This window comes from Bradyrhizobium huanghuaihaiense (assembly GCF_007830635.1).
GTDB classification, from domain to species: Bacteria; Pseudomonadota; Alphaproteobacteria; order Rhizobiales; family Xanthobacteraceae; genus Bradyrhizobium; species Bradyrhizobium huanghuaihaiense.
Map to the genome: position 1 here is coordinate 457,586 of NZ_VLLA01000002.1, position 227,357 is coordinate 684,942.

General features: G+C 65.5%; 210 protein-coding genes, 1 pseudogene and 3 riboswitches (2 of these 214 running past the window's edge). Of the genes and pseudogenes, 121 read left to right on the forward strand and 90 right to left on the reverse strand.

Translation table 11 applies throughout. The features are described 5' to 3' along the window. Positions 1-499 carry the 5' portion of an aldo/keto reductase gene (locus IQ16_RS06105; RefSeq protein ID WP_018647802.1) on the reverse strand. Its footprint begins 515 nt before the window's first position, so only the first 499 of its 1,014 coding nucleotides appear in the window; it begins with the start codon at positions 497-499; the stop codon falls past the left edge of the window. Positions 500-552: 53 nt separating this feature from the next. Next, positions 553-1,308 (reverse strand): alpha/beta fold hydrolase, encoded by a 756-nt coding sequence (locus IQ16_RS06110; protein ID WP_145831306.1) that lies wholly within the window; start codon positions 1,306-1,308, stop codon positions 553-555. A 339-nt stretch (positions 1,309-1,647) separates the two neighbouring features. Between IQ16_RS06110 and IQ16_RS06115 the strand changes: the two genes are divergently transcribed. The 5 genes from IQ16_RS06115 (at position 1,648) to IQ16_RS06135 (ending at position 6,765) form a co-directional block, all read left to right on the forward strand. Then, on the forward strand, positions 1,648-2,583 hold the full coding sequence (locus IQ16_RS06115; RefSeq protein ID WP_018647800.1) for a helix-turn-helix domain-containing protein: 936 nt from the start codon (positions 1,648-1,650) through the stop codon (positions 2,581-2,583). Between the two features lie 82 nt (positions 2,584-2,665). Next, complete coding sequence (locus IQ16_RS06120) at positions 2,666-3,130, forward strand: (2Fe-2S)-binding protein (RefSeq protein ID WP_018647799.1); 465 nt, start codon at positions 2,666-2,668, stop codon at positions 3,128-3,130. Between the two features lies 1 nt (position 3,131). Further along, positions 3,132-5,384, forward strand: a complete 2,253-nt coding sequence (locus tag IQ16_RS06125) for a xanthine dehydrogenase family protein molybdopterin-binding subunit (protein ID WP_018647798.1) — start codon at positions 3,132-3,134, stop codon at positions 5,382-5,384. An 8-nt stretch (positions 5,385-5,392) separates the two neighbouring features. Next, complete coding sequence (locus IQ16_RS06130; protein ID WP_026312778.1) at positions 5,393-6,025, forward strand: hypothetical protein; 633 nt, start codon at positions 5,393-5,395, stop codon at positions 6,023-6,025. 62 nt (positions 6,026-6,087) lie between these two features. Then, a complete protein-coding gene (locus IQ16_RS06135) occupies positions 6,088-6,765 on the forward strand; it encodes a type 1 glutamine amidotransferase domain-containing protein (RefSeq protein WP_026312777.1) in 678 nt (225 codons plus the stop codon). Between the two features lie 828 nt (positions 6,766-7,593). Here IQ16_RS06135 and IQ16_RS06145 read toward each other — a convergent pair. The 5 genes from IQ16_RS06145 to ku all read right to left on the reverse strand — a co-directional run bounded on the left by IQ16_RS06145 (position 7,594) and on the right by ku (position 12,774). Next, positions 7,594-10,347, reverse strand: coding sequence for a beta strand repeat-containing protein (locus IQ16_RS06145; protein WP_018647794.1), 2,754 nt, complete (start codon positions 10,345-10,347; stop codon positions 7,594-7,596). Between the two features lie 465 nt (positions 10,348-10,812). Continuing rightward, positions 10,813-10,977: a Flp family type IVb pilin gene (locus tag IQ16_RS06150; RefSeq protein ID WP_018647793.1), complete on the reverse strand. Its 165-nt coding sequence runs from the start codon at positions 10,975-10,977 to the stop codon at positions 10,813-10,815. A 193-nt stretch (positions 10,978-11,170) separates the two neighbouring features. After that, a complete protein-coding gene (locus IQ16_RS06155) occupies positions 11,171-11,356 on the reverse strand; it encodes a hypothetical protein (RefSeq protein ID WP_018647792.1) in 186 nt (61 codons plus the stop codon). A 138-nt stretch (positions 11,357-11,494) separates the two neighbouring features. Continuing rightward, on the reverse strand, positions 11,495-11,731 hold the full coding sequence (locus IQ16_RS06160; protein ID WP_018647791.1) for a hypothetical protein: 237 nt from the start codon (positions 11,729-11,731) through the stop codon (positions 11,495-11,497). Positions 11,732-11,790: 59 nt separating this feature from the next. Beyond that, complete coding sequence (gene ku, locus IQ16_RS06165; RefSeq protein WP_018647790.1) at positions 11,791-12,774, reverse strand: non-homologous end joining protein Ku; 984 nt, start codon at positions 12,772-12,774, stop codon at positions 11,791-11,793. Positions 12,775-13,009: 235 nt separating this feature from the next. Here ku and IQ16_RS45495 point away from each other — a divergent pair, with 235 nt between their 5' ends. From IQ16_RS45495 to IQ16_RS06220, 12 genes are all read left to right on the forward strand, one after another. Next, positions 13,010-13,165, forward strand: coding sequence for a hypothetical protein (locus IQ16_RS45495; RefSeq protein ID WP_018315820.1), 156 nt, complete (start codon positions 13,010-13,012; stop codon positions 13,163-13,165). A gap of 230 nt (positions 13,166-13,395) precedes the next feature. Further along, a complete protein-coding gene (locus IQ16_RS06170; RefSeq protein ID WP_014496705.1) occupies positions 13,396-14,070 on the forward strand; it encodes a response regulator transcription factor in 675 nt (224 codons plus the stop codon). A 94-nt stretch (positions 14,071-14,164) separates the two neighbouring features. Next, positions 14,165-15,541: a sensor histidine kinase gene (locus IQ16_RS06175; protein ID WP_018647789.1), complete on the forward strand. Its 1,377-nt coding sequence runs from the start codon at positions 14,165-14,167 to the stop codon at positions 15,539-15,541. A 161-nt stretch (positions 15,542-15,702) separates the two neighbouring features. Next, entirely contained in the window at positions 15,703-17,103 is a 1,401-nt protein-coding gene (locus tag IQ16_RS06180; protein WP_026312776.1) for a hypothetical protein, read from the forward strand. A gap of 100 nt (positions 17,104-17,203) precedes the next feature. Further along, on the forward strand, positions 17,204-17,473 hold the full coding sequence (locus IQ16_RS06185) for a hypothetical protein (protein ID WP_026312775.1): 270 nt from the start codon (positions 17,204-17,206) through the stop codon (positions 17,471-17,473). Positions 17,474-17,605: 132 nt separating this feature from the next. Then, a complete protein-coding gene (ccmI, locus tag IQ16_RS06190) occupies positions 17,606-18,736 on the forward strand; it encodes a c-type cytochrome biogenesis protein CcmI (protein WP_026312774.1) in 1,131 nt (376 codons plus the stop codon). A gap of 37 nt (positions 18,737-18,773) precedes the next feature. Beyond that, positions 18,774-19,283, forward strand: coding sequence for a cytochrome c maturation protein CcmE (gene ccmE / locus IQ16_RS06195; RefSeq protein ID WP_018647785.1), 510 nt, complete (start codon positions 18,774-18,776; stop codon positions 19,281-19,283). Then, complete coding sequence (locus IQ16_RS06200; RefSeq protein WP_018647784.1) at positions 19,280-21,262, forward strand: heme lyase CcmF/NrfE family subunit; 1,983 nt, start codon at positions 19,280-19,282, stop codon at positions 21,260-21,262. Before ccmE ends, IQ16_RS06200 begins: the two co-directional genes overlap by 4 nt. Positions 21,263-21,267: 5 nt before the next feature. After that, entirely contained in the window at positions 21,268-21,750 is a 483-nt protein-coding gene (locus IQ16_RS06205; protein WP_018647783.1) for a cytochrome c-type biogenesis protein, read from the forward strand. Positions 21,751-21,855: 105 nt separating this feature from the next. Next, entirely contained in the window at positions 21,856-23,199 is a 1,344-nt protein-coding gene (locus tag IQ16_RS06210; protein ID WP_145831307.1) for a methyl-accepting chemotaxis protein, read from the forward strand. A 223-nt stretch (positions 23,200-23,422) separates the two neighbouring features. Beyond that, positions 23,423-25,003, forward strand: coding sequence for a Do family serine endopeptidase (locus IQ16_RS06215; protein WP_018647782.1), 1,581 nt, complete (start codon positions 23,423-23,425; stop codon positions 25,001-25,003). Positions 25,004-25,285: 282 nt separating this feature from the next. Further along, positions 25,286-25,966, forward strand: a complete 681-nt coding sequence (locus IQ16_RS06220; RefSeq protein ID WP_035668167.1) for a response regulator transcription factor — start codon at positions 25,286-25,288, stop codon at positions 25,964-25,966. A 58-nt stretch (positions 25,967-26,024) separates the two neighbouring features. Here IQ16_RS06220 and IQ16_RS06225 read toward each other — a convergent pair whose 3' ends face one another. Then, a complete protein-coding gene (locus tag IQ16_RS06225; protein WP_018647780.1) occupies positions 26,025-27,455 on the reverse strand; it encodes a DUF1254 domain-containing protein in 1,431 nt (476 codons plus the stop codon). A gap of 432 nt (positions 27,456-27,887) precedes the next feature. Between IQ16_RS06225 and IQ16_RS06230 the strand changes: the two genes are divergently transcribed. Both IQ16_RS06230 and IQ16_RS06235 read left to right on the forward strand, forming a co-directional pair. Next, positions 27,888-29,348, forward strand: coding sequence for a sensor histidine kinase (locus tag IQ16_RS06230; RefSeq protein ID WP_018647779.1), 1,461 nt, complete (start codon positions 27,888-27,890; stop codon positions 29,346-29,348). Next, positions 29,345-32,332, forward strand: a complete 2,988-nt coding sequence (locus IQ16_RS06235; RefSeq protein WP_018647778.1) for a bifunctional [glutamine synthetase] adenylyltransferase/[glutamine synthetase]-adenylyl-L-tyrosine phosphorylase — start codon at positions 29,345-29,347, stop codon at positions 32,330-32,332. The genes IQ16_RS06230 and IQ16_RS06235 overlap by 4 nt, the downstream gene beginning before the upstream one ends. Here the strand turns inward: IQ16_RS06235 and IQ16_RS06240 are convergent. From IQ16_RS06240 to IQ16_RS06260, 5 genes are read right to left on the reverse strand one after another with little or no spacing between them, the layout of a single operon-like run. Further along, complete coding sequence (locus IQ16_RS06240) at positions 32,289-32,522, reverse strand: formate dehydrogenase subunit delta (RefSeq protein ID WP_018647777.1); 234 nt, start codon at positions 32,520-32,522, stop codon at positions 32,289-32,291. The two genes, IQ16_RS06235 and IQ16_RS06240, sit on opposite strands and share 44 nt — an antisense overlap. Further along, entirely contained in the window at positions 32,512-33,339 is an 828-nt protein-coding gene (gene fdhD / locus IQ16_RS06245) for a formate dehydrogenase accessory sulfurtransferase FdhD (protein WP_018647776.1), read from the reverse strand. The genes IQ16_RS06240 and fdhD overlap by 11 nt, the downstream gene beginning before the upstream one ends. 4 nt (positions 33,340-33,343) lie before the next feature. Beyond that, on the reverse strand, positions 33,344-36,217 hold the full coding sequence (gene fdhF / locus IQ16_RS06250; RefSeq protein WP_018647775.1) for a formate dehydrogenase subunit alpha: 2,874 nt from the start codon (positions 36,215-36,217) through the stop codon (positions 33,344-33,346). Positions 36,218-36,227: 10 nt separating this feature from the next. After that, complete coding sequence (locus IQ16_RS06255; RefSeq protein ID WP_018647774.1) at positions 36,228-37,784, reverse strand: formate dehydrogenase beta subunit; 1,557 nt, start codon at positions 37,782-37,784, stop codon at positions 36,228-36,230. Further along, positions 37,781-38,269, reverse strand: a complete 489-nt coding sequence (locus IQ16_RS06260; RefSeq protein ID WP_018647773.1) for a formate dehydrogenase subunit gamma — start codon at positions 38,267-38,269, stop codon at positions 37,781-37,783. The genes IQ16_RS06255 and IQ16_RS06260 overlap by 4 nt, the downstream gene beginning before the upstream one ends. Positions 38,270-38,493: 224 nt before the next feature. Here IQ16_RS06260 and IQ16_RS06265 point away from each other — a divergent pair, with 224 nt between their 5' ends. Beyond that, positions 38,494-39,387: a LysR family transcriptional regulator gene (locus IQ16_RS06265; protein ID WP_018647772.1), complete on the forward strand. Its 894-nt coding sequence runs from the start codon at positions 38,494-38,496 to the stop codon at positions 39,385-39,387. A gap of 188 nt (positions 39,388-39,575) precedes the next feature. Here IQ16_RS06265 and IQ16_RS06270 read toward each other — a convergent pair whose 3' ends face one another. The 7 genes from IQ16_RS06270 to IQ16_RS06300 form a co-directional block, all read right to left on the reverse strand. After that, entirely contained in the window at positions 39,576-41,903 is a 2,328-nt protein-coding gene (locus tag IQ16_RS06270) for an ATP-binding protein (protein ID WP_018647771.1), read from the reverse strand. A 227-nt stretch (positions 41,904-42,130) separates the two neighbouring features. After that, positions 42,131-43,504, reverse strand: a complete 1,374-nt coding sequence (locus IQ16_RS06275) for a cation-efflux pump (protein ID WP_018647770.1) — start codon at positions 43,502-43,504, stop codon at positions 42,131-42,133. 283 nt (positions 43,505-43,787) lie between these two features. Then, the gene (locus IQ16_RS06280; RefSeq protein ID WP_018647769.1) at positions 43,788-44,756 is read right to left on the reverse strand and encodes a zinc-binding dehydrogenase; all 969 of its coding nucleotides are present in this window, start codon (positions 44,754-44,756) and stop codon (positions 43,788-43,790) included. 25 nt (positions 44,757-44,781) lie between these two features. Further along, positions 44,782-45,777: an NAD(P)H-dependent flavin oxidoreductase gene (locus IQ16_RS06285; RefSeq protein ID WP_018647768.1), complete on the reverse strand. Its 996-nt coding sequence runs from the start codon at positions 45,775-45,777 to the stop codon at positions 44,782-44,784. Positions 45,778-46,090: 313 nt separating this feature from the next. Next, positions 46,091-46,741 carry a hypothetical protein gene (locus IQ16_RS06290; RefSeq protein WP_018647767.1) on the reverse strand — a complete coding sequence of 217 codons (651 nt, stop codon included), beginning with the start codon at positions 46,739-46,741 and terminating at the stop codon, positions 46,091-46,093. Positions 46,742-46,785: 44 nt separating this feature from the next. Next, positions 46,786-46,989: a hypothetical protein gene (locus IQ16_RS06295; protein WP_018647766.1), complete on the reverse strand. Its 204-nt coding sequence runs from the start codon at positions 46,987-46,989 to the stop codon at positions 46,786-46,788. A gap of 271 nt (positions 46,990-47,260) precedes the next feature. Continuing rightward, complete coding sequence (locus IQ16_RS06300; protein ID WP_026312772.1) at positions 47,261-48,667, reverse strand: hypothetical protein; 1,407 nt, start codon at positions 48,665-48,667, stop codon at positions 47,261-47,263. A 506-nt stretch (positions 48,668-49,173) separates the two neighbouring features. Here IQ16_RS06300 and IQ16_RS45025 point away from each other — a divergent pair. Further along, entirely contained in the window at positions 49,174-49,428 is a 255-nt protein-coding gene (locus IQ16_RS45025) for a hypothetical protein (protein ID WP_018647764.1), read from the forward strand. Between the two features lie 140 nt (positions 49,429-49,568). Here the strand turns inward: IQ16_RS45025 and IQ16_RS06305 are convergent, their stop codons facing one another. The 4 genes from IQ16_RS06305 to oxlT (IQ16_RS06320) form a co-directional block, all read right to left on the reverse strand. Beyond that, positions 49,569-50,342 carry a fumarylacetoacetate hydrolase family protein gene (locus IQ16_RS06305; protein WP_035668164.1) on the reverse strand — a complete coding sequence of 258 codons (774 nt, stop codon included), beginning with the start codon at positions 50,340-50,342 and terminating at the stop codon, positions 49,569-49,571. A gap of 11 nt (positions 50,343-50,353) precedes the next feature. Further along, a complete protein-coding gene (locus tag IQ16_RS06310) occupies positions 50,354-51,370 on the reverse strand; it encodes a 2-dehydropantoate 2-reductase (RefSeq protein ID WP_018647762.1) in 1,017 nt (338 codons plus the stop codon). Between the two features lie 103 nt (positions 51,371-51,473). Then, complete coding sequence (locus tag IQ16_RS06315) at positions 51,474-51,902, reverse strand: CBS domain-containing protein (protein WP_018647761.1); 429 nt, start codon at positions 51,900-51,902, stop codon at positions 51,474-51,476. Between the two features lie 178 nt (positions 51,903-52,080). Then, positions 52,081-53,403 (reverse strand): oxalate/formate MFS antiporter, encoded by a 1,323-nt coding sequence (gene oxlT / locus IQ16_RS06320; RefSeq protein ID WP_018647760.1) that lies wholly within the window; start codon positions 53,401-53,403, stop codon positions 52,081-52,083. Here oxlT (IQ16_RS06320) and IQ16_RS45030 point away from each other — a divergent pair. Beyond that, positions 53,390-53,548: a hypothetical protein gene (locus IQ16_RS45030; RefSeq protein WP_158646913.1), complete on the forward strand. Its 159-nt coding sequence runs from the start codon at positions 53,390-53,392 to the stop codon at positions 53,546-53,548. The two genes, oxlT (IQ16_RS06320) and IQ16_RS45030, sit on opposite strands and share 14 nt — an antisense overlap. A 116-nt stretch (positions 53,549-53,664) precedes the next feature. Here IQ16_RS45030 and oxlT (IQ16_RS06325) read toward each other — a convergent pair whose 3' ends face one another. The 5 genes from oxlT (IQ16_RS06325) to IQ16_RS45500 all read right to left on the reverse strand — a co-directional run bounded on the left by oxlT (IQ16_RS06325) (position 53,665) and on the right by IQ16_RS45500 (position 59,074). Continuing rightward, positions 53,665-54,951 carry an oxalate/formate MFS antiporter gene (gene oxlT, locus IQ16_RS06325; RefSeq protein ID WP_018647759.1) on the reverse strand — a complete coding sequence of 429 codons (1,287 nt, stop codon included), beginning with the start codon at positions 54,949-54,951 and terminating at the stop codon, positions 53,665-53,667. 395 nt (positions 54,952-55,346) lie between these two features. Next, positions 55,347-56,846 carry a tripartite tricarboxylate transporter permease gene (locus IQ16_RS06330; protein ID WP_018647758.1) on the reverse strand — a complete coding sequence of 500 codons (1,500 nt, stop codon included), beginning with the start codon at positions 56,844-56,846 and terminating at the stop codon, positions 55,347-55,349. Positions 56,847-56,888: 42 nt separating this feature from the next. Next, entirely contained in the window at positions 56,889-57,386 is a 498-nt protein-coding gene (locus IQ16_RS06335; RefSeq protein ID WP_018647757.1) for a tripartite tricarboxylate transporter TctB family protein, read from the reverse strand. A 79-nt stretch (positions 57,387-57,465) separates the two neighbouring features. Then, positions 57,466-58,473 (reverse strand): Bug family tripartite tricarboxylate transporter substrate binding protein, encoded by a 1,008-nt coding sequence (locus IQ16_RS06340; protein WP_018647756.1) that lies wholly within the window; start codon positions 58,471-58,473, stop codon positions 57,466-57,468. A 463-nt stretch (positions 58,474-58,936) separates the two neighbouring features. Next, positions 58,937-59,074, reverse strand: coding sequence for a hypothetical protein (locus IQ16_RS45500; RefSeq protein ID WP_018647755.1), 138 nt, complete (start codon positions 59,072-59,074; stop codon positions 58,937-58,939). A 348-nt stretch (positions 59,075-59,422) separates the two neighbouring features. On the opposite strand from IQ16_RS45500, the gene IQ16_RS06350 reads away from it, so the two are divergent. Further along, positions 59,423-60,751, forward strand: a complete 1,329-nt coding sequence (locus IQ16_RS06350) for an Hsp70 family protein (protein ID WP_018647754.1) — start codon at positions 59,423-59,425, stop codon at positions 60,749-60,751. Positions 60,752-60,986: 235 nt separating this feature from the next. On the opposite strand, the gene IQ16_RS06355 is transcribed toward IQ16_RS06350, so the two are convergent. From IQ16_RS06355 to IQ16_RS06365, 3 genes are all read right to left on the reverse strand, one after another. Further along, positions 60,987-61,430 (reverse strand): SRPBCC family protein, encoded by a 444-nt coding sequence (locus tag IQ16_RS06355; protein WP_018647753.1) that lies wholly within the window; start codon positions 61,428-61,430, stop codon positions 60,987-60,989. 122 nt (positions 61,431-61,552) lie between these two features. After that, positions 61,553-62,242: a hypothetical protein gene (locus tag IQ16_RS06360; RefSeq protein WP_018647752.1), complete on the reverse strand. Its 690-nt coding sequence runs from the start codon at positions 62,240-62,242 to the stop codon at positions 61,553-61,555. Positions 62,243-62,420: 178 nt separating this feature from the next. Further along, positions 62,421-63,473, reverse strand: a complete 1,053-nt coding sequence (locus IQ16_RS06365; protein WP_080648170.1) for a SphA family protein — start codon at positions 63,471-63,473, stop codon at positions 62,421-62,423. Between the two features lie 320 nt (positions 63,474-63,793). On the opposite strand from IQ16_RS06365, the gene IQ16_RS06370 reads away from it, so the two are divergent. From IQ16_RS06370 to IQ16_RS06395, 6 genes are all read left to right on the forward strand, one after another. Next, entirely contained in the window at positions 63,794-66,481 is a 2,688-nt protein-coding gene (locus IQ16_RS06370) for an arylsulfatase (RefSeq protein ID WP_018647750.1), read from the forward strand. Between the two features lie 73 nt (positions 66,482-66,554). Beyond that, entirely contained in the window at positions 66,555-66,833 is a 279-nt protein-coding gene (locus IQ16_RS06375; protein ID WP_018647749.1) for a hypothetical protein, read from the forward strand. A 79-nt stretch (positions 66,834-66,912) separates the two neighbouring features. Further along, positions 66,913-69,318: a multiheme c-type cytochrome gene (locus tag IQ16_RS06380; protein ID WP_018647748.1), complete on the forward strand. Its 2,406-nt coding sequence runs from the start codon at positions 66,913-66,915 to the stop codon at positions 69,316-69,318. A 222-nt stretch (positions 69,319-69,540) separates the two neighbouring features. Beyond that, complete coding sequence (locus tag IQ16_RS06385; protein WP_018647747.1) at positions 69,541-69,750, forward strand: cold-shock protein; 210 nt, start codon at positions 69,541-69,543, stop codon at positions 69,748-69,750. Between the two features lie 113 nt (positions 69,751-69,863). Further along, complete coding sequence (locus IQ16_RS06390) at positions 69,864-70,106, forward strand: hypothetical protein (protein ID WP_026312770.1); 243 nt, start codon at positions 69,864-69,866, stop codon at positions 70,104-70,106. A gap of 63 nt (positions 70,107-70,169) precedes the next feature. Further along, on the forward strand, positions 70,170-70,385 hold the full coding sequence (locus IQ16_RS06395) for a hypothetical protein (RefSeq protein WP_018647745.1): 216 nt from the start codon (positions 70,170-70,172) through the stop codon (positions 70,383-70,385). Positions 70,386-70,524: 139 nt separating this feature from the next. Here IQ16_RS06395 and IQ16_RS06400 read toward each other — a convergent pair whose 3' ends face one another. The 5 genes from IQ16_RS06400 to IQ16_RS06420 form a co-directional block, all read right to left on the reverse strand. After that, positions 70,525-70,767: a DUF6894 family protein gene (locus IQ16_RS06400; protein WP_018647744.1), complete on the reverse strand. Its 243-nt coding sequence runs from the start codon at positions 70,765-70,767 to the stop codon at positions 70,525-70,527. A 25-nt stretch (positions 70,768-70,792) separates the two neighbouring features. Then, positions 70,793-70,972 (reverse strand): hypothetical protein, encoded by a 180-nt coding sequence (locus tag IQ16_RS46455; RefSeq protein ID WP_018647743.1) that lies wholly within the window; start codon positions 70,970-70,972, stop codon positions 70,793-70,795. 497 nt (positions 70,973-71,469) lie between these two features. Further along, positions 71,470-72,747 (reverse strand): formyl-CoA transferase, encoded by a 1,278-nt coding sequence (gene frc, locus IQ16_RS06410; RefSeq protein ID WP_018647742.1) that lies wholly within the window; start codon positions 72,745-72,747, stop codon positions 71,470-71,472. A gap of 144 nt (positions 72,748-72,891) precedes the next feature. Next, positions 72,892-74,622 carry an oxalyl-CoA decarboxylase gene (gene oxc, locus IQ16_RS06415; RefSeq protein WP_018647741.1) on the reverse strand — a complete coding sequence of 577 codons (1,731 nt, stop codon included), beginning with the start codon at positions 74,620-74,622 and terminating at the stop codon, positions 72,892-72,894. A gap of 73 nt (positions 74,623-74,695) precedes the next feature. Then, positions 74,696-75,391 carry a GntR family transcriptional regulator gene (locus IQ16_RS06420; protein ID WP_164936202.1) on the reverse strand — a complete coding sequence of 232 codons (696 nt, stop codon included), beginning with the start codon at positions 75,389-75,391 and terminating at the stop codon, positions 74,696-74,698. 348 nt (positions 75,392-75,739) lie between these two features. On the opposite strand from IQ16_RS06420, the gene IQ16_RS06425 reads away from it, so the two are divergent. The 5 genes from IQ16_RS06425 to IQ16_RS06445 all read left to right on the forward strand — a co-directional run bounded on the left by IQ16_RS06425 (position 75,740) and on the right by IQ16_RS06445 (position 81,916). Beyond that, positions 75,740-77,869, forward strand: a complete 2,130-nt coding sequence (locus IQ16_RS06425) for an acetate--CoA ligase family protein (protein WP_018647739.1) — start codon at positions 75,740-75,742, stop codon at positions 77,867-77,869. 145 nt (positions 77,870-78,014) lie between these two features. Beyond that, entirely contained in the window at positions 78,015-78,857 is an 843-nt protein-coding gene (locus IQ16_RS06430) for an IclR family transcriptional regulator (protein ID WP_018647738.1), read from the forward strand. Positions 78,858-78,969: 112 nt separating this feature from the next. Further along, positions 78,970-79,938 (forward strand): Bug family tripartite tricarboxylate transporter substrate binding protein, encoded by a 969-nt coding sequence (locus IQ16_RS06435; RefSeq protein WP_145831311.1) that lies wholly within the window; start codon positions 78,970-78,972, stop codon positions 79,936-79,938. Then, on the forward strand, positions 79,935-80,417 hold the full coding sequence (locus IQ16_RS06440; protein ID WP_018647736.1) for a tripartite tricarboxylate transporter TctB family protein: 483 nt from the start codon (positions 79,935-79,937) through the stop codon (positions 80,415-80,417). Before IQ16_RS06435 ends, IQ16_RS06440 begins: the two co-directional genes overlap by 4 nt. Further along, a complete protein-coding gene (locus tag IQ16_RS06445; RefSeq protein WP_018647735.1) occupies positions 80,417-81,916 on the forward strand; it encodes a tripartite tricarboxylate transporter permease in 1,500 nt (499 codons plus the stop codon). Before IQ16_RS06440 ends, IQ16_RS06445 begins: the two co-directional genes overlap by 1 nt. Here the strand turns inward: IQ16_RS06445 and IQ16_RS06450 are convergent. Further along, entirely contained in the window at positions 81,913-82,509 is a 597-nt protein-coding gene (locus tag IQ16_RS06450) for a LysE family translocator (protein ID WP_018647734.1), read from the reverse strand. The two genes, IQ16_RS06445 and IQ16_RS06450, sit on opposite strands and share 4 nt — an antisense overlap. A 103-nt stretch (positions 82,510-82,612) precedes the next feature. Here IQ16_RS06450 and IQ16_RS06455 point away from each other — a divergent pair, with 103 nt between their 5' ends. The 7 genes from IQ16_RS06455 to IQ16_RS06485 all read left to right on the forward strand — a co-directional run bounded on the left by IQ16_RS06455 (position 82,613) and on the right by IQ16_RS06485 (position 90,341). Continuing rightward, entirely contained in the window at positions 82,613-83,470 is an 858-nt protein-coding gene (locus IQ16_RS06455; RefSeq protein WP_018647733.1) for a LysR family transcriptional regulator, read from the forward strand. Positions 83,471-83,515: 45 nt separating this feature from the next. Continuing rightward, a complete protein-coding gene (locus IQ16_RS06460) occupies positions 83,516-84,316 on the forward strand; it encodes an NYN domain-containing protein (RefSeq protein ID WP_018647732.1) in 801 nt (266 codons plus the stop codon). 85 nt (positions 84,317-84,401) lie between these two features. Next, positions 84,402-86,204, forward strand: a complete 1,803-nt coding sequence (locus IQ16_RS06465; RefSeq protein WP_018647731.1) for an adenine deaminase — start codon at positions 84,402-84,404, stop codon at positions 86,202-86,204. Positions 86,205-86,359: 155 nt separating this feature from the next. After that, on the forward strand, positions 86,360-88,144 hold the full coding sequence (gene gcl / locus IQ16_RS06470) for a glyoxylate carboligase (RefSeq protein WP_018647730.1): 1,785 nt from the start codon (positions 86,360-86,362) through the stop codon (positions 88,142-88,144). An 11-nt stretch (positions 88,145-88,155) separates the two neighbouring features. Next, on the forward strand, positions 88,156-88,941 hold the full coding sequence (gene hyi / locus IQ16_RS06475; RefSeq protein WP_018647729.1) for a hydroxypyruvate isomerase: 786 nt from the start codon (positions 88,156-88,158) through the stop codon (positions 88,939-88,941). A 12-nt stretch (positions 88,942-88,953) separates the two neighbouring features. Next, positions 88,954-89,841 carry a 2-hydroxy-3-oxopropionate reductase gene (locus IQ16_RS06480; protein WP_018647728.1) on the forward strand — a complete coding sequence of 296 codons (888 nt, stop codon included), beginning with the start codon at positions 88,954-88,956 and terminating at the stop codon, positions 89,839-89,841. 116 nt (positions 89,842-89,957) lie between these two features. Further along, on the forward strand, positions 89,958-90,341 hold the full coding sequence (locus tag IQ16_RS06485) for a DUF1236 domain-containing protein (RefSeq protein ID WP_026312767.1): 384 nt from the start codon (positions 89,958-89,960) through the stop codon (positions 90,339-90,341). A gap of 57 nt (positions 90,342-90,398) precedes the next feature. Here IQ16_RS06485 and IQ16_RS06490 read toward each other — a convergent pair whose 3' ends face one another. From IQ16_RS06490 to IQ16_RS06500, 3 genes are all read right to left on the reverse strand, one after another. Beyond that, positions 90,399-90,761, reverse strand: coding sequence for a VanZ family protein (locus IQ16_RS06490; protein WP_018647726.1), 363 nt, complete (start codon positions 90,759-90,761; stop codon positions 90,399-90,401). Between the two features lie 77 nt (positions 90,762-90,838). Next, complete coding sequence (locus tag IQ16_RS06495) at positions 90,839-91,435, reverse strand: thiamine pyrophosphate-dependent enzyme (protein WP_018647725.1); 597 nt, start codon at positions 91,433-91,435, stop codon at positions 90,839-90,841. Between the two features lie 8 nt (positions 91,436-91,443). Beyond that, the gene (locus IQ16_RS06500; RefSeq protein WP_018647724.1) at positions 91,444-91,989 is read right to left on the reverse strand and encodes a thiamine pyrophosphate-binding protein; all 546 of its coding nucleotides are present in this window, start codon (positions 91,987-91,989) and stop codon (positions 91,444-91,446) included. 241 nt (positions 91,990-92,230) lie between these two features. Between IQ16_RS06500 and IQ16_RS06505 the strand changes: the two genes are divergently transcribed. Further along, positions 92,231-93,280, forward strand: coding sequence for a hydroxyacid dehydrogenase (locus tag IQ16_RS06505; RefSeq protein ID WP_145831314.1), 1,050 nt, complete (start codon positions 92,231-92,233; stop codon positions 93,278-93,280). 116 nt (positions 93,281-93,396) lie between these two features. Continuing rightward, positions 93,397-93,837, forward strand: coding sequence for a flagellar basal body rod protein FlgC (locus IQ16_RS06510; protein ID WP_018647722.1), 441 nt, complete (start codon positions 93,397-93,399; stop codon positions 93,835-93,837). 71 nt (positions 93,838-93,908) lie between these two features. On the opposite strand, the gene IQ16_RS06515 is transcribed toward IQ16_RS06510, so the two are convergent. After that, entirely contained in the window at positions 93,909-94,850 is a 942-nt protein-coding gene (locus tag IQ16_RS06515) for an ornithine cyclodeaminase family protein (protein ID WP_026312766.1), read from the reverse strand. 164 nt (positions 94,851-95,014) lie between these two features. On the opposite strand from IQ16_RS06515, the gene IQ16_RS45510 reads away from it, so the two are divergent. Further along, positions 95,015-95,227, forward strand: coding sequence for a hypothetical protein (locus tag IQ16_RS45510; protein WP_018647720.1), 213 nt, complete (start codon positions 95,015-95,017; stop codon positions 95,225-95,227). Between the two features lie 2 nt (positions 95,228-95,229). Here IQ16_RS45510 and IQ16_RS06525 read toward each other — a convergent pair whose 3' ends face one another. The 6 genes from IQ16_RS06525 to IQ16_RS06550 form a co-directional block, all read right to left on the reverse strand. Then, complete coding sequence (locus IQ16_RS06525) at positions 95,230-95,805, reverse strand: GNAT family N-acetyltransferase (RefSeq protein WP_026312765.1); 576 nt, start codon at positions 95,803-95,805, stop codon at positions 95,230-95,232. Between the two features lie 6 nt (positions 95,806-95,811). After that, positions 95,812-98,169 carry an Orn/Lys/Arg family decarboxylase gene (locus IQ16_RS06530; protein ID WP_018647718.1) on the reverse strand — a complete coding sequence of 786 codons (2,358 nt, stop codon included), beginning with the start codon at positions 98,167-98,169 and terminating at the stop codon, positions 95,812-95,814. A 189-nt stretch (positions 98,170-98,358) separates the two neighbouring features. Further along, a complete protein-coding gene (locus IQ16_RS06535) occupies positions 98,359-100,563 on the reverse strand; it encodes a xanthine dehydrogenase family protein molybdopterin-binding subunit (RefSeq protein WP_018647717.1) in 2,205 nt (734 codons plus the stop codon). A 7-nt stretch (positions 100,564-100,570) separates the two neighbouring features. Continuing rightward, complete coding sequence (locus IQ16_RS06540; RefSeq protein WP_018647716.1) at positions 100,571-101,587, reverse strand: FAD binding domain-containing protein; 1,017 nt, start codon at positions 101,585-101,587, stop codon at positions 100,571-100,573. Further along, the gene (locus tag IQ16_RS06545) at positions 101,584-102,075 is read right to left on the reverse strand and encodes a (2Fe-2S)-binding protein (RefSeq protein ID WP_026312764.1); all 492 of its coding nucleotides are present in this window, start codon (positions 102,073-102,075) and stop codon (positions 101,584-101,586) included. The genes IQ16_RS06540 and IQ16_RS06545 overlap by 4 nt, the downstream gene beginning before the upstream one ends. 118 nt (positions 102,076-102,193) lie before the next feature. Continuing rightward, the gene (locus IQ16_RS06550; RefSeq protein WP_026312763.1) at positions 102,194-102,673 is read right to left on the reverse strand and encodes an Lrp/AsnC family transcriptional regulator; all 480 of its coding nucleotides are present in this window, start codon (positions 102,671-102,673) and stop codon (positions 102,194-102,196) included. 143 nt (positions 102,674-102,816) lie between these two features. Between IQ16_RS06550 and ald the strand changes: the two genes are divergently transcribed. After that, positions 102,817-103,932: an alanine dehydrogenase gene (gene ald / locus IQ16_RS06555; protein ID WP_026312762.1), complete on the forward strand. Its 1,116-nt coding sequence runs from the start codon at positions 102,817-102,819 to the stop codon at positions 103,930-103,932. A gap of 142 nt (positions 103,933-104,074) precedes the next feature. Here ald and IQ16_RS06560 read toward each other — a convergent pair whose 3' ends face one another. Genes IQ16_RS06560 through IQ16_RS06570 form a run of 3 tightly spaced genes read right to left on the reverse strand, consistent with a single transcriptional unit; the run spans position 104,075 to position 108,113 of the window. Beyond that, the gene (locus IQ16_RS06560) at positions 104,075-105,985 is read right to left on the reverse strand and encodes a flavin-containing monooxygenase (protein ID WP_145831315.1); all 1,911 of its coding nucleotides are present in this window, start codon (positions 105,983-105,985) and stop codon (positions 104,075-104,077) included. Continuing rightward, a complete protein-coding gene (locus IQ16_RS06565) occupies positions 105,982-106,623 on the reverse strand; it encodes a TetR/AcrR family transcriptional regulator (RefSeq protein WP_018647711.1) in 642 nt (213 codons plus the stop codon). The genes IQ16_RS06560 and IQ16_RS06565 overlap by 4 nt, the downstream gene beginning before the upstream one ends. After that, entirely contained in the window at positions 106,620-108,113 is a 1,494-nt protein-coding gene (locus tag IQ16_RS06570) for an AMP-binding protein (protein WP_018647710.1), read from the reverse strand. Before IQ16_RS06570 ends, IQ16_RS06565 begins: the two co-directional genes overlap by 4 nt. A gap of 173 nt (positions 108,114-108,286) precedes the next feature. Here IQ16_RS06570 and IQ16_RS06575 point away from each other — a divergent pair, with 173 nt between their 5' ends. From IQ16_RS06575 to IQ16_RS06675, 20 genes are all read left to right on the forward strand, one after another. After that, positions 108,287-109,546, forward strand: coding sequence for an ABC transporter substrate-binding protein (locus IQ16_RS06575; RefSeq protein ID WP_018647709.1), 1,260 nt, complete (start codon positions 108,287-108,289; stop codon positions 109,544-109,546). 83 nt (positions 109,547-109,629) lie between these two features. Next, positions 109,630-110,532, forward strand: coding sequence for a branched-chain amino acid ABC transporter permease (locus tag IQ16_RS06580; protein ID WP_018647708.1), 903 nt, complete (start codon positions 109,630-109,632; stop codon positions 110,530-110,532). Beyond that, positions 110,529-111,548, forward strand: coding sequence for a branched-chain amino acid ABC transporter permease (locus IQ16_RS06585; protein ID WP_018647707.1), 1,020 nt, complete (start codon positions 110,529-110,531; stop codon positions 111,546-111,548). The genes IQ16_RS06580 and IQ16_RS06585 overlap by 4 nt, the downstream gene beginning before the upstream one ends. A 132-nt stretch (positions 111,549-111,680) precedes the next feature. After that, positions 111,681-112,436 (forward strand): ABC transporter ATP-binding protein, encoded by a 756-nt coding sequence (locus IQ16_RS06590; protein ID WP_026312761.1) that lies wholly within the window; start codon positions 111,681-111,683, stop codon positions 112,434-112,436. Further along, positions 112,433-113,146: an ABC transporter ATP-binding protein gene (locus IQ16_RS06595; protein ID WP_018647705.1), complete on the forward strand. Its 714-nt coding sequence runs from the start codon at positions 112,433-112,435 to the stop codon at positions 113,144-113,146. Before IQ16_RS06590 ends, IQ16_RS06595 begins: the two co-directional genes overlap by 4 nt. 164 nt (positions 113,147-113,310) lie before the next feature. Then, positions 113,311-113,529 (forward strand): hypothetical protein, encoded by a 219-nt coding sequence (locus IQ16_RS06600; protein WP_018647704.1) that lies wholly within the window; start codon positions 113,311-113,313, stop codon positions 113,527-113,529. A 111-nt stretch (positions 113,530-113,640) separates the two neighbouring features. After that, positions 113,641-114,699, forward strand: a complete 1,059-nt coding sequence (locus tag IQ16_RS06605; RefSeq protein ID WP_018647703.1) for a YeiH family protein — start codon at positions 113,641-113,643, stop codon at positions 114,697-114,699. A 95-nt stretch (positions 114,700-114,794) separates the two neighbouring features. After that, positions 114,795-115,967 (forward strand): fumarylacetoacetate hydrolase family protein, encoded by a 1,173-nt coding sequence (locus tag IQ16_RS06610; RefSeq protein WP_018647702.1) that lies wholly within the window; start codon positions 114,795-114,797, stop codon positions 115,965-115,967. A 486-nt stretch (positions 115,968-116,453) separates the two neighbouring features. Further along, entirely contained in the window at positions 116,454-117,419 is a 966-nt protein-coding gene (gene ytfQ / locus IQ16_RS06620; RefSeq protein WP_018647701.1) for a galactofuranose ABC transporter, galactofuranose-binding protein YtfQ, read from the forward strand. Between the two features lie 115 nt (positions 117,420-117,534). Further along, the gene (locus IQ16_RS06625) at positions 117,535-119,079 is read left to right on the forward strand and encodes a sugar ABC transporter ATP-binding protein (protein WP_018647700.1); all 1,545 of its coding nucleotides are present in this window, start codon (positions 117,535-117,537) and stop codon (positions 119,077-119,079) included. Further along, complete coding sequence (locus tag IQ16_RS06630; RefSeq protein WP_018647699.1) at positions 119,076-120,068, forward strand: ABC transporter permease; 993 nt, start codon at positions 119,076-119,078, stop codon at positions 120,066-120,068. The genes IQ16_RS06625 and IQ16_RS06630 overlap by 4 nt, the downstream gene beginning before the upstream one ends. Beyond that, positions 120,065-121,045 (forward strand): galactofuranose ABC transporter, permease protein YjfF, encoded by a 981-nt coding sequence (gene yjfF, locus IQ16_RS06635; protein ID WP_018647698.1) that lies wholly within the window; start codon positions 120,065-120,067, stop codon positions 121,043-121,045. The genes IQ16_RS06630 and yjfF overlap by 4 nt, the downstream gene beginning before the upstream one ends. Continuing rightward, entirely contained in the window at positions 121,042-121,818 is a 777-nt protein-coding gene (locus IQ16_RS06640) for a FadR/GntR family transcriptional regulator (protein WP_018647697.1), read from the forward strand. The genes yjfF and IQ16_RS06640 overlap by 4 nt, the downstream gene beginning before the upstream one ends. After that, positions 121,815-122,741 (forward strand): Gfo/Idh/MocA family protein, encoded by a 927-nt coding sequence (locus IQ16_RS06645; RefSeq protein ID WP_018647696.1) that lies wholly within the window; start codon positions 121,815-121,817, stop codon positions 122,739-122,741. The genes IQ16_RS06640 and IQ16_RS06645 overlap by 4 nt, the downstream gene beginning before the upstream one ends. 2 nt (positions 122,742-122,743) lie before the next feature. Next, on the forward strand, positions 122,744-123,823 hold the full coding sequence (locus IQ16_RS06650; protein ID WP_018647695.1) for an aldose epimerase family protein: 1,080 nt from the start codon (positions 122,744-122,746) through the stop codon (positions 123,821-123,823). Further along, on the forward strand, positions 123,823-124,701 hold the full coding sequence (locus IQ16_RS06655) for an SMP-30/gluconolactonase/LRE family protein (protein WP_026312760.1): 879 nt from the start codon (positions 123,823-123,825) through the stop codon (positions 124,699-124,701). Before IQ16_RS06650 ends, IQ16_RS06655 begins: the two co-directional genes overlap by 1 nt. A 70-nt stretch (positions 124,702-124,771) precedes the next feature. After that, positions 124,772-125,845 carry a multiple monosaccharide ABC transporter substrate-binding protein gene (gene chvE, locus IQ16_RS06660; RefSeq protein WP_018647693.1) on the forward strand — a complete coding sequence of 358 codons (1,074 nt, stop codon included), beginning with the start codon at positions 124,772-124,774 and terminating at the stop codon, positions 125,843-125,845. Positions 125,846-125,979: 134 nt separating this feature from the next. Then, positions 125,980-127,551 carry a multiple monosaccharide ABC transporter ATP-binding protein gene (gene mmsA, locus IQ16_RS06665; protein ID WP_018647692.1) on the forward strand — a complete coding sequence of 524 codons (1,572 nt, stop codon included), beginning with the start codon at positions 125,980-125,982 and terminating at the stop codon, positions 127,549-127,551. Beyond that, on the forward strand, positions 127,548-128,738 hold the full coding sequence (gene mmsB, locus IQ16_RS06670) for a multiple monosaccharide ABC transporter permease (RefSeq protein WP_018647691.1): 1,191 nt from the start codon (positions 127,548-127,550) through the stop codon (positions 128,736-128,738). Before mmsA ends, mmsB begins: the two co-directional genes overlap by 4 nt. A 478-nt stretch (positions 128,739-129,216) precedes the next feature. Next, positions 129,217-130,434, forward strand: a complete 1,218-nt coding sequence (locus IQ16_RS06675) for a sensor histidine kinase (protein ID WP_145831317.1) — start codon at positions 129,217-129,219, stop codon at positions 130,432-130,434. Between the two features lie 27 nt (positions 130,435-130,461). Here the strand turns inward: IQ16_RS06675 and IQ16_RS45515 are convergent, their stop codons facing one another. Continuing rightward, complete coding sequence (locus tag IQ16_RS45515; protein ID WP_167526305.1) at positions 130,462-130,617, reverse strand: hypothetical protein; 156 nt, start codon at positions 130,615-130,617, stop codon at positions 130,462-130,464. Positions 130,618-130,781: 164 nt separating this feature from the next. Between IQ16_RS45515 and IQ16_RS06680 the strand changes: the two are divergent. The 15 genes and pseudogenes from IQ16_RS06680 to IQ16_RS06755 all read left to right on the forward strand — a co-directional run bounded on the left by IQ16_RS06680 (position 130,782) and on the right by IQ16_RS06755 (position 145,945). Beyond that, positions 130,782-131,356 (forward strand): annotated as a pseudogene (locus IQ16_RS06680) (cytochrome c oxidase subunit 3 family protein). Further along, entirely contained in the window at positions 131,356-131,619 is a 264-nt protein-coding gene (locus tag IQ16_RS06685; RefSeq protein ID WP_018647686.1) for a cytochrome C oxidase subunit IV family protein, read from the forward strand. Before IQ16_RS06680 ends, IQ16_RS06685 begins: the two are co-directional and overlap by 1 nt. 94 nt (positions 131,620-131,713) lie before the next feature. Next, positions 131,714-132,166: a c-type cytochrome gene (locus IQ16_RS06690; protein WP_018647685.1), complete on the forward strand. Its 453-nt coding sequence runs from the start codon at positions 131,714-131,716 to the stop codon at positions 132,164-132,166. 40 nt (positions 132,167-132,206) lie between these two features. Then, positions 132,207-133,553 carry a cbb3-type cytochrome c oxidase subunit I gene (locus tag IQ16_RS06695; protein WP_018647684.1) on the forward strand — a complete coding sequence of 449 codons (1,347 nt, stop codon included), beginning with the start codon at positions 132,207-132,209 and terminating at the stop codon, positions 133,551-133,553. A 62-nt stretch (positions 133,554-133,615) separates the two neighbouring features. Further along, complete coding sequence (locus IQ16_RS06700; RefSeq protein WP_026312759.1) at positions 133,616-134,428, forward strand: CbbQ/NirQ/NorQ/GpvN family protein; 813 nt, start codon at positions 133,616-133,618, stop codon at positions 134,426-134,428. Between the two features lie 10 nt (positions 134,429-134,438). Next, positions 134,439-136,355, forward strand: coding sequence for a nitric oxide reductase activation protein NorD (locus tag IQ16_RS06705; protein ID WP_018647682.1), 1,917 nt, complete (start codon positions 134,439-134,441; stop codon positions 136,353-136,355). 67 nt (positions 136,356-136,422) lie between these two features. Continuing rightward, positions 136,423-137,085 (forward strand): HAD family hydrolase, encoded by a 663-nt coding sequence (locus IQ16_RS06710; RefSeq protein ID WP_018647681.1) that lies wholly within the window; start codon positions 136,423-136,425, stop codon positions 137,083-137,085. 6 nt (positions 137,086-137,091) lie between these two features. Next, positions 137,092-138,042 (forward strand): sugar-binding transcriptional regulator, encoded by a 951-nt coding sequence (locus IQ16_RS06715; RefSeq protein ID WP_018647680.1) that lies wholly within the window; start codon positions 137,092-137,094, stop codon positions 138,040-138,042. A gap of 328 nt (positions 138,043-138,370) precedes the next feature. After that, positions 138,371-139,681, forward strand: a complete 1,311-nt coding sequence (locus tag IQ16_RS06725) for an ABC transporter substrate-binding protein (protein ID WP_018647679.1) — start codon at positions 138,371-138,373, stop codon at positions 139,679-139,681. Positions 139,682-139,775: 94 nt separating this feature from the next. After that, positions 139,776-140,648, forward strand: coding sequence for a carbohydrate ABC transporter permease (locus tag IQ16_RS06730; protein ID WP_018647678.1), 873 nt, complete (start codon positions 139,776-139,778; stop codon positions 140,646-140,648). A gap of 4 nt (positions 140,649-140,652) precedes the next feature. Then, positions 140,653-141,483: a carbohydrate ABC transporter permease gene (locus IQ16_RS06735; protein WP_018647677.1), complete on the forward strand. Its 831-nt coding sequence runs from the start codon at positions 140,653-140,655 to the stop codon at positions 141,481-141,483. Positions 141,484-141,493: 10 nt separating this feature from the next. Further along, positions 141,494-142,501, forward strand: a complete 1,008-nt coding sequence (locus tag IQ16_RS06740; protein ID WP_018647676.1) for an ABC transporter ATP-binding protein — start codon at positions 141,494-141,496, stop codon at positions 142,499-142,501. A gap of 41 nt (positions 142,502-142,542) precedes the next feature. Continuing rightward, positions 142,543-143,316 (forward strand): SDR family NAD(P)-dependent oxidoreductase, encoded by a 774-nt coding sequence (locus IQ16_RS06745; RefSeq protein WP_018647675.1) that lies wholly within the window; start codon positions 142,543-142,545, stop codon positions 143,314-143,316. Between the two features lie 40 nt (positions 143,317-143,356). Beyond that, the gene (locus IQ16_RS06750; protein WP_018647674.1) at positions 143,357-145,003 is read left to right on the forward strand and encodes an FGGY-family carbohydrate kinase; all 1,647 of its coding nucleotides are present in this window, start codon (positions 143,357-143,359) and stop codon (positions 145,001-145,003) included. 6 nt (positions 145,004-145,009) lie between these two features. Beyond that, entirely contained in the window at positions 145,010-145,945 is a 936-nt protein-coding gene (locus IQ16_RS06755; RefSeq protein WP_018647673.1) for a carbohydrate kinase family protein, read from the forward strand. Between the two features lie 3 nt (positions 145,946-145,948). On the opposite strand, the gene IQ16_RS06760 is transcribed toward IQ16_RS06755, so the two are convergent. Continuing rightward, positions 145,949-146,836 carry a LysR family transcriptional regulator gene (locus tag IQ16_RS06760; protein ID WP_018647672.1) on the reverse strand — a complete coding sequence of 296 codons (888 nt, stop codon included), beginning with the start codon at positions 146,834-146,836 and terminating at the stop codon, positions 145,949-145,951. A gap of 121 nt (positions 146,837-146,957) precedes the next feature. On the opposite strand from IQ16_RS06760, the gene IQ16_RS06765 reads away from it, so the two are divergent. The 9 genes from IQ16_RS06765 to IQ16_RS06810 all read left to right on the forward strand — a co-directional run bounded on the left by IQ16_RS06765 (position 146,958) and on the right by IQ16_RS06810 (position 156,023). Next, positions 146,958-148,379 (forward strand): amidase, encoded by a 1,422-nt coding sequence (locus IQ16_RS06765; RefSeq protein ID WP_026312758.1) that lies wholly within the window; start codon positions 146,958-146,960, stop codon positions 148,377-148,379. 317 nt (positions 148,380-148,696) lie between these two features. Beyond that, positions 148,697-149,647, forward strand: a complete 951-nt coding sequence (locus tag IQ16_RS06770; protein ID WP_018647670.1) for an ABC transporter permease — start codon at positions 148,697-148,699, stop codon at positions 149,645-149,647. Then, complete coding sequence (locus IQ16_RS06775) at positions 149,644-150,537, forward strand: ABC transporter permease (RefSeq protein ID WP_018647669.1); 894 nt, start codon at positions 149,644-149,646, stop codon at positions 150,535-150,537. Before IQ16_RS06770 ends, IQ16_RS06775 begins: the two co-directional genes overlap by 4 nt. 2 nt (positions 150,538-150,539) lie before the next feature. Continuing rightward, on the forward strand, positions 150,540-151,553 hold the full coding sequence (locus IQ16_RS06780; RefSeq protein ID WP_026312757.1) for an ABC transporter ATP-binding protein: 1,014 nt from the start codon (positions 150,540-150,542) through the stop codon (positions 151,551-151,553). Beyond that, the gene (locus IQ16_RS06785) at positions 151,550-152,554 is read left to right on the forward strand and encodes an ABC transporter ATP-binding protein (RefSeq protein ID WP_018647667.1); all 1,005 of its coding nucleotides are present in this window, start codon (positions 151,550-151,552) and stop codon (positions 152,552-152,554) included. Before IQ16_RS06780 ends, IQ16_RS06785 begins: the two co-directional genes overlap by 4 nt. 56 nt (positions 152,555-152,610) lie before the next feature. Next, positions 152,611-154,104 carry an ABC transporter substrate-binding protein gene (locus IQ16_RS06790; RefSeq protein ID WP_018647666.1) on the forward strand — a complete coding sequence of 498 codons (1,494 nt, stop codon included), beginning with the start codon at positions 152,611-152,613 and terminating at the stop codon, positions 154,102-154,104. A 567-nt stretch (positions 154,105-154,671) separates the two neighbouring features. Further along, the gene (locus IQ16_RS06800; RefSeq protein WP_244635545.1) at positions 154,672-154,992 is read left to right on the forward strand and encodes a hypothetical protein; all 321 of its coding nucleotides are present in this window, start codon (positions 154,672-154,674) and stop codon (positions 154,990-154,992) included. Between the two features lie 35 nt (positions 154,993-155,027). Next, complete coding sequence (locus tag IQ16_RS06805) at positions 155,028-155,258, forward strand: hypothetical protein (protein WP_035668117.1); 231 nt, start codon at positions 155,028-155,030, stop codon at positions 155,256-155,258. Positions 155,259-155,633: 375 nt separating this feature from the next. Continuing rightward, the gene (locus IQ16_RS06810) at positions 155,634-156,023 is read left to right on the forward strand and encodes a hypothetical protein (protein ID WP_321175587.1); all 390 of its coding nucleotides are present in this window, start codon (positions 155,634-155,636) and stop codon (positions 156,021-156,023) included. 132 nt (positions 156,024-156,155) lie between these two features. Here the strand turns inward: IQ16_RS06810 and IQ16_RS06815 are convergent, their stop codons facing one another. Then, positions 156,156-156,590, reverse strand: coding sequence for a hypothetical protein (locus IQ16_RS06815; RefSeq protein WP_018647661.1), 435 nt, complete (start codon positions 156,588-156,590; stop codon positions 156,156-156,158). A 360-nt stretch (positions 156,591-156,950) separates the two neighbouring features. On the opposite strand from IQ16_RS06815, the gene IQ16_RS06820 reads away from it, so the two are divergent. Together IQ16_RS06820 and IQ16_RS45040 are read left to right on the forward strand one after the other, a co-directional pair. After that, positions 156,951-157,178 (forward strand): hypothetical protein, encoded by a 228-nt coding sequence (locus IQ16_RS06820; RefSeq protein ID WP_018647660.1) that lies wholly within the window; start codon positions 156,951-156,953, stop codon positions 157,176-157,178. A gap of 103 nt (positions 157,179-157,281) precedes the next feature. Continuing rightward, positions 157,282-157,422: a hypothetical protein gene (locus tag IQ16_RS45040; protein WP_158646914.1), complete on the forward strand. Its 141-nt coding sequence runs from the start codon at positions 157,282-157,284 to the stop codon at positions 157,420-157,422. 114 nt (positions 157,423-157,536) lie between these two features. On the opposite strand, the gene IQ16_RS45045 is transcribed toward IQ16_RS45040, so the two are convergent. The 11 genes from IQ16_RS45045 to IQ16_RS06875 all read right to left on the reverse strand — a co-directional run bounded on the left by IQ16_RS45045 (position 157,537) and on the right by IQ16_RS06875 (position 168,575). Next, positions 157,537-157,773 (reverse strand): hypothetical protein, encoded by a 237-nt coding sequence (locus IQ16_RS45045; protein ID WP_026312756.1) that lies wholly within the window; start codon positions 157,771-157,773, stop codon positions 157,537-157,539. Between the two features lie 1,007 nt (positions 157,774-158,780). After that, the gene (locus tag IQ16_RS06830; protein ID WP_018647657.1) at positions 158,781-160,334 is read right to left on the reverse strand and encodes a hydantoinase/oxoprolinase N-terminal domain-containing protein; all 1,554 of its coding nucleotides are present in this window, start codon (positions 160,332-160,334) and stop codon (positions 158,781-158,783) included. A gap of 6 nt (positions 160,335-160,340) precedes the next feature. Then, positions 160,341-161,447 carry an S-methyl thiohydantoin desulfurase family protein gene (locus IQ16_RS06835; protein ID WP_018647656.1) on the reverse strand — a complete coding sequence of 369 codons (1,107 nt, stop codon included), beginning with the start codon at positions 161,445-161,447 and terminating at the stop codon, positions 160,341-160,343. Next, entirely contained in the window at positions 161,444-162,130 is a 687-nt protein-coding gene (locus tag IQ16_RS06840; RefSeq protein ID WP_018647655.1) for an AroM family protein, read from the reverse strand. The genes IQ16_RS06835 and IQ16_RS06840 overlap by 4 nt, the downstream gene beginning before the upstream one ends. A gap of 4 nt (positions 162,131-162,134) precedes the next feature. Then, complete coding sequence (locus IQ16_RS06845; protein WP_026312755.1) at positions 162,135-163,220, reverse strand: ABC transporter ATP-binding protein; 1,086 nt, start codon at positions 163,218-163,220, stop codon at positions 162,135-162,137. Beyond that, a complete protein-coding gene (locus IQ16_RS06850) occupies positions 163,217-164,275 on the reverse strand; it encodes an extracellular solute-binding protein (protein WP_018647653.1) in 1,059 nt (352 codons plus the stop codon). The genes IQ16_RS06845 and IQ16_RS06850 overlap by 4 nt, the downstream gene beginning before the upstream one ends. Before the next feature lie 30 nt (positions 164,276-164,305). Further along, positions 164,306-165,175: an ABC transporter permease gene (locus IQ16_RS06855; RefSeq protein ID WP_018647652.1), complete on the reverse strand. Its 870-nt coding sequence runs from the start codon at positions 165,173-165,175 to the stop codon at positions 164,306-164,308. A 4-nt stretch (positions 165,176-165,179) separates the two neighbouring features. Then, the gene (locus tag IQ16_RS06860) at positions 165,180-166,055 is read right to left on the reverse strand and encodes an ABC transporter permease (protein WP_018647651.1); all 876 of its coding nucleotides are present in this window, start codon (positions 166,053-166,055) and stop codon (positions 165,180-165,182) included. Then, positions 166,052-166,834, reverse strand: a complete 783-nt coding sequence (locus tag IQ16_RS06865) for an IclR family transcriptional regulator (RefSeq protein WP_018647650.1) — start codon at positions 166,832-166,834, stop codon at positions 166,052-166,054. Before IQ16_RS06865 ends, IQ16_RS06860 begins: the two co-directional genes overlap by 4 nt. A 179-nt stretch (positions 166,835-167,013) precedes the next feature. Next, positions 167,014-167,640, reverse strand: a complete 627-nt coding sequence (locus tag IQ16_RS06870) for an alpha/beta hydrolase (protein WP_018647649.1) — start codon at positions 167,638-167,640, stop codon at positions 167,014-167,016. Beyond that, entirely contained in the window at positions 167,637-168,575 is a 939-nt protein-coding gene (locus IQ16_RS06875) for a ring-cleaving dioxygenase (RefSeq protein ID WP_018647648.1), read from the reverse strand. The genes IQ16_RS06870 and IQ16_RS06875 overlap by 4 nt, the downstream gene beginning before the upstream one ends. Before the next feature lie 129 nt (positions 168,576-168,704). Between IQ16_RS06875 and IQ16_RS06880 the strand changes: the two genes are divergently transcribed. Further along, a complete protein-coding gene (locus IQ16_RS06880) occupies positions 168,705-169,613 on the forward strand; it encodes a LysR family transcriptional regulator (RefSeq protein WP_145831320.1) in 909 nt (302 codons plus the stop codon). Between the two features lie 54 nt (positions 169,614-169,667). Here the strand turns inward: IQ16_RS06880 and IQ16_RS06885 are convergent, their stop codons facing one another. From IQ16_RS06885 to cobU, 6 genes are all read right to left on the reverse strand, one after another. After that, on the reverse strand, positions 169,668-170,525 hold the full coding sequence (locus IQ16_RS06885; RefSeq protein ID WP_026312753.1) for a L,D-transpeptidase: 858 nt from the start codon (positions 170,523-170,525) through the stop codon (positions 169,668-169,670). Positions 170,526-170,639: 114 nt separating this feature from the next. Next, a complete protein-coding gene (locus tag IQ16_RS06890) occupies positions 170,640-173,315 on the reverse strand; it encodes a hybrid sensor histidine kinase/response regulator (protein WP_018647645.1) in 2,676 nt (891 codons plus the stop codon). Next, positions 173,312-174,355 (reverse strand): ABC transporter substrate-binding protein, encoded by a 1,044-nt coding sequence (locus IQ16_RS06895; RefSeq protein WP_026312752.1) that lies wholly within the window; start codon positions 174,353-174,355, stop codon positions 173,312-173,314. Before IQ16_RS06895 ends, IQ16_RS06890 begins: the two co-directional genes overlap by 4 nt. Before the next feature lie 343 nt (positions 174,356-174,698). Further along, positions 174,699-175,331: a 5,6-dimethylbenzimidazole synthase gene (bluB, locus tag IQ16_RS06900; RefSeq protein ID WP_018647643.1), complete on the reverse strand. Its 633-nt coding sequence runs from the start codon at positions 175,329-175,331 to the stop codon at positions 174,699-174,701. A gap of 4 nt (positions 175,332-175,335) precedes the next feature. Next, entirely contained in the window at positions 175,336-176,118 is a 783-nt protein-coding gene (cobS, locus tag IQ16_RS06905) for an adenosylcobinamide-GDP ribazoletransferase (protein WP_018647642.1), read from the reverse strand. Beyond that, positions 176,115-176,618: a bifunctional adenosylcobinamide kinase/adenosylcobinamide-phosphate guanylyltransferase gene (cobU, locus tag IQ16_RS06910; RefSeq protein WP_018647641.1), complete on the reverse strand. Its 504-nt coding sequence runs from the start codon at positions 176,616-176,618 to the stop codon at positions 176,115-176,117. The genes cobS and cobU overlap by 4 nt, the downstream gene beginning before the upstream one ends. Before the next feature lie 121 nt (positions 176,619-176,739). On the opposite strand from cobU, the gene cbiB reads away from it, so the two are divergent. After that, on the forward strand, positions 176,740-177,681 hold the full coding sequence (cbiB, locus tag IQ16_RS06915; RefSeq protein ID WP_026312751.1) for an adenosylcobinamide-phosphate synthase CbiB: 942 nt from the start codon (positions 176,740-176,742) through the stop codon (positions 177,679-177,681). A gap of 11 nt (positions 177,682-177,692) precedes the next feature. After that, the gene (cobD, locus tag IQ16_RS06920; protein ID WP_018647639.1) at positions 177,693-178,658 is read left to right on the forward strand and encodes a threonine-phosphate decarboxylase CobD; all 966 of its coding nucleotides are present in this window, start codon (positions 177,693-177,695) and stop codon (positions 178,656-178,658) included. Here cobD and IQ16_RS06925 read toward each other — a convergent pair. Both IQ16_RS06925 and cobO read right to left on the reverse strand, forming a co-directional pair. Then, a complete protein-coding gene (locus IQ16_RS06925) occupies positions 178,647-180,095 on the reverse strand; it encodes a cobyric acid synthase (RefSeq protein WP_018647638.1) in 1,449 nt (482 codons plus the stop codon). The two genes, cobD and IQ16_RS06925, sit on opposite strands and share 12 nt — an antisense overlap. Before the next feature lie 5 nt (positions 180,096-180,100). Next, entirely contained in the window at positions 180,101-180,736 is a 636-nt protein-coding gene (cobO, locus tag IQ16_RS06930; protein WP_018647637.1) for a cob(I)yrinic acid a,c-diamide adenosyltransferase, read from the reverse strand. Positions 180,737-180,776: 40 nt separating this feature from the next. Next, positions 180,777-180,996: riboswitch (cobalamin riboswitch) on the forward strand. A 94-nt stretch (positions 180,997-181,090) separates the two neighbouring features. Between cobO and IQ16_RS06935 the strand changes: the two genes are divergently transcribed. From IQ16_RS06935 to cobJ, 7 genes are read left to right on the forward strand one after another with little or no spacing between them, the layout of a single operon-like run. Continuing rightward, positions 181,091-181,465, forward strand: a complete 375-nt coding sequence (locus IQ16_RS06935) for a DUF1636 family protein (protein WP_018647636.1) — start codon at positions 181,091-181,093, stop codon at positions 181,463-181,465. Next, positions 181,462-182,496, forward strand: a complete 1,035-nt coding sequence (gene cobW, locus IQ16_RS06940) for a cobalamin biosynthesis protein CobW (protein WP_018647635.1) — start codon at positions 181,462-181,464, stop codon at positions 182,494-182,496. The genes IQ16_RS06935 and cobW overlap by 4 nt, the downstream gene beginning before the upstream one ends. Then, the gene (gene cobN / locus IQ16_RS06945; protein WP_018647634.1) at positions 182,496-185,744 is read left to right on the forward strand and encodes a cobaltochelatase subunit CobN; all 3,249 of its coding nucleotides are present in this window, start codon (positions 182,496-182,498) and stop codon (positions 185,742-185,744) included. The genes cobW and cobN overlap by 1 nt, the downstream gene beginning before the upstream one ends. Next, positions 185,741-186,904: a precorrin-3B synthase gene (gene cobG / locus IQ16_RS06950; protein ID WP_018647633.1), complete on the forward strand. Its 1,164-nt coding sequence runs from the start codon at positions 185,741-185,743 to the stop codon at positions 186,902-186,904. The genes cobN and cobG overlap by 4 nt, the downstream gene beginning before the upstream one ends. Then, entirely contained in the window at positions 186,904-187,533 is a 630-nt protein-coding gene (locus IQ16_RS06955) for a precorrin-8X methylmutase (RefSeq protein WP_018647632.1), read from the forward strand. Before cobG ends, IQ16_RS06955 begins: the two co-directional genes overlap by 1 nt. Positions 187,534-187,535: 2 nt before the next feature. Continuing rightward, the gene (locus IQ16_RS06960) at positions 187,536-188,267 is read left to right on the forward strand and encodes a precorrin-2 C(20)-methyltransferase (RefSeq protein ID WP_018647631.1); all 732 of its coding nucleotides are present in this window, start codon (positions 187,536-187,538) and stop codon (positions 188,265-188,267) included. Beyond that, positions 188,264-188,998, forward strand: coding sequence for a precorrin-3B C(17)-methyltransferase (gene cobJ, locus IQ16_RS06965; protein ID WP_018647630.1), 735 nt, complete (start codon positions 188,264-188,266; stop codon positions 188,996-188,998). Before IQ16_RS06960 ends, cobJ begins: the two co-directional genes overlap by 4 nt. Here the strand turns inward: cobJ and IQ16_RS06970 are convergent. Continuing rightward, positions 188,974-189,720, reverse strand: a complete 747-nt coding sequence (locus IQ16_RS06970) for a cobalt-precorrin-6A reductase (protein ID WP_018647629.1) — start codon at positions 189,718-189,720, stop codon at positions 188,974-188,976. The two genes, cobJ and IQ16_RS06970, sit on opposite strands and share 25 nt — an antisense overlap. 10 nt (positions 189,721-189,730) lie before the next feature. On the opposite strand from IQ16_RS06970, the gene IQ16_RS06975 reads away from it, so the two are divergent. The 8 genes from IQ16_RS06975 (at position 189,731) to cobT (ending at position 196,926) form a co-directional block, all read left to right on the forward strand. Further along, entirely contained in the window at positions 189,731-190,912 is a 1,182-nt protein-coding gene (locus IQ16_RS06975; RefSeq protein ID WP_020608124.1) for a bifunctional cobalt-precorrin-7 (C(5))-methyltransferase/cobalt-precorrin-6B (C(15))-methyltransferase, read from the forward strand. After that, positions 190,909-191,277, forward strand: coding sequence for a cobalamin biosynthesis protein (locus tag IQ16_RS06980; RefSeq protein ID WP_018647627.1), 369 nt, complete (start codon positions 190,909-190,911; stop codon positions 191,275-191,277). Before IQ16_RS06975 ends, IQ16_RS06980 begins: the two co-directional genes overlap by 4 nt. After that, a complete protein-coding gene (gene cobM, locus IQ16_RS06985; protein ID WP_018647626.1) occupies positions 191,274-192,056 on the forward strand; it encodes a precorrin-4 C(11)-methyltransferase in 783 nt (260 codons plus the stop codon). Before IQ16_RS06980 ends, cobM begins: the two co-directional genes overlap by 4 nt. Further along, positions 192,056-193,366 carry a cobyrinic acid a,c-diamide synthase CobB gene (locus IQ16_RS06990; protein WP_018647625.1) on the forward strand — a complete coding sequence of 437 codons (1,311 nt, stop codon included), beginning with the start codon at positions 192,056-192,058 and terminating at the stop codon, positions 193,364-193,366. Before cobM ends, IQ16_RS06990 begins: the two co-directional genes overlap by 1 nt. Continuing rightward, entirely contained in the window at positions 193,363-194,094 is a 732-nt protein-coding gene (gene cobA, locus IQ16_RS06995; RefSeq protein ID WP_018647624.1) for a uroporphyrinogen-III C-methyltransferase, read from the forward strand. Before IQ16_RS06990 ends, cobA begins: the two co-directional genes overlap by 4 nt. A gap of 45 nt (positions 194,095-194,139) precedes the next feature. Further along, positions 194,140-194,359: riboswitch (cobalamin riboswitch) on the forward strand. Between the two features lie 37 nt (positions 194,360-194,396). Then, the gene (locus IQ16_RS07000; RefSeq protein WP_018647623.1) at positions 194,397-195,074 is read left to right on the forward strand and encodes an energy-coupling factor ABC transporter permease; all 678 of its coding nucleotides are present in this window, start codon (positions 194,397-194,399) and stop codon (positions 195,072-195,074) included. A 39-nt stretch (positions 195,075-195,113) separates the two neighbouring features. Beyond that, positions 195,114-195,863 carry a precorrin-6A synthase (deacetylating) gene (gene cobF / locus IQ16_RS07005; protein ID WP_018647622.1) on the forward strand — a complete coding sequence of 250 codons (750 nt, stop codon included), beginning with the start codon at positions 195,114-195,116 and terminating at the stop codon, positions 195,861-195,863. Positions 195,864-195,873: 10 nt separating this feature from the next. Beyond that, positions 195,874-196,926 (forward strand): nicotinate-nucleotide--dimethylbenzimidazole phosphoribosyltransferase, encoded by a 1,053-nt coding sequence (gene cobT, locus IQ16_RS07010; RefSeq protein WP_018647621.1) that lies wholly within the window; start codon positions 195,874-195,876, stop codon positions 196,924-196,926. Here the strand turns inward: cobT and IQ16_RS07015 are convergent. Continuing rightward, the gene (locus IQ16_RS07015) at positions 196,919-197,491 is read right to left on the reverse strand and encodes a histidine phosphatase family protein (RefSeq protein WP_018647620.1); all 573 of its coding nucleotides are present in this window, start codon (positions 197,489-197,491) and stop codon (positions 196,919-196,921) included. The two genes, cobT and IQ16_RS07015, sit on opposite strands and share 8 nt — an antisense overlap. Before the next feature lie 72 nt (positions 197,492-197,563). Next, positions 197,564-197,765: riboswitch (cobalamin riboswitch) on the forward strand. A gap of 115 nt (positions 197,766-197,880) precedes the next feature. Between IQ16_RS07015 and IQ16_RS45050 the strand changes: the two genes are divergently transcribed. After that, positions 197,881-200,229: a TonB-dependent receptor gene (locus IQ16_RS45050; RefSeq protein ID WP_018647619.1), complete on the forward strand. Its 2,349-nt coding sequence runs from the start codon at positions 197,881-197,883 to the stop codon at positions 200,227-200,229. A 12-nt stretch (positions 200,230-200,241) separates the two neighbouring features. Continuing rightward, on the forward strand, positions 200,242-201,663 hold the full coding sequence (locus IQ16_RS07030) for a PepSY domain-containing protein (protein ID WP_018647618.1): 1,422 nt from the start codon (positions 200,242-200,244) through the stop codon (positions 201,661-201,663). A gap of 300 nt (positions 201,664-201,963) precedes the next feature. Here IQ16_RS07030 and IQ16_RS07035 read toward each other — a convergent pair whose 3' ends face one another. From IQ16_RS07035 to IQ16_RS07055, 4 genes are all read right to left on the reverse strand, one after another. Then, positions 201,964-202,329 (reverse strand): hypothetical protein, encoded by a 366-nt coding sequence (locus IQ16_RS07035; protein ID WP_018647617.1) that lies wholly within the window; start codon positions 202,327-202,329, stop codon positions 201,964-201,966. 599 nt (positions 202,330-202,928) lie between these two features. Continuing rightward, positions 202,929-203,576 carry a hypothetical protein gene (locus IQ16_RS07045; protein ID WP_018647615.1) on the reverse strand — a complete coding sequence of 216 codons (648 nt, stop codon included), beginning with the start codon at positions 203,574-203,576 and terminating at the stop codon, positions 202,929-202,931. 356 nt (positions 203,577-203,932) lie between these two features. Continuing rightward, positions 203,933-205,297 carry an amidase gene (locus IQ16_RS07050; RefSeq protein WP_145831324.1) on the reverse strand — a complete coding sequence of 455 codons (1,365 nt, stop codon included), beginning with the start codon at positions 205,295-205,297 and terminating at the stop codon, positions 203,933-203,935. After that, positions 205,278-206,474, reverse strand: a complete 1,197-nt coding sequence (locus IQ16_RS07055; protein ID WP_026312750.1) for an MFS transporter — start codon at positions 206,472-206,474, stop codon at positions 205,278-205,280. The genes IQ16_RS07050 and IQ16_RS07055 overlap by 20 nt, the downstream gene beginning before the upstream one ends. 26 nt (positions 206,475-206,500) lie before the next feature. On the opposite strand from IQ16_RS07055, the gene IQ16_RS07060 reads away from it, so the two are divergent. Beyond that, on the forward strand, positions 206,501-206,836 hold the full coding sequence (locus IQ16_RS07060; protein WP_026312749.1) for a hydroxyisourate hydrolase: 336 nt from the start codon (positions 206,501-206,503) through the stop codon (positions 206,834-206,836). On the opposite strand, the gene IQ16_RS07065 is transcribed toward IQ16_RS07060, so the two are convergent. From IQ16_RS07065 to IQ16_RS07090, 6 genes are all read right to left on the reverse strand, one after another. After that, positions 206,837-207,652, reverse strand: coding sequence for an ABC transporter permease (locus tag IQ16_RS07065; RefSeq protein WP_026312748.1), 816 nt, complete (start codon positions 207,650-207,652; stop codon positions 206,837-206,839). After that, positions 207,652-208,515 (reverse strand): ABC transporter permease, encoded by an 864-nt coding sequence (locus IQ16_RS07070; protein WP_018647611.1) that lies wholly within the window; start codon positions 208,513-208,515, stop codon positions 207,652-207,654. Before IQ16_RS07070 ends, IQ16_RS07065 begins: the two co-directional genes overlap by 1 nt. 19 nt (positions 208,516-208,534) lie before the next feature. Next, positions 208,535-209,581, reverse strand: coding sequence for an ABC transporter substrate-binding protein (locus IQ16_RS07075; protein WP_018647610.1), 1,047 nt, complete (start codon positions 209,579-209,581; stop codon positions 208,535-208,537). Continuing rightward, the gene (locus IQ16_RS07080; RefSeq protein ID WP_145831325.1) at positions 209,578-210,699 is read right to left on the reverse strand and encodes an ABC transporter ATP-binding protein; all 1,122 of its coding nucleotides are present in this window, start codon (positions 210,697-210,699) and stop codon (positions 209,578-209,580) included. The genes IQ16_RS07075 and IQ16_RS07080 overlap by 4 nt, the downstream gene beginning before the upstream one ends. Before the next feature lie 112 nt (positions 210,700-210,811). Continuing rightward, entirely contained in the window at positions 210,812-211,561 is a 750-nt protein-coding gene (locus tag IQ16_RS07085; RefSeq protein WP_026312747.1) for an aspartate/glutamate racemase family protein, read from the reverse strand. A 2-nt stretch (positions 211,562-211,563) separates the two neighbouring features. Continuing rightward, positions 211,564-212,274 (reverse strand): GntR family transcriptional regulator, encoded by a 711-nt coding sequence (locus IQ16_RS07090; RefSeq protein WP_026312746.1) that lies wholly within the window; start codon positions 212,272-212,274, stop codon positions 211,564-211,566. Positions 212,275-212,505: 231 nt separating this feature from the next. Between IQ16_RS07090 and IQ16_RS07095 the strand changes: the two genes are divergently transcribed. Further along, positions 212,506-213,219 (forward strand): maleate cis-trans isomerase family protein, encoded by a 714-nt coding sequence (locus IQ16_RS07095; protein WP_035668155.1) that lies wholly within the window; start codon positions 212,506-212,508, stop codon positions 213,217-213,219. 11 nt (positions 213,220-213,230) lie between these two features. After that, positions 213,231-214,640 (forward strand): dihydropyrimidinase, encoded by a 1,410-nt coding sequence (hydA, locus tag IQ16_RS07100; protein ID WP_026312745.1) that lies wholly within the window; start codon positions 213,231-213,233, stop codon positions 214,638-214,640. Positions 214,641-214,643: 3 nt separating this feature from the next. On the opposite strand, the gene IQ16_RS07105 is transcribed toward hydA, so the two are convergent. The 5 genes from IQ16_RS07105 to IQ16_RS07125 all read right to left on the reverse strand — a co-directional run bounded on the left by IQ16_RS07105 (position 214,644) and on the right by IQ16_RS07125 (position 219,334). Then, positions 214,644-215,684: a Bug family tripartite tricarboxylate transporter substrate binding protein gene (locus tag IQ16_RS07105; RefSeq protein WP_018647605.1), complete on the reverse strand. Its 1,041-nt coding sequence runs from the start codon at positions 215,682-215,684 to the stop codon at positions 214,644-214,646. 202 nt (positions 215,685-215,886) lie between these two features. Further along, on the reverse strand, positions 215,887-216,639 hold the full coding sequence (locus tag IQ16_RS07110) for a siderophore-interacting protein (RefSeq protein WP_018647604.1): 753 nt from the start codon (positions 216,637-216,639) through the stop codon (positions 215,887-215,889). A 15-nt stretch (positions 216,640-216,654) separates the two neighbouring features. Then, complete coding sequence (locus IQ16_RS07115) at positions 216,655-217,344, reverse strand: O-methyltransferase (protein WP_026312744.1); 690 nt, start codon at positions 217,342-217,344, stop codon at positions 216,655-216,657. A 105-nt stretch (positions 217,345-217,449) separates the two neighbouring features. Next, positions 217,450-218,268, reverse strand: a complete 819-nt coding sequence (locus IQ16_RS07120) for an AraC family transcriptional regulator (protein ID WP_018647602.1) — start codon at positions 218,266-218,268, stop codon at positions 217,450-217,452. Positions 218,269-218,365: 97 nt separating this feature from the next. After that, positions 218,366-219,334 (reverse strand): LysR family transcriptional regulator, encoded by a 969-nt coding sequence (locus tag IQ16_RS07125; RefSeq protein ID WP_035668151.1) that lies wholly within the window; start codon positions 219,332-219,334, stop codon positions 218,366-218,368. A 176-nt stretch (positions 219,335-219,510) separates the two neighbouring features. Between IQ16_RS07125 and IQ16_RS07130 the strand changes: the two genes are divergently transcribed. The 7 genes from IQ16_RS07130 to IQ16_RS07160 form a co-directional block, all read left to right on the forward strand. After that, positions 219,511-220,131, forward strand: a complete 621-nt coding sequence (locus IQ16_RS07130) for a UbiX family flavin prenyltransferase (RefSeq protein ID WP_026312743.1) — start codon at positions 219,511-219,513, stop codon at positions 220,129-220,131. 26 nt (positions 220,132-220,157) lie between these two features. Continuing rightward, complete coding sequence (locus IQ16_RS07135) at positions 220,158-221,573, forward strand: UbiD family decarboxylase (protein ID WP_018647599.1); 1,416 nt, start codon at positions 220,158-220,160, stop codon at positions 221,571-221,573. A gap of 106 nt (positions 221,574-221,679) precedes the next feature. Next, complete coding sequence (locus IQ16_RS07140) at positions 221,680-222,519, forward strand: helix-turn-helix transcriptional regulator (protein ID WP_018647598.1); 840 nt, start codon at positions 221,680-221,682, stop codon at positions 222,517-222,519. A 142-nt stretch (positions 222,520-222,661) separates the two neighbouring features. Beyond that, positions 222,662-225,661 carry a xanthine dehydrogenase family protein molybdopterin-binding subunit gene (locus tag IQ16_RS07145; RefSeq protein WP_026312742.1) on the forward strand — a complete coding sequence of 1,000 codons (3,000 nt, stop codon included), beginning with the start codon at positions 222,662-222,664 and terminating at the stop codon, positions 225,659-225,661. Next, entirely contained in the window at positions 225,658-226,473 is an 816-nt protein-coding gene (locus IQ16_RS07150) for an FAD binding domain-containing protein (RefSeq protein ID WP_026312741.1), read from the forward strand. The genes IQ16_RS07145 and IQ16_RS07150 overlap by 4 nt, the downstream gene beginning before the upstream one ends. Beyond that, positions 226,470-226,985: a (2Fe-2S)-binding protein gene (locus IQ16_RS07155; protein ID WP_018647596.1), complete on the forward strand. Its 516-nt coding sequence runs from the start codon at positions 226,470-226,472 to the stop codon at positions 226,983-226,985. Before IQ16_RS07150 ends, IQ16_RS07155 begins: the two co-directional genes overlap by 4 nt. Further along, positions 226,978-227,357: the start of an AMP-binding protein gene (locus tag IQ16_RS07160; RefSeq protein ID WP_018647595.1), read on the forward strand. Its footprint extends 1,165 nt past the window's final position; the window shows 380 of its 1,545 coding nt (coding positions 1-380); its start codon is at positions 226,978-226,980; its stop codon lies beyond the right edge, outside the window. The genes IQ16_RS07155 and IQ16_RS07160 overlap by 8 nt, the downstream gene beginning before the upstream one ends.

Below are 227,357 nucleotides of genomic sequence, written 5' to 3' on the forward strand. Positions count from 1 at the left end.
CGAGCGCTTTGAACGCGCCCTTGCGCGCGCTTTCGAACACCGAAAGCCACTCGTCGCCGTAAAAATCCTGCGCGACGTCGTGCACGAATGCGATGTCGATGTGGGAGGTGCCGAGCCGCTTCAGGCTGTCCTCGATCGAGCGCAACGTCCCGTCCCGGGAATAGTCGTTCACGATCCTGTTCGGGCGCCCGTACTGGAAGACGCCGCCCTTCTCGCCGAGATCGCGGGCGCTGACATCCTCGATCTCGTCCAGGATCAGCCTTCCGACCTTGGTGCTGACGACATAGTCGCTGCGCGGCCGGCCGGCGAGCGCAGCGCCCATGCGGATCTCGGCGAGGCCCGCGCCGTAGAACGGCGCGGTGTCGAAATAGCGGATGCCGTCGTCCCAGGCTGCGTTGACCGTCGCGAGGGCTTCCTGCTCCGGGATGTCGCGGAACATGTTGCCGAGCGGCGCTGCACCGAAGCCAAGTCTTCCCGGCAGAATATCCTTGAGGGGCATGTCGCGAGTCCTTGTGTGACAGCCAAGACCATCCGTGCCCGGCGCGGCCGAACTCAGTCCGCTGCGGACGTGTCTGCGCTTCTGATGAAGGCCGCGACCTCGCGCGGATGCGACAGCATCACCGCGTGGCTGCTTTTGATCTCCGTCACCTTCGCGCCCGAGCGCTTGGCCATGGTGCGCAGTAAGCTCGGAGGGATAATGTGATCCTCCATCGTCACCATGTAATAGGTCGGCTTCGTCTTCCAGGCCACGCGCTCGACCTTGGTCTGCACCGCCTGCAATCCAAACGGCAATTGCGCCGCAGCCATGAAGCGGGTCGTGGCCGGGTCGACACCGGCGGCGAAGGAGGTCGGGAATTTATCGCGCTCCACGAAGAGATAATTGCCCTCAATGACCAGCGGACCCTTGTGCTCCCCGGGCGGCACGGGTGCTTCCGACAGCGTGCTGACCGACTCCCCGGCATCGGGAGCATATGCCGCGAGATAGACCAGGCTGCGAACCTTCGGATTGTCGCCGGCTTCGGTGATGACCATCCCGCCATAGGAATGTCCGACGAGAATGACCGGATGCCGCGCCTTGGCGATCACGCGTTCGGTCTCCGCGACATCGTCACGCAGCGAGATCGTCGGCTGCTGCACGACGAGCACCTCATAGCCCGCCTTCGAGAGGATGTCGTAGGTGTCCTTCCAGCCCGATCCGTCGACGAAGGCGCCATGGACGAGGACGATGGAAACGGTCCTCTCGGCCGCGATTGCGGGGGCGGCCGTTGCGATCGTCATTGCGGCAAGCGTAGAAATAAGCGTCTTCATACCAGGCTCCGATCCTCGATACGGCGGCATTGCCGTTGATGAGCGCTTCACTAGCGCTCGCGAGCACTGCGGTATTTCCGATTCCTGCGCGATGACGGACGCATCTTGCTCTTCCATGAAGAGATCGGCTTTCGAAGCCGAGCACGCCGCGTTCCAAGTCTTTGCTTTGCCTGCCTTTTACCTCTTTTAACCGCTTCGCCTCTGGACTTCGCTGTCGCCGCTTGTGAGAAATTCGAAGATCGGCGTGGCAGCGGCCGGGCTGCAACTCAACACCGGGTGGAATGATCGCTCGCTCGCGATACGGGGCCGGGATTCGCCGCAACTGAAGCGGAGGTCGTGATGGCGCTCGTGACGCATGGAGATCAGAAATATCAGAACAGCGAGAAGCTCGCTGCGGCCAGCGACTGGCCGGGGCTGGCCATCGAACATCGCAAGTTCGAGGCAGGGCGCCAGGCAACGCCCGTTCCGATCTGCACCGAGCTCGTCATGCTGCTATCGGGAGGTGGGATGGTCTGCCGGGCCGGCAACGGCGAAGTCCAGAAGAGCCTCGCGCGGCCGGGCATGAGCTACCTCGTCCCGGTGGGGACACAGGAAAGCCATCTCGAGCTGTCGGACCGGATGGAATGTCTTCATCTCTATCTTCCGCCGGCGCTGCTCGACCAGAGCGCGCTTGCGGACTTCGATATCGATCCGGCAAAAGTCGAGATCGCCTACGCCCACGGTCTGGCGGACCAGGTGCTCTTCCACATCTGCTCGCCGCTTCGCGATCTGCTCCATCGCCCGCGCCAGTCGACCGACGCGCTGTTCGTGGAGGGAATCCAGGTTGCGCTCGCGGCGCATCTTCTAGGAAATTATACGATCGACCGCTGGCGCGCGCCGGACAAGTTGCCGGCGCTCGATCCGCGGCGCCTGCAGCGCGTACTGGACTATATCGAGGCTTCTCTTGGCAGCGATATCAGGCTCGAGGATCTGGCGGCCCAGGCTTGCCTCAGCCCCTATCATTTTTCCCGCCTGTTTCGCGAAGCGACCGGATTGTCACCGCACCGTTATGTGACCGAGCGCCGCGTTCAGGCTGCGCGGCACGAACTCGCGCGCGACCGCTTGTCCTTGGTCGAAATCGCCCTGGCCTTCGGTTTCGGCTCGCAAGCCAATTTCACGCGCGTGTTCCGCAAGGCCGCAACTCTCACGCCGGGGCAGTATCGTGAATTGTGCTGTGGCCAGGCCGAGGTGAGGACCGATCGCTCCGATACGGCACTGCGCACGGATTGCGCATGATTCCGCAGGAATCGGGAATACGGCTCAGCGTCCATCAGGCAGAGCTGTCGTGCCGACCGGATCCACGAAGGGATATACGGACATGATCGAGCTCACGGTGAATGGGATCAAGCGCCAGGTCGACGTGGTTGCCGAAATGCCTCTGCTGTGGGTGCTGCGCGACGAGCTCGGCATCACCAGTGCCAAATACGGCTGCGGTGTCGCACAATGCGGCGCCTGCACCGTTCATATCGACGGCAAGGCGGTGCGGTCCTGTCAGGCGCATATCGGCGAGGTCGCCGGCAAATCGGTCGTCACGCTCGAAGGGCTGGACAACAAGGACCAGCATCCGGTCCTGCAGGCCTGGATCGAGCATCAGGTCCCGCAATGCGGCTACTGCCAGACCGGACAGATCATGCAGGCGATCTCGCTTCTTGCGCGGATCTCCAAACCGACCGACGAGCAGATCAATCAGGTGATGTCCGGCAATCTCTGCCGCTGCGGCACCTATCCGCGCATTCGTGCGGCGATTCATGCGGCTGCCGCAAACAAGACGGCGGAGAAGTGAGATGGGCCACATGCAGCGCCTTTCGCGTCGCGCTTTCGTTTTCGGCTCCGCTGCGATCGCCGGCGGCGTCGCGTTCGGCGCCTACGGTCGTGCTGAAGCGGTCGCGCCCGCCAGCGACAATCCATTGGCCGCAGGCCTCGGGCCGAACTCCGTGAGCTTCAATCCCTGGGTCGAGATCAGCCCGGACAAGATCACGCTGATCGCGCAGCACGCCGACATCGGCCAGGGCGTCGGCTCGGTGCAGCCGATCATGATCGCCGAAGAAATGGACCTCGATCCCGGCCAGTTCGAGATCCGCTTCGCCGGTCCCAGTCCCGCCTATTTCAACACCGGATTCGCCGACGAGTTCGCGCCGTTCGTGGCTGCGGATCAAAGTCCGGCCGCCGAGGAAGCCCGCGCCAAGACGCTCGAATGGTTGAGGCAATCTGGCCTGCAAATGACCGGTGGATCGAGCTCGGTGCCGGACACCTATGAGAAGCTGCGTGTCGCCGGTGCGGTAGCCCGCGAGACGCTGAAAGCCGCCGCCGCCAAACGGTCTGGCGTCGCCGTGGCTGACCTGCGCACCCAATCGGGCCATGTGATCCTGCCCGACGGAAGCAAAATCGCCTATGTCGCACTCGCGGCCGAGGCGTCGAAAATTCCGCCGATGCTCGATGCGCAGCCGCGCGACCCGTCCAAATGGCGCATGCTCGGCAAGCCGATGATGCGGCTGGACGTGCGCGCGAAAGTGATGGGCGAGCTGAAGTTCGGCATCGATATGAAAATGGACGGCATGCTCTATGCCGCCGTCAAGCTGAACCCCGCCAAGGGGCAGCCGCTGAAATCGTACGACGCGAGCAAGGCGCGCGTGATGCCGGGGGTCAAAAACATCCTCGAGATCAAGAATGGCGTCGCGGTGATCGCGACGAACAGCTGGTACGCGATGAAGGCCGTCGACGCCATCGCTTGCGAGTGGGCGCCCTCGGCCTATCCCGCCGAGCAGGCCGAGCATTGGAAGGTGCTGGAATCCTCGTTCAAGCCTGAATTCCTCGGCAAGGAGTGGAAGAAGATCGGCGATATCGAAACCGGCCTGAAGACGGGCAAGCTCGTCGAGGCCGAGTATCGCGCGCCCTACGTGGCGCACCAGCCGCTCGAGCCGCTGAACGGGATCGGCCTCGTCACCGACAAGGGGATGGAGATCTGGGTCGGCCATCAGAGCCCGCGCTTCGTGCAATATGTTGCGGCGACGGCGATCGGCCTCAAACCCGAGCAGGTCACCTTCCACAATCAGTGGACCGGTGGAAGCTTTGGCCACCGTCTCGAGTACGAGAACGTCCGCGTTCTCGCCGAGATCGCCAATCAGATGAAGGGAACGCCGATCAAGCTGGTGTTCTCGCGCGAGGAGGATTTCCTCCAGGACATTCCGCGGCAGATTGCGATTGCCCGGCATCGCGGCAGCATCGACAAGGGCAAGATCGTCGCGGCCGATCTGCAACTGGCTTCGACTGCTCCGCTCAAGGGGCTGCTCGAGCGTTCGGGCACGCCATCGAAGGATCCCGACGGGCAGTTGGCTGCAGGGCTTTGGAACGTCTATTACGACATCCCCAATTTCCGGGCCACGAGCTACGAGGCGCAGGGGCTTTCGCCGAGCACCACGTGGCGTTCGGTCGGCGCTTCGACATCGGGCTTCTTCACCGAAAGCTTCATCGACGAGCTGATCCATGCCGCGGGGCTCGACCCGATGCAGGCGCGCATCGCGATGTGTACCGTGCCGCACTATCGCAAGGTGCTGGAGACGGTCGCGGAGATGTCGGACTGGAAGGGTCCGCTCGGCAGCGGTCGAGGGCGCGGCGTCGCGTTCGTGGAGTCCTTCGGGACGCCGACCGCGGAAGTCGTCGAGGTGACGGCGACGCCCGACGGTATCAGGATCGACAAGGTCTGGGTCGCCGCCGATGTCGGCAAAGTCGTCGATCCCGTCAATTTCGAGAACCAGGTGCAGGGCGGCGTCGTCTGGGGACTCGGTCACGCCATCAACTGCGAGCTCACTTACGCCAAGGGCGCGGTGCAGCAGACCAACTACAATCACCACGAAGCCATGCGGATCTATCAATGCCCGGTCATCGAGGTTCGTGGGCTCGAGAACGATCCGAAGGTGAGGGGGGTCGGCGAGCCGCCGGTTCCGCCGGCCGCGCCTGCGCTTGCGAACGCGATCTTCGCGGCGACCGGAAAGCGCATCCGCGAGATGCCGTTCAACAAGTTCATCGATTTCGTGTGAGGCGGATGATGAAGAGATCTCCGATCGTGGTCGCACTCGCCGCTGCGTCAATCGCGGCCCTCACGGGAATTGTCGCGGCCAAGGACGAGGCCAAAAAAGATGTCTTGCCGCCGGGCAGCGTCAGTCGCGCCGAGGGACTGGAGGCCTGGAAGCGGATTGAAGCGGTGGTGACCCATCCGCGCTGCGCCAACTGCCATGTCGATGCCAAGGCCATCCCGATCTGGACGCCTGCGGGCGAAACGAAACCTCGCGTGCACGGCATGAACATCCACGGCGGCGAGAGCCGCACCGGCGCGGAGGCGATTGCGTGCTCGACCTGTCACATGACCTCGACCCAGGCCAACGAGCCGGCACCGTCGCCGCCGCGCGCCGGCATCGACTGGCAGCTCGCACCGGTGGCCTTCATCTGGTTTGGCAAGAGCGGCGCCGAAATTTGCGCACAGTTGAAGGATACCAAGCGCAATGGCGGCCGCGACGCCGCCGGCCTCGTCGACCATTTGCGGCACGATGCATCGCTGAACGGCTTCATTCCGAGAGGCTGGGCCCCCGGAGCAGGCCGCTCGACGCCGCCGGGGACCTTCGAGGATCACGTCAAGGACATGGCGATGTGGGGCGCGGCCGGGCAACCCTGTCCGAACTGACCGTCCTCCGCCTCGCGCCAACTGGCCGCCTGAATGAACAGCGTTATCGCAAGGAGAAAACCGTGACCCAACATGTCCTCTTCATCGTCACCAACGCAGCCGTGCTCGGTCCGCATAATCGCAAGACCGGCTTCTTTTTCGCCGAGGTCGCCCATCCGTTCGAGGTGCTCGACAAGGCTGGGGTCGCGGTGGAGTTCGCGTCCCCGGCCGGGGGATGGACGCCTTACGATGCGTACGACGAGAAAGATCCCGCCCAGAAGGATTTTCTCGCGAGCAAGGCGTTTCGTCGCCTAAATCACAGTCGCAAATTGTCCGAGGTGGACGCCGCCGATTACGACGCCATCCTGGTGCCCGGCGGGCTTGGGCCCATGGTGGACATCCAGCGCAACGCCGCGGTCCAGAACGCCATCGTGCGCGCCTGGAGCACTGGCAAGCTCGTCGCCGCTGTTTGTCACGGGCCGTGCGCGCTGCTTGGCGTCAACCTTGGTGATGGCACCCCTTTCGTGCGCGGCAAGAAGCTCACGTCCTTCTCGAAGAAGGAAGAATACGACTACGCCCGCGATGATGTGCCTTACGAGCTCGAGGACGCGTTGAGGGCGGAGGGTGCCGAGTACTCGTCTGCAGCCAACTGGCAGCCTCACGTCGTCGTCGATGGCCGGCTCATCACGGGGCAGAACCCCGCTTCGGCCGGACCGCTGGGAAAAGAGCTGCTGTCCGCCCTCAGACGACAGGACCGGTGACACGAACGTCTGAAATGTCGGCGTGGACGCAATTCGCGAGGGACGGGCTCGGCCTCTCCAAAGCCGCGCTTGCCCTCGCATCGGGAGCTATCGAATGACGCAATCGCCATCCAAGATCACCGCCATCCTGGTTGCTCGCCCCGGATTTCGCTGCGCTCCATCCGGGCTACGAGCTTGCCAGCCGCTGCAGCCGCAGTCCGGAGCCGACTGACGTCCTATTTGCAGTTCCGGCAGATCATCAGCTTTCGCTTTAGCGCGCTATCTTCCTGATCGAGGTCATTTGCATCTGGATTGGACCTGGCGTCCCTTGCTGCGCGTGACCGCACAGGCGGCGTCACCCGGCTCGGGGTGTCAACGTCATCGACGGTGCCGACGCTGAAGCCATCGTAGTCGGCGGCCGGATCCGGCTTCAGTTGAGGACCGCCAATCACGGAAGGCTCTCTGCCGGGCGCCGCCGGCGGAGTTCTGTTCGTCGTCACCCGCGCGGGCTTGGTGGGACCCGGGCGCGGCGGCGATGCATCGGGCGGAGCAAGCGAAACCGGCGGGGTGACCGAAGTCTGGCCTCTCGCGCTGTCATGCGACCATGCGCCGACAAACATGAGGCTGAGAGCCACGAGCGTCACGCTTCTCATCCGCATCCTCTCGGCAGCTTGGTTCAACGATCGATGGCATGGCCCACCGAGCCATGACGTGGTGCAGAGTATCAGGACTCACACAGCCGTCAAAGCGCCGGAGCCTGGATGGCGCTCCGCACCATCCGGGCTACGATTCCTTGCCTTTGCCCGGCAAACAAGACGCGCCACAACCGGGCGAAGCGCGACCGCCGGCTCAGACCAGCGTGCCCGCGTGGAAGCTCGCATGGGCCAGCAGCGACTGGATCACGACGTTGTCGCCGGGACCTCCGTCCAGCACGTCGGTTCCGCCGCCGCCGATCAGCACATCGTCGCCGAGCCCGCCGAGCAGCGTATCATTGCCCGCGCTGCCGATGAGCACGTCGTCGCCGGCACCGCCGTCGAAAACGAGGAGCGGCCCGCCGGGGCCGACGCCTGATGCCTCGATCACGTCGTCGCCGCCGAGGCCATTGATGGTGATGGTGTCGTTGAAGTCGAAATTCTCGATCACGACCTGGCTTGCCAGACCGTCGATCACCAGCGCGCCATTGCTGTTGAGCGAAAGCGTGATGACGTCGTCGCCGCCGGTGCCGTTGATCACGATCTTGTCGGCCGCGCCATCGCCGCCCGGGCTGCCGGGAACGCCGCCGAGGTCGATCTTGACCTCCGTCACGTCGGTCCCGCTCATGTCGCCGACATTGATCGTATCGGCGCCGCCGCGAGCATTGAACGCGATCGTCTCGACGCCGTGCGTATCCATCGTGATCGAGGCGACGTCCCGCGTCAGCTCGGCACGGGAGCCGTTCGCGAAGATGTTGATGGTTTCGGCGATGTTGGCGCCGTTGAACAGCAGCGTGTCGGCGCCGCCCTGACCCTCGACCGTGTCGTTGTCGTCGCCCGGATTCCAGACGAAGGTGTCGTTGCCCGCGCCCATCAGCGCCACGTCGTTGCCGTCGCCGCCGTTGATCACGTCATCGCCCTGGCTGCCGCGGATGGTGTCGTTGCCGAGCCCGCCATTGATCGTCAGCTGCAGCACGCCGGCAGCAAGCCCGCTGGCGTCGATGACGTCGTCGCCGCCGAGGCCGTTGAGCGTCAGCTGGTCGGTTGCGTCCATGCCGCTCAGGCTGGTGGTCGTATGCAGGCCGAACACCGTCACGCCGCCGGCATTGCCGGAGACGCCGAACGTGTCACCGCCCTGGGTCGCGTCGACCGAGACGGTATCGAGAGCGCCGTCGGGCGTACCAGTCGAACCGCCGAGGTCGATGTTCACCTGCGTCACGTCGGTTCCGGTCAGATCTCCCACCGCGATATGGTCGGCGCCGCCCAGCGCGTGGAGATCGACATGCTCGACCCCGTGCAGGTCCATCGTGATATTGCCGACGTCACGCGCGAGCCGGGCGTGATCGCCGTTCGCCGCGAGGACCATATTCTCGGCAATGTTGGCGCCGAAGAACCGCAGCGTGTCGACACCGGCACCGCCGTCGACGGTGTCGCTGCCGTCGCCCGGATTCCACTGGAACACGTCGCGGCCGTCGCCGAGCTCCACGAGATCATCGCCGCGGCCGCCGACGACGAAGTCATTGCCGTCGCCGCCGATCAGCGTGTCGTTGCCTGCGCTGCCAGTGATCGTATCGTTGCCGGCACCGCCGTCGATCGTGAGGTGCACGACCCCCGCGGCAAGCATGGCCGCCGAGATCGTGTCGTTGCCGCCGAGGCCTTCGACGACGAGTGCATCGCTCGCGCCTTCCGCGCTGGTGACAGCGAGAGCGGCGGGCAATCCCGTGACCGACACCGATGTGCCCTTGCCGGACACCTCGATCGTGTCGGCGCGGCCCGTGCCCTCGAGCGTCACCGTATCGGCCGCACCGTCGCCGGTCCCGGCCGATCCGAGATCGACATTGACCTGCTTGACGTCGGTTCCAGCGAGATTGTTGACGACGATGTTGTCGCTGCCTCCGCGCGCGTTGATCGTGATGGTCTCGATGCCGTCGAGGTCCATCGTGATGTTGCCGACATCGCGGGTCAGCAGCACGCGTCCGCCACTGGCGGCGGAGATGGCGATATTCTCGCCGATGTTCGAGCCGTTGAACAGCAGGGTGTCGGTTCCGGCCTGACCGTCCACCTTGTCGCTGCCGTCGCCGGGGTCCCACTGGAAGGTATCGTTGCCCGCGCCCAGCAAGGCGGTGTCGTTGCCCTGGTTGCCGTCGATGAAGTCGTTGCCGTCGCCGCCCAGCAGAAGGTCCGCGCCATTGCCGCCGAGGATCGTGTCATTGCCGGCGCCGCCGTCGAGCGTCAGCGTGATGAGCGCGGCGAGATTGCCAGTGGCGGTGATGAGGTCGTCGCCGCCACCGGCATGGACCACGAGGTTTTCGGTGGTGCCGATGTCCAGCGAGAACGGCGCCGGCTCGAGGCGGTCGAAGCGCACGCGCGTGCCATTGGCCGTGATGGCGAAGGTCTCGCTGCCGTTGCCGCCGTTCACCTCGGCAGTGTCGATGCCTTCCCCGCCTTCCATCAGGTCGCTGCCGTCGCCGGGATTCCAGATCATGCGGTCGTCGCCGGCTTCACCGAACATCTGATCGTTGCCGTCGCCGCCGACCAGCACGTCATTGCCGGAGCCGCCGAACAGCAGGTCGTTGCCGCCCTTGCCGAGCAGCGTGTCGTTGCCGGACTGGCCGAACAACATGTCGCCGGCGGAGCCGCCCGTCAGCGTATCGTTGCCGGCGCCGCCGAACAGGTTCGCTGCAGGCATCGCGCCGTTGCTCTCGTCGATGGTGATGATGTCGTTGCCGTCCTGGCCGAAGGCCTGGATCAACTTGGTGTTGGCGACCGTCGCGGGGCCGCCCTTGATCGCGACTGCGCCGCCGTTGATGACGATCGTTCCGGCCGCATTGCGGCCGAGTGCGATCGTATTGTTCAGGCCATTGCCAAGGACGGTGAGAACTCCGGCGGAAAAATTTGCTGTGACAGCCATGTGTGCTTCTCGCTTGCGTGATCGCCGAAACAGACCGCGGCGGTATCGCGACGGGTTCTCGCGATGGCCGGGGTGAGCGGCAAATGACGTCCTCTGTAGGCCGAGATGGCAGTTCCGGCTTGACGGAAGCCTTGGGGCCGGCTCCTGTTTTTCTTGAGGGCAGCTTGATTTTTAGGAATCCGATCACAGCCGCGCGAAACGGAGAGCCGAAGGGGCGTTGTCGGTGCGAGGGGTTCGGGGAAGCGCTGGAGGCTCTGCGCCGCAACGCGAAGGACGCAGCCGCGTCCGGGGTACGGGACCAAGCGGTGTCGCTGCAGCTTGCTCCGTCACTGCGAGCGCAGCGAAGCAATTCAGACTTTTTCCGCGGAGGGCTTTTGGATTGCTTCGCTGCGCTCGTAATGACGAGTTTGTGGAGGCGCCGTGCCTCCGACGCCATCGCAGAAATAGGCGCGATGGGTATGCCGACTACTTCGTGGCTGCGTCGATCGAATTGAACTTGTTGTTCAGCAGCGCGCTGCCCGTGTTGTTCACGACAGCGACGATCGCGAGTGCGATGCCGGCGGCGATCAGGCAGTACTCGATAGCGGTGGCTGCACTTTCATCGGCAAGAAAGGACCTGAGCAAAGCCATCGTCAACTCCTGTTCATCCGTCTAATTTAGGCTGGTGCCGTTTTCGGAATGGTAAATTGATTCACTAAGTTTTTCGCGGCGCGCACGCCAAAGCGCAAGGTCGGATGCTCCCGGCCCGGGCCTCATATACTGCCTTCCTTGATTTAAGGTTTCGTCACCCAATGCGGGTGCATTCGCCCGTGCCGCCGCCGTTTCAGGATTTGACAGCGCATCCGGACGCGGCCTTGCCGGGGCGTCTCAGCGCGGCTGCGAGGCGCCCGATCAGATTGCCCATGACGCGCGGCTGCGACCGCGCCGCGCTGTCGGCAAGGCGCTTGTCCTCGGTCGTGTCGTTCACGAGGCCGATATAGTTCTTGCTGGCGTCCGGTTGCTGCACCACGCGCAAACCCTGCTTCCATCGACGGCGCGACCTTGTCCTGCGCAACGGGAATCGACGGTTAATTTTGTCTTCCGTAGGACTACGTGGCAGCGCGCAAGCGTGCCGGAAAGACCGGCGCGGCTTAACGGATTGTTGAGGCTATTTTCGGCGTGCGTCCGCGTTCAGTGCCCGCAGCATCGCGATGCGGGCGAACATCATCCAGCCGCCGCCCGTTTCGGCCGCGTTGATCAGAGTCTCGATCGCGGTTTGCCAGTGGCTGGCGTGCTGCGCATCCTCGGGCAGCTTCATGATGTGATCGGCCGCTTCCTGCAGCGTCCGCAGCCTACGCCCATTGGAGAGCGGAATCGGATCGTCGAACGCCGCCGACCAGGGCATGTCAGGCCGGCCGACCGGAGGGGAGGGACATCACGGCGCGATCGACAGGTCTGGTGCTGCTAGCTGGCCTTCTTCGCCCGCGCCGGCGCACGCACCGGCTTCTCGGCCTTCTTCGGGGCGTCCTTGGGAGCCGCCTTGGCCGCGGCGTCCTTGCCGCCCTTGCCGGCGATTGGCAGCAGCATCTCGCGCTGGCCCTCGACGCGCTTCTTCGGCTTCTTGCCCTTGACGGCCTCCTTGGCGACCCTCGCCACAGGCGCCGCTTCCTTCTCGCTCGCGAGGCTCTTCTTCAGCGCGTCCATCAGGTTGATGACGTTGCCGCCCGTCTTCGGCGCCGCCTTCGCGGTGATGGGCATGCCGCTGCGCTTCTTGTTGATGAGATCGATCAGCGCGGTCTCGTAGTGATCCTCGAACAGCTCGGGCTCGAACGCGCCGGACTTCTTCTCCACGATGTGCTTGGCAAGGTCGAGCATGTCCTTGGTCAGCTTCACGTCCTGGATGTCGTCGAAATATTCCTTCTCGCTGCGCACCTCGTAGGGGTAGCGCAGCAGCGTGCCCATCAGGCCGCTCTCGAGCGGCTCCAGCGCGATGATGTGCTCGCGGTTGGTCAGCACCACGCGGCCGATCGCGACCTTGTCCATGCTGCGGATGGTCTCGCGGATCACCGCAAAGGCGTCGTGGCCGACCTTGCCGTCCGGCACGAGGTAGTAGGGGCGGATCAGGTAGCGGCTGTCGATGTCGGTCCTCGGCACGAACTCGTCGATCTCGATCGTGTGCGTGGAGTCGAGCGCGATGTCGTCGAGCTCGTCCTTGGTGACCTCGATATAGGTGTCGGTGTCGACCTTGTAGCCCTTGACGATGTCCTCGGACGTGACCTCGTCACCGGTCTCGGCGTCGACCTTGAGGTACTTGATCCGGTGACCGGTCTTGCGGTTGATCTGGTTGAACGAGACCTTCTCGGTATCCGAAGTGGCCGGATAGAGCGCGACCGGGCAGGTCACGAGCGACAAACGCAGAAAACCCTTCCAATTGGCGCGGGGGGCCATGGGCTACTCCAAACGCAACAGGGGACAGACCTACGAGAATACCATCGGGGAACACCGAATCATACACGGCTCGGTGCGGAATCTTGCAACTGCGTTAACCGGTCGTCGCGCGCGTGGTTGCTGCCCAATCGGACGGCAAAAGCCGGAACATCATATCGGATCGGGCGTTGGCTCAGGACACAAGGCTGCGAGGAAGTCGCGGCCACCGGGGCAGCATCCAGAGATTGAGGGCATCATGGCAACCACGCGAGAGCAGCGCCAGATCGTCGAAACTCCGACTGAGGCGCGTCAGGGCGAGCCCGGCCCTTCGGTGGCGGCGCTGCTCGCCATCTCGACCGGGCTGGCGATCCTGATCCTCGCCGTCATCTGGTTCGTGTTCTTCCGGACCTGACGGCCCCGACCGGAACGCTCCGGGCCCTTCCTAATCGCCGCGCAACGCGGCACATTGCGCCCGCCAGGCCGCCGGCTCGTCCGGTTGACTGGCGGGCGCAGTCACGTTGGTGGACAACAAGTCGTATATGACCAAAAAGTAACGTCGGCGGTTCCCGGCGTTCATATTCAGTTCACGCCGGAATTGCTCATCTGGAGCGGTGTTCATGCGGTCTATTTCTGGAGAGAAGCGTGCGCCTGCTCGTTGTTGAGGACGACCCCGATCTCAATCGCCAGCTCACGAAAGCGCTGACGGACGCCGGCTATGTCGTCGACCGCGCTTTCGACGGGGAGGAGGGGCACTATCTCGGCGACAACGAGCCGTACGATGCCGTCGTGCTCGACATCGGCCTGCCGAAGAAGGATGGCATCTCGGTGCTGGAGGCCTGGCGCCGCAACGGCCGCACCATGCCGGTCCTGATCCTGACCGCACGTGACCGCTGGAGCGACAAGGTGCAGGGCTTCGACGCCGGCGCCGACGACTATGTCCCGAAGCCGTTCCATCTCGAGGAGGTGCTGGCCCGCATCCGCGCGCTGCTGCGCCGCTCCACCGGCCATGCCCAGAGCGAGCTGAGCTGCGGCCCTGTTACCCTCGACACGAGGACCGGCCGGGTCAGCGTCTCCGGCAATCCCGTCAAGATGACGTCGCACGAATATCGGCTTCTGGCCTACCTGATGCACCATTCCGGCCGCGTCGTCTCCCGCACCGAGCTGGTCGAGCATCTCTACGACCAGGACTTCGACCGCGACTCGAATACGATCGAGGTGTTCGTCGGCCGCATCCGCAAGAAGCTCGACGTCGACATCATCCAGACCGTCCGCGGTCTCGGCTATCTCCTGACCCCGCCGCCCGCGCCCGGCGCCTGAGGCCCTCCCGGGCTTGACGGGAGGCCGAACAGGGCCCTTGGTCCGGTGATGACCTCCGACGCCCTGATATCCTGCGCCTGCCGGGACGCTTCCGATGGCTGCTAGCTCACTTGCCAATCGCCTGTTCCTGTCGGCGACCGCGTGGCTCGTGGTGATCCTGGCCATCACCGGCGTCGTGCTGTCGTCGGTCTACAAGAACGCCACCGAGCGCGCTTTCGACCGCCGGCTCAATCTCTATCTGCGCACCCTCATTGCTGAAGTCGCCACCCCGGACGAGCCGCCGGACCGCCAGTTTCAGTCGCTTGGCGAGCCGCTGTTCGAGCTGCCGCTGTCCGGCTGGTACTGGCAGATCACACGCACCGACACCGAGAAGCCGGAGGTGCGCTCCTCGCGCTCGCTCTGGGACAAGAAGCTGCCGAAGCTGGAGGAGCAGGGCGCCGAGCTCACCGCCGCCGGCATCCGGCTCGGCTATGTCGACGGGCCCGAAGGGCAGAATTTGCGGATGGTGGAGCGGCCGGTGGATCTCGGCGCCGACGGCAAATATCTGGTCAGCGTCGCCGGTGACGACACCGAGATCTTCGACGAGACGCGGAGCTTCGATTACTATCTCGGCGGCACGTTCACCGCGCTCGGCATCGTGCTGCTCCTGACCACGGTGTTCCAGGTTCGCTTCGGCCTCGCGCCGCTCAAGCGCATCTCGGAATCGATCGCCGACATCCGCTCGGGGCGGGCCGAGCGGCTCGAGGGCGAATTCCCGGTCGAGATCGCGCCGCTGGCACGCGAGACCAATGCGCTGATCGAAGCCAATCGCGAGATCGTCGAGCGCGCGCGAACCCATGTCGGCAATCTCGCCCACGCGATCAAGACGCCGCTGTCGGTCATCGTCAACGAGGCCGGCGCCCACGCCGCGGAGCCGTTCGCGGCCAAGGTGATGGAGCAGGCGGACGTGATGCGTGACCAGGTCGCCCATCACCTGGAGCGTGCGCGCATCGCGGCGCGCGTCTCGGTGGTCGCGACCGTGACGGAGGTTGCGCCTGCGATCGAGGCGCTGCGGCGGACCATGGAGAAGATCCACCGCGACCGCGACATCCTCGTCGAGGCCAAGGCCGATCCGTCGGCCAAATTCCGCGGCGAGCGGCAGGATCTGGAGGAGATGGTCGGCAACCTCGTCGACAATGCCTGCAAATGGGCGGCCTCTCGCGTCTTCATCGAGGTGCTGGTCGAGGCGCCGCAGCAGGCGGGCGCGGGGCCGCGGCTGCGGATCATCGTCGATGACGACGGCCGCGGCCTGTCGGAGGCGGAGCGGGCCCAGGTCTCCCGGCGCGGCCAGCGGCTCGACGAATCCAAGCCCGGTTCGGGGCTGGGGCTATCGATCGTGACCGATCTTGCCGCCCTCTATGGCGGCAGCCTCTCCCTCGGCGGGGCGCCGACCGGGGGCTTGCGGGCCGAGCTGGTGCTTCCGGGAATATAATCCTCTGTTCCCAAGGGGTTATTTGGTCTGCCGGGCGCCGATCCGGAACAAAACGGCGGTGTTGGAGCCAACGTCCTCAACGGCTTCTTAAGGCGCAACCACCTATGATCGCGCCCGGACGCATCCCACGTCTGCCATTTTACCGTGCATTACCCGGGCGCATGAGCCAGACATCGATCGAGCGGCTGAGGGAATATCTCGCGCAGCTCCCGCCGCAGTCGCAGGCGCTGCTGATGCGGGAGTTCGAGCGTGCGCTCGAGCGCGGCCAGGATACGGCCGTGGCCACCCTCGTGCTCGAGCAACTGCGCAAGATCGTCCGCAAGACCGAAGCCGACGAAGCCCCGCCGCCGCGGACCGACGATCTGTCGCGGCTGCTGTTCCAGGCGCTGGAACCGTTCCTGGTCGAGGCGGGCGCCCCGATCCGGGTTGGCCAGATCCGCCGCTCCTCGCTGCAGCCGATCTGGCAATGGCTCGGCCGCGACGGCGCGCCGGACAAGCTGAACGAATTCGAGGCGGCGCTGGCACGCATGCCGGCTGACAGTGCGGGGCAGGTCGAGGCTCTCGCGCAGAAGCTGCAGACGGTCGCCGCGGACGCGATCTTCGTGCTGACCGGTCCCGGTGGCGGCGACAAGTCGCGCGCGCTCGCCCGGGTCGGCCCGCCCAACGTGATCGAGGACCTCTATTCGATCGGAGCGGTGCTTGGGGTGCGCGAGGCCATCGCCACACTGAACGAGAAGCTGCCGCGCACCCTGCGCGCCTTCGGCGATCCCCAGGTCGCCTCGGTGACGTCGGCGCTCAACATTCCCGTCCTGCAGACGCCGCAGATGCTGCCCTTCGCGCTGTCGATCGTCGTGCAGCGCATGACCGCGCCGTGGCAGATCATCCGCCTCGCCATCAAGATCGCCGCCTCCGACGACGAGATCCGCGTCGCGGCAACGCCTTATGGCGTCGCCGTCACGATCGCCCTGCACGATCTGTCATGCGTCGCGGCGATCCTGCGCACGGACATCAAGCGCGGCCATTTCGACAATGTCGCCGACAACCTCAAGGCGCTGCACGATGGCGTGCGCGGCCTGCGCACCGAGCTCGACCTGCGCAACGATTCCGTCTGGGGCAAGCAGCTGACCTCGATCCGGGCCGACATCTCCAATGCGCTGCAATCGGAGATCGACAGCGTTCCCGGCCGCGTGCGCCGCATCCTGCGCCAGCGGCCAGAGAAGGACATTCCGCCGGGCGCGCGGATCGACAGCACCGAGGTGGAGGAAACCGCGGCGCTGATCGATTTCGTCGCGACCTGCCGCAACTATGCGAGCGAGCTTGCGATCAACGAGGTGACGCTGCGCACCTATTCCGACCTGCAGCAATATGTCGAACGTTCGACCGAGCAACTGGTGCAGTCGCTGCGCGCCGCTGATCACAAGGTCCGCACCTATCGTCAGCAGCAGGTGCAGGCGGCGATTCGCTTCTGCCAGGTGCTGTTCGGCGATGACTATGCCTCGCTGATGAGTCGCGCTGCGGAGAACGCTGCAACCGGCGAGCGCAAATCGTCGCGCGCGAGCTGATTCAGGCGCATATTTTCGTGATCACAATTTGTGGTTGACGCTGCCGGTGGCGGGCCCTACGGTCGCTGCGCAAGCTTTTGGAATTTCTACCTGTGGGCGCATGAAATCCATTATCAGCTCCATCGAGATCGAGAACCGGGTCATTGTCGCCAAATATCAAAGGCTGATGGTCGGTGCGAAGGTCGTGCTCGTCGAGAAGGCGAGCGGCCGGCAACTGCCTGAGACAGCGACCAGGGTTGCTTCTCCGGTTCCGGTCGGGGCGGTGCGCATCAGGTTGCCGGATGCGATTCCGCCGGGAACGTACTTCCTGAAGGCCTTCAACGGTCATGGCGAGGATGCCGCTCGGAGTGCCGACTTCGAGATCGGCTAAACTGTTGGGATATTGACCGTTTCAGGACAGAGCGCGGTCGCGCCGAATTGACAATTGTCAATTGCCGCATCGTCCGGCCGTGGTGTAAAGCCACCTATGGGCGCGGGTGGCGCGCTGCCGGAAGCTTGCCAGATGACGTTATGGTTCGTGTTCGCGCTGATGACGGTCGCGGCGATTTTCGCCGTGCTCTGGCCGCTCGGCCGCAGTGGACGCGCGCAGGATCAGGGCAGCCAAAATCAGGCCGGTGAGGTCGCGGTCTACAAGGATCAGCTGGCGGAGATCGAGCGTGATCTTGCCGCAGGCTTGATCGCGGCCCCCGAAGCCGAGGCGGCGCGCGTCGAGATCAGCCGCAGGCTGCTCGCCGCGGCCGGAAGCGAGTCCTCGTCGGACCTCAAGTCGGCGCCGAGCCTCAAATGGCGCCGCGCGGCCGCGGTGCTGGCGCTCGTTGGCCTGCCGCTGGTCGCGATCGGCGTCTACATGCCGCTCGGCTCGCCCCGGCTTCAGGACTTTCCGCTGGCGCAGCGGGAGCGCGGGGCCGGGTCCGGCATGGCCCGATCGCTCGAGAATCTCGTCGTGCAGGTCGAGCAACATCTGGAAAAGAACCCGACCGACGGACGCGGCTGGAACGTGCTCGCGCCGGTGCTGCAGCGGCTCGGCCGCTTCGACGATGCGGTGCGGGCCTATCGCAACTCGCTCACCTACAACGGCGAGAGCGCTGAGCGCCGCTCCGATCTGGGCGAAGCGATCTCCGCCGCCGCCGGCGGCGTCGTGACCGCCGAGGCCAAGACCGAGTTCGAGCGTGCGCATGCGCTCGACGCCGATGATCCCAAGGCGAACTACTTCCTCGGGCTCGCCGCCGAGCAGGATGGCCGCAAGGACGATGCGGCCAACATCTGGCGCGCGCTGCTGGCCAAGGCCCCGGCGGATGCGCCGTGGCGGCCCCTGGTGCAATCCTCGCTGGCCCGGGTCGGCGGCGGCACGATGCCGGCGCTGTCGGACGAGACCATCGCGGCATCCAAGGACATGGCCGAAGGCGATCGCAACGCGATGGTGCGCGGCATGGTCGAGCGTCTTGCGACGCGCTTGAAGCAGAACGGCGACGACGTCGAGGGCTGGCTGCGCCTGGTGCGCGCTTATCTCGTGATGGGTGATCGTGACAAGGCGATGGGCGCGTCGACCGACGCCCGTCAGGCGGTCGCCAAGGATGCCGAGCGGCTCCGCCAGCTCAACGAAGGCCTCAAGACTCTCGGGCTCGACGGATGATGATTTCGGGACGAGACGAGCGGAGAACGGATACGCCATGACGCGCAAGCAGCGACGTATGACCATCATCGGCGGCTCGCTCGCCGTGCTCGCGCTCGCGGCCGCGCTGGTGCTCAACGCATTGCGCGACTCCATCGTGTTCTTCTCGACCCCGACCATGGTCGCCGAGAAGCACGTCGCACCCGGCAAGCGGTTTCGTCTCGGCGGCCTGGTGCAGCCCGGCTCGCTCCAGCGCGGCGACAATCTCGCAGTGACCTTCGAGGTCGCCGACGGCGGCGCGAAGCTGCCGGTCGCCTACAAGGGCATTCTGCCCGACCTGTTCCGCGAAGGGCAGGGCGTCGTCGCCGAAGGCGCGCTCGACGCCAATGGCGTGTTCAGGGCCGATACCGTGCTCGCCAAGCATGACGAGACCTACATGCCCAAGGACGTCGCCGATGCCCTGAAGAAGCAGGGACACTGGAAGGACGATTACGGCGCCCAGGCGTCCGGTGGTGCCGCGCCTGCGGCCACCACAGCGCAGGGGAACTCGCAGGGAGCAGTCCGTTGATCGCGGAATCAGGACATTACGCACTGGTGCTGGCGCTCGGTCTGGCGCTGGTCCAGTCCATCGTACCGCTGATCGGCGCGCGCCTGCGCGACGCCGCGCTGATGAACGTAGCGCGTTCCACCGCGCTGGCGCAGCTCTTGTTCGTCGGCGCATCGTTCGTGGCGCTGGTGATGCTGCACGTCAATTCGGACTTCTCGGTCGCCAATGTCTACGAGAATTCCCACTCCATGAAGCCGCTGCTCTACAAGATCACCGGCGTGTGGGGAAACCACGAAGGCTCGATGCTGCTGTGGGTGTCGATCCTGGCGCTGTTCGGCGGATTGGTCGCAGCGTTCGGCAATAACCTGCCGCTGTCGCTGCGCGCGCATGTGCTCGCCGTGCAGGCCTGGATCGCCAGCGCCTTCTATCTCTTCATCCTGGTGACCTCGAACCCGTTCCTGCGCATCGCCAATCCGCCGATCGAGGGACGCGATCTCAATCCGGTGCTTCAGGACATCGGCCTCGCCGTGCATCCGCCGATGCTCTATCTCGGCTATGTCGGCTTCTCGATCTCGTTCTCCTTCGCCATCGCGGCGCTGATGGAGGGCCGGATCGATGCGGCCTGGGCGCGCTGGGTGCGCCCGTGGACGCTGGTCGCATGGATATTCCTGACGCTCGGCATCGCCATGGGCTCCTACTGGGCCTATTACGAGCTCGGCTGGGGCGGCTGGTGGTTCTGGGACCCGGTCGAGAACGCCTCGCTGATGCCGTGGCTCGCCGGCACGGCGCTATTGCATTCGGCGCTGGTGATGGAGAAGCGCAACGCGCTGAAGGTCTGGACCATCCTGCTCTCGATCCTGACCTTCTCGCTGTCGTTGCTCGGCACCTTCCTGGTCCGCTCCGGCGTCATCACCTCCGTGCACGCTTTCGCCACCGATCCGACCCGCGGCGTGTTCATCCTCTTGATCCTGTGCCTGTTCATCGGCGGCAGCCTGTCGCTGTTCGCGGGCCGCGCAACGTCGCTGAAGCAGGGCGGTCTGTTCGCGCCGATCTCGCGCGAGGGCGCGCTGGTGCTGAACAATCTGCTGCTCACGGTCGCCTGCGCGGTCGTGCTGTTCGGCACGCTCTATCCGCTGGCGATGGAGATGCTCGCCGACTTCAAGATGTCGGTCGGTGCACCCTTCTACAACCTCACCTTCGCGCCGCTGTTTGCGCTGCTGCTGCTCGCCGTGCCGTTCGGGCCGATGCTGGCGTGGAAGCGCGGCGACCTGCTCGGCGTGACGCAGCGCCTGCTCGCGGCCGGCCTTGCCGGGCTCGTCGCCGTCGCCATTGCCTGGGGCTGGGCGAGCGGCGGCGCCACGCTGGCGCCGCTCGCGATCGGACTTGGCGTCTTCGTCATCGCCGGCGCCGTCACCGACCTCGTCGAACGGACCGGCCTCGTTCGGCTGCCGTTCGCGACGGTGCTGCACCGGGCGCGCGGCCTGCCGCGTTCGGCCTGGGGCACCGCGTTCGCGCATGCCGGCCTCGGCGTCGCGCTGATCGGGATCGTCTGCGAAACCACCTGGAACAGCGAATATATCGCGACCATGAAGCAGAACGAGGTCGCCCACATCGCGGGCTACGACGTGAAGCTCGACGGACTGTTTCAGCGCCAGGGCCCGAACTACCGCGAGATGATCGCCGAGTTCAACGTCAGCCGCGACGGCGAGACGCTGAGCGTCATGACCCCGTCCAAGCGCAGCTTCACCACGCGCGGCTCTTCGACCACCGAGGCTGCGCTGCTGACGCGCGGCGCGAGCCAGCTCTACATTTCGCTGGGCGATGCCACCGCCGAGGGTGCCATTGCCGTGCGCATCTATCACAAGCCGCTGGTGCTGCTGATCTGGTGGGGGCCGGTGCTGATGGCGTTCGGCGGCGTGCTGTCGCTGTCCGACCGGCGCCTGCGGGTCGGCGCGCCGAAGCCGGCGCGGGCCAAGCAGCGCCTGCAACCGGCGGAGTGATTTTGATGCGCCGGATGATGGCCGCGTTCATCGCGCTGATGCTGCTGGCTTCGCCCGCGGCGTACGCCGTGCAGCCCGACGAGATCATGTCGGATCCCGTGAAGGAGGGGCGCGCGCGCGAATTGTCGCGCGAGCTGCGCTGCATGGTCTGCCAGAACCAGTCGATCGACGATTCCGATGCGCCGCTGGCGCGCGACCTGCGCCTCCTGGTGCGCGAGCGCATCGCGGCCGGCGACAGCAATTCGCAGGTGCTCGACTTTCTGGTTGCGCGCTACGGCGAGTTCGTGCTGCTCAAGCCCCGCTTCGAGCGGCAGACCCTGCTGCTGTGGCTGCTCGCGCCGCTGCTGCTGATCGGCGGCGGCACGGCGTTGTGGCTGCAAATCCGTCGTCGCGCGCGGAGCGGTGCAGACGTACCAGCTCCGCCACTCACTGCGGAGGAAGAGGCGCGGCTCGCCGCCCTGATGTCCGATGATGCGAAGGCGCCCTGACCTACGTAATGATACGTAACCTGTCGGGCGCTGAGCGTTTCATCCTCTATTGACCTTTGTCTGGAAGCTTGTCGCGAGATTCGATTCCAGCCTCTGAGTCCTGCCATGTTCGCGAACAGCAATCTGACGATCCGCTTCCTGGTCGGTGCCGTCGTCGCTGCACTATTGTTCCTGCTGGGCATCGGCGGCGGCACCGGCTTCGTCGCGGTGCTCTATCTCAACAACGAGATCACCAGCCTGTCGTCGGATTTTGCCGCGTTGAGCGGCCCTGCGCGCGACCATGCGATGCAGATCTACCAGCAGGCGCAGGCCGCGTTTTCTTATTTCCTGATCGCCTGCGGCGTGATCGCAGTCATAGCTTTCGCGATCTGCCTCACCACCTGGTTCGCCGTGCGCAACGGCATCCTCAATCCGCTGGCGGCGATCGTGCATGCCATGCGCGAGGTCGCCGACCAGAAGTTCGAGACGTCAGTGCCGGGGCTCGGCGGCACCAATGAAATCGGGCTGCTCGCCGGCGCGCTCGAGGTCTTCAAGACCAATGGGCTGGAGCGGCGCCGCCTCACCGAGCAGCAGCTCCATGAGGCGCAGCACCAGGCCGAGCGCTCGAAATTCCTGGACGCGCGGATCAAGCGCTTCAACGATCTCGTCGCCAGCGTGGTCGACAGCGTGGCCTCGTCCGCCGTGCATCTGAAGCGCAACGCCGAGACGCTGTCGCGGACGGCCAACGACACCAGCACCAAGGCGAATGCGGTGGCGAGCGGCGCGAGCCAGGCCAGCGCCAGCGTGCAGACGGTTGCGGGCTCGGCCGAGGAGATGACGAATTCGATCGGCACGATCAGCCGCCGCGTCACCGATGCGACCCAGCGCGCCGAAGGCGCGGCAAGCCAGGCCGAGAAGAGCCGCGACACCATTCACACGCTGTCGGACGCCGCCGACAAGATCGGCGAGGTCGTGCAGCTCGTGCAGGCGATCGCCTCGCAGACCAATCTGCTGGCGCTCAACGCCACCATCGAGGCGGCGCGGGCGGGCGAAGCCGGCAAGGGCTTTGCCGTGGTGGCCTCTGAAGTGAAGAGTCTGGCGCACCAGACCAGCAAGGCGACGGAGGAGATCACCTCCCATGTCGCCAGCATCCAGGGCATCACCGCGGAGACGCGCGGCGCGATCGACGGCATCTCGAAGACGCTGTCGGAGATCTCGTCGATCATGTCCGGTATCGAGGTCGACACCGCCCAGCAGCGCACCGCCACGCAGGACATCACCCGCAGCGCACAGGACGCCGCACAGGGAACCCTGGACGTCTCCAATCACATCGCCCAGATCACCTCGACCTCGGCGGAGACCGGGCGCATGGCGGCCGAGGCGCGGGATTCCGCCGTCGATCTGTCGCAGCAGGCCGAGACGTTGAAGCGCGAAGTCGACGCGTTCATCGTCAGCGTCCGGGCCAGCTAAGGCCAGCCAAAATCTCACTCGGTGCCCGTCGCGGGAACTCGACTAAGTTCCTGTAGGGGCGCGATTTTCGGCCTGCGCTAAACTGCCGCATCCGTAGCGCGGCATCATTACAAAAGTTTAACCCCACCGCCAGCGCACGGTAAGGCGGGAGTCCCCATCTTCAGGTTCGCAAGGTGCCCGACATCCGGCACCAAAACGAATTCAAGGCCCTGGAGATCCCTGCATGAACGACCGTATCGACCTCTCGAACCTTCCGTCCTACCGGCAGCCGCGCCGGTCGGTGTTCTCCGCGCGCAAGCTCGCGCTGATGGCCTCGGTGGTCGCCGGCCTCGGCGCTGCCGTCTATGGCTTCAGCCCGTCGGTGTCGCCGGCCGACCTGATCTCGAGCCCGGCGCATGCGCAGGTCAACAACGAGGTCCGCAAGGTCGAACGTCCGGTCGGTTTCGCCGACATCGTCGAGCGCGTGAAACCGTCGGTGATCTCGGTGAAGGTCAACATCAAGGAGAAGACCGCGAGCAACGATGACGGCGACGACGCACAGTCACCGTTCCAGCCGGGCTCGCCGATGGAGCGCTTCTTCCGCCGCTTCGGCGGGCAGGATGGCATTCCCGGCCTGAAGGGTGGTGGCCGTGGCCGCGTCGTGCAGGGTCAGGGCTCCGGCTTCTTCATCTCGGCTGACGGCTTTGCCGTGACCAACAACCACGTGGTCGACGGCGCCGACAAGGTCGAAGTCACCACCGACGACGGCAAGACCTACACCGCCAAGGTGATCGGCACCGACCAGCGCACCGACCTCGCCTTGATCAAGGTCGAGGGCGGCTCGAACTTCCCGTTCGCCAAGCTCGCCGACGCCAAGCCGCGGATCGGCGACTGGGTGCTCGCGGTCGGCAATCCCTTCGGTCTCGGCGGCACCGTGACCGCCGGCATCGTCTCGGCCAGCGGCCGCGACATCGGCAACGGCCCCTATGACGATTTCATCCAGATCGACGCGCCCGTGAACAAGGGCAATTCCGGCGGTCCGGCCTTCGACACCAACGGCGAAGTCATGGGCGTCAACACCGCGATCTACTCGCCCTCCGGCGGCAGCGTCGGCATCGCATTCTCGATCCCGGCCAACACCGTCAAGAGCGTGGTGGCCCAGCTCAAGGATAAGGGCTCGGTCAGCCGCGGCTGGATCGGCGTGCAGATCCAGCCCGTCACCTCCGATATCGCCGACAGCCTCGGCATGAAGAAGGCCGAAGGCGCGCTGGTGGCGGAACCGCAGGCCAACGGTCCGGCGGCGAAGGCCGGCATCGAATCCGGCGACGTGATCACCGCGGTCAACGGTGAATCCGTCAAGGACGCCCGCGAGCTCGCCCGCACCATCGGCGGCATGGCGCCCGGCGCGACCGTGAAGCTCAACGTGCTGCACAAGGGCCAGGACAAGGTCGTGAACATGACGCTCGGCCAGCTGCCGAACACGGTCGAGGCCAAGGCCGACCTCGACAAGGACAGCGGCAAGGGTGCGAGCAAGGGCACCGATGTGCCGAAGCTCGGCATGACCGTTGCCCCCGCGAACTCCGTGGCCGGCGCCGGCAAGGAAGGCGTCGTGGTCACCGAAGTCGATCCGAAGAGCGCTGCGGCCGAACGCGGCTTCAAGGAAGGCGACGTGATTCTCGAAGTCGGCGGCAAGAGCGTGGCCACTGCCGGCGAAGTCCGCGACGCCATCAACGCGGCGCGGACCGACAACAAGAACAGCGTCCTGATGCGCGTGAAGAGCGGCGGCCAGTCGCGCTTCGTCGCGATCCCGATCGCCAAGGGGTAAGCCTCAGGAGGCCCAGGAAATCCAAGCAATGAAGGGTGTCGTCGGCATCAGTCGCCCCCGCCGCCGGTGCCCTTCGGGGAAGCAGCGTAAATTTCGCTTCCCCAGCCTACCTTCCGGTGGAATTACGCCCCCCTCCGTCGGAAGGCATAGGGCGGTGAGGTCCCCCCAGCTTCACCGCCCGCCTTTTTCTCGCTTCGACACTCTCCCGCTCGGCTTGCATGCGATTGCCGCTCGCGCCATGTTTAGAGAAGGTTGACTCCCTTGACCGCCGCCGAACGCACGATGCGCCTCCTCATCATTGAAGACGATCGCGAATCCGCCGATTACCTCGTGAAGGCGTTTCGCGAGGTCGGACACATTGCCGACCACGCCGCGGACGGCGAGGAGGGCCTCGCCATGGCCGAGAACGGCGACTATGACGTTCTGGTGGTCGACCGCATGCTGCCCAAGCGCGATGGCCTGTCGCTGATCGGCGCGCTGCGCGACAAGGACAACGTGACGCCGGTGCTGATCCTCTCCGCGCTGGGACAGGTCGACGACCGCATCAAGGGCCTGCGTGCCGGCGGCGACGACTATCTGCCAAAGCCCTATTCCTTCGCCGAACTGCTCGCCCGCGTCGAGGTGCTGTCGCGCCGCCGCGGAGGACCCGCCGAGGACACGCTCTATCGCGTCGGCGATCTTGAGCTCGACCGGCTCTCCCATCGCGTCGCCCGCGGCAAGGACGAGCTGACGCTGCAGCCGCGCGAATTCCGCCTGCTCGAATACCTCATGAAGCATGCCGGCCAGGTGGTGACGCGCACCATGCTCCTGGAGAATGTCTGGGACTATCATTTCGATCCGCAGACCAACGTGATCGACGTGCACATTTCGCGGCTGCGCTCCAAGATCGACAAGGGTTTCGATCGGCCGCTGCTGCACACGATCCGCGGCGCCGGGTACATGATCCGCGACGGCATTCGGTAGAGAGAAGCCGGCGCCTCCAAGGCCCGCTAACTAGACCTTGCCGCGCCGGCGTCTATCGTCACTTCCGGCCAACGGTGTCGCTGTCGCTCCGGTGGATGGCCGGGGGATTCCACACGCCGGTCAGCGCCTCCGACTTCGGCGCATAGAGACGCATGGTGAGGTTGAACGGGCCTTTGGGGGCGGGCAGCCAGTTGGCTTCGCGATCGCTGCCGGGATTTTCATTCTGGAAATAGAGAGTCAGCGAGCCGTCGGCGTCGCGCTTGAACGGCATCCAGCTGCTCACCGCAAAGCGATTGAGCGGATTGGCGACCTGGAAGCCTTCGTCGTCATACAGGGTGATCGACCAGAATGCCTCGACCGGTGGCAGTCCGTCCTTGGCAAAGCGGATGATGTATTTGTTTGCGCCGTCGAGCGGCTTGCCGCTTTGATCGCCAATGCTGCCCGGGTAGATCGCATCCTCCGGCAGATTGGCGCCGAGTCCGAGCTGGGCGACAATCGCGCGCTTCAAATAATAGGTCCCGTAAACGCCCATCGTGTCCGTGTTCATGGACCAGTTGTTTGCGACGCGCGCCAATGTCGGCACTTTCCATGCCATCAGCTTTTGCGCCTGCGCCGGCGCGTCGTCGATGGCCTTCCGTACCGTCGCGTCAACCTTGGTGACGTCGAAACTCTTGCCCTGGTCGAAACCGATCCGCTTCATGCGCGCGAGGATCGGCTCATCGGTGATGTGTGGCGGGTTGATCTTGAGCAACTCCGCGGCATAAGCGAAGTACTTATCCCCCGCCATCGTGTCGACTTGCTTCTTCGGCGGCGTCTTGACGTCGACGCCGGGATCGATGGTTTGCGTTACCGCGACCGGGGGCTTGCCCCATCCAGACAGCGGCGTGATCTTGTAGCCCTTCTGCACCTCGTGAACTGCGGCATAGTCGGCGGGGCCATCGGTCTTGGTGCGACCGATGATCCAGACATGGGGTGTCGGCGCATTGATACGCGTGAAGCCCGCCGGCACGTCTCCATTCCAGCCCGGCGGCACGACCAGGAAATTGGCCGCCTTGGTGCCTGTCGTGCGCATTCCCGGCGATGCAAACACATCGGACCACATGTCGAGCATCGGCAGCAGGTAGTAGCGACCACCGGTATCAGGAACCGAAACGACCAAGGGCTCCTGCGTCAGGTCCAGCCAGGCGCTCGAATACAACGTGTCGAAATTGGGCCGCACCACCGCCCTCATGTCCGCGGTCGGGTAGGCCTGGATATTGTCGAACGTGTTGGGCGGGCCGCCTATTCCGCCGGTTTTGGGATCGGAATTGATGAGCTGCTTGCGTGTCACGTCCATCGTCACGAGCGGATAGAAGTAGACATACGCTTCCGCGGCGATGGCCTGTGCCTCGTCGGCAGAAATTGATTGAGCCGCGCTCGGCACCGATGTCGGGACCATGAAAATCAGACCCGACAAGACCGCAGCCAGAGATGACAGATGCTTCGTCATAATCTTCCTCCTGGTTATCCCTGCAACGGCGAGCAAATGATCCTGGCGGATGTCATGTTGCTTTCCAGCTGCGGAATATTTTCCCGATTTCCTTCAAGGGCGGAGATTGGACAGTGGACGAGCCAGCCAAGAGGCGAAGCGCCGCGGTCTGGTTGATCTACATCAATGGACGCCCGCGAAGGGTCAAAAACGGAAGATCAAGCAATCCGCATCCCAAGGTCTGCTCCAGCTCCGGAAGCAGACCCGGGCAGCCCGCGAGATTGCACAGAATTAAGTAGAGAGGGGCCGCTTCTGCCTTTATCATGACAAGACGGTGCGGTCCGCGATAGCTCGATAAGGCATTGTGGCCGCTTGCCAAAAGGACCACCCCCTGAGAGGACGGCAAGGAAAATGGTTTTGAATTTACCGTTCTGCCAGTGCCGTAAATGATCCGTGACGGCATTCGGTAAACTCGTCCGCACCACGGCCTTCCGGCTCACGCTGGTCTATCTGCTGCTGTTCGCGATGTTCGCGGCCTCGCTGCTCGGCTATTTCGCCTGGAACACGCGGCGGTTGATCACCGAGGAAATCACGCAGACGGTGAATGCCGAGACTTCGGAGATCAACGAAATCTATGATCGCCGCGGCTTGGTCGGCCTCGTGCGGACGATCGAGTACCGCGCGCTGCGGCCGGGCGCCAACCTCTACCTCGTGACCACGCCGACCGGGCAGGCGATTGCCGGCAATGTCGGCTCGCTCGCGCCCGGCGTGATGGCGAGCCGCGGCTGGTCCGAGACCGCCTACCGGCGCATCGAGGACGCCGACGACCGCGATCATCGCGCACTGGTGCGCGTCACCGAACTCGAAAACGGCTTCCGGCTGCTGATCGGCCGCGATCTCGCCGAGCGGCGTCGCCTGTTCGGCATCGTCGCCAAGGCGGCGCAATGGTCGATCCTGATCGTCGTCGTGCTCGGCCTCGGCGGCGGCATCTTCGTGGCGCGCAGGGTGCTGAGGCGCATCGACGCGATGACCGGCACCGCGCAGCGCATCATGACCGGCGATCTCAGCGGGCGCCTGCCCGTGGGGCGCAGCGGCGACGAGCTCGATCGCCTCGCCGAAAACCTCAACGCCATGCTGGAGCGGATCGAAGCCTTGATGGCGGGGCTGAAGGAAGTCTCCGACAACATCGCCCATGATCTCAAGACGCCGCTGACGCGCCTGCGCAACCGCGCCGAGGAGGCGCTGGCGAAATCGGGCTGCGAGGCCGATTACCGTGCTGCGCTGGAGCGGACCATCGAGGAATCCGACGGGCTGATCCGCACCTTCAACGCATTGCTGATGATCGCGCGGGCCGAGTCCGGACAGGCGCGCGGCAACATGGATGATTTCGATGCCGCCGACGTCGCGGGCGGCATCCACGAGCTCTACGAGCCGCTCGCCGAGGACGACGGCATGACCTTGAAGGTCAAGGCCGATCCGACGCCGGTTCACGGCAATCGCGAACTGATCAGTCAGGCGCTCGCCAATCTGGTCGAGAATGCCATCAAATACGGCAAGCCGGTCGCGCAGGCCGGCGGAACCGTCGTCAGCATGGACGCGCGGCAGATCACCATCGAGGCGAAGCGCGAGGGCGACCAGGTGCTGCTCAGCGTCACCGATCGCGGCCCCGGCATTCCCGAAGCCGACCGCAAGCATGCCGTCGAACGATTCGTCCGGCTCGAGGCGAGCCGCACGCTGCCGGGGTCCGGCCTCGGCCTCAGCCTCGCCTCGGCTGTTGCGACGCTGCATGGCGGAGAACTGCGGCTTGGCGATGCCCATCCGGGCCTCGTCGCCACGCTGGTGCTGCCGGCGCGCACGGGCGCGGGCGACAGGGTTGCTCCGCCAATACCGGATGTGCCACAGAAGGTGGCATGAACCACTCCGCGCCGGGAAACGCGGACAAGCATGGTGAGAGTCTAGCCGCACGCTTCGCGGAGGCTCCCCATATTGTCGCTTCCACAACCGACGAACGCCGACTTGAAAACTGGCTGGCCGAGCTCGAGCCGGCACAATCGGCCCGTCTCGGAGCGTTGCTGGTTCATCCCTTCGCCCGGAATATTCTGGCCGGCATCGCGGAATTCTCGCCCTATCTGTTCGATCTGGTGCGCGCCGATGCGCTGCGCCTGATCCGGCTGCTCGAATGCGATCCGGATACGCATCTCGCCGCACTGATCGCTGAGACAAGGGGCGCGGTGTTCGCGGCACCCGACGAGGCCGAGGTGATGCGACTGCTTCGCCGCATGAAGGCGGAGGCCGCGCTGCTGACCGCGCTGTGCGACATCGGCGGGGTCTGGCCGGTGATGCGGGTGACGGCGGCGCTCACCGACGTCGCAGTCTCCTCGGTGCAGGCGGCGCTGCAGTATCAGCTGCGGCAGGAAGCCGCACGTGGAAAGATCGTGCCGCCCAATCCGGAGGCACCGGAAGAGGGCTGCGGCCTGATCGTACTCGCGATGGGCAAGATGGGTGCGGGCGAGCTGAACTATTCCAGCGACATCGATCTCATCGTGTTCTTCGATCCCGATGCGACGACGCTCGCGCCCGATATCGAGCCGCAGCCGTTCTTTGTCCGCGTGACGCAGGGCATGGCGCGCATCCTGCAGCAGCGCACTTATGACGGCTACGTTTTCCGCGTCGATCTGCGGCTGCGTCCTGATCCATCCTCGACGCAGGTGGCAATCTCGCGCGACGCCGCGCTGCATTATTACGAGCGGGAAGGGCGCACCTGGGAGCGCGCCGCGATGATCAAGGCGCGCGCCTGTGCCGGCGATGCCAGGGCAGGCGAGGCGCTGCTCGCCGAGATCGCGCCGTTCGTCTGGCGCAAGCACCTCGATTTTGCCGCGCTTGCCGATGTCCACGACATGAAGCGGCAGATGCAGACCTATCGCGGCCAGAGCGAGGTCGCGGTCGAGGGCCACAACGTCAAGGTCGGCCGCGGCGGCATTCGCGAGATCGAGTTCTTCGCGCAGACCCAGCAGCTGATCGCCGGCGGCCGCCATCCGGAATTACGGGTGCGGCCGACGCTCAGCGCGCTCGACGTGCTCGCCACCAGCAACTGGATCACCTTCGCGGCGCGTGACGAGCTGACCACGGCCTATGAATTCCTGCGCCGGGTCGAGCATCGCCTCCAGATGATCGCGGACGAGCAGACTCATGCGCTGCCCGACGACAAGGATGCCGTCGAGCGCTTTGCCCGCTTCTTCGGCTATCCCGATCGCGAGGCCTTTGCCCACGACCTGCTGCGGCAGCTCGAGATCGTCCAGGGCCACTACGAAAAACTGTTCGAGGGCGATGACCCGACCGGCACGGCTGGCCTGCCGGCTCTCGACTACAGTGCCGGCCCCGACGACCCGCGCCTGCTCCAGCACCTGACGACGCTCGGCTTCAAGAAGCCCGCCGCCGTGGCGCAAACCGTGCGCGACTGGATCACCGGCGACTATCGTGTGTTCCGCAATGAGGCGACACGCAGCGCTTTCATCGAGTTCGTGCCGGCCCTGATCGACGGTCTCGCGCATGGCGAGGAGCCGGACCGCGCCGTCGTGGCGTTCGATCAGTTCCTCGGGGCGTTGCAGCGTGGCGGCCGGCTGATCACGTTGCTCGGCCAGAATCGCGATCTCGTCGCGCTGGTGGCATTGGTGCTGGGAGCTGCGCCGCGGCTCGGCGATATGCTGGCGCGGCAGCCGCAGCTCATGGACGGCCTGATCGATCCGCGCTTCTTCGGCGCAATGCCCGACAGGCAGGAACTGTCGGGACGGCTCGCGACGACCGTGCAGGACGCCGCCTCCTACGAGGAGTTCCTCGACCGCCTGCGCCTGTTCGGGCAGGAGAGCCTGTTCCTGATCGGCACGCGCATCCTGTCCGGCACCGTCTCGGCGCAGCAGGCGAGCACGGCCTTTGCCGATGTCGCCGAGGGAATCGTCCACACCGTGCACGGCCTTGTTGCCGACCGCTTTGCCGCGCAGCACGGCCGGATCAAGGGCCAGGAGACCGCGATCATCGCGATGGGCCGGCTCGGCAGCCGCGAGATGACGGCATCGTCAGATCTCGACCTGATCCTGCTCTACGATTTCGACAGCGAGAACCCGGACTCGGATGGGACGAAGTCGTTGCAAGGCGCGCATTATTTCGCCCGCTTCACCCAGCGCCTGATCAGCGCCTTCACGACCCGCACCAATTACGGCGTGCTCTACGAGATCGACATGCGGCTCCGTCCCTCGGGCCGCGCCGGCCCGGTGGCCTCGAGCCTCGCCTCCTTCGCAGACTACCAGGCCAACGAGGCCTGGACCTGGGAGCACATGGCGCTGACGCGCGCGCGCGTGGTGTCGGCTTCGCCTGAATTCCGGGAACGCATCGAGCGCGTCATCCGCGATGTCCTGACCCGCCGCCGCGATCGCGCGGTCATCGCCAATGACGTCGCCGACATGCGCAGTGCGATCGGCCAGGAGAAGGGCGAGACCGATTATTGGGATCTCAAATATGCCGCCGGCGGCATGATCGACATCGACTTCATCGCGCAATATCTCCAGCTCGTGCATGCCCACGACAAGCCCGAGATCCTCGACGTCAGCACGCTGCAGGTGCTGGACAATGCCTGCAGGCTCGGCGTGCTCGGACAATCGGAGACCGAGATCCTGCGCGCCGCGGCGCGGCTCTATCACGATCTGACGCAGATCCTGCGGCTGTGCGTCAGCGACCGCTTCAAGCCGGAAACCGCCGGCACCGATCTGCAGCGCGTCATGGCGCGCGCCGGCGATGCGCCGGACTTCTCCTCGCTGGAGGCGCGAGTGAAGGAAACCCAGGGCGAGGTGCGGCGCGTGTTCAGGGCGCTGCTGGAAGGGTCGTCGTCTGCTTCAGCGCGGTGAGGGCTTCGCGCACGTTGGCCTCGAGGCCCGCGCCGCCGGCATCGAGATGGGCGAAGATCGCGCGCTTCATCCGGGGATCCCAGAACTTCTTGATGTGCTCGGCGATCCCCGGCACGGCCTTGTCATGGCCCTGGCTTTTGAAGAACTTGCCGATCTGGTTGGCCATGTAGATCAGGCGGTCAGGCGACATCGGCAACCTCCGTGGCATGGCGGGCGACAATCCGGCCACCATGCGAGAACACTTCGAACCCGTCCTGGCGGGCAATGGCGATCAGCGTGATGCCCGCGGCTTCCGCCGTGCGCACTGCGAGCGCGGTCGGCGCGGACACCGCGACCATCACCGGCGCGCCGATCGCGGCGGTCTTCTGCACCATCTCGACCGAGACACGGCTGGTCAGCAGCACCATGCCGCCACTTGCATCGGTGCGGCTGCGCGCCAACGCGCCGGCGAGCTTGTCCAGCGCATTGTGGCGGCCGACGTCCTCGCGCAGGGCGACGATGTTGCCGCTAGGAGACCAGAACGCAGCGGCGTGAACGGCGCGGGTCTGCAGATTGATCGATTGCAGCGGTGCGATCGCCTGCATCGCCGCCATGATGTCTTCCGGCGTGAAGGTCTGCCCCTGCGGCACGACCGCCGCGGGTCGCACCGCCTCGGCAATGGACTCGATGCCGCAGATGCCGCAGCCGGTGGGACCTGCGACGTGGCGGCGGCGCTCGCTGATGAGTGCCGCATCTTCCGGTGCCAGCCACATCCTGAGCTCGATGCCGTCATCGAGGCGAACCACCTCGAGCGACTTGATGTCGTCGACCGACTTGATGACGCCTTCGTCCAGGCTGAAGCCGACGGCGAAATCCTCGAGGTTCTGCGGCGTCCCCATCATGACGGCATAGGTGCCGCCATTATAGGTCAGCGCCAGCGGCGTCTCCTCGGGGATCAGCCGTGTCCCTTCGGACGCGACGCCGTCGCGCCAGATCTCGCGGTCGATGGCCTGGACGGGCACGTGCATGCCGTTACTCCGCGGCCTCGGCCGGTACGATGCGGCGGGATTGCCGCGCCTGCGCGTCATAGGCCTTCTGCCAGTCGGAGGGGCCGTTCGAGGGCGAGACCTGCACCGCCGTGACCTTGTATTCGGGACAGTTGGTCGCCCAGTCCGAATATTCGGTGGTGATGACGTTGGCCTGCGTGTCCGGGTGGTGGAAGGTGGTGTAGACGACGCCGGGCGCGACGCGGTCAGTGATCTCCGCGCGCAGCGTGGTCTCGCCGGCGCGGCTCTTCAGCCGCACCCAGTCGCCGTCGCGCACGCCGCGCTGCTCGGCGTCGTGCGGATGGATCTCGAGGCGATCCTCGGCATGCCAGACCACGTTATCGGTGCGCCGCGTCTGCGCGCCGACATTGTACTGGCTGAGGATGCGGCCCGTGGTGAGCAGCAGCGGATAGCGCGGGCCGGTGCGCTCGTCGGTCGCGACATATTCGGTCACGACGAACTTGCCCTTGCCGCGGACGAAGCCGTCGATATGCATCACCGGCGTGCCCTCGGGCGCCTTCTCGTTGCAGGGCCACTGCACCGAGCCGAGCTCGTCGAGCCTGGCGTAGGAGACGCCAGCAAAGGTCGGGGTCAGCGCCGCGATCTCGTCCATGATCTCGGAAGGGTGGCTGTAGTTCATCTCGAAGCCCATCGCCTTGGCAAGGCCGATGGTGACCTCCCAGTCGGCGAGGCCGTTCTTCGGCGTCATCACCTTGCGCACGCGCTGGATGCGGCGCTCGGCGTTGGTGAAGGTGCCGTCCTTCTCGAGGAAGCTCGAGCCGGGCAGGAAGACGTGGGCGTAGTTGGCGGTCTCGTTCAGGAAGAGGTCGTGGACGATGACGCATTCCATCGCCGACAGCGCCGCCACCACATGGCTGGTATTGGGATCGGACTGCAGGATGTCCTCGCCCTGCACATAGATGCCCATGAACGTGCCTTCGACCGCGGCGTCGAACATGTTGGGAATGCGCAGGCCCGGCTCGGGGTTGAGCTTGACGTTCCACAGCGCCTCGAACTGGTCGCGGACGGCATCGCCCGAGATGTGGCGATAGCCGGGCAGCTCGTGCGGGAACGAACCCATGTCGCAGGAACCCTGCACATTGTTCTGGCCGCGCAGCGGATTCACGCCGACGCCGGGACGGCCGATATTGCCTGTAACCATCGCAAGGTTGGCGATCGCAATCACGGTGGTCGAGCCCTGGCTGTGCTCGGTGACGCCGAGACCGTAATAGATGGCGCCGTTGCCGCCGGTGGCGTAGGTCCGCGCGGCTTCACGCAGATCCTTCGGATCGACGCCGGTGAGGATGGCGGTGGCCTCCGGGCTGTTGCTCGGCTGGGCGACGAAGGCCGCCCATTCCTCGAACTCGGCCCAGTCGCAGCGCTCGCGCACGAAGGCTTCGTTGGCGAGACCTTCGGTGACGATGACATGCGCCAGCGCGGTCATGACCGCGACATTGGTGCCGGGCATCAGCGGCAGGTGCAGCGCCTTCACATGCGGCGATTCCACCATCTCGGTGCGGCGCGGATCGATCACGATCAGCTTGGCGCCCTGGCGCAGCCGCTTCTTCAGCCGCGAGGCGAACACCGGATGGGCGGACGCCGGGTTGGCGCCGATCACGACCACGACGTCGGTGTCCTCGACCGAGTCGAAATCCTGCGTGCCGGCGGAGGTGCCGAAGGTGGTGGCAAGGCCATAGCCGGTCGGGGAGTGGCAGACGCGTGCGCAGGTGTCGACATTGTTGTTGCCGAAGCCGGCGCGGATCAGCTTCTGCACCAGATAGGTCTCTTCATTGGTGCAGCGTGACGAGGTGATGCCGCCGATGGCGTCGCGGCCGTACTTCTTCTGGATGCCGCGCATCCTGGCGGCGGCAAACGAGAACGCCTCGTCCCAGGACACCTCCTTCCAGGGATCCTCGATCCGGTCGCGGATCATCGGCTTGAGGATGCGTTCCTTGTGATTGGTGTAGCCCCAGGCGAAGCGGCCCTTGACGCAGGAATGGCCGCGATTGGCCTTGCCGTCCTTGTAGGGCACCATGCGCACGACTTCCTCACCGCGCATCTCCGCCTTGAAGGCGCAGCCGACGCCGCAATAGGCGCAGGTGGTGACGACGGAATGCTCGGGCTGGCCGATCTCGATCACGGATTTTTCCGTCAGCGTCGCGGTCGGGCAGGCCTGCACGCAGGCGCCGCAGGAGACGCATTCGGAGCCCAGAAAACTCTCGCTCATGCCGGGCGAGACCCGGCTGTCGAAGCCGCGGCCGGAGATGGTCAGCGCAAAAGTGCCCTGCACCTCCTCGCAGGCGCGGACGCAGCGCGAGCAGACGATGCACTTGGAGGGATCATAGGTGAAGTACGGGTTGGACTCGTCCTTCGGCATCCAGTGGTCGTTGTCGCAGCCATGGCTCTTGGCGAAGACGTGGTTCTCGCCCTCATAGCCGTAGCGCACGTCGCGCAGGCCCACGGCGCCGGCCATGTCCTGCAATTCGCAATCGCCATTGGCGCCGCAGGTGAGGCAGTCGAGCGGATGGTCGGAGATGTAGAGCTCCATCACGCCCTTGCGCAGCTTCTTCAGCCGCTCGGTCTGGGTGTGCACGACGAGACCGTTCATCACGGGCGTGGTGCACGAGGCCGGCGTGCCGGCGCGGCCCTCGATCTCGACGAGGCAGAGACGGCAGGAGCCGAACGCGTCGACCATGTCGGTCGCGCACAGTTTCGGGATCTGATGGCCCGCGTCCATCGCCGCGCGCATGATCGAGGTGCCCTCGGGCACGGTGACCTCATTGCCGTCGATGGTCAGCGTCACCATCGTTTCCGATTTGGAGCGCGGCGTGCCGTAGTCGATTTCTTCGATCAGAGACATTGTCGTTCTCCTATTCCGCGGCCTGAAGCGTGGTCGGGATGGGTGCGAAATCCTCCCTGAAGTGCTTCAACGCACTGAGCACGGGGTAAGGCGTGAAGCCGCCGAGTGCGCAGAGCGAGCCGAATTTCATGGTGTTGCAGAGGTCCTCGACGAGCGCGAGGTTTTCATGGACGCGCTCGCCGCTGATGATCTTCTCGATGGTCTCGACGCCGCGGGTCGAGCCGATCCGGCACGGCGTGCACTTGCCGCAGGATTCGACGGCGCAGAATTCCATCGCGAAACGCGCCTGCCTGCGCATGTCGACGCTGTCGTCGAACACGACGATGCCGCCATGGCCGATCAGGCCGTCGCGCGCGGCAAAGGCCTCGTAGTCGAACGGCGTGTCGAACAGGGCGCGCGGGAAGTAGGCGCCGAGCGGGCCGCCGACCTGCACCGCGCGCACGGGACGGCCCGTGAACGTGCCGCCGCCGATGTCGTCGACGAGCTCGCCGAGCGTCACGCCGAATGCGGTCTCGAACAGGCCGCCGTGGCGGATGTTGCCGGCGAGCTGGATCGGCATCGTGCCGCGCGAGCGGCCCATGCCGAAATCGGCATAGGCCTTGGCGCCCTCGGCGAGGATGAAGGGGATCGCGGCGAACGACAGCACGTTGTTGATGACGGTGGGCTTGCCGAACAGGCCGTGATGCGCGGGCAGCGGCGGTTTTGCGCGCACGATGCCGCGGCGGCCTTCGAGGCTCTCCAGCAGCGAGGTTTCCTCGCCGCAGACATAGGCGCCGGCACCGACGCGCACTTCCATATCGAAGCTGTAGGTGGAGCCGCCGATCTTGTCGCCGAGATAGCCGCCGCGCCTGGCAGCCACGATCGCGGCATTCATCGCCTCGACCGCGTGCGGATATTCGCTGCGGATGTAGATGTAGCCCTTGGTTGCGCCGACGGTGATGCCGGCCGTGGTCATGCCCTCGATCACCAGGAAGGGATCGCCTTCCATGATCATGCGGTCGGCAAAGGTGCCGCTGTCGCCTTCGTCGGCGTTGCAGACGATGAACTTGCGATCGGCCTTGGCCTGCGCGACGGTCTTCCACTTGATCCCGGTCGGGAAGCCCGCGCCGCCGCGGCCGCGCAGGCCCGAAGCGGTCACCTCATTCAGGATCGCATCAGGTCCGAGCGAGAGTGCGCGCTCAAAGCCCTTGTAGCCGCCATGGGCACGGTAGTCTTCGAGCGACCGCGGATCGATCACGCCGCAGCGGGCGAAGGTGAGACGGGTCTGACGCTTCAGCCAGGGGATCTCGTCGGTCGCGCCCAGCCGCAAGAGATGCGGCGTGTTGCTGGCGAGCGCATCGAGCAGGGAGGGGACGTCGGTCTCGGTCACCGGGCCGAAGGCGATCCGGCCCTGCGGGGTCGCGACCTCGACCAGCGGCTCCAGCCAGTACATGCCGCGCGAGCCGGTCCTGACGATCTCGATCGCAATGCCACGCTTGGCCGCAGCCTGCTCCAGCGCCAGCGCAACCTCATCGGCGCCGACGGCGACCGCGCCTGCATCGCGCGAGACGAAGATCCGCATGCTCATCGCTGTGCCTCCGCAACCAGTGCATCGAGGCGCTTCTCGTCGAGCCGGCCGATGAGGCGGCCGTCGAGCATCGCGGACGGGGCAGTCGCGCACAGGCCGAGGCAGTAGATCGGCTCCAGCGTGACGCGATCATCGGCCGTCGTGTTGCCGAGCGACACACCGAGCTTCGTCTCGGCGCGTGCGGCCAGTGCATCGCCGCCCGCAGCCTGGCAGGCTTCCGCGCGGCACAGCTTCAGCACGTGGCGGCCGGCCGGCTTGTGGCGGAAATCATGGTAGAAGGTGAAGACGCCATGCACCTCGGCGCGCGATAGATTCAGCGCCTGCGCAGCCATGGGAATCGCCGCCTCCGGCACGTAGCCGAATGCCTCCTGAAGCGCATGCAGGATGACCAGCGTTGCGCCTTCCTGCCCGGCATGTTCGGCGATGATCTCAGCGCCGCGCGCTTCGTCCCAAGGTTCGTAACGAGGTTCGTAAAGCGTTGTCATTGTTCGTTCTCAACCTGAGCGTTCCTTCCGTGCAAAGTATTTGGAATCATTCGAAGATCAATAAAGCTGTCTCATGCTGCGATTGCGAATTCAGATCGATTTGCAACCGCAATCGGTCGATACGGACTGGTAATGAAGATTGTATCGGCTGCCGGTTTTTGCGTGTTGGTGCAGGCCCGGCATGCTAGCTTGCATGCCAACACAGAATCCGAGGGGACAACCGGTTGATCGATAAGCTTGAACTGCTGCTGGCGCTGGCGAAGGAGCGGCATTTCGGACGCGCGGCAGAGGCCTGCGGGGTCACGCAGCCGACCATGTCGACCGGGCTGAAGCAGCTCGAGGAGATCCTCGGCGTGATGCTGGTCCAGCGCGGCTCCCGCTTCCAGGGTTTCACCCCCGAGGGCGAACGGGCGCTGGACTGGGCGCGGCGGATCGTGGGCGATGCCCGCGCCATGCGTGACGAGATCAACGGGCTGAAGCACCAGCTCTCCGGCGAGATACGCATTGCCGCGATCCCGACCGTGCTCGGCATGGTCGCCGCACTGACGACGCCGTTCCGCGCCCGGCATCCCGAGGTGCGTTTCAGCATCCGCTCGACCACCTCATCGGAGGTGCTCGGGTTGCTCGAAAATCTCGAGGTTGATGCGGGGCTGACCTATATCGAGAACGAGCCGATCGGCAAGGTACGCACCATTCCGCTCTACAATGAAAGCTATCGCCTGCTGACTGCGCCGGACGGAATGTTCGGTGACCGCGAGACGGTGACCTGGAAGGAAGTGGGGCAGGTGCCGCTGTGCCTCTTGACGCCCGACATGCAGAACCGCCGCATCATCGACCGCGCGCTGCGCTCGGTCGGCGCGGAGGCGACGCCGACGCTGACCTCGAACTCGCTCCTGGTGCTGTTCACGCATGTGAAGACGGGACGCTGGGCCAGCGTGATGCCGGCCAAGCTCGCCGAGACGCTCGGCCTGTCCGATACGGTGCGGTCGATCCCGATCGTCGACCCCGAGGTCAATTACAGCATCGGCATGGTGATCCCGCAGCGCGATCCGATGACGCCGCTGATCGCGGCGCTGGTCAATGTGGCGCGGGAAGTCGCGCCGACGCTGCAGCTTTAAGGGCTAGGGCGCGAGAGCCCGAGCAAGCGCCTCGTCCTTCGAGACGCGCGCGAGAGCGCGCTCTCAGGATGAGGCTCCGTTGTATCGGTCTTCGTTGAAACGGCCGCCCCGTACTCCGCCCTCATCCTGAGGGCCCGCCGGAGGCGGGCGTCTCGAAGGATGGCCGCAGGCGAGCTTCCCGCCGTGCGCTAGGCCGCAGCCGATATCCCGGCCCCCTTCACGGCATCGCGCGGCAGCGTCACCCGGACGACGGTGCCGACATCGATCTTCGAGCGCAGCCGCATCGAGCCGCCGTGGAGCTGGGCCAGCGAGCGGGCGATGGCGAGGCCCAGCCCAGAGCCGTGATAGGTCTTGGTGAGCTGGCTCTCGACCTGCTCGAAGGGGCGGCCGAGCCGCGCCAGCGAGTGCGGCGCGATGCCGATGCCGGTGTCGGCGATCATCAGCACGATCCTGTCCTCGAGCTGCCGGCTGCGCACCACGATGCGCCCGCCGTCGGGCGTGAACTTCACCGCGTTGGAGAGCAGGTTGACGATGATCTGCTTGGTGGCGCGGCGGTCGGCGACGACCGAGATCGATGTCCCGATGTCGGCATCGAGCGTCAGGTGCTTGTCCTCGGCGCGGCGGGAGACGACGCGCAGGGATTCGGCGAGCGTCCGCGCGAGGTCGAGCTCTTCCATGTCGAGCTTCATGCGGCCGGCCTCGATCTTGGACATGTCGAGGATGTCGTTGATGACCTCGAGCAGATAATGGCCGCTGGTCAGGATGTCCTGGCAATATTCCTGGTACTTCTCGCTGCCGAGCTCGCCGAACATGCCGCTTCCCATGATCTCGGAGAAGCCGATGATGGCGTTGAGCGGCGTGCGCAGCTCGTGGCTCATGTTGGCGAGGAACTTCGACTTGGTCTGGTTGGCTTCCTCGGCGCGGGTCTTCTCGCGCTGGTATTTTTCGGCGAGGTCGGCGAGCTCGTTGGTCTGGCGCTCCAGCGCGGCCTGCGAGCGCTTGAGGTCGATGACCGTGGCGCGCAGGCGCAGATCGTTGTCGACCAGCTTCTGCTCGTGCTCCTTGATGCGGGTGATGTCGGTGCCGACCGAGACGTAGCCGCCGTCCTTGGTGCGGCGCTCGCTGATGTGCAGCCAGCTGCCGTCGTCGAGCTGCGCCTCGAAGGTGCGCGCGCCCGGGCCCTGGGCAGCGGTCTCGTTGTGGCGGGTGCGCACCTCCGGCATGCGGCCGACCTCGAGCACGGTCTCGTAGGAGGTGCCGGGGATGACGGCGCTGTCGGGCAGCTTGTGCAGGCGCTGGAAGTGCGAGTTGCAGAGCACGAGGCGGTCGCTCGCGTCCCACAGCACGAAGGCCTCCGGAATGGTCTCGATGGCGTCGCGCAGGCGCAGGTCCGCTTCCACGGTCCGCTCGGCGAGGCTCTTCTGCTCGGTGATGTCGACGGCGATGCCGATGAGGTGCACGCTGGAATCGGTCGCGCCGCGCGTCTTTTCGCAGCGGACGCGGAGCCAGATCCAGTGGCCGTCGACATGCTGCATGCGGAAGGTCTGGTCGATGTGGTCGATCTTCTCGGAGATGAGCTGGTCGGCGATCTCGAACAGGTCGATGTCGTCGGACTTCACCAGCGCGTTGACCTCGCCGAAAGTGAGCAACTCGTGGCGGCCGTCGAGGCCGAGCATCGAGAACATCGACTGCGACCAGAAGATCCGGCCGCGCGAGAGGTCCCAGTCCCACAATCCGCAGCGGCCGCGGTTCAGCGCGGTGTCGATCCGGCCGCGCACGGCGTCGTTGATGAGGTCGCCCTCGCGGGCGCGGGTGGACTGCCAGTGGAAGGCGAAGCCGAGGATCAGGACGACGAAGCCGGTGGTCGCCGACAGCGTCACCGAGAGCGCGGCGTCAGAGCCCCAGATCGGCTCGTTGCGCTCCTGGATCACGGTGACGAAGCCGGGCAGCGACTTGATCTGCCGCGAGGTGGCCATAGCAGCATTGCCGCTCGGCAGCGTCATGTCGGAGACGTTGCCGTCGCGCGGCGGCGCCGCAAGCAGCTGCGCCGTGGTGATGGCATCGAGCAGGCGGTCGTTGCCCGAAGGGTCGCTGTCGATGGGAATGCGGGCGAGGAGACGGCGGTCGATCCCGGCCGAGGTGACGATGACGTGGCGGCCGCTGGCCGTGCCCCAGGACGGGATCAGGTCGGGCAGCAGCGTCGGCAGGCGCTCGATGTTCTTTTGCCGCTCGATCCGCAACGAGGTGAGGCGGTCGATGCGCTCGGCGAGCAGGTCGGCGAGCGCGGAGATGTCGTGCCGGATCACCATCCGCTTCTGGCGCGTCTGGTCGACGACCTGCACGAACGCGCCGAGGCAGATCGTGATCAGGAATGCGATGATGAGCGTCGGCACGGCACGGCGCAACGCCGGCTCTGCGATCAGCAGCCGATGATAGGCAGGTTTCGCGATCGATTGCGCCAATCCCTTGATCGAATCGGATTGGACGCACGCGTTCGCGGCGTCTGCACGCGACATGCCTTCGGCCCCCTGAAAACCCTGCTTGCAACTTGAGTTCGGAGGCAGCCCCACGTCGCTTCCGAATCAGACCGATTTGAATCCAGTTTTGCCGGGCTGTCGAGAGTCAACGAATCGTTAACGCGAAATTATTCTTATCCAACGCGCAGTTTACGCATCACGCGTCCGCAAACCCACGTGGGCGAAGAGTCCGAAACGAGAACGTGTGACTCATCGCGCAATCCGCGTCACACGCGCGGCGGCTCGGCGTGACTGATGACGCGCTTCACGCTGGGAAACGCGCGGCGCAACGCGCGCTCGATCGCATCGACCTGCTCGTGCACCTTGATCACGCTCATCGACGGCGCGGCGCGGCAGTGGAAGTTGACGATCTCGCCGGCGTCGGTGTTGCGGACGCGCACATTATGGATGTCGTGGATCTCGCCTTCGCCGGCGAACTCGGCCAGCGCGGCGGCGATGGTCTGCACCCTTTCTGGCGCGGCGTCGACGCCGAACGGCAGTTCCGGTTCCAGCGGCTCGATGTGGACGTCGACCTCGACGTCCTCGCCGAACTCCTCCTTGATGTTGCGCTCCAGCGTATTGGCGATGTCATGGGCCGCGTCGAGCCGCATCCCGGCATCGACCTCGAGATCGATGCCGACGATCAGCTTGGCTCCGAGGTCGTGCACCGTGACGTGGTGGATGGCGAGGCTCGAATTGCGCGCGATCACCATGATGCGGTCGCGGACGGTCTCGTTGTTGCGCGCGACCGGGACCGCGGTGAAGGTGAGGTCGGCATCGCCGAACGCCTTGTCGACGGCGGCCTGTGCCTTGCGCTTGATCTCCTCGACGCGGTCGATCGGGTAGGTCCGCGGCACCTTTGCGATGGTGTCGATGAAGGTGGTCGCCCCGACCATGCGCACGCGCAGCCGCTCGACGTCGATCACGCCGGGAACGCTCCTGATCGCGGCCGTGGCCCTCTCCTGGGCGCCCTCCGGCGCGCGGTCGAGCAGCGTCTGCACGGTCGAGCCGGCCATGCGCAGGCCAAGCAGCGCGATCATCACGGCGACCGCGGCGGCGGCCGCGGCGTCACCCCACCAGAAGCCGAGGGCGGCGAGGATCAGGCCGACGATCACGGCGCAGGAGCCCATCACGTCGGAGGCGAAGTGGAGCGCATCCGCGGCGAGCGCCTGGCTTCGGGTCTCCCGCGCGGCGCGGTGCAGGGCGCGGGCGCGCCAGAGATTGACGGCGATGTCGATCACCAGCACGACGAACGGCACGGCCGAGATGGTCGGCGGCGGCGTCCCCTCGCGCAGCCGGCTATAGGATTCGACCAGGATGCCGCCGGCGAGCACGTAGAGCAGGGCGGTGACGCCCAGTGCCGAGATGCTTTCCAGCTTGCCGTGGCCGTAATGGTGCTCTTCATCCGCCGGCTTGTCGGACACCCGCACCACCGCCCAGGTGATGATGGTCGCGACCAGGTCGATCGAGGAATGCAGGGCCTCGGAGATCAGCGCCAGCGAGCCGATCGCGATCCCGACCACGAACTTGGCCGCCGCCATGCCGCCGCTGGCGAAGATCGAGATGGCCGCGACCGAGGTTTTATTGTGCTGGGAGTTCATGGCGGGGATTTAGCAGCCTGAGGCTGAACATCAAGCGGCCATCCACAGCTGTAGTCGCAAGTGAGTTGCAGGAGCGAAGCCATTGCGAATGCTTCTGAATTGAATGGTGGCTTATGCCACTAGCTCAGTCTCGTAGGGTGGGCAAAGGCGCAAAGCGCCGTGCCCACGTTCTTCCGCGATCACTGACGGATGGTGGGCACGCTTCCGCCTTCGCTCTTCGAGCTACGGCGGACGAGCCGCTTTGCCCAGCCTACGGGACCGTCGCTTTGGCCGAGTCTGACCCTCAAAGCGTCACCACGATCTTCCCTAGATGCTTGTTCGCCTCCATGTGCTCGAACGCCTGGTCGATCTGGTCGAACGCATAGACCTTGTCGATCGGCAGCTGCAGCTTGCGCGACTCCACCGCGCCCCAGATGTCCTTGCGGACCTCCTCAAAAATCGCGCGGACCTCCTCGATGGTGCGGGTGCGGAAGGTGACGCCGATATAGCTGATGCGGCGGGCCGCATGCAGGTCGAAGTTGAAATCTGCGTGGGTGCCGCCGAGCCGGCCGACATTGACGATGCGGCCCAAAACCTTGGTCGCGGCGAGGTTCTGGTTTGCGACCTTGCCGGAGACCTGGTCGACGATGAGGTCGACGCCTTCGCCGTCCGTCGCCTTCAGCACCTCGTCGACCCATTTGGGGTCGGAGGAGTCGACCGCGAGGTCGGCGCCGTATTCCTTCAGCCGGCCGCGGCGGTAGGCATCGGTCGACGAGCCGATCACGAGCCTGGCGCCCTTGAGTTTTGCGATCTGCATCGCCATCAGGCCGACGCCGGAGCTGGCCCCCTGGATCAGCACGGCTTGCCCCGGCTGCACCCCGCCGACGGTGACCACGGCGTTGTGCATAGTCGCCAGCGCGACGGGGAGGGTGGCGGCCTCCTCGAAATTCATGTTCGAGGGCGCGCGGAACAGCCGGCCGTGATCGGCCAGCGTGTATTCAGCAAACGCCGCGCCGCCGGATCCCATGACGCGGTCGCCGACTTTGACGCCCTTCGCATCGGGCCCGAGCTCGGCGACTTCGCCGGCCCATTCCATTCCGAGCACGGTGCCGACGCCGCCGGCCGCGCCATGGGCGTGACCCTTGCGCATGCCGGTGTCGGCGCGGTTCAGCCCGCAGGCGCGGACCTTTACCAGCACCTGCGTGCCTTTCGGCTTTGGTTGAGCGACGTCGGAAATCCGAGCGCCTTCAGGGCCGTAGACGTAAGCCTTCATGAATTACTCTCGCTTCTTGCAGTGATTATTCCGCAGCTTGCGCGCTTGGCTGAGCGATCATGCCTTCGAGCCGGCTGCGAATGATCGCTTCGGCCTCGCGCACGATGCGGGAGATCAGCTCGCCGCAGCTCGGGATGTCCTGGATCAGGCCCTGCACCTGGCCGGCCGACCAGATCCCTTCATCCGAATTGCCGGTCGCATAGACCATCTTGCCGCGGGCCCCCGCAACGAGCTCGCGGATGTCCTCGAACTTGGCGCCCTCCTTCTCCATCGCGACGACCTTGGTCGAGATCTCGTTCTTGGCGACGCGCGAGGTGTTGCGCATGGTGCGGAAGATCAGCTCGGTCTCGCGCTCGTCATTGGCGACGATCTTCTCCTTGATGAGTTGGTGGATCGGGCTCTCCTTGGTGGCCATGAAGCGGGTGCCCATGTTGATCCCTTCCGCACCCAGCGCCAGCGCCGCGACGAGGCCGCGGGCATCGGCAAAGCCGCCGGAGGCGATCATGGGGATCTTGACCTTGTTGGCGGCGGCCGGGATCAGGATCAGGCCGGGCGTGTCGTCCTCGCCGGGGTGGCCGGCGCATTCAAAACCGTCGATCGAGATGGCGTCGACGCCCATGCGCTCGGCCGAGAGGGCGTGGCGGACGCTGGTGCATTTGTGCACGACCTTGACGCCGTTCTTCTTGAACTCGTCGACATGCTCCTGCGGCTTGTTGCCGGCGGTCTCGACCACCTTGATGCCGGCCTCGATGATGGCGGCACGGTATTCGGCGTAGGGCGGCGGCTTGATCGCGGGCAGGATGGTGAGGTTGACGCCGAACGGCTTGTCCGTGAGGTCGCGGCAGCGCGCGATCTCCTTGGTCAGGTCCTCCGGCGTCGGCTGCGTCAGCGCGGTGATGAAGCCGAGCGCGCCGGCATTGGCGACGGCGGCGACCAGCCCGGCCCGTCCGACCCATTGCATGCCGCCCTGGACGATCGGGTGCTCGACGCCGACGAGCCTGGTGAACCGTGTCTGCAGCATGATCTGTTTCCCCGCGCCCCGCGTGGCGCTCTGTTATCGTTTGATGGCGGCAGGATGCCGCCGGGGGTGGGAAATGTCTATTGCAGGGGTGTGCGGTGGAGGCGGGGTGTCATGCGGGGAGTGAGAGGGATTCCGCCGGGCGGATAATTTGGATGGTCTCGTGTCCCGGACGCGCTGCAACGCCTCTTGGCGTTGCGGCGCAGAGCCGGGACCCACATTCCGCGAATGCTTTGAGAGATGGGCCCCGGCTCTGCAGCGCATCGTCGAAGGGGACGCTGCGCTGCGTCCGGGGCACGGACAACTGAGGCTGCCGCTACTCCGCCGACAGCCGCACCATCTGCCGGCCGCCGTTCATTTCCTTGAGGCGGTTGACGAACTTTTCCGGACGCTGCCAGCGATTGGGGACCTCTAGGCCCATGAACTCGGCGATATCGCCGATGAAGCCGGTGCAGTTGGCGGTCTCGGCGTTCCATACCGGCGAGTTCGCCTGCAATTTCTTGATGTAGGCGAACACGCGCTTGGCGTCGGCCTCGTTCAGGTAGACCCGATAGTTCGCGGTCAGATATTCCGGATCGAGGTCGCCGTAGCTCGCGCCGGTTTCGGACGGCACAAAGGTGATGTGACCGAGCACGTAAGCGAGCGTGTCGCCGGCCGGCGTCAGGCCCGCGACCTCGACCGCCTTCTCGCTGGTCTTGCCGTACCAGACGAAGGCATGGCCCCAGCTCGCCGCCGTCCTGGCGCGGAAGTCGACGTAGTAGGGGCCTTTCTCCGCGCGCGCGACGGGGCGCCGCGTCGCTTGCGGTTGAGGCCGCGATGCGGTCTCGGACGTGGCAAGCGCGTTGGCATCGGCAACGCGCTTGTTCGCTTCGTGGGCCGAGGCCGTGGGCGTCGTGCACGCGATCATGGCGGCGAGGGCGAGCCCCGCGAGGATGCAGGATCCCGATCGATCAGCTCTGTTCGTCACGCTATGCCCCCTCGACTGTCGGCCGCTTACGCAGAGTCTGCGCGTCAGTAGCGCGCCGCGACCGGGCCGGGCGCCTTGCCGATCGGGGCCTTGCCAACCGGGCTCTTTCCAATCGGCATCTTTCCGATCGGGGCCTGCTCCGCCGGATAGACCGGCACGGGCTGGCGGCGCGGCAAATCGGCAGCGTTCGCAGCCGTCACCAGAGCAAGCGTGGCACCCAGAACAAATACAATCTTCTTCACAGTCATACCCCCTAGAAGGTTTGGTCCAAACACGGCCAGGCCGTGCCCCCAGACACGCCTCACAGAAGGGCGGCCGAATGCGTCCAAGTTGCGGCGCGCACGGGACATGTTGGCGGCATTGATCGGGCGTACGCAGATGTGATGTGTCTGGATGTTTCGGGGCCGGCTGGCGGTGTCGTAGCCCGGATGAGCGCAGCGATATCCGGGGTGCTTGTGGCCGCATGCGTCCCGGATGTCGCTATCGCCCATCCGGGGACGTCCCTGCAGCAGCCGCGCTTCACCCGATCCGGTTCAAACTATTCCTGATCGTCGCGAAGATGCCGCCGATGTCCTTGCGTGGGGCATCGAGCGCATTGAAATTGTCGAAGACGCGGGCGAGGCGGTCTTCGACCTCGCGCTTGCTTTTCGTCAGCGCGTCGACGCGCGAGTCGAGTGTGACGCCCGCGTTCGCCTCGATCTCGCCGACGGTCTTGGCGAGGAGGTCGCGCGTGGTGCTGACCTCCGCGATCATCGCCTCGATGCCGAATACCGGAGCCTTCAGCGGGACGAGGTCGGCCTGCGACTTCGACAGCTCTGTCTTGAAGGCGTTCAGCGTCGCCAGCGTCTCCTGCAACGCGCCGAGGCGCTGGCGCGACTGGAGGACGAAATCGTTCAGCGCATTCTGGCGCTCAATGAGACTCTTGCCGTCGCCATCGGTCTCGACCTCCGCGATCGCGCGTTCGAGCTGCCCCCGGCGCTGGCCGAGCTCCTCGAAGTCGAGGCGGATGCTTTTCAGGATGTTGAAGCTGTCGTCGATGCGCACGAGGCGCTGCTCGATCTCGATCTTGTTCTTCGACAGCGTCTCGACGCGGCTGCCGAGCGGCGCCTCGCCGCCGGTCTCGAGCTCGTCGATGCTTTTTTCCAGGCGGTCATGGCTGAGGCTGAGCTCGCCGATCAGGGCGTTGATGCCGGCGTCTGTCGAGCGCAGCGGCGCCAGCTCGGCATGGGACTTCGCCAGATCCTCCTTGTACTGGTTGAGGGTCGCGAACGTGTCCTGGACCGCGCTCACCCGTGTCAGCAGCGCCGACACGTCGCGCGCGATGTCCTTCAGGCGGTCGGCGAGGTTGTTCTTGCGGTCGTCGGTCTCGAGGTCGTGCAGGGAGCGTTCGAGCTGGTTCTGGCGGTCGCGAATCTCGGTGAAGACGGGTTCGACCGCGCGGCGCTGGTCGGCGACCTTGCCGACCATCTCGCGCAGCGCCTGCTGGCGGCGGCGGATCTCGGCGAGCTGGTCGTGCATGTCGGTGGCTTCGTTGCGGCCCTGCTGCAGCAGCGCGCGCTGCTCGGTCTCGCCGAGCTTGTCGTGAAGGGCGGAGACGGCCTCCCGTGGATCGCTCTCGATCAGGTGCTGGACGGTGGCGTCGAGGTGGTTTTGCAGGGCGTGGGCGACGACGACGTCTTCCCGGGTCTTCTTCAGTCGGTCGCGCAGCGTGTCGAGGCGCCGGTCCTGGCGCGAGAGCCGCCAGGCGGTTGCGCCGATCAGCGTCAGGCCTGCGGCCAGGATCGTGCCGGACGCGATGCGCTGCGGCACGGACAGGGCCGCGAACCACGCCGATAGGTGACCGACGTCGTAACCGAACGCCTGCTGGGCGAGGATCGCGATGACGGCGAGCAGGGCAAACCAGGCAACCAGGAAAAACAGCCACATCGTGAATTCCTCACGCCGGCACACAATTTCGCCATGATTGCTATTGGAGAGCGGAACCGAGATCAAGGGCGAGCGGGTTGCCGGATGCGCGTGGCGGCGCGAAATCCACGACTGGTTGCGTCAGCCGATCGGTGGAGCGGCGTAGAGAGGTGCCGGATTTTCCCGATTGGTTGGGGCCGTGGCTGCCAACATACTCCGCCGTCATTCCGGGGCGGCGCGCAGCGCCGAGCCCGGAATCCATAACCACGGGCGGTTGTATTGAAGCGAGGTCGGCGTGGCGCGCAACGTCTCACCCAATCGCCGTCGTGGTTATGGATTCTCAGGTGCGCAATTGCGCACCGTAGCTCGCGACTTCGTCGCGCCCCGGAATGACGGAGAGAGGATCGTAGACCGCATGTAGGCGGCGACATGCGGGACCACGTCAAGGTCTGTCCCGGATATCGCTCCGCTCATCCGGGCTACGGCGTCGTGCTCGCTCTCATTTCCCGAGGAAGTTCGAGCGCATCTTGTCGGCGAACCAGACCACGAAGATCGCAGCGAACGAGAGAGCAAAGTATATAGCCGTCCACAAGAGTGCATTGCTTGCGTTCGTCATGGCGTCCTCCCTTGCATCAGACATCGATCTGTTGCCGGGAAGGATAATGGCGGCCGCGACGGCGCGATTTGCGCTGGATCAATTTTGCCGCGCTGCGGCGAACATGGCCGGCGAGCATTCCGAGGTCACGATGGAGTTGCGCCGGGGAATGATGGTCGGGCCGTAGCCTGTAGCCCGGATGGAGCAAAGCGCAATCCGGGTCGGTCCATCGTCATGCGAAGGTCCCGGATTACGCGGAGCCTGTCATCGGGCGGCGCTTGGCGCCGACCCGTTGGCTCCATCCGGGCTACGGCACTGCGTCCGCCGCTACAGCCGAAATTCGTTGGTGAGCTCGCCGATGCCGTCGATCGCAACGGTGACCGTGTTCACCGGCTCCTTCATCACGCCGACGCCGACTGAGGTGCCGACGGCGATGAGGTCGCCGGGGAGCAGGGTCATGTCGTGGGAGATCCTGCTGACCAATTCCTGCGCCGAAAAAATCATGTCCGAGATCGGGTAGTTCTGCCGCTCGGCGCCGTTGAGGATGGTGCGCACGGTGAGTTTTGCGGGATCGAGGCCAGTCGCGATCACAGGACCGAACGGACCGTAATCGTCGATGCCCTTGGCGCGCGCCCATTGCGGGAAAGTCGGATCGCTGGTCAGGATGTCGTTGGCGGTGATGTCGTTGACGCAGGTGTAGCCGAAGATGAAGCCGTCGGCCTCAGCCGGCGACACGCGGGCGCAGGTCTTGCCGATGACGATGCCGAGCTCGCCCTCGTAAGTCGTCTTGCCGTCGTAGTAGGAGGGGCGGCGGATCACGGCGCCCGGCGTCGTGATGCTGGTGGTGGCCTTCAGCAGATACAGCGGCTCCGGCGGCTCGGGCTGGTTCAGCTTGGCCGCGAGCGCGTGAAAATTATTCCAGAGCGCAACGATCTTGCTCGGTGCGCAGGGCGCGAGCAGCTCGACCTCCGACAGCGCCAGCGTCCTGCCGGTCGCGGCATTGCGGCCGAACAGTTCGCCCTCGTGCACGCTGATGCCGGAGGACGTCAGCGTGCCGAAGCCGGCCGTGCCGGCATGGCGAAAGCGCAGCCACTTCTTCATCTCGCCCGCCATCACGCCACCGCCAGTGCACGCGGATCGGTTGTCGAGACGCCGTCATAGAGGCCGGCGATGCGGGCGCGCTGGCTCACCATCGCCAGCACCGAGTCGAGCGCGGGCGTCGCGATGCCGGTGAGGCGGCCCATCTCCTGCACCACGGTCACGAGCGGGTCGATCTCCATCGGGCGGCCGCGCTCGAGATCCTGCAGCATCGAGGTCTTGTGCGCGCCGACCTTGCGGGCGCCCTCGATGCGGCGCTCGACGTCGACGCGGAATTTGACCCCGAACGTCTCGGCGATGCCTTGAGTCTCCACCATGATCGCGCGCGACAGCGCCCGCGTGGCGGGATCGGTGCAGATCACGTCGAGCGTGGCGTGGGTCAGCGCGCTGATCGGGTTGAAGCAGACATTGCCCCAGAGCTTGAGCCAGATCTCGTCGCGGATGCGGTCGAGCACCGGCGCCTTCAGGCCGGCGGCGACGAAGAGATCGGCGAGACGCTGTACGTCGGACGTGACCTCGCCGGAGGGCTCGCCGAGCGGGAAATTGTTGCCGTAGACGTGACGGATCACGCCCGGCGCCTCGATCTCGGTGGCGGGATAGACGATGCAGCCGATGGCGCGCTCGGCGCCGATCTCGCGCCATTGCCGACCGCCGGGGTCGATGCTCTCCAGCGTCGAGTTCTCGTATTGGCCGCCGTGCTTGTAGAAATACCAATAGGGGATGCCGTTGACGGCGGTGACGATGCGGGTGTGGGGCCCGAGCAGCGGCTGCATCTTCTCGATCACGCCGGTGATCGAATGCGCCTTCAGCGTGATGATGATGTAGTCCTGCACGCCGAGCTCGGTGGGATCGTCGGTGCAGCGCGGATGCACGGTGTGCGTCTCATCGCCGGCGAGCAGCGTCAGGCCGCGCTCGCGCATGGCGGCGAGGTGCGCGCCGCGTGCGACCAGGCTGACGTCGGCGCCCGCGCGCGCGAGCTGAACTCCGAGATATCCGCCGATCGCGCCGGCGCCGTAGATGCAGATCTTCATGAAATCCTCGCGAGCAGAGACCGGATTTTGGGACGAAAGATCCGGTCCGGCTCGGATGGATCCGAGCCGGGGCCGGTAGTCGCAGGGGAAGTTTTGCCGCTTGTTAGGCTGCCGCTTGCGGCGTGCCGTTGATCGCCTCGTCCATCGCAGCGGCGATGTCGCGCATGCTGATGACGGAGACGAGGCTGTAATCGTCGATGACCGGCAAGTGACGGATGTGATGACGGTTCATCAGGTGCCGCACGTGCTCGATCGTATCGGTGGAGGTGCAGGAGACGAGCTGCTGCACCGACACGAGCTGCGAGACCTTGACGTTGACGGCATTGGCGCCGTGCTCGGCGACGGCGCGCACCACGTCGCGCTCGGTGAACATGCCGACCGCGGTGTTGCCCTCGGAGCGGACCACGTCCTTGACCACCAGCGCGCTGATATTGTTGGCGCGCATCAGCTTGGCGGCGATACCCACCGTTTCGTTCATTCGCACCGTGACAACGCGCGGCGTCTTCTTGCGCAGAATGTCTCCGACCAGCATTGCGACCTCCCTGGGTGAATGACAGGAGGAAGTGTGGTATACATAATGCCAATCGTCAAGCGCTGGATTTGGCTGATCCGAAAAATCTTGCGGCAGCATTGCTGACGTTTGTCGGCAGGCTAAAAAGAAAAGGGGCGCATCACTGCGCCCCTTCTTGAAAGCTCTCGTGTGTGGTCGATTACGCCGTCTCGGTCTTGGCGCTGCCGGTCGCCGTGTCGGCGGTCTCGGCTTCCTTGCCGAGGATGAAGGAGCGGCGCAGTGGCTTGATCACGAACAGCGCCATCAGCGCCGCCGTTGCGTTCAGCGCCACCGCCACCACGAACACGGCCTTCCAGCCATAGGTTGCCGAGATCACGCTGGCGAGCGGAACGAGCAGGGAGGCGGTGCCCTTGGCGGTGTAGAGCATGCCGTTGTTGGTCGTTGCGAACTTGGAGCCGAAGGTGTCGCCGCAGGTCGCGGGGAACAGCGAGTAGATCTCGCCGAACACGCCGAAATACACCGCGGTCGCGAGCACGAAGACAACAGGATTCTGGCCATAGGCCGACAGCGTCAGAAGCATCACCGCGGCGGTGCCGAAGGCGATGAACATGGTGTGCTCGCGGCCGATGGTGTCGGAGACCCAGCCGAAGAAGGGGCGTCCGAAGCCGTCGAAGATGCGGTCGAGCGAGATCGCGAAGGTCAGCGCCGCCATCTGGAAGCCGGCGAGCGTCACCGGCGTGTCGGCGATCTTGTAGTCGTGCGCGATCGGGCCGATCTGCGCCGCGGTCATCAGGCCGCCGGAGGCGACCATGACGAAGACGAGGTACATCACCCAGAAAATAGGGCTGCGCAGCACCTGCGGCGGGGTGAAGTCGATCTTGGTCTGCGGCAAATTGAGCTGCTTCTTCCTCGGCGGGATCGAGATCCGCGGCGGCTGGATGAAGAAGGCGAGCACGAACACGATCAGACCCTGGCCGATGCCGAAGGTGAGGAACGCCTGCTGATAGCCGCTCGATGCGATCATGGTCGCGATCGGGACGATGGTGAGCGCGGCGCCCGCGCCGAAGCCCGCGGCGGTCGCGCCGGCGGCAAGGCCGCGGCGGTCGGGAAACCATTTCAGCGCGTTGCCGACGCAGGTGCCGTACACGGCGCCGGCGCCCATGCCACCGACAACCGCGGCCGCGTAGAGCAGAGTTAGCGAGTCGGCGTAGGAGTTGAGCACCCAGGACAGCGCGATCATCACGCCGCCGAACATGATGACGATGCGCGGGCCGTATTTGTCGACGAACCAGGCCTCGACCGGCACCAGCCAGGTCTCGGTGACGACGAAGATGGTGAAGGCGAGCTGGATCGCGGCGCGGCCCCAATGGTGCGCGGCATCGATCGGATCGACGAACAGCGTCCAGCCATATTGCAGGTTGGCGATCATCGCCATGCAGACGATGCCCATGCCGAGTTGGAGCCAACGGAAACCGGTGCGAAGAGGCGCGGCCGTGACGGCGCCGTCCGTGCTGGAAATCATCAAGAACCTCCCAACGCGCCTGATTGATTGCGACTTGGGATTGCAAGATGACCCGGTGTCGCAAATGTTGTGGCTTATCGTCGCAAGCGCGGCGGGGACATTGGTATACCATATTCCAGAACGCAAGCCCTATCTCACGCCGTGACGCAAGAAAATGCCCGGTTCCGTTCGGGTTATCGGAACCCAGGAAAGCTTCGGGCAAACGAAAACGCCCGGCCGCGAGGCCGGGCGTTGTTGCCTGGAGTTACTGTGTGAAGCGTGTCAGAGGGTCGATTTCGCGACCACGACCTTGCGCCAGGGTTTCAGCACCGCGATCGCCAGCAGCGAAGCCAGGATGTTGGCGCCGGCCGCGATGATGAACACGCTGTCCCAGGTGCCCGACGACTGCTGCATCAGGTTTGCGACCGGGACGAGCAGCGCGGCGGTGCCCTTGGCAGTGTAGAGCAGGCCGGCATTGGTGGTCGCGAACTTGGCGCCGAACGTGTCGGTGCAGGTCGAGGGGAACAGCGAGTAGATCTCACCCCAGGCGAAGAACACGAAGCCCGAGAGCAGCACGAACCAGACCGGATCATGGCCCCAGAGGTAGAGCATCCAGATGCCGAAGCCTTCCATGCCGAAGGCGATGAACATCGTGTTCTCGCGGCCGATATTGTCGGAGATCCAGCCGAAGAACGGGCGCGTCAGGCCGTTGAGCACGCGGTCGATGGTCGCTGCGAAGGTCACCGCGGTCATCGTCACTGCCATCAGCGTCACCGGCACGCTGTCGACCTTCCAGTCGACCGCGATCGGCTTCAGGTTCGCGGTGACCATCAGTCCACCCGCGCCGACGATCACGAACATGAAGTACATCAGCCAGAAGATCGGCTGGCGCAGCACTTCGGTCGGCTGATAGTTGCGCCGGGTCTGGATGATATTGGCATTCGCCACCACGCTCGGCACCTGGCCCGCTTTCGGTGCGAGCAGGAAGAAGGCGAGGATGCAGATGATGATGCCTTGTCCGAGGCCGAAATAGAGGAAGGTGGTCTGGAAGCCACTGTCCTTGATCATGGCCTGGATCGGCGCGACGGTGAGGGCGGAGCCTGCACCGAAGCCCGCCGCCGTGATGCCCGCGGCAAGACCGCGCTTGTCCGGAAACCACTTCAGCGCGTTGCCGACGCAGGTTCCGTACACGCCACCGGCGCCGATGCCCGCGATGATCATGCCGAGATAGTAGCCGTTGAGCGAGGTGGCCTGTGCGTTGATCGCCCAGCCGATGGCGCAGAGCACGCCGCCGACGAGAACCACGATGCGCGGGCCGTATTTGTCGACGAACCATCCTTCGACCGGCACGAGCCATGTCTCGAACAGCACGAACAGCGTGAAGGCCCACTGGATCGAAGCGCGATCCCAGCCGAACTTCTTCTGGATGTCGGGGACGAAGAACGTCCAGCCGTATTGGTAGTTGGCGATCATCACCATGGCCGCTACACCGATCGCCAATTGCGCCCAGCGATACGTGTCGCTAACGCGCGCGGCTGTAGGGGCCGTTGCCTGCACCATGTCCGTCATAAAATCCTCCCGAAGGCGCCGATCATTTTTATGCGCGCGCTGGCCCGCATCTTGGTATTCATTATGCCAAGATTCAACTGACGGACTGAGGGTGCGGCGAAATATCGCGGGATCGGTCACATGCGCTCTGGCCGCGGAATTGTAAAGCCCCAATCGCTGCGGCGGGACAGCGGCTGCAACGGTCCTATACGCGCAAGACTTTGAATTTGCGAGATATCTCTGCTGTCGCCGCGTGCCGCAAACCGGCTTTGGGAAGCTGATCTACACTCGTGCACACGTCGACGTGCGCAGTGCCGCCAGGATGGATGCGCGTCGTCAGAGGACCGCGCGATTCCTGGAATTCTTTATTCCAGAAGTCCGGGGTGCGGCGAATTTGACGCGGTCAGCGGCGCGCTTCACGCCATCGACATGCGCAGCCGGCTGTAGCCTTCCTGGATCGCGGACCAGAACAGGGCCACCAGGCCGAGCGCCATGATCGTGCTGACGAGGCCGTTGGAAAAGAACACGCCGAGCGACCCCTGCGATCCCAGCAGGGATTGTCGGAAAGCTTCCTCCGCCTTGTCGCCGAGCACGATGGCGAGCACAAGCGGCGCGAGCGGATAGTTGCACTTCTTCAGGAGATAGCCGAGCACGCCGAACACCAGCATCAGCATCACGTCGAAGGTGCTGTTGTGCACCGAGTAGGCGCCGATCGCGCAGAGCACCAGGATCAGCGGGGCGATGATGCCGAAGGGCACGCGCAGGATCGCGGCGAAGATCGGCACGCAGGTGAGCACGACGATGAGGCCGGCGAGATTGCCGAGATACATCGACGCGATCAGGCCCCAGACGAATTCCTTCTGTTCGACGAACAGCATCGGGCCGGGCTGCAGGCCCCAGATCAACAATCCGCCAAGCAGCACGGCAGCCGTCGGCGAGCCGGGCACGCCAAGCGACAGCATCGGCAGCAGCGCCGAGGTGCCTGCGGCGTGCGCGGCCGTCTCCGGCGCGATCACGCCTTCGATCTCACCCTTGCCGAAATTGTTGCCGCGCCGCGCCAGCCGCTTCGCTATGCCGTAGCTCATGAAGGACGCCGGCGTTGCGCCGGCGGGCGTGACGCCCATCCAGCAGCCGATCAGGCAGGAGCGCAGTGAGGTCATCCAGTAGGCGGGCAGCTCGCGCCAGGTCTGAAGCACGACGCGGAGGTTGATGCTCGCATTGCCGCCGCGGAACGCCAGCCCTTCCTCCATGGTCAGCAGGATCTCGCCGATTCCGAACAGGCCGATCACGGCGATCAGGAAGTCGAAGCCGTTGAGCAACTCGGTAACCCCGAAGGTCAGCCGCAACTGTCCCGTGATGGAATCCAGCCCGACCGCTGCAAGCGCAAAGCCCATCATCATGGCCGCGATGGTCTTGAACGGCGGCTCCTTGCTGAGGCCGACGAAGCTGCAGAAGGCGAGGAAGTAAACCGCGAACTTTTCCGCCGGGCCAAATCGCAACGCGAAGCCTGCGACCAGGGGCGCGACGAGCGTGATCATGATGACGGCAAACAACGCGCCCACGAAGGAGGAGGTGAAGGCCGCCGTCAGGGCTTCGCCGGGTCTGCCCTGTTGCGCCATGGGATAGCCGTCGAAGGTGGTCGCGACGGACCATGGCTCGCCGGGGATGTTGAACAGGATCGAGGTGATGGCGCCGCCGAACAACGCGCCCCAATAGATGCAGGACAGCATGATGATCGCCGATGTCGGCGGCATGCTGAAGGTGAGGGGCAGCAGGATCGCCACGCCATTGGCGCCGCCAAGCCCCGGCAGCACGCCGATGATGACCCCGAGCGTGATGCCGATGATCATCAGCATGATGTTGTAGGGCTGCAGGGCGACCGCGAAGCCGTGAAACAGATTGGCCAACTCTTCCATATCAATACGTCCTGCAGCAGCAATTGAATGAATGCGTAGCTCTTACAGACCTAGCCATTCCTCGAGCGGCCCCTTGGGAAGCGGGACCAGGAACCAGCGCTCGAAGACGAGATAGGTCACGACCGGCATGCCGACCGCCACCGCGGCGACCGTCAGCCAGCGATAGCCGCCGAGCCAGCGCATGAACCAGGCGATGAACACCATCGAGGAGACGTAGAGGCCGATGAACGGCATCGAGCCGACATAGATCGCGGTGGGCACGACGACGCTCATGACCTGGCGAAGCTGTCCCCATTCTGCGAACAGCCGGCCGTCGTCGTGGCGCCGCGCGCTCCAGAGGTTGATGGCGCTCGCGCCGACGATGGCGGCGCCGACATAGAAGGGGAAGAAGCCGGCCCGCGGGCCCTCCGCGCCCCAGTTGATGCCGGCTTTCAGGCTGCCGAAGATCACGACCAGCCCGAAGACGCCGATCAACAGCGCCATGCCGATTTCCAGCGTCTTGTGTGCCGGGCCAGATTCGGATCCGGATTGTTCAGTCATGGGACCTCCAGGCGAAACGCGGTCTTTCGCGGCAGGCGTGAGGACGACCAGCGTCCTCAGCCGTCATCGACGTCGTGCGTCAATTCCCCGATGCGAGGAATCCGGCTTCCTTCATCAGGCCTTCGTGGCGCTTCTCCTCCGCCTCGATCCACTTGGCGTAGTCGGCTCCCGCCAGGAAGGTCGTGTTGAAGGCGCCGTTCTTCATGAATTCCTGCCACTCCGGCGTGGCGCGGACCTTCTTGAACAGCTCGACGTAGTATTCGATCTGGTCCTTCGTGGCCTTGGGCGACATGAAGATCCCGCGCAGCATGAGATATTCCATCGCGAGGCCCTGCGACTTGCAGGTCGGAATATCCTTCCAGGCCTTGCCGTCGGCGATCGGCTCGTCATAGGCCATTGGCTGGGCGTCGAAGACGCAGAGCGGACGAAGCTTGCCGCCGCGCCATTGCGCGACCGCCTCGATCGGATTGTTGACGGTGGAATCGACGTGATTTCCGACGAGTTGAACCGCGACTTCGCCGCCGCCCTTGTAGGGGATGTAGGTGAATTTCGCGTCGATCACCTTCTCGATGCCGACCGTGATGATCTGGTCTTCCTGCTTCGAGCCGGTGCCGCCCATCTTGAACGAGCCGCTCGGAGCCTTCTTTGCAGCGTCGACGTAATCCTTGACGCTGTTGTACGGCTTCTCGGCGTTGACCCAGAGCACGAATTCGTCGAGCGCCAGCATCGCGACCGGGGTGAGATCTTTCCAGTTGAACGGAATACCCGTCGCCAGCGGCGTCGTGAACAGGTTCGACAGCGTGATGATGATCTTGTGCGGATTGCCCGACGACGTCTTCACGTCGAGGAAGCCTTCGCCGCCTGCGCCGCCGGCCTTGTTGATGACGACCAGCGGCTGCTTCATGAGATTGTGCTTGGTGACGATGCCCTGGATGGTGCGTGCCATCTGGTCGGCGCCGCCGCCGGTGCCCGCGGGCACGATGAACTCGACCGGACGGACCGGTTCCCAGGCAGCACGGCTTGCGGTGCTATTGGCGCACGACATCGCGATTGCCGCCAAAGCGACATTCAGAACGAATGGCTTCATCTTGTTTCTCTCCCTGTCGAACCTCGAACGCAGCCACTCTCTGGCGGCTTGCGTCAGCCCATCTCGATTCAGATGCTTGGGGTCACCTTGTTGGTCGATCTCCCATTGCAGTCCCAGCCAGCACTTTATGAGCAGGGGACAGGGCCCGGCATCCGCTCCTTTCGGCTAAGGCTCTGCCGAGGATCACGGCAAGTGCGCTTCGCCCTCGGTCCTTCCTGTTCCCGTCCCGCACCTTCAATTTGTGCAATTGTTCTTGGTTCCCGAATGGTATGCGAGATGCCAGCAGACAAACAATTAGATCAAAGGGTCATGTCGGCGGACCAATCGTCGCAGTTGTGTTCGCGGGCGAGGTGGGTGCTCAAAAAAAGAAAATGGCCCCGTCATGCGGGGCCATTTGATCGGACGTACGGTCCTTGAAACGTGTCTACCAGCGCGCCGTTGCGGCTGCGCGTGGAAAGCCTTCTCAGAGGCCGAAACGGGGCAGGTCGCCGTTGTGATTCGAGATCTCGGCGCTCGCCATCAGGAAGCGGTCGACCGCGGCCAGGAAGCGGGCGAACAGCGTGGAGGAGGGGGCGAGAGCGACGGTAGCGGTCTTGGACATCGGAATTCCCTTTCTTGAGACGGTCAGTGATGCTGTCTCATTTCGAAGGGCAATCTACGTATACCAGATGCCAGTGTCCATGCATGCCATTGCATGGCAGCATGTGCTCTGCCGCATTGCAGCATAATATCCCGTTAAAGCGGCCGTTCCGGACTTAAAATTGCCGGTGTGGATATAAAAAACAGGGATTTCGACCTCCAGCGAGCGGAATAGCCCTGTTCACGCGACACGGCACGGCGCCCGGCGGACTGCGAATTCCGACCGCGCTGCAGCAAACCGGCTCTTGGCAGGGCGGGCCAAAGCCGTTAGTGCTCTGCCCCCTTTTCCAATCAACTGTCAGAGTGGTTCATGTCGAGCGCCTCGCCCGCCGTCTCGATCGGCATCGATTTTGGGACCAGCAATACGGTCGTCGCCCTTGCGGCGGACGACCGCCGGGTCGAGGCCATCCGCTTCGATCACGGCGGACAGCGCCACAGCACCTATGTGTCGGCGCTGTGCTTCTGGGAGGACCGGCCCGGCGCCGGCGCCCAGGCCGAAGGCGGGCCGTGGGCGATCGAGACGTTCCTCGAGGGGCGCCACGTCTACCGCTTCCTGCAGTCGTTCAAGACTTTTGCGGCCAGCAGCAGCTTCAACACCACGCAGGTCTTTCGCCAGCGCTTCAAGTTCGAGGACATCCTGGCGGCGTTCCTGCGCACGCTGGCGCGCCATGGCGGCGAGAAGTTCGGCTTCGAGACGTCCAACATCACGGTCGGCCGCCCGGTGCGCTTCGCCGGCGGCAATCCCGACGAGGCGCTGGCGATGCAGCGTTACCGGGCCGCGTTCGAGCGCTTGGGTGCCGGCCACGCGCGTTATGTCTACGAGCCCGTGGGGGCGGCGTTCTCCTTCGCCCGAAGGCTCGAGCGCGATGCCACCGTGCTGGTCGCGGATTTCGGCGGCGGCACCAGCGACTTCTCGGTGATGCGCTTTTCGCGCGCGGGCGGCACGCTGCGCGCCGAGCCGCTGGGACACGCCGGCATCGGCATTGCCGGCGACACGTTCGACTATCGCATCGTCGACCACGTCGTCTCGCCGCGGCTCGGCAAGGGCTCGAGCTTCCGCTCGTTCGACAAGGTGCTGCCGGTCCCGAGCGGCCACTACACCAATCTGGCACGCTGGCATCAGCTCGCGATGATGAAGAGCAACGGCGACCTGCGCGAGCTTCGCGAGCTGGCGCGCACCGCGCTGAAGCCGGAGCTGCTCGAGGATTTCATCACCATCGTCGACTTCGATCTCGGCTTCTCGCTGTACCGCGCCGTGTCCGACGCCAAGGTCGCGCTGTCGGGGCAGGACCAGACCGACTTCCGTTTCAAGGGCGGCGGCGTCGACATCGGCGCGACCATCACCCGCAAGAATTTTGAATCCTGGATCGCCGACGATATCGCCCGTCTGGGTGCGACCGTCGACAAGGTGCTGAACGAAGCCGGCATCACCGCGCGCGAGGTGGAGAAGGTGTTTCTGACCGGCGGCACGTCCTTCGTGCCCGCGGTCCGAAAGCTGTTCGCCGACCGCTTCGGCAACGAGCGGCTGATGTCGGGCGACCAGTTCGAGTCGATCGCCTACGGTCTCGCCTTGATCGGGCACAGTCCGGAGCCGGACCGCTGGACCGCGGATGGCGGGCTCAAGCCGAAGGGCGCGTAGCGATCGTTCGCAATCGGTGCATTGCTGGCATTGGCAGTTCACAGGGCTCTGCAGCACCTGCCGACTCGATGTGAGTAGTTCTCTCGGAGAGTTCCTCATTCTCCGTCTTTGCGAGCGCAGCGAAGCAATCCAGAATCGTTCTGCGGAGGGACTCTGGATTGCTTCGCTGCGCTCGCAATGACGACGTAGGTGGGCACGCTGCGCTTTGCCCACCCTACGAATACTGATGCTACCGCTACTGGTTGATCTCGGGCTCGACGAGTTTCGCCAGATTCCGCAGCGACTCCTGCCAGCCGAGGTAACAGGCCTCCGGCGGGATGACGTCGGGGATGCCGGCCTGCGTGATGTCCACCTCGGTGCCGACCGAGACCTTCTTCAGGATCACGGTGACCTGGATTTCGCCCGGCAGATTGGGATCGTCGAACCTGTCGGTGTAGCGCAGGCGCTCGCCGGGGACGAGCTCGAGATATTCGCCGCCGAAGGCGTGGCTGTTCCCCGTCGTGAAGTTCCGGAACGACATCTTGAACGTGCCGCCGACCTTGGGCTCGAAATGATGCACGGTGCAGGTGAAGCCGTTCGGCGGCAGCCATTTTGCCAACGCATCCGCCTCCAGGAAGGCGCGATAAACCTTTTCCGGGCTCGTCGTCAGAACGCGATGGAGACGTACGGTGCTGGGCATGTTCTTTCATCCTCTTGCATCGATGGGCGTACATTGGCGTCTACAGCCCATTCATGTCTCAAGGACGACCGTGATGCCGCCGATCCGACACGACGGCTCGGATTTTCTTGCTGCCGTGCCGGCTAGTTCGCTGCGACATCCTGCGGTGTCATCGTGAAGGCCAGCCGGTAGTGGCCGATGACCGGATTGTCGCAGGCGCCGTGAGGCTGAAGCGCTGGTGGCGACAACCGGTCGGCAACCGCGCGCGCGACTGCGTCGTCATCGTAGCCGGACAGCAGCACGATCCAGTCGGCGGCGCCGTCCTTGCCGCGGATCTGCTGCTCGGTCGTGGGCGCGCTCGCCCTCGGTGTGTCGGTCAGAAGCAGGTGGGCGCCCGTCAGTCCCGGCTTCTGCGCCAACGCACCGAGCCTCTCTGAGAGGTGCGCCTGCAACGCCGTTTCACGTCCGGCCTGCGGCGAAAGCCGGATGGTCGCGATCGAGGCCGCGATCCCGCCGCCAAAGCTTGCGACGATGCGGCACTGGCTGCGCACCATGCCCAGATGATGCGGCATCATCCTGGTCGACCACGGCGTCGGCGCATTGAGGCGGTCGAGATATCCCTTCGACGTCAGCACGTCGTACTGCTCGAGCTCATAGAGCACGAAGAAGCCTTCGGCATCCGTCGTGCTGCTCCAGCGCGATCCGCGCCGGAAGCCGGGAATGCTCATCCGCTCCGGGAAATGTTCGTGGGAATGCCAGTCGCCGAACTCGGCGCGCTGTTCGGGGCGGACGCTCCACCACATCGCAACGGCGGCCTTGCCGAGCAGTGACATGCTGACCTCCAGTTTCGTGGCAGCTGCGGGCCGGCGCCTTCACCGGCGCCGATGACGGCGACGCTGAATGAGGGCTTGGTCGGGCCCACGAGGAAAGCCCGAACTATAGTCTGACGGCTGAAGGACGAGCAACGTCACTTGCCAAGCGACAGCCCTGCGCTCCAGACACCAACGCCCGTCACTTCGTGATGACGTGCTTCGTCGGCGTCACTGCGGGCGGCGGCGCCGCCGGCGAAATCACGAACGTGACCCACGCATTCCAGCCCTCGGGCCGGTTCTCCGCGGCGAATTCCTTGTAGCCCTTGAAGTTGAGGTAGCCCTGTTTGTCGCCGAGTGGGAAGATGAATCCGATCTGCGGGCCGATCCCGGCCACCCGCGAGCGGAAGCAGCCGACGCGATCGCCGGATCCGCTGTCGCAGCCGAGTTGCTGGTAGACATAGCCGACGAGCCCCACCTGCACCTGCTTGCTCAGGAACTGGGACGCGCCCCAGTCGAAGTGCATGTCCACGCCACTCTGATACTGTGTATCGGTGTTCTTGAAATTGTAGGTGAAGCCGAGCACGCCGGACAGCTCATGTCCGGTCTGCGGATTGAAATAAGTATAGCCGCCGCCCGCGTCGATCGCGCCATGTCCAAGCCCGATATTGGCGAGCCGGGTCGACTGGTAAGCCCCGACCGGAATATCGCCGGTGATGTATGTCATGTAGTTGTTGACACCGGCATTCCAGCGCAGCGAGAATTGCGGGATCACATCGCCAAAGGCGGTCACGGAATCGCTGATCGAATCGAAGCGCGAGAACGGAATCGAGCCGAGCGGCGTCGCAAGCGTTCCCGTCACCAATCCGTTCAGCGAAGTTGTGTTTGCACCGTAGACTCCCATCAGGGTGGCCGAGGCCTGACCGCCCAGCACCGGCGTTGCGAAGACGTAGGTTGCGTTCAAGAGGCCGAGATCCACGCTCGCATTGACATTCGCGTTCAACGTGGCCGTCAGGTTCGCAGGGATACGTCCGATCTGAATTTCGCGCGCCCGCGCCACGTCACCGCCGGCGGACACCGAGGTGTGATAGTAGATCGCAGCGGCCGTCCAGCCCGGTTGCTGAGGTGTGGCAGCAAGGCTGCCGAATAGGCCCGGAATCCAGAAGCTGATGCCGCTCTCGTCGGCCAAGGTCTTGGTCGGTATTGATGCCACGGCCGCAAATGCAAGAGCGGCAAACGCTTTCGTCAATCGCATGGTGACTCCTCCCGAACCACGAGCTTCGCCCAGTGGGAGCGCCTGATATGGTGCGGATCATATGACCCAGCCGGCCGTGCTTGCCATAGTTGTCGATGTGCCGGGAATATTTTGCAATCAGGTGTAGCAAGAGAACAACAATGCCGCGCCATCATACCGGCGCGATGGAGATGAGTTCCCCGGGAATTTACGGAAAAACGCCGCTCCCCTGTCTGCAACTTCTCCGCGTCTGATCCGCCATCTTGATCTCTTGATCCATATCAAGCCCTTTTTCTGGTCGCCGGAAAATGATGGTGCCTCATTTGAAGGGAGTGATTGCCATGAGCACTGCGCGACCCTTTCATCTTGTCGCATTTTCACTGACCCTTGCGCTTTCTTCGCCAGCATTCGCACAGCAAGCCCAACAAGCCGCACCGCCTCCGGGCTCGCCCGCCGCGACCATCACCATTCCCGGCAATCAGCTGCCACCGCCGCCGCAGCAGTTCGGCGGCAAGATCGAGCGCGATGCGCGCAATTCGACACCTTTCTGGCCCTCGCGCGTGGTGCCGCCCAAGGGCGCACCGAACGTGCTGCTCATCATCACCGATGATGCCGGCTACGGTGTGCCAAGCACGTTCGGAGGCGTCATCCCGACGCCGGCGCTCGACCGCATCGCGCAGAACGGATTGCGCTACACGAATTTCCACTCGACCGCATTGTGCTCGCCGACGCGCGCAGCACTCATCACCGGGCGTAACCATCACTCGGTGGGCTACGGCGTGATCGCCGAACAGGCCACCGGCTTCCCCGGCTACGACAGCATCATCACCAAGGACAAGGCGACCATCGGCCGGATCCTGTCCGATAACGGCTATCACACCGCGTGGTTCGGCAAGAACCACAATACGCCGGAATACCAGGCGAGCCAGGCAGGTCCGTTTGACCAGTGGCCGACCGGCATGGGCTTTGAATATTTCTACGGCTTCATGGGCGGCGACACCAACCAGTGGGAGCCCGGCAATCTCGTCCGCAATACCACGCCGATCTATCCCTATGAAGGAAAGCCCGGCTGGAATCTGGTGACGGCCATGGCTGACGAGGCCATCGACTATGTCAATCGCATGAACGCGCTATCGCCGGATACGCCGTTCTTCGTGAAATTCGCGCCCGGCGCAACCCATGCCCCGCATCACCCGACGCCGGAGTGGGTCAAGAAGATCGGCGACATGCACCTGTTCGACCAGGGCTGGAACAAGCTGCGCGAGACCATCTTCGAGAACCAGAAGAAGCTCGGTGTCATTCCGCAGAATGCCAAGCTGACGCCGTGGCCAAAGGACCTGATCAAGGAATGGGATCAGCTTTCGGCCGACGAGAAGAAGCTGTTCATCCGCCAGGCTGAGGTGTTCGCGGCCTACGCCGCCTATGCCGACAACGAAATCGGCCGGGTGATCCAGTCGATCCAGGATATGGGCAAGCTCGACAACACGCTCATCATCTATATCGAGGGCGACAACGGGACGAGCGCCGAGGGGCAACCCAACGGCACGCCGAACGAGGTGGCGATGTTCAACCAGATCACCCCGTCGGTCGAGGACCAGCTCAAATATTTCTACGACGTCTGGGGCACCGACCGCACCTACAATCACATGTCGATCGGCTGGGCCTGGGCGTTCGACACGCCATTCTCCTGGACCAAGCAGATCGTCTCCCACTTCGGCGGGACACGCCAGGGCATGGCGATCTCCTGGCCGGAAGTGATCAAGGACAAGGGTGGCATCCGCCATCAGTTCCACCACGTCATCGACGTCGTGCCGACCATTCTCGAGGCCGCGCGGATCAAGCAGCCGGACATCGTTGACGGCATCAAGCAAAGCCCGATCGAGGGCGTCAGCATGACGTACACGTTCGATGCCAAGAACGCGAATGCGCCTTCGACGCACACGACGCAGTATTTCGAGATGTTTGCCGATCGCGCCATCTATAACGACGGCTGGATCGCCTCGACCAAGGTCTTGCGTCCGCCGTGGGTGACGATCGCGAAACTCCCGAGCCCGGGCGACTACCCCTGGGAGCTCTATGACCTGCGCAACGACTGGACGCAGGCCGAGGACGTCGCCGCCAAGAATCCGGACAAGCTGAAAGAGCTGCAGGCGCTGTTCTGGAAGGAGGCGGAAAAGTATCAGGTGCTGCCACTCGACTCGACGGTGGCCTCACGCATGATCACTCCCCGTCCGAGTCTCAGCGCGGGACGCACAAGCTTTGCCTGGACGCGACCGATGACCGGCACGCCGAATGGTGACGCGCCGAGCTTGCTCAACTCCTCCTACAACTTCAACGTCGACGTCGACATTCCCGATGGCGGCGCCGAAGGTGTGCTGGTGACGCAAGGCGGCCGGTTTGGCGGCTATGGCCTCTATGTCCTGAAGAGCAAGCCCGTGTTCACCTGGAACCTCGTCGACCTCAAGCGCGTGCGTTGGGAGGGACCGGAGCTCACGCCGGGCAAGCATCTCATCGAGTTTGACTTCAAGTACGATGGCCTTGGAGCGGGCACCATGGTGTTCGGCAACTACACCGGCATCGGACAAGGCGGCACCGGGACGCTCAAGGTCGACGGCAAGGCGGTAGCCACCGAGAAGATGGAGCACACGCTGCCGTTCATCCTGCAATGGGACGAGGCGTTCGACATCGGGTCCGACACCGGCACGCCCGTGGACGACAACGACTATCAGCCCCCGTTCGCCTTCACCGGAAAGATCAACAGGCTTGCGCTGGACATCGACCGACCCAAGCTGAGCCCGGACGACGTCAAGCGGCTGCAGGAGGCCGCCCGCGCCGCCGGTGATGGGCCATCCGCCGACGACGGACAGACTGCTTCGTCCGGGGCACAAGTGGGCACCGTTGGCCTGAGCCTTGTCGAGAAGATCCAGGTCCGAATGGACAAGCGAGAAGGCTGTCGCAAGCAGGCCGAGGCGAAGGGCCTTGGTATGGTGGACCGCGTCAAGTTCGTTCAGGAGTGTGCCCGCCAATAGCTGGCGCGAGACCGCCGGGAAGCCAATCGGCTCCCGGCGGTCAAAGGCACGCGATGCGAGATCGGAGAGGCTCATGAAGAACGGTCGTTGGATCTTCATTGCAACGCTTGCGCTGATCGACGTCTTGTCCGTCGGCCGCGCTGCGGCGCAGGGCGCGGCGGAGACGCTTCAGGGCTTGCTTGCCGCACAAATCCGCTCGCAGGGGTTTACTTGCGACAAGCCGCTGGGCGCAACCAAGGATGCCGCGCGCTCGAGGGCCGATTATGGGGTCTGGGTGCTCAGATGCAGCAATGCGAGCTATCGGGTGAGCCGCGCGCCAGACATGGCCGCCAAGGTCGAACCGCTGCGGTGACGAAGTGCGCGGCGGTTCATGGCAGCGATCTTCACGTGTGAGCCAAACGGCGGTTGAACGGCTGGAGCGGTAAGCAGACGTGGCACGAGGCTCGCGAAAGAACCGCAAGCGCGACAAGGTCCGCACGGCGCGAGCGCCTGAACCAGATCGTTCCTCACCGCAGTCACGGCCTGCCTCCGCGGGCACCACGAAGCGGTGGATCGCCGTCGCGGGCATATTTGCCGCCGCGATCGCCGTCGGCCTGCTCTGGTTCGCGACGTCAAAGGCCCCGATCCAGCTTCCCGCAGTGGTCGAATTGGCCTTCGTCGGGAGCGAGTCCTGTGCCGGCTGTCACCAGGCCGAGGCGAAACTCTGGCAGATGTCGCAACACCGCCACGCCATGGATCATGCGACCGCGCAATCCGTGCGCGGCGATTTCAGCGACGTCACCTTCGACTATGCCGGTACACGTTCGCGCTTCTTCCGGAAGAACGACAAGTTCATGGTCGAGACCGACGGTGCCGATGGCAAGCTCGCCGTCTTCGAGGTGAAATACACCTTCGGCATCGACCCGCTGCAGCAATATCTGATCGAATTCCCGGACGGCCGCGTCCAGGCCTTGTCCATCGCCTGGGACACGCGGCCGAAAGAGCAGGGCGGTCAGCGCTGGTTACATCTTTATCCGGACAGCGCCATCACCAGCAGCGATCCCCTGCACTGGACGAAGCTGAGCCAGAACTGGAATTTCATGTGTGCGGAATGCCATTCGACTGATGTGCACAAGGGCTACAATGCCGACCGGGACAGGTTCGCGACTACTTTTTCCGAGGTCAGTGTTGGCTGTGAGGCGTGCCACGGTGCAGGCTCGCGCCACGTCACCTGGGCGCGCGGCAAGCCGGCGGCGCGCACCGCCGATAACGGCCTGCTGGTCCGCTTCGACGAGCGCACCGGCATCACCTGGTCCGCCTCCGCCGGCACATTGATGCCGGCACGCAGCGCGCCGGCGCCGGCCCTGCGCAAGGAGGTCGAGACCTGCGGGCGCTGCCATGCGCGCCGCGGGCAGCTTTCGGAAGACTGGATACCGGGCCGATCGCTCTCCGACACACACCGCGTATCGCTGCTCGACCGCCAGCGCTTTCATGCCGACGGCCAGATGCGCGACGACGAGGAGACCTACAATTACGCGCCGTTCAAGCAGAGCAGGATGTTCGCCAAGGGCGTCACCTGCAGCGACTGCCACGACCCGCACAGTGCAGCGTTGAGGGCGCCCGGAGACGGTGCTTGTTCGCAGTGCCATGCGCCCGCCAAATATGAGTCCGTGGCGCACCGGCGCCACGCCGATGTCTCGCCGCCGTTGGGCTGTCCGGCCTGCCACATGCCGGAACGCCGCTACATGGTCGTCGACCGTCGCCACGACCACGGCTTCCGCGTTCCGCGCCCCGATCTCTCGGTGCAGACGGGCGCACCGAATGCGTGCAACGACTGCCATCGCGACAAGCCGGCGGCCTGGGCAGCGCATCAGATCGAGGGCTGGTTCGGGCCGGAGCGACGCGGCCATCAGACCTGGGCGCGGGCATTTCATGCTGCCTGGAGCGAAGCTGCCGACGCGCAAGCGCAGCTCGCCGCAATCGCTGAATCGGCTGACGTTCCCGGTCTCGTCCGCGCCAGCGCGCTGGCGGAGCTTCCGGCGCCGGTTCTCGATCTGATCCGGCAGGGGCTTTCCGATTCCGATCCGCTCGTGAGGCTCGGCGCGCTCGATCGGCTCGAAGGAGTGCCGGCCGATCAGCTCTGGCCGCTCGCTTCGGCGCAGCTGAGCGATCCCGTGCGTGGTGTCCGCATTCGCGCCGCCGAAGTTTTGGCCGCCATGCCTCCAGCGCGCCAGCCACCGGCCGATCGCGACAAGTTCATGCGGGCGGCTGCCGAATTCATTGTTGCGCAGAAGCTGAATGCTGATCGGCCGGATTCGCGAACGGCGCTCGGCGACTTCTTCCGGCGCCAGGCCAATCCCGGCGCGGCGGAGGCCGAATACCGCGCCGCCCTCAGGCTCGATCCCTCGTTTGCGGCGGCCGCCGTCAACCTGTCCGACCTGTACCGGCAGCTCGGACGCGACAGTGACGGGGAGAAAATCCTGCGTGAGGCACTCTCCACGTCGGCGCAGGCCGCATCACTCCACTACGCGCTTGGTCTGACACTCGTGCGCCAGAAGCGCAGCGAGGAGGCCCTCGACGAGCTGCGTCGGGCGACCTCTCTCGACCCTGGCCAAATGCGGTACGCCTACGTCTATGCCATAGGACTGAACGGGGTGGGCCGGCGCGACGATGCACTTTCCGTGCTGAATCAGAGCCTGCGCGCTCATCCGAACAATCTGGAGCTGCTTTCAGCCGCTTTGAGCTTCAGCAGGGAGAAGGGAGACATCGCTGCGGCGCTTGGTTACGCCGAGCGACTGGCGCTTCTCCGGCCTGACGATCCACGGTTGGCGAACCTCATCAGAGAGCTCAGGCGATAGCTGAGGTTGGAACCGAGGTCGGGCCGCCGCCGGCTGCGGGCGCGATTAAATCTGCCCGAAGCCTTGCTAATGTCGATGGCGAGGTATAGCGTCACTTCATTCGTTCAGCCGCTGTGCCTTGTTGAATGCGCCCGCGGGCTCCTTTTCCAGAGACATCGACGAATTGAAATGATCTGCGTGAGCGTCACGCGGACTACGCGCTCGCGCGCTTTGGAGAAGAGAATGGCGACAGGTACAGTGAAGTGGTTCAACGGCCAGAAGGGTTTTGGATTCATTCAACCCGACGACGGCGGCAATGACGTGTTCGTTCACGTCAGCGCGGTCGAGCGGGCAGGCCTTGCGGGTCTCGCCGAGGGCCAGAAGGTCAGCTTCGAGGTCAAGACCGACAAGATGCGGGGCAAGGTCAGCGCGGAGAATCTCTCGCTGGCTTGAATTCTGTAGCGCCGTTTCACGGATGTACTGAAACGGCCATGCGACCCGCTCGATCCCTGGGATTGAGCGGGTTTTCTCCGTTGCCGGGCAGGGTGAAAGATGAGCGCCAAAAGATGAGCGCGAAGAAAACGGCCGAGCCGTCACCCGAATCCGTCGCGCGGGCCGAGCGTCAACGCCTGGCCGCCGAAGAGGGCGCGCGGGCGGTCGCGGATGTCGAAAGGCGCGCTGTCGATATCCGCAAGAACATGGCGCGGCTTCGCGAGCTGCGTGAGGCCAAGGAAGCTGCCGACGCCAGTCTTAGTGCATCGTTGCCGGCGCCTGTACCGAAGAAGCGCGCGAGGAAATTGCCGCGATAGCCGGATTCAACAGCGTCGCCGAGAACCTGAAAAGGGCCGTTCACATGCCAGAGAGCGCGGGCCGTGCCTAGGATCAAGCCGGATGACGGCGGCACCATCACCTTCTTTCTCGCGCTTGGCGCAGGCCGACAGCTATGCCGTCTTGCCACGACCTTCCGGACGCAGAGGCAGGCCTTCAGCTATCTTCAGAAATACCGGACGGAGTTCGAGCGTATCGCACGGGCGCGCCTCGCGTCAGGTGAGCTCGAGGACGGCGTCGTCGTCCTCTCGATGCTCTGAAGCATGATCCCGACCCGAGGGCCGCGTTAGCGCAAAGTGCGAAGCGGTTTTCCGAAAGATCATGCCTAGGCAACAACCTGAAGCGCGGTGGCGATTCATCTATTCTCACCGCGCTTCAGGCCGAACTCCTGGGGCGATCTCAATCGTTCGACCGGGCGGTCCCGAAGAGAAATGCCGCCCGAAAGATCGGGCCATTGGCATCGCGCACCTCGATCGCCAGGCCGCGGCCGCTCGCGGACGGCGCAAGGTCCTTGGCGCTATCGGCAAGAGACAGCGCAGCTTCGATCTCGGCAGCTCTCTGGTTCGTCAGATTCAGTCCCTCTTCGTCCACAGCGAGTGCTTTGCCGTCCCTGATGTCGAAGTAATAATGCGGCACCGGCACTGCCTTATCTGGGACGATATCCCTGTTATCTGGGGTGCTTTCCCTGCTTGGCCTCTCGCGCCAGTCGTTCCGCCTTCAGGCGCTCGCGATTCTCATGAAGAGACTGTTGCGCCTTCGCATAGTCGCTCATCGGCTTCTTCGTTTCGACCGGCTTGAACGCTCTGTTGGCCTCCCGCAGAGCCCGGGACGCGGGATGATCTCTCATCGTCTTGACCTCGATTTGGGTGGACAGGCGCGATCTCGAAATGCGCCGGACCCGGCGTGTTCGGCTCGCGGGCTGGCGGCGGTCGACTTGTCGTTGGATGGCCCGCCTGCGCTCCCACGAGCGCGCCCGTGCAAGATAACGGGGCGGAACCCCGCCTGTTCCTGGGAGGCGACCTTAATTCGGCATCGATTGCTTCTCGGAGGATCGCAGGGCCACCTCGTCAGGCGCCCACAAGAAAGCCGTCGCAATCGGAGGCCACAGGGACGACGCCTGGGACCGACGTTGCTTTTTCCGACGATGGCATAATACCCCTGTTTTGCCCGACGGGTCAAAAGCCATTTCGTAAAAGTAGAAATAGCTTTTGACACCAATGGGGTGGCTACTGTGCATGGGGTTGTTTTGCGACTTTTTAGTTTGAGCCCTGCGATTGTGCGCCTTCACAAGCAAAAAGGGCCGCCCCTTCGGGCGGCCCTTTCGTCGTTCTCTGACAGACTCGCTTACTCAGCGGCCTGCTTCTGCGGCGGATCGAGCGCGCCGGACTTGTGGATGTCGGCGACCTGGTGATCGCTGAAGCCGAGCACCGAGCGCAGGATCTCGTCGGTGTGCTCGCCGAGCAGCGGCGAACGCTGCACGTCGCTCGGGCTATCCGACAGCTTGATCGGGTTGCCGACCGAGATGTACTTGCCGCGGGTGGGGTGATCGACCTCGACCACGGTGCCGGTCGCGCGCAGCGACTGGTCCTCGGCGATCTCCTTCATCGACAGGATCGGGCCGCAGGGGATGTCGTCCTTGTTGAGGATTTCCATCGCCTCGAACTTGGTCTTCGTCATCGTCCACTGCTCGATGCGGGCGAAAATCTCGTTCAGGCGCGGCAGGCGGACGGCCGGCTTGGCGTAGTTCGGATCGGTCTTCCAGGTCGGCTCGCCGATCACGTCGCAGATCTTCTCCCAGACCGGGGCCTGGGTGATGAAGTAGATGTAGGCGTTGGGATCGGTCTCCCAGCCCTTGCACTTCAGGATGCGGCCGGGCTGGCCACCGCCGGAATCGTTGCCCGCGCGCGGCACGGCATCGCCGAACGGAACGCCTTCGCCGAACTGGCTGTATTCCTTGAGTGGGCCGTGGGCGAGGCGCTGCTGGTCGCGCAGCTTGACGCGGGCGAGGTTGAGCACGCCGTCCTGCATCGCGGCGGTGACCTTCTGGCCCTTGCCGGTCGTGGTGCGCTGATGGAGCGCGGCCAGGATGCCGATCGCAAGATGCAACCCGGTGCCGGTGTCGCCGATCTGCGCGCCGGTGACGAGCGGCAGGCCATCGCGGAAGCCGGTAGTGGAGGCGGCGCCGCCGGTGCACTGCGCGACGTTCTCATAGACCTTGCAGTCTTCGTAGGGGCCGGGGCCAAAGCCCTTGATCGAGGCGACGATCATCTTCGGGTTGAGGCTGTGGATCTTCTCCCAGGGGAAGCCCATGCGGTCGAGCACGCCGGGGCCGAAATTCTCGACCAGGACGTCGCACTTCTTGATCAGCTCGGTGAGGACTTCCTTGCCCTTGGGGTTCTTGGTGTCGAGCGTGATCGAGCGCTTGTTGTGGTTGAGCATGGTGAAATACAGGCTGTCCACGTTCGGGATGTCCTGCAGCTGGCCGCGGGTGATGTCACCCACGCCCGGACGTTCCACCTTGATCACGTCGGCGCCGAACCAGGCCAGCAGCTGCGTGCAGGTCGGTCCGGACTGGACGTGGGTGAAGTCGAGAATGCGAACGCCCGTGAGCGCTTTGGTCATCGTGTTGCTCCGTACTCTGTGTCTGCCCCTGCGAACCACAGGGAATAAGGGTTGAAGGGGGGCTAAAGCGCGCTTGGCGCTTTAGCTCTTTTGTTTGGGCATGATCTTATCGGAAAACAGCTTCGCACTTTTCCGGATCATGCCTTACTTCTTCTTCTGCAGAACGCTCTGCGGATTGAGGTTGCCGATGCGGCCGCTCTCCGAGCCCGCGGCCGGATCGATTACCGCGTTGATGAGCGTCGGCTTGCCGGACTTCATCGCCTCGTTGACGGCGCGCTTGAGCTCGTCGGGCGAGGTCGCGTTCACGCCGACGCCGCCGAAGGCTTCCATCATCTTGTCGTAGCGCGCGCCCTTGACGAACACGGTGGTCGCGGGATCGTCGTTGGCGCCGTTGACGTCGGTGCCGCGATAGATGCCGTCATTGTTGAAGATGACGACGCAGATCGGAAGGTTGTAGCGGCAGATGGTCTCGACCTCCATGCCGGAGAAGCCGAACGCCGAGTCGCCTTCCACCGCGAGCACGGGATGGCCGGTCTCGAGCGCGGCCGCGATCGCCTGGCCCATGCCGATGCCCATCACGCCCCAGGTGCCGACGTCGAGACGCTTGCGCGGCTTGTACATGTCGATGACGCCGCGGGCGAGGTCGAGCGTGTTGGCGCCTTCGTTGACGAGGATCGCCTCGGGATACTCCTTGATGACGTTCTTCAAGACGCCGAGCGCGCCGTGATAGTCCATCGGCGACTTGTTGTTCATGAGCTTCGGCGCCATCTTGGCGACGTTCTCTTCGCGCTTGGTCGACACGGCCTTGGTCCAGTCGGCCGGCGCGGTCCAACCCGCACCGATGGCCTGGTTGAAGGCCGAGACGACCGAGCCGATGTCGCCGACGACGGGCGCGACGATCTCGACGTTGGAGTCCATTTCCTTCGGCTCGATGTCGACCTGGATGAACTTCTTCGGCGTTTCGCCCCAGCTCTTGCCCTTGCCGTGCGAGAGCAGCCAGTTCAGCCGCGCGCCGATCAGCATGACGACGTCGGAATCCTTCAGCACGGTCGAGCGGGCCGCGCCGGCACACTGCGGATGCGTATCGGGGAGGAGGCCCTTGGCCATGCTCATGGGGAGGAACGGCACGCCGCTCTTCTCGACGAAGCTCTTGATCTCCTCATCGGCCTGCGCGTAGGCCGCGCCCTTGCCGAGGATGATGAGCGGACGCTTTGCGCTCTTCAGAACATCAAGCGCGCGCTTGACGGAAGCAGGCGAGGGGATCTGCGCGGGCGCAGCGTCGATCACCTTGACCAGCGACTTCTGGCCGGCCTCGGCGTTCATCACCTGGCCGAACAGCTTTGCCGGCAGGTCGAGATAGACGCCGCCCGGACGGCCCGAGACCGCGGCGCGGATGGCGCGAGCAAAGCCGATGCCGATGTCCTGGGCGTGCAGCACGCGATAGGCCGCCTTGCACAGCGGCTTCGCAATCGCGAGCTGGTCCATTTCCTCGTAGTCGCCCTGCTGCAGGTCGACGATCTCGCGCTCGGAGGAGCCGGACACGAGGATCATCGGGTAGCAGTTGGTGGTGGCGTGAGCGAGCGCGGTGAGGCCGTTGAGGAAGCCGGGCGCCGACACCGTGAGGCAGACGCCGGGCTTCTTGGTGAGGTAGCCGGCGATGCCTGCGGCGTAGCCGGCGTTCTGCTCGTGGCGGAAGGAGATCACGCGAATGCCGGCGGCCTGCGCCATGCGGCCCAAATCCGTGATCGGGATGCCCGGCACATTATAGATGGTGTTGATGCCGTTCAGCTTGAGCGCGTCGATGACGAGATGGAATCCATCCGTCAGTTCCTGCTCGGTGCCCGGTGCTTCGGACTTGGTCGCGGTATTCAGCATGGGCCTTGTCTCCCTGGTCTCAAGTAACGGGGCGAATTTTTCGCCCTTCTGGTGAACGTTGCTAGGTCAAGAGTTATGTGAACAGTTCCTGGCCGTGCGCTTCGACGTAGGCGGCAAGGCCGAGGGTGTGGTCGCGGGCGCGCTTCTCGGCGAGCTCGGTGTCGCGTGCTTCAAGTGCTTCGATCATGCCGAGATGCTCGGGTAGCGACGTCGCGGTGCGGTCCTTGCGTCCGATCGTCAGCTGGCGATAGCCGCGCACGTGCAGCAGCAGGTCGTTGGTGAGATCGACCAGCACCGGCGATTCCGACAGCGAGATCAGCGCCTGGTGGAAGGCGATGTTGGCCTTGGAGTATTCCTCCACATGATCCTCGGGCAGGCGGTCCTTGCCGAAGTCCTTGAAGAAGTCGCGCAGCGCCGTGATGTCCTTCTTGCGCGCGGTGGTGGTGATGAGGCGCGCGGCCATGCTCTCCAGCGCCGCCCAGGCGCGGATCATGTCGACGATCTCGCTCTTGGTCCTGCGCACCACCATGATGCCACGGCGCGGCACGGTCTTCACGAAACCGTCCTGCTCGAGCATCGCGATGGCTTCGCGGATCGGCGTTCGGCTGACGCCCAGGCGTTCGGACAGCGCGCGCTCGTCGAGCATCACCGGCTCGGGCGTCGAGTAGATGTCCATCTTGAGGATGGCTTCCTTCAAGGCGTCATACGCCTTGTTCTTGAAGCTGCTCTCCGGGGCAATACGAACGATTGCGATGTCTGCCTCGGCCATGTTCGGCAACGCCTTGGTTGGTTTCCGTAGTGACACGACGAATCTCCTCCAGTGGGAGTCGTCTTTTACAGGAATATTAACGGGAAAGTTTTTGGCATACCACATGCCAGAATGTCAAGCTGCCTATTTTTTGCGGCGTTCCAGGGTGCGCGGCGGCTTGACAAGTTGGCTTCTGGCATACCAAATGCCATCGCCAGCCATTTTTGATCCAAGCCGGCGGAGTATTCTGGCCCTTATGCCACTCCGTTCCGCCGCATGGAACAGAGCGCGGCGAATGGCAAGCATCACGGGCGGCCGCAACACGCGCGCGCTTTGCAAAGAACGAACTCAGGTCAAGGGAGAAGCCACATGTCCAATTCCAAAGATGCCGTCCGCAAGGTGCTTGACCAGGTCAAGGCGGACAACCGCACCAGCCTGACGGCGCCGGAAGGCAAGCTGGTTTGCGACGCCTACGGCATTCCGGTGCCGAAGGAAGGCGTGGCCAGGTCGGCGGGCGAGGCCGGCAAGATGGCTTCGTCCATGGGCTTCCCCGTCGTGATGAAGATCGTCTCGCCGGACATTCTCCACAAGACCGAAGCCGGCGGTGTCATCGTCGGCCTCAAGACGGCTGAGGAGGCCGAGAAGGCCTACGAGACCATTCTCGGTAACGCCAAGAAGTACAAGGCCGACGCCAAGATCGAGGGCGTCCAGGTGCAGCAGATGCTGGCCGGCGGCACCGAGGTCATCGTCGGCTCGATCACCGACGGCTCGTTCGGCAAGCTGGTCGCCTTCGGCCTCGGCGGCGTGCTGGTCGAAGTCCTGAAGGACATCACCTTCCGTCTCGCACCGGCGACCAAGGAAGACGCGCTGTCGATGCTCGACGGCATCCAGGCGCATGAGATCCTGAAGGGCGTGCGCGGCGGTGAGCCGGTGAACCGCACGGCGCTCGCCGACGTCATCGTCAAGGTCTCGCAGCTCGTGACCGATTTCCCCGAGATCGTCGAGCTCGACCTCAACCCGGTGTTCGCGACGGCGAAGAGCGCGATCGCCGCCGACGTCCGTATCGTCGTCGACTTCGCCTATGTGCCGAAGCCCAAGCCGCGTCCGACCGAAGAGATCGTCGCGGCCATGAACCGCATCATGCAGCCGAAGGCGGTCGCCGTGGTCGGCGCCTCCGCCGAGGATGGCAAGATCGGCAACTCCGTGATGAAGAACCTCATCAACGGCGGCTACAAGGGCGAGATCTATCCGATCCATCCCAAGGCTGCCGAAATCCTCGGCTACAAGGCCTACAAGAGCGTCAAGGACGTGCCGGGCGTGATCGACACGGCCGTGTTCGCGATCCCCGCGAAGTTCGTCGCGGCGGCGCTCACTGAGTGCGGCGAGAAGAAAATCCCGGGCGCGGTGCTGATCCCGTCGGGCTTCGCCGAGGCCGGTGCGCCGGAGCTGCAGGCCGAGATCGTCGAGGTCGGCAAGAAGTACGACATCCGCCTGATGGGGCCGAACATCTACGGCTTCTACTATACGCCGGCCAATCTCTGCGCGACCTTCTGCACCGCCTATGACGTCAAGGGCCACGCGGCGCTGTCGTCGCAGTCGGGCGGCATCGGCATGGCCATCATCGGCTTCTCGCGCTCGGCCAAGATGGGCGTCTCCGCGATCGTCGGCCTCGGCAACAAGTCCGACATCGACGAGGACGATCTGCTCGCCTTCTTCGAGCAGGATCCGAACACCAACCTGATCGCGCAGCACTGCGAAGACCTCAAGGACGGCCGCGCCTTCGCGGAAGCCGCCAAGCGCGTCTCCAAGAAGAAGCCGGTCGTCGTGCTCAAGGCAGGCCGCACCTCGGCCGGCGCGAAGGCGGCCTCGTCGCACACCGGCGCGCTTGCCGGTAACGACAAGATCTACGAGGACGTGCTGGCGCAGTCCGGCGTGATCCGCGCCCGCAGCCTGCGGCAGCTGCTCGAATTCGCTCGCGGCGTGCCGGTGCTGCCGACGCCGAAGGGCGAGAACGTCCTCATCATCACCGGTGCGGGCGGCTCGGGCGTGCTGCTGTCGGACTCCTGCGTCGACAATGGCCTGTCGCTGATGTCGATGCCGCCGGATCTCGACGCGGCCTTCCGCAAGTTCATCCCGCCGTTCGGGGCGGCCGGAAATCCTGTGGATATCACCGGCGGCGAGCCGCCGATCACCTACGTCAACACGGTGAAGCTCGGCCTGTCGGACGAGCGCATCCATTCGCTGATCCTCGGCTACTGGCACACGATCGTCACGCCGCCGATGGTGTTCGCCCGAAACATGGTCGAGGTGAAGAAGGAGATGGAAGCCAAGGGTTTTGTGAAGCCGATCGTGGCGTCACTGGCCGGCGACGTCGAGGTCGAGGAAGCCGCCGAATATCTCTACCAGAACGGCATCCCGGCCTACGCCTACTCCACCGAGCTGCCGGTCGAGGTGCTCGGCGCCAAGTACAAGTGGGCGCGCGGGGCAGGGCTGCTCTGAGCCTAACTCTCCTCCGGGGCGATGCGGAGCATCGAACTATGGTGCGCACTTGCGCACCTGAGGATCTCGAGATTCCGGGTCTGGTACGCCAGGCCCGCGCTGCGCGCAGTCCCGGCGCACCATCCCGGAATGACGGACGCACGCGATGAGCAAGAACGTGATCCGGCGCAAATCGCTCGAACCTCGGCCGCCATCGGAGGCCGAGCACGAGGCGCGTGACGGCGGCGTGCAGTCCGTCGACCGCGCGCTGTCGATTCTCGAGACGCTCGCTGAAGACGACGAAGGCTATCGCCTCAGCGATCTCGCCGTGCGGACCGGTCTGTCCGCCTCCACCGTCCACCGCCTGCTGGCGACGCTGGAAAGCCGCCGCTTCGTTCAGTTCGACCGCGTCGAATCCAAATGGCATGTCGGCGTCCGCAGCTTCACAGTCGGCGCGAGCTTTGCCCGCCGGCGCAATTTCTCCACGCAGGCGATTCCGTATCTTCGTAAACTGCGCGACCTCACCCGAGAGACCGCCAATCTTGCCGTCGTCGACGATGAGTTCATCATCGTGCTGACCCGCATGGAGAGCCGCGAGATCATGCGGTCGCTGACCCAGATGGGCGGACGCGTCCCCATGGTGACGTCGGGGGTCGGCAAGGCGGTGCTCGCCACCTATTCGGACGAGGACGTCGGCGCCGTGATCCGCCATCACGGCATGCCGCGCCTGACCGAAAAGTCGATCGTTCGGCCGAGCGACCTGTTCAGGGAGCTCGAAAAAATCCGCAAGCAGGGCTATGCGGTCGACGACGAGGAGGCCTCCATGGGCCTGCGCTGTATTGCCGCAGTTGTCTATAACGACTGCGCCGAGCCGCTGGCGGCGATCTCCGTCTCGGGCATGACCAGCCGCTTGACCGACGACAGACTGCCGGAAATCGGGCAAATCGTGCGCGAAGTCGCCGGTGAGCTGACATTGGCGCTCGGCGGGGCGATGCCGCAATCCGGATAGCAAGGAACCGGGCCCGTCGCTGGACAGCATCGGCCGTTTTGGCTGATATGCGACCAAACGACACAATGCGGCAAACGATCAACACGTCCGCACGAGCCTGGAGAATGCCCCCATGTTTCAGTTTTCCGCGCGCCTTGTCGGCGCAGCCGTCGCGCTGACCCTCGCGGCAGCGACGCCTGCCTTCGCCCAGCAGCTCGAGCTCAAGCTGATGGCGCCGGCAGCCCCGGGCGGGGGCTGGGACCAGACCGCGCGCTCGATGCAGCAGGCGCTGGTCGCTGCAGGCGTGGCGCGCAGCGTGCAGGTTACCAACGTTCCCGGCGCCGGCGGCAGCGTCGGCATCGCGCAGTTCGTCAACGGCGCCAAGGGCGACGGCAACCAGATGATGGTGAACGGCTTCGTCATGGTGGGCGCGCTCGCCATGAACAAGTCGCCGGTGACGCTCGAGCAGGTGACGCCGATCGCGCGCCTCACCGAGGAAATCCAGGTGATCGTGGTGCCCGCGAATTCGCCGATCAAGAATGCGCAGGATCTCGCCGCCGCGGTGAAGGCCGACATCGCCAAGGTGACCTTCGCCGGCGGCTCGGCCGGCGGCGTCGACCATGTGATGGCGGCGCTATTCGCCGGCGCGGTCGGTGCCGACGCCAAGAAGATCAACTACATCCCGTTCTCCGGCGGCGGCGAGTCGCTCGCGGCGATCCTTGGCGGCAAGGTCACCGCGGGCATTTCGGGCTTGAGCGAATATGAAGGGCAGATCAAGTCCGGCAAGCTGCGCGCGATCGGCGTGACCTCGGAGAAGCGCATCGCAGGCAGCGACATCCCGACCTTCAAGGAACAGGGCATCGATCTCGTGATCGCCAATTGGCGTTCGGTGGTCGCGCCTCCCGGCATCACGCCGGAGCAGCGCAAGACCTTGAGCGATGCCGTCGAGAAGATGGTGAAGTCGGACGCCTGGAAGGAGATCCTCAAGCAGAAGGGCTGGGAGGATGCTTATCTCGGCGGCGACGCCTTCGCCGACTTCCTGAAGAAGGAAACCGTGCGCGTCACCGACGTGCTGAAATCGGTCGGCCTCGTCAAGTCATGACCTCAGGCGATCCTGCGCAGCCGCGGCGCGTCGATCGCGCCGGCATCGTCATCGCCGCCTTGCTCGCGCTACTTGCCGCGGTGCTGGTCTGGGACGCGCGCGGCCTGCAGTCTGCCGCAATGTACGGCATGGGGCCTGAGGCGATGCCGGTCGTGATCGCCTGTGGCCTCGCGCTGCTCGCGATCGGAAATTTCATCGACGCGCTGCGCGGCAATCTGCCGGCGCGCGAGAGCGCCGATCCCGTGCCGGTTGTCCTGATCCTCATTGGCCTTGCGCTGCTGATCGCCATCATCGGCTTCGGTGGCGGCTTCATCCTGGCGACGGCGGCGCTGTTCGTGACGACGTCGGCGGCGTTCGGGCGCCGCGCCGTCCTCGTCGACAGCATCATCGCCCTCGTGATGTCGACCCTCATCTATCTCGCCTTTGACCGCCTGTTGACGCTGAGCCTTCCTGCCGGCCCGCTGGAGCGACTGCTGTGATGGACACTTTTGCTGCGCTGGCCCACGGCATGGCGGTCGCCGTCCAGCCGATGAATTTGCTGTACGCTCTTATCGGCGTGTTCCTCGGCACGGCCGTGGGCGTGCTGCCTGGCATCGGCCCGGCGCTGACGGTCGCGCTGCTGTTGCCGGTGACCTACAAGCTCGATCCCGGCGGCTCGCTGATCATGTTCGCCGGCATCTATTACGGCGGCATGTATGGTGGCTCGACCACCGCGATCCTGATCAACACGCCCGGCGAGAGCGCCTCGATGGCGACCGCGCTCGAAGGCAACAAGATGGCCAAGGCGGGCCGCGGCGGGCCGGCGCTGGCGACGTCGGCGATCGGCTCCTTCGTCGCCGGCACCATCGCCACAATTGGCCTTGCGTTCCTTGCGCCATGGCTGGTCGATTTCGCCGTGCGCTTCGGCCCCGAGGATTATTTCGCGCTGATGTGCGTCGCCTTTGTCACGGTGTCGGCGACCTTCGGCGATTCCCCGATCCGCGGCCTCACCAGCCTGTTCATCGGCCTGACGCTCGGCCTCGTCGGCATTGACAAGCTGACCGGCCAGGCGCGGCTGGCGTTCGGCGTCCCCGAACTGCTCGACGGCGTCGAGGTGACGACGCTGGCCGTCGGCCTGTTCGCAGTGGGTGAGGCGCTCTACGTCGCGTCGCGCCGTCACCACAGCGAGGAGAAGCTCGAGCCGGTGCGCGGCTCGCTGTGGATGACCAAGGAGGACTGGAAGCGGTCGTGGAAGCCGTGGCTGCGCGGCACCATGTTCGGCTTCCCGATCGGCGCGCTGCCGGCGGGCGGCGCGGAGATCCCGACCTTCCTGTCTTATTCCACCGAGAAGCGCCTCACGAAACATCCCGAGGAATTCGGCAAGGGCGCGATCGAAGGCGTCGCCGGACCGGAAGCGGCCAACAACGCCTCCGCCGCCGGCACGCTGGTGCCGCTCTTGACGCTGGGACTGCCGACCTCGGCGACGGCCGCGATGATGCTGGCGGGCTTCCAGCAATACGGCCTCAATCCCGGGCCGCTGCTGTTCGCCGAGCGGCCTGACCTGGTGTGGGGCCTGATCGCAAGCCTGTTCATCGCCAACATGATGCTGCTGGTTCTCAACTTGCCGCTGGTCGGCCTGTGGGTGCGGCTGCTCGCGATCCCGCAGCCCTGGCTCTATGCCGGCATCCTCGTGTTCGCGACCATGGGCACCATCGCGGCAAAGCCGTCGGTGGTGGAATTGTCGATGCTGGCCGGGTTCGGCGTGCTCGGCTTCCTGATGCGCCGGTTCGATTTCCCGATCGCGCCCGTTGTGGTCGGCCTGATCCTCGGCCCGATCGCCGAGAGCCAGCTGCGCCGCGCGCTCGCCATCAGCCTCGGCGATCCCATGACATTGCTGCAGAGCCCGATCTCTGCGACGCTGCTCGGCATCGCGCTGATCGCGCTGCTGGCCCCCTTCGTGCTGAAGGGGCTCGGCCGGTTCAAGGCGAACGAGGATTAGACGAACGCCAATCCGGCGGCGATCAGCACCGTCAATCCGAGCGCGATGTTGAGAGCGCGCTCGTTCCTGGGCGACAGCGACAATCCGCGCAGGAAGGCTCCAATGTAGAGCCAGATGATGTCGACCACGATCATCACTGCGATCAGCAACATCCACTTGGTGAAAGCATCGTGCGGAGCGTTGTCCTTGATCAAGGTGTACGATGCCAGCAGCGAGGCGAACGCGAGATAGGCTTTCGGGTTCGTCACGCCGAGGAGAAACCCCATCGCAGGCGAGGCGTGCGCGCCGTTGTATGTTCTTGCTTCTCCGATCGGGGACGACGCGATGCTCCAGGCGAGATAGACGAGATAAACTGTGGCTGCGATCGTCATCATGTGCAGCGCGGACGGGAATGTCGCCAGCAACGAAAACAATCCCGCGGCCGTGATGCCGGCGGCCATGGCCAGACCGAGCTGAAGACCCAGGAAATATCGCAACCCGCCGGCAAAGCCGCGGGCGCGACCGACCGCGAGTAGCGCAGCGATCGCCGGCCCCGGCGATCCCAGCAATCCGACCGCCGCCGTCAGGAATAAGCCCGTTGCAACCGTGTCCATCGCGACGCTCCTCGCATCCGTCAGGACTAGCCGGCTTGTCCTCAATAGAGAAACTAATTATTCAAATGGGACATATTGGTTTTCTTAATTGCAGGAATGTCCGATGGACGACATCGATGTCAGCTTGCTGCGCTCCTTCGTGGCGGTGGCCGAGACCGGTCGCATGACGACGGCCGCAAAGGTCGTGAACCGGAGCCAGGGCGCGGTCAGCCAGCAGATCAAGCGTCTGGAAGATCTGTTCCGTGCGCCGCTGTTCGAGCGCCACGCCGCCGCCGTGCGGCTGACCCGCAGCGGCGAGCGATTGATGGTTGCCGCCCATCGCATCATCGCGCTGAACGACGAGGTGATGAGCCAGATGCTGGCGGTCGAATTCGCAGGTGAAGTGCGGCTCGGCGTCCCTCATGACGTGGTCGGCATGCTGATGCCACCGATCCTGCGATTGTTTCGGCAGGATCATCCGAACGTACTGGTCACGCTGGTCAGCGATACCAGCCGCGCCCTGAAGCGCGGCCTCGTCGAGGGCAACGTCGACCTGACGCTGCTCACCGAGCCGCAGCCCGGCGAAGGCGACCGGCTGCTGTTGTCCGACAGGCTGGTCTGGGTTGGCGCCAAGGGTGGCGATGCCCACAAGCGCGATCCATTGCCGATCGCGCTCGGGCAAGAGGACTGCGGTTTTCGCGCTGCTGCCGTGGAGGCCCTTACCAACGCCAAGGTCGAATGGCGGGCGATCTGTCAGGTGGGCAGCCTGGAGCCGGTCTTTGCCACGCTCGAGGCCGACATGGCGATCGCGCCGTTCCTGTCGAGGACGGTCCCCGATCGCCTTGCCGTGTTGACCGGCCCCCATTTGCCAAAACTGCCAAGGCAGTTTGTCAACCTGAGGCTTCCTTCGACGCGCGTCAGCGCGCTTACGAAAGAGTTCGCGCGCTATATTCGCGAGGGCTTTCACAAGCGTCACGGCTGAATTGGCGCTATCGTCCGATCTCGAATCCATCCCGTGGGGAACGTCATGCCGTCGGAAATTCGCTCGCCCCGTCTCGCCGTCTTGATCGATGCTGACAACGCCTCCGCAAAGATTGCGGATGGCCTGTTCGAGGAGATTGCCAAGATCGGCGAGGCCAGCGTCCGCCGCATCTATGGCGACTTCTCCAATGCACGATCGAGGGGCTGGGCCGATATCCTGTCGAAGCACGCCATTATCCCGCAGCAGCAGTTCGCCTATACGACGGGAAAGAATGCGTCCGACATAACCTTGGTCATCGACGCCATGGATCTGCTCCACAGCGGCCGGTTCGATGGCTTCTGCCTGGTGTCCTCCGACAGCGACTTTACCCGTCTCGCCGCCCGCATCCGGGAGCAGGGCGTCGATGTCTTCGGATTCGGCGAGCAGAAGACGCCGGAAAGCTTCAGGCAGGCCTGCCGAAGGTTCGTCTACACCGAGAACCTGCTTGCCATCCCGGCAACCACCCAGGACGCCGCCTCAAGATCGACGTCGCTTCAGCCGCTTGATGCAGCGACCCCCATCATCAAGAAGGTCATCACCCAGATGGAGAGCGAAGACGGCTGGGTCGCACTCGGGGAAGTCGGACGGCAACTCGCCAATCTGGCGTCCGATTTCGATCCGCGAACGTTCGGGTTCCGCAAGCTGAGCGACCTCGTGCGAAAGACGAACGCGTTCGAGATCGACGAGTCAAAGGGCCGCTCGATGCGGATTCGGGTCAAACCCGCTGCCGCAGCACCGCCGAGAAGGCGGAACCCGCGCAGGCCTGCGAGGGCGAGGACGGCAGGGGCTTCGGCGCCTAAGGCGTAAGCAGGGCCTGCCGTTATATTTGCGCTTGCCCGCTATGGCGCAGGGCGTAACCATCGCTGGGCCGTAACGTCATGCGAGGGTCCCGATGACCAGACTTACCCGCTTCGCCGTCGCACCGCTGCATTCGATGACCCGGCGCCTCGCCGACGTCGCCTCGGCGCGCGTCGTGCCTGATCTCGTCATATCGGGCGCGCGGGTGCTCTCGACCTATTCTGAGCGTATCCATCCGGGGCGGGAGGTCTGGATCACCGGCGGCCGCATCGCGGCGGTGAAGCCGGCCGGTACGGCGAAGAAGGTGTGGAGTGACGTACCGCTCTATGACGCCGCAGGCGGCATCATCGCGCCCGGCCTTGTCGATCCGCACATTCACATCGAATCCTCGATGGTGACGGCCTGCGCCTATGCCGAGGCAGCGCTGCTCAACGGCACCACGACGATCTTCTGCGACAGTCATGAGATCGGCAACGTCATGGACGTCGCCGGTGTCGAGGCGATGCTGGAGGACGCACGGGAGGCGCCGCTCTCGATCTTCCTGACGGTGCCGAGCACCGTGCCGGCGACCTCTGCGGAACTGGAGACCGCCGGCGGCGACCTCACGCCGGACAAGATCGCCGGCCTGTTCGACCGCTGGCCCGAGGCGGTCGCGCTCGGCGAGAAGATGGATTTCGTGCCTGTCACGATGGGCGACGAGCGCAGCCACGCGATCCTCGCGGCCGCCCTGAAGCGGGGACGACCGGTGTCCGGCCATGTCTATGGCCGCGAATTCGTTGCTGCCTATGCGGCGAGCGGCGTCACCGACACCCATGAGGCGATCGATCGCGACATCGCCGACGATCTGCTCGACGCCGGCGTCTGGGTATTTTTGCGCGGGGGACCGCCGACCACGCCCTGGCATTCCCTGCCGCAGGCGATCCGGACGATCACGGAGCTCGGGGCCTCGCACAAGCGCACGGCCGTGTGCACCGACGACCGTGACGCGGATGATCTCCTGCTGTTCGGCCTCGACTGGGTGGTGCGGGAGGCGGTGAAGGCGGGGATGTCGCCGGAGCAGGCCTGGTCGATGGGCTCGCTGCATGGCGCCACGCGCTTTGGCATGGAAGGCGATATCGGCGGGCTCGGCGGCGGCCGCCGCGCTGATCTCGTGCTGATGGACGACCAGCTCAAGCCGCAATGCACCTGGTATGGCGGCGAGCTCGTGGTCGAACACGGCAAGATCACGCCGCGTCTTGATCAGGCGCTGTCGCAGCGCTACCAATATCCGAAGGCGGCCTATGCGACCGTGAAGCTCCCTGAGAAGATGAAGCTCACGCCGGAGCTGCCCGCGAAGGCCTGCACCGTCAACGCCATCAAGACCGCGCTGCCGGGCATCACCTTGATCCACGAGAAGGTGGCGATCGAACCGGCCAAGGACTGGCCGTCGCTGTTCGCGCGCTACGGCCTCTGCTTCGTCACGGTGGTCGAGCGCCACGGCAAATCGGCCGGCAACGTCGCCTACGGCCTGCTCAAGGATTTCGGCCTCAAGCGCGGCGCGGTCGCCTCCAGCGTCGGCCACGACAGCCACAACATCATCGTCGCCGGCACGAACGAGGCCGACATGCAGGTCGCGATCGCAGCGATTAGGGAGCAGCAGGGCGGCGTCTGCGTCGTCGCCGACGGCAAGGTGAGGGCGCTGGTTCCGCTGCCGATCGCGGGGCTCCTGTCCGACAGGCGCGTCACGGAAGTTGCCGAGGAGGTCAAGGCGCTCAAGAAGGAATGGGCCGAGGCCGGCTGCACCATCCCCTACATGGGCTTCAATTTGATTCCGCTATCGGTCATTCCGGAAATTCGTATCACCGACAAGGGCCTCGTCCTGGTGCCGCAGATGGAGCTGGCGCCGCTGTTCGAGTGAAGCGGCTTTCACTGACCGTTTCATCTAACCGATTGAGACATCCGCGGATTTTCCAGCGGCTGCCGCATCGTGGAAAATAAAATCGATCTCGTTGAGATCGCATCCCCCGCATCTGATGATCTCGCTCACTGACTTGAACCTGAGGGAGGTCCGATATGGCGAAGATGCGAGCTGTCGATGCGGCCGTGCGTATCCTGGAGAAGGAAGGCATCTCGACCGCCTTCGGTGTTCCCGGGGCTGCGATCAATCCGCTGTACTCGGCGCTGAAGAAGCGCGGCTCGATCCGCCACATCCTGGCGCGCCATGTCGAGGGCGCTTCGCACATGGCGGAGGGCTACACCCGGGCCAAGGCCGGCAATATCGGTGTCTGCATCGGCACCTCGGGGCCGGCGGGCACCGACATGATCACCGGGCTCTATTCGGCGATCGCCGATTCCATTCCGATCCTCTGCATCACCGGCCAGGCGCCGCGGGCGCGGCTCTACAAGGAGGATTTTCAGGCCGTCGACATCGAGTCGATTGCCAAGCCCGTGACCAAATGGGCGGTGACGGTGCGCGAGCCGGCATTGGTGCCGCGCGTGTTCAGCCAAGCCTTTCACATCATGCGTTCCGGCCGGCCGGGACCGGTGCTGATCGACATGCCGCTCGACGTGCAGCTCGCCGAGATCGAGTTCGATGACGAGACCTATGAGCCGCTGCCGGTCTACAAGCCGACGGCGACCCGCAAGCAGGTCGAGAAGGCGCTGGAGATGCTCAACGCCGCCGAGCGGCCGCTGATCGTCGCGGGCGGCGGCATCATCAACGCCGACGCGTCGGACCTGCTGGTCGAGTTCGCCGAGATCGCGAATGTGCCTGTCGTGCCGACGCTGATGGGGTGGGGCGCGATCCCCGACGATCACGTGCTGATGGCCGGCATGGTCGGCCTTCAGACCAGCCATCGCTACGGCAATGCCACGCTGCTCGAATCCGACTTCGTGCTCGGCATCGGCAATCGCTGGGCCAACCGCCACACCGGCTCGGTCGAGACCTACACCAAGGGCCGCAAGTTCGTTCACGTGGACATCGAGCCGACCCAGATCGGGCGCGTGTTCAACCCCGATCTCGGCATCGTCTCGGACGCAAAGGCAGCGCTCGAGCTGTTCGTTGCCGTCGCCAGGGAGTGGCGGCGGTCAGGCAGGCTCCGCGAGCGCCAGGCGTGGCCCGCTGCCTGCCGCGATCGCAAGAAGACGATGCTGCGCAAGAGCCATTTCGACAACGTTCCGATCAAGCCGCAGCGCGTCTATGAGGAGATGAACAAGGCGTTCGGCCGCGACACCACCTATGTCACCGTGATCGGCTTGTCGCAGATCGCCGGCGCGCAATTCCTCGGCGTCTACAAGCCGCGCAACTGGATCAACGCCGGGCAGGCAGGCCCGCTCGGCTGGACACTGCCCGCTGCCCTCGGCGTGCGCGCGGCGTGCCCGGAGCGCGAGATCGTCGCTCTCTCCGGCGACTACGACTTCCAGTTCCTGATCGAGGAGCTCGCGGTCGGCGCGCAGTTCAATCTGCCCTACATCCACGTCGTCGTGAACAATTCCTATCTCGGCCTGATCCGCCAGGCCCAGCGCGGCTTCGACATGGATTACCACGTCCAGCTCTCCTTCGAGAACATCAACGCGCCCGAGATCGGCGTCTACGGCGTCGACCATGTCACGGTGGCCGAAGGCCTCGGCTGCAAGGCGATCCGCGTCACCGATCCCAAGGATACCCAGGCCGCATTTGCGACAGCACGCGAATTGATGGCCAAGCACCGCGTGCCCGTGGTGGTCGAGTTCATCCTCGAGCGCGTCACCAACATCGCGATGGGCACGGAGATCGACAACATCGTCGAATTCGAGGAGGTGCTGGATCTGCCGCTCGACGAGGTCGGCACTACGCGCGTGTTGCAGCCGGCGGAATAAAGGAGAGCATCATGCCGAAATTTGCCGTCAACCTCACCATGCTCTTCAACGAGATGCCGTTCCTCGACCGCTTCGCCGCGGCGAAGTCGGCGGGCTTTGCCGGGGTCGAATATCTCTTCCCCTATGATTTCGACAAGGCGCAGCTGCGCGAGCAGCTCGAGGCCCATGGCCTGACGCAGGTGCTGCACAATCTGCCGGCCGGAAATTGGGCCGGGGGCGAGCGCGGCATCGCGATCCTGCCCGACCGCACCGCCGAATTCCGCGACGGCGTATTCCGCGCCATCGATTATGCCAAGGCGCTCGATTGCGAGCAGCTCAACTGCCTCGTCGGCATCCCGCCTTCCGACGCTGATCCGCGCGAGCTTCAGGAGACGCTGGTCGGAAACTTGCGCTTCGCGGCCTCGACGCTGGCGCGTGAAAATATCAAGCTGCTGGTCGAGCCGATCAACACGCTCGACATTCCCGGCTTCTATCTCAACGGTACCGAGCAGGCGGTGCAACTGATCTCCGAGGTGCGCTCGAACAACCTCTTCATCCAGTACGACATCTATCACATGCAGATCATGGAGGGCGATCTCGCCCGCACCATGCAGGAATATCTGCCCCAGATCGCCCACATCCAGCTTGCCGACAATCCCGGCCGCCACGAGCCCGGCACCGGCGAGATCAACTATCCCTTCCTGTTCCGCCACCTCGACGCGATCGGTTATCGCGGCTGGATCGGCTGCGAATACAAGCCGCGCACCACGACGCTGGAAGGCCTCTCCTGGCACGCGGCACAGACCTTCGAGACGTGAGGATATCCTGATATGACCAACATCGGCTTCATCGGACTTGGCACCATGGGACGGCCGATGGCCGGCCACCTCCTGGCCGCGGGCCATCGCGTGTTCCTGCATGACGTCGCGCCGGTCGCATCTGAGCTGATCTCTGCGGGCGGCATCGCCTGCAAATCGGCCAGGGAGGTCGCGGAGCAGGCGGACGCCGTCATCATCATGGTGCCGGATACGCCGCATGTGGAGGCCGTGCTGTTCGGCAAGGACGGCGTCGCGAGCGGCATCTCCAAGGGCAAGATCGTCGTCGACATGAGCTCGATCTCGCCGCTGGCGACGAAGGAGTTCGCGAAGAAGATCGAGGCACTGGGTGCGGACTATCTCGACGCGCCAGTGTCGGGCGGGGAGGTCGGGGCGAAAGCCGCGAGCCTCACCATCATGGTCGGCGGTCCCGAGCGGGCCTTCGGCACCATGAAGCCGATCTTCGACAAAATGGGCAAGAACGTCACGCATGTCGGCGCCAATGGCGATGGCCAGACCACGAAGGTCGCCAACCAGATCATCGTCGCGCTGACCATCGAGGCCGTGAGCGAAGCGTTGCTGTTCGCATCGAAGGCCGGTGCGAACCCCGCGCTGGTGCGCAAGGCGCTGATGGGCGGCTTTGCCTCGTCGCGGATTCTCGAGGTGCATGGCGAGCGCATGGTGAAGCGCAATTTCGATCCGGGCTTCCGCATCGAGCTGCATCAGAAGGATCTGAACCTCGCGCTCGAAGGCGCGCGCGCCCTCGGCCTGTCGTTGCCGAGCACTGCGGTGGCGCAGCAATTGTTCTCGTCCTGCACCGCGCATGGCGGCAAGGCCTGGGATCATTCCGCGATGGTGCGGGCGCTGGAACTGATGGCAGGCCACGAGATTGCAGCTAGCTGAACTGTTACGCGGTAACAGTCTCCAGACATGTGATGCATCTTTCGTCGCAGGGGAACCGGAACATGCTCCGGCCCCGCGGGTTGAAGATCCACAACAATCACTGGAGGCGTAAGGATATGAAAACCCGTCTTGCGATTACGTTGGCCGCCGCGTCGCTGCTGGCGTCGAGCGCGGCCTTTGCCCAGTCGACCACCGAACAGGGCGCCAGGGACGGCGCGCGTGCGGGTGGGGACATTGGCGGCCCGGTCGGCGCGATGGTCGGCGGCACCGTCGGTGCGGCCGTCGGCGCAGGCCTCGAAATTCCGAATGCGGTGCTCGGCGGAATCCCGCGTAGTGATTCCGTCGTGATCCACGAGCGCGTCGTCGTCGGTGAGCCGCTGCCCCCGACCGTGGTGCTGCGGCCCGTGCCGAACTACACCGAGTATCGTTATGCGGTCGTGAACGATCGCCGCGTGATCGTCGAGCCGCGCACCCGCCGCGTCGTCAAGATCATCGACTGATCGGCGTAGCGTCGCATTGTTGAGATCGGGCCCTGCGGAGCGTCGCTCCGCGGGGCCTCAGCTTGTCAGGGCCGAGTTTGCCCGAGACCGGCTCATGACCCGATCGGCGACGGCGGCGAGCGCAAAGCCGATGCAGGCGGTGCCGGCATCGACCAGAAAATCCTCCAGTCGCGCATGGCGCCCCGGCGCCCAGAACTGCATCAGTTCGAGCAGGCCGATCAGGACCACCGAGACGGCCGCCACTGCGAGCCGCCGCTGCCGGTAGGCGAGGCCGAAGGCCAGCCCGACCAGGATGAAGGCCAGCGCGTGCTCGCCGTCCTGGCCGAGATCGGAATGGGGCCGCAGGCCCGGAGGCCCGAGCGTTGCAAAGGTGACGGCGGCGGCGAGCAGCCAGGCAAAAAAACGAACAAAAATGGACATCCGGTGGCGATAGCACGGAATCGCGACGGCCTGTTGCGGCGCGAGGATCAGATCGCCGTGTAGTTAATGACCAAACGTTAAAGCGGCTCGCGCACGCCGAGGCCGTGCATGAAGCGTTCCCGGATCTGCACGGGATCGCGCCTCGTGGTGCCGACGCCCGGCTTGTCGTCGATGCGGACTGCGATCAGGCTGGGCTCGTCAGCCGACATGGCCTCGTCGACCAGGCGCTCGAAATCCTCCTCGTCCGCGGCCCAGGAACTCCTGACGAGCCCCGAAGCGGTGGCAATGCCGACGATGTCGGCGACGCCAGCGGCCGGCGTCGGCTGCGCGCCGGTGATCTGGTAGATGCCGTTGTCCATCACGATCATGATCAGATTCTTCGGCTTCAACGCCGCGATCGTCGAGAGCGCGCCGAGCTGCATCAGGAGCGAGCCGTCGCCTTCGAGCGCGAAGACGCGGCGACCGGGCTGCGCCAGCGCGACGCCAAGCGCGATCGGGAAGGCGAGGCCCATGCTGCCGAGCATGTAGAAATTCTGCGGGCGGTGGCCGGCGGCCCAGAGGTCGAAATTGGTGTTGCCGATGCCGCCGATCACGGCTTCCTCGTGCTTGAGCTTTGCGATCAGGCGCGAGGTGATGTCGAAGCGGTTCATCACCTTGGTGTTGCGACTATCCATGGCCGGCCTCACTTGTCAAAAACCTTGCCGCCCGTGAGCAGCGGGTTGAGGATCAGGGCCACCGGCGCCTGCGTGGTGACGGCCTGCTTGATCGAGCGGTCGGCGATGAATTCGAGCTCGTCGAGCCTTGTGATGGTGTGATGCTCCAGCGCCAGCGAATCCAGCACCGGGCGCATGGTGCGGCAGACCAGCGACTGGCCGTAATTGAACTCGCCGAGCGTGCCGCGCTCTGAGACGAACATGATCAGCGGAATCTGGTAGGGCACCGCGAGCGAGGCGAGCACGTTGGCGAGCGTGGCAAAGCCCGAGGTCTGCATCAGCACCGCGCCGCGTCGTCCGCCCATCCAGGCGCCGGAGACGATGCCGACGGCCTCCTCCTCGCGCGCGGTGGCGAAGGTGGTGAAGAAGGGATCGGCGTGCAAATTCTTGATCAGCGGCGTCAGCACGCGGTCGGGCACGTAAGGGATCAGGCCGATCTCGTTCCGCTTCAGGGTCTGCAGGACGATGCCATGCCAGGTTATGTCGCTGGTCGCCTGCTGTTCCGCAATCGCCATTGCGTTCTCCCTTCGGCCGCGCATGCTTCTTGGTTCTGGCCGTCGCGGCGATCTGCCGAACTTGACGCAGGCAGCGGGATTGTCAACATGTCCGGGCCGGCACCGTGATCTGCGCCAGACGGCCTGCCGTGGCCGGCACCGCCATGGCATAAGCGGCTACAACCAGAAAGCGGGAGGGGCACGGACGGGCGCGCATCGCGCTGACCTTGCGGATCTCCTCGATCGAGCCGGAAGGGTCCTGATGTCCGTCAACAGCAAGCGCGTCTTCAACGTCAAATATCTGGCCAACCCGATCTATATCGACATCCTGAAGGCGCGGCCCGACGTGCGGCTCGACCGCATCGAGAACGAGAGCCCTGAAGATGTCTACGCGCCGATCCTGAGCGCGGCGCATGTCTACCAGATCGGCGCCGCGCGCGACGAGCTCGCCCCGCATTTCCATGTCGATGCCGCCTTCCTGAGGCGCACGCCGAATTTGCTGCTCGTCTCCAGCAACGGTGCCGGCTTCGACCCTGTCGATGTCGAGGCCTGCACGGAGGCGGGCGTCCTGGTTGTCAACCAGTCCGGCGGCAATGCCCATTCGGTCGCCGAGCACGCGCTGGCGATGATGCTGACGCTGTCCAAGCGCATCATCCAGTCCGACCGCCGCCTGCGCCGCGAGCGCGACGTCAACCGCAACGAGCTCGTCGGCAACGAGGTCGAGCACAAGACCGTCGGCATCGTCGGCCTCGGCAATGTCGGCCGGCGCATCGCCGCGCTCTGCAAGGGGCTGCTCGGCATGAAGGTGCTGGCCTATGATCCGTATCTCACCGCCGAGGTGATGGCCGAGCGGGGCGGCGAGAAGGTCGAGCTCGACGAGCTCTTGCGCCGCGCCGATTTCGTCTCGATCTCCTGCCCGCTCGACAAGAAGAGCCGCAACATGATCAGCACGCGCGAATTCGCGTTGATGCAGCCGCATGCGTATTTCATTACCACCGCGCGCGGCTTCATCCACGACGAGGACGCGTTGCTGCAGGCGCTGCGCGACAAGCGCATCGCCGGCGCCGGCCTCGACGTCTGGTCCAAGGAGCCGCCGCCGCCGGAGCATCCGCTGCTCCAGCTCGACAACGTGCTGGCGAGCCCGCACACCGCCGGCGTCACGATCGAGGCGCGTCAGAACATGGGCCGCATCGCCGCCGAGCAGGTGCTGGAGACGCTCGACGGCAAGCGCCCGCCGCGCATCATCAATCCCGAAGTCTGGCCGCGCTATGCCGAACGCTTCAAGCAGGCGTTTGGCGTGACGCCGGGGTAGGGTGCGCGAAGTCCAATCGCGTGCCGATCGTTGGTTACGAGGACGACAACAGAAAGCGGCGGATTTTATTGATGGCGTGAATGAACGCGTATGACTTGTCCTGTACATCAGCGTTCATGAGCATACTTTCGATTGCGACATCCGGACTTTCTGCGGCGAGCCTGCGCGTGAGCGTGGCCGCGAGCAACATTGCGAACATCAGCACGACCGGCCCGCTGCCAGCATCAGGTGGATCGAGCACATCGGCCGGTGCGGGCATCGCTCCGACGTTTCCGGCCGCCTATGTGCCGCTGCGGGTTGATCAGGTCTCCCAATCGAGCGGCTCGACACCCGGCGGGACGATCGCGACCGTGTCGGCGGTTTCGCCGAGCTATACCGCGCAGTCGGATCCGAGCGCTCCCTTCGCAAACCAGGACGGCCTGGTCGCCGCGCCGAATGTCGATCTCGCCAATGAGTTCGTTGAGCTGGCGACCGCAAAGTACAGCTTCATTGCCAACGCGAAGGTCATTCAAGCCTACGCCGAGACCGAAGACACACTCCTCGATATCAAAGCGTGATGGCTGATGCCGGCCCAGTCTTGCCGGCGTCGCGTCCGTTCACCTCCACCGGCATAGCGCCGGGTAGGCGCCTACCCCAGCTTCGCGCCGAGCTGCTGGAACACGGCCTCGCAGGTCATGAGATCAAGATGGCCGCCGCCCGCATTCTTGAAGAACGTGATGTCGGACGATGACGTTCGCCCCTGCACGCGGCCGCCGGCGAGATCGTAGAGGTCGCCGAGGACGTCCGCTTCGCTGATCGCACCGCTCGCGATCGGCTGCAGGATGTCGCCGACGCCATGGAAGGCGGATTCCCTGCGATCCACGAAGACGCGCGACATCTTTGCTGCTTCGTCATCAGCCTCACGCGTTTGCGGCGTGTAACCGCCGACGAGGTCCAGATGCGTGCCCGGCCGCAAATTGCGGCCCTTGATCAGCGGCTGATGCGCGCGGGTGCAGGTGGTGATGACGTCAGCCTCGCGCGTCGCGGCGTCGAGGTCCGTGACCGTTTCCACCTTTACGCCGTCCTTAGCCAAACGCTGAGCGAGATCCGCGGCCCGGTCCAGGCTCCGATTCCAGATCAGCACGCGCTCGAGCGACGGTCGCACGGTGCGATGGCCCCGGATCAGCCATTCGGACATCTCCCCGGCGCCGACGCAAAGCAGCGTCTCGGGATTGGGCGGAGCGAGCAGTTTCGTGCCCAGCGCGGAATCGGCTGCGGTGCGCCAATGCGTGATTTCGGTGCCGTCCATCGCCGCCAGCGGCCGTCCGTTGGTGCCGTCGAACAGCACGCAGACGGCCTGCACCGCCGGCATCTTGCCTTCGGCCAGATTGGCCGGAAAGCTGGTGAACATCTTGCTCGCCATGTAACGGCCGGGATCGACCGCGCTGCGGATGACGTACTGCCCTTTCTCGTCGCCGAGGAAGGCGTCCAGCACCTCCATCTTCGGCCGGCGGTGCGCTTCCTCCAGAGCTGCGATGAGGATCGGAAAGGTCAGAACGTTCGTGACTTCGGTATCGGAGACAAAGTGCAAGGCAAAATCCTCATGGGCGATCGGCACTTGCCCATAAACCCGCGCGGTGGGTTCCGCAACGAGTCTTCGGCCGGGACTCGCTAAGCCTTGATCCGCGTCAAAATCTTCTTCCCCCGTCCGTCCTAAATGGGATTAGAGTGCCGCCGGGGCAGCAGGGAGGTCCCATGTCAACTTTTGTGGTCAAGTTCATGAAGGATGTGCTCGGCCAGTACGGCCGCGAGATCGAGGTCTGCCAAGGCACGCTCGAGATCGATGCCGCCGACGAGGACGAGGCCAGGGAACGTGCGAAAGTGAAGTTCTGCAAGGACCAGGCGTTGCATCATTGGTCGCTGCATGCCGATCGCATCCACGTCAGACCGGCTGACTTTCCCTCGTAGGGCTATCGCCCGGGCGCCGTGACCGGCGGGGGCGCCGTCGTCCCCGCGCCGAGCGAGCGTTGCACCATGACAGTGTCGGACCAGCGGCCGTGGCGATAGGCAACGCCGCCGAGCAGGCCGGCGCGCGCGAAGCCGAACTTCTCGTGCAGCGCCAGCGAGGGGGCGTTGTCGGCATCGATATAGCCGATCAGTTGGCGAAAACCTGCCGCGGCACAGGCATCGATCATTGCCCCGAGCAAAAGCCGTCCCACACCACGACCGAGATGTTCGTGGTGCACATAGATCGAGTGCTTGGCGGTGTAGCGATAGGCCGGGCGCTTGCGGAACAACACGGCATAGGCATAGCCGACGACCTCGCCGCGATAGGTCGCGACCAAATGGGGCAGGCGGGTCTGTTTCAGGTTCTTGCGGCGATCGCGCAAGTCGTCCGGCTCGGGCGCGCCGGTTCCTTCGACGTCGCGCGGCACGCCATTGCGGACGTGATGGCGGTAGATCGCCAGCATCGCCTCGACATCGCTCTCGCGTGACGGCCTGACCAGGACGGGTTCGTCACTCGCGCGCGCAGCTGGTTCGTTCATCGGCACCTACTCGGCAACGACGTAGGTATAGAGCCCGATGCGCCCCTGCGCATCGATCTCCTTGTAGACGCCCTGGATTTCGACGTCGAAGCCCGGGAAGGTGTTGAAGCAGGTCTCGAACATCTTGAGATAATCGATCATGGGCTTTGCCCGTTCCGTCAGCCGCTCGCCGGGCACGATGGTGGCGATGCCGGGCGGGTAGACCACGAAAGGCGTGGTGGCGATGCGGCCTGCGATCGCCTCGATCGGGAGATAGTCGACGTCGTTCTTGAACAGATAGCGCGCGGCATCGCGGGGCGACATCGCGATCTCGGGCATGTGCTCGGGCATGAACTGCCGCGCCTGGAGTGCGCTGACATCGGCGGCGCGGAAGAAGCGGTGCATGTCGCCGCAGAGGTCGCGCAGGCGCACGCCGGCATAGCGCGCCTGCCGCCGCTGATAAAATTCCGGGATCGCGTCTGCCAGCAGCGCATTGTCGTCATGCAGCCGCTTGAACGCGACGAGACCGGAGATCAGCGTGCCGGCCTTGCTCGCCTCGACGCCGGGGGTGAGCAGGAAGAGCATGGAGTTGAGATCGTTCTTCTCGGGGACGATGCGGTTCTCGCGCAGATATTGCGCGACGACTGGCGCGGGGATGCCATGCTCGGCATAGGCGCCGGTCGCACGATCGAATCCGGGTGTGAGCAGGGTCAGCTTGTTCGGATCGGTCATGGCAAAGCCTTCCGCAAGATCCGGAAAGCCGTGCCAGTTGGTATCAGGAGAGAGCTGCCACAGCGCGGGATTGGTGGCGAGCTCGTCGGTTGAGAGCGTCTCCCAGGCGACGTTATGCGCGGCACCGGGGCGGCTGACATCGGGAATGGCGACGCGGTCGGGAACGAAGGGCTCGAAGAACCAGCGGCGGTCCGGATTTTGCTCCTTCTCCTCGAACTCCCGGCGCATCGCGCGGACCTTCTTGCGCAGCTCGATGCCGAGGCGGATCGTGTCGTCCCACAGCACTTCGCCGGAGCGCCCCTTCATCATCTGCGCGCCGACGTCGAGCGAGGCGAACAGCGGATAGAAGGGCGAGGTCGAGGCATGCTGCATGAAGCTCTCGTTGAAGCGGCGGTGCTCGACGCGCCGCTTCTGGCCGCGGATGTGGCGGTCCTTGATGTGGATCTGCGAGGCCTGCGAGAAGCTCGCGAGCTGCTTGTGGGTCGACTGCGTCGCGATGATGCCCGGCGCTTCAGGAGCCAGGTTCGCAAGGCCCATGGCGAAGCGGCCGGCATAGAGCGGGTGGAATTTCATGAAGCCGGCCCAGGCCTCGTCGAACAGGATGTAGTCGCAGAGATGGCCGATGCGCTTGATGATCATCTCGGCACTGTGGATCGAGCCGTCATAGGTGCACTGCTCGACCACGGCGACGCGGAACGGCCGCTCTTTGCGCCAGGCGTCGCGATCCTTCACCAGCGGATGGTTGCGGATCGCCTCGCGCAGGGTCTTCTCGTCGAGCATGTCCCAGCGCATCGGGCCGATCAGGCCCCAGGCGTTGCGGACGGTCGGGACGTAGACCGGGATGCCGCCATTGATTATCAGCGCGCCGTGATGGGCGGCCTTGTGGTTGTTGCGGTCGAACAGTACGAGGTCGCCGTCGGTGACGAGAGCACCGAGCGCGACCTTGTTCGAGGTTGAAGTGCCGTTGAGCACGAAATAGGTCTTTTCCGCGCCGAAGATCGCCGCCGCTTCCTTCTGCGCCTTCAGCGCCGGGCCTTCATGGGTGAGGAGGTCGCCGAGGTCGAGCACGGAATTGTCGAGGTCGTCGCGGAACACGGATTCGCCGAGATGCTCGACGAACACCCGGCCGATCGGGCTGCGGTTGTAGAACACGCCGCCGTTGTGGCCCGGACAGGTCCAGAGCTGGTTGCCTTCCTCGGCATAGTCGACCAGCGCGCCGAAGAACGGCGTCTTCAGCGTCTCGGCATATTGCTTGAGCCGGCTGATCAGGTTCTTGGCGATGAAGGGCGGCGTCTCCTCGGACAGGAAGACATAGCCGTCGATGAAATCCAGCACCTCGACCGGCAGGTCCTCGAACCGCTTGCGCCGGATCAAGAGGATGATCGGGAAGTCGAGGCCGCGCCGCCGCATCAGATTGATCAGCGCCGAGGTCTTGCCCTCCAGGCCCTTCTTGCCCCAGTCCACCACCATGCAGCCGATCGCGGCATCGGTCTGCACCGCCATCTCGGCGTCCTCCAGCTTGCGGGCGCGGACCACCTCGAAGCCGGAACGCTGGATCTCCTCGATGATCTGGTTGAAGCGGACGCCCTCGAGGTCGTCGGCGTCGAACATGGGGGCTGCGAACAGGAAGTTGAAGCGCTTGAAATAGTCCATTGTCGGTCCCGAATATGCTGGAGACACAGCTCTCGGCACATTCGATGACAGTTGGATGACAAGAGCGAGTCTGGCCTGCGGCGTCTCAACTTGATCCGTCATCCTGAGGCGCGATGATGGGACCGGAGCGTCCCATCGGCAGCCTCGAAGGGTGAACGGCCGGGATGCAGCGGCTGACGCCGCACCCCCTCAATCGAGCAGCTTGTCCAGCGTAATCGGGAAGCGCCGGATGCGCTTGCCGGTGGCGTGATAGACCGCGTTCGCAATCGCCGCAGGCACGCCGACGATGCCGATTTCGCCAAGACCCTTGACACCTAGCCTGTTGATCCGGTCATCGGGCTCATCGACGAAAATCACGTCGATGTCGTGAACGTCCGCATTCACGGGAATGTGGTACTCGGCAATGTTCGCGTTCATGATCCGGCCGAAGCGGTGATCCATCAACGTTTCCTCGTGCAGCGCCATCCCGATGCCCCAGACCACGCTGCCCATGACCTGGCTGCGGCCGGTCTTGGTGTTCAGGATGCGGCCGGCCGCGACCGCGCTCACGACCCGCGTGACGCGAATCACGCCGAGTTGCTCGTCTACTTTCACTTCGGCGAAGACGGCCGAATGGGTGTTGCGCGCGTACGACTTCTCTTCCTCGAACTGGTTGAGCTTCTCCTTTTCGATCCGCTCGAGCTTGCTGTGGCGCATGATATCCGCAATCGAGACGGCGCGGCTCCTATCGCCCGCCTTGGTGACGGTTCCGTCGACGAGAATGATGTCCGGCGCATCGACGCCGCCGAGCGGCGAGGCGGGCATCGCCTTGACGCGACGGACGAGCTCCTGGCGAATCTCCTCGGCTGCTCCTAACACGGCGTGCGCGCTCGAGGCGGCCATCCACGAGCCGCCTTCCACCGGCGCCTGCGGCAGGCTCGAGTCGGCGAGCCGGACGCTGATGTTCTCGATCGGCAGCCCGAGGGCATCGGCCGCGACCTGTGCCACGATGGTGTACGTGCCGGTGCCGATATCGGATGCGGCGCAGGAGACCTCGGCATGGCCGTTGGCTGTGAGCACGATGCGGACGGCGACCGGCATCTGAAGCGCCTCCCACACCCCGGTCGCCATGCCCCAGCCGACCAGTTCCTTGCCGTCGCGCATGGACCGCGGCCCGGGGGCGCGTCGGCTCCAGCCGAAGGCTTCTGCGCCCCTGGCATAGCATGCGCGTAGTTGCTTGCTGGTGTAGGGCAGGTCTTCGCTCTGGTCGCGATCCGAGTAACACCTCAGCCGCAACTCGATCGGGTCGAGCTTGAGCGCGACGGCCAGCTCGTCCATGGCGCATTCGAGCGCGCAGACGCCCGATGCTGCACCCGGCGCGCGCATGTCGCAGGGAGTGGCGACGTCGAGGTGGACGAGCTTGTGGGAGAGGCGGCTGTTAGGGCTCTTGTAGAGCTGTTCCCCCCAGCCGGTATCGTTGCGGGAGAAATTCTCAAACCGCGAGGTGACGGCTATGGCTTCGTGCATGACGGCTTCGAGCGTGCCGTCGCGGTTTGCGCCGAGCGCAACGTGCTCGATCGTCATCGGCCGGTAGCCCAAGCCGTACATCTGGTGCCGCGTCAGCACGACACGGACAGATCGTTTCAGTGCGAGAGCGCCAAGCGTTGCCAGGACGACCTGGTGCTGCGGCCGCAGACCCGAGCCGAAGGCGCCGCCGACATAGGGCGAGATCACGCGGATTTCGTTCGGCTTCCTGCCGAAAACGCTGCAGAGGAACTTCTGGACGTTCTGGACGCCTTGCGTCTTGTCATAGACGGTAAGCTTGCCGTTGCCATCCCAGACGGCCGTTGTCGCATATAGCTCCATCGGATTGTGATGCTCGCTCGGAATGACATAGTCCGCCTCGTGATGGACGGCCGCTCGCGTCAGCGCCGCCGAGGCGTCACCGCGCGGCTTGTGCGGCTGATCGACTTTGGCAGCCTTGGTGCGTTCGGATTCGAGATCGGTCGCAAACGCCTCCTCTTCATATTCAACTCGAATGCGGGTTGCGGCGAACTTGGCGGTTTCCCAGTCCTCGGCTACGACCAGCGCGATCGGCTGGCCGTTGAACTTGACGCTGTTGTCATAGAGCGGACGAAACGGCGAGCCCTGCTCTGGCGCCACCTCGTCCTTCCAGGCTTCGTCCTGCTCGGCGAGGGGCGGGCGATGCGCGTGGGTGAGTACGTCAACCACGCCCTTCACCTTCAGCGCCTTGCTGGTGTCGAGGCGAGCGATGCGCCCGCGCGGAATGGTGGCCGCGACGACGAAGCCATGGAGGAGGAGGTCTGCTGCGAATTCGCCGGCATATTTGGCGGCTCCGGTGACCTTGGCCCGGCCGTCGACGCGCGACGTTGGTGTTCCGACATAGGCGTTCATCGGGCCCTCATGCGATCTTCTTGTGAGCTTGCGATTGCGGTGTGGCGTTTGCGGCCTGCATCAGCGTACGCACGACGGCTCGCCGCGCGAGCTCGATCTTGAAGCCGTTCTGCGAACGAGCGGTTGCTCCCTGCAGCAACAGGTCGGCGGCGCGGCCAAAATGATCCGGCGTTGCCGCCTGGCCGCGCAATGCCGCCTCGGCATCGAGGTTCCGCCAAGGCTTGTGGGCCACGCCGCCCAGCGCCAGGCGCGCTTCCCCGATCGCGTTGCCCTCCAGTTCGAGCGCGGCCGCGACCGAGACCAATGCAAAGGCGTAGGACAGCCGGTCCCGGACCTTCAAATAGCTGTAGTTCCGGGCGAAACCGTGCGGCGGCAGCTCGATTGCGGTGATGATCTCGCCGCTGCCGAGATTTGTATCGACATGAGGTTTGTCGTCCGGCAGCCGATGGAAATCGGTCAGCGCGATGGTACGCTGACCGGTAGTGCCTGCGGTGTGTACCAGCGCGCCCAGTGCGGCCAGCGCCACGCTCATGTCGGATGGGTTGGTGGCGATGCAGGACCTGCTGGTGCCGAGGATGGCGTGATTACGGTTGAGGCCATCGAGGGCCGAGCAGCCGGTGCCTGGGCTTCGCTTGTTGCAGGGCGTTGCAGTGTCATAGAAGTACGCGCAGCGCGTTCGTTGCATCAGGTTGCCGCCGACCGAAGCCATGTTGCGCAGTTGCGCGGAGGCGCCGGCCAGGATGGCGCTGGCGAGCAGGGGATAGCGCTGCTCGATCAGCGGATGGTACGCGAGGTCCGAATTTGGTACCAAGGCGCCGATGCGCAAGCCCCCGTCCGCGGTCTCCTCGATGTCGCGGAGCGGCAGGCGGGAGATGTCGACCAGTCGGGAGGGCCGTTCGACATTCTCCTTCATCAAGTCGATCAGATTGGTGCCGCCGGCAATCAGCTTCGCGCTCGGATCTGCAGCGAGCAGGCGAATGGCATCGGCGACGTCGCTCGCGCGGGAATACTGGAAGTTGTTCATGACCGACCCATTACCTGCTCGATCGCAGCCACGATGTTGGGATAGGCACCGCAGCGGCAGAGATTCCCGCTCATCAGTTCCCGGATCTCGTCGGCATCGCGGGCGCGGCCCTCGGCCAGAAGACCGGCCGCCGAGCAGATCTGTCCCGGCGTGCAATAGCCGCATTGGAATGCGTCGTGATCGACGAAGGCCTGCTGCAGGGGATGCAGCGCGCCATTCGCGGCCAGGCCTTCGATCGTCGTGATCTCGGCGCCGTCCTTCATGATCGCGAGCGTTAGGCAGGAATTGATGCGCCGCCCATCGACCAGCACGGTGCAGGCGCCGCATTGACCGTGATCGCAGCCCTTCTTGGTGCCGGTCAACTCCAAGCGGTCACGCAGGGCATCCAGCAGCGTGGTCCACGGCGCGATCTCGAGCGTGCGCCTCGCGCCATTAACGACAAGGTTGATCGGAATGCGTTCGGGGATCTGATCCGTGGTGTCCGCCATGTTCTGTTCCCTGCGGATGGGCCGAGCCGGGCAAGGATACTGACGCGAGGATGCGTCGCCGCGCTGCCCGATAGCGCCCAACGGATGACCCCATGCTTGGTTCCTGGCCGGTTCGAGATCAGCGCTTCCCCTCGCCGAACACCACGGTCGGCACGGCGCGGTTGACGACCTCGCGCAATGCAAAACTCGATTGCACCCGCGCGACGCGCGGCAGGCGCGACAGCTCGGTGCGATGGATGCGCTCGAAATCCTGGATGTCGCGGGCGAGCACGATCAGGATGTAGTCGTCGGTGCCCGACATCAGGAAGCAGCGCACGACGGAGGGGCACTTCCCCACTTCCGCCTCGAACGCCTTCAGCGCCTCGTCGCTCTGGCTCTCCAGCGCAATGCGGACCAGCACGGTCGTGGTGAGGCCGAACTGCGTCAGATCGAGCGCGGCCTGGTAGGCCTGGATGTAGCCGTCGTCCTCCAGCGCCTTCTGCCGCCGTGCCAGTGCCGTGCTCGAGAGCCCGACCTTGTTGGCGAGCTCGGTGTGGCTGGCCCGCGCATTGGTCGTGAGTTCCGCGAGGATGGCGAGATCTTTCCGGTCCAGGGCCAAGGTTTTGTTTCCGGCGTGAAAGGATGTTTCCGCGCCGGAAACCGGCGCGCGAGGTCCGAAACTAGCGGATATTTGCACGAAACCAAACCGGCCCTCTCGCTACGATCAACAACGGAATCAATTCGTTGGCGAAGGAGCGGAAGATGCACGTCGGTGTTCCCAGGGAGATCAAGGTGCAGGAATATCGCGTCGGGCTCACGCCGGGCGCGGTCCGTGAATATGTCGCCGCCGGGCATCAGGTGACGGTCGAGACCGGCGCCGGCAGCGGTATCGGCGCGTCCGACGAGGTGTATCGGCGGGCAGGGGCCGTGATCGCCGACAGCGCCCGCGACATCTTCGCCAAGTCCGACATGATCGTGAAGGTGAAGGAGCCGCAGCGAAGCGAATGGGCTCAGCTCCGCGAAAGCCAGATCCTCTTTACTTACCTCCATCTTGCGCCGGATCCCGAACAGGCCAAGGGCCTGCTCGCGTCCGGCTGCACCGCGATCGCCTATGAAACCGTCACCGACGCGGCCGGCCACCTCCCCCTGCTCGCGCCGATGAGCGAAGTCGCCGGCCGCCTCGCCATCGAGGCAGCCGGCGCCGCGCTCAGGCGGTCGGCCGGCGGCCGTGGTCTGCTGCTCGGCGGCGTCCCCGGCGTGCAGCCGGCGCGCGTCGTCATTCTCGGCGGCGGCGTGGTGGGGACGCAGGCCGCGCGCATGGCCGCGGGCCTCGGCGCCGAAGTCACCGTGATCGACCGCTCCATACCCCGGCTGCGGCAGCTCGATGATCTCTTTATCGGACGCGTGCGGACGCGCCTTTCGACCATCGAATCGGTCGAGGAGGAGGTGTTCGCCGCCGACGTCGTGATCGGTGCAGTGCTTGTGCCGGGCGCCAGCGCGCCAAAGCTCGTCACGCGCGCGATGCTCAAATCGATGCGGCCGGGCGCGGTGCTGGTGGATGTCGCGATCGACCAGGGCGGCTGCTTCGAGACCTCGCACCCGACCACACATACCGATCCGACCTACGAGGTCGACGGCATCGTGCACTATTGCGTCGCCAACATGCCGGGTGCGGTGCCGGTGACCTCGAGCCAGGCGCTGAACAACGCGACGCTGCCGTTCGGCCTGATGCTCGCGGGCAAGGGTTTTGCGGCGGTGCTGGAGAACCCGCATCTGCGCAACGGCCTCAACGTGCATCGCGGCCGCATCACCAACATGGCGGTGGCGGAGAGCCTGGGGCTGGAATTCGCGCCGGTGGAGAGCGGGCTGGCGGCCTGAGTAGCCGCAACCTCCGTCATTGCGAGCGCAGCGAAGCAATCCAGAGTCTTTCCGAGGAGGGATTCTCTGGATTGCTTCGCTTCGCTCGCAATGACGATGTGGGGCGCGCGCGACTCAAGCTTCGGCCAGAGTCAGTGCTGCCTCACCCCTTCGTCAGCCTGTACTGCCGCAGATCCGGATCGTGCGTCATGCGCCAGTAGTCCACGAACCGCCACGGCATCGCCGAAAATACGCGGCCGCTCGAATTGCGGTAGTAGGTCGTCATGCCCGGATGGGTCCAGATCATCGCCTCGTGCTCGGCATCGACCTTGCGGACGTAATCGTCGAGCACGTCCGGGCGAACGTCGATCGCGGCGACGTTCTGCTCGATCATGCTGGCGAGACACGCCGAGATGTAGCGGCTCTGGCATTCCGACTGGAAGATGACGCTGCCGCCATGCGCGGGACCGGAGTTCGGCCCGAGCATGCAGAAGAAGTTGGGGAAATCAGGCACGGTGAGGCCGAGGAACGCGGTCGGGTTGTCGTTGCCCCAGGCCTCGCGAAGATCCTTGCCGTCGCGGCCGGTGATGTTGAGGCGCGCCGCCATCTCCGTCACCTTGAAGCCGGTGGCGACCACGATGATGTCGGCGGGACGGTGCTTGCCGTCGGCGGTGACGATGCCGCTTTCGTCGAAACGGTCGATCGCGTCCGTGACGAGCTCGACATTGTCCCGTGTCAGCGTCTTGTACCAGTTGTTGTCCAGCAGGATGCGTTTGCCGTAAGGCGGGTAGGTCGGCACGCATTTTGCGATCAGGTCCGGCCGGTCCTTCAATTCGGTGAGGATGAAGTCGGTCAGCTCCTGCCGGTGCCGGTCGTTGCCCTTGTTGACGGCGCGCTCGGGATGCGGCCAAGCTGGGTCCTTGCGCAGGAACGGCAGCAGGCCGTCGCCGTAGCGCCAGAACATGTTGAAGCGGTACCACTGCACATAGAACGGCAGATGCGCAAGCAGCCAGCGCGCGCCGTCGGTGATCGGATCGGAGTAGCCCTTCACCGGCCGCGCCCATTGCGCGCTGCGCTGATAGACCGTGACCGAGGCGACGCGGCCGGCGATCGACGGCACCAGCTGCATCGAGGTCGCACCGGTCCCGATCACGGCGACATGCGTGCCGTCGAGCCCGATATCGCCCGACCATAGCGCCGAATGCAGGATCGTGCCCTTGAAGTTGTCCTCGCCCTTGAAGTGCGCGCGGGAGGGATCGTTGAGCTGGCCGATGGCCGAGACCAGCGCGGTGGATTCGAAAACCTCTTCGCCGTCCTTGGTCTTCAGCGTCGAGATCCAGCGCTTCTTGCCTTCGTCCCAGCGCGACGAGGTCAGCTCGGTGTTGACGCGCAGATGCTTGCGGATGCCGTATTCCTCGGCGACCTTCTGGAGATAACCGAGCAGCTCCTCACGCGGGCAAAAATAGCGCGTCCACGCGTTGCGCGAGCCGAACGAATATGAATAGGAGTGGTTCGGCGTATCGACGCCGCAGCCGGGATAGCGGTTGATCCACCAGGTGCCGCCGAGCTCGTCGTTCTTCTCGACAATGGTGTAGGGGATGCCGAGATGGCCGAGCGCCACCCCGAGCGCGATGGCGCAGACGCCGGCGCCCACGATCAGCACATGCTGCTCGGCGAGCTTCTCGTTCGACGGTTGCTTGGTCCAGCGCGCTTCGCGCGACACAAAACCCATCTCCTCGCGCATCAGGGGCGCGTATTCCGGCGCGACGTTCTCGCCGAGGCAGGCGCGCATCATCCTCAGCAGCAAGCCGTCGCCGGGGTCGGTGATGACAGGCTTTGGCGTGCCGCCGGCAAACAGCTTGACCACGGCGGCGCGGATCTCATCCTGGACCTCCCGGGGCACGCCGGCATCGGGATCGGGAATGAGGCGGATGTCGCGCTTGGGCAGGTACGGCGGCTCGAGCCATTTCTCGTCGCCGGTCATGTGCACCAGCACCATCAGCAGGCAACGGATATCGCCCTCGGCAATGGCCGAGGCGAGATCGAGCGGCTTGTGCGGAGATTCGATGTTCATGGCGTGTCCTGATCTCCGGGGGAGCTGAAAAGGCCGCGCGTCATCAGCTTGCGATAGGCGGAGATGACGTGGTCGGGCACGGCGGTGACGCCGCCTTGCGAATAGGAATAGCGGCGGCTGAGATAGCCGCGCGCGCCCATCAGCATGTGGACGATCGCCTCGAATTCCTCGTCGCTGTAATCCTCGATCGCGCCGGCAAGGCGGGCGCGGCGCAGGATACGGACATAGGCGACCGAGATGTTGTCCAGATGCTTCTGGTAGCCGTGAGGTGCAAAGAACTCGGCCTCGTTGAGGATGCGCAGGAATTCCGGCACCTCGCGGATGAAGTCGAAGAAGGCGGAGAAGCGCTCGATCTCCTGCCGTGCCGCGTGCGCGTTGCCGGTGCGGGCGCGGATGAACTCGACCATGTCGAGGCCGATTTTTGGCAGCAGCTGGTCGAGCAGCTCCTGCCGGTTCTCGAAATGATTGTAGAAGGTGCCCTGCGCGACACCGGCCTGTTCGGTGATGCGGGCGACGGAGGCTTCGGCATAACCATATTTGCCGACGACCTTCGTCGCGGCGTCGAAAATCTTTTGCTTGGTCCAGGCGTTGCGCTCGACGCGGTTGAGCTTTGTGACCTTGGCGTTCACTTGCGTCATTCAGACGTCTCCAGCTCGGCGCGCAGCACGCGCTTGAGGATCTTTCCACTCGGGTTGCGCGGCAGGCTGTCGCGAATGATCAGCTGTTTCGGCACCTTGAAGCTCGCCAGCCGCGCGCGGCAGTGCTCGGTGAGGGCAGACAGCTCGAGGCGCGCACCTTCGGCGAGTACGACGATCGCGACTGGACGCTCGCCCCAGCGCGCGTCGCGCAGACCGATTACCGCGACCTCACGCACCTCAGTCAGATCGTAGATGACGCGTTCGACCTCGGAGGAGGCGATGTTCTCGCCGCCGGAGATGATCATGTCCTTCTTGCGGTCGGTCAGGTACAGAAAGCCCTCGTCGTCGAGATAGCCGACGTCGCCGCTGCGGAACCAGTCGCCGAAAAAGGCGGATGCGGTCTTCTCCGGATCCTTCCAGTAGCCGCGCGTGATCTTGGGACCACGCAGGCAGATCTCGCCATTGACGTTCGGCGGCAGCGTCCTGCCGTCCTCGTCGCGGATCTCGATCTCGACATGGGCGATGGCGCGCCCGGTGGAGCCGATCTTCTCGATCTCGCGGCCGGCCTCCATGAAAGTGTCGCCGCCGACGGTCTCGGTGAGGCCATAGGCGTCGATGTAACGCGCGTTGCGAAAATATTCGGAGAAGGCGCGGATGCGAACCTCCGGCGTCTTCTCGCCGCCGCCGATCGCCCATTTCAAGCTGGAGACGTCGTACCGATCGCGGGCGGGGCAGGTGAGCATCGCCGTCGTCATGACGGGCGCGAACCAGGCGGCGTTGAGCTTGTCCTCGGCGATGGCGCTGAGCGCCGTCTCGGGCTCGAAATTGCGCTCGATGCGGATGAAGCCGCCGTGCCAGAGCATGGCGATGCCGGGCAGGTCGAGCGCGCCGACGTGATAGAGCGGGCCGACCACGAGAAGCCGCGTCTCGGCAGTGAGGCCGAGCGCGATCGTCTGGTCGGCCGACTTCCAGTAGAAATTATCGTAAGTGAGCATCACGCCCTTGGGACGGTCGGTCGTGCCCGACGTGTACATCAGCCGCATCAGGTCGGATGGCTGACGAACGTGCATGGAGGCGGGCGGCGCGTCGCCAGCCAGATGCGTGACGCTCTGCTGCGCGGCCTCATCGAGCACGACGATCCTCGCGCCCGCTGCGTTCGCCACCAATTCCTCATCGACAATCAGCAGGCGCGCGCCGGCATTGCCGGCGATGTAACCGACCTCATCGCGCGAAAGACGAAAATTGATCGGCAGGAACACCGCGCCGAGATGGCTGGTGGCGAAGACGAGCTCAAGAAAGGCCGCGCTGTTCTTCATCAGCACGGCCACGACGTCGCCGGCGCCGATGCCCTGCGCGGTGAGCCAGCCGGCCGCTTTCCGGATGCGCGCGTCGAGCGTGGCGTAGGAAATCTCCTCGCCGCGGTATTTCAGCGCGGGCCGCTCCGGCGTGCGCCGGGCATGAAAGCTGATGAAGCTCGACAGATTGATCATTTTCGCTGGTTTCAGGCCAATTGCCGGCCTCGTTTCCTCTCCTATGAATTCTGACTCATAATTCATCTTTGGCTTGACGTCACCCCCTCCCTCTGAAATCCTTGGGAACACGGAGACGAGACGATCTCCGGCAAGGGACCAGGAAAACGCCGACCCGAAAGAGGGAGGGGAAAATGACGAGAACCCGCACGCCGGGCATCAGCCGCCGTTCAACATTGGCGCTGATGGGCGCCGGTGCGATGACATTTGCCGCGCCCTGGGTGGCGCGCGCTCAGGCCAAGACCATCAAGATCGGTATGCCGACGATCCTGTCGGGGCGCGTCGCGCAGCTCGGCACGTCCTCGCGCAATGCGGTGATGCTCGAGGTCGAGAAGGTCAACGCCGCCGGCGGCCTCGCCGGCCGGCAGATCGAGATGGTGATCCGCGATTCCAAGGGCCAGCCGCAGGAAGCCGCCCGCGTCGCGCGCGAGCTCGTCAACACCGACGGCTGCGAGCTGATGATCGACGCCGAAGCCTCCTCCGGCGCCTTCGCGGTGCACGAGGTCGCGCGCGATCTCGGCGTGTTCTGCATCCACACCAATTCGGAGACCTCGGCGCTGACCGCGGATCCCAAGCAGCACATTCCCAACGCCTTCCGTACCGCGCGACAGGGCGTGCACGATTCCATCGTCGGCGGCAGCTATGCCGCGGCGATCGCCAAGGCGAAGGGCTTGAAGAAATGGGCGACCTGCTCGCCCGACTATGCCTATGGCCGCGACACCACGGCGGAGTTCACGCTGTACCTCAAGCGCTTCGCGCCCGAGGTCGAGATCATCAGCGAGTCCTGGCCGAAGCTGTTTCAGCCCGACTATACCGAGGTGGTCACCAAGATCCTGCAGGCCAAGCCGCAAGCGCTCTATTCCTGCCTGTGGGGCGGCGATCTCACCTCCTACATCGACCAGGCCAACATCTACGCGATGTTCGGCCAGATGGAGGTGTTCGCGGTCAACATGGCCGATTACACCGCGCTCACCGTGGTGAAGAACCTGCCCAAGGGCATCCACTCCGGCAACCGCTACATCAAGACCTTTCCGACCACGCCGGAGAATGCCGCCTGGGGCGACGCCTACAAGGCCAAGTACAACGAATATCCGACCAACTGGTCGTGGGAGAACGCCACCGCGATCATGCTGATGGCCGAAGCTTCGAAGAAGGCGAACTCAGCCGACGGCAAGAAGATTGCGGAGGCGCTGAAGGGCCTCACCATCAAATGCCCGTTCGGCGCCGACGGCACCGTGACGATGCGCGGCGACGACCACACGCTGGTCGGCTACGCCATCGGCTGGGGCACCACGATCCCGCAGGAGCCCTATGTGCCCGAGGTCAAGGCCGGCGACTGGAAGACCATCTTCGAACTCGAAGCCGAGTGGAAGAAGAGCAAGGGCTACACCTGATCTGATGCGCGGCGGAGGCGGGCGACCGTCTCCGCCTTTTGTTTTCCGCGCCACATCAGGCGCGCAGCAATGAAAGTGCTCCCGTGGATCTCGATGCGCTTGCCGGCTGCCTTTCCAGCTCCGCCTGCCTGGTGACGCAAACCACCAGCGGCCTCATCATCGGCATGCTGCTGTTCCTGGTCGCGGTCGGGCTGACGCTGATCTTCGGCGTGCTCAAGGTGGTCAATTTCAGCCACGGCGCCTTCTATATGTTCGGCGCCTATTTTGCGATGACCGCCTATCAGCTCACGGGAAGCTTCGCGCTGGCGATGCTGGCCGGTGCGGCCGGCACTGCGATCCTCGGCCTCATCTTCGAGCGCGTCTTCATGAGCCGCGTCTATGGCGCCGACGTCCTGATGCAGCTCCTCGTCTGCTACGCCTTCGTGCTGATCTTCGACGATGTCGTCCGCATCATCTGGGGACCCGAGTTCAAGGCGATGGGCATGCCGTCGGCGTTCCAGGTGATGCCGCTGTTCATCGCCGGCGGTGTGGTGCCGCCTTACTACCTGCTGTTGATCGGCGTCGCGCTTGTCGCGGCCATTGTGCTCGGTATCGGACTGTCGCGCAGCCGCATCGGCAAGGTGATCCGCGCCGCCGCGCATAATCCCGGCATGGTCTCCGCCCTCGGCATCAACACCGGCCTGATCTATGGCGGCGTGTTCGCGCTCGGCGGCATGCTGGCGGGGCTCGCAGGTGCGCTCGCAGCGCCGGTACGGTCGCTGACACCCGGCATGGGATTCTCGGTGCTGATCGAATCCTTCATCGTCACCGTGATCGGCGGCATGGGCTCGATCCTGGGTGCGCTGATCGGCGCGCTGCTGCTCGGCCTCATCCGCTCGTTCGGCTCGCTCGGCTTTCCCCTGTTCACGGAAGGCCTGATGTACCTCTTCATGGTGATCGTGCTGGTCTCGAAACCCACCGGCCTGTTCGGCAAGGAGGCGGCATGACCGAGCTCGAGGCCGGGCGCGCGCAAACGCTGGTGCCGCAGCGTGGCGGTGCGGCACTGCAACGCTATCGCGACGTCCTGATCGCGCTGATCGCCTTCGCCGTGCTGGCGAGCCTGCCGCTGTTCACCGGCAGCAAGGCGCTGCTCGATTTCGTCATCCGCTGCTCGGCCTATGGCCTGTTCGCAACCTCGCTCAATCTCTTGGTCGGCTATACCGGCCTGACCTCGTTCGGTCACGGCATGTTCTTTGGCCTCGGCGCCTACAGCTTCGGCCTGATCATGCAGAAGCTCGGCGTGCCGATTCCGATCGCCTTCGTCGCGACGCTGGCGATCACGGCAATCGTTGCGGCCATCATCGGCGCGATCTGTGTGCGGCTGAAGGAGATCTATTTCGCCTTCGTCACGCTCGCCTTCCAGATGCTGATCCACTCGACCATTTTGTCTTGGGCCTCCTTCACCGGCGGCGATCAGGGCCTGCGCGGCGGCATTCCGCGACCCGCCTTCCTCGGCATTAACTTGGCCAACCACGTCCATCTCTATATCGCGAGTTGTGCGCTGCTGATCCTCGGCCTGCTCGCGATGCGCCAGATCGCGCAATCGCCGTTCGGCTACACCTTGCGCATGATCCGCGACAATGCCGCGCGCGCGAGCTTCCTCGGCATCGACGTCTGGCGGGCAAAGCTCACCGTCTTCGTGCTGGCGGCGCTGTTCGCTGCGATGGGCGGCATGGTGATGGCGCTGTTCGTCTCCGGCGCCTATCCTGAGTTCGCCTATTGGACCATCTCGGGCGAAGCCATCTTCATCAACATGCTCGGCGGCGTCTCGACCTTCCTCGGCCCGATGGTCGGCACCGTGCTCTTGCTGCTGCTCAACGACACCGTCACGCGCTTCACCGAGTACCACGGCATCGTGCTCGGCGTGGTCATCCTGTTCTTCGCACTGGGCCTGCGCAAGGGCCTGCTCGATTTCGTCGCCGAGTGGTACGCACACCGGCGCGAGACAGGCGAGGGGCGCTAACGATGCGCGGTGGATCTATTGAGCAGTCATTCCGGGGCGCACGAAGTGCGAACCCGGAATCTCGAGATTCCGGGTCTGGTCCTGGCGGACCATCCCGGAATGGCGGTGCCAGACAACGGCGCGAGGCGCACCATGCTTGAGATCCGCAACCTCGCAAAATCCTTCGGCGGCGTGAAGGCGACCAATGACGTCTCGCTGGATTTCCCCGACGGTTCGCTCACCGCGGTGATCGGCCCGAACGGCGCGGGCAAGAGCACGTTCTTCAACCTGATCACCGGCGCCTTGAGGCCGGATTCCGGCAAGGTGCTGCTCGACGGCGTCGATCTCGCCGGCCGCTCGCCGCCGGAGATCGTGCGCCACGGCATCGGCCGCGCCTTCCAGGTCGCCAGCATCTTCAAGTCGCTCACCGTGCAGGAGACCATGCTCGCCGCGGTCAGTGCCGACCAGCGCACCTCCGCCGTGCTGCACAAGCGCTTTCCCTTGCCCGAGACGCGCGACCGCGCCGAGCATGTGATGGAGCTGCTGGGTCTGGTAAGCAAGCGCCATCGCACGGCGGCGACGCTCTCGCATGGCGATCAGAAGCTGCTCGATATTGCGCTGGCGCTGGTGCTCGAACCAAAAGTGCTGCTGCTGGATGAGCCGACCGCCGGCATGGGTCCGGAGGAGCGCTGGCGCATGATCGACAAGGTGCGCGAGCTCTGGGAGAGCCAGAAGATCACCGTCGTCTTCATCGAGCACGACATGGACATCGTGTTCAAGATCGCGCCCAAGATCGTCGTGCTCTGCTATGGCCGCATCCTCGCGACCGGCACGCCCGACGAGATCCGCAACAACAGCGCCGTGGTCGACGCCTATCTCGGCACCGAGCATGCGGGAGCGGCCGCATGAGTGCCGCCGTCATCGAAGTCGCCGATCTCGACGTCTACTACGGCACCAGCCAGATCCTGTTCGGCGTCGGCCTTTCGGTGCGGCAGGGCGAGACCATGGCGCTGCTCGGCCGCAATGGTGCCGGCAAGTCCACCACCATGAAGGCGATCATGGGTCTCGCGCCGCCACGGCGGGGCAGGGTCAGCCTGCGCGGCGCGGTGATCTCGGGCCAGAAGCCGCATACGATCGCGCGCGCCGGTCTCGGCTTCGTGCCGGAGGATCGCCAGATCTTTCCGGAGCACACGGTCGAGGACAATCTCCTCATCGGTCGCAAGAAGGGGCCGGAGGGCCAGGACGAATGGCCGATCAAGCGCATCTATGAGGTCTTCCCGCTCTTGGAGCCGCTGCGCCATCGCATCGCCGGGCGCCTCTCCGGCGGCGAGCAGCAGATGCTGGCGATCGCGCGCACGCTGATGGGCAATCCGGCGCTGCTGCTGCTGGACGAGCCGAGCGAGGGGCTGGCGCCGATCATCGTGCAGCGGATCGGTGAGCTGTTGCGGCAGCTCCGCCAGCTTGGCTCGACCGTGCTGATCGCCGAGCAGAACATGCATTTCTGCCTGGGTCTTGCCAGCCACGCCACGGTCATCGACAAGGGCCAGATCGTCTATGCGGCCGGGATCGACGAGCTGAAGGCCAACGACGCGATCCGGCGGCGTTATCTGGCCCTGTAGCCCGCGCCGCCGGTGTCCAAATAGGCCGGAAGAAGAAAACTATTGCCGCGGCATCGTCGGGAGGAAGGAGTTTCCCCTCCGGAGGGTAAAAACGCCAATCGCTTCCATTGCTGTTTCGGGCCGAAACGACGACATTTCTGCCAGAAATTGATGGATCGGCAGCTATGGAACGCACTGCATTTGAGCCCTTCGGCGAGCAGCTGGTGTCCGCAACGGACGCCCAGCCGAAATCGCGCGCCTCGAAGCTGCTGCTGCGGGCCGGCACGACGCTGTTCTGGTCGCTGGTCGCCGGCATCGTGCTGGCGCGTGCGGCCTTCTTCGAGCCGGGCATCTATGACGGCTTCAGCCGCGTCGCCTCGCTGGCGAAAAGCCTGATCTTCTGAGCCCAATTATTCCAGGCCGAGGACAGAACTTCCCTCGGCCCTGATATGTCGAAAACATATTTCCCAATCGGGCCGCGCTGCGTATAAATCCTTCTCCTCCGGGAGAAATTTGTGTCGCAGAATCAAGCATCCAGCCCGGCCGAGTCCAAGCCGGCCACCGCCGTCAGCCGCATTGCGGCGCTGATTCCGGGCATTCTCCTCTGCATTCTCGTCGCCGGCGTCTCGGCCCTGCTTGAGCGGGCGGAACTGGGCGTCTTCGAGCACCCCTATGTCGAAGCGCTGGTGATGGCGATCCTGCTCGGCATGGCGCTGCGCAGCTTCTGGAAGCCGGCCCCGCGCTGGCAGGCCGGCATCGCCTTCAGCGCCAAGCAGCTGCTCGAAGTCGCGGTGATGCTGCTCGGGGCCTCCATCAGCTTCGCCGCCATCGCGGCCTCCGGAATCGCGCTGCTGGCATCGATCGCCGCGGTTGTCGTGGTCGCGCTCTGCGTCTCCTTTGGCCTCAGCCGGCTGCTCGGTCTGTCGACGCGGCTCTCGATCCTGATTGCCTGCGGCAACTCGATCTGCGGCAATTCCGCGATCGCCGCCGTGGCGCCCATCATCGGCGCCAACAACGACGAGATCGCATCCTCGATCTCCTTCACCGCGATCCTCGGCGTGATGATGGTGCTGGGCCTGCCGCTGCTGATCCCGCTGCTGCAGCTGTCCGCCACCCAATACGGCATCCTCGCCGGCCTCACCGTTTACGCGGTGCCGCAGGTGCTTGCGGCGACTGTGCCGGCCGGCCTCGTCTCGACGCAGATCGGCACGCTGGTGAAGCTGATGCGCGTCTTGATGCTCGGTCCGGTCGTCGTCGGCCTGTCGCTGGTTGCCTCGCGCTGGCAGAGCGATGCCAAGAAGACCAGCGTCGGCTTCTTCCGCCTGGTCCCCTGGTTCATCCTCGGCTTCCTCGCGCTCGCGACGTTGCGCTCGCTCGAAATCGTGCCGGCCACGGTGGTTGGCCCCGTGACGAAGATCACGAGCTTTCTCACGGTGGTCTCGATGGCGGCGCTGGGCCTCGGCGTTGACGTGCGCGTGCTCGCCAATGTCGGTGGCCGCGTGACGGCGGCCGTCACGCTGTCGCTGATGCTGCTGCTGGGGATCAGCATCGCGCTGGTGCACTGGTTCAAGTAGGGGCGCGCTCTCTGGACTTCCCCTGCCAGACGTTTATTGGTCGTCGCCAATGTGATCGGCCGCGGCCGATCGGAAAAACAGCGAGGACGCCGGCCATGACGACATTGACTGTAAAAGACCTTCTCCCCGAGGACGGCACGCGGGGAACATTGGTCGGCCGCGTCTGGCTGCCGCAGGTGAATGGCCCGGCCGTGGTCGCCGTGCGCGGCGACGGCGTCTTCGATGTCACCGCAAAATTTGCGACCATCAGCGCGCTGTGCGAGGAGGACAATCCCGCCAAGGCGCTGGCTGCGGTCAAGGGCGAGCGCATCGGCGATCTCGAAGCCATCGTGGCCAACACGGCCCCCGACGGGCGCGATCCCAAAAGGCCCTGGCTGCTCGCGCCGGTCGATCTCCAGACCTTGAAGGCTGCCGGCGTCACCTTCGCGATCTCGATGCTGGAACGCGTCATCGAGGAGCGGGCCAAGGGCAATCCGGCCTCGGCCGAAGCGATCCGCAAAGAGGTGACGCGGCTTATCGGCGACGATCTGTCAAAGCTCAATCCGGGCTCGGACCAGGCGATGCATCTGAAGCAGGTGCTGATCGACCAGAACGCCTGGAGCCAGTATCTCGAGGTCGGCATTGGCCCCGATGCCGAGGTCTTCACCAAGGCGCCGACCATGTCCTCGGTCGGCACCGGCATGGATGCCGGCCTGCATCCGAAATCGACCTGGAACAATCCCGAGCCGGAGCTGGTGCTGTTCGTCTCGAGCCGCGGCAAGATCGTCGGCGGTGCGCTCGGCAACGACGTGAACCTGCGCGACTTCGAGGGCCGTTCGGCGCTGCTGCTGTCGAAGGCCAAGGACAACAACGCGTCCTGCTCGATCGGCCCGCTGCTGCGGCTGTTCGACGACAGCTTCACGCTCGACGACGCGCGCAAGCTCGACATCAGCCTGAACGTGACGGGCACGGACGGCTTCGTCCTCGACGGCCACTCCTCGATCAGCAAGATCAGCCGCGATCCGACCGATCTCGTCGCGCAGACCATCGGCAAGATCCATCAATATCCCGATGGCTTCGTTCTCTTCCTCGGCACCATGTTCGCCCCCGTGAAGGATCGCGACGCGCCGGGGCAGGGTTTTACCCATAAGCGCGACGACATCGTCACCATCGCAGCGCCCGAGCTCGGCAAGCTCGTCAACCGCATGCGCACCAGCGACGAGTGCGAGCCCTGGACGTTCGGCATCAGTGCGTTGATGAAGAATCTCGCGCAGCGGAAGCTGATTTAGTTTCTTCGCCTCTCCCCGCGTGCGGGGAGAGGCCCGATTGCATCGAAGATGCGATCCGGGTGAGGGGGACTCACCGCGAGTCAATCTGCTCGAGAGACGCAGGGGCTCTATCGACACCGTCATTGCGAGCGCAGCGAAGCAATCCAGAACCCTCCGCGGAACGACTCTGAATTGCTTCGCTGCGCTCGCAATGACGAGGAGGAGAGTCTGCGCGTCCGTTTGTCGCCGTCCTCGCGGAAACTCCCTCATCCCAGCCGCCCTACAATTTCCTTCATCTCCCCGTTGCATCGCTGGAACAAAATCGCGCTTAGCGTGTCTTAGAACCGCCCGCCGCCGCTCGCGCGCATTTTCCTCCAAATAGTCAAATAATATGACTAGTCGGAACCCATCTTCCGTGAAATAGTGCCTTCCGCCGCCCAAAAGGCCGGCCTGCGGGTGCCATGCTACCAATCGGCGCCCCGGATAACATCTTGGGAGACACGCCTGATGACCCCTAAAGCCCTCTTTGCGGCCAGCGCCATGGCCGCCTTGCTGCTCGCGCTGCCGGCCAGTGCCGGCCAGCTCACCATCGGCTTCTCGCAGATCGGATCGGAATCCGGCTGGCGCGCGGCCGAGACGTCGGTCTCCAAGCAGGAAGCCGCCAAGCGCCAGGTCAATCTCAAGATCGCCGACGCCCAGCAGAAGCAGGAGAACCAGATCAAGGCGATCCGCTCCTTCATCGCGCAGAACGTCGATGCGATCTTCCTCGCTCCCGTCGTTTCGACCGGGTGGGACTCGGTGCTGAAGGAAGCCAAGGAGGCCAAGATCCCGGTCGTGCTGCTCGACCGCGACATCGATCCCTCCGGCAAGGAGCTTTATCTCACCGCGGTCACGTCAGACAGCGTGCACGAGGGCGCGGTCGCCGGCGAATGGCTGGCGAAGACCGTCGGTGAGAAGGCCTGCAACGTCGTCGAATTGCAGGGTACGGTCGGCGCCAGCGTCGCCGCCAACCGCAAGAAGGGCTTTGACACTGCCGTCGCCAAGCATCCGAACCTGAAGGTGGTGCGCAGCCAGACCGGCGACTTCACCCGCGCCAAGGGCAAGGAGGTGATGGAGAGCTTCATCAAGGCCGAAGGCGGCGGCAAGAACATCTGCGCCGTCTATGCCCACAATGACGACATGATGGTCGGCGCGATCCAGGCGATGAAGGAAGCCGGCCTCAAGCCCGGCAAGGAGATCCTCACCGTCTCCATCGACGCGGTGCCCGACATCTTCAAGGCGATGGCCGCCGGCGAAGCCAATGCCACCGTCGAGCTGACGCCGAACATGGCCGGCCCCGCACTCGATGCCATCGCGGCCTTCAAGGACAAGGGCACGGTTCCGCCGAAATGGATCCAGACCGAGTCGAAGCTCTATACGGCTGCCGACGATCCGCAGAAGATCTACGACAGCAAGAAGGGCCTCGGTTACTGAGGCGGGCTTCGCCGGACCGCGCGCTTTGCGGTCCGGCCCCCCTTCGAAACCGCTGCGCGAACGAATAGGCTGGGCGTCCGCATCGTTTGCGGGCGCCGGTGGGAGTGACGTCGCGATGGAAAACAGCCTTGATCCTGCTCTGCCGCTGCTGGAAGTGCGCGGGATCAGCAAGAGCTTTGGCGCCGTGCGCGCGTTGCAGGAGGTCGACTTCACGCTGCGTGCCGGCGAGATCCATGCTCTGCTCGGCGAGAACGGCGCCGGCAAGTCCACACTGATCAAGGTCGTCACCGGCGTATTCGCCCGCGATGCCGGCATTGTCAGGCTTGGTGGTGAAGAGGTCGCGCCGCGCTCGGCCAAGGCAGCGCTCCAGGCCGGTATCGCCACCGTGTACCAGGAGGTCAATCTGCTGCCGAACCTCTCGGTGGCGCAGAACCTGTTCCTCGACCGCCAGCCGATGCGCTTCGGCATCGTGCGCGAGGGCGAGATGCGCCGCCGCGCCAAGGCGTTGCTCGCGGATTTCGGCCTCGACATCGACGTCGCCGCGCCGCTCGGCAACTATTCCGTCGCGATTCAGCACGTCACCGCGATCGCCCGCGCGGTGGATCTCTCCGCGCGCGTGCTGATCCTGGACGAGCCGACCGCGAGCCTCGATCGGCATGAGGTCGAGATTCTCTTTCGCATCATGCGCCAGCTTGCCAAGCGCGGTATCGGCATCGTCTTCGTCAGCCACTTCCTCGACCAGGTCTACGAGATATCCGACCGCATCACCGTGCTGCGCAACGGCCGCCTCGTCGGCGAGCGCGAGACCGCCTCGCTGCCGCGGCTCGAGCTGATCCGGATGATGCTCGGCCGCGAACTTGCGGAAACCACCAGCGCGCGGGCGGCAACGCGCGAGCATCAGGCGCGCGAGGTCTGTGCGAGCTTCGAGAATTACGGCAAGGCCGGCTATGTCGCGCCCTTCAGTCTCGAGCTGCGCCACGGCGAGGTGGTCGGCCTTGCCGGGCTGCTCGGCTCGGGCCGCACCGAGACGGCGCGGCTGGTGTTCGGCGCCGAACGTGCCGATGGCGGGCAGGCGAGGGTAGAGGGGGCACCGGTGCGGCTGCAGTCGCCGCGCGACGGCGTGCGCCACGGCTTTGGCTATTGCCCGGAGGAGCGCAAGACCGACGGCATCGTCGCCGAGCTCAGTGTGCGCGAGAACATCGTGCTCGCGCTCCAGGCCAAGCGCGGCCTGCATCGACCGTTGTCGCGCCGCGAGCAGGACGAGATCGCGCGCCGTTACGTCAAGATGCTCGACATCCGCCCGCCCGATCCGGAGCGGCCCGTGGGCCTGCTCTCCGGCGGCAACCAGCAAAAGGTGCTGCTGGCGCGCTGGCTTGCGACCTCGCCGCGGCTTCTCGTGCTGGACGAGCCGACCCGCGGCATCGATGTCGGCGCGCATGCCGAAATCATCCGCCTGATCCGCGAGCTCTGCGACGACGGGCTTGCGCTGCTCGTGATCTCCTCGGAGCTGGACGAGATCGTGACCTATTCGGACCGCGTCGTCGTGCTACGCGACCGCGCCCATATCGAGGAGCTCGCGGGCGAGGCGATCGACGTCGGCAACATTCTCGCCGCCATTGCCGCCGATGGCGCCGCGGTTGCGCTTGAGGCCCACACATGACAGCGCTGTTGCCGCGCCGCGGCCTCGCCCAGATCCTGGCGCTGATCGTCATCCTCGCGGTCGACCGCGTGGTGTCGCCGCAATTCTTCGATCTGCGCCTGCAGGACGGCCGGCTGTTCGGCAGCCTGATCGACGTGCTCAACCGCGGCACGCCGGTGGCGCTGCTCTCGCTGGGCATGGTGCTGGTGATCGCGACGCGCGGCATCGATCTCTCCGTCGGCGCGGTCATGGCCATCTGCGGCGCTATCGCGGCGAGTCTCGCCGACAGCCACGGCCTGCCGGTGGTGCTGGCAGCCGCGCTCGGCGCCGGCCTCGTTTGCGGCCTCTGGAACGGTTTTCTCGTCGCCGTGCTCGGCATGCAGCCGATCGTGGCGACGCTGATCCTGATGGTGGCGGGTCGCGGCATCGCCCAACTCATCACCGAAGGACGCATCGTGACGTTTTCATCGCCGGACCTGGTCTGGCTCGGCAATGGCTCGGTGCTCGGCCTGCCGGTGCCGGTCGTGATCGCCCTGGGCATGCTGATCCTCACCGGCGCAGTGGTGCGCGGCTCCGCGCTCGGCCTGCTGATCGAGGCGACCGGCGGCAACGCGCGCGCGAGCGAGCTCGCCGGCGTCGGCACCCGCGCGATGATTTTGGCGGTCTATGTCTGGTGCGGCGTCTGCGCCGCGCTCGCCGGCGTGATCGCGGCGGCCGACATCATGGGCGCGGATGCCAACAATGCCGGCCTCTGGCTCGAGCTCGACGCGATCCTGGCCGTCGTGATCGGCGGTACCTCGCTGTTCGGTGGCCGCTTCAGTCTCGTGCTCGCGGTGCTGGGGGCGCTGATCATCCAGACCATGAACACCGGCATTCTGCTCTCGGGCTATCCGCCGGAGTTCAACCTGCTGGTCAAGGCGGTGGTGGTGCTCGCGGTGTTGCTGCTACAATCGCCGAAATTCTCTGGTCTCGCCGGCATCGCCGCGCGGCTGCGGAGGACCAAAGCATGAAAGGCCTGCCGCCGGTTCTCATCACCGCCATCGTGCTCGTCGCGGGCTTTGCGATCTGCGCCATGCAATTCCCCAACATCGCCTCCACCCGCGTGGTCGGCAATCTGCTCACCGACAATGCCTTTCTCGGCATCGTCGCGACCGGCATGACCTTCGTCATCATCTCCGGCGGCATTGACCTCTCGGTCGGCTCGGTGATCGGCTTCACCACGGTGTTCGTCGCGCTGGCGATCGAGCGCTGGGGCGTGCCGCCGCTGGTCGCCTTCATGGCCATCCTCGCGCTGTCGGCGGCGTTTGGCGCGGCGATGGGGGCGGTGATTCACGTCTTCGATCTGCCGCCCTTCATCGTCACGCTCGCCGGGATGTTCCTCGCCCGTGGTGCGAGCTTCCTGCTCTCGACGGAATCGGTGCCGATCACCGCACCGGTCTATTCCACCGTGTCGGACTTCGCGCTACGCATGCCCGGCGGCGGGCGATTGACGGCGATCGCGATCATCATGCTCGTGATCGTGATCGGCGGCGCCTTGCTGCTGCATCTCACGAGGTTCGGCGCCAACGTCTATGCGCTCGGCGGCAGCCGGACCACCGCGAGCCTGATGGGCGTTGCCGTCGGCAAGATGACGATCAAGATCTACATGCTGTCGAGCCTGCTTGCGGGGATCGCCGGCATCGTCTTCTCCTTCTACACCAGCGCCGGTTATTCGCTCTCGGCCGTCGGCGTCGAGCTCGACAGCATCGCGGCCGTCGTGATCGGCGGCACGCTGCTCACGGGCGGACAGGGCTCGGTGATCGGTACCTTCCTCGGCGTATTGATCCAGGGCATGATCCAGACCTACATCAATTTCGATGGCACGTTGTCGAGCTGGTGGACCAAGATCGCGACCGGCGTCTTGCTGTTCGCCTTCATCGCCCTGCAGCAGGGGCTGGTCGCGCTGGCGCGCCGGCCGGTGGCCAAGAGCGCAGGAGCGGCGTCATGACCTCGCGCATCGTCGTCATCCCGACGCGGCGGGCTCACTCCAACCACGCGGAGGTGGCCCGCTCGATCGGTGTCGATATCATCGCCGGCCGCTACGCGGAAGGCACGCGCCTGCCCGGCGATGCCGAGATGATCGCGATGTTCGGCGTGTCACGCCCGGTGCTGCGCGAGAGTGTGAAGACGCTGGTCGCCAAGGGCCTGCTCACCACCAAGGCGCGGGTCGGCACCGTCGTGCGCGAGCGCGGCGCCTGGAACATGTTCGACGCCGACGTGCTGGCCTGGCACCTCGACGCCGGCATCGACAAGCGCTTCCTCAACGACCTCGCCGAGATTCGTCTGGCGGTCGAGCCGCGCGCGGCCATGCTCGCGGCCGCGCAGCGGTCCGAGGAGGACATCGCCGAGCTCCGCCGCAGCATGGACCGCATGCGGCGTGAAGCCTCCGACTCGGTCGGCTTTGCCGATGCCGATCTCGCGCTTCACGTTGGCGTGGCACGGGCCTCCGGCAATCTGTTCATGCGCTCGATCGGGCACGTCATCGAGGCAGCCTTACGCGCGTCGTTCCTGCTCAGCGCTCCGGTCGAGACGGAGGATCGCGACACCGTGCTGCTCTGGCACCAGAAGATCGTCGATGCCATCGCGGCCGGTGATGCGGACGCCGCATCCGAGGCCATGGTCTATGTCATTCACAACGGCATGCGCCGCCACGAGGGCACGGTGATCGAGACCGCCCCGGCCGAGCCGCTGCCGTCTGCAGATACTGGAGAACAAGCGTGACAGACCTTCGTATCGCCATAGTCGGCTTCGGCAAGATCGCGCGCGATCAGCATGTGGGCGCGATCGCGGCGACACCGGGCGCAACGCTCGCGGCCGTGGCGAGCCGCAATGCCTCGCTGCCGGACCTGCCGCATTTCGCCACCATCGAGGAGCTGCTGGAAAAAGGTCCGCCGATCGACGCGGTCTCGCTCTGCACGCCGCCGCAGGTGCGCCGCGCCCAGGCCGCCGCGGCGCTCGCCGCCGGCAAGCATGTCATGCTGGAGAAGCCGCCGGGCACCGGCGTTGCCGAGCTCGATCCGCTGATCGCGATGGCGACTGATGCGAAGCGAACGCTGTTTGCCACCTGGCATTCGCGCTACGCGCCGGCGGTCGAGCCGGCCCGCGAATGGCTGGCCACGCGCCGGATCAAATCCGCGCACATCAACTGGAAGGAGGACGTCCGCGTCTGGCATCCCGGTCAGGCCTGGATCTGGGAACCAGGCGGGCTCGGCGTGTTCGATCCCGGCATCAACGCGCTATCGATCCTGACCCGCATCCTGCCGCAGCCGGTGTTCGTCACTGCGGCCGAGCTTGCCTTCCCGGCCAATTGCCAGGCGCCGATCGCCGCGAACCTGAACCTGACTGATATCAGAGGCCTGCCCATCACCGCCGAGTTCGACTTCCGGCAGACCGGCCCGCAGAGCTGGGATATCCTCGTGGAAACAGACCAGGGCCGGATGACATTGTCTGATGGCGGCCGGCGGATGGCCGTCGACGGTAAGGCCATTGCGGATGCGCCCGATCAGGAATATCGCGAGCTGTACCAGCGCTTCGTCAGGCTGGCGGCGTCAGGCGCAAGCGATGTCGATCTGGCGCCGCTGCGTCTCGTCGCCGACTCTTTCCTGCTCGGCAAGCGCACGATCGTCGAACCGTTTGTGGACTGAACATGGCCGGCTCAAGGAAAATAGAAAAGGACGTCTTCGGAACACTGCCCGACGGCCGCAAGGTCGAACGCATCGTGCTGCGCGGGCAGGGCGGCTTCGAGGCTCGCATCATCACCCATGGCGCGGTGATCCAGGCGCTGATCGCGCCTGATACCAAAGGTGGTTACGACGACGTCGTGCTTGGCCATGACGACTTCGCCGGCTATCTCGCCGAACGGAAGTTCTTGGGCGCCACCGTCGGCCGCTATGCCAACCGCATCGCAAAGGGACAATTCTCGCTCGACGGCGAAACGGTGCAGCTCCCCGTCAACAACGGCCCGAACGCGCTGCACGGCGGTCTCGATGGTTTCGATCGCAAGCTCTGGGAGATTGCCGCGATCGACGAGGGCGTCGAGCCCGCGGTGACGCTCACCTATTCCAGTCCCCATGGTGAGGAGAATTATCCCGGCAAGCTCGACGTCCGCCTGACCTATCGCATCACGGGCCCGACCGAGCTGTCGCTGGCGATGGAAGCGCGAACCGACCGGCCGACCATCGTCAACCTGACCAACCATAGCTTCTTCAATCTGGAAGGCGCCACGTCAGGCACGTCCATTCTCGACCATCGCTTGACGGTCGCGGCCGAGCATTTCCTCGCCATCGATCCCACCGCCATTCCGCTGCCGGAGCCGCCGCGCGCGGTGGCCGGCACGCCGTTCGACTTCCGCCATCCGCACGCCGTCAGCGAGCGCATCCGCGAAAGCGATCCGCAATTGCGCAACGGCAGGGGCTACGACCATACCTATTGCCTCGGCCGCGATGGCATGCTTGCGCTCGCCGCGCGGCTGGAGGCACCGCGCTCGGGACGCGTCATGGAGCTGCTCACCAATCAGCCCGGGCTTCAGGTCTATTCCGGCAACTACCTCGACGGCACGATCTCGGGCAAGGGCGGCAAGCTGATCCGGCAGTCGGACGCCATGTGCCTGGAGCCGCACATCTGGCCCGACGCACCGAACCGGCCGGACTTTCCGAGCCCGCGCCTCGATCCCGGCCAAGTCTACCGGCATCACACCGTCTATCGCTTTGGAGTGAGGGCGTCATGATGGAACAGGTGCCGACCTCGGTTCTATCCGCCGAGCAATGTCATCTCGGCGAAGGGCCGACCTATGATGCGACCACCGACACCGCCTGGTGGTTCGATATCCGCGAAGGCAAGCTGTTCGAGGCGCAGCTCGGTAGCGGCTCTGTCCGTATCCACGCGCTCGGCCGGATGGCGAGCGCGCTCGGGCGCATCGACGCCGAGCGGCAGTTGATCGTGGCGGAAGACGGGCTCTATATCCGCAAGCTCGCGGACGGCGCCATGACGTTGTTCTGTCCGCTCGAGGCGGACAACCCGGCGACGCGCTCAAACGATTGCCGCGTGCACCAGTCCGGCACATTCTGGATCGGCACCATGGGCAAGAAGGCCGAGCCGAAGGCGGGGGCGATCTACGCGCTCCATCGCGGCAAGATCTCGACGCTGTTTCCCGGCATCAGCATTCCCAATTCGATCTGCTTCTCGCCCGATGGCGCCACCGGCTATTTCACCGATACCCCGCGCGCCATGCTCTACGCCGTCCCGCTCAACCCCGCGACCGGCCTGCCGCGCGGCGAACCGGAGGTGCTGCTGCGCCACAGCGGCATCGGCGGCCTCGACGGCTCGGTGTGCGACGCCGATGGGCAGATCTGGAATGCCTGCTGGGGCGCGAGCCGCGTCGATGTCTACTCGCCGCAAGGCGAACGCCTGCGCTCGATCGGCGTGCCGGCGAAGCAGGCGAGTTGCCCGGCCTTCGTCGGCCCCGACCTGTCGCGCCTGCTCGTCACCTCGGCCTGGCAGGACATGGACGCGGCGGCACGCGCCGCCGATCCGCAAGCCGGCTGCACCTTCCTGCTCGAAGCATCCGCGCGCGGTCGCGCGGAGCCCGATGTCAAGCTCGCATAGGAGACCCCAAGCAACCGACCTCCGTTCTCGACGACACGAAGAAACAGTCTGACACCCAAGGGAGTGAAACATGCTGAAACTGAAGACGACATTCCTCGCGCTGGCGCTCGCCGGCGCTGCGACGATGGCCACGGGCCTGTCCGCCACCGCGCAGGACAAGGCAACCGTCGGCATTTCCATGCCGACCAAATCGTCGGCGCGCTGGATCGACGACGGCAACAACATGGTCAAGGTGCTGAAGGAGCGCGGCTACAACACCGACCTGCAATATGCCGAGGACGACATTCCGAACCAGCTCTCGCAGGTCGAGAACATGGTGACCAAGGGCGCCAAGGCGCTGGTGATCGCCGCGATCGACGGCACCACGCTGTCCGACGTGCTCAAGCAGGCGAAAGCAAAAGGCATCACCGTGATCGCCTATGACCGCCTGATCCGCGGAACGCCGAACGTCGACTATTACGCGACCTTCGACAATTTCCAGGTCGGCGTGCTCCAGGCGGAGTCGCTCGTGCAGGGCCTCGGCCTGAAGGACGGCAAGGGCCCCTTCAACATCGAGCTGTTCGGCGGCTCGCCCGACGACAACAACGCCTACTTCTTCTACAACGGTGCGATGAGCGTGCTGAAGCCGTACATCGACAGCGGCAAGCTCGTCGTCGTGTCCGGCCAGATGGGCATGGACAAGGTCGCGACCCTGCGCTGGGACGGCGCCACCGCCCAGGCCCGCATGGACAATCTGCTCAGCGCCTACTACGGCAACAAGAAGGTCAACGCCGTGCTGTCGCCCTATGATGGCCTCTCGATTGGCATCATCTCCTCGCTGAAGGGCGTCGGCTACGGCAGCGCCGACCAGCCGATGCCTGTTATCTCGGGCCAGGACGCCGAGGTGCCGTCGATCAAGGCCATGCTGCGCGGCGACCAGTACTCGACCATCTTCAAGGACACCCGCGACCTCGCCAAGGTGACCGCCGACATGGTCGACGCCGCGCTTGCCGGCAAGCAGGTGACGGTCAACGACAGCAAGACCTACGAGAACGGCGTCAAGACCGTGCCGTCCTATCTGCTCAAGCCGGTCGTGGTCTACAAGGACAATTGGGAGAAGACGCTGGTCGACAGCGGCTACTACAAGAAGTCGCAGTTCCAGTAAGAGTTGCTACTCCGTCATTCCGGGGCGATGCGCAGCATCGAACTCAGGTGCGCAATTGCGCACCTGAGAATCTCGAGGTTCCGGGTTCGCCCTTCGGGCGCCCCGGAACGACGGCGATTTAGGGACATGACACAATGACCGCCATGCTGGAGATGCAAAACGTCAGCAAGAGCTTTGCCGGTGTGCAGGCGCTGCGCGACGTCAATTTCTCGGTTCAGGCCGGGCAGATCCACGCCCTCGTCGGCGAGAACGGCGCCGGCAAGTCGACGCTGATGAAGGTGCTGAGCGGCGTCTATCCGGCGGGCAGCTACGAGGGCACTATCGTCTTCGAGGGTGAGGAACGCCGCTTCCGTGACATCAACGATTCCGAGGCGCTCGGCATCATCATCATCCATCAGGAGCTGGCGTTGATCCCCTTGATGTCGATCGCCGAAAACATCTTCCTGTCGCATCCGCCGTCGAAGTTCGGCGTGATCGACCGCGACGAGGTCTACCGGCGCACGCGCGAGCTGCTGGCGCAGGTCGGCCTGAGGGAATCGCCGGATACGCTGATCACAGATCTCGGCGTCGGCAAGCAGCAGCTGGTCGAGATCGCCAAGGCGCTCTCCAAGCGCGTGCGCATGCTGATCCTGGATGAGCCGACCGCGAGCCTCAACGAGGCCGACAGCGCTGCGCTGCTCGAACGCCTCATGGCCTTCCGCGAGCAGGGCATCGGATCGATCCTGATCTCGCACAAGCTCAACGAGGTCGCCAAGGTCGCCGACCACATCACCGTGCTGCGTGACGGCCGCACCGTCGACAGCATCGACTGCCGTGCCGAGCCGATCCAGGAAGACCGCATCATCCGCAGCATGGTCAACCGGGATATGGCGCACCGTTTCCCGGAGCGTAGCGTGACGATCGGCGAGCCCGTGCTCGATGTCGCGAACTGGTCGGTCTATCACCCCATCCATCCCGAGCGGCAGGTGATCAAGAACGTTAATTTCGGCGTCAGGCGCGGCGAGGTCGTCGGCATTGCCGGCCTGATGGGGGCGGGGCGCACCGAATTCGCCATGAGCCTGTTCGGCCGCTCCTGGGGCACCAATATCAGCGGCAGCATCAAGCTCGAAGGCCGCGAGATCGCGCTGCCGAGCGTTGCCGCGGCGATCGATGCCGGCCTTGCCTATGTTACCGAGGACCGCAAGCAGCTCGGCCTGATCCTTGCCGACGACGTCCGCAAGAACATCACGCTGGCGAGCCTCGACCAGGTCGCGCCGGGCAGGGTGATCGACGACATCGCCGAGCTGAAGGTCGCCAGCGACTACCGCAACCGCATGCGCATCCGCTGCTCCGACGTCTACCAGGAGACCGGCCAGCTCTCCGGCGGTAACCAGCAGAAGGTGGTGCTGTCGAAATGGCTGATGACCGATCCCAAGGTCCTGATCCTGGACGAGCCGACAAGGGGCATCGACGTCGGTGCCAAATACGAGATTTACTGTATCATCAACGAGCTGGCGGAAGCCGGCCGCGGCGTCGTGGTGATCTCCTCGGAGATGCCCGAGCTGCTCGGCATCTGCGACCGCATCTGCGTCATGAACGACGGCGCCTTCGTCGGTGAGTTCAAGGGCGCTGAAGCGACACAGGAAAAGATCATGCGCGCCATCATGCGCAACGAACGAAGCAACAGCGTGCCTGAGGCCGCGGAGATGGGAGGATCGCAGCCATGACCGACAAGACGGTTTCGCTGCCCGAGGAGCGCCGGCACGGCAGCTTCATCAAGAACAATCTGCGCAATTACGGCATGCTGATCTCTCTGATCGCGATCATGCTGTTTTTCCAGGTCATGACCGGCGGGACCCTGCTCCAGCCGCTCAACCTCACCAATCTGGTTCTCCAGAACAGCTACATCGTCATCATGGCGCTGGGTATGCTGCTGGTGATCGTCACCGGCCATATCGACCTCTCGGTCGGCTCGGTCGCGGGCTTCATCGGCGCCGTGGCCGCGCTTCTCATGGTGACCTACAAGGTCGACTACACGCTCGCCTTCATCGCCTGCCTCGCGCTCGGCGCCGCCATCGGCGCGGCGCAGGGCTATTGGGTGGCCTACTTCAAGATCCCGTCCTTCATCGTCACGCTGGCGGGCATGCTGGTGTTCAAGGGTCTTGCGCTTGCGGTGCTGCAGGGCCAGTCGCTCGGGCCGTTCCCGCCGACCTTCCAGAAGCTGTCGTCGGGCTTCATTCCGGAGCTGCTGCCCGAGGCCGGCACGCTGCATCCGACATCGATGCTGATCGGCGCCGTGCTCGCGCTCGGCCTCGTCTATGCCAGCGCCAAGGGGAGGTCGCGCGAGCAGTCGCACGGCATCGAGGTCGAGCCTTACGCGTTCTTCCTCGGCAAGAGCATTCTGCTCGCCTGCGCCGTGCTCTATTTCACCTACCTGATCGCCTCGCATCGCGGCCTGCCCAACGTGCTGGTGATCATGACTGCGCTGATCGCGCTCTACGGCTTCGTCACCCGCCGCACCGTGATCGGCCGGCAGATCTACGCGGTCGGCGGCAACGCCAAGGCGGCCAGCCTGTCGGGCATCAAGACCGAGCGGCTGACCTTCCTCACCTTCGTCAACATGGGCGTGCTCGCCGCGCTCGCCGGCCTCGTCTTCGCCGCGCGGCTGAACACCGCAACGCCCAAGGCCGGCCTCGGCTTCGAGCTCGACGTCATCGCCGCCTGCTTCATCGGCGGTGCCTCGGCCTATGGCGGCGTCGGGCGCGTCGGCGGCGCCGTGGTCGGCGCCATGATCATGGGCGTGATGAACAACGGCATGTCCATCCTCGGCATCGGTATCGACTACCAGCAGGTCATCAAGGGCCTGGTGCTGCTGGGAGCGGTGTGCATCGACGTGTATAACCAGCGAAGGTAGGCGTAAAATCACGTCGCGGAGGTGAGGCTCTGGCGCCGCCCGCGCCAGGCGGTTACAATTTTCGTCGATTTCGATCACGGCTTCGGCATCGCGACCGGGTCCGCTGCCTCGCGATGACCATGATTTGGGGGCTAGATTCGGGGGGCCGAGCAGGGCACGGGCAGGTCAGCACCAGTGGCGGCTCATATCCGCGAGATGACGGACGACGAATTTGAGGGGCGGCTTCGCATCCTCGTGCGGATCGTTTCCGTCTGCACCCTGGGGCTCTGCTCCTTTGCTGCAGGTTTGTTGATCGGGGCCTTTGTTCTGTTCTGATCAAGGCGATTCACGCCAAGCCTCGGAGAGAGAGGCGCCGGCGCGCCTTCTTGATCTAGATCAACTGGCAACGAGTTTCGCGCGAATTTCATGCGGTTGGCGCAAGTGATTACGGGGAACCTGAGTGGCGCGTACAGTGGGGTCATCGCCGGCTTCGGAGGTGATGCTGGTCTCGACGTTGCCGGCGTTGCAGCTGATCTACGACACTGCCCCGATCGGGCTGGCCTGTCTGTCACCGGACTGCCGCTATTTGCTGATCAACCAGCGTCTGACTGAAATCTGCGGCATATCCGTCGAAGGCCATCTTGGGCACACGGTCAGGGACTGCGTGCCGGCCCTGGCGGATTCCGTCGAGCAGATTGTGCGCTCGATCGTCGCGACGGGCGAGCCGGTGATCGGTATCGAGGTGGCGGGGCAGCGGGCCGATCAGGTCGAGGAGCGTTCCTGGGTCACCTATTGGCACCCGCTGCGAATGCCGGACGGCGAGATCGTCGCGGTCAACGTGGCGGCGGAGGAGATCACCGAACGCAAGCGCGCCGAGCGGGAGGTTCGCAGCGCCAGGGACGCCGCTGAGACCGCGCTTCGCCATCTACGCGATATCCAGGACACCCTGATCGAGGCGGAAAAGCTGGCTGCGCTCGGGCACATGGTCGCCGGTGTCGCGCACGAGATCAACACACCGCTGGGCAGCAGCCTGACGGTCGCCTCGACGCTCCAGCGCAAGGCCCAGCAGTTCGCCGCGGAGGTCGCGCGAGGCAATCTCAAGCGTTCGACATTGACGGGTTTTCTGGAGCTGGTGGGCGATGCCTCGGCGCAGCTGGTCAACAATCTCGGCCGCGCCGCCGAACGAGTGCAGTCCTTCAAGCAGGTGGCGGCCGATCAGACCCGGTCACACCGGCGCAGCTTCGATGCGGGTGAACTGACCGGCCAGGTTCTCTCCCAGTTCGAGCGGCAGCTGCGCACGCGCGACATCGCGCTTGGCCTGCGCTGCGAGCCAAAGTTGGCCATGGACAGCTATCCGGGTCCGTTCGGGCAGGTGCTCACCAATCTCGCCGTCAATGCGATGACGCATGCCTTCGCTGGCGGCGGAGGAGGGAAGATCGACGTCTCGCTGCGCGCGGCAGGCCACGGGCATATCGAGCTGCTGTTTGCCGACGACGGTTGCGGCATGGCGCCCGACGTGGAGCGGCGGGCCTTCGATCCTTTCTTCACCACACGCCGACATGACGGCGCGAGCGGCCTTGGCCTGCACATCGTGCACAGCATCGTCGTGGATCGATTGGGCGGACAACTCCGGCTCGAAAGCAAGCCCGGCGAGGGCACGCGGATTCAGCTGGTCCTGCCGAGAACGGCGCCCGATCGGCGATCCGGCGAGAGCTGATCGCGCCCCCGATCCGCGGCGTCCGGGTTACTGGGTCGTGAACAGCACCGTCGCGATCGCGACGGAGAGGCTTACCGCCGACGCGGTCGCGACCGTCGACAGCACCCCCATGCGCCGGAGCGCGATGGCGAAGGCGATGATGATGGGTGTCGCCGTCATCAGCCCGATCTGTGCATCGCTCATATCGTCACTCCCTGTGAACTCTGAGCCCTTCGTAGCGCGTTCCGGCCCGCCGGACGTTGCGTCGGCGCAAACAACGCGCTCCGGCGTTCTCCAGTTTGTCCTGCGACAAATTCCGAACTGGACGGGCGAGCTAAGCCTTTCCGGTGTCCTGATCCGGAAAGACGATGTCGACGGCGGAGTGCGAACAACAGGGAACCGGTTGGGGAATTCTGGAGGATCTCCCCGGCGATCCATGATCTGGGTGCTGATCTTCAGCGAGCTCGTGGCTTTCGGCCTGTTCCTCGGCGCCTTCGTCGTCGCCCGCGCGATCCACCCCGCACTGTTCGCGGCCGGGCAGGCGGCGCTCAATCTAGATCTCGCCGGCCTCAATACCGTCGTGCTGGTGACCAGCGGCTGGGTTGCGGCCCGGGCCACGAAAGCCGCGCGGGCCAGCGAGAGGCGGGCGTCGCGCCGCTGGCTTCTCGGCGCGATGGCGCTGGGAGGCCTCTTCATTGCGATCAAGCTCGCCGAATACGCCGAAGAGATCGGGCGCGGCGTCGGGCTCGAAACCAGCCCGTTCTTCACGCTCTACTTCCTCCTGACCGGCTTTCATCTGCTGCATGTCGGCCTCGGCATCATCATCCTCGCCGTGGTCTGCCGCCGAGCCGAGACAGTGGGCGTCGAGACGGGCGCCGCGTTCTGGCACATGGTCGATCTGGTCTGGATCGTCATGTTCCCGGTTCTCTATCTGGTGCGCTGATGAATCTGGATCGCCTCGACATCGCCTGGCTCGTGCTGATCGGCCTCGCGCTCGCAACGATCGCGCTGCCGCCGTTGATGCCGCGGCCGCTGCTCGGCAACGCCCTGTTGCTGGCCTTGGCCGCGCTCAAGGGCCGCCGGATCGCGCTCGACTTCATGGACCTTCGCGCTGCGCCCGCGCATTGGCGCGGTCTCGTCAGCGCCTGGATCCTGATCGTGCTCCTGCTCGCCTGGCTCGCCTCCGCCGTCGTCGGCCTGATCTGACGCGCTCATTGCGCCCTGACAAAGAACGGGGCGGGCCAAGCGGCAATAAATCGCCGCATCGCTATTTCGCAGAAACAACCGGAAAGGATTGGCAATGGCTGAACGCCTGACCAAGTCGGCCGCTCGAAACGTGTTCTACGGCGGCTCGGCCTTTTTCTTCGCCATCTTCATAGGGCTGACGGCGCACAGCCATTACTACATGGCCACGAGCTCGACCGACGCGACCACGCTGACCTCGTCGGTCGCCCGCGGCAAGCATGTCTGGGAGAAGAACTCCTGCATCAACTGCCACACGCTGCTGGGCGAGGGCGCCTATTTCGCGCCCGAGGTCGGCAACGTCTGGGATCGCTGGGGCGGCAAGGAGGATCCGGCCGGCGCGCGCGAGACGCTGAAGGCCTGGATGCAGGCGCAGCCCTCGGGCGCACCGGGCCGGCGGCAGATGCCGCAGTTCAACCTCACCGACCAGGAGCTCAACGATCTCGCCGACTTCCTGCAATGGACCTCGACGATCAAGCGCCAGGAATGGCCGCCGAACAAGGCGGGCTAGAGCACGCGACTTTCCTCTTTCAAGACTAGAGAGAACCGAGATGAAATACCAAACCCAGAAAGTCGCGATTCTGTATTTCTACGGCGCGCTGACGCTGTTCCTGGCCCAGGTCCTGTTCGGCCTGCTCGCCGGAACCATCTACGTCCTGCCCAACACGCTCTCGACCCTCCTGCCGTTCAACATCGTCAGGATGATCCATACCAACGCGTTGATCGTGTGGTCGCTGATCGGCTTCATGGGCGCGACCTATTTCCTGCTGCCCGAGGAAACCGAGACCGAGCTTTTCAGCCCGCTGCTCGCGAAGATCCAGTTCTGGATGTTCTTCGGCGCGGCGGGCGTCGCCGTGGTCGGCTATCTCTTCCACTATCATGAGGGCCGCGAATTCCTCGAGCAGCCCTTCATCATCAAGGTCGGCATCGTTGTCGTCTGCCTGATGTTCCTGTTCAACGTCACCATGACGGCGCTGAAGGGGCGCAAGACCACGGTCACCAACATTCTGCTGTTCGGCCTGTGGGGCGTTGCGATCTTCTTCCTGTTCGCCTTCTACAATCCGGCGAACCTCGCGGTCGACAAGATGTACTGGTGGTATGTCGTCCATCTCTGGGTCGAGGGCGTCTGGGAGCTGATCATGGCCTCCGTGCTCGCCTATCTCATGATCAAGCTCAACGGCATCGACCGCGAGGTGGTGGAGAAGTGGCTCTATGTCATCATTGGCCTGGCGCTGTTCTCCGGCATCCTCGGCACCGGCCATCACTTCTACTGGATCGGCGCGCCCGGCTACTGGCAGTGGATCGGCTCGCTGTTCTCCACGCTCGAGGTCGCGCCGTTCTTCACCATGGTGATCTTCACGGTGCAGATGACCTGGAAGGCCGGCCGCAAGCATCCGAACCGCGCCGCGCTGCTGTGGTCGGTCGGTTGCTCGGTGATGGCGTTCCTGGGGGCCGGCGTCTGGGGCTTCCTGCACACGCTGTCCTCGGTGAACTACTACACCCATGGCACCCAGGTCACCGCCGCGCACGGCCATCTCGCCTTCTTCGGCGCTTACGTGATGCTGAACCTGTCGGTGATGGCCTACGCGATCCCGCAGCTCAGGGGACGTGCGCCCTATAACCAGTGGCTCAGCATGGCGAGCTTCTGGATCATGTGCACGGCCATGATGACCATGACCTTCGCGCTGACCTTCGCCGGTGTGATCCAGGTCCATCTGCAGCGCATCCTCGGCCAGAGCTACATGGACGTGCAGGACCAGCTCGCCTTCTTCTACTGGATCCGGCTCGGTTCCGGCGTGTTCGTCGCGATCTCCGCGCTGATGTTCGTGTGGGCCGTGCTGGTGCCCGGCCGAGAGAAGACGGCGGCCATTCCGGCCGCGTTGCAACCGGCCGAGTAAACGCACATGGCGGCCGCGGTTCGCCGCGGCCGCCGTCTCAATGTGAATTGCGGAGAATGACCATGAAAGCTGCCCTCCACGCCGTCACTGCGCCGGCGCCGGCGCTGCCGCCTTATGTCGCCAGCGGCAATGAATGCGCGCTGTTCGGACACGCCTGGCGGCATCAGCTTCCGGTCCTGCTGAAGGGCCCGACCGGCTGCGGCAAGACCCGCTTCGTCGCGCATATGGCGGCACGGCTGGGCCTGCCGCTCCACACCGTCGCCTGCCACGACGATCTCACCGCGGCCGATCTCACCGGCCGCTATCTCTTGCGGGGCGGCGATACCGTGTGGGCCGACGGCCCGCTGACGCGCGCGGTGCGCGAGGGCGGCATCTGCTATCTCGACGAGGTCGTGGAGGCGCGCAAGGACGTCACCGTCGTGCTGCATCCCCTGACCGACGACCGCCGCATCCTGCCGCTGGAGCGCACCGGCGAAGAGCTCGCCGCGCCTGAGAGATTCATGCTCGTGGTCTCCTACAATCCCGGCTACCAGACGCTGCTGAAGGCGCTGAAGCCCTCGACGCGGCAACGCTTCGTCGCCATCGAGTTCGGTTTCTTAGCCCCAGAGCAGGAGATCGCGGTGGTCGCGGCCGAGAGCGGGCTGTCGCCGGATCGGGTGCGGCCGCTGGTTGCACTGGCCGGCCGGCTGCGCGCGCTCAAGGGCCACGATCTCGAGGAGGGCGTGTCGACCCGCCTCGTCGTCTATTGCGCCACGTTGATTGCCGCGGGCATGCCGACTGCCGATGCCGTGCTCGCCGGCATGATCGAGCCGCTGACCGACGATGCCGACGTCAAGGCGGCGCTGCTCGACGTCGCACGCGCCGTGATCGGGTGAGGCCGGTCCCATGCTCGACTTCCTCGAACTGGAGGAGACGGTTGGCCGTGCCTGGCACAAGATGGTCGGCGGCACCGCGAGCTATCCGGTTCACGCCGATCATGCGGTCTCGCTTGCCGAGATGAGAAGCAGGCTCGCGGTGATGTTCCGCGCGCTCGGCGGTGAGGCTGGCGTGCAGATCGCGAGCGCCGGCGCGCGCAAGTCCAACCATCGGCTCGGCTGGCGGCAACGCATCGGTCTCGGTGACGAGCGCCTCGAACAGCCGGGCCGCGACGCTGCAACCATCTTCCTGCCGGACAGCATCGCGATTTTCGCCGACCGCGAGCTCAATGCATGCCTCTATCGCTGGCTCGCGGCCTGGTTCGCGGTCGCGCCGATCGAGGCGATCGCCGAGACCGATCCGCTCCGGCGCGATCTGCTCGTGCTGCGCCGCGCCGCGGAAACGGCGGTTTTCGTGCTCGCGCAGTTTCCCGGGCTCGTCGCCGACTACGCCCAGCTCGCCGCGGCAACCGCCGAGGCCCGGCCGCGGCGCCCACTGCCGCGCATCGAGCAGGAGATCGAGCAGATCGTTCTCGCCCTGCTCGGTGCCGGACCTGCGCCCGCAGGACAATTGTGGCCGGCGATGATGGGAACGGCGCCGCTGCCGGACAAGGCGCCGCCGGGCTATCATCCGATCCTGCCGTGTCCGCTATGGGGCGATTGCTGGACGCGCGAGCTCACGCCCGCACATGCGGGTGAGGACGAGTGCGCTGCTGGTGCGGAGCCCGCCAGCGAGGACAATCGCAAGCGCTTCGCCGTGCGCGAGCGCGAGGACGGCGCCAACCGCCGCGATCCCTTCGTGCTCAACCGCTTCGAAAAAATCCTGGCGATGGCCGAGATGGTCAATGTCGATCGCCCCGCGGACGACAGCGAGGACGAGGACGCGCAGAAAGCGGCCGACGACCTGGAGGAGATCACGCTCAGCCGCCGCACGGGCAAGCCGGCGAGCCGGTTCAGGTTCGATCTCGACCTGCCGCCGGAGGCGCTCGATGCCTCGCGCCTGAACGCGGAGCTGACCTATCCCGAATGGGATTATCGCAGCAGCTCTTATCTGCCCGATCATTGCCGCGTGCTCGCAGCTCCGGCTTCGGAGACCGGAGAAAGCTGGACGCCTGACGAGACCATGCGCCGGCACATCCGCCAGGTGCGCCGTCGCTTCGAGGTCTTGCGGCCGCGCCATGAATTGATGCGGGCCCAGGCCCACGGGCACGACCTCGACCTCGACGCGCTGGTGCGCGCGAGGTGTGACCTTCGCGCCGGCAGCAGCGCTGGTCTCGATCGTGTCCACATGGCGATGCGCCCGCAAGGGCACGATCTCGCCGTCACGCTGCTGGTCGACGTCTCGCTCTCGACCGATGCCTGGGCCAATGGCTACCGCGTGCTCGACGTCGAGAAGGAGGCGCTGCTGGTGCTCGCCCACGGCCTCTCGGCCTGCGGCGATCACCACAGCATTATGACCTTCACCTCGCGCCGGCGGTCCTGGGTGCGGCTTGAAACGGTCAAGGCGTTCGGCGAGCCGATGAGCGGCGTGGTCGAGCGCCGCATCGGTGCGCTCAAGCCCGGCTATTACACGCGGATCGGCGCGGCGGTCCGCCACGCCTCCGCCGAGCTTGCGCGCCAGCCGCAGCGCAAGAAGCTGCTGCTCATCCTCACCGACGGCAAGCCGAACGACGTCGACCATTATGAGGGGCGCTTTGCGCTCGAAGACACCAGGAAGTCGGTGCAGGAGGCGCGCCGGCTCGGCATCGCGGTGTTCGGCGTGACGATCGACGCGGCGGCGCAATCCTATTTTCCGACGCTGTTCGGCCGCAGCGGCTATGCCATCGTCGGCAACATCAAGCGACTGCCCGCGGCGCTGCCGGCGATCTACCGGCAGGTGGCCCATTGAACCAGTCGAACCAAGTGCTCCCGAGTGAACTATTGCTCATCGCATGGGTATATGATCGAATGGGCAGATGGACCAAATCCGGTCGAAACCAGATCTCATCATCTTTGACTGCGACGGCGTGCTCGTCGACAGCGAGCTGCTGAGTTGCCGGTGCTTGTCCGAGGTGCTGGCGGAGTTCGATTTCGAGCTCAGCCTGGAGCAGGCGCTCGAGCTGTTTCTGGGCCGCAGCACGGCCGCGATCGGACAATATTATCGCGAGCGTGGACGAACACTACCCGATGAATTCCTGCCGCGCCTGAAGGCGCGCGTGCTTGAGACCTTTGCGAAGTCGCTCCAGCCAATCCCCGAGGTTGCCACCGTTCTATCCGCGCTGAAGGCACCGCGCTGCGTCGCCTCATCCAGCGATCTCGATCGTGTCTCGCTGTCGTTGGACGTGACTGGCCTCGCGTCGCATTTCGACGGCCGGCTCTATACCGCGCAAATGGTCAAGCACGGTAAACCCGCACCGGACCTCTTTCTCCACGCCGCCGAAATGATGCGCGCCGACCCCTCGCGCACGCTGGTGATCGAGGACAGCGTCAGCGGCGTGCAGGCGGGCAAGGCGGCCGGCATGACCGTCTGGGGATTTGTCGGCGGCGGCCATTATCGCAGCCGCGACGGCCGGGCTATATTGTCGGCCGCCGGGGCCGATCGGGTCTTCGCGCGCATGAGCGATTTCTGGGAGATGTGAGCCCGCATGGCCGCCGAGAACGACAAGTCGAGACTCGACGACGCCGCGCGTGCCGGCTGGCTCTATTTCATTGCCGGCCACACCCAGGACGAGATCGCAAAGATGCTCCAGGTCTCGCGCGCCTCGGCGCAGCGGCTGGTCTCGCTGTGCCTCGCCGAACGGCTGATCACCTTCCGGCTCGAACATCCCATCGCCGCCTGCATGGAGCTGGCGGCCCGTCTGAAGGAACGGTTCGACCTCGTTCATTGCGAGGTGGTGCCGGCCGATTCTGCCGCGCCGCAGGCAACTGCAGGCATTGCCGAGCGCTGCGCCAATCTGCTCGATTCCACGCTGCGCTCGGAGACGCCCGTCATCGTCGCGCTCGGCACGGGCAGGGCGGTGCGTGCCGCGGTCGAGCGCGTCACGCCGATCGACCGGCCCAATCACCAGATCGTCTCGCTGGTCGGCAACATCTCCGCCGACGGCTCGGCGAGCTTCTACGACACCGTCGGCCGGCTCGCCGATCGCACCGGCGCGCGGCACTATCCGATGCCGCTGCCCTTCCTGATGTCGTCGGAGGACGAGCGCAACAGGATGGTGCGCATCGAGCCGATCGCCAAGGTGAAGGCGGTCGCGGCCAGGGCCGATTTGCGCCTCGTCGGCATCGGCCAGATGGATCAGAAGGCGCAGGTGCACGTCGACGGCTTCGTCACCCGCGACGAATTGTTCGAGATGATGCGCCTGGGAGCGATCGGCGAGATCACCGGCTGGGCCTATGATGCGAAGGGCCGCGTGCTCAAGGCCGGCACCAACAAGCGCCTCACCAGCATCCCGCCCGAAGTGCCGGCAAAAACCACGACCATCGGCGCCGCCGTCGGGGCAGCCAAGGTGGCGGCGATCTCCGCGGCGTTGAGCGGGGGCCTGATCAACGGGCTGATCACGGACGAGGCGACGGCGAGGGCGATCCTGGAGCGGTAGGGGCGGAGCTGGCACGGCAGCGGGACTCCGCTCCCTCTCCCGCTTGCGGGAGAGGGCTGGGGAGAGGGTCTTTCCGCTGGCAAGACTCCCCAAGAGGAGCAAGCCCTCACCCGCATCGCATCTGTCGATGCGATGCGACCTCTCCCGCAAGCGGGAGAGGTGGAGCAAGCCGCGCCATCTGCTTCCATTCACTTCCACCCCTCCCGCACCGCAGCACTCATAAGTTGCTGGAACGCCCGCGCGCCTGCTTGACAAGCACCGTCCCTCCGTTGAACATACGCCCAACGCGTGGGCATATGCTCAAAAGCGCGAATTGAGGGAGGTCACCGTGAAACATGTCCTCGGCGCCGTCTGCGGCGCGTCTGTCCTGTTGGTCGTCCCCGCGATGGCCGAAACAACCCTGACCATCGCCACCGTCAACAATGGCGACATGATCCGCATGCAGGGGCTGACGGGTGAGTTCACCAAGAAGAACCCTGATATCGCCGTGAAATGGGTGACGCTGGAGGAGAACGTGCTGCGCCAGCGCGTCACCACCGACATCGCCACCAAGGGCGGCCAGTTCGACGTGCTCACCATCGGCACCTATGAGGTGCCGATCTGGGCCAAGAAGGGCTGGCTGGTGCCGCTGGCCAATCTCGGCGCCGATTACGACGTCGCCGACCTCCTGCCGAAGATCAAGGACGCGGTCTCCGCCGACGGCAAGCTCTACGCCGCGCCCTTCTACGGCGAGAGCTCGATGGTGATGTATCGCACCGACCTGTTCGAGAAGGCCGGCCTGAAGATGCCGGAAAAGCCGACCTGGGACTTCGTCATCGACGCCGCCAAAAAGCTGACCGACAAGAACGCCGGCACTTACGGCATTTGCCTGCGCGGCAAGGCGGGCTGGGGCGAGAACATGGCCTTCCTCTCGGCGATGGCCAATTCCTACGGCGCGCGCTGGTTCGACGAGAAATGGGAGCCGCAGTTCAACACGCCGGAATGGAAGACGACGCTCACGACCTACGTGAACCTGATGAAGGAAGCCGGCCCTCCCGGCGCGAGCTCCAACGGCTTCAACGAGAATCTGGCGCTGTTCAACGCCGGCAAATGCGCGATGTGGATCGACGCCACGGTCGCGGCGTCCTTTGTCACCAACCCGAAGGACTCCAAGGTCGCCGACAAGGTCGGCTTCGCGCTCGCGCCCAACACCGGGCTCGGCAAGAACGCCAACTGGCTGTGGGCCTGGAATCTCGCGATCCCCGCCGGCTCCAAGAAGACGGAAGCCGCCGAGAAGTTCATCGCCTGGGCAACCAGCAAGGACTACACCAAGCTGGTGGCGTCGAAGGAGGGCTGGGCCAACGTGCCGCCGGGCACGCGCACCTCGCTCTACCAGAACGATGAGTACCTGAAGGTCGCGCCGTTCGCCAAGCTGACGCTGGCCTCGATCGACGCCGCTGATCCCAACAAGCCGACAGTGAAGCCCGTTCCCTACGTCGGCGTGCAATACGCCGCGATCCCCGAATTCCAGGGCATCGGCACCCAGGTCGGCCAGCAGTTCTCGGCTGCGCTCGCGGGGTCGATGACGGTCGATGCCGCGCTCACCGCGGCGCAATCGGCAACCGAGCGCGAGATGAAGCGCGCCGGCTACATCAAGTGAACCCGAGCTCTCCCTCCTGAGCTCAAACTGGCGGCCATCCTCCAGCCCAGCCCCGGATGGATGGCCGCCTTCTTCCCGCCAACGGAGCGCGCGGATGGCAACCCGGCAGACGCAATTCCTCGCGAGGTCGCTGCTGACCCCGGCCGTCGGATTGCTGTTCATCTGGATGATCGTCCCGCTCGCGCTGACGCTCTATTTCTCGACGCTGCATTACAGCCTGCTCGATCCCGGCTCCGAGGCCTTTATTGGCCTGGAGAACTTTCGCTACTTCCTCACCGATCCCGCCTTTCTCGCCTCGCTCCAGAACACGCTGGTGCTGGTCGGCTCGGTGCTGGCGCTGACCATCCTGCTCGGCATTCCGCTGGCGCTGCTGCTCGACCAGCCCGTGATCGGGCGCAATTTCGTGCGGCTGATGGTGATTGCGCCGTTCTTCGTGATGCCGACTGTGAGCGCGCTGGTCTGGAAGAACCTCTTGATGCACCCGGTGTCCGGCCTGTTCGCCTGGCTCGCAAAACTGGTCGGACTGACGCCGGTCGACTGGTTCAACGACGTGCCGCTGTTCTCTGTGATCCTGATCGTGGCCTGGCAATGGTTGCCGTTCGCGACGCTGATCCTGCTCACCGCGCTGCAGTCGCTCGATGAAGAGCAGAAGGAGGCGGCCGAGATGGATGGCGCGAGTGCGGTCTCCACCTTCATCTACATCACGCTGCCGCACCTGGCGCGCCCCATCACGGTGGTGATCCTGATCGAGACCATCTTCCTGCTCACCGTGTTTGCAGAGATCTACGTCACCACGGGCGGTGGCCCGGGGCTGTCGACCACCAACATCGCCTTCCTGATCTATGCGCAGGCGCTGATCCAGTTCGACGTCGGCAGCGCCTCGGCCGGCGGTCTCGTCGCGGTGGTGATCGCCAACATCGTCGCCTTCTTCCTCGTCCGCATCGTCGGCCGCAACCTGGAGGCCTGAAGTCATGGCACGCATGGCGACGAGACAGCGGGTGGTCATATCGACGATCGGGGCCTGGCTGTTCGGCTTCCTGATCTTCTTCCCGATCCTGTGGATGGTGCTGGCGAGCTTCAAGACCGAGCTCGAGGCCTTCGCCATTCCGCCCTCGTTCCTGTTCTTCCACTGGACCCTGGAAAACTACGCGACCGTGCAGGAGCGCAGCGACTATTTCCACCACGCGATGAACTCGATCATCATCGCCGGCGGCTCGACGCTGATTGCGCTGCTGATCGCGATCCCAGCGGCCTGGTCGATGGCGTTCTCGCCGACCAAGCGCACCAAGGACATCCTGCTCTGGATGCTCTCGACCAAGATGATGCCGCCGGTCGGCGTGCTGGTGCCGATCTACCTGATCTTCAAGACGTTCGGCCTGCTCGATTCCCGCATCGGCCTCGTCTTCATCCTCTGCCTCGGCAATCTGCCGATCGTGATCTGGATGCTCTTCACCTATTTCAAGGAGATCCCGCGCGACATCCTCGAAGCCGCGCGCATGGACGGCGCCACGATCGGCCGCGAGCTGGTCTATGTGCTGACGCCGATGGCGATCCCGGGCCTCGCCTCGACCTTGCTGCTCAATCTGATCCTGGCCTGGAACGAGGCGTTCTGGACGCTGAACCTGTCTACCTCGAACGCCGCGCCGCTCACCACGTTCATTGCGTCCTATTCGAGCCCGGAAGGGCTGTTCTGGGCAAAACTGTCGGCGGCCTCGACGCTGGCAATCGCGCCTATTCTCGTCCTCGGTTGGTTCAGCCAGAAGCAGCTCGTGCGCGGGCTCACCTTTGGCGCGGTGAAGTAAGGGGGCTGCCATGGGTCAGATCACACTTCAGGGCGTGCAGAAATCCTTCGGCCCCGTGCACATCATCAAGGGCGCCGACCTCGACATCGCCGACGGCTCCTTCGTGGTGTTCGTCGGTCCCTCCGGCTGCGGCAAGACCACGCTGCTGCGGCTGATCGCGGGGCTCGAGGACGTCAGCGGCGGCAAGATCCTGATCGACGGCAAGAACGTCGTCGACACGCCCCCGGCCAAGCGCGGGCTGTCGATGGTGTTCCAGTCCTACGCGCTCTATCCGCATATGAGCGTGCGCGGCAATATCGGCTTCGGCCTGAAGATGGCGGGCCTTGCCAAGGACGAGATCAACCGCAAGGTCGAGGCCGCCGCCGCGACGCTGAACCTTTCGCCTTATCTCGACCGCAAGCCGCGCGAGCTCTCCGGCGGCCAGCGCCAGCGCGTCGCGATCGGGCGCGCCATCGTCCGCGAGCCCAAGGCGTTCCTGTTCGACGAGCCGCTCTCCAACCTCGATGCAGCCTTGCGCGTGCAGATGCGCATCGAGGTGACGCGGCTGCAGAAGCAGCTCGGCACCACTGCGATCTACGTCACCCACGACCAGGTCGAGGCCATGACCATGGCCGACAAGATCGTCGTGCTCAACGGCGGCAAGATCGAGCAATATGGCTCGCCGCTGGAGCTTTACGAGCGGCCGGCCAATCTCTTCGTCGCCGGCTTCATCGGCTCGCCCAAGATGAATTTCGTCACCGGTGAGCTCGCCTTGCAGAAGGGGGCGGCGACGATTGGTGTACGGCCGGAACATCTGAAGATCGAGCGCGACGGCGGAGGCGGCTGGCAGGGAACGATCGCGGTCGCCGAGCATCTCGGCAGCGACACCTTCCTTTATGTCGATGCCGGGCCACTCGGCATGCTGACCGCGCGCTACATTGGCGAATTGAGCCTGCATGCCGGCGACCGCGTCTCGCTGGTGCCGGACCCCCAGCGCATTCACCGCTTCGACGACGGCGGCAATGCCCTTCGAGGCTAACAAGAAACGGCAAGACAACGGCAAGAAACGGAAAGACCACCATGTACCTGGAAAAATTCAGATTGAACGGGAAGACCGCGTTCATCACCGGCGGCGGGCAGGGCATCGGCCTTGGCTGCGCCGAGGCGCTGGCCGAGGCCGGCGCCCGGGTCATCATCGGCGACCGCGACAGCAAGATCGCCGACAGCGCCAAAGCCGGCCTGAAGGCGAAGGGTTTTGACGTCGAGACCGCGATCATGGACGTCACCGACACGAGGCGCGTGGCGGAGGTCGCGAACGACCTCGTTGCCCGCCACGGCCAGGTCGACATCCTCGTCAACAATGCCGGCATCGCCCGCAGCGAGACGCCGGCGGAGACCGTCACCGACGAGCACTGGCTCAACGTCATCGACGTCAACCTCAACGGCACCTTCTGGTGCTGCCGCGAATTCGGCAAGCACATGCTGAAGGCGAAAAGCGGCGCCATCGTCAATGTCGGCTCAATGTCGGGCTTCATCGTCAACAAGCCGCAGGAGCAGTGCTTCTACAACGCCTCCAAGGCCGCCGTGCACCACCTGACCAAGTCGCTGGCCGCCGAATGGGGCGCGCGCGGCATTCGCGTCAATGCGGTGGCGCCGACCTATATCGAGACCCCACTGAACGCCTTCGTGAAGAGCAATCCGAAGATGTACGACGCCTGGATCGGCGGAACCCCGATGGCGCGGATGGGGCAGGTCGAGGAGATCGCCTCCGTCGTGCTGTTCCTGTCGTCGGAGGCCGCGAGCCTGATGACCGGCAGCATCGTGCTGGTGGATGGCGGCTACACTTGCTGGTAGGCTTATCGTCAAAATTGACGGAAAGCGACCGGGAGCGACAATGCCGCGAGCGTATATCGGCGTCGACGTGGGGACCACGAGCACGCGGGCAGGGGTGTTTGACGAGGCCGGCACCTTGCTCGCCACCGCCCGGCATCCGATCAGGATCTGGCACGAGGCCGGCGACATCGTCGAGCAGTCTTCCGAGGACATCTGGGACGCCTGCGTCAAATCGGTGCGCGCGGCCATGGCGGAAGCGGCGATTGCGCCCGACAGCATCGGCGGCATCGGTTTTGACGCCACCTGTTCCCTCGTGGTGCTTGATCCGCAGGGCGAGCCGCTCACCGTCAGCGCCTCCGGCTATAAGCAGCGCAACGTCATCGTCTGGATGGACCATCGCGCCACGGCCGAAGCGCGGCTGATCAACGAGACCGAGGACGCCGTGCTGCGCTATGTCGGCGGCTCGATCTCGCCGGAGATGGAGATGCCGAAGCTCTTGTGGCTGAAGCGGCATCTGCGCGCGAGTTTTGACGCCGCAGGTCACTTCTTCGATCTGGCGGACTATCTGACCTGGCGCGCGACCGGTTCGCTGCAGCGTTCGACCTGCACCGTCACCTGCAAGTGGAACTATCTCGCCCATGATGGCGGCGGCTGGAGCGCGCCGTTCTTCAAGCGCATCGGTCTGTCGGACTTCGTCGCCGAAAAATACGCCCGCATCGGCACCGACATCGTTGCGCCCGGCACCCGCCTCGGCGCAGGTCTCACGCCGGCAGCCGCAGCCGAGCTCGGCCTGCCGCCGGGCACGCCTGTCGGCGCCTCCCTGATCGACGCCCATGCCGGCGGCATCGGCGCGATCGGCGGCCGCGACGGGGCGGGCGGCGCGAGCGATGTCAGCGACCGGCTCGCCTACATCATGGGAACGTCGGCCTGCATCATGGCGACGACGAAAGAGCCGTGCTTCGTGCCGGGCGTGTGGGGGCCTTATTATTCCGGCATGGTGCCGGAGTTCTGGCTCAACGAAGGCGGCCAGTCGGCCGCGGGCGCGGCGATCGACCATCTGCTCAAGTCGCATCCAGGCCATACTGATGCGAGCGCGGCGGCGCGCAGCGAGGGCCTCGACCTCATCGAATTCCTCGAGCGCCGCATCATCGCACGCGCCGGCGATGCCAGCCGCGCCGCTCTGCTTGCCCGCGATGTCCATGTACTGCCCGAATTCATCGGCAACCGCTCGCCCTATGCCGATCCCGACACGCGCGCGGTGATCGCCGGTCTCGATCTCGACACCGACATCGCCTCGATGGAGCGGCTGTTCGTCGCCGGCCTCTGCGGGCTCGCCTATGGTCTTGCCGAGGTGATCGAGGCCTTTGCCGCGCATGGCGTGCGCTCCAGCATCATGATCATGGGCGGCGGCGCCAGCCGCAGCCCGCTGGTGCGCCAGATCATGGCCGACACCACCGGCCTCACCGTTGCACTTCCGCAAACGAAGGAGCCGGTGCTGCTGGGCGCCGCGATGCTCGGGGCGGTGGCCGGCGGCGCCTACGCCTCGATCGGCGAGACCATGGCCAAGATGTCGGCGCTCGGGCGCAAGAGCGAGCCGACCGCGCCCGACATGGCCGCATTTCACACGCGCAAGCGCGAGGTCTACAAGCTGCTCCGCGAGGTCGATCGCGGCAGCCGTGCCGCGATGGCCGGCATCGCCAGAGGTTGAAGAGACATGCTGATTGCTAGCGGCGATGCGCTGATCGATTTCGTGCCGATGCGGAACACGGAGGGACGCGAGGCGGTGATGCCCGCGGTCGGCGGCTCCTGCCTCAACGTCGCGATCGGCATGGCGCGGCTGGGCGCGCCGACCGGCTTCGTCGGCGGCATCTCGACCGACCTGTTCGGGCGGATGATCGCAGACCACGCAACCGCCTCGAACGTGATGCTCGATCTCGCCACCCGCAGCGACCGCCAGACCACGCTCGCCTTCGTCCGCATCGTCGCGGGCGAGTCGCACTATGCCTTCTATGACGCCGAGACCGCGACGCGGAGCTGGACCTACCGGCGCGGGAGCATTCCTTTCGATACGGTCGAGGCCGTCCATGTCGGCTCGACCACGCTCGTCAACGACCAGGGCGCCGCCGAGACGAAGGCGCTGATCGCGGATGCCCGCGCATCCTCCACGATCTCCTTCGATCCGAACTGCCGGCCCAACCTCGTCAACGACAAGCCGGCCTATCTCGCGCGCATGGCCGAGTTCGGCGCCTCTGCCGATCTCATCAAGATGTCGGACGTCGATTTCGCCTATCTCTTCGGCGAGGAGTCCTACCAGCAGCGGGCGAGCGCGCTGCTGGGGCAGGGCACTAGCCTCGTCGTCATCACCCGCGGCAACAACGGCGCCATCGCCTGGCATGCGGCCGCAGGGCAGATCGAAGTGCAGGCACCAAAGGTCGAGGTCGCCGACACCATCGGCGCGGGCGACAGCTTTCAGGCCGCGCTGCTGTTCGCCCTGCACAAGCAGGGGCGCCTTGTCCGCGAGCGGCTCAAGGACATCAGCACTGAGGAGCTCCGCCGCACCCTGTCCTTTGCCGCCAACTGCGCCGGCCTGACCTGCACCCGCCCGGGCGCCGATCCGCCCTGGAGCCACGAGGTCACCTGGAGCCTGTAGCCGTCACAACGCCGCGACGACCTTCTCGGCGCATTTCAGGAAGGTGCGGATCAGCGGGCTGTGCGAATCCCGCCGCCAGCAGACCGCGATGTCGAGGGAGTCCGTGGCATCGCGCAGCGGCCTGAACACGATGCCGCGCGGCGCGCCGAGCTGCGCGCAGGCGGGCAGGATCGCGAGGCCTTCGTCGGCGAGAACCAGGCTCATCGCCGAATGCACCGTCTCAACCCGGCTCGCGATCGGCATCACCACCTGGTGCCGGCGCAGCAGGGGGACCACGGCGGACGATGCGGGGCCATGGTCCGGATGTGGCAGCGCGATCAGCGGACGGCCGTGCAACCGGGCCATCGGCACGGAGCTGAGGCGCGCGAGCGGCGAGTTGGTCGGCATCGCCAGCATGAAGCGCTGCGCACCGATCCGCGCCACCTGGATCTCGGGATGGTTGATGGCCGGCATGCACAGCGCGACTGTGACGGTGCGATCGAGCACCCGGGCCTCGCGCGTCGAGGCGCTGAGCTCGGCGAAGTCGAGGTCGACACCGGGCACCGAGCGGCGCAGCTCGGGGATCAGCCGCGGCAGGATCGCATTGGCCAGCACGAACATGTAGCCGACTGAGAGCCGCCCGCGCCGGCCCGAGGCAACCGCGCGCGCGGCCTCGATGCCGTCGGCCGCCAGCGCCAGCGCTTCGCTGGCGCGCACCAGCAGCGCCTGGCCCGCCTCGGTCAGGTCCATGCCGCGGGTGCCGCGGCGGAACAGCGGTGCGCCGACCTCGGCCTCCAGCTTGCGGATCTGCACCGAGAGCGGCGGTTGCGCCATCCGCAGCCGTTCGGCGGCCTTGCCGACGCTGCGCGCCTCGGCCACGGCGACGAAATAGCGGAGCCGGCGGAGATCCATTGGCATACCGAAAACGTATGGGTTGGCGACCAAAATCGTATTGGACGGCGAGTTAACAAAACTGTCATTCTCGTTGTCAATGCCTGCCAACGGCGGCGGGCTTTCGGAGCGTGATGTGACGATGAACGGCGATCCCTGTCTGCTGTCCGCAACCGACCTGCGCGGCCTCGTCGCCGCCAGGAAGATTTCGCCGGTCGAGATCGTCAGCGCCGTGCTCGCCCGCGCCGAGGCGCTCCAGCCCGAATTGAACTGCTTCATCACGCTGTGCGGCGACGAGGCGATGGCGCAGGCCCGCGCCGCCGAGCGCAAGGTGATGGCGGGCGAGGCGCTCGGCCTGCTCCATGGCATCCCCGTCACCGTCAAGGACATCGTCAACACCAGGGGCGTCAAGACCACCTTCGGCGCCGTTCCCTACAAGGACAATGTGCCGACCGAGGATGCCGTCGCGGTGGCGCGGCTGCGAGCTGAGGGCGCGATCCTGATCGGCAAGACCACGACGCCGGAATTCGGCAGCAAGTGCCTGACGGATTCCCCGCTGTTCGGCCGCACCCGCAATGCCTGGGATGCCTGCCGCTCCTCCGGCGGCTCCAGCGGCGGCGCGGCGGTGGCGGTGGCGAGCGGCATCGCGCCGCTGGCGATCGCGACCGACGGCGGCGGCTCGACCCGGATTCCCGCCGCCTGCAACGGCGTGGTCGGCCTGAAGCAGAGCAACGGCGTGATCCCGCACAGCCAGGCGCTCGACGTCTTCGGCAACCAGACCTATGTCACGCCGACCACCCGCACCGTCGCCGACACCGCGCTGATGATGCAGGCGATGGCGGGCGAAGACGCTTGCGATCCGTGGTCGATCGGTCTCCCCGTGCCCGATTTCGTCGGCACCGCCGCTCCGCGCGGCGACCTGCACGGGCAGAGGATTTTGTATTGCCTGACGCCGCCGGGCCGCCCCGTCTCCGCCGAGGTCGCCGCCAATTTCAAGGCGAGCCTCGACCGGCTGGCCGGGCTCGGCGCCGAGCTCGAGGAATTCTCCGGCGAAGGCTTCGACATCGAGCCGATCTGGCGCGCCATCAACCACACCGTCTGGCGCACGCGCTTTGCCAAGCTCGCCGCCGAGCACGGGGACGAGCTGAGCGAGGCCTTCCTCAAGCAGCTCGCGCTCGCCACCGAGGTCAGCGGCGTCGACTATCAGGAGGCGATGTTCGCGCGCACCGCGCTGTTCCGCCGCGTGCAATCCCTGCTTGCGCGGGGGCACTTTCTGGCGATGCCGACCCTCACGCGCACCGCGTTGCCGATCAAGCAGGACCTGTTCGGCAGCATCGAGATCGACGGGGCGCATTTCGACAGCGTCCGGCCAAACTGGTTCCCCTGGACCATGCCGTTCAACATGACCGGCCATCCCGCCGTCAGCCTTCCCTCAGGCTTTGCCCGCGACGGCCTGCCGGTCGGGCTTCAGCTGGTCGGCCGCTTCCGGGCTGATGCGGAATTGCTGCGGGTCAGCGCGCTGTTCGAGGCCTCGAGCGGCCTTCTGTCCCGTTGGCCGGAATAAGGACAGCCTATGGAGACCGCATTGTTCAAGGGTGTGCTGGTTCGCTGTCGTTCCCGTCATCCTGAGGTGCGAGCCGCGCGGCGCGCCGCGCCGTGCAGCGAGCCTCGAAGGATGAACGGCCGAGATGCAGCCGGGCCGTCGCCCTTCGAGGCTTGCCCTGCGGCGCGATGCGCCGAAGGGCGCGCACCTCCAGCGACAACGGCTTCGCCGTTGCGCGGGGGTGACGGTGATAGAGTGACGGTGCGCTCGCAAAGCCCTTGCCTCCGCCGCCCGGACATGTTGATCGTGCCGCGGATGAGCCCTGAAACCGACCGCACATGAGCGTCTTTGTCCTCCGACGTCTGTTGACCCTGCTGGCGACGCTGGTCGGCGCGTCGCTGATCATTTTCCTGGTGCTGGACGCGCTGCCGGGCAATGCCGCGCAGATGCTGATGGGCGCCGACGCCTCGCCGGACGCGGTGCGCGCGCTCACCGCCAAGCTCGGGCTCGACCAGCCGCTGGCGATCCGCTACCTGCAATGGATCAAGGGCCTCCTCATTGGCGATCTCGGCAATTCCTATGTCTATGGCACGCCGGTCGCCGGCCTGATCGCGGAGCGGCTGGTGCTGACGATTCCGCTCGCGATCATGTCGATGGCGATCACGGTGACGCTGGCGCTCTCGGCCGGCATCTACACCGCCGCCAACCACAACAAGCTCGGCGACGTCGGCGTGATGTCGCTGACGCAAGTGGGCATCGCGCTGCCGAATTTCTGGTTCGCGATCCTTCTCGTTCTCTTGTTTGCAGTACGGCTGCAATGGCTTTCGGCGGGCGGCTTCGCCGGCTGGGAGGACGGCGTCTGGCCAGGCGTCAAGTCGCTGCTCCTCCCGGCAGTCTCTCTGGCGGTGGTCCAGGCCGCGATCCTCGCCCGCGTCACGCGCTCGGCGGTCCTGGAAGTGCTGCGCGAGGACTTCGTCCGCACCGCCCGTGCGAAGGGGCTCGGCAAGCGCGAGGTGCTGTGGAGCCACGTGCTGCGCAACGCCATGATCCCCGTGATGACGGTGATGGGGTTGCAATTCGCCAACCTGCTCGCCGGCACCATCGTGATCGAGAACGTGTTCTACCTGCCGGGCCTCGGCCGGCTGATCTTTCAGTCGATCGCCAACCGCGACCTGATCGTGGTGCGCAATTGCGTGATGCTGCTCGCGACCATGGTCGTCATCGTCAATTTCGTCGTCGACGTGCTCTACGCGCTGATCGATCCCCGTATCAAGGTGCACGACCTGTGACCGCGCCCGTGACCACTTCCATTGACGCACCCGTCGCGACGCGCCGTCTGCCGGCCAAGACCTTCTGGGGCCGCGCGCTGCGCCATCGCAGTTTTGTCCTCGGCGGCTCCCTCAGCCTGCTCGTTCTCGTCTCGGCGCTGCTGTCGCTGGTGTGGACGCCGTGGTCGCCTTACGAGATCGACATCGCCTCGAAGCTGCGGCCGCCCTCGGCCGCGCACTGGCTCGGCACTGATTCCTTCGGCCGCGACATCGTCTCGCTGCTGCTCGCCGGCGCGCGTTCCACCATTGCGGTCGGCATCATCGCGGTCAGCATCGGTCTCACTTTCGGCGTCTGCCTCGGCCTGATCGCCTCCGCCAAGCGCGGCTGGACCGAAGAGATCATCATGCGTTTCTCCGATTTCACCTTCGCCTTTCCGGCCGTGCTCTCGGCGATCATGCTCGCCGCGGTGGTCGGCCCCGGCATGGTGACCTCGATCGTCGCGATCGGCATCTTCCAGATCCCGACCTTGACCCGGCTGACGCGCGGCTCGGCCAACGCGATCTGGGCGCGCGAATTCGTGCTGGCCGCGCGGGCCTCGGGCAAGGGCAAATTCCGCATCACCATCGAGCACGTGCTGCCCAACATCCTGTCGATCCTGATCGTGCAGCTCACCATCCAGTTCGCGCTCGCCATTCTCGCGGAGGCCGCGCTGTCCTATCTCGGCCTCGGCACGCAGCCGCCGCAGCCGTCCTGGGGGCGAATGCTGAACGATGCCCAGACGCTGCTGTTCCTGTCGCCGATGCTCGCGGTCTATCCGGGCGCGGCGATCGCAATCGCCGTGCTCGGCCTCAATCTCCTCGGCGACGGGCTGCGCGATCTGCTCGATCCCCGGCTGGCGCGGGAGCGATGACGATGGCGGAGCGCTCCACCATGCCGCTGATCGAGGTCGACAATCTCGGCGTCCGTCTCAACACCAGCCGCGGGCCCGCACAGGCCGTGCGCGGCGTCAGCTTCTCCCTCAAGCGCGGCGAGACGCTCGGGCTCGTCGGCGAGTCCGGCTGCGGCAAGTCGGTCACCGCGATGTCGCTGATGGGCCTGCTGCCGGACAGCGCACGCGTCACCGGCAGCATCAGGCTCGACGGCAACGAGCTCGCCGGGCTTGCGGATGCGGACTACTGCCGCCTGCGCGGCAACCGCATCAGCATGATCTTCCAGGAGCCGATGACCGCGCTCAATCCGATGCACACGATCGGCAACCAGGTCGCCGAGCCGCTGCGGCGTCACAAGAAATATTCGGCGGGGCAGGCGCGACAAGAAGCGATCGCCTTGCTCGATCGCGTCGGGCTGCCCGATCCGGCGCGTCGGATCGATGCCTATCCGCACCAGTTTTCGGGCGGCCAGCGCCAGCGCATCACCATCGCGATGGCGCTTGCCTGCGAGCCCGACCTGTTGATCGCGGACGAGCCGACCACCGCGCTCGACGTCACCATCCAGGGCCAGATCCTCGACCTCATCGCCGATCTCGTCGAGGAGCGCGGCATGTCGATGATCCTGATCTCGCACGATCTCGGCGTCATCGCCGAGAACGTCCAGCGCATGATGGTGATGTATGGCGGCACCGTGGTCGAGAGCGGGCCGACCGATGAGGTGTTCCGCCGCATGGGTCATCCCTACACCCAGGGCCTGTTCCGCGCGCGGCCGAAGCTCGGCGCGCGCAAGGGGACGCGGCTGAAGACGATCTCGGGCACGGTGCCGGAGCTCGCCGATCTTCCGGCCGGCTGCACCTTCTCGGAACGATGCCCGCTCGTGATCGATGCGTGCCGCGCCGCGCTGCCGCCGATGGCGGACGTCGGACCCGGACATGGCGTGCGCTGCATCCGAACGGACGTCTCTATGGCTGCGAATGTCGGAGCGCTGTCCGCATGAGCACCGCGCCTCTTCTCGATGTGAAGGATCTCGAGCAGCGCTACACGCTGCCGCGCGAGAGCCTGTTCCGTCCGCCCGGACAGGTGCGCGCGCTCAACGGCGTCAGCGTGCAGGTCCAGGCCGGCAAGAGCCTCGGCATCGTCGGCGAATCCGGCTCCGGCAAGTCCACGTTTGCGCGGGTGGTGATGGCGCTGGAGCGGCCGACCTCGGGGCAGGTCGCGCTGCTCGGCCGCGATCTCAATCGCATTCCGCCAGACGAACTGCGGCGCGCCCGGCGCGATTTCCAGATGGTGTTCCAGGACCCCTATGGTTCGCTCGATCCGCGCCAGATCATCGCGCGCATCGTCGCCGAGCCGCTCACCGTGCTGGAAGGTGCCGACCGCACCACCTTCCGCGACCGCGTCGCCGCCGTGCTGAAGCAAGTCGGCTTGCGCGAAGCCGACATGGACAAATATCCGCACGAGTTCTCCGGCGGCCAGCGCCAGCGCATCGCGATCGCGCGCGCGCTGATCACCCAGCCGAAGCTGATCGTCGCCGACGAGCCGGTCTCCGCGCTCGACGTCTCCGTGCAGGCCCAGGTGCTCAACCTGATGCAGGACCTCCAGGAGCAGTTCGGCCTCAGCTACATCCTGATCAGCCACGACCTCGCCGTGGTCGACTATCTCTGCGACGAGGTCGCGGTGATGTATCTCGGCCGCATCGTCGAGCAGGGGCGCCCCGAAGATCTGTTCGAGCATTGTGCCCATCCCTATACGCGGGCGCTGCTGGATGCCGTGCCACGGGCGCGCGCCGGGGGCGGCCGGCGCCGGCGCGGAGCCCAGGCGATCGCTTCGCAATCGGCGGCCGCGACCGGATGTCCCTATGTCGCGCGCTGTGCACTCGCCGACCAGCATTGCCGCGAGGCCCTGCCTGAGCTACGCAGGGTGGGCGAGGGGCACCTTGCCGCCTGTCACAAGGCGGAGTCTGTGATGGCGTTGCCGCAGGCCGCCATGGAAGGTTAGTGTCCGGAGCAGGATTGGCATAGGCTCACGAAGACAGCAGGCCGGGGAGTTACGAGATGTTCAGGAAACTATCCATCGTCGCATTTGCCGCCGCGCTCGCCGCGGCGCCTTTGCCTGTACTGGCGCAGAGCAAGAAGGACAGCGTCGTCATGGCGATGACGCTGGAGCCGCCGGGGCTCGATCCGACCAATGCCGCTGCGGCCGCGATCGCCGAGGTCACGCTCTACAACATCTACGAGACGCTCACCAAGATCAACGAGGACGGCTCCGTCTCGCCGCTGCTGGCGGAGAGCTGGACCGCGTCGCCCGACCTGAAGACCTACACCTTCAAGCTGCGCAAGAGCGTCAAATTCCACAATGGCGAGCCGTTCGATTCCGCGGCGGTGAAGTTCTCGTTCGACCGCAACGCCGCTGCGACCAGCACCAACAAGGACAAGAGCCTGTACCAGGCGTTCGAGAAGGTCGAGACGCCCGACGCCGACACCGTCGTGATCACGGTGAAGTATTCCGAGCCGAACCTGCCGTTCCTTCTCGGACAGGCGAGCGGCTCGATCGTCGAGCCGAAGAGCGCAGCCACCAACGTCACGCAGCCGGTCGGGACCGGGCCTTACCAGTTAGGGGCCTGGGCCAAGGGCTCCTCGATCACGCTCAACAAATGGGCGGACTATCGCAACGCCTCGGCGATCAAGCTGTCGAAGGTGACGATCCGCTTCATCTCCGATCCGGCCGCCCAGGCCGCGGCGCTGCTCTCGAACGATGTGGACGCATTTCCGCGCATTGCGACCCGCGTCGTTGCCCAATTCAAGTCTGATCCGCGCTTCACGGTGCTGATCGGCGGCTCCAGGGCCAAGACCATCGTCGCGATCAACGAGCGCAAGAAGCCGCTCGACGACGTCCGCGTTCGCCGTGCCATCCTCGCTGCGATCGACCGCAAGGCATTGATCGATGGTGCCGTCGAGGGTTACGGCACGCCGATCGGCAGCTTCTACACGCCGGGATCGCTCGGTTACGTCGACACCACCGGCATCAACCCCTACGACCCCGAGAAGGCCAAGAAGCTTCTGGCCGAGGCCGGCGTTACCACGCCGCTCGAGCTGTCGCTGAAGCTGCCGCCGCCGCCCTATGCGCGGCAGGGCGGCGAGATCGTCGCGGCCCAGCTCGCCAAGGTCGGCATCGTCGCCAAGATCGAGAACGTCGAATGGGCGCAGTGGCTGTCGCAGGTGTTCGCGCCGAACAGCCCGCATAATTTCGATCTCACCATCGTGAGCCATGTCGAGCCGTTCGACCTCGTCAAGATCACCGAGCCGGACTACTATCTCGGTTACAACAACGAGGCGTTCAACGCGCTCTACAAGCAAATCGTGTCGACGCCGGATGAAGCCGCCCGCGCAAAACTGCTCGGCGACGCCCAGCGCATGCTGGCCACCGACGCCGTCTCCGCCTACCTGTTCCAGCCCCAATGGCCGACTGTCACCAACAAGAAGCTGAAGGGCGTCTGGAAGGAAGTCCCGCAGTTCGAGAACGATTTCTCGACCTGGTATTGGGAGTAGGGGGCGACGACAGCGCGGTGCCCATTGCTGTGCCCTCGCCCGTCGTGGGCAGAGCTATGCATATGGATTTCACGAAGATTGCCCGCGGGCTTGCTCCGCCTCTCCCGCTTGCGGGAGAGGCCGACGCGCTCGCAGAGCGCGGCGGGTGAGGGCTCTCGCCACGCAGAGACGCCCTCCACAATTCAACAATCCCACCGCGGAGACACCCCCACCCCAGCCCTCCCCCGCAAGCGGGAGAGGGAGCCCAGCGCCGATGGCGCAGCATCGTGCACGCCATATGCGATTCCCCTGCCGTCGTGGGGGAGGGCTATCGCGGATGGCGTTGGTGGCGGCCTGAGCAAGCGCCTCGTCCTTCGAGACGATCGCCCCCGCGGTCTCTTCAGGATGCGGCTAAGCAGCATTGGCCCCGTTTGAAATTGCCGCCACGCACTCCGCCCTCATCCTGAGGGCCCGCCATCGGCGGGCGTCTCGAAGGCTGCGTTGTAGGCGTGCTATCCGCAACTCTTCTCTTCATGCGGATGCGCGCCTGTATCCCAATTCCCACACTTGCCGGCAAAAGAGATCCGTTTGTCGCTTTTCGAACAGACGGAAAAAGCCTGCTTCGTTCCAATTCCCCAGCGATCGAAAAAAGTCATCGGTGGGGCAAACGAAATGGAACGTTCCCTGTTAGTTGAGATGGCGCGCGATGAATATGTCGAGCGTTGCAAGCAACGGGCCTTCGATCATCTGGACCGAGGCGATCTCAAGAACGCGGTCGCCTCGTTTGTCGGCAATATGAACGCGCGTCCCGATTGCGAACTGCCGTTCCACCTGGCAGCGCTTGGCGCTTTGCTGCTGACGGCGAACGATGCGTTCGGCTGGAAAATGCTGATTGAAGGATTGAGGTGATGATCCGATAAACGCGGGCGTAGGGAGACTTGGGGATGGCTCACTACCGGGCTTATCTTTTGGATCAGCACCGCCACGTTATAAGCGTAGCGAAATTGCAGTGTGCCGACGAGCAGGAAGCACGAGAACGTGCTGCGCAACTGGTTGATGTCAACGACGTCGAGCTCTGGCAACTCGATCGCCGGATTGCGGTCTTTGAGGCCCCCGCAAGCCGAACCTCGCAGGCCGCGGGAAAGGAAAAGCCGCAGCGCCCTAAAGACAAATGAGGCGTGCGTGTCAGTGCACGAATCCCGCGAGTTGAATTCGCGGAGACAACCGCTGATCCGGCGGCGCCGCGCCGTCCGCGGGTTTTTCCGGCCAGATGCTTCCGGTCCCTGTCGGGAACTTGCGTGACCAATCATCGCTGCGCGCTGGCCGCTTGATTTAGATCAAGCACGAGACAACGAAATGCCAAATGCATGCGCTGGTGCCGTCGCCGTTGGCGCGGGCATCACGCGCGGAACCCAGCGGATCGATGGCGCCTCATCATCAGGAGGTGGCTCATGGTTCGCTATGGTCTGATTGGTTTCGCGGCAGCTATCCTCGTCGCTGCCAGTCTGGTGCCCGATGACGCGTTTGCTCGCCGTGGCGGAGGTGGCGGCATGCGCGCTGGAGGAGGAGGATTTCATGGCGGCGGCATGCGCGCCGGTGGCTTTCACGGCGGTGGCATGCGGGCTGCCCACGTCGGGGGCGGCGCCGTTCATGCCGGTCGCGGCTATCGCGTGGCCGGAGGAGCTCGGCCGGCGCATCCGATAGCGGGCCGCCCGATTGCAGGTCGGCCCGGCTATCCGGGACGCCCGATCGCGGGCCGCCCGGGCTACGGCGGCGGCTACTACCGCCCGGGCTTGGGCTATGGCGCTGCCGCGGTGGGCGCCGCCGCTGCCTACGGAGCCTACGGGTACTACAACAACAACTACAACAGCGGCTGCTACTACGACACCTACGGCAGCTACGTCTGTCCGGGTCAAAATCAGTATCAGTATCAATATTGAGAAGACCAAGTGAGCGCGGACGGCGGTGATCGAGGGCCGCCGCCTGCTCCCAGCTTTCTCGCCGCCGATTGATCCGGATACGAGGCGAACCCTTTGGGGCAGCTTTTGTCGCGGCAGCCGATCCCCGCGGGCTCAGGATGGGCACGAGCGATACATCGCCTGCAGCGGGTTTCCGCGAAGGAATATGGTTCGGGGCGTCAAGCCGCCGCGATGGGCGATCCAGCGCCGCACCGGTGCAGGATACATGAGATACATCATGCGCGTGGCGCCGGCGTTCGTGACAGCCCGTCCGCGCGGACCAATATCCCATGCGGCGTGGAACGCCAGCTCGGCCCGCGAGGTCACGCAGATCCTTTCGGAGGGCAGGGTCGCCAGGACAATGGTGCAGGCCGATGCGCAGAAGCCATCGATGATGACTCTCTGGCCCGAGGCGCGCAGCCGTTCATACTTGTATATGTACTTCCCGATCGATCCGCCTCGATCGTCCGTGATCCGTATGGCGGCATCGCCCGAGCGCGATCCGGCGACCATGAGTGCTGCGATGACGAGCCCCACCCAACGTTTCATCCCAGGCCCCCGCGCGTTGCCTGGTCAATCCTGTTGAATCAGGCTTCGCCGGGCTTGATCCAGATCAATCAACTCGAAAACACGCCGACATCGGCGGGAGATTGCCGAGCTGGCGGTTGACCACGTGGAATGGCGCGCGGATGGCCTCTCGATTGGTGCGACCGAACACAGCTGGCGTCTCCTTAGGAAACGCGATCAAGTTTTGGTCGCTGCGGCAACCTCACGCCCGCGAGGCGATTTGTCAGGGAGGTTGTCCCAATTAGGCTCGCGTCCTCGACTTGATGTCGTCGAACCAAAGTATCTAGATTCAAATTCGGGAGTGTTGATTTGCCGGATTGCGGCTCTCGCGGGGAATAAGCAATGAAGGAAATGCAGGCCCAGCTAGAACTGCTCCGCGCGCAAATCGCCGATTGCGAGCGACTTCAGAAAACTGCCAAGAACCAAATCAAGCGCGACACTTTCACGAGATTGCTCGCTCGCTACAGGGCCATCGCTGTGGAGTTGGAGCGAGCAATAGCAGGAATGCCACCGGCTCGCAGTACTCTCCTGGGCCGCAAAACCAAAGAACCCCGTCCGAAAGAAGAGTAAGGCCCACCTGAGTTGGCAGCCTTTTCGTGCTCTTCATCCAAGTGACTTGATCCAAGTGACTTGTTCGCCTGGTGTGAAGTCGATGTCTCCGGATCGTCCGTTCGTGGACGACTCGATCCAGCAGATCGAGGACGCGATCGTCGCGGTTGAGGCCGGTCGCTCGAGCTTTCCGGATATACCCGCAGATGCTGGCTCCGAGTTTGCCGGAGCTTCAAAGTCCGATTTGCTCTCTCTCGACACATGACGCCGCGGCCTCGTGTTGCTCGCGATGGCTGCGTTGAACGTCACTGGATTGCATCAGTTGCGCTCGAACGATTTGAAGTCGTAACGAATTCGAATCACTTCCGGAAAGTGAAAATTAGTTCTGCGCCATAATCATAATGACTCCGCCGCAAAAAAAGAAAATAAGGTGGAAAAAACAAAAAATAGCTGGGAGGAGTGAATGGATACTGCGGGTCGCCTGCGCGCGATGGCATCGCTGTGCCGTCAGACAGCCGCGCATCATCCTGATCGAAGTTGGAAGCTGCTCGCCGAAGCTGAGTACTGGGAGCACTTGGCCAACGATACGCCGCTCGATGATTTCGAACTTTGCCAAGTTGGATCACCGCCTCATGGAGAGCGCAGTGTCACGCAACCGGCCGCGGCCATCGCAGGGGGAGTGCAAGACAAAATAGTTTGTTAGCTTCTATGTGCCTAACTGGACGCGTGCCCGATTACCGCCGATTGCGGCACGTTGGAATGGGAATGCCGGCCCCGGCTGTTACCCCATCCTGCGGCTGGGGCCGTTTTGAACTTTCAAACTCCAACTACAACCATGTTGAGAGGCTGCGTTGTAGCGCTATTTGGAATGGGCATCTTTTCTCAGCGTGGTCGAGCGCTGTTCCGTGGCCGCAATACTGATGCCGCTGTTGAGGCTATGCGGGAGATCAGCCGAGGCTAGGGGCCCTTCGGGCTCTACCCGTGCGCCTCGTTGATCAGGCAGCGCCCTGCCAGGGACGGCTACTTCTTCAACAGTATTCCCATGCTCCGCGCCATTCGTCGCACCGACCCGGCGTGACGGCCCAATTCGGCGGCTATCTTCGATGTGCCAACTCCCTGCCGGGCGAGCCTGATCAATCGGCGGACTTCCTGCTCGGCCCATTGCTTTGGCTTCGGTGCTTTCATGGCGGTGCTCGACGGCACCAGTTAACCGGCAGGGTGACAGGCCGACACTTGGGAAATTTACGGGTGGTGTTTGCTCCCGATCGACATCCGACGCCTGCCAGCCGCCACGAGGCACGCGGCTGCGCCGCTTGCTCGCGCGCCTCTAACCTTGATGGTATTCTGATGACCCATCGCTAAACTGCGTGGGTTGCTCCCGTTGAAGTCCAGCCGCACGTCAGCGCCGCCGAGCACGTCGATCCAAACGCTTTTCGCGCCGGTATTGCCTCCCGCAGGAAGAACGAGGACAACGCCCGGACTTCGGAATAATGGCATTATACCCCTGTGTTGCCCGACGTGTCAAAGCGGCGTGTGGCTATCTGCGTAAGCCGTTGATTGTGTTATCGCCAGCTACTGTGCATGGGGTTGTTTTCGCGTTTTTGTTTGATGGGGATGACCCGGCTACGCCGCTGCCGGCAGATCCGGATCGGCAATCGCCCCGGCAACACGCACGCGCACGCGCAGCGCATTGCCGGGCAGATACGCGATCGGCATGTCCTCGACGTCGACCGTCTTGAGGCTGTCGCGCGCGGCTCCGGCCTGAACGGCGCGGTCGGCCGCGATGTCGCGCGCGGCTGCGATGGCATCCTCGCGGCTGAGGTCGCGGAACACCTGGTCGGCTTCGCCCGAGACCTGCGCGATCGCGGCGCCGACCGCGTTGGCGCAGTCGCCATGCGGCACGCGGACGATCTCGGAGATGCCGGGCAGGCGATCGGGCACCAGGAAGGCGCCGCCGCCGACCGCGAGCAGCGGCACGTCGCCGGCCTCGGTCTTCATGCGGTCGATGTCCTCCTCCAGCTTGCGCCAGGCATCACGCAGCGCGGCCTCGATCAGGCGCTTCGGCAAGTTCGCGACGCGCGAGCGGTCGCCGATGTCGATCAGGCCGGCGGCCACCGCAATGTCGGTGGCGGTGAGGCGCGAGCCGCCGAACACCAGCGCGTCCGATGTCAGGCGATAGCCGACGCTGAGCGGGCCGACGCGGACCGGGTCTTCGTCGACATGGCTGCCGCCGCCGAGCCCGATCGAGAGCAGATCGGGCATACGGAACAGCGTGCGCACGCCGCCGACCTCGACGACGGCATTGGCTTCGCGCGGAAAGCCGTGACGCAGCTGGCCGATGTCGCTGGTGGTGCCGCCGACGTCGACGACCATGGCATCGTCGAGACCGGACAGATGCGCGGCGCCGCGCATGGAGTTGGTGGCACCGGAGGCAAAGCTCATCACCGGGAACGCGGTGGCGATCTCGGCCTGCATGACGGTGCCGTCGTTCTGGGTCAGGAACAGCGGCGCATCGATGCCGCTGTCGGCGATCGCCTTGCGGAAGGCCGCGACCGTGGTGACGGCGAGATCGTGCAGCGAGGCGTTGAGCAGCGCGGCATTCTCGCGCTCGAGCAGGCCGATGCGGCCGAGATCGTGCGACAGTGTCACCGCGACGTCGGGGCAGATGTCGGCGAGGATCTCACGCGCCGTGGTCTCGCAGGAGGGATCGAGCGGGGAGAAGCTCGAGCACACCGCGACCGAGCGCAGGCCCGCGTCCTTGATCTTTCGCGCGGCGTTCTTGAGGCCGGCGGTATCGAGCGGCATGAACGGGCGGCCGTCGTAATCGTGGCCGCCCTCCAGCATGAAGATCTCGCCGTTGACGAGAGAGGCGAGGTCCGTCGGCCAGTCGCAGAACGGCGGCAGCGAGGCGCTCGCCGGCATGCCGATGCGGATCGCACCGATCTTCTGCACGTGGCGGCGCTGCACCACCGCGTTGATGAAGTGCGTGGTGCCGATCACGACCGCATCGACCTTCACCGCGGCAGCCGGCTCGGCGCGCAGCGCCTTCAGCGCGTCGAGGATGCCCGAGGTCACGTCGGCCGTGGTCGGCCGCTTGACGGAATGGACGACCTTCTCGTCGACGATCAGCACGGCGTCCGTGTTGGTGCCGCCGACATCGATGCCAATACGCTTCATGGGATCTTAAGCTCCGGCCGCCGCGGGCGAGAAGAGGGAACGGAAATCGAGGTCGTAGCCGAAGGCGCGCGGGCCGACGAATTCGAGACCGCGCGGGCTCGTCAGCACCGGCGGCGCCGGCAGGGCGACCACGGTGACGCGCTGGCCGTAGCGAATGGTCTCGGTACCGATGCCGTGGCCGTTGACGCTGTCGAGCACGCAGATCAGATCGGGCGAGGTCGCGATCGCTTCCTCGTCGCGCCAGGCGACGATCCATTCGTTCTGGAACGAGAGCTTGAGCTTGGTACCGCGATCGGCATCGCTGCCGTCGACCATCGCGGTGCCTCGCAGGAAGCCCTCGGTGGTGCGCCGGGCGACGTCCACGATCTTGCCGGTGAACAGTTTTTGGCCGCCTTCGGTCGCAAGCAGCGCGGCGATCGGATCCTCGTGACGACGGTTCGCCTCCTGCACGGCGCGGCCGATGCGGATCGCCTTGGTGGTGGTGAAGTGGATGCCCCAGTCCTTGACCTCGCGCCCGGTGCGCGGGGCCTTGCTGGTCGAGGCGATCGAGCCCATCTCGACGCAGATCTTGCGGCTTGCCCGCTCCATCCACTTCCAGCTCGGCACCTTGGTGACCACGGCTTCGATGCCGCGGGGATCGTAGAGCGTGCAGGGATAGGGACGTAAGTCCCCGATCGCGACCGAGGTCATCTGCGCTTCGGGGAAAGCGCGGCCCATGCAGTCGGCATCGACCACGGGAATGCCGAGATGCGCGGCCGCCATCAGCGCCTGCACGCCGTTGCCGCCGCCGATCTCGACCGACATCACGGCGCGGAACTTGATGCCGTTGATCTCCTCCTGCATGCGCACGGCGCGCGCGATGTTGCGGCTGTCGGCAAGGCGCTCCTGCCCGACCAGCGGCGCGCCCATGTTGGAGACCACCGCGACCCAGTCCGCGTCGTCGAGGTCGAGCGGCGACATCAATTGCACGCGATGGCCTTCGGCATAGAGCCGGCGCAGATTGAGCAGGCCGAGATAGGGGCTGCCGCCGCCGCCGGTGCCGAGGATCCAGGCGCCGACCGCGAGCGCCTCGATCTCCTCGAGGCTGATCGTCTTCAGTTCCACCTTGCTCACGACACCAGCTCCTCGACGATGCGGGCCGCCGCGGCAATGCCGAGGATGACGGGGCCTGGATAGGCTTTGCGCACGCGCGCCTTGTTGGCGCTGGTGTAGCTGATGCAGTCCATCACCACGAGATCGGGCTCGAGGTCGGCCATGGTGTGTGCAGCCTCGTCGACGACAGCCTCACTGGAGCCGGGGCGCAGCGTGATGCCGACCACCTCGACGCCGTCGCGCTGCCATTTCTTGTCGATCAGCGCGGTCTGCTCGGGCAGCGGCGAGAACACGCCGAGCCGTCCCTTCGGCAGCACGGCCTCGACGAGATTATGCAGGATGGCCGAGGGCAGGATGACGAGCCCGTCGGCCGCGAGGTTGGGGAATTTTCCGGTGCACGCCATCAGCGTGACGCCGACACCTTCGTGCTTGAAGCGCGTGATCTGCTGGCTCGCGCGCCGTTCGACTTCCTTCTTGCTGATGGTGACGCCGTCGCCGTTCGGCAGCAGCGTGAACAGCGTGTCGTAGCCGTCCATTGGCGGGATGGCGTCGATCTCGGCGCGGCTCATGCCGTCGAGCGCGCCGCGCAGCTCGATCTGGATGCCCGGCGACAGCACGGCTGCGATCTCGGCAGCGACGGTCGGGCGCGGACTCTGGCCGATCACGACCACTCCGATGCGCTGATGCTTCAATGGCATGTTCATGGGGCTAGTCCTTCAAGACGACGAGATCGGCCGGCGTCCATTCGAGTGTGACGCCGTTGCCGGGAACGAACAGGCGGCTCGTGCCTGCATTGGGTTGTTGCACGAGAACGCGATGTCCACCCTCTAGCGTGACGCGGTAGAGCACGGCGCCGCCGAGGAAGTTGGTGTTCTCGACGATGCCATGCGCGGAGATGCCGGCTGGGGCGGCGCCGTCACCGCGCGGGATGAGGCGAATCTTTTCCGGGCGCAGCGCGACCGAGAGCACGCCGGTGCCCTGCGCCTCGGTCGGCGGCAGCGCCAGGATCAGGCCCTTGCCGGCATCGAGCGCCGAGGCAACCGTGCTGGTCGTGGTGCGCTCGCCGCGGAAGATGTTGGTGTCGCCGATGAAGTCGGCGACGAAGCGCGTCGTCGGCTGGTTGTAGATCTCGGTCGGCGTGCCGACCTGTTCGACCCGGCCGCCGTTCATCACGGCGATGCGGTCGGACATCGCGAGCGCCTCTTCCTGGTCGTGGGTGACGAAGACGAGGGTCAGGCCAAGCTTCTTCTGCAACTGCTTGAGCTCGAACTGCATCTGCTGGCGCAGCTTCTTGTCGAGCGCTCCTAACGGCTCGTCGCAGAGCAGGACGCGCGGGGCGATGACAATGGCCCGCGCGAGCGCGACGCGCTGCTGCTGGCCGCCGGAGAGCTGGGCGGGGCGGCGATCTTCCAGTCCGGACAGCTCGACCATGGCGAGGGCCGCCTTCACCTTGGCCGCGATGGTCGCCTTGTCGAGCCCGCGCATGCGCAGGCCGAAGGCGATGTTCTCGGCGACGGTGCGATGCGGGAACAGCGCGTAGTTCTGGAACACCATGCCCATGTCGCGCTTGTGCGCGGGCACGTGGGTGATGTCGGCGCCGTCGACGCGGATCGCACCCGAGCTCGGTGTCTCGAAGCCGGCGATCATGCGCAGCGTCGTGGTCTTGCCGCAGCCGGAGGGGCCGAGCAGGGAGAAGAACTCGCCTTGCCGGATGTCCATCGCGACCGCGTCCACGGCGCGGACGCCGCCGTCATAGACCTTGCTGACGCCGGCGATCTCGATCGATGCGCTCATGCGCGGAAGATCCGGTTGACGCGCTGGTCGATCTCGTCTTTGCGCTCGTTGTACCACTTCCAGTCGACCTGGATCAGCTTCGAGACTTTTTCCGGCGTGGTGAGCAGCTTGGCGTCGTACTTGGCGTCGAGCTTCACCTTCTTGTTGGCCGGCGAGTACCACACGGTCTCGGCGAGGCGCTTCTGCACCTCGGGGCGGAGCATGTAGTTCACATAGGCGTTGGCGAGCTCCTTCATCTTGCTGCCGGGCGTGATGGTCAGGACCTGCTCGAGCGACAGCACGCCTTCGCTCGGCGAGACGAAATCGGTCGGCTGGTTCTGCCCGTCATAGCGGTAGATGCCGGAGTCGTGGATGACGCAGAGGCCGACTTCGCCCGACAGCAGCATCTTTTCCATCGCGCCGGTGAAATCGACGATCTTGATCGGCTTCAGCTTCTCCAGCGCCGTGTAGGCTGCGTCGAGATCGGTCTGGCCCTTGCCGAACAGCGTGCCGCACATCATCAGGAAGGCCTGGCCGAGGCTGTTGACGGGAATGACATAGCCGCCGCGGACGCCGTTGTATTTCGCGTCCCACAGCTCCTTCCAGGAGGTGATGTTGCCATAGCCCTTGTCGGTGCGCATGCCGAGGCCGATGGCGCTGGTGAAGATCGAGACGCCGACGATCTTGTCGCTGACGGCGTAGGGATAGACGTCGGCGAGATTCGGCACGAGCTTCGCGTCGATCTTCGGCTCGACCAGGCCCATTTCGGCGGCCGCCCACTGCTCGTTGGAATTGGTGTGCATCACGTCGTAGATCGGCGCGGAGCGCGAGCTCGCCTGGAGTTTTGGCAGATAGGGGAAGGCGGAATCGATCTGGAGCTTGCACTTGAATTCGTTCTCGAAGGCGGGGCCGATCTCGGCCTTCATGATCTCGCCCCACTTGCCGCCCCAGCCGGTGATGCGCAGCGTCGGATCGTCGGCGCGCGCGACGTAAGGCGCGGCGATGGTGCCGATGCCGAGTGAGGCGCTTGCGGTCAGAAAGCGGCGGCGGCTGAGCGGTCCCAAAGCTTTCATCATGTCTCGAATCCCTGAGGTTACAATGAGCGGTTACAATTTGACGTAGGAGCGCAGGCCGACCGTGCGGTCGAGCCCGATGACGACGACAAAGGCGAGCACGATCGAGACCACCGAGGCGGCGCCGATGGTGCCGTCCAGATCGAACTTCAGATAATTGAACAGCGTGACCGGCAGCGTCTCGTTGCCCGGGGAGACCAGGAACAGCGACACCGGGAACTGGTCGAAGGAGACGATGAAGGCGAAGATCGCACCCGCAAGCACGCCCGGCTTGATCAGCGGCAGCGTCACCTCGAAGAACGTGCGCAACGGACTGGCGCCGAGATTGCGCGCGGCCTCCTCCAGGCGCGTGTCGAAATTATGCAGCACGGCGAGCGTGGTGCGCACGACATAAGGCAGCGTCACCAGCGTGTGGCCGGCGACGAGGCCCCAGGTCGGACGTCCCACATCGAGCAGCACATAGGTCTGGAACAGCGCCAGGCCGGTGAGGATCGCCGGCAGCATCAAGGGCGAGAGCATGGTGGCAACGATCAGCCGCGTGCCCGGCAGATTGCCGCGCGCGAGCGCAAGCGCCGCGGAGGCGCCGAGGATCGTCGCGGACAGCGTGGTGAGCACGGCGACTTCGAGGCTGAACCACAGCGCATGCATGAAGTCGCGCGAAGCGAAGAATTTTTCGAACCAGCGCAGCGACACGCCGACGGGCGGAAACTGGATGAACGGTGTCGGGTTCAACGCGAACACCACGACGATTGCGATCGGCGCCAGCAGGAAGACCAGGATGGCGATGTTGATCGCAAGATAGAGGTAGCGGCCGTAGTGCCTGATAGGCCCGGGCGTCCGCACGGATGCCGCCTGCTGCGCCGCCGGGAGCGATGCGCTATTCGAGGCCGCGGTTTGCATCATTGCCTCACTGCAGTTCACGCTGGCCGGAGACGAGGCCGAGCGCGCGGTTATAGGCGATGACGAGCATGAGCGAGATCACGAGCAGCACGATGCCAAGCGCGGCGGCGAAGCCGACGTTGAAGTTCGCCGAGATCTGCTGGTAGATCAGGATCGGCAGCGTCATGATCTGGAAGCCGCCGAGCAGGATCGGCGTGACATAGGCGCTGATCGCGAGCGCGAATACCAGCAGCGAGCCGGCGAGGATGCCGGGCAGGCTGAGCGGCAACGTCACCTCGAGGAAGGCGCGCAAGGGGCTGGCGCCGAGATTTTCCGCAGCCTGCTCCAGCCGCTCGTCGATCCGGCCGATGACGCCGGTCAGCGTCAGCACCATGAAGGGCACGTAGATGTGGACGAGGCCGACCACGATGCCGGTCTCGGTGTACATCAGCTTGAGCGGCTGAGCGATGAGGCCGAGCGACATCAGGGTCTGGTTGACCACGCCCTTGTCGGAGAGCAGCGTCATCCAGGCGAAGGTGCGCACCACGATGCCGGTCAGCATCGGCGCCAACACCGCCATCAGCAGCAGCGCGTGACCGGCACGGCTCTTGATGCGCGCCATCCAGTGCGCCAGCGGATAGCCGATGAGGAGCGCGACCAGCGTGGTGACCAGCCCGATCCGGATCGTGGTCCAGATCACCTCGAGATAATAGGGATCGCCGACCATGCGGGCGTAGTGACGCGCGGTGAAGGCGACCTTCGGCATCACCACGGGATTGCCGGTGAGCACGCTCATCAGCGCCATCAGCCCGATCGGCAGGAAGAAGAACAAGGCAAACAGCAGCGCGCTCGGCAGGATGAAGAGCGCAAGGCCGTTGGGACGGGTGGTTGCGGTGCTGCTCATCGCGTCCCCGTCTGGATGCGCGCGGTGTCCTGATCGAGCGGATCGCCGGTCAGTCGTCGCAGCTTCGCGGCCATCGCCGCCAGCTCGCGGCGGACGTTGGCGCGTTCGGCGGCGGTGGTCGCCTGCACGGAATAGGACACTGCGATGCCGATCATCTCGCCGGTCTCGCCGCTCTTGAGCGCAAAGCCTTGCGAGCCGACGCCCTCGATGGATTCATCGGCCGCCTCCGACACGCCGGTGCGGCGAATCTCGTCGAGGCGCGTGATCAACTGCTTGAAATTCTGCGGCGAGTTGCGCGGCAGCTTTGGATAGGTCGCGGGCACGCGTGCGCGGATGTCGTCGTCGGAGAGGCGCGCCAGCATGGCGCGGCCGTTCGAGGTCGCGAGCGCCGGCGTGCGCTGGCCGGGTGGATTGACGACGCGCAGGGGATTGGAGCCCGGCACGATCCGGAGCACGACCTGCTCATAGCCGTCGAGCACGGCGATGTAGCCGGTGTGGCCCGTGCGCGCACAGACCTCGCGCAACTCGCGCTCGGCCATGCTGATGAGATCGTCATGGGCACGGTGCAGCCGACCGAGCTCGAAGGTGAGCAGGCCGGGCCGGTAGCGGCGGGTGTGCGGGTCCTGCTCGAGCAGGCCGCAATCGCGCAAGGAGCGCAGCAGCCGCGAGGTCGAGCTCTTCGGCTTGCCCGTCAGCGCCATCACATCCGCGAACGACAGATCCGGCCGCGCGCTGGAAAAGCAGCGGAGGATCTCGATCGCGTTGGTGAGAGCGCTCATGAAGGCTGGTCCAAGGCAGTTCCAAATTTCGGAACCTTGTCCCAAATTCTAAGCCTGGCGCGGAAACGGGCAAGCGGAAATTTCCGGCAGGCTGGCGCCCGATTGCGCAGATGCGGCGGAAGGTCGCTTGCAGAGGTTCGAAGCGACGCATCGCAGTCGTGCGATGCGTCGCTTCTTCGTCAGGCCGCTTCGGCGGCGACGTTGCCAATCCAGTCGCGGGCGAGCGTCACGTCGGCCTGCGACAATTGATGGCCCGCCGGCAGGACCTTGTGCGTCACGCTGGCGCCGGCTTGCGACAGCAGCGCGGCGAGCTGCGCCGAGTTGCTCGCCGGCACGATCGGATCAGCCTGCCCGGACAGCAGCAGGACAGGTTTGCCGCCGAGCTCCGCTTTGGGCGAATCCGACAACGGCACCATGGCGCGCAGCAGGATCGCGCCTGCAAGCGCGTCCGGCTTCAGCAGCAACAGCGCGGCTGCGATGTTGGCGCCGTTGGAGAAGCCGACCGCGACAGGCGCGGCGATGCCGTAGCGTTGCCGCGCTTCCGTAACGAAGTCGCCGAGCTCGCGTGCACGCCGTCGCACGTCCTCCTCGTCGAATACACCCTCGGCGAGGCGGCGGAAGAAGCGCGGCATGCCGTGCTCGAGCACGCGGCCGCGGGGCGAGAGCAGGGCCGAGCCCGGCGAGATCATCTTGCCAAGGCCGAGGAGATCGTTCTCGTCACCGCCGGTGCCGTGCAGCAGCAGCAGAGGAGGGGAGCCCGCGCTGGTCGCGGGCTCGAAGCGATGGATGAATGCACTCTCGGTCACGACACGCTCTCCTCCAGGCTCGGCAGCACGTCCTCGATCTGCTTGCGATGCTGCTCGAGGAAGCCGGGCAGCTTCAGGTCACGTCCCAGCGTCGCGACGGGTTCGTCGACGGCGAAGCCGGGGATATCGGTTGCGATCTCGAACAGCACGCCGCCGGGCTCGCGGAAGTAGATCGACCGGAAGTAGTTTCGGTCGCGCTGCTCGGTCGGGTGCAGGCCGTGATTGCTCACGAGCTTTTGTGCCATCTGGCCCTGCTCGGCATCGTCAGCCGCGCGGAAGGCGATGTGATGCACCGAGCCGCCGCCCTGGTGCCCACGTAAAAAGCCCTTGGCCTCATAGATGTCGACGACGCTGCCTTCGACATCGCCCGCGGCCTTGAAGCGGATCACGGAGCCTTCGCGGCCGGTCTCCTTGAAGCCGAACACGTCGGTGAGGACGGCGGCCGTCTTCGCCGCGCTGTCGAGCAGCAGCGTCACGCCGTGGAAACCGCGGATCGCGTGTTCGGCCGGCACGTCGCCATTGCTCCAGCCGGGCTCGTTCTCCGCACCCGGCACGCCAACCAGCGCGAGCGCCATCCCATCGGGATCGGTGAAGGGCAGCACGGATTCGCCAAAGCGCTTCTCCAGCGCCTCGTAGGCGATGCCCTTTTCGGTGAAGCGCTGGGTCCAGTAGCCGAGCGAACGCTGCGGCACGCGGAAGGCGGTCTGATGGGTTTCGCCGACGCCGCGGCGGCCGGCCGGCACGCCGGCCCAGGGGAAGAAGGTCAGGATGGTGCCGGGGCGGCCGGTCTCGTCGCCATAATAGAAGTGATAGGTGCCGGGATCGTCAAAATTGACCGTCTTCTTGACGAAGCGCAGGCCGAGATCCCGGGTGTAGAAGCCGAAATTCCTGATGGGGTCGCCGGCGATCGCGGTCACATGGTGCAGTCCAGACATTGTCGTCCTCCTGAAATCGGGGAGCGGTCTTGCTCTGGGCGGAAATATCGTTCCGCTTTGGATTGGAGACAATCCATGCAAATATGACGGCTATGTCTACGATTTGGAAACAATCACCGGAGCCAGACCTTGGATAAGGTCGCCAGCCTCCGGGCCTTCGTCAAAGTGGTCGAAAGCGGCAGCTTTGCCGAGGCGGGCCGGCAGCTGCGGCTGTCGCGCTCGGCGATCAGCAAATACATCGCCGACCTCGAGGAGAGCCTCGGCGTCCAGCTCTTGAACCGGACCACGCGGCACGCCAGCCCGACCGAGAACGGCCAGCGCTATTTCGAGCGTGCGGTCGTGATCCTCTCGGAGATCGAGGCCGCCGATCAGGCGGTGACGCAGGCCCAGTCAGCGCCGCGGGGCTTGTTGCGCGTCAACGCGCCGATGTCGTTCGGCACCATGCGGCTCGGTCCGGTGCTGGCCGATTTCATGACGCGCTATGGCGAGCTTCAGCTCCAGATCGTGCTCAGCGACGATCTGCTCGATCCTGTGCAGGACGGTTTTGACGTGACCTTGCGGATCGCGGAGCTGGAATCCTCCAGCCTGATCGCGCGCAGGATCGTGCCTGTCCCCCGCATGATCTGTGCCTCGCCGGATTATCTCGCCCGTCACGGCACGCCAAAACATCCGCAGGATCTGCGCGAGCACGCTTCGCTGACCTACGGCTTCCTGCTCACCGGCAATCAGTGGAAACTGACCGGCGCCGACGGCGATCACTGGATCCAGCCGGCCTGGTCGCTCTGCGTCAACAATGCCGAAGTGCTGCGCGACGTCGCGATCAAGGGCCGGGGGCTGGCGTTGCTTCCGGAGTTCATCGCGGCCGACGCTTTGAAGAAAGGCGAGCTGCGGACGGTGCTGGACGACTATTCTGCGCCGCCGCTCGCACTCTATGCGGTGTATCCGCCGACGCGGCATTTGTCGGTGAAGGTGCGGCTGTTCATCGATTTCCTGGTCGAGCGTTTTGGTCGGGAGGACGCAGGCGTGGGGACGCGCTGACTTAAAAGCGGCGGCTCGAACTGACTTGTCCTCAGTTGCAGACCGAGGACTGAGTTACTGGGCCTCGGCGATCTTCGGTCCAGATGACGGCATCTGCGCGCTATTTGCCGAGGGCCGGTTCGACGGCGATGCCGGCTCCGGCGAACGGACAGCGGCGTCAGGCGGCGCTCCCTGGGATGGTCGACGGGCAGCGGTTGCCGGAAGCACGATCACTTTCGCTCCGACTTTCACCCGCTCATAAAGGTCCACGACATCCTCATTGGTCAGCCGGATACAGCCGGACGAAACTCGTTTCCCGATCGTATCGGGCTTGTTGGTGCCGTGAATTCGATATTCGGTCTCGCCGAGATACATCGCCCGGGCGCCGAGCGGGTTGCCGGGGCCGCCTGCCATGAACCGCGGCAGATAGGGTTGACGCGAGACCATCTCCGCAGGCGGATGCCAATCCGGCCATTCTGCTTTACGGGCCACAGTCTGCTCACCGGACCACGTGAAACCTTCGCGGCCAACACCGATGCCGTAGCGCAGTGCTTGCGTGTCGTTCAGGACGAAATAAAGGAACGTGTTCTTGGTATCGATGATCACGGTGCCCGGCGTCTGCCGGCTGGCGTAGTCGACCACCTGCCGAACCAATGCTCCGGGAACGTCAGCATCGGCTCTTGGTGGTTCGACCAGAGGCGCCGGGGCTGGAATCGGAGCCGGCGCGGATGCATGCGTTGGAGGTGCCACGTAAACCGGACTTGACGATGCCTGGGCTTGGGGCGCGGACGGCTTCCGTGCCGGCTGCACGCTGGCCGGGCGAGACAGCAAACCGTACCCCAATGCGGCGACGGCCACGGCGCCAATTGCAACTCTCGCAGCCATTGGCAGTGCGAGCGTCTCCGCCTTTCCACGCTTGGCCCGCTTACTCATGTCTTTCCCCAGGTCACCATGCCTGGAAGAGGTACCCAGCAAAATTTAAGAAACTTCGAAGCGATGTCGCTCAGACTGGAACCGTCAGCGATGGTTAACGCCGAACTCCGTGCGCTACCCGGCCGATGCGAGCAGATCGTCCAGCGCGCTGATCGAGGCCTTCTGGAGCGCGGCGAGATCGCGGGCGGCGCTCTGGCACTCCGGCGGGGACATCGAGGGCGCCGCCAGCTCGACCTCGCGGCAGCGCTCAAACAGGCGGACGAGGCCGAGCGCGCCGGCGGCGCTGCCGAGCTGGTGCGCGGAGCGCGCGAGCTGCTTGCGATCGCCGGCAGCGGCGGCTTTGGTGATGTCCTCGATCAGCCTGTCGCTGGTCTCCTGCAGCAGATGATGAAGCTTTGCGATCTGCGCCGCGCCCAGCAGCTCTTTCTGGTCGTCGAGGAAATGCCGGTCGATCAATGCGCCCGCGGCGAGTTGCGCGGCGGCCGGCTCGTCCTGGGTGTCTTCGATCGCCTCACGCAGCGCATTGATCAGGATCGGCTTGCTGACGACCTTGGCGATGCCGGCGCCGGCGAGCCGTTCGCGGGCGAGGGTGGAGACGTCGGCCGTCACGGCGATGATGCGCGGTCTCTTCGGCAAGCCGAGCTTGCCGATCCGCGACGCCGCCTCGACGCCGTCCATGTCAGGCATGTGCAGATCCATCAGGATGACGTCGAACGCCTGATCGCGGGCAAGCTCTATGGCAGATGCGCCGTTCCTGGCGATCGTGGGGTGGTGGCCGAGCCGGTTCAGGATCGCTTCGCCGACCTCGCAATTGACGGGATCGTCGTCGACCAGCAGCACGTTCAGCTGCCGCGATGGCGGTGGAAGCGCGCCTTGTGCAATGCCGCTCGCGGCGCGGCCGAGCGGCACGTCAAGCGTGAAGGTGCTGCCGGCGCCCGGCGTGCTCTTCACCGTCAGCTCGCCGCGCATCAGGCGCGTGAGGCGCCGTGCGATCGCAAGTCCGAGGCCGGTGCCGCCGAATCGCCGTGCAATGCTGTCGTCGGCCTGGACGAAGTCCTCAAAAATCCGCTCATGCATGTCGGGCGCGATGCCGATGCCGGTATCGCGAACGGTGATGTGCAGCAGGACATGTTTGTCGAGCTGTTCTGCGGCCGCCGTCAAGGCGATCCCACCGCGCGGGGTGAACTTGATCGCGTTGCCGATCAGGTTGAGCAGGATGCGGTTGAGCCTGACAGGATCGCCGTGCACGGCGATGTTGACCGTCGCATCGCTGGCGAGATCGAAGGTCAGTCCCTTGTCGAAGGCCTGCGGGCGCATCAGGTCGGCGGCGGCCTCGATCAGCTGGTCGAGGCGGAAGTCGCGCGTCTCCAGCGCCTCGGTGCTGGCCTCGAGGCGCGCATATTCCAGGATCGCATCGACCAGTGCGATCAGTGTTTCGCCCGATGCGGCGGCGGTGGCGAGGTGGCGCCGCTGCACTTCGCTAAGGTTGCCGTCGTCGAGCAGTTGCAGCACGCCCATGACGCCGTTCAGCGGCGTGCGCAGCTCGTGGCTGACGACGGCAAGGAAGCGCGACTTGGTCTCGTTGGCCTGCACGGCAATGCTGCGCGCCCGCTCGGCTGCGTCGTGCTCGGCGAGGGCCTGATCGCGCGCCTTCTCGAGCTCGGAGGTCCGCTCGATCACCTTGCCCTCGAGCGTTGCGTAGGAGTCGCGCAAGTGAGCGGCCATCCGGTTGAACTGGTCACCGAGCGCCTCCAGTTCGTCGCCGGTCCTGATCGCGAGCCGCAGACCGAGATCGCCGCTTCCGATCCGCCGCGCGCCCTGCGTCAGGATCTGGATCGGCACAGTCATGCGCCGGCTGAGCCAAAGGGACACCAGCACCGCAATGGCAAGCAGGGCGACCAGAAGAAATGTGGAACGTCCGATCGACGCATAGATCGGGGCATAGGCCTCGCTGAGCGGAAGCTCGACGAACACCAGCCAGCCGAGCGAGGGCACCGTCGCGTACGTCGAGAGAACGCGTTGACCTGACAGGTCCTCCCTGACCAGGCCGCCGGAGGGCGGGCCCACGCCGTCGAGCGCGGCGCGCACGTCCGCGTGGCCGGTGAGATCGCTGCGGCGTAGTGCCGGCCATAAATCCGGATGGGCGATCAAGACTCCCGTGCGGTCGACCACATAGGCCTTGCCGGTGTTGCCGACCCTGATCCCGGCGACGAGGTCCCAGATGAAGCGCAGATTGACTTCGGCGACGACCACATTGGGCTGGCGGCCGGTCCCGCGAGTGGCGAGCGTCATGAACGGTTCGGTATCACCGAAGAAGTACACGGGGCCGTAATAAGCGCGGCTTTCATTGGCGCCGCGGAAGGCCGGCGAGGTGGAGAGGTCGGTTTTGCTGCCGACCCTGTCCGCGACGCGGCGCGACACGCGCACCTGCTCGCGGCCCTGCGCATCGAGCTCGGCAATTTCCGCGATCGCGGGCGAGAGGCGCAGCAGGCGGATGGCGTTCAGGCGATCGTCTTCGTTGGTCGACAGCTCCGGAGGCAGGCGTGAGAGCCATCTGATCTGGTTTTCGATCTGACCGACGAACTGGCCGATCTGGATGGCCGCGGATGCGGCCTGCTCGCGCTGGATCGCCGCGAGGAGCTGCTTCTGCTCGCGATAGGAGAACCAGACGTCGAAGCCGGTGGTGATGGCGAGCGCGGCAAAGGCGAGGGCGACGATCGAGTAGAGATATTTCCGGAACAGCCGGCCGGGAGGCGTTCGCAAATGTCCCTGGTCGGCCTGCTCGTTCACTCGCGGATCTCGTCGGCGCGCGCAAGCAGCGTGAACGGGATCGTCAGTCCGAGCGATCGTGCGACGGTGCGGTTGATCAAAAGCTCGTATTTGCGCGGCGATTGCACCGGCAGATCGCCGGCCTTGGTGCCGCGCAGGATCAGGTCGACATAGTCGGCCGAGCGAACCTCCAGCGTCGGCCCGTAGCTCATCAGCCCGCCCGCATCCATGAAGTAATGAAACGGATAGATCATCGGGACGCGGTACTTCGCCGTTGCCGCGACGATCGCCTGGCGGTTCACCACCAGGAAGCTGTCGACGAGCGAGATCATCGCAGCCTTGGGCGGCTCGCAAAAGCGGCTGATCGCCCCGTCGATCTCCGCTGCCTTGCCGATGGGGGCGAGGACCACGTCAACCCCTGTTGTCGCGGCCTCCTGCTCGAGGGAGTCGAGAAAGAAGCGTCCGGCGCGAGGCGTGCTCGCCGGATTGAACAGGACGCCGACACGCGCCATGTCCGGCACAGCCTCCTTGATGAGCTGAAACCATTTGCTGCCCATCTCGGCGGTGCTGCTGGTGAAGCCCGTGACGTTGCCGCCGGGACGGGCGAGGCTCTCGACGAAGCCGTTGCCGACGGGGTCGTTGGAGGTCGCGAAAACGATCGGGATCGCCTTGGTGGCCGCCAGCACGGCCGCGGTTTCAACCGTCGAGCCGGTCAGGATGACATCCGGCTTGAGATCGATGAGCTCCTGCACGGCGGTCTTCAACCTGTCCGGTCCGCCGAAGCTCGACCGGATCTCGAAACGGAAATTGACCCCTTCGACCCAGCCTCGTTGCCTCAGGCCGGCGATGAGCCCGCCAAGCCGGGTAGTCGCAGCTTCGGTCATGCTCCTCTTTGTCAGTTCGTCGTCGAGCGGCAATGCCGTCAGCGTCGCGACGATCCGCATGCGATCCGGCGTTGCGCCGAGCACAAGCCATCCCGCGGCAGTAGCGCCCGCCAGGCGAAGGAGATCGCGGCGGGCGACCGCCGGCACAACGCGGGCAGGAGCGGGCCGCTCAGTCATGATGTTTCGCAAAAGTTGTCCCTGACCCCGTGCATATCCCGAAAGGCTAGCAACCACAATTGATGAAAAAGTGCTTGTGAATGTTCATTCGCAGCCATGCGCAGCCCGATACCGTATTCCGACGCGCCGAAAGAGTCGCTGTTTCGATTGGCGGCCCGACCACATCCGCGGTTATCTCTCCAATTCGGCGTCCGGCGAGTGCCTCTCTCGGCCGTCATTGCGAGGAGCCCTTGCGACGAAGCAATCCAGAGTCCCTCCGCGGAAAGACTCTGGATTGCTTCCGCCTTCGCCAAGGCTTCGGCGGACAAGTCGCTACGCTCGCAATGACGGAGGAGAGTGCGTTCTACCGCCGCAGCGTAAATTCGTTCGCGCCGCGCCGGTGCTCCCATTTCGCCTGCTCCAGCTCGGGCTGGTCGCATTCGACCTCCGGATAGCCGATGCAGAGATAGGCGATGAATTTCCAGGTATCTGGCACATCGAGAATGGCGTGGATGCGATCCGGATTGAGGATCGACACCCAGCCAAGGCCAATGCCTTCCGCGCGCGCGGCGAGCCACATCGCGGTGATCGCGGCGACGACGGAATATTCCGTCGTTTCCGGCATGGTGGCGCGGCCGAGGCCGTGGCCGATGTCGCTGGCCTTGTCCGCGAACACGGCGAGGTGGCCCGGCGCCTGTTCGAGGCCCGACAGTTTTAGCGTGGCATAGCGCGCCGCGCGGTCGCCCGAGTAGCAGTTGAGTGCATCCGCGTTGCATGCCTTGAAATCGTCGATCACGTTGCGGCGCCGTGCGGCATCGTCGACGATGACGAAGCGCCAGGGCTGGCTCAGGCCGACCGAGGGCGAAAGGCAAGCGGTCTCGATCAGGCGATCGATGGCGCCCTCGGGCAGCGGATCACCGCGAAAGCGGCGCACGTCGCGCCGCCACACGAACAGCTCGTGCAGGTGCCGGCGGAAGGTGTCGTCGAACTCGACCATGAGATCAGCGTCCCATCTGGAAGGCCGCGGCGACCAGCAGGATCAGGATCTCGCCCGTCTGCTCGAAGGCGCCGAGAACGTCGCCGGTCTGCCCGCCGATCTGGCGGATGGCGAGCCGCGCCAGCAGCAGTCCGGCGAGCGAGAGCAGGATCAGGCCGACCAGCGCCTTGCCCGGCCCCAACGCCAGGGCGAGCACGAGCGTTCCAACCGCGAAGGCGATGGCGACGCTGCGGCCCGGCGGCGATCCCGCGCTTGCGGAGAGACCATCGGGCCGCGCCGGCGGGACCAGCGACATGAAGGCCGGTACGCCGGCGCGGGCAGCGGTGTGCGCAGCGCACAGCGCCAGCGCAACCGCCGAGGGACTGGCGATGGCCGCGAGCGCGCTCCAGCGCAGGCCGAACGACAGGATCAGCGCGCAGACGCCGTAAGTCCCGATCCGGCTATCGCGCATGATCTCCAGCTTGCGCTCGCGCGTCCGGCCGCCGCCGAGCCCGTCGGCTGTGTCGGCAAGCCCGTCCTCGTGCAGCGCGCCGGTGATGAGGGCGGTCGTTGCGAGTGCGAGCAGAGCGGAGAGGTTCGGTGGCAATCCCAACCGGCTGGCGACCTTGTAAACGAAGGCGCCGGCGAGGCCGACCAGGAGTCCTGCGACGGGAAGCGCCCAGGTCGCGCGCGCGACGGCGCCGTCGGCTGCAGGCTTCGATGATGCGACCGGCAGGATCGTGACGAATGATGCCGCCATTCTGAGATCGGCGATGATGTCCTTGAGAAGATCCGGGCGCGGCATCATTTCAGTTTCATCGGCAAGCCGGCAACGACGAACTCGACCTTATCGGCAACATCAGCGACGACCTGGTTCATGATCCCGGCGGCGTCGCGAAAGCTGCGCGCCAGTGCGTTGTCGGGCACGATGCTGAGGCCGACCTCGTTGGTGACGAATATGACAGGGCTCTTCAAGCCGGGCACGGCGGTGGCAAGCGCGTCCACCTCGTCCTCCCAGTTGCGTCCGGCATGCATTAGGTTGGAGAGCCAGAGCGTCAGGCAGTCCACCAGCCGTGCGCCACCGCCATCGGTTGCGTGCAGCGCGGGCACGAGATCAAGCGGTACTTCGCGCTCGATCCAGCCGATTCGTCGCGCGCGATGCCGGGCGATGCGTGCTTCCATCTCTGCATCGTGCGCCTCGGCCGTCGCGATGTAGATCGGTGGCTGGGCCGGAAAGCTACGTGCAAGCGCTTCCGCGCGAGCGCTCTTGCCCGATCGTGCTCCGCCCGTGATCAAGATGACGGCCATGAAGGTCTCCTGTGGGCCTGACTAATCACCAAACGCGGCCAAAGACAAAGCCGAAATCAGGCGGGCAGGGGCTTGCGCTCGTCCCCCGCTTTGCGCAACAGGGGCGGGACAGGAGGCGGAAGTGGGTTTTGCGGGCGCAATGGTGGTGGCGATGGCGGTGGATGCCCTCACGGGCTGGCCGTCATGGCTGTTCGCGCGGATCGGTCATCCCGTGACCTGGCTCGGGCGGCTGATCGGCGCCATCGATACCGCCTGGAACAGCGCGTCCGATCCGCCAGCGCTTCGCCGCGCTGCGGGCGTCGCAGGCGCGCTTTTTGTCATTGCGCTCTCGGTCGCACTCGGCTGGCTGCTTCAGTCCTTGCTTGCCTCGGGCTGGAGCCAGGTCGTGCTCATCGGCGTGCTCGCCTGGCCGCTGGTCGCTCTGCGCTCGCTGCACGATCATGTTGCCGCCGTCGCAAACCCGCTGCAGGCGGGCGACGTCGCTGCCGCGCGCGAAGCGGTGTCGCGCATCGTCGGCCGCGATCCCTTAGCGCTGGATGAAGCCGGCATCGCGCGCGCGGCGATCGAGAGTCTCGCCGAGAACGCCTCGGACGGCATCGTCGCGCCGGTGTTCTGGGGCGCGCTGTTCGGCCTGCCCGGCGTTTTGGGTTACAAGGCGATCAACACGCTGGACTCCATGATCGGCCATCGCAGCGAACGGCACGAAGCGTTCGGCTGGGCCGCGGCGCGCATCGACGACGTCGCCAATTTCATTCCGGCGCGGCTGACCGGCTTTCTCTTCGTGCTGTTGGCACCAAGGCGAGCCGAGGCGCTGTCATGCATGACGCGCGATGCGCGCCGTCACCGTTCGCCCAATGCGGGCTGGCCGGAGGCGGCAATGGCCGGCGCGCTTGGCGTGCGGCTCAGTGGCCCCCGCGTCTATCATGGCAGCGTCACGAAGGAGCCCTGGCTCAACGACGGCGCGCGCGATCCGAATCCCGCCGACATCGGCGAGGGGCTGAACGTCTACCGCCGCGCCATGCTGCTGCTCGCAGGCCTGCTTGCGATCCTGGCCTTCGCGTGAAAGAACGGAGCATGCGCGAGCACGGTGGAAATCTCGATCTGGCCCAGCAGCGTTTCGGCGGCCGCGCCGAGGACTGGATCGACCTGTCGACGGGGATCAACCGGGTGCCTTATCCGGTGGGCGAGGTGAGCGCGCGTGCGTGGACTGCGCTGCCGTCGCGTGCCGAGATCGATGCGTTGCATCAGGCCGCGCGGCACGCCTACCGCACGAGCGCACCGCTCGTCGCAATGGGCGGCGCGCAAGCCGCCATTCAACTGTTGCCGCAAGTCGCGCCGTGCGGCCGCGCCCGCATTCTCGCGCCGACCTACAATGAATACGCCGGAGTCCTCTCGGCTGCGGGCTGGGATGTCCAGGAGGTCAGAGACCTTCAGGCATTGGCAGGCGCGGACCTCGCCATCATCGTCAATCCCAACAATCCGGACGGCCGGTGCTACGCGCCGAATGATTTGCTTGCACTGCTGCCGCGCGTCGGCCGTCTCGTCGTTGACGAGAGTTTTGCCGATGCCGTTCCTAATCTGTCGCTTGCGTCGGACGCGGATCGGCCGGGACTGCTGATCCTGCGCTCGTTCGGAAAGTTTTATGGCCTTGCTGGTCTGCGGCTTGGGTTCGCGATCGGCAATGGAGCCGACGTCGGCAAGCTCGCGGCGGCCTCGGGCCCATGGCCGATCTCTGGAGCTGCGATCTCGATCGGCTGCCGCGCCTTGCGCGACGATGCCTGGGCTGAGGCCACCTCGGCGCGTCTCGCACGCGACTGCTTACGGCTCGACGCGATGGTGCAGTCGCAAGGCTGGGCGCTGATGGGCGGCACGCCGCTGTTTCGTCTCTACGAGACGCCCGACGCGCTGGCCGCGCAGGAGAAGCTGGCGCGCGGCCAGATCTGGTCGCGGGTGTTCGCGAAAGAGCCGACATGGCTGCGGCTCGGGCTCCCCGGTAGCGAACCCGAATGGTCGCGCCTTGCCGAGGTTCTAGCGCGCTAGCGCAAGCAGGCCTTCGACATCGAGATGCTTTTCGATGTGGTCGGCGAGGGCCTCGAGCGCGCTTTCGACCCGGGCGTGATATGGCTCCCCGCCCGCGGGAATGTCGAGCTTCGCCAAAAACGCCTTGCGGAAATCATCCGACGTGAACAGGCCGTGCAAATAGCTGCCCTGCACGCGGCCATCCCTGGAGATCGCGCCTTCCGGCTCGCCGTTCAGTTTCGCGAACGGACGGGCGCGATCGGGCCCGTCGGTGCGACCGATATGGATTTCGTAGGCCTCGATCGGCTGATCGGTCGCGGCGTGTACGGCCGCGACACGCGTCAGCGTCTTCTGCGGGCTCATCACTGTCTCGGTGTCCAGAAGTCCAAGCCCCGGTGTGTGGCCTGCTGGACCTTCGATGCCTTCAGGGTCGGCGACGCTGTGCCCGAGCATCTGATAGCCGCCGCAGAGGCCAAGCACATAGCCGCCGCGGCGGTGATGCGCGAGCAGATCGATGTCCCAACCCTGCGCGCGCAGGAAGGCGAGATCGCCGCGGGTGGATTTTGAGCCGGGAATGATCACGAGCCTGACGTCGCCGGGGATCGCTTCGCCCGGACGGACCATGACGAGATCGACGTTCGCCTCGAGCTTGAGCGGATCGAGATCGTCGAAATTGGCAATCCGCGACAGCGCGAGGCACGCGATCTTGCACTGGCCGGGCTTGCGCGCGTCGCTGAGGCCCAGCGCGTCCTCGGCCGGCAACTCGCCGGCGCGCGCGAACCAGGGCAGCACGCCGAGGCCGCGCCACGACGTTTTCTGCTCGATCAGCCTGTAGCCGTCGTCGAACAGCGTGGGATCGCCGCGGAACTTGTTGATGACAAAGCCCTGGATCATCGCGGCATCATCAGGGTCGATCACCGTCTTGATGCCGACGAGCTGGGCGATGACGCCGCCGCGGTCGATGTCGCCGACCAGCACGACCGGAACGTCGGCCTTGCGTGCAAAGCCCATATTGGCGATGTCGGCCTTGCGCAGGTTCACCTCGGCCGGACTGCCGGCGCCTTCGACCAGCACCAGATCAGAGCGCGCCTTGAGCCGCTCGAAACTCTCGAGCACCGCGCCCATCAGCGACGGCTTCATCGCCGCATATTCGCGTGCCCGCGCGGTCGCAATGCGCTTGCCGTGGACAACGACCTGCGCGCCGACGTCGGTCTCGGGCTTGAGCAGCACCGGGTTCATGTCGGTGTGCGGCTCGACGCCGGCTGCAAGCGCCTGCAGCGCCTGGGCGCGGCCGATCTCGCCGTCGTCGACGGTGACGGCCGCATTGTTCGACATGTTCTGCGGCTTGAACGGAAGCACACGCAGGCCGCGCCGCGTGAAGGCGCGCGCAAGACCGGCGACGATGAGCGACTTGCCCACGTCAGAGCCGGCCCCCTGGATCATCAGCGCGCGTGCCATCGAATTCAGAACTCGACGCCGGCCTGCGCCTTGATGCCGGAGCGGAACGGATGTTTCACCAGCGTCATCTCGGTGACGAGGTCGGCGATCTCGATCAGCTCGTCCTTGGCGTTGCGTCCGGTGAGCACGACATGCGTCATCTCAGGCTTCTGCGTCGTCAGGAACTCGACCACCTCGGCGATCTCGAGATAGTCGTAGCGCAGCGCGATGTTGATCTCGTCGAGCACGACCATGCGCAAATTCGGATCGAGGATCAGCTCCTTGGCCTTCTCCCAGCCGGCGCGCGCGGCGGCGATGTCGCGGGCACGATCCTGCGTCTCCCAGGTGAAACCTTCGCCCATGGCGTGGAACTGGCAGAGGTCGCCGAAATGGCCGGTGAGCAGGCGCCGCTCGCCGGTATCCCAGGCGCCCTTGATGAACTGCACGACCGCGCAAGGGAAGCCGTGCGCCACGCAGCGGACGATCATGCCGAAGGCGGAAGAGGACTTGCCCTTGCCGGCGCCCGTATGAACGATGATGAGGCCCTTTTCGCCGGTCTTGGTCGCCATGATCTTGTCACGGGCAGCCTTCTTCTTCGCCATTTTCTGGGCGTGGCGGGCGTCGGTTTGCTCGTCCGTTTGGGTATCCGGTTCAGGCGTCATCGGTCCCGGTCCTTCGGCTTGACAAGAGGCGGCCGGGGGCAAATGGTGGCCCGGCGTTGGTTCCTGTCCTATGACAGGCGAAGAGGGAATGCGATAGGGTCCGAATCGGCAAGATTTGGGTCCAAAATGCAGCCGCCCCCGCGACCGTGACCGGAGAGATGCCCGAAGCCACTGATTCCCTAGGGAATCGGGAAGGCGGGGATCGAAGGGCAAAACCCTGCTCCGCAAGCCGGGAGACCTGCCAGCGCGGACGAGTTTTGGACCGGCGGACGGGGTGTTCCGCGACGGGGAAACGGACCCTCGGAAGAAGGTTCGTGGGCCTCTTCGCCTCGGCCGTTTATTCTGGAAGAGGCGATGACCGTCACACTTCACGTCTGCATCACCTGCCGCGCCGGCCAGACGCTTGGCGAGGGCGAGACCACGCCCGGCAAGCGCCTGCATGGTGCGATCCTCGAGGCGGGCGTGCCCGAGGGCGTCAATGTGGTTCCCGTCGAATGCCTGTCGGCCTGCAGCCAGGGCTGCTCGGTCGCGCTCAGCGCGCCCGGCCGCTGGTCCTATGTCTATGGCCGCCTGTCGGATGCGAATGCGCAGGACGTCGTCGCCGGTGCCGCGGCCTATGCGGCCGCGCCGGACGGCCTCGTGCCCTGGCGCAGCCGGCCCGAAATCTTCCGCAAGCAGTCGCTTGCCCGCATTCCCCCCATCGCCGTCGTGCCGGAGGCCGCCGAATGAACTCGCTCGCAAAAGTCCCTGTCACGGTGGTCACAGGCTTTCTCGGTTCCGGCAAGACGACGCTGATCCAGCATCTGCTCAGCAATGCCAACGGCAAGAAGCTTGCGGTGCTCGTCAACGAGTTCGGCAGCGAGGGCGTCGACGGCGAAATCCTGAAGTCCTGCGCCGACGCCAATTGTCCGGAGGAGAACATCGTCGAGCTCGCCAATGGCTGCATCTGCTGCACCGTGGCCGACGATTTCATTCCGACCATGGAGCAGTTGCTGGCGCGCCCGGTGAGACCCGATCACATCCTGATCGAGACCTCGGGCCTCGCACTGCCCAAGCCGCTGCTGAAGGCGTTCGACTGGCCTGAAATCCGCTCGCGCATCACGGTCGACGGAGTGATCGCGCTCGCCGATGCCGAAGCCGTTGCCGCCGGCCGCTTCGCGCCCGATCCGGATGCGGTCGAGGCGCAGCGCGCAGCAGACGAGAATCTCGATCACGAGACGCCGCTGTCGGAAGTGTTCGAGGACCAGATCGCCTGCGCCGACATCGTGCTGCTGACCAAGGCCGATCTGGCCGGCAGCGCCGGCATCGAAGCCGCCAAGGCCGCGATCACTGCCGAGATGCCGCGCCGCGTGCCGATGTTGCCCGTCACGGACGGTGCGATCGATGCGCGCGTCATCCTCGGTCTCGGCGCCGCCGCCGAGAACGATCTCGCCGCGCGTCCCTCGCATCATGATGGCGAGGAGGAGCACGAGCATGATGATTTCGCATCCGTCGTGATCGATCTTCCTGAGGTTGCCGATGTCGATGCGCTGGTCGCGTCTGTGCAGCGCCTGGCGCGCGAGCAGAATGTGCTGCGCGCCAAAGGCTACATCGCCGTCGCCGGCAAGCCGATGCGCCTGCTGCTGCAGGCGGTGGGCGAGCGCGTACGCCACCAGTTCGACAAGCCCTGGGGCGCGGGTCTCAGGCAATCCAAGCTCGTCGTGATCGGCGAGCATGGCGACATCGACGAGGCTGCGATCAGGTCAGGACTCGGCATCTGATGCACGTCGTCTTCCGCGAGAGCCGCGGTCTGGAGGAGACCGCGACGCCAAGGGACATCGGCCAGGACCCGGCCGATCTCGTGGTGCTCTCGTACTCGGATTCCGATCTTGCCGCGTTCGCGGCCGGCTGGCGGCGTGGCCGCGACAGCCTGCCGTCGCTGCGGCTCGCCAATCTCGCGGAACTACGACATCCACTCTCGGTCGACACCTATATCGAGCGCACGCTGTCGCAGGCGCGCGGCATCCTGGTGCGCCTGATCGGCGGCGAGTCCTACTGGCAGTACGGGCTCGCAGCGCTGCAGCAACTTGCGAAGGATCGCGGCATCGTGCTGGCCGTGCTGCCGGCCGACGGTCGCGACGACACGCGGCTCGATGCGTATTCGACCCTGCCGGTTTCGACGCTGCGCCGGCTCAAGGTGCTCTGCGACACCGGCGGCCCGGTCGCGGCGCAAGCGGCGATCGCGCAGCTCGCGCTCGCGTCGGGGTTTTATGCGGGCCCGGTCGTCGGCGAGATGACGGTGCCCGAGATGGGCTTCTACGATCCTGCGCGCGGTGTCATCCCGGCGCCGGTCGCGGCGGAGGGAAAGCCGCGCGCGCTGGTGACGTTCTATCGCTCCTATCTCACCGCTGCCGATACCGGCCCTGTCGATGCGCTCATCGCGGCGTTGCTCGACAAGGGTTTTGACGCGCATGGCGTGTTCGTCACCTCGCTGAAGGCCGCGGGCGTTGCCGATTGGCTGCGCGCGCATCTGGCGCAAAGTCCCGCGGCTGCGATCGTCAATGCGACGGCGTTCTCCGCGATTGGCGACGACGGCGCCACGTCGTTCGATGCCGCATTGTGTCCGGTATTCCAGGTCGCGCTCTCCACTGCGCGGCGTGAGGACTGGGCGGAATCGCTGCGCGGCCTCTCGCCCGGCGACCTCGCGATGCATGTGGTGCTGCCCGAGGTCGATGGCCGCGTTTTCGCGGGCGTGGTGAGCTTCAAATCGGCTGCGGAGCGCGATCCCGATTTGCAGTTCTCGCATCTGGCGCACAGGCCCGACCAGGAGCGCGTAACGGCCGTCGCCGCGCGTGTCGCGGCGTGGCGGCAGTTGGCGGTGACACCGGCTGCTGAGAAGCGAGCAGCGATCGTCCTCTCGAACTATCCGGGCCGTCCGCACCAGATCGCACATGCGGTTGGTCTCGATGCACTGGCGTCAGTTGAGGCATTGCTGTCCGATCTCGCGGAGGCCGGATTCAATGTCGCGCCGGTTCATGCACTTGGTGAGACGCTGCTCAAGCAGCAATTGACCTGGAGCGTTGCAGAGTACCGCGCAGCGTTATCGCGCCTGCCGCAATCGCTGCAGGACGATCTCGCGCAAGCCTGGGGCGCGCCGGAGACTGATCCAAGCTGCCGCGAAGGCGCGCTTCATTTCGCGGCCATCACTTGCGGCAACTCGATCATCGCGGTCCAGCCGGAGCGCGGCGATGCGGCAACGCGCGATGCCGACTATCACGATCTCGCCCGCACGCCGCGCCATGCCTATGTCGCGTTCTATCTGTGGCTTCGGCAACAGAGCTGCGATGCCGTCGTGCACATGGGGGCGCATGGTACGCTGGAATGGCTGCCCGGAAAATCCGTCGCGCTGTCATCGGGCTGCTGGCCGGAAGCCTTGATCGGCGATCTCCCCGTCATCTATCCCTTCATCGTCAACGATCCCGGCGAGGCCGCACAGGCCAAGCGGCGCCTGGGGGCCGTCACGATCGGTCACCTGCCGCCGCCGCTCGCAGCATCCGCGGTGCCGGAAGGCCTGCGCCGCCTCGAGCGCCTCCTCGACGAATATTCGACCGCCGATGGTCTCGATCCCGCCCGTCGCCAGCGATTGATCGCGGCAATCCGCGACGAGGCGCGCGCGGCGGGCCTCGAGGACGATCTCGGCCTCGATGCCTCTGCCGCACCGGCCGAAGCGATCCCGCGCATCGACCGCTTCGTCTGCGATCTCAAGGAGAGTCAGTTCGGCGACGGCCTGCACGTGTTCGGCCGCGGCGCCTGTGCTGATGCGGAGCGCGACGCCCTGCGTGCTGCGCTTGCAGGACAACGCGTCGCGCCGGGGCCATCGGGCTCGCCCTATCGCGGCCGTCAGGACGTCTTGCCGACCGGGCGCAATCTCTTTGCCGTCGATCCGCGCGCGGTACCGACACCGTCGGCGCATGCGCAGGGCATAAAACTCGCCGAAGAGCTGCTGCGGCGTCATCTGCAGGATCACGGCGACTGGCCGAAGGGCCTCGTGGTCGATCTCTGGGGCTCGGCGACCATGCGCACCGCCGGCGAGGAATTTGCCATGGCGCTGCATCTGGCCGGCCTCGCGCCGCGCTGGGATCATGCCTCCGGCCGTGTCACGGGTTATGACGTCATCGCGCCGGGCGAGCTCGGCCGCCCCCGGATTGACGTCACGCTGCGCGTGTCAGGCCTGTTCCGTGACGTCTTCTCCGGTCTTGCGCAATTGTTCGAGGCCGCATCCGAGGCGCTCGCGTCGCGCGACGACGAGGGCGAGGAGAATCCGTATCGCCAGCGCACCTCCCGCGTGTTCGCGCCGCGTCCCGGACAATACGGCGTCGGCCTGTCGGCGATCCCGGATGCCTTCACGCTGGAGACGCGCGAAGCGGCCGGCGAGGCCTGGCTGTCGGCGTCATCCTGGGCGTTCTCCGCCGATGGCGAGATCAGGGCCGATCGTGCCGGCATCGAACAGCGGCTCGCCTCTGCCAACGCCTTCGTCCACGTCCAGGACTTGCCTGAAACCGATCTGCTACTCGCCGCGGATTATGCCGCGCATGAAGCCGGCGTCGCGGCAGCGGCCGCGCATCTCGGCGGAGCCACGCCCTCGCTCTATCACCTCGACGCAACGCGGCCCGAGCAACCGCACGCGCGCACGCTGACGGAGGAGATCTCCCGCGTGGTTCGCGCGCGCGCGGCCAATCCGGCCTGGATCGCCGGCATGATGCGCCACGGCTTTCGTGGCGCCGCCGAGATCACCGCGACGCTCGAGCACATGGCGGCCTTCGCCCATCTGGCGGGCGCCGTGCCGCCGCATCTGTTCGATCTCTACTACAACGCGACGCTGGGCAACGAGGACGTCAGCGCGTTCATGGCCCGTGAGAATCCGGCAGCACTTGCCGCGATGGAGACCTGCTTCACCCGTCTGCATGAAGCCTCGCTCTGGCGGACCCGCCGCAACTCGATCGCGGCCGCGCTGAGGGAGGCCTCATGAGCGCGGTTATGGTCAAGGGCTGGTGCCCCGGTGCGCTGCGACCGATGCAATCGGGCGACGGCCTCGTCGTCCGCGTGCGGCCGTTCGGAGGGCGGCTCGATGCGGCGCAGGTGTCCGGACTTGCGCATCTGGCCGAACGCCATGGCAACGGCCTGATCGACGTCACCAGCCGCGCCAATCTCCAGATCAGGGGCGTCAGCGACAGCAGCCACCGGCTGCTGCTCGACGGGCTCGCGCAACTGGCATTGCTGGATCCCGACGCCGACACCGAATCCAGGCGCAACATCCTGGTGACGCCGTTCTGGCGCGCAGGTGACGAGACCCAGGCGCTCGCCGCCGAGCTCGAGGAGGCGCTCGAGAACAGCACACTCGCGCTCCCGAGCAAATTCGGCTTCGCCGTCGATGACGGCAGCTCGCGCGTGCTCGCCGGCGATCCCGCTGATGTGCGGATCGAGCGCGATCGCGCCGGTGGACTGCTGGTGCGGGCCGATGGCGCCAAGCTCGGCCGTTCCGTGGCGCGCGGTGAGGCCGTGACCACCGCGCTCGCGCTCGCAAACTGGTTCGTGACATCAGGCGGTGTCAGGGGCGGGCGAGGGCGCATGGCCGCGCATCTCGCAGCCGGTGCGGAATTGTCCGAGGCGTTGCGCGGCGAGGCTGAACCGATGCCGGTGATGGCCGCGGCGCGTCCCGGCCTCTATCCGCAGGGCGCGCTGATCGGCATCGCCTTCGGGCAGATGCCGCATGCGACGCTCAACCAGTTCGCCGGTTGCGGACATGCGCTGCGCATGACGCCATGGCGGATGGTCCTCAGCGAAGACAAGCGAACGATGCCGTCCGCGGCCGGACTCATCACTGAGGCCTACGATCCGGCGCTGCGCGTCATTGCCTGCAGCGGTGCGCCGCGCTGTCGCGAGGCCCACGCCGACACCCGCGCGCTGGCAGCCGCGCTCGCGCCCAACATCGGCGCGGCGGCGCGGCTTCACGTCTCCGGCTGTGCCAAGGGCTGCGCGCATTCCGGCGCAGCCGCGATCACGCTGGTCGCGACCGGCGCCGGCTTCGATCTCGTGCGCGGCGGATCGACACGCGACGAGCCCATCCTGCGCGGGCTGAGCCGCGACGACATCGTCGGCAATCCCACCATCCTGCTGGGAGGGCATTGATGCCGCACGTTTACGAGACCGATGGCGCGGCGATCTACCGGCAGTCCTTTGCGACCATTCGCGCGGAAGCTGATCTTGCCCGCTTCACAGCCGATGAGGAGCAGGTCGTGGTGCGGATGATCCATGCCGCTGGCATGGTGGGCCTCGAGGCGCACATCCGCTTCACGTCAGGCATGGCGAGTGCTGCGCGCGCAGCGCTGCAGAAGGGCGCCCCGATCCTGTGCGATGCGCGCATGGTCTCCGAGGGGATCACGCGCGCGAGACTGCCGGCCGGCAATGCCGTGATCTGCACCCTCGGTGACGCCGCCGTTCCGGCGCTGGCGCAATCCATGCGCAACACACGCTCGGCTGCCGCCCTTGAGCTATGGCGCCCACACCTCGACGGCGCGATCGTTGCGATCGGCAACGCGCCGACCGCGCTGTTTCATCTCCTCAACATGCTGGAGGACCGCGACTGCCCGCGGCCGGCAGCGATCATCGGCTGTCCGGTCGGCTTCGTCGGCGCGGCCGAATCCAAGGCCGCGCTGATGGCCAATCCACCCGTGCCGGCGCTGACGGTCGAGGGCCGCCTCGGGGGCTCGGCGATCACCGTCGCTGCCGTGAACGCGCTGGCGAGCCGGAGCGAATAGCGATGGGACGCATCATCTGCTGCGGTCTCGGCCCCGGTGATCCCGATCTGATGAGCGTGCGCGCCGATCGCACGGTGCGCGGCGCCCAACACGTTGCCTATTTCCGCAAGAAAGGCGGGCCCGGCCAGGCGCGCCGCATCGTCGAGGGTATGCTCGCAAGCGACGTCACCGAATATCCCATGGAATATCCTGTGACGACGGAGATCGCGTTCGACAGCCCCGAATACGTGCAACTGCTCGCCGGGTTCTACGATGAATGGTCCGAGCGCCTGGCGCGGTTGGCGCGTGCGGTTGACGTCATCGTGCTCTGTGAGGGCGATCCCTACTTCTACGGCTCCTTCATGCATCTGCACACGCGCCTGCAGGGACGAGTCGAGATCGAGGTGATCGCGGGCATTCCCGGCATGGTCGGCTGCTGGAATGGCGTGGGACAACCAATCGCGCTCGGTGATGACGTGACGACGGTGCTGATGGGGACGCTTCCCGAAGGCGAGCTCGAACACCGTATGCGCAATTCCGACGCGCTGGTCGTCATGAAAACCGGCCGCAATCTCGCAAAAGTGCGTCGCGCGCTCGCGTCCGCCGGGCGGCTGGACGATGCCTGGCTGGTCGAGCGCGGCACCATGCCGGGCGAGCGCGTGGTGCGGCTTGCCGAGATCGATGCGGCCGACTGTCCCTATTTTGCGATCGTGCTCGTGCACGGCAAGGGCCGCCATCTGGACGCGGCCGAATGACGGGCACGCTGACAATCGCGGGCCTCGGCCCCGGCAGTGAGGCGCTGGTGACGCCGGAGGTTTCCGCCGCGCTCGCGACCGCGACGGATATTCTGGGCTACAAGCCTTACGTGTCGCGTGTGCCGCCGCGACCGGGCCTCAAGCTGCATCCATCCGACAACCGCGAAGAGCTGCAACGCGCGAGCGAGGCGTTGCGTCTGGCCGCCGAAGGCGGGCAGGTCGTCGTCGTCTCCTCAGGCGATCCCGGCGTCTTCGCCATGGCGTCCGCCGTGTTCGAAGCGCTCGAACAGGCGCCGCAATATCAGGAACTGCCGATCCGCGTGCTGCCGGGCATCACCGCGATGCTGGCGGCGGCCGCGCGGGCCGGCGCGCCGCTCGGACACGACTTCTGCGCGATCAACCTCTCCGATAATCTCAAGCCATGGGCGGTGATCGAGAAGCGTCTGCGGCTCGCGGCGGAGGGCGATTTTGCGATCGCGATGTACAACCCCCGTTCGGCGAGCCGGCCTGAGGGATTTGGCCGCGCGCTGGCGGTGTTGAAAGAGTCCGGCTGCGGCGAGCGCCTCGTGATCTTTGCGCATGCGATCAGTGCCGCAGACGAGAAGATCGAGACCGTCTCGCTGAACGAGGCTCGGCCCGAGATGGCCGACATGCGGACTCTCGTCATCGTCGGCAATTCGCAGACGCGCCGCGTCGGCCGCTGGGTCTATGCACCGAGGCGGGTAGAATGACCGAGCCACTGCATCACGTCGGCGACGCTCTCGACCCGCGGACGTTCGGGCAGTTTTGGTCGCGAGATCATGACCACGGGAAGGCCGATCACGCGCGCTGCGTCGATCTTGGCGCGCGCGCCGTCGCCGCCGGAATTGCGGGCGACGATCCAGGCGATGCCACGGCTCCGCATCATCTCCAGCTCGCCCTCAAGCGTGAACGGTCCGCGCGACACGATCACGTCGGCTGCGAAGGGCAGGGGCGCATCGGGCGGATCGACGAACCGCAGCGTGTAGGCGTGCTGAGGCTTGCTCGCGAATGGCGCGATGTGCTGGCGGCCAATGGCGAGAAAGACGCGCGCAGGCGTCTCGGGCAGCTCTGCGACGGCCGCGTTGACGTCGTCGACCTCGATCCAGTTGTCGCCTTCCGTCCTGTCCCATGGCAGGCGTTCGAGCGCGATCAATGGCGTACCGGCTTCGGCGCACGCCGCAACCGCATTGCAGCTCATCTCGGCAGCGAACGGATGCGTCGCGTCGATCACGTGCGTGATCTCTTCGCGGCGAATGTAGTCGGCAAGCCCGCTCACGCCGCCGAAGCCGCCGATGCGGGTCGGCAGCGGCTGGTCGGCGGGCGCGCGGGTGCGGCCGCCATAGGAATAGACGGCATCGATGCGCGCGCGCGCGATCTCCGCGGCGAGCGAGCTCGCATCGGCCGTTCCGCCCAGAATAAGGGCGCGCGTCATGGCTAAATCCTTGGCTAATCCCTGGCTGACCATCATCGGTATCGGCGAAGATGGCCTTGCCGGGCTGTCCGACGCAAGCCGAAACGCACTTGCCCGGGCCGAAACCGTGTTCGGTGGTGAGCGCCACCTCGCGCTTGCAGATGTGGGAAGCCGCGGCCGTTCGTGGCCGGTGCCGTTCGATGCCGATGTCGTGCTGAGCTGCCGCGGCAGGCCGACGGTGGTGCTCGCCTCCGGCGATCCGTTCTGGCATGGCGCCGGCGCGAGCATCGCCGAGAAGCTGCAGGCTGGCGAATGGATCGCGCATTCAGCGCCGTCGACCTTCTCACTTGCGGCCGCGCGGCTGGGCTGGCGACTCGAATCCGCCGTCTGCTTCGGGCTTCACGCCGCGCCTTTCGAGCGCCTCGTGCCGCATCTGGCGCGAGGGGCGCACATCATTTGCCTCGTGCGCGATGGGAAGGCGGCGGGTGATCTTGCAAAATGGTTGAGCGAGCGCGGATGGGGAGCCTCGGCCTTCTGGATGCTCGCTGCGCTGGGCGGGCCGCGCGAGAGCATCAGGGAATATCGCGCCGACAGCTTTGCCGGCGATCTCACCGGAAACCTGGTTGTAGTCGCACTTGAAGCGAAGGGAGCTCAGGGCATCCCCCGCAGCACGGGACTATCAGACGATCTCTTCATCCATGACGGCCAGATCACCAAGCGACCCGTGCGCGCGCTGGCGCTCTCGGCGCTGGCGCCGCGTCCCGGCGAGCGGTTATGGGATATCGGCGCCGGATCGGGCTCGATCTCGGTGGAGTGGGCGCTGTGTGGTGGGACGGCGACCGCGGTGGAAGCGCGCGAGGATCGCGCCGCGAATATCCGCAAGAATGCGGCCGCTTTCGGACTGGCGCATCGCATCACCATTGTTGAGGGGAAAGCGCCCGGAGCTCTCGCTGCGCTGGACGCGCCGGACGCCGTCTTCATCGGCGGCGGTCTCGATAGCGCGATGTTCGACGTCATCTGGTCGCGGCTGGCGCCGGGGGCACGCCTGGTTGCGCATGCGGTGACGCTGGAGACGGAAGCGCTGCTCGGCGAGCTGCATCAGCGCCATGGCGGCGAGTTGATGCAGGTCGAGATCGCACATGCCGCGCCGCTCGGCCGCTATCGTTCATGGGAGGCCGCTCGACCGGTGGTGCAGTGGAGTGCGGTCCGATGAGGGTCGCTGGGCTCGGATTCAGAAAGGATGTCACACTGGCTTCGCTGCGCGAGGCGCTGCTGGCTGCCGGCGGCCCCGAAGGGCTCGCGGCGGTGGCAACTGTCAGCGACAAGGCCGACGCGGAGGCGCTGAAGCAACTCGCACGTGAGTGCGGTGTGCCGATCAGGACCGTTCCCGCCGAGACACTGGCCGGCATCGACACGCTCACGCAATCGAAGCTCATCGCAGAGAAGTTCGGCACGGGATCGCTTGCCGAAGCTGCGGCGCTCGCGGCGGCTGGCCCTCGCGCGAGATTGATTGCGTCGCGCTCGGTCTCGCAGGACCGCATGGCCACTGCCGCAATCGCGGAAGGAGACGGCCCATGACCGTGCATTTCATCGGTGCCGGGCCGGGCGCAGCCGATCTTCTCACCTTGCGCGGCCGCGACCTGATCGCGGCCTGTCCGGTCTGTCTCTATGCAGGCTCGCTGGTGCCCGAAGGCATCCTTGCGCATTGCCCACCCGGCGCGCGCATCGTCAACACCGCGCCGCTGTCGCTCGACGAGATCGTCGCGGAGATCGCTGCCGCACATGCCGAGGGCAAGGACGTCGCGCGGCTGCATTCCGGCGATCTCTCGATCTGGTCGGCGATGGGCGAGCAGCTCCGCCGCCTGCGTGCGCTCGGCATTCCCTATACCGTCACGCCCGGCGTTCCTTCTTTCTCCGCCGCTGCGGCAGCGCTCGAGGTCGAGCTGACTTTGCCCGGCCTCGCCCAGACCGTGGTGCTGACGCGCACGCCGGGCCGCGCCAGCGCGATGCCTGAAGGCGAGAAGCTCGCCGCGTTCGCCGCGACCGGCGCGGTGCTTGCGATCCATCTCTCGATCCATCTGCTCGACCAGGTCGTCGCCGAGCTCACGCCGCATTACGGCGCGGATTGTCCGGTCGCGATCGTCTGGCGCGCGAGCTGGCCGGAGCAGCGTATCGTCCGCGCCACGTTGGCAACACTCGATTCTGCCGTCGGTGGCGAGATGGAGCGCACCGCGCTGATCCTGGTCGGCAAGACGCTTGGCGCTGCGGATTTCGATGAGAGCCGCCTCTATGCCGCCGACTACGACCGCCGCTATCGCCCGGTCGGTGCCGAGCCGCGCTTTCCGGAGGCGTCGTGATGCCGGCTGCGCTCGTCATCTCCGCACCTGCCTCCGGCGTCGGCAAGACCACGCTGACGCTGGCGCTCGCGCGCGCCTGGCGCAATCATGGCCTCAAGGTGCAATGCTTCAAGAGCGGGCCGGATTATATCGATCCCGCATTCCACGCGGCTGCCACGGGACGCGCCTCCGTCAACGTCGATAGCTGGGCGATGGACCGCGCGACGATCGACCATCTCGTCGCTCGCGGCACGGACGCCGACATTGTCCTCGCCGAAGGCTCGATGGGCCTGTTCGACGGCGTCGCCACGCGCGGCGTGTCCGGCACCGGCGCTTCGGCCGACATCGCGGAGATGCTGGGCTGGCCGGTGGTGCTGGTGATCGATCCCTCGGGGCAGGCGCAGACCGCGGCGGCGATCGCCGCGGGCCTTCGCGACTATCGCCCCGGCGTGCGCCTTGCCGGCGTCGTGCTCAATCGCGTTGCCAGCCCGCGCCACGAAGACCTCGTACGGCGCGCGCTGAACGATGCCGGCATCGCCGTGTTCGGCGCGTTGCCGCGTCACGCCGAGATCAGCCTGCCGAAGCGGCATCTCGGCCTGGTGCAGGCGGAGGAGCAGGCGGAGATCGGCAAGCTGATCGATGAGGCCGCGCGCTTCGTCGCCGAACATGTCGATCTCGATGCAGTGCTCCGCTTCGCTGCCAGCTGGTCGCCGCAACCTGCAACGAATGGGTTGAACGTGACGCCGCCCGGGCAGCGCATTGCGCTGGCACGCGACGCCGCGTTTTCCTTTGTCTATCCGCATATGCTGGAAGCCTGGCGTGCGGCCGGCGCCGAGATCACGACATTCTCGCCGCTTGCCGATGAAGTGCCCGACGCGAACGCCGACGTCTGCTGGCTTCCGGGCGGCTATCCCGAACTCCACGCGGGAAAGATCGCGGCCAATACACGCTTCCGCAGCGGCTTGCGCGCGTTCGCCGAGACGCGGCCGGTGCACGGCGAGTGCGGAGGCTATATGGTGCTGGGCGCAGGCCTCACCGACGCCGACGGGATCCGACACGAGATGACGGGCCTGCTTGGCCTGGAGACCAGCTTTGCCAAGCGCCGCATGCATCTGGGCTATCGTCTCGCCGCCCTCGCGGCGCCGATGCCGGGGCATCAGGCGGGCGCGCGCCTGCGCGGCCATGAGTTCCACTATTCGACCATCCTTGCCCAGCCCGATACGCCGCTGGCGGTCGTGCATGATGCAACGGGCGCGGTCATCGCCGAGACCGGCTCGCAGCGCGGCCGTGCCACCGGCACATTCTTCCATCTGATCGCGGAGGACCGGTGAGCGGTTTTGTTTCCTTCGTCTCCGCCGGTCCCGGCGATCCCGAGCTCCTCACAGTGAAGGGCGCCACGCGGCTGCGCGAGGCCGACGTCGTGCTCTATGACGACCTTGCGTCCGGCGCGATCCTCGATCTCGCCCGGCCTGGGGCCAATCTCGTTGCGGTGGGGAAGCGGGCGGGGCGCCCCTCGACCAAGCAGCACCACGTCAATCGCCTCCTGGTCGACTACGCCGCAACCGGCGCGCGCGTGGTGCGGCTGAAGTCCGGTGATGCCGGTATTTTCGGTCGACTCGAGGAGGAGATCGAGACGCTGCGCGAGGCCGGCATCGGCTACGAGATCGTTCCCGGCGTGACCTCGGCCTGCGTCGCCGCGGCGCAGGCAGGAATCCCGCTGACCCGACGCCACACCTCGCGCCGGGTGCAGTTCGTCACCGGGGCCGATGTCACCGGCGAGCTGCCGCCCAACCTGAACTGGGCGGCGCTGGCCGACCCTGAAGCGACCACCGTGGTCTATATGGGCCGGCGGACCTTTCCGGCGCTTGCCGCAAAATTGATCGCGCATGGCCTCGCCCCATCCACCCCGGCGCTGTTCGCCGAATCCCTCGGCCGACCTGACGAACGGCTGGTCCGCACCACGATTGCCGAGCTTGCCGAGCAGCTTGCGCGGGGCAGGGCGGCTTCGACGGCCGCCGTGATCCTGTTCGGCGCGCTGGCAGGGGAATATCCGTCATGATGGCCGCCGCAGCCGTTCGCCCCTTGACGCCCGCAATGCGAAAGGGGCACACAAGAGGGGCATGGTGCTCGACGCGGCGCAAAGCGCCGGAGCATAATCGGGAATGGGGATGGGCGGACCCAGTTGCGGCGCCCAAAACCCCAGCCGCCCCCGCGACTGTAAGCGGTGAGGGGCTCCGATCAGCCACTGGGCCGCAAGGTCCGGGAAGGCCGGAGAACCCCAGTGAACCGCGAGCCAGGAGACCGGCCGTGCATGTTTTGAGGCCAAGGCCGTCGGGTGTGACGGCAGGAAGGAACTGAGCCATGCATATCGAACCCGGCGTCGTGACGGGCGCCAAGCTCGTGTTGAGTTACGCAACCGGCATCGCCGCAGGCGGCGTTGCCTTGAAGCTCGCGGCCGAGACCGTGCGCGAGCAGGGCATCACGTCGTTCGCGGCGCGAACGCTGGCCACCACCGGCCTCGTCTTCACTTTCTTCGAGATCCTGCCGCACTTCCCGGTCGGCGTGTCCGAGGTGCACTTCATTCTCGGCTCGACCCTGTTCCTGCTGTTTGGCGCTGCGCCCGCAGCTTTCGGCCTTGCATTTGGCCTCCTGCTCCAGGGCGTGTTCTTCGAGCCCGCTGACATCCCGCAATACGGCATGAACGTCACCACGCTGCTGGTGCCGCTGTTCGCGATCCAGGCGATCGCCACGCGGATCATTTCGCGCAACACCGCCTATGTCGACCTCCGGTATCGCCAGGCGCTGGCGCTCTCGACGACCTATCAGGCCGGCGTGATCGCCTGGGTGGCGTTCTGGGCGCTCTACGGCTCCGGCTTTGCGATGAGCAACCTCGCCAACATCGCGACCTTCGCGGCTTCGTACGCGCTCGTCATCGTGATCGAGCCGCTGGCCGATCTCGCTGTGCTGGCGCTGGCGAAGTCGTTGCGCGGTGTCACCGCACCCGGCCTCGTCACTCCGCGCCTGCACAACGCGGCTTAAGAGACAAGGGGCGGCCGTCATGGCCGCCCCGTACGCCCGATGCTCACGCTCTTCCTGATAGGCATCGGTTGCGGCGATCCCGAGCAGCTCACGCGCGCCGCGACCCGCGCCATCAACGTGGCCGATCTCGTCCTGATCCCGCGCAAGGGGAGCGCCAAATCCGATCTCGCTGATCTCAGGCGGACGATCTGCACGGATGTGCTGACGAACAAGACGACGCGCATCGCCGAGTTCGACCTTCCCGTGCGTGATGCGGCCGAGTCGGACTACCGCAAGGGCGTGGATGATTGGCACGATGCCGTCGCGGCCGTGTGGTCGCAGACCATCGCGAGCCATCTTGGCGACGAAGGCAAGGTCGCGCTGCTGATCTGGGGCGATCCGTCGCTCTATGACTCTTCGCTGCGCATTGCACGGCGGCTCAATCCCTTGCCTGATATCGAGGTCGTGCCCGGCATCACCTCGATCCAGGCGCTGTGCGCGGCGCATGCGCTGCCGCTCAACGACATCGGCGAGCCGTTTCTGGTGACGACCGGCCGTCGCTTGCGCGAAGGCGGCTGGCCGCAGGGCGTCGACACCGTGGTCGTGATGCTCGACGGCGGCACAGCGTTCCAGTCGCTCGATCCGGCAGGCCTCCATATCTGGTGGGGCGCCTATCTCGGCATGCCCGACCAGATCATCATTTCTGGCGCGCTTGCCGAGGCGGGCCCGCGCATCGTCGCCCTGCGACAGGAGGCGCGCGAGCGGCATGGCTGGATCATGGACAGCTACATTCTCAAGCGCAGGCCGTAAGCGAGGCAGCATGCTCCCCGACTGGGTCACCCAGAAATGCCCCGACATCTCCGCCGCCCATCGCGACGCGGCGATCGCGCGGCAGGCGCAACTCACAAAACCGACCGGCGCGCTCGGCCGGCTCGAGCAGCTCGCGATCGAGCTTGCGGGCCTGCAGGCGACGGAGCAACCGCGTGCTGGGCGGGTGCCCATCATCATCTTCGCCGGCGATCACGGCATCGTCGCGCAGGGCGTGTCGGCCTATCCGCAAGGAGTGACCATTGCGATGATGGCGAATTTTGCCTCCGGTGGCGCCGCGATCTCGGTGCTGGCGCGCGAGCTCGGCTCAAACCTGGAAGTCGTCGACGCCGGCACGCTGGCGCAGGAGGCGATGCCTGATATCATCACCGACAAGCCGCGCAATGGCACTCGCGATTTCAGCGTCGAGGCTGCGCTCACGCCCGCGGAATTGGCCTTCGCCTTCGAAGCCGGCCAGCGCGCGGTTGCGCGTGCCGAGGCCAGCCGGCCCGACCTCCTGATCTTCGGCGAGATGGGCATCGGCAACACCACGACATCGGCGGCGATTGCCGCGAGCCTGCTCGGCATCAGCGCCGAGGAGATCGCGGGCAGCGGCACCGGCGTCGATGCGGCCGGTCGCGCGCACAAGGCGCGCGTGATCGATGCGGCGATCGCGCGTCATGGCGTTGCGGGTGCGTCGCCCGAAAGGATATTGTGTGCCGTCGGCGGGCTTGAGATCGCGGCGATCGCGGGCGCCATCATTGCGGCTGCGCAGCGCCGCATCCCCGTGTTGATCGACGGCTTCATCGTGTCGGTCGCGGCGCTGGCGGCCGTGCGGCTCAACCCGTCGTGCCAGCCCTTCCTGCTGCCCTCGCATCAATCGGCGGAGCAGGGACATCGCCTCGTGCTACGTGCGCTGAACGTGCAGCCATTGATCAGCCTCGATCTCAGGCTCGGCGAGGGATCGGGCGCCGCCATTGCGCTGCCGCTGGTGCGCTTCGCCTGTGCGCTTCACAACGGCATGGCGACCTTTGCGCAGGCCAATGTGCCTGACAGGCCTAGCTGACCCGCTGATTGACGGAGATCACCCGCCAGCCGGTGGCGAGCCGGTCGATCCGGGTCAGCGACAGCGGATCGACCACGAAGCGCAATGCCGCTTCCGGCGTGAGATCGAGCGCGATGCACAGCGCAGCGCGGATCGTGCCGGAATGGACGACGAGCGTTGCTGATCCGGCGCCGATCCGCGACAGTCCCAGCCGGACGCGCGCGACCTGATCCTCGAAGCTTTCGCCGCCCGGTGGTCTCAGGCGCGCGGGATCGCTCCAGAATTGCGCGTAGGCCTCGCCGCCGCTCGCAGCGAGCTCGTCATGTCGCCGGCCGGTCCAGTCGCCGAAATCCTGCTCGCCGAACTCGCGCACCGGATCCGGTTCGAGACCCAGCGCGCGCGCCGTCTCGATCGTGCGTCGCGCAGGGCTCGCATAGCTCGCAGCATCCCGCGGCAAGCGCGACCGCAGCGCTTCCAGCTGCGCGCGATCGGTCAGGTCCGCCGGTGCATCGGCGGCATGGATCGTCCCTTTGACGCCGTCGACGGGCGCATGCCGGATCAGCCAGAGGAAGGTCGCGCCTTCCATACTTATCTCCACGGAAGTTGGTCGCTGTGGCGATAACGCCGCAACTGGTACATTGACTCTGTCTTGCTGGTAATCCTAGATGCTCGCGACGGTTTCCCCGAGAGGGGATGAAAAGGGAATGCGGTGCGGGGACGTTGTCCCCAATGCCGTGGCTGCCCCCGCAACTGTGAGCGGATAATCCTTCGTCAGAAGCCACTGGGTCCTCGGTCCCGGGAAGGCGACGAAGCGGTCGTGACCCGCGAGCCAGGAGACCTGCCGTCAGCCGTGGTCACACGCGAAGATGTCGGTCGGGGAGTACAGACATTCGGCTTCATCGGAGGGCTGACAAGCCCAGGGTGAGACCTCGTTCGCTGTGACGTGCCACTGACGTCATACCGAGGTCCAAGACCGTGTTTTCCATCCGTATCGTACGACCGCGCAGCGTCCTGCTCGCCTCCGCCGCGTTCACATCCTTAGCCGCTCTCGATCCGCCCGCCGCGCTGGCGCAGCAGGCCCGCGACCCGCTTCCGCCCGTGGAGGTGTCGCCACCGCAATCCCGCAAGCCGGCCAAGCCGGCCGCCCGGGACGCCCAGAGCACGCGCCGCGCGGCAGCGCGCCGGCCGGCGACCGCATCCGCAGTGCCCAAGCCCGCCGTGCCGGCTGTAACGGCGCAGACGCCGCTTAACACCAATGTGGTCGCCGAAAGCGCCTCGCGGCTCGGACTGACCGTGCGCGAGATACCGGCGACCGTCGAAGTGATCTCGGCCGAGACCATGCGCGAGCAGGGCTACCGCACCGTCTCCGAGGTGGCGCAGGGCGCGGTCGGCGTCACCTCCGGCGACGCGCCGGGGGAGCCGGCGGGCTTCTCGATGCGCGGCTTCACCAACAGCCAGATCAACACGCTCTACAACGGCATCAAGATCGGCCCGCAGAACATGACCTCGCGGATCATGGATACGGCCAATCTGGAAGCGGTGGAATTCCTGAAAGGCCCGGCCTCGCTGATCTCGGGCGAGGGCGCCGCCGGCGGCTCGATCAACCTCGTCACCAAGCAGCCGCACACCGGCGCGATCCGCAACGAGGCGGACTTCTCGTACGACTCCCTGAACTCGTTCCGCGCGCATTACGGCTCGGGCGGCAGCACCAACGTTCAGGGCCTCGACTACCGCTTCGACATCAGCCGCTCCTCGCTGAACGGTTTTGTCGACGACACCTATACCCGGACGTTCGACGTCTCCGGCCAGCTCAACTACCGCCTCTCCGACAGCCTCAAGGTCTGGGGCGCGGTCGAATATCGCGAGGACCGCGGAAAGGCCTATTGGGGCGCGCCGCTGGTGCCGGTCGCCTTCAGCGGCCCGCACGCGACGGCCGGGATTGTCTCGGGCACCTACTTCAACAGGACCGACCTCGGGGCCGTCACGATCGACGACCGCACCTTCAACACCAATTACAATGTCCTCGACAACCGAAACGTGGCGCAGGAGGTGTGGCTGCGCGGCGGCTTCGAGCTGAAGCTGGCGCCCGACCTGACGCTGAAGAGCCAGGCCTATGGTTACGGTGCTGAGCGCTCGTGGTTCAACAACGAGATCGAGGCGTTCGATTCCACGAACAACCAGGTGTATCGTGAGCGCTTCTATGTCGCGCACAGCCAGCGCCTGGTTGGCAATATCACCGACCTGATCTGGGACGCCAATATCGCGGGCTTCGACAATCGCCTGGTCACGACGCTGTCGTCGAGCTATCTCGATTTCGTCAGACCGGGCGCGGCGAATTTTCCGTCTGATTATGTCCCGCTGGTCGATCCGCCGCGCGGCTATTACGGCTCGCTCGAGATCCAGCGGCAGACCGCACGGATCGACAACGAGGCGCTGTCGTTTGAGGACCGGCTGAAGCTGACGCGGACCTTTGCGCTGGTCGGTGGCCTCCGCGTCGAGCATATCGGGCTCGATCGCAATTGGACCGACAAGACCGGGCTGGAGAAGGCGGGTTTTCCGTACACCAAGGACTGGGCGCCGGTGACGGGACGCATCGGCTACACCTGGGAGGCCGTGCCCGGCCTGACCTTCTTCAGCCAGTACGCGACCGGTGCCGACGTGTCCGCCAACAACATCTTCCTGCTGTTGCCGACCCAGCCGCTCGACCTGACGACGTCGCGCACCTACGAGACCGGCGTCAAGCACCTGTTCTGGGACAACCGGGCGGAGTGGTCGTTCTCGGCCTATGACATCCAGCGCAAGAACGTCTATGCCGCGGCCGGTGGGCAAGCGCTCAACATTGCAGGGCGGCAGGAATCGAAGGGCGTCGAGCTCGCCGCCGCGGTGCGGCCGATCGAGCCCCTCCGGCTGTGGGGTAACATCGCCTATGTCGATGCGCGCTATGCCGACTACAATTTCGTCGGCGGCTCGTTCTCGGGCAACACGCCGCCGAACGTACCGCGCATCGTCGCCAATGCCGGCGCGTCGTACCGGTTCTTCACGCCGTGGCCGGTGGAGCTCGGCATCGTCGGCCGGCACGTCGGCGATCGCTACAACACCGACGCCAACACAGTGACGATGAACGCCTACACCGTCGGCGACGTCTACGCCTTCGTCGATATCCCGAAGACCGTCTTCAATGCCGTCGACCAGGCGCGCCTGACCTTCCGCGTGCGCAACTTCACCGACAAGCGCTACGCGATCTGGGGCGATCCGTTCTATCCCGACCAGATCCTCTTGGGCGCGCCGCGCACCTACGAGATCTCGGCGGCGTTCAAATGGTAGGGCGCTGACCGCATGATGGGCGCGATCGTCCTCTCGCATCGCTGGCTCGGGATCGCGTTCTGCCTGCTGTTCGCGATGTGGTTCGCGAGCGGAATCGTGATGCACTTCGTTCCGTTTCCGTCGCTGACGGAAGCGGAGCGGGTTGCCGGGCTCGCGCCGGTGGGGCGCGCGCAGGCGACCTTGACGGTTGCCGATGCGGTGACTGCGAGCGGGATCGCCGATGCTGCGCGTGTTCGCTTGATCCAAAGAACCGACGGGCCGGTCTACATCGTGTCGGGGCCCTCGCGCCTGCGCGCGGTTCGTGCTGCTGACGGGCAGGATGCCTCAGTGTGGTCGCCTGATGTTGCGCTTGCCATCGCAATGGCTCATGCGCGTCAGCGCGGGCTCGATGCCGCGCATGCGGCGGTCGTTGCGCAAGCGGACCACGACCAATGGAGCGTACCGAACGGCTTTGACCGTCACCGACCCTTGTTTCGCGTGGCCCTCGGCGATGCGGCCGGAACGGAGGTCTATGTCTCCTCGCGCACCGGCGAGGTCGTGCTGGACACGACGCGACGCGAGCGCGGCTGGAATCTCGCCGGCAGTGTGCTGCACTGGATCTATCCGACGGTCCTCAGGAGCAACTGGGCGCTGTGGGATCGTGTGGTCTGGACGCTGTCGCTGCTGGCCCTGATCGCGGCGGTGCTGGGCGCGGTGCTCGGGATCGTGCGCGTGAAGATGCGGGGACGCCAGATCGCGACGCCCTATCGCGGCTGGCACGCCCTGCATCACGTCATCGGTCTCGTGGCGACGGTTTTCGTGCTGACGTGGATCTTCAGCGGATGGCTCTCGATGGATCACGGCCGGCTGTTCTCGCGCGGGCAGCTGACGTCGGCCGAAGCCGGCGTGATCGATGCTTCGCCGGACTGGACGACCGCTCCATCGCCGGAGCGGAAGCCGCTATCGTCCTCGGCACGTGAAGTCGAATGGTTTGCGTTTGACGGCAACGCCTATCGGCGCGAGCGGATCGATTTCGACAAGCAGGTTGTAGTGTGGCCGGATGGTGGAGAGTCGGAAGGCCTCGGCGTGCAGGCGATCCTGAGCATGATGACGCGGCTCGCGACGGGCTGCGACGTGCCCTCCATCCTCGCGGATGACGACGACTATCCCGCACAGGCCATCGTCGCCGGTGCTTCCGTCTACCGCTCCCGATGCGGCGATGTCTGGTTCGACATCGACGGTGCCGATGGCCATGTGCTGCAAAGGCTGGATGCGTCGCGGCGGGCCTATCGTTGGGCCTATGGCGCGCTCCACACGCTCGATTTCCCAATCCTCAACGCGCATCCGCGCTTTCGCGATGTGCTGATCGTCGGCCTTTGCGCGCTCGGGCTGGTGTTCTCGATCACCGGAATTGTCATCGGCTGGCGGCGGTTGCGTCGATCTTTTGCCGGCTAGCACGTCCGATCAAACAAAAAGTGCGAAAACAACCCCATGCACAGTAGCCGGTGATAATGGAATCAACGGCTTACGCAGGCATCGCCGCGATTTGACCCGTCGGGCAAAACAGGGATATATTGCTATTATTCCGAAATTGCCGAAAAGCTGGGCTGTCTACCTACAAGCCCGGCGGCATCACGTAACTGGTGACCTACGTCCGCGTTGCTCCAATAGCGACCAAGTTCGTGGGGCAGCGCAGTCTGTCGCGATGGGCCACAACCGGACTCGGACTTTCCAAGATAACAGGCTTTCATCGACCTACTGTTTATTACGGTCCTTGCTTGATCGCCTTGGAGGGACGAGCTCGGGGTGGGCTGAGACAACTGCGGCCTGTAAACACGTGAGCAGTTCGACGTAACTTTGCGTCTCTATCGACGCAGTGCCCTCGCAACGATTGCGAACATCACTGGGACTGGTCGCCCACAAAGTGCTTATTTGTTGTCGCGCCTGCTTTTCGTCTTTCATGCAGTCCGAGAAACTCTGAACGGCAGTCAGTCCCTGTGCTTTGGCATTGTCTACTGTTGCCTTGCACAGCGCCTCCACATTCAGCACCGGAACCTTATCAGAGACGGGTATCGGGACCGGTTGGCCCACCAGGGCCAGCGATAAGAATGCAATCTTCATTTTCCGTCCCCTGCAAATGGACGTTCCTGCTTCGCGAGCTCCGCAGGTCCAGAAAATCACCTTTGATCCGGCGCAAGGCTTCGTAGCTTCCATGCCTGGAGCGGTGAAGCGAAGGGGGGTTATATCGAGCCCGTTTCACGCCGAAGAGTGGACTCTAGCGGACATGCCGGGTCGGCCGGTTGGAGACATCACCTTTAGCAGGTAACCCCCGTTGCGCAGCGGCGCACCGCCCGTCGATCCGCTCTCCGCGCAACGCCAGCGACGCTCGTTGCAGTTGCCGGTCTTCCTACTCGGGCGTAAGCATTGTCCGACGATAGGGACAACCCCTTCTCTTGCGACCACTGAACCGAAATCGGGGCGGCGCACAATATCGTCGCTCCCACCAAAATTGCGCCAAACATGCTCATCTTTTTCATGAGATTGTCCTCGTCAATAGTGATAGTTGCGGGTTCTGCATGCGAGATTTCCAGATCTTCGTACTTGATCCAAATCAAGCGATTCAAATTGCTTGACCTGTCAAGGCGACCGCCCGACGCAAGTGAGAAGCCAAGGGCCACCCGCTTGGTAGTTGACCCCTTCCGAACGCGAAGGCCTTCGTTTCACCAGTTCCAGCCGCCGTAGTAGCGTGGAATCAGCGTCGGTCGTCCGGTGACGTAACTGCGGTTGGCGTAGCCGCCGGAATAGTCGGCAGGGTAGCCGCCAGCGGCATAGGAGTCGCCGTAGTAGCGCGGAACTAGCGTTGGCCGTCCGGTGACGTAACTGCGGTTGGCGTAGCCGTCGTAAGAGCCGGCAGGGTAGCCGCCAGCTGCATAGCTGCTGCCGTAGTAGCGCGGAAACAGCGTTGGCCGCCCGGTGACGTAGCTGCGATTGGCGTAGCCGTCGTGGTAGCCAGGACTGCCGTAATAACTGCCATAATAATTGCCAGGGTAGCCCCATCCGGTGTCTACACGAGGGCCGCCATGGTAGTACCCAAAAGGTGAGGTGGCCGCTACCGCGGCCGTCCCAATCGCGCCGGCCGCCAAGCCAGCACCGACCACACCGGCACCGTAGCCGTACGCAGCCCGCCGGTAATGGCGACGCGCAACGCCGGCACCGCTAAGGGGTGTCAATGGGCGACCAATCCGCGCCTGCGCGCTCTCAACTGACAGCGAGACACTGCTCTGTTCAGACCAGCTGAACGAGAGCAACGTCGCGCACACGAAGGCCGGGGTTGCAATTGCAACTTTGCTAAGACTCATCTGCTTCATGGACGTTCTCCACTGTCCACTAAGCCTGCCCCATAGAGTTGAATGCATGGTCGCTGTTGGAGGGCATTGCGCCAGATGAACGGACTTCGACGGAGCTGCTCGCTTTAGGTCAGTTAGAAGTGCTGACGCATTGGAGACACCTCTTGCTGGGCGCTTAGGGCGCGTCAGCGTCAGCTATCGGTCTTTTTTGACGGTTTCAGCGTAGATTGTCGGCCGGCTGATATCCGCTTCTACCTCGTAAGCGTCTAACCGGAGCCTGCTCGGAAGCGTTGCGTCCGGCCAGACCCGTGTGATTCAAGCTTCCAAACTGGGGGCGAATCATGCGCCACGATTCCCCGATTATGAATGGCTTGCCATCAAGCCAACTGCGCCTCGATCTGCCGCGCGGCGCGCAGCAGCGTCCGATCCTGGCCGCGCCGGGCGATGATCTGGAGGCCGAAGGGAAGGCCGTTCGCGTCGGCCCCGCAGGGGAGTGAGATCGCCGGCAGGCGGGCGTGATTGACGAACGGCGTGAACACGGCATGCGCGCGCGGGCTCGCCGCGCGGCCGCCGATCGTGTCGGGTCCCGCTTGCGTGAGCGGCCAGGCGACACAGGGGACGGTCGGCGTGAGCAGCAGGTCGACCTCGGTGAAGAAGGCCGCGAAGGCATGGGCGATCGCGGCGCTCGCGATCAGCGCGCCTGCAACGTCGGTGCCCGACCACGACAGCCCTCGCTCGATCTGCCTGGCGATGTCAGGATCGAAGACGGTCGGATCCTTGCGGAAAGCGTCGCCGTAGAGCGCGGCAAGGCCGGCATGCTGGAGCGGCATGATGGCTTCTTCCGTTGCACCGGTCGGCCAGACGGGATCGCGTAGCATGATGCTGAGGCCGGCGGCGGAGAGACGCGAGATGACGGAAACGAGCCCGTTGGCGACGACGTCGTCGACCGCGACGTCGAGCCCGAGCCGCGGCGAGAAGGCGATGCGCAAGTCCACGATGTCCTCGGCTTCCTGCGCGATGACGGCCGCATCCGGATCGCGCGGATCGGTGCCGGCCATGATCTCGAAGGCCAGCGCGATGTCGGCGACATCGGCGGCGATCGGTGCGATGACGGAGAGGCCGAAGAACGGCTCGGCGAAGCCGGGCCCATAGGGGATCGCGCCATAGGACGGCTTGAAGCCGGCGACGCCGACATGGGCCGGCGGCCTGCGGCTGGAGCCGCCCGCATCGGTGCCGATCGCGAGCGGCACGAGACCGGCGGCGACGGCCGCGGCCGGGCCGCCCGATGAGCCGCCGGGTGTCAACGCGGGATCGAGCGGATGCCGTGTCGGTCCGAACAGCTGCGAGATGGTGACGCCCTTGCTGGCGAATTCCGACGTCGCGCCGATGCCGACGATAACAGCTCCGGCGTTGCGCAGGCGCTCGACCGCAATCGCGTCGCGCGGCGCGATGAAATCGGCAAACAGGCGCGAGCCTTGCGTGATGCGCCAGCCGCCGACCCAGATGTTGTCCTTGACGATGACGGGGACACCGGCGAGCGGCATGGTCTCGCCGGCACGCAGGCGAGCATCGACCGCGGCGGCATCGGCGAGCGTGCGTTCGGGATCGACCGTGACGACCGCGTTCAAGGCCCTGGCTGCCTCGATCCGCGCGAGCGCGGCCTTTGCGGTCTCGACGGCGCTAGTCCGTCCAGCCGCGACATCGGCCGCGATCTCGCGGGCGCTATTTGTCGGCTTTGTCATGGCCTCCCCAGATCAGCGCCACTGTGCCACAGAGGGCGAGACACGCCAGGGCGAAGAAGGCCACGCCGAGGCTGGCCACGCCGTCCAGGATCGACACCAGCGCCGGCGCCGCGAGGAGCCCGGCATAGGACGCGGTGAGCACTGCGCCGGTGGTCTCGCCGATCCGGTCCTGCGGGGCGAGGCGGGCGATCTCGGCGATGAAGACGCCGTTCCAGCCCGACGCCGTCAGGCCGAACAATGCAGCAACAATGAATTGCCCGTTGCGGCCGAGCGATGCGCCGTCGAGGCCCAGCAGCGCGGCACAGAAGGCCATGCCAAGGCCGATGACGATGAGCACGGCGCGTGAGGCGTCGAGGCGCATGGCGACGTAGCCCCAGCCGAGCCGGCCGACGAGGCCGCCGGCTTGCGCGCAGGCGAGCGCCATGCCGGCCTCGATATGGCTGAGACCGAGCTCGCGCGTGCCGAGCGTGACGAACACCGTGTTGAGTGACACCTGCATCGCGCTGAACGGCATCGAGGCCAGCGCCAGCATCGCGATGCGCCGGTCCGCCGTCATCAATGCCAGCCGCGCGCGGAGATCGAGTTTTGGGGGCGGGACGAGCTTGCCGGCGTAGGCCGGCCGCAACCATTCGAACAGCGCGATCGCAAGCAGCGCGCAGAGGCCCACGGCCGCATAGCACCAGGCCGGCCCGAACGCGATGGCGATCGCGGGCAGGGCCAGCGAGCCGCAGACCGCGCCGATCTGGTTGCCGGTCTGGCGCACCGAGAAGACGAAGGCGCGCCGCTCGGCGGTGACGAGCCGCGACAGCAGCGCCGCGCTCGCGGGCGTCTCGGGCCCCATGGCAAGGCCGAGGCAAAGGCCTGCGGCCAGCAGGGCGGCGCTCGATCCGAGCGACGCCAGGACCATGCCGACGACGATCGCCGCCGCACAGAGACTTGCGATCCGCAGCGAGCCGACCCGCGCGATGAAGCCGCCGCCCCAGAACGAGGCGGGGATGCCGACCGCGAACACCGCGCAGGAGAACATCGAGAGCTGCCAGACCTCGATATGGGCGCGAGGCGCAACCACGCCGGGCGCGAACAAGGCCAGCGCGACGAGGGCCTGGAGCGCGGTCATCGCCCCCAGGGCCGGCAGCAACGCGGGTGCTGGCCGAATGGCAGTGTTTCCGTCTACCATAACGCTGCGCTCATGGGAGGAACATTGTGGCAGGCGGCATTTCCATTCACGCGGTCGATGTGGCGAGCGGGCGTCCGGCGCAGGGGCTGCGCGTCGAAATCTGGCGGATCGATCCGGACTCGCTGCGCATCGCCGACGGGCGGCTCGGTGCCAATGGCGTGCTCGATCATTCCGTTGCGCAAGGCGCAGGCGTGACGGCTGGCGAGTACGAGGTGCTGTTTCATCTCGGCGAGTTCTTTGGCGAGCGCGACGGCTTCCTGACCGTGACGCCGTTCCGCTTCCGCATCAAGAACGTTGACGAGCATTTTCATCTGCCGCTGAAATTCACGCGCTGGGGCTATTCGCTGTTTCGCGGTGCCTGATCAGTTGGTCAGCCGCCGCGACAGGCCGGTGATGCGCTCCATCACCGCGACCAGCGCGACGGTCGCGATGATCAGCACGCCCGACAGCGCGGCGATGGTGACATCCAGCTTGCCCTCGAGATCCTGCCACATCCGGATCGGCAGCATGTCGGTCGCGGCATCGCGCAGGAACAGCGACACCGGTACGTTGTCGAAGGACGACATGAAGGCGATGAAGGCGCCGGCGATGATGCCCGGCCGGATCAGCGGCAACACGATGCGGCGGAACGTGTAGAGGCGGCTCGCGCCGAGCACCGCCGAGCTTTCGAGCAGGGTCGGCTCGAGCTGAGCGAGCGCGGCGACCGTGTTGCGCACGACATAGGGCACGCACACAACCGTGTGGCCGATCACCAGCGTCAGCGGCGACACCGGCAGGCCGACCAGCGAGAACAGCATCAGCGCAGCCAGACCAAAAGCCAGCGCCGGCAGCACCAGCGGCGACATGAAGAGGGAATCGAGCAGCCGCGCCGACAGCGTCCGCGACCTGGAGATCGCGAGCGCCGCGGCGACGCCGAGGACGACGGACAGGCTAGTTGCCCACACGGCCACGATGAGACTGTTCTTGGCCGCGAAATGCAGCTGCCAGGCATTCCACAGCTCGGCGTACCAGCGCAGCGAATAGCCGGGCGGCGGGAAGCGCAGCGAGAAGCCGCTGGTGAAGGAGACGATCAGAACCACCAGCGACGGCGCGATGATGATGGCAAGCGCGATCACCGCGATCACGGTCATGACGAGCTCGAAGCTGATCGCCTCAAGAGTGCGCTTGCGGCCGCTCATCATGCGCCTCCATAGCCGCGCGACATGCGGCCGAGCGTGGTGAAGACCGAGACGACTGCGAGCACGGCGAGCAGGAAGATGATCGAGATCGCGGCCGCGAACGGCCAGTTCTGCAGCGTCGAGGCCTGCTGGTAGAGATACATCGGCATGAACAGCATCTGCCCGCCGCCGACCAGCGACTGGGTGATGAAGGCGGTGATCGCGGCGGCGTAGGTCAGCGTGCAGCCGGCGATGACGCCGGGCAGCGACAGCGGCAGCACGATCCGGAAGAAGGTGCGCCAGCTTCCGGCGCCGAGCGAGCAGGAGGCATCGTCGAGATTGGGATCGATGCGGCCGAGCGCGGTGATCAGCGGCAGCGTCATCAGCGGCATCTGCACCTGCGCCAGCGCGATCACCACACCGAACTGGGTGTAGAGCAGTTTTAGCGGCGTATCGATGACCCCCAAGGATTGCAGCGTGGCGTTGATGATGCCCTGGCGGCCCAGGATGACGATCCAGGCGAAGGTGCGGACCACCACGCTGGTCAGGAGCGGCAGCAGCACGATCAGGATGATGATGGTCTGGAGCTTTGGCCCGACCCGCTGATACAGCCAGGCGATGGGAAAGCCGAGCACGAGGCAGACGGCCGTCACCTCGGCGCCCAGCAGCAGCGTCGAGCCGAGCACGCCGAGGCTGAAGGGATCGGTCAGGAAGTGCAGGTACTGGCCGAGCCCCCAATGGAGCCCGGCCGTGTCGTTGTGCAGCGAGAGCCAGAGCAGTTGCAGCAGCGGCGCGACGAAGAAGAGCAGGAAGAACAGCGCCAGCGGTGCTGCCAATCCCATTCCGTAGGACGTGACGTCCCGTGATGCCGGTGCTGCGCCCATGGCTTAAGCCTTCAAGGTCTTAGATCTTGATCTCGCGGTTGAAGCGCTCGATCCAGGCCGAGCGCTGCTCGTTGATCTTCTTCCAGTCCTGGAACACGAACTTCTGCTTCAGCTCGGCGGTGTCCTTGGCCAGCACGCGCGCGATCTCGCCGCCCATCGTCACCTTGGAATTGGTCGGCACGATCAGATAGGGCGGGTTCATCAGCGTGGTCTGCACCTCCGGCGTCAGCGCCGCCTCGATCAGCTTGAAGGCGAGCTCGCGGTTGGGCGAGTTCTTGACGATGTGGATCGTGGTCTTGAAGGCGATCGCGCCTTCCTTCGGCGCAACGAACTCGACCGGCACGCCGCGCGCCTTCAGGATCTGGATGGCGTTGAAATTGCCCGGCGAGATGTCGATCTGGCCCTGCTGGAACAGGGTCGCGAGCGCGCCGGGATTGGCGGCGACCGCCGCGAGATTGGGCTTGAGCTCCTCCAGCGCCTTGAAGCCGGGATCGACATTGGCCTCCGAGCCGCCGCGCATCTTGGCGATCTCGACCAGCCAGCCGGTGCCGAGCGTCGAGTTGAGGTTGGTGATGCCGACGCGGCCCTTGAACTCCGGCTTCCAGAGATCGGCCCATGAGGTCGGCGGCGTCTTGACGGCTTCCGGATTGTAGGTGAGGCCGACGACCTGAAAGAAAGGGGCGGGGCCCATCGGCTCCTGTGCCTCGGCGATCAGGTCTTTGTAGTATGCGCTCTTCTCGACCGGGTAGGGCTCGACCAGATCCTGGCCGATGGCGACGAGGGCGGGGCCGGGATCGTGCAGCATGACGTCGATCGGCGGATTGGCCTTGGCGGCGTTGACCTTCGCGATCTGGTCGACCGAGAGCATGGGATCGAGCACCATCGCGGCGTCCGCATTGGCTTTACGGAACGCCGGCACCAGCACGGCCTTGTGCGCTTCCTCCCAGCTTCCGGTGAAGGTCGCAAACACCAGCGGGCGGGCCTGGGCGTAGCTCAGGCCGGGAAACGCCTTCATGGCCCCGAGTGTGAGCGCCGTGGTCAGCAGGCTTCTGCGGTTCATGATCATGTCGAACTCCCCTCTGGACTGGATCTAAAGCGTTGCGGGAAAGGCGTTGCGAGCGATGGGGCGAGCGGCGCGAGGCGCACCGCAGCGCCGTTCTCCAGCGCGCGGGTCTCGCCGATGCGCGCCTGGGAGACCTTGACGCCGGAGCCGTCGGCGGTGGTGACCTCGTGCACGACGGTGGCACCCAGCGGCAGCGACATGCCGACCACGCCGGCAAAGCCGGTCTCGTCGCCGACGAATTGCAGATGCTCGGGCCGGATGCAGACGGTGACGCGGCCGCCTTCGCTGAGCGTACCGCCCGCGGGCCGCGCGATGATCTCCGAGCCGGCATCGAGCCGCACCTTTGCCGCCGTGCGATCCGCCGAGACCACGACGCCGGGCATGCGGTTGGTGGAGCCGACGAAGGTGTTGACGAACAGCGTCTGCGGGCGGTCGTAGACGTCGGACGGCGAGCCGAACTGCTCGAGCTTGCCATGGCTCAGCACGGCGACGCGGTCGGCCATCGAGAGGGCTTCTTCCTGGTCGTGCGTCACGATCAGCGTGGTGATGCCGGAGACGCGCTGCAGCCGCTTGACCTCGATCTGCATGTCCAGTCGCAAATTCTTGTCGAGCGCGGCGAAGGGCTCGTCGAGCAGCAGGATCGACGGCTTGATCGCGAGCGCGCGGGCGAGCGCAACACGTTGCTGCTGGCCGCCGGAGAGCTGCCGCGGCAGCCGCTCGGCCATAGCAGGCAGCTGCACCAGTTCCAGCAGGCGCTGCGCTTCGCGCTGGCGCGTGGCCTTGTGGATGCCGCGGGCGGCGAGGCCGTAGGCGACGTTCTCGCTGATGCTGAGATGGGGAAACAGCGCGTAGTTCTGGAATACGATGCCGACCGCGCGCTTGTTCGGCGGCAGCGCATCGACGATGTCGTCGCCGATGATGATCCGCCCCTGCGTCTGCGCGATGAAGCCGGCGATGATGCGCAAGAGCGTGGTCTTGCCGCAGCCGGACGGGCCGAGCAGGGCGATGATCTCGCCGCCCTTGATGTCGAGATTGATGTTCTCGACCGCGAGTGCGCCGCTCGGATAGCGGTGGGTGACCGCATCGACGACGAGTGACCGTCCGCCTTGCGCTTCAGCCATGGTGTTGCCTCCCGTTGCCCCAGAGGAGAAAGCAAGTCTCGTGCCCCGGTCTGCCGCCGGCTGTTCGATCGGAAATGGATTGAACCTTTCGCATCGCCGGCCGCCTCTTTGATTAGCTGTCGCGATGCTCGAGCCGGGCGGCAAGCGCGTCGGCAAGTCCGATGGTGGGCTTGGCTGCGGGCCGGCGGAACGTGCCCGCCGTTGCCTTGCGCAGGCGCAGCGCATGAAGGGCTTCGGCCTGCTTCACCGACGCTATGACCTGATCGACCACGGGGACGGGGATCCGGTCCGCGACGCGCTCGGCGAGGCCCGAGAGCGGGGCGCCGGCAAAGATCAGCACATCGGCCTCGTCCTCGACGATGGCGCGCTGGGCGAGCTCGACCAGCACCTCCTCCTTCTCGGTGCCGACCTCGGAGATCGCCTGAAACGGCGTATCGAGCATGCGGATGCCGGCGCAGCGCTCCCACAACCCGTGGGCGCGGACGCATTCCTCGTACCAGGGCCCCAGCGCCTGGGCGAAGGTGACGATGGCAAAGCGGCGTCCGGCCATGCACGCCGTCAGCATCGCGGCTTCCGCCATGCCGACCACGGGAATGTCGAAGGTCTCGCGCGCGGCGAACAGGCCGGGATCGCCGAACGCCGCGATGATTGCGGCGTCGACCTTCATGTGCTGCTCGGCCAGCATCTCCAGCGCGCTGGCGCCGCCGATCTGCGCCTCGGTGCGCGTCGCGATATAGGGCACGCCGCGCGTCGCGGTGCAGGGGATCAGCTCGGTGCCCGATGCGGCCGCGCGCTGCCCGACACCCATCATCAGGTCGGTCACTGCGGTGCTGGTGTTCGGGTTGAGCAGCAGCAGCTTCATGGTCATGCCGCCGTCTGCTTTGGCTTGGACGTCGCGAGAACTTCGAGCAGCGCCGTGCCGGTCCGCGCGACATGGGCGCCGAGCAGCCGGCCGGCCGCGTCGCCGTCGCGTGCCTCCAGCGCGGCCAGGATATCGGCGTGCTCGTCGACCGAATTGCTCCAGCGCCTGTCGGCGCCGAGCGCGAGATAACGCGCGCGTTCGGCGCGGGAGATCAGCGTCTCGTGGGCCTCGCGCAGCGGCGTGTTGCGGGCCATGCGGACGATGGTGTTGTGGATCTCGCCGTTGATTGCAAAATACTCGTCGAGCTTGCCGTTGCGGTGATGACCCTCCATCCGGGTCTGCAGCGTGCGCAGGCGCGCGAGGTCGCGGTCGGTGGCGCGCACCGCGGCAAGCTCGGCAGCGAGCCGCTCGATGCCGGCGAGGGCCTCGAACAATTCCGAGATGCCCTCGACCGCGATATCGGCAATGCGCGGGCTGCGGTTGGGACGAAGCTCGATCAGCCCTTCCGCGGCGAGCACCTTCATCGCCTCGCGCAAGGGCGTGCGCGACACGCCGAGCTCCTTCGACAGTTTTGTCTCCTGGGTCTGCGAGCCCGGCGGCAGCTCGCCGCGAATGATCATCGTCCGCATCCGCGCAGCGGCGCGCTCATGCAGGCCCATCCGCTTGAGTTTGGGCGACTTTCGTCCCGGGTTCGGTTCGGATTTCTGCTGCACGCGAGATTTCCTGCTTGCAACTCATCCTAGCCATTCCGAGCCGAAGGCGATGCCCAAATAGGCGACGTATGTGGCTTAAAACAAATGCATATCGAACAAATTGCATGCAGTATGCAAATTGCGGGTTGCGCGCAGCGCCGGGGATGCCGATGATCGTTTCGAGGGAGCGTTGATGCGCTCCGCGGCAACGGAGCGATCGTGATCGATGTAGTCTTGCGCAAGCGTCTCGGCATGATCACGCCGTCCTCCAACTCGGTGCTGGAGCCCGTCACCAGCGCCATGCTGGCGGGCGTCTCCGGCGTCACCGCGCATTTCGCGCGCTTCCGCGTCACCGAGATCGCGCTCGACGCCGCTGCACTGAGCCAGTTCGACGCCTCGGTGATGCTGCCGGCCGCGGACCTGCTGGCCGATGCCAAGGTCGACGCGATCGCCTGGAACGGCACCTCCGCAAGCTGGCTGGGCATCGGCCGCGACCGAAGTCTTTGCGAGGCGATCACCGCACGCACGGGTGTGCCTGCGACGACGTCGACGCTCGCCTGCATCGATGCCGCACGGGCGCTCGGCGCCAAGCGCGTCGGCCTGGTCTCGCCCTACACCGACGACGTGCAGCGGCGGATCGGCGATGTCTGGGCCGAGGAGGGGATCGCCCCGCACGCAGAGCGGCACCTCGGTTTGCGCGACAACTTTTCCTTTGGCGAGGTGGCGCCGGCGACGATCGCGGACATGATCCGCGCCGTGGCGGCGGAGGGCGCGGACGTCATCGTCATCCTCTGCACCAATCTCGATGGTGCGGCGCTTGCGGCCACGCTGGAGCGGGAGCTGGATATCGCCGTGCTCGACTCGGTCGCGGTGACGCTGTGGCGATCCCTCGACCTCGCCGGCGGCGACATCACGACCCTTGCACAGTGGGGCCGGATCTTCCAGACATCGGCTGTCATCAAGTGACGGAGACAACAGTGACCCAGCTCGATCTCGCCATTCGCGGCGGCACCATCGTGACGGCCAGCGACGAGTTTCGCGCCGATATCGGCATTCAGGGCGGCCGCATCGTCAGCATCGCCGAGCGCATCGAGGGCGCGGCGCGCGAGATCGACGCGACGGGCCTGCTGGCGCTGCCGGGCGGCATCGACAGCCATGTCCATATCTCGCAAGCCTCGGGCCCCGACGTGGTGATGGCCGACGACTTCGCCTCGGCGACGCGCGCGGCGGCGGCCGGCGGCAACACCATGGTGCTGCCCTTCGCGCTGCAGGAGAAGGGCACGTCCCTGCGCACCTGTGTCGAGAACTATCGCAAGCTCGCCGAAGGCGAATGCTATATCGACACGGCCTTCCACCTCATCATCTCCGATCCGACCGCGGTCGTGCTCGGGCAGGAGCTGCCGGCCCTCGTCAAGGACGGCTACACCTCCTTCAAGGTGTTCATGACCTATGACGACCTCGTGCTCAGCGACAAGCAGCTGCTCGAGGTGTTCGAGGTCGCGCGCCGCGAGGAGGCGCTGGTCATGGTCCATTGCGAGGGCTACGACGCCATCCGCTTCCTCACCAGCAAGCTGGAGCGCGAAGGCCACATCGCGCCCTACTATCACGGCACCTCGCGGCCCCAGGCCGTCGAGCGCGAGGCGACGCATCGCGCCATCAGCCATGCCGAGGTGATCGGCGTTCCCATCATGATCGTGCATGTCTCGGGCCGCGAGGCGATGGAGCAGGTGCGCTGGGCTCAGCAGCGCGGCTTGCCTGTTCATGCGGAGACCTGTCCGCAATACATCACGCTCACGGCCGACGACATGAAGGGCCTCAACATGGACATCACGGGCGCGAAGTATGTCTGCTCGCCGCCGCCGCGTGATGCCGAGAGCCAGCAGGCGATCTGGGAGGGCATCACGACAGGCGTGTTCCAGACCTTCTCGTCCGATCACTGCCCGTTCCGCTACGACGATCCCAAGGGCAAGCTGACGCCGAACGCCCGCACCTCGTTCCGCTGGGTGCCGAACGGCATTCCCGGCGTCGAGACCCGGTTGCCGATCCTGTTCTCCGAGGGCGTCTCGAAGGGACGCATTACGTTGCAGAAGTTCGTCGAGCTGACCGCGACCAACCACGCCCGCATCTACGGCCTCTATCCGCGCAAGGGCTCGATCGGCGTCGGCTTCGATGCCGATGTCGTGCTGTGGGACCCCAAGCTGAGGAAGAAGATCCAGCAGGCCGACCTGCACCACGGCGCGGACTACACGCCATGGGAAGGTTTTGACGTCACCGGCTGGCCCGTCACGACCATTGCCCGTGGCCGCGTCGTGTACGAGCAGGGCAGGATCGTCGGCGACAAGGGCGCCGGCGAGGTGCTGAGCCGCGGCAAGTCGAGCCTGGTGTGATCGTCACATCGGCTCGATGCCGATCTTCTTGATGATCCCGGCCCATTTCGTGGTTTCCGTGGTCATGTAATCGGTCAGGCCTTTGGGGTCCATCACCAGCGGCTCAGCGCCCTGTTCGACGAAGAGGGCGCGCACCTTCGGATCGTTCACGGCTTCGATCATCGCCTTGTAGAGCTTGTCGATCACGGCCTTGTCGGTATTCGCCGGCGCAAGCAGCGCAAGCCAGGCCGCGCTCTCGTAGTTTTTGAGGCCGGCCTCGGCCGCGGTCGGCACATCCGGCAGCGCCGTCATGCGCTTGTCGCTGGCCACCGCGAGCGGGCGCGCATCGCCACTCTTGATCAGGCCGAGGACGTTCGGCAACAGCTGGAAGCCGAGGGGCACTTGCCCTGCAATGAAGTCCGGCGTGTAGGCGGCGATGTTGCGGTAGGGAACGTGCGTGAGCTCGGTGCCCGTGAGCTGCTCGAAATAGGCCGCCGACAAATGCTGCGACGAGCCGACGCCGACCGTACCGTAGTTCAGCTCGCGCGGATGCCCCTTGGCGTAGTCGATCAGCTCGGCCAGCGATTTCGGCGGCAGCTTGGAATTGATCACGATGACATTGGGCATCGTGGCGAACAGCCCGATCGGGGTGAGATCCTTCAGCGGATCGTAGGGAAGCTCCTTGTAGAGCGACTTGTTCGCGGCCAGCGGGCCGGACGTGCTCATCAGCAAGGTGTAGCCGTCGGGGGCCGCATGCGCCGCGGCCGCGGTGCCGATATTGCCGCCGGCGCCGGGACGGTTGTCGACCACGAAGGCCTGGCCCAGTGACGTGGACATGCGGTTGAGCAGGATGCGCGTGATGACATCGCTGGCGCTGCCGCCGGCGAAGGGCACCAGCACCTGGACCGGGCGGGCGGGATAGTCTTGTGCTTGCGCAGGACGCAGTCCTGTAGCGGCGAGCAGGGCACCACCGCCGAGTGCGAGCAACGACCTCCGATCGGGATGAAAACCGTCAGCATGCCCAGCTGTGTTATCCGTGTTCTTGCTGCGACCGAACCGTGCCATCTCGGATTGGATCTCCCGACTGTCTCTTTGTGCGAGCCCTGGGATCGTCCGGGACGGGAGTCGGGATGAAGCCAGGTCGCGATTTTCTGCGCCTGGACCGTAGCGAGCAGGCTGCCGCGGTCGTCATGCCTGCTCGTCTCAAAACTTACCAACGCGTCTCATTCTGCGGTGGGCGCGACATCTTGTCCGAGCGAGATGAGGCTCAATCCAGTCCGGTCTTGCCGGGCGACCAATAGGCTTTGGCCTTGATCCGCGACGATGCGACGCCCGCGGCTTTCAGCGCACGGCTGATGCGCTGGATCGAGGATGCCTTGCCGGTCAGGATGAACTGCGCTCCGTTTGCAGCAAGACGCAGCATTTCCGCTTCAACGGTCGCGAGGTGATCCTCGCCGGTGCTGCGCGCGATCAATCTCGCCTGGCCGAGGCTGATGGCCTCCAGCACTTGCTGCGACGTTGCGACATCCGTGGCTTCGAGCATGTGGAGTGCACCACCTGCCCGCAAATTGTCGCGCAAGGCCGCCGCCAGGCCAAACGACGTCTCGTCGCCGAAAAGCACAACAGGTGCCTCGAGGCCGGCGAGGTCGAGCGAGCGGCGCGGCCCGAAGAACTGGCAGATATCGCCTTCGCGCAAGCCGCTCGCCCATCGGGCGCCGGGGCCGTCGCCATGCGTAAAGGCAAGGAGTCGTGTCCTGCCGCGCACGTCCCACGACATCGGCGTGTAGGTGCGCGCGCTCAGGCCCGCGCCGATCGCGACCTGGATTTTTTGCCCCGCGGTCCAGGCGACGTCCTTGAGGGCCTCGCCTTCGAGCTCGATCAGCCGAAAGTGCGGCGATAGCGTCTCGACGGTCACGACGCGTGCAGGGCGCATCAGCCATCGCAGCAACATGCGCGTGACGCGACCTTGCGGGACCTGCGATGGCTCGGAGAGTTGCGGCGTCTGACCGGGCTCGATCAAGGTCTGGCTCCCGGACTATCTGGTCTTGACGGTGAGTTCGTTGCCGCGGCCGGGATCGAGTGGCAGCGACAGAGAGAGATAGCCGTTCCGGGGATCGCGGACGTAATTGACGTAGCCCGAGGCTTCCTCGAGCGCATTCTCGCCGACGATGAGCGCGCTGGGCTTTAAATGGGGCTCCAGCAGCCTGAGAATGGGAAGATACAGGGTGAAGGCGCCGTCGAGCATCACCATGTCGATCTCACTGACGCCAGAGCTGAGCGTCTCGCGGGCATCACCGAGCCGGAACTCGACGAAGTCGGCAAGCCCCGCAGCCGCGACGTTTGCGCGAGCGCGCTCGATCTTGCCGGGTTCGAGATCGGTCCCAATCAGACGGCCGCCGCCCATGTCGCGCAACGCTGCCGCCATGTAGATCGCGGAAATCCCCATCGAGGAGCCGAATTCGACGATGCGCTCGGCCTTGAAGGCGCGGACGCACATGTAGAGGAAGCGTCCGAACCGCGGCGAGACGCTGAGAAAATTGTTCGCAAACCGCTGGTAGACTTCATTGAGATCGCGGCTCTCGGCCGCGATGGCCTGGCTGATCATCTCTTCGCGGCTCGTGCCTTCATTCATGAAGGCCTGCATCAGCGGCGCGTCGGCGATCTCCGCTTCCTGATGAAGACGGTGAAGGACCTCTGCGACGAGGCCACTGCTGATCGAATCCATGTATCCAGCTCCCTTGATATGCGCCGACCGGCGCTTCGGAGCCTGGATACGAAATCGCAGCTGCGACCGCATTCCGCTAACGGGACAATCGATTGCGATTTCCGGTCAGTGCGCGCGGCGCTCGGCCAGATATCGCGCCGGCGGCTTGCCCAGCGCTTTGCGGAACATGGTGACGAAGGCGCTCGCGCCCTCATAGCCGAGATCGAGCGCGACTGTTTGCACCGAGGCGCCCTGGTCGAGGCGCTGAAGTGCGATGAGGATGTGGAGCTGCTGGCGCCAGCGGCCAAAGCTCATGCCGGTCTCACGTTGCAGGATACGGGTGAGGGTGCGTGGCGCGACGGCGATGCGCCGGCCCCAATCGTCGATCGTCGCGCGGTCGGAGGGATCTTCCATCATCGCGCTGGCGATCCGGCGCAGCCTGGCGTCTACAGGCATCGGGAAGCGCAGCTCTTCGACGGGCGCCGCCGAGAGCTGGTCGAGCAGCACCGTGGCGATGCGGCCGTCGGCGCCGCCGACGTCGTACATGACGGGCATGTGGGCCGCGTGCTCCAGCAGATTTGCCAGCAAGGGCGAGATTGACAGCGCGCAGCATTGCCGCGGCAATGTCGGGGCCGCATCCGGCTCGACGAACAGGCAATACATCTCGACATCGCCGATCACGGTGACGCTGTGCGGGACATGGCCGGGAATCCACACCGCGCAGCGCGGCGGCACGATCCAGACGCCGTGCCCCGCCTCGAGCCTGACGATGCCCCGCAAGGTCAGGACAAGCTCGTCCTTGCGATGCTCGTGCATGGCCAGCTCCATGCCCTTGGTGGCCATGCGGCCGCCGAAGGCGGTGATGGCGCGCGGCACGGTCTCGGGGTCGAAGCCCTCGAGATCATCGGGGACAATATGGTCGTCGTTGAGCTGAAAGAAGGGCATGGCGGGAGGATGGCGGATCCAGACGCGATGGGTGGTATCGACAATATCGGCTTGCGATTGCGAGATTCAACGCAGACGGCGGCAATCTCGATTGGTTCTAACTGGCTCGCTTCCGCGGCTTTCGGCCCTCCTTGCGGGAAGCCGAGCTTTTGCCGCCGGAGGAGGGCTCCACAAACTCGCGCGCCACGGCCGCGGCCTGTGCAAGATCGTGGCTGATGACATCGAGCACGGCCTTGGCCGCCGCCGACACCGCGCGCCGCGGGTGATGCACCCAGGCGATCGAGCGTACGATCCTCTGCGCATCGAAGCGATGCGCCCGGATGGTACCGCCCGCCAGCGATTGCCGGAGCGCGATGGTCGGCAGCACCGTCGCAAAGTCGGTGGTCGCGATGACGTCGCAGAGCGCGGGCAGCGTATCGAGCTCGAGCCGAGGGCGCAGGTCGATGCCAATTGCGGCGGCGTGCTCGTCGAGGATCACGCGCAGGCCGTGGCGCTTGGACGGCAGCACGAGGTCGAAACTCGCGATGTGGTCGAAACGCAGTCTTGCAGGCGGCTTGATCGGTCCGTCCTTGCGGCAGGCGAACACCATCTCCTCGTCCATGACGTGATGCGCGGCCAGCGGCGTCTTGCGGCGCGGCACGTTGATCAGCGCGAAATCGAGCTGGCCGGTGTTGACCCAGTCGACCAGCGTCTCGGTGTAGCCCTCGCAGACCGACAGCGTGATCTCGGGATAGCGGCTGGCGACTGTCGCCGACGACCTCGCCATCGTGCTTTGCGCGACCGAGGTGATGAGGCCGACCGAAACGCGACCCGAAATGCGTCCGCCGAGCTGCGCCATCTCCTGGCGCGCATATTCGGCGTCGCGCACGATCGGCGCCGTCAGCCGCACCAGGGCCTCGCCGGCGCTGGTCAGATTCATGCCCTGGACGCTGCGATCGAACAGTTTCTGGCCGAGCTCGGCCTCGAGCTTGGCGATCTGCATGCTCAGCGCCGGCTGCACGATGTTGAGCTGGCGTGCCGCCCGGGTGACGTTCCTCTCCTCGGCCAGGCACAGGAAATATTGCATCTGCCTGAGTTCCACGGGCGTGTCCTTCGGTCGCTGATCCCCTCGCGGATCATCATCTCAGATGATCGATAATATAATCAATCATTATTTGTGGTGATGGCTGCGATTGCCTAGTCTTGGCGCGGATGAACGTGGACCTCAGAGGGCGCACGATCCACGGGAGCGAAGCCAAAAATATGCAGGACGCCAGCCCCAAGCGGATGATCATCGGCATTTCCGGCGCCTCGGGCGTCACCTATGGCGTGCGCCTGCTGCAGCTCCTGCGCAATGCCGGCGTCGAGACGCATCTGGTGATGTCGAAGACCGCCGAGCAGACCTTCGCCTACGAGACGGACCTGAAGATTGCGGAGGTGAGGGCGCTCGCCAATGTCAACCACGGGATCGACGATATGGCCTCCGCAATCTCGAGCGGCTCGTTCCGCACCGCCGGGATGATCGTGGCGCCGTGCTCGATGCGCTCGATGTCCGAGATCGCATCGGGCGTGACCACGACATTGCTGACCCGGGCTGCCGACGTCGTGCTCAAGGAGCGCCGGCGCCTGGTGCTGATGGTGCGCGAGACCCCGCTGCACACCGGGCACCTCCGGACGATGACGGCACTCTCGGAGATGGGCGCGATCATCGCGCCGCCGGTGCCGGCCTTCTACGCGAAACCCGAGAACCTCGAAGACATGATCGAGCACACCGTCGGCCGCGTACTCGACCTCTACGACATCGATATCGGCGTCGTGCGCCGCTGGGGCGAGGACGAGGCGCTCAAGCGCCGCTCGCCGTCGCTGCGCAAGATCGCGCCCTGACTGGAAGACCTTAAGGAAAGACCCGTATGCAAATGGACAATGTTGCGAAGAAGGGCTCGCCTGCCGATCTGCGCGCCTGGCTCGCTTATCTCGCTGAGCGCGGCAAGCTCGCGATCGCGCGCGAGGGCGTTGCGCTGTCGGACGAACTCGCCGCCATCGCAAAACGGCTGGAGCGCAACAGCGCCGTGCTGTTTCCACGCCCCGACGGGCACGCGATCCCGGTCGTCGCGAATCTCTTTACCGGCCGCGACTGGGTTGCCGAGTCCATCGGCGTCACCGAGGACCAGCTGCTGCCGCGGTTCCTCGCTGCCGCGAGCCATCCGCTGCCGACGCAGGAGGTCGCGAGCGGGCCGGTGCAGGAGGTCGTCCATGACGACGTCGACCTGCTGCGCCAGCTTCCGGTGCCCAAGCACAATGAGCGCGACAGCGGCCCCTACATCACGGCGGGGCTCCTGATCGCACGCAACCCGAAGACCGGCGTTCAGAACGTCTCGATCCACCGCTGCCAGATCTCCGGCAAGAACCGCATCGGCGTGCTGCTGCTGCCGCGGCACACCTTCTCGTACTACCGCCTTGCCGAGGAGCTGGGACAGGCGCTGGAGATCGCGATCGTGATCGGCGCGCATCCGGCGTTGATGCTGGCGTCCCAAGCGATCGCCGCGCTCGACGAGGACGAGATGGCGATTGCCGGTGCGCTGCTCGGCTCGCCCATCGATGTCGTGAAGTGTCGCACCAATTCGGTCCGCGTGCCCGCCCATGCGGAGATCGTGATCGAGGGGCGCATCCTGCAGGGCGTGCGCGAGCCGGAGGGCCCGTTCGGCGAATTCCCCCAATATTACGGCCCGCGCGCCAATCGTGAGGTGATCGAGGTCGACGCGATCACCCATCGCAAGGCGCCGATCTTCCACACCATCGTCGGCGGCGGCTTCGAGCACCTGATCCTCGGCGGCGTGCCGCGCGAGGCGACGTTGCTTCAGCATCTGCGCCGCAGCTTTCCCGGTGTGCTCGACGTTCGCCTCACGCGCGGCGGCACCTGCCGCTATCATCTCGCGATCAAGATCGACAAGACCAATGACGGCGAGCCCAAGAACATCATGATGTGTGCGTTCGGCGCGCACTACGACATCAAGCAGGTGGTCGTGGTGGACAAGGACGTCGATATTTCCTCGTCCGAGGAGATCGAATGGGCGGTGGCGACGCGCTTCCAGGCCGACCGCGATCTCATGGTCGTGTCGGGCGCGCTCGGCTCGAAGCTCGATCCGACCACCGACAACGGCATCAGCGCCAAGATGGGCTTGGACGCGACCGCGCCGGTCAGCGCGCCCGAGCTCGCCTACAAGCGCATTCGCGTCAAGGGCGAGGAGGAGGTCGACCTCGCCACGGCCTTGCAGGCCGATCCCAGTGCCGCGGTCGCGCGCCTTCTCGCGGAGGCGCTGACATGACCGGCTTGCGTCCGTTTGCGCGGTTGGAATATGAAGCGGGTGCTGCTTATAGTGCCGCGCCAACAAGCCAATCGTTTTGCAGCGCAACGCTGGGAGGAAGGAACTGATGTCGACGGCCCTGCGCATCGCTCATGGCGCTTTCGGCAGGGTCGCTCTGCTCGACATGGATCGTTCGCTGGTCCGTCACGCCCATCATCACTGCCATGTCCTGCTCAAGGTCGAGGGCGCCGACACGCAATTTTTGGTCGGGGACCAGGTCACGCCGCTCACGGACACCGCCGCCGTGCTCGTCGACGGCTGGAAGCCGCACGCCTATGTGCACGACGTCAACCGGCCGCGCACGCTGATCATGGCACTCTATATCGAGCCGGAATGGCTGAAAGAGTTCCGCCCCGGTTGGGCCGCGAGCGGCGCGCCCGGCTTTTTCGAGCGGCCCTCGGGCGAGGTCTCGCCGCGCATCCGCCAGCTCACGCTGCATCTGGCGGCTGAAATGATGGCGAATCCGGATGCGGTGCGGACCCACGAGCAGACGCTGTCCGACCTGATGATCGCGGTGATCGAGCGCTTCACGCCGTGGCGCAGCTTTCCGACCTCGATCCGCGGCATGAGCGCAGTGAGCTGCGACTGGCGCATTCGCCGCGCCATGGATGCGATGCGCGCGCAGGATTCCTATGGGAGCGTCGATCAGTTCGTGAAGGGCGCAGGGCTGTCGCGCGCGCAGTTCTTCCGTCTGTTCGAGACCTCGCTCGGCGTCTCCCCAAAGATCTATCTCAACGTCGTCCGCATGGAGCGGGCCCTCGACGCTGTGATGCGCGAGGACACGCCGCTCGGCGAGCTCAGCGAGCGCTTCGGCTTTCCGGAGCCGGCGCATTTCACGCGCTTCTTCCGCGATCACGCCGGCGTCAGCCCGCGCGAGTTTCGCAACGTCTCGCGTCTCGCGGGTTGAGTCTCGCGGGTTGATATTGCGCCGCACGCGCTCGAATGAGACGATTTGGTAAGTCGTGAGAGCGGGCGGTATGGGCCCTGCACCCCCGTCCTGACAAGTGTCACCGTCGCGTCAAAGAACGCGTCGGGAGGTATGCCGGGACATGTTGCAGGCGGTCAAATCCGCAAATCCGGGACATGGCGATGAGCCGTGGGTCGGGCGCTCGATCGAGCGCGTCGAGGACGCCGCGCTGCTCTCCGGTCGCGGCCGCTTCATCGACGATCTCGGCGTTGCGCCCGGCACGCTGCACGCGACCATCCTGCGCTCGCCGCACGCGCATGCCGATATTCTTTCCATCGATGCTGAAGCTGCCAAGCGTCTTCCGGGCGTCGCCGCGGTTCTGACCGGCGCCGACGTCAAGGCCGTCACGACAAGCCTTGTCGTCGGCGTGAAGGCGCCGGTGGAGTGCTGGCCGATCGCGATGGACCGCGTGCGCTATGTCGGCGAGCCCGTTGCTGTAGTGGTCGCGACGGATCGTGCACGCGCCGAGGATGCGGCGGAGCTGATCAACGTCGAATACCGTCCGCGCGGCGCGGTGGTCGATCCGCTTGGTGCGATCGCAGCTGGCGCGCCCGTGCTGCACGACGGCTTCCCCGGCAATCTCGCCAGCGACCGCTCGTTCCGCTACGGCGATCCCGAGAAGGCGTTCGCGGACGCGCCGCATCGCTTCTCCATCGACATCCGCTATCCCCGCAACTCCTGCACGCCGATCGAGACCTATGGCGTCGTTGCCTCGCATGACGCAGGCGAGGATGCCTACGAGGTGCTCGCCAACTTCCAGGGCCCCTTCAGCATCCACACCGTGATCGCGCGTGCGTTGAAAGTGCCGGGCAATCGCTTACGGCTGCGCACGCCGCCGGATTCCGGCGGCAGCTTTGGCGTCAAGCAGGGCGTGTTTCCCTATATCGTGCTGATCGCCGCCGCGGCGCGCATCACGGGCAGGCCGGTCAAGTGGATCGAGGACCGGCTCGAGCATCTCACCGCCTCGGTGTCGGCGACCAATCGCGCGACGACGCTGGCAGCGGCAGTTGCGGCCGACGGAAAGATCCTCGCGCTCGACTGGGACCAGGTCGAGGATTGCGGCGCTCATTTGCGCGCGCCCGAGCCGGCGACGCTCTACCGTATGCACGGCAATTTGACCGGTGCCTACGACATCAGCCACGTCAAGGTCCGCAACCGCGTCGTCGTCACCAACAAGACGCCGACCGGCCTCAACCGCGGCTTTGGTGGCCCGCAGGTCTATTTCGCGCTGGAGCGGCTGGTACACCGCATCGCGATCGGGCTTGACCTCGATCCGCTCGATGTCATCAGGCGCAATCTGATCGGGGCTGGCGCGTTTCCCTATCGCACCGCGACCGGTGCTTTGCTCGACTCCGGCAACTACCAGGAAGCGGTCGCGCGCGCGGTCGAGCAGGGCAGGCTTGCGGAGCTGAAAGCAAAGCGGGACGAGGCGCGGGCCGAGGGGCGTCTCTACGGCATCGGATTCACCGCCGTGGTCGAGCCCAGCGTCTCCAACATGGGTTACATCACGACCGTGCTGACGGCGGCCGAGCGCCGCAAGGCAGGTCCCAAGAACGGCGCGCAGGCGACCGCGACCGTCGGGCTCGATCCCGTCGGCAGCGTCACCGTTCACGTCGCCTCCGTGCCACAGGGGCAGGGCCATCGCACCGTGCTGTCGCAGGTCGTCGCCGACGTTTTTGGCCTGGAGCCGAAGGACATTCGCGTCAACACCGAGATCGACACCGCCAAGGACGCCTGGTCGATCGCTTCAGGCAATTACGCTAGTCGCTTTGCCGCGGCCGTGGCCGGCACGGCGAAGATCGCGGCCGAGCGCGTCGCTGACCGTGTCGCGCGCATTGCGGCGAGCCAGCTGAACGTCGAGGCCGCCGACATCGTGTTTGCAAAGGGCTTCGTCGCCTCGAAGCACAATCCGGAGAACCGGATCGCGTTCTCGCGCGTCGCTGCGCTCAGCCATTGGTCGCCGGGCTCGCTGCCTGACGATGCCGGCCAGACCATCCGCGAGACCGCGTTCTGGACGCCGCCGGAGCTGACGCCGCCCGACGATGACGACCGCATCAACTCCTCGCTCTGCCACGGCTTCATCTTCGACTTCTGCGGCGTCGAGATCGATCCGACGACGCTGGAGACGCGGATCGACCGCTACGTCACGATGCATGATTGCGGCACCATTTTGCACCCGGGCATGGTCAACGGTCAGATCCGCGGCGGCTTTGCCCAGGCGCTCGGTGCGGCGCTCCTCGAGGAATATGGCTATGCCGAGGACGGCAGTTTTCTGACGGGTACGCTCGCCGACTATCTGCTGCCGACCACGACCGAGGTGCCTGAGCCCGAGATCTTCCACATGGAGACGCCGTCGCCGTTCACGCCGCTCGGCGCCAAGGGCGTCGGCGAAGGCAATTGCATGTCGACGCCGGTGTGCCTTGCCAATGCGGTCGCGGATGCGCTGGGCGTTGCCGACATCACTCTGCCGCTGGTGCCGGCGAGGCTGGCTGAGCTCGTGCGCGGCGCCGAGCCGCCGCCTCCCGCAGGCGCGGCTGTTGCGCCTGTTCGCGAAGGCGACCGGCGGCTGCGCGGCGAAGGACAGGCCACGGTGAAGGGCGCGCCCGAGCAGGTCTGGGCGATGCTGCTCGATCCCGCGACGTTGCAGTCGGTCATTCCCGGTTGCCAGCGCGTCGACAAGGTCACCGACAGGCATTTCCGCGCCGACGTCACGCTCGGCATCGGTCCCGTTACCGGCCGCTATCGTGCCGACGTCGAGCTGTTCGATCTCGATCCGCCACGCGCGGTCACCTTGCGCGGCGGCGCCACCGGCGCACTCGGTTTCGGCAGCGCGGAGGGACGCATCACGCTTGCGCCCGACGGTAACGGCGGAACGAAACTGACGTACAGCTACGACGCCTCCATCGGCGGCAAGGTCGCCAGCATCGGCGGCCGTCTGCTCGATGGCGCGACGCGCGTGATCATCGGCCAGTTCTTCACGGCGCTCGCGCGCAAGGCCGGTGGTGGTGGCGCGGAAGGCGGAGGTTTCTCGCTGTTCGCGCTGCTGGCGAAGATGGCCAGCCTGTTCGGGGGACGCCGATGAAGCCGCCCGCATTCGACTATCTCCGGGCCGGGAGCATCAGTGACGTGGTCGAAGGGCTCGCGCAGCAGGGCGGCGATGCCCGTGTGCTCGCCGGCGGGCAGTCGCTGATGGCGATGCTCAACATGCGCCTCGCCAAGCCGAAGCTGCTGATTGACATCATGCGGATCAAAGAACTCCGCCAGATCGAGCGGAAGAACGATGCCGTCGTCATCGGCGCCGGCGTGCGCCAGGCGGATCTGTTGGCCTGGCCCGACCTTGCCGAGGCGCTGCCGCTGGTGGCCCTGGCGCTGCCCTGGGTCGGGCACGTGCAGACCCGCAGCCGCGGCACCATCTGCGGCTCGCTCGCGCATGCCGATCCCAGTGCCGAGATGCCCCTGGCGCTGGTCGCGCTCGGCGGCGAGGTGTTGTTGCGTAACGCCAGGCGTCGGCGGCGCGTTGCTGCCAAGGACTTCTTCGCCGGCATGATGCTGACCGCGCGCGCCGACGACGAGCTGATCGAAGGCATCTCGCTGCCCGTCATCAAGGGATCGCGCGTCGCCTTCCGCGAGGTGGCGCGCCGCCACGGCGATTTTGCCATCGTTGCCTGCGCGGCGATGAAAACGCCGAACGGCGTGCGTCTCGCCGTCGGCGGTGTCGCCGACGTTCCGACAGCGCGCGACTGGCCGCGGCTGGAGGGCAGCGCCCTCGATGATGCCCTCAATGCCTTTGCCTACGAACTCGGTGCGCGCGACGACGTCCACGCCACGGCGCGCTATCGCCGCGACCTCGTGCGCATGATCGGCCGCGATCTGATCCGCGAGGTGCTGCAATGACCCGTCTCAAGGCCGATCGGCGGCATGCGGTCCGGTTCTCGCTCAACGGCAAGCCGGTCGAGGCCGAGGCCGAGCCGCGCATGCTGCTGTCCGATTTCCTGCGCCACCAGCTGGGTGCCACCGGCACCCATGTCGGCTGCGAGCACGGCGTCTGCGGCGCCTGCACTGTTGTCGTCGACGGCATGCTGACCCGGTCCTGCCTGACGCTTGCTGCGCAGGTCGATGGCTGTGAGCTCAAAACGGTCGAAGGCATTGCGCCCTCGGCCGACCGGCTTGGCGTGCTGCAGCAGGCCTTCCGCCGCAACCACGCGCTCCAGTGCGGCTTCTGCACCGCCGGCATCTTGATGTCGCTGGACCACTATCTCGGCAAGAACCCAAATCCGACCGAAGCGGAGATTCGCGATCTCCTCAGCGGGCATATCTGCCGCTGCACCGGTTACACCCCGATCATCCAGGCGGCGTTAGATGCCGCCGCCGAGCTCACTTCCAAAAAAGAGACGTCTGATGCTTGATCTCGCCAGCAGCTTCGTTGCCAGCGCCGCGCGCGATCCCAACGTTGTTGCATTGATCGACGGCGATCTCCGCCTGACCTACCGTCAGTGGTACGACAAGATCTCCGCGCTGGTGGCCTCCTTCGACCGCCTTGGCCTCAAGCCCGGCGATCACGTCGTCACGCTGCTGCAAAACCGCTGGGAGGCGGCGACGCTGCACTGGGCCTGCCAGTTCGCAGGCCTCGTGATCACGCCGATCAACTGGCGCGCCAAGGCCGACGAACTCGATTACTGCATCGAGAACGCCGAGGCCTGCGCGGTGTTCTATCAGGACATCTCCGCCGAAGCCGTGCAGGGGGCGGCGCTGGCAGGCAGGCTGCTGGGCGTCTCCGT

What these genes read in the sequence shown, in the direction of transcription:
- IQ16_RS06110 (WP_145831306.1), bottom strand. Translation starts at nt 1,308, where the DNA reads ATGAAGACGCTTATTTCTACGCTTGCCGCAATGACGATCGCAACGGCC.
- IQ16_RS06115 (WP_018647800.1), top strand. Translation starts at nt 1,648, where the DNA reads ATGGCGCTCGTGACGCATGGAGATCAGAAATATCAGAACAGCGAGAAG.
- IQ16_RS06120 (WP_018647799.1), top strand. Translation starts at nt 2,666, where the DNA reads ATGATCGAGCTCACGGTGAATGGGATCAAGCGCCAGGTCGACGTGGTT.
- IQ16_RS06125 (WP_018647798.1), top strand. Translation starts at nt 3,132, where the DNA reads ATGGGCCACATGCAGCGCCTTTCGCGTCGCGCTTTCGTTTTCGGCTCC.
- IQ16_RS06130 (WP_026312778.1), top strand. Translation starts at nt 5,393, where the DNA reads ATGAAGAGATCTCCGATCGTGGTCGCACTCGCCGCTGCGTCAATCGCG.
- IQ16_RS06145 (WP_018647794.1), bottom strand. Translation starts at nt 10,347, where the DNA reads ATGGCTGTCACAGCAAATTTTTCCGCCGGAGTTCTCACCGTCCTTGGC.
- IQ16_RS06150 (WP_018647793.1), bottom strand. Translation starts at nt 10,977, where the DNA reads ATGGCTTTGCTCAGGTCCTTTCTTGCCGATGAAAGTGCAGCCACCGCT.
- IQ16_RS06160 (WP_018647791.1), bottom strand. Translation starts at nt 11,731, where the DNA reads ATGCCCTGGTCGGCGGCGTTCGACGATCCGATTCCGCTCTCCAATGGG.
- ku (WP_018647790.1), bottom strand. Translation starts at nt 12,774, where the DNA reads ATGGCCCCCCGCGCCAATTGGAAGGGTTTTCTGCGTTTGTCGCTCGTG.
- IQ16_RS45495 (WP_018315820.1), top strand. Translation starts at nt 13,010, where the DNA reads ATGGCAACCACGCGAGAGCAGCGCCAGATCGTCGAAACTCCGACTGAG.
- IQ16_RS06175 (WP_018647789.1), top strand. Translation starts at nt 14,165, where the DNA reads ATGGCTGCTAGCTCACTTGCCAATCGCCTGTTCCTGTCGGCGACCGCG.
- IQ16_RS06180 (WP_026312776.1), top strand. Translation starts at nt 15,703, where the DNA reads ATGAGCCAGACATCGATCGAGCGGCTGAGGGAATATCTCGCGCAGCTC.
- IQ16_RS06185 (WP_026312775.1), top strand. Translation starts at nt 17,204, where the DNA reads ATGAAATCCATTATCAGCTCCATCGAGATCGAGAACCGGGTCATTGTC.
- ccmI (WP_026312774.1), top strand. Translation starts at nt 17,606, where the DNA reads ATGACGTTATGGTTCGTGTTCGCGCTGATGACGGTCGCGGCGATTTTC.
- ccmE (WP_018647785.1), top strand. Translation starts at nt 18,774, where the DNA reads ATGACGCGCAAGCAGCGACGTATGACCATCATCGGCGGCTCGCTCGCC.
- IQ16_RS06205 (WP_018647783.1), top strand. Translation starts at nt 21,268, where the DNA reads ATGCGCCGGATGATGGCCGCGTTCATCGCGCTGATGCTGCTGGCTTCG.
- IQ16_RS06210 (WP_145831307.1), top strand. Translation starts at nt 21,856, where the DNA reads ATGTTCGCGAACAGCAATCTGACGATCCGCTTCCTGGTCGGTGCCGTC.
- IQ16_RS06215 (WP_018647782.1), top strand. Translation starts at nt 23,423, where the DNA reads ATGAACGACCGTATCGACCTCTCGAACCTTCCGTCCTACCGGCAGCCG.
- IQ16_RS06220 (WP_035668167.1), top strand. Translation starts at nt 25,286, where the DNA reads ATGCGCCTCCTCATCATTGAAGACGATCGCGAATCCGCCGATTACCTC.
- IQ16_RS06225 (WP_018647780.1), bottom strand. Translation starts at nt 27,455, where the DNA reads ATGACGAAGCATCTGTCATCTCTGGCTGCGGTCTTGTCGGGTCTGATT.
- IQ16_RS06235 (WP_018647778.1), top strand. Translation starts at nt 29,345, where the DNA reads ATGAACCACTCCGCGCCGGGAAACGCGGACAAGCATGGTGAGAGTCTA.
- IQ16_RS06240 (WP_018647777.1), bottom strand. Translation starts at nt 32,522, where the DNA reads ATGTCGCCTGACCGCCTGATCTACATGGCCAACCAGATCGGCAAGTTC.
- fdhD (WP_018647776.1), bottom strand. Translation starts at nt 33,339, where the DNA reads ATGCACGTGCCCGTCCAGGCCATCGACCGCGAGATCTGGCGCGACGGC.
- fdhF (WP_018647775.1), bottom strand. Translation starts at nt 36,217, where the DNA reads ATGTCTCTGATCGAAGAAATCGACTACGGCACGCCGCGCTCCAAATCG.
- IQ16_RS06255 (WP_018647774.1), bottom strand. Translation starts at nt 37,784, where the DNA reads ATGAGCATGCGGATCTTCGTCTCGCGCGATGCAGGCGCGGTCGCCGTC.
- IQ16_RS06260 (WP_018647773.1), bottom strand. Translation starts at nt 38,269, where the DNA reads ATGACAACGCTTTACGAACCTCGTTACGAACCTTGGGACGAAGCGCGC.
- IQ16_RS06270 (WP_018647771.1), bottom strand. Translation starts at nt 41,903, where the DNA reads ATGTCGCGTGCAGACGCCGCGAACGCGTGCGTCCAATCCGATTCGATC.
- IQ16_RS06275 (WP_018647770.1), bottom strand. Translation starts at nt 43,504, where the DNA reads ATGAACTCCCAGCACAATAAAACCTCGGTCGCGGCCATCTCGATCTTC.
- IQ16_RS06280 (WP_018647769.1), bottom strand. Translation starts at nt 44,756, where the DNA reads ATGAAGGCTTACGTCTACGGCCCTGAAGGCGCTCGGATTTCCGACGTC.
- IQ16_RS06285 (WP_018647768.1), bottom strand. Translation starts at nt 45,777, where the DNA reads ATGCTGCAGACACGGTTCACCAGGCTCGTCGGCGTCGAGCACCCGATC.
- IQ16_RS06295 (WP_018647766.1), bottom strand. Translation starts at nt 46,989, where the DNA reads ATGACTGTGAAGAAGATTGTATTTGTTCTGGGTGCCACGCTTGCTCTG.
- IQ16_RS06300 (WP_026312772.1), bottom strand. Translation starts at nt 48,667, where the DNA reads ATGTGGCTGTTTTTCCTGGTTGCCTGGTTTGCCCTGCTCGCCGTCATC.
- IQ16_RS06305 (WP_035668164.1), bottom strand. Translation starts at nt 50,342, where the DNA reads ATGAAGAAGTGGCTGCGCTTTCGCCATGCCGGCACGGCCGGCTTCGGC.
- IQ16_RS06310 (WP_018647762.1), bottom strand. Translation starts at nt 51,370, where the DNA reads ATGAAGATCTGCATCTACGGCGCCGGCGCGATCGGCGGATATCTCGGA.
- IQ16_RS06315 (WP_018647761.1), bottom strand. Translation starts at nt 51,902, where the DNA reads ATGCTGGTCGGAGACATTCTGCGCAAGAAGACGCCGCGCGTTGTCACG.
- oxlT (WP_018647760.1), bottom strand. Translation starts at nt 53,403, where the DNA reads ATGATTTCCAGCACGGACGGCGCCGTCACGGCCGCGCCTCTTCGCACC.
- oxlT (WP_018647759.1), bottom strand. Translation starts at nt 54,951, where the DNA reads ATGACGGACATGGTGCAGGCAACGGCCCCTACAGCCGCGCGCGTTAGC.
- IQ16_RS06330 (WP_018647758.1), bottom strand. Translation starts at nt 56,846, where the DNA reads ATGGAAGAGTTGGCCAATCTGTTTCACGGCTTCGCGGTCGCCCTGCAG.
- IQ16_RS06335 (WP_018647757.1), bottom strand. Translation starts at nt 57,386, where the DNA reads ATGACTGAACAATCCGGATCCGAATCTGGCCCGGCACACAAGACGCTG.
- IQ16_RS06340 (WP_018647756.1), bottom strand. Translation starts at nt 58,473, where the DNA reads ATGAAGCCATTCGTTCTGAATGTCGCTTTGGCGGCAATCGCGATGTCG.
- IQ16_RS45500 (WP_018647755.1), bottom strand. Translation starts at nt 59,074, where the DNA reads ATGTCCAAGACCGCTACCGTCGCTCTCGCCCCCTCCTCCACGCTGTTC.
- IQ16_RS06350 (WP_018647754.1), top strand. Translation starts at nt 59,423, where the DNA reads ATGTCGAGCGCCTCGCCCGCCGTCTCGATCGGCATCGATTTTGGGACC.
- IQ16_RS06355 (WP_018647753.1), bottom strand. Translation starts at nt 61,430, where the DNA reads ATGCCCAGCACCGTACGTCTCCATCGCGTTCTGACGACGAGCCCGGAA.
- IQ16_RS06360 (WP_018647752.1), bottom strand. Translation starts at nt 62,242, where the DNA reads ATGTCACTGCTCGGCAAGGCCGCCGTTGCGATGTGGTGGAGCGTCCGC.
- IQ16_RS06365 (WP_080648170.1), bottom strand. Translation starts at nt 63,473, where the DNA reads ATGCGATTGACGAAAGCGTTTGCCGCTCTTGCATTTGCGGCCGTGGCA.
- IQ16_RS06370 (WP_018647750.1), top strand. Translation starts at nt 63,794, where the DNA reads ATGAGCACTGCGCGACCCTTTCATCTTGTCGCATTTTCACTGACCCTT.
- IQ16_RS06375 (WP_018647749.1), top strand. Translation starts at nt 66,555, where the DNA reads ATGAAGAACGGTCGTTGGATCTTCATTGCAACGCTTGCGCTGATCGAC.
- IQ16_RS06385 (WP_018647747.1), top strand. Translation starts at nt 69,541, where the DNA reads ATGGCGACAGGTACAGTGAAGTGGTTCAACGGCCAGAAGGGTTTTGGA.
- IQ16_RS06390 (WP_026312770.1), top strand. Translation starts at nt 69,864, where the DNA reads ATGAGCGCGAAGAAAACGGCCGAGCCGTCACCCGAATCCGTCGCGCGG.
- IQ16_RS46455 (WP_018647743.1), bottom strand. Translation starts at nt 70,972, where the DNA reads ATGAGAGATCATCCCGCGTCCCGGGCTCTGCGGGAGGCCAACAGAGCG.
- frc (WP_018647742.1), bottom strand. Translation starts at nt 72,747, where the DNA reads ATGACCAAAGCGCTCACGGGCGTTCGCATTCTCGACTTCACCCACGTC.
- oxc (WP_018647741.1), bottom strand. Translation starts at nt 74,622, where the DNA reads ATGCTGAATACCGCGACCAAGTCCGAAGCACCGGGCACCGAGCAGGAA.
- IQ16_RS06420 (WP_164936202.1), bottom strand. Translation starts at nt 75,391, where the DNA reads ATGGCCGAGGCAGACATCGCAATCGTTCGTATTGCCCCGGAGAGCAGC.
- IQ16_RS06425 (WP_018647739.1), top strand. Translation starts at nt 75,740, where the DNA reads ATGTCCAATTCCAAAGATGCCGTCCGCAAGGTGCTTGACCAGGTCAAG.
- IQ16_RS06430 (WP_018647738.1), top strand. Translation starts at nt 78,015, where the DNA reads ATGAGCAAGAACGTGATCCGGCGCAAATCGCTCGAACCTCGGCCGCCA.
- IQ16_RS06435 (WP_145831311.1), top strand. Translation starts at nt 78,970, where the DNA reads ATGTTTCAGTTTTCCGCGCGCCTTGTCGGCGCAGCCGTCGCGCTGACC.
- IQ16_RS06440 (WP_018647736.1), top strand. Translation starts at nt 79,935, where the DNA reads ATGACCTCAGGCGATCCTGCGCAGCCGCGGCGCGTCGATCGCGCCGGC.
- IQ16_RS06445 (WP_018647735.1), top strand. Translation starts at nt 80,417, where the DNA reads ATGGACACTTTTGCTGCGCTGGCCCACGGCATGGCGGTCGCCGTCCAG.
- IQ16_RS06450 (WP_018647734.1), bottom strand. Translation starts at nt 82,509, where the DNA reads ATGGACACGGTTGCAACGGGCTTATTCCTGACGGCGGCGGTCGGATTG.
- IQ16_RS06455 (WP_018647733.1), top strand. Translation starts at nt 82,613, where the DNA reads ATGGACGACATCGATGTCAGCTTGCTGCGCTCCTTCGTGGCGGTGGCC.
- IQ16_RS06460 (WP_018647732.1), top strand. Translation starts at nt 83,516, where the DNA reads ATGCCGTCGGAAATTCGCTCGCCCCGTCTCGCCGTCTTGATCGATGCT.
- IQ16_RS06465 (WP_018647731.1), top strand. Translation starts at nt 84,402, where the DNA reads ATGACCAGACTTACCCGCTTCGCCGTCGCACCGCTGCATTCGATGACC.
- gcl (WP_018647730.1), top strand. Translation starts at nt 86,360, where the DNA reads ATGGCGAAGATGCGAGCTGTCGATGCGGCCGTGCGTATCCTGGAGAAG.
- hyi (WP_018647729.1), top strand. Translation starts at nt 88,156, where the DNA reads ATGCCGAAATTTGCCGTCAACCTCACCATGCTCTTCAACGAGATGCCG.
- IQ16_RS06480 (WP_018647728.1), top strand. Translation starts at nt 88,954, where the DNA reads ATGACCAACATCGGCTTCATCGGACTTGGCACCATGGGACGGCCGATG.
- IQ16_RS06485 (WP_026312767.1), top strand. Translation starts at nt 89,958, where the DNA reads ATGAAAACCCGTCTTGCGATTACGTTGGCCGCCGCGTCGCTGCTGGCG.
- IQ16_RS06490 (WP_018647726.1), bottom strand. Translation starts at nt 90,761, where the DNA reads ATGTCCATTTTTGTTCGTTTTTTTGCCTGGCTGCTCGCCGCCGCCGTC.
- IQ16_RS06495 (WP_018647725.1), bottom strand. Translation starts at nt 91,435, where the DNA reads ATGGATAGTCGCAACACCAAGGTGATGAACCGCTTCGACATCACCTCG.
- IQ16_RS06500 (WP_018647724.1), bottom strand. Translation starts at nt 91,989, where the DNA reads ATGGCGATTGCGGAACAGCAGGCGACCAGCGACATAACCTGGCATGGC.
- IQ16_RS06505 (WP_145831314.1), top strand. Translation starts at nt 92,231, where the DNA reads ATGTCCGTCAACAGCAAGCGCGTCTTCAACGTCAAATATCTGGCCAAC.
- IQ16_RS06510 (WP_018647722.1), top strand. Translation starts at nt 93,397, where the DNA reads ATGAGCATACTTTCGATTGCGACATCCGGACTTTCTGCGGCGAGCCTG.
- IQ16_RS45510 (WP_018647720.1), top strand. Translation starts at nt 95,015, where the DNA reads ATGTCAACTTTTGTGGTCAAGTTCATGAAGGATGTGCTCGGCCAGTAC.
- IQ16_RS06525 (WP_026312765.1), bottom strand. Translation starts at nt 95,805, where the DNA reads ATGAACGAACCAGCTGCGCGCGCGAGTGACGAACCCGTCCTGGTCAGG.
- IQ16_RS06530 (WP_018647718.1), bottom strand. Translation starts at nt 98,169, where the DNA reads ATGGACTATTTCAAGCGCTTCAACTTCCTGTTCGCAGCCCCCATGTTC.
- IQ16_RS06535 (WP_018647717.1), bottom strand. Translation starts at nt 100,563, where the DNA reads ATGAACGCCTATGTCGGAACACCAACGTCGCGCGTCGACGGCCGGGCC.
- IQ16_RS06540 (WP_018647716.1), bottom strand. Translation starts at nt 101,587, where the DNA reads ATGAACAACTTCCAGTATTCCCGCGCGAGCGACGTCGCCGATGCCATT.
- IQ16_RS06545 (WP_026312764.1), bottom strand. Translation starts at nt 102,075, where the DNA reads ATGGCGGACACCACGGATCAGATCCCCGAACGCATTCCGATCAACCTT.
- ald (WP_026312762.1), top strand. Translation starts at nt 102,817, where the DNA reads ATGCACGTCGGTGTTCCCAGGGAGATCAAGGTGCAGGAATATCGCGTC.
- IQ16_RS06560 (WP_145831315.1), bottom strand. Translation starts at nt 105,985, where the DNA reads ATGAACATCGAATCTCCGCACAAGCCGCTCGATCTCGCCTCGGCCATT.
- IQ16_RS06565 (WP_018647711.1), bottom strand. Translation starts at nt 106,623, where the DNA reads ATGACGCAAGTGAACGCCAAGGTCACAAAGCTCAACCGCGTCGAGCGC.
- IQ16_RS06570 (WP_018647710.1), bottom strand. Translation starts at nt 108,113, where the DNA reads ATGATCAATCTGTCGAGCTTCATCAGCTTTCATGCCCGGCGCACGCCG.
- IQ16_RS06575 (WP_018647709.1), top strand. Translation starts at nt 108,287, where the DNA reads ATGACGAGAACCCGCACGCCGGGCATCAGCCGCCGTTCAACATTGGCG.
- IQ16_RS06585 (WP_018647707.1), top strand. Translation starts at nt 110,529, where the DNA reads ATGACCGAGCTCGAGGCCGGGCGCGCGCAAACGCTGGTGCCGCAGCGT.
- IQ16_RS06590 (WP_026312761.1), top strand. Translation starts at nt 111,681, where the DNA reads ATGCTTGAGATCCGCAACCTCGCAAAATCCTTCGGCGGCGTGAAGGCG.
- IQ16_RS06595 (WP_018647705.1), top strand. Translation starts at nt 112,433, where the DNA reads ATGAGTGCCGCCGTCATCGAAGTCGCCGATCTCGACGTCTACTACGGC.
- IQ16_RS06600 (WP_018647704.1), top strand. Translation starts at nt 113,311, where the DNA reads ATGGAACGCACTGCATTTGAGCCCTTCGGCGAGCAGCTGGTGTCCGCA.
- IQ16_RS06610 (WP_018647702.1), top strand. Translation starts at nt 114,795, where the DNA reads ATGACGACATTGACTGTAAAAGACCTTCTCCCCGAGGACGGCACGCGG.
- ytfQ (WP_018647701.1), top strand. Translation starts at nt 116,454, where the DNA reads ATGACCCCTAAAGCCCTCTTTGCGGCCAGCGCCATGGCCGCCTTGCTG.
- IQ16_RS06625 (WP_018647700.1), top strand. Translation starts at nt 117,535, where the DNA reads ATGGAAAACAGCCTTGATCCTGCTCTGCCGCTGCTGGAAGTGCGCGGG.
- IQ16_RS06630 (WP_018647699.1), top strand. Translation starts at nt 119,076, where the DNA reads ATGACAGCGCTGTTGCCGCGCCGCGGCCTCGCCCAGATCCTGGCGCTG.
- yjfF (WP_018647698.1), top strand. Translation starts at nt 120,065, where the DNA reads ATGAAAGGCCTGCCGCCGGTTCTCATCACCGCCATCGTGCTCGTCGCG.
- IQ16_RS06640 (WP_018647697.1), top strand. Translation starts at nt 121,042, where the DNA reads ATGACCTCGCGCATCGTCGTCATCCCGACGCGGCGGGCTCACTCCAAC.
- IQ16_RS06650 (WP_018647695.1), top strand. Translation starts at nt 122,744, where the DNA reads ATGGCCGGCTCAAGGAAAATAGAAAAGGACGTCTTCGGAACACTGCCC.
- IQ16_RS06655 (WP_026312760.1), top strand. Translation starts at nt 123,823, where the DNA reads ATGGAACAGGTGCCGACCTCGGTTCTATCCGCCGAGCAATGTCATCTC.
- chvE (WP_018647693.1), top strand. Translation starts at nt 124,772, where the DNA reads ATGCTGAAACTGAAGACGACATTCCTCGCGCTGGCGCTCGCCGGCGCT.
- mmsA (WP_018647692.1), top strand. Translation starts at nt 125,980, where the DNA reads ATGACCGCCATGCTGGAGATGCAAAACGTCAGCAAGAGCTTTGCCGGT.
- mmsB (WP_018647691.1), top strand. Translation starts at nt 127,548, where the DNA reads ATGACCGACAAGACGGTTTCGCTGCCCGAGGAGCGCCGGCACGGCAGC.
- IQ16_RS06675 (WP_145831317.1), top strand. Translation starts at nt 129,217, where the DNA reads ATGCTGGTCTCGACGTTGCCGGCGTTGCAGCTGATCTACGACACTGCC.
- IQ16_RS45515 (WP_167526305.1), bottom strand. Translation starts at nt 130,617, where the DNA reads ATGAGCGATGCACAGATCGGGCTGATGACGGCGACACCCATCATCATC.
- IQ16_RS06685 (WP_018647686.1), top strand. Translation starts at nt 131,356, where the DNA reads ATGAATCTGGATCGCCTCGACATCGCCTGGCTCGTGCTGATCGGCCTC.
- IQ16_RS06690 (WP_018647685.1), top strand. Translation starts at nt 131,714, where the DNA reads ATGGCTGAACGCCTGACCAAGTCGGCCGCTCGAAACGTGTTCTACGGC.
- IQ16_RS06695 (WP_018647684.1), top strand. Translation starts at nt 132,207, where the DNA reads ATGAAATACCAAACCCAGAAAGTCGCGATTCTGTATTTCTACGGCGCG.
- IQ16_RS06700 (WP_026312759.1), top strand. Translation starts at nt 133,616, where the DNA reads ATGAAAGCTGCCCTCCACGCCGTCACTGCGCCGGCGCCGGCGCTGCCG.
- IQ16_RS06705 (WP_018647682.1), top strand. Translation starts at nt 134,439, where the DNA reads ATGCTCGACTTCCTCGAACTGGAGGAGACGGTTGGCCGTGCCTGGCAC.
- IQ16_RS06710 (WP_018647681.1), top strand. Translation starts at nt 136,423, where the DNA reads ATGGACCAAATCCGGTCGAAACCAGATCTCATCATCTTTGACTGCGAC.
- IQ16_RS06715 (WP_018647680.1), top strand. Translation starts at nt 137,092, where the DNA reads ATGGCCGCCGAGAACGACAAGTCGAGACTCGACGACGCCGCGCGTGCC.
- IQ16_RS06730 (WP_018647678.1), top strand. Translation starts at nt 139,776, where the DNA reads ATGGCAACCCGGCAGACGCAATTCCTCGCGAGGTCGCTGCTGACCCCG.
- IQ16_RS06735 (WP_018647677.1), top strand. Translation starts at nt 140,653, where the DNA reads ATGGCACGCATGGCGACGAGACAGCGGGTGGTCATATCGACGATCGGG.
- IQ16_RS06740 (WP_018647676.1), top strand. Translation starts at nt 141,494, where the DNA reads ATGGGTCAGATCACACTTCAGGGCGTGCAGAAATCCTTCGGCCCCGTG.
- IQ16_RS06745 (WP_018647675.1), top strand. Translation starts at nt 142,543, where the DNA reads ATGTACCTGGAAAAATTCAGATTGAACGGGAAGACCGCGTTCATCACC.
- IQ16_RS06750 (WP_018647674.1), top strand. Translation starts at nt 143,357, where the DNA reads ATGCCGCGAGCGTATATCGGCGTCGACGTGGGGACCACGAGCACGCGG.
- IQ16_RS06755 (WP_018647673.1), top strand. Translation starts at nt 145,010, where the DNA reads ATGCTGATTGCTAGCGGCGATGCGCTGATCGATTTCGTGCCGATGCGG.
- IQ16_RS06760 (WP_018647672.1), bottom strand. Translation starts at nt 146,836, where the DNA reads ATGGATCTCCGCCGGCTCCGCTATTTCGTCGCCGTGGCCGAGGCGCGC.
- IQ16_RS06765 (WP_026312758.1), top strand. Translation starts at nt 146,958, where the DNA reads ATGAACGGCGATCCCTGTCTGCTGTCCGCAACCGACCTGCGCGGCCTC.
- IQ16_RS06770 (WP_018647670.1), top strand. Translation starts at nt 148,697, where the DNA reads ATGAGCGTCTTTGTCCTCCGACGTCTGTTGACCCTGCTGGCGACGCTG.
- IQ16_RS06780 (WP_026312757.1), top strand. Translation starts at nt 150,540, where the DNA reads ATGGCGGAGCGCTCCACCATGCCGCTGATCGAGGTCGACAATCTCGGC.
- IQ16_RS06785 (WP_018647667.1), top strand. Translation starts at nt 151,550, where the DNA reads ATGAGCACCGCGCCTCTTCTCGATGTGAAGGATCTCGAGCAGCGCTAC.
- IQ16_RS06790 (WP_018647666.1), top strand. Translation starts at nt 152,611, where the DNA reads ATGTTCAGGAAACTATCCATCGTCGCATTTGCCGCCGCGCTCGCCGCG.
- IQ16_RS06805 (WP_035668117.1), top strand. Translation starts at nt 155,028, where the DNA reads ATGGCTCACTACCGGGCTTATCTTTTGGATCAGCACCGCCACGTTATA.
- IQ16_RS06810 (WP_321175587.1), top strand. Translation starts at nt 155,634, where the DNA reads ATGCGCGCTGGAGGAGGAGGATTTCATGGCGGCGGCATGCGCGCCGGT.
- IQ16_RS06815 (WP_018647661.1), bottom strand. Translation starts at nt 156,590, where the DNA reads ATGAAACGTTGGGTGGGGCTCGTCATCGCAGCACTCATGGTCGCCGGA.
- IQ16_RS06820 (WP_018647660.1), top strand. Translation starts at nt 156,951, where the DNA reads ATGAAGGAAATGCAGGCCCAGCTAGAACTGCTCCGCGCGCAAATCGCC.
- IQ16_RS06830 (WP_018647657.1), bottom strand. Translation starts at nt 160,334, where the DNA reads ATGAAGCGTATTGGCATCGATGTCGGCGGCACCAACACGGACGCCGTG.
- IQ16_RS06840 (WP_018647655.1), bottom strand. Translation starts at nt 162,130, where the DNA reads ATGAACATGCCATTGAAGCATCAGCGCATCGGAGTGGTCGTGATCGGC.
- IQ16_RS06845 (WP_026312755.1), bottom strand. Translation starts at nt 163,220, where the DNA reads ATGAGCGCATCGATCGAGATCGCCGGCGTCAGCAAGGTCTATGACGGC.
- IQ16_RS06850 (WP_018647653.1), bottom strand. Translation starts at nt 164,275, where the DNA reads ATGATGAAAGCTTTGGGACCGCTCAGCCGCCGCCGCTTTCTGACCGCA.
- IQ16_RS06855 (WP_018647652.1), bottom strand. Translation starts at nt 165,175, where the DNA reads ATGATGCAAACCGCGGCCTCGAATAGCGCATCGCTCCCGGCGGCGCAG.
- IQ16_RS06860 (WP_018647651.1), bottom strand. Translation starts at nt 166,055, where the DNA reads ATGAGCAGCACCGCAACCACCCGTCCCAACGGCCTTGCGCTCTTCATC.
- IQ16_RS06865 (WP_018647650.1), bottom strand. Translation starts at nt 166,834, where the DNA reads ATGAGCGCTCTCACCAACGCGATCGAGATCCTCCGCTGCTTTTCCAGC.
- IQ16_RS06875 (WP_018647648.1), bottom strand. Translation starts at nt 168,575, where the DNA reads ATGTCTGGACTGCACCATGTGACCGCGATCGCCGGCGACCCCATCAGG.
- IQ16_RS06885 (WP_026312753.1), bottom strand. Translation starts at nt 170,525, where the DNA reads ATGAGTAAGCGGGCCAAGCGTGGAAAGGCGGAGACGCTCGCACTGCCA.
- IQ16_RS06895 (WP_026312752.1), bottom strand. Translation starts at nt 174,355, where the DNA reads ATGACTGAGCGGCCCGCTCCTGCCCGCGTTGTGCCGGCGGTCGCCCGC.
- bluB (WP_018647643.1), bottom strand. Translation starts at nt 175,331, where the DNA reads ATGGTCGAGTTCGACGACACCTTCCGCCGGCACCTGCACGAGCTGTTC.
- cobS (WP_018647642.1), bottom strand. Translation starts at nt 176,118, where the DNA reads ATGATGCCGCGCCCGGATCTTCTCAAGGACATCATCGCCGATCTCAGA.
- cobU (WP_018647641.1), bottom strand. Translation starts at nt 176,618, where the DNA reads ATGGCCGTCATCTTGATCACGGGCGGAGCACGATCGGGCAAGAGCGCT.
- cobD (WP_018647639.1), top strand. Translation starts at nt 177,693, where the DNA reads ATGCGCGAGCACGGTGGAAATCTCGATCTGGCCCAGCAGCGTTTCGGC.
- IQ16_RS06925 (WP_018647638.1), bottom strand. Translation starts at nt 180,095, where the DNA reads ATGGCACGCGCGCTGATGATCCAGGGGGCCGGCTCTGACGTGGGCAAG.
- cobO (WP_018647637.1), bottom strand. Translation starts at nt 180,736, where the DNA reads ATGACGCCTGAACCGGATACCCAAACGGACGAGCAAACCGACGCCCGC.
- IQ16_RS06935 (WP_018647636.1), top strand. Translation starts at nt 181,091, where the DNA reads ATGACCGTCACACTTCACGTCTGCATCACCTGCCGCGCCGGCCAGACG.
- cobW (WP_018647635.1), top strand. Translation starts at nt 181,462, where the DNA reads ATGAACTCGCTCGCAAAAGTCCCTGTCACGGTGGTCACAGGCTTTCTC.
- cobN (WP_018647634.1), top strand. Translation starts at nt 182,496, where the DNA reads ATGCACGTCGTCTTCCGCGAGAGCCGCGGTCTGGAGGAGACCGCGACG.
- cobG (WP_018647633.1), top strand. Translation starts at nt 185,741, where the DNA reads ATGAGCGCGGTTATGGTCAAGGGCTGGTGCCCCGGTGCGCTGCGACCG.
- IQ16_RS06955 (WP_018647632.1), top strand. Translation starts at nt 186,904, where the DNA reads ATGCCGCACGTTTACGAGACCGATGGCGCGGCGATCTACCGGCAGTCC.
- IQ16_RS06960 (WP_018647631.1), top strand. Translation starts at nt 187,536, where the DNA reads ATGGGACGCATCATCTGCTGCGGTCTCGGCCCCGGTGATCCCGATCTG.
- cobJ (WP_018647630.1), top strand. Translation starts at nt 188,264, where the DNA reads ATGACGGGCACGCTGACAATCGCGGGCCTCGGCCCCGGCAGTGAGGCG.
- IQ16_RS06970 (WP_018647629.1), bottom strand. Translation starts at nt 189,720, where the DNA reads ATGACGCGCGCCCTTATTCTGGGCGGAACGGCCGATGCGAGCTCGCTC.
- IQ16_RS06980 (WP_018647627.1), top strand. Translation starts at nt 190,909, where the DNA reads ATGAGGGTCGCTGGGCTCGGATTCAGAAAGGATGTCACACTGGCTTCG.
- cobM (WP_018647626.1), top strand. Translation starts at nt 191,274, where the DNA reads ATGACCGTGCATTTCATCGGTGCCGGGCCGGGCGCAGCCGATCTTCTC.
- IQ16_RS06990 (WP_018647625.1), top strand. Translation starts at nt 192,056, where the DNA reads ATGCCGGCTGCGCTCGTCATCTCCGCACCTGCCTCCGGCGTCGGCAAG.
- IQ16_RS07000 (WP_018647623.1), top strand. Translation starts at nt 194,397, where the DNA reads ATGCATATCGAACCCGGCGTCGTGACGGGCGCCAAGCTCGTGTTGAGT.
- cobF (WP_018647622.1), top strand. Translation starts at nt 195,114, where the DNA reads ATGCTCACGCTCTTCCTGATAGGCATCGGTTGCGGCGATCCCGAGCAG.
- cobT (WP_018647621.1), top strand. Translation starts at nt 195,874, where the DNA reads ATGCTCCCCGACTGGGTCACCCAGAAATGCCCCGACATCTCCGCCGCC.
- IQ16_RS07015 (WP_018647620.1), bottom strand. Translation starts at nt 197,491, where the DNA reads ATGGAAGGCGCGACCTTCCTCTGGCTGATCCGGCATGCGCCCGTCGAC.
- IQ16_RS07030 (WP_018647618.1), top strand. Translation starts at nt 200,242, where the DNA reads ATGATGGGCGCGATCGTCCTCTCGCATCGCTGGCTCGGGATCGCGTTC.
- IQ16_RS07035 (WP_018647617.1), bottom strand. Translation starts at nt 202,329, where the DNA reads ATGAAGATTGCATTCTTATCGCTGGCCCTGGTGGGCCAACCGGTCCCG.
- IQ16_RS07045 (WP_018647615.1), bottom strand. Translation starts at nt 203,576, where the DNA reads ATGAAGCAGATGAGTCTTAGCAAAGTTGCAATTGCAACCCCGGCCTTC.
- IQ16_RS07050 (WP_145831324.1), bottom strand. Translation starts at nt 205,297, where the DNA reads ATGACAAAGCCGACAAATAGCGCCCGCGAGATCGCGGCCGATGTCGCG.
- IQ16_RS07055 (WP_026312750.1), bottom strand. Translation starts at nt 206,474, where the DNA reads ATGGTAGACGGAAACACTGCCATTCGGCCAGCACCCGCGTTGCTGCCG.
- IQ16_RS07065 (WP_026312748.1), bottom strand. Translation starts at nt 207,652, where the DNA reads ATGAGCGGCCGCAAGCGCACTCTTGAGGCGATCAGCTTCGAGCTCGTC.
- IQ16_RS07070 (WP_018647611.1), bottom strand. Translation starts at nt 208,515, where the DNA reads ATGGGCGCAGCACCGGCATCACGGGACGTCACGTCCTACGGAATGGGA.
- IQ16_RS07075 (WP_018647610.1), bottom strand. Translation starts at nt 209,581, where the DNA reads ATGATCATGAACCGCAGAAGCCTGCTGACCACGGCGCTCACACTCGGG.
- IQ16_RS07080 (WP_145831325.1), bottom strand. Translation starts at nt 210,699, where the DNA reads ATGGCTGAAGCGCAAGGCGGACGGTCACTCGTCGTCGATGCGGTCACC.
- IQ16_RS07085 (WP_026312747.1), bottom strand. Translation starts at nt 211,561, where the DNA reads ATGAAGCTGCTGCTGCTCAACCCGAACACCAGCACCGCAGTGACCGAC.
- IQ16_RS07095 (WP_035668155.1), top strand. Translation starts at nt 212,506, where the DNA reads ATGATCACGCCGTCCTCCAACTCGGTGCTGGAGCCCGTCACCAGCGCC.
- IQ16_RS07105 (WP_018647605.1), bottom strand. Translation starts at nt 215,684, where the DNA reads ATGGCACGGTTCGGTCGCAGCAAGAACACGGATAACACAGCTGGGCAT.
- IQ16_RS07115 (WP_026312744.1), bottom strand. Translation starts at nt 217,344, where the DNA reads ATGGATTCGATCAGCAGTGGCCTCGTCGCAGAGGTCCTTCACCGTCTT.
- IQ16_RS07120 (WP_018647602.1), bottom strand. Translation starts at nt 218,268, where the DNA reads ATGCCCTTCTTTCAGCTCAACGACGACCATATTGTCCCCGATGATCTC.
- IQ16_RS07125 (WP_035668151.1), bottom strand. Translation starts at nt 219,334, where the DNA reads ATGCAATATTTCCTGTGCCTGGCCGAGGAGAGGAACGTCACCCGGGCG.
- IQ16_RS07130 (WP_026312743.1), top strand. Translation starts at nt 219,511, where the DNA reads ATGCAGGACGCCAGCCCCAAGCGGATGATCATCGGCATTTCCGGCGCC.
- IQ16_RS07135 (WP_018647599.1), top strand. Translation starts at nt 220,158, where the DNA reads ATGCAAATGGACAATGTTGCGAAGAAGGGCTCGCCTGCCGATCTGCGC.
- IQ16_RS07140 (WP_018647598.1), top strand. Translation starts at nt 221,680, where the DNA reads ATGTCGACGGCCCTGCGCATCGCTCATGGCGCTTTCGGCAGGGTCGCT.
- IQ16_RS07145 (WP_026312742.1), top strand. Translation starts at nt 222,662, where the DNA reads ATGTTGCAGGCGGTCAAATCCGCAAATCCGGGACATGGCGATGAGCCG.
- IQ16_RS07150 (WP_026312741.1), top strand. Translation starts at nt 225,658, where the DNA reads ATGAAGCCGCCCGCATTCGACTATCTCCGGGCCGGGAGCATCAGTGAC.
- IQ16_RS07155 (WP_018647596.1), top strand. Translation starts at nt 226,470, where the DNA reads ATGACCCGTCTCAAGGCCGATCGGCGGCATGCGGTCCGGTTCTCGCTC.